This window comes from Lysinibacillus sp. 1 U-2021, assembly GCF_029916965.1.
Classification (GTDB): domain Bacteria; phylum Bacillota; class Bacilli; order Bacillales_A; family Planococcaceae; genus Lysinibacillus; species Lysinibacillus capsici.
In genome coordinates this window covers 1,845,490-2,076,175 of record NZ_CP123966.1, presented here as the reverse complement: position 1 = coordinate 2,076,175, position 230,686 = coordinate 1,845,490, and the positions used below count along the sequence as shown (strand labels likewise).

The 230,686-nt window shown below is 38.1% G+C and carries 228 protein-coding genes, 2 pseudogenes, 5 riboswitches and 1 other annotated feature (2 of these 236 running past the window's edge); of the genes and pseudogenes, 187 read left to right on the top strand and 43 right to left on the bottom strand.

The features are described 5' to 3' along the window. The 14 genes from corA to mtnN form a co-directional block, all read left to right on the top strand. Window positions 1-48: the end of a magnesium/cobalt transporter CorA gene (corA, locus tag QH639_RS10565; protein WP_131520515.1), read on the top strand. The gene continues 918 nt to the left of window position 1, outside the view; the window shows 48 of its 966 coding nt (coding positions 919-966); its start codon lies off the left edge, out of view; it ends in the stop codon at window positions 46-48. A gap of 68 nt (window positions 49-116) precedes the next feature. After that, window positions 117-332: a binding site (T-box leader), on the top strand. Between the two features lie 87 nt (window positions 333-419). After that, the gene (gene alaS / locus QH639_RS10560; RefSeq protein ID WP_259419333.1) at window positions 420-3,080 is read left to right on the top strand and encodes an alanine--tRNA ligase; all 2,661 of its coding nucleotides are present in this window, start codon (window positions 420-422) and stop codon (window positions 3,078-3,080) included. Window positions 3,081-3,168: 88 nt separating this feature from the next. Next, on the top strand, window positions 3,169-3,435 hold the full coding sequence (locus QH639_RS10555; protein ID WP_004226839.1) for an IreB family regulatory phosphoprotein: 267 nt from the start codon (window positions 3,169-3,171) through the stop codon (window positions 3,433-3,435). Between the two features lie 2 nt (window positions 3,436-3,437). Beyond that, window positions 3,438-3,854 (top strand): Holliday junction resolvase RuvX, encoded by a 417-nt coding sequence (gene ruvX, locus QH639_RS10550; RefSeq protein ID WP_004226840.1) that lies wholly within the window; start codon window positions 3,438-3,440, stop codon window positions 3,852-3,854. Window positions 3,855-3,872: 18 nt separating this feature from the next. Further along, a complete protein-coding gene (locus QH639_RS10545) occupies window positions 3,873-4,181 on the top strand; it encodes a DUF1292 domain-containing protein (protein WP_004226842.1) in 309 nt (102 codons plus the stop codon). 345 nt (window positions 4,182-4,526) lie between these two features. After that, complete coding sequence (locus tag QH639_RS10540; protein ID WP_131520516.1) at window positions 4,527-5,054, top strand: DUF1292 domain-containing protein; 528 nt, start codon at window positions 4,527-4,529, stop codon at window positions 5,052-5,054. A 149-nt stretch (window positions 5,055-5,203) separates the two neighbouring features. Next, entirely contained in the window at window positions 5,204-6,331 is a 1,128-nt protein-coding gene (mltG, locus tag QH639_RS10535) for an endolytic transglycosylase MltG (protein WP_048392143.1), read from the top strand. 286 nt (window positions 6,332-6,617) lie between these two features. Further along, window positions 6,618-7,250: an O-methyltransferase gene (locus QH639_RS10530; protein WP_131520517.1), complete on the top strand. Its 633-nt coding sequence runs from the start codon at window positions 6,618-6,620 to the stop codon at window positions 7,248-7,250. Between the two features lie 5 nt (window positions 7,251-7,255). Next, the gene (locus QH639_RS10525) at window positions 7,256-8,188 is read left to right on the top strand and encodes a peptidase U32 family protein (protein ID WP_131520518.1); all 933 of its coding nucleotides are present in this window, start codon (window positions 7,256-7,258) and stop codon (window positions 8,186-8,188) included. Window positions 8,189-8,202: 14 nt separating this feature from the next. Continuing rightward, complete coding sequence (locus tag QH639_RS10520; protein ID WP_131520519.1) at window positions 8,203-9,483, top strand: peptidase U32 family protein; 1,281 nt, start codon at window positions 8,203-8,205, stop codon at window positions 9,481-9,483. Next, entirely contained in the window at window positions 9,483-10,121 is a 639-nt protein-coding gene (udk, locus tag QH639_RS10515; protein WP_004226858.1) for a uridine kinase, read from the top strand. Before QH639_RS10520 ends, udk begins: the two co-directional genes overlap by 1 nt. 175 nt (window positions 10,122-10,296) lie before the next feature. Beyond that, window positions 10,297-10,785: a transcription elongation factor GreA gene (gene greA / locus QH639_RS10510; protein WP_004226860.1), complete on the top strand. Its 489-nt coding sequence runs from the start codon at window positions 10,297-10,299 to the stop codon at window positions 10,783-10,785. Window positions 10,786-10,928: 143 nt separating this feature from the next. Further along, window positions 10,929-11,588, top strand: coding sequence for a YrrS family protein (locus tag QH639_RS10505; RefSeq protein ID WP_131520520.1), 660 nt, complete (start codon window positions 10,929-10,931; stop codon window positions 11,586-11,588). Between the two features lie 60 nt (window positions 11,589-11,648). Beyond that, on the top strand, window positions 11,649-12,341 hold the full coding sequence (gene mtnN / locus QH639_RS10500; protein WP_281116035.1) for a 5'-methylthioadenosine/S-adenosylhomocysteine nucleosidase: 693 nt from the start codon (window positions 11,649-11,651) through the stop codon (window positions 12,339-12,341). 331 nt (window positions 12,342-12,672) lie between these two features. Here the strand turns inward: mtnN and sigK are convergent, their stop codons facing one another. Next, on the bottom strand, window positions 12,673-13,380 hold the full coding sequence (sigK, locus tag QH639_RS10495) for an RNA polymerase sporulation sigma factor SigK (protein ID WP_004226867.1): 708 nt from the start codon (window positions 13,378-13,380) through the stop codon (window positions 12,673-12,675). Between the two features lie 86 nt (window positions 13,381-13,466). Then, entirely contained in the window at window positions 13,467-13,967 is a 501-nt protein-coding gene (gene pssA / locus QH639_RS10490) for a CDP-diacylglycerol--serine O-phosphatidyltransferase (protein WP_048392670.1), read from the bottom strand. Window positions 13,968-14,103: 136 nt separating this feature from the next. Between pssA and QH639_RS10485 the strand changes: the two genes are divergently transcribed. The 12 genes from QH639_RS10485 (at window position 14,104) to QH639_RS10430 (ending at window position 23,786) form a co-directional block, all read left to right on the top strand. Further along, window positions 14,104-14,886, top strand: coding sequence for a phosphatidylserine decarboxylase (locus QH639_RS10485; RefSeq protein WP_048392148.1), 783 nt, complete (start codon window positions 14,104-14,106; stop codon window positions 14,884-14,886). 36 nt (window positions 14,887-14,922) lie between these two features. Then, window positions 14,923-15,444 (top strand): YqeG family HAD IIIA-type phosphatase, encoded by a 522-nt coding sequence (locus tag QH639_RS10480; RefSeq protein WP_237898284.1) that lies wholly within the window; start codon window positions 14,923-14,925, stop codon window positions 15,442-15,444. Next, entirely contained in the window at window positions 15,441-16,544 is a 1,104-nt protein-coding gene (gene yqeH / locus QH639_RS10475) for a ribosome biogenesis GTPase YqeH (RefSeq protein ID WP_054550069.1), read from the top strand. Before QH639_RS10480 ends, yqeH begins: the two co-directional genes overlap by 4 nt. A 32-nt stretch (window positions 16,545-16,576) precedes the next feature. Beyond that, window positions 16,577-17,407 (top strand): shikimate dehydrogenase, encoded by an 831-nt coding sequence (gene aroE, locus QH639_RS10470; RefSeq protein WP_237898283.1) that lies wholly within the window; start codon window positions 16,577-16,579, stop codon window positions 17,405-17,407. A gap of 5 nt (window positions 17,408-17,412) precedes the next feature. After that, window positions 17,413-17,715, top strand: coding sequence for a ribosome assembly RNA-binding protein YhbY (gene yhbY / locus QH639_RS10465; RefSeq protein WP_048392151.1), 303 nt, complete (start codon window positions 17,413-17,415; stop codon window positions 17,713-17,715). 9 nt (window positions 17,716-17,724) lie between these two features. Continuing rightward, a complete protein-coding gene (locus QH639_RS10460) occupies window positions 17,725-18,315 on the top strand; it encodes a nicotinate-nucleotide adenylyltransferase (RefSeq protein WP_221679999.1) in 591 nt (196 codons plus the stop codon). Beyond that, on the top strand, window positions 18,284-18,856 hold the full coding sequence (gene yqeK / locus QH639_RS10455; protein WP_281116033.1) for a bis(5'-nucleosyl)-tetraphosphatase (symmetrical) YqeK: 573 nt from the start codon (window positions 18,284-18,286) through the stop codon (window positions 18,854-18,856). Before QH639_RS10460 ends, yqeK begins: the two co-directional genes overlap by 32 nt. Continuing rightward, window positions 18,853-19,197, top strand: coding sequence for a ribosome silencing factor (gene rsfS / locus QH639_RS10450; protein WP_004226890.1), 345 nt, complete (start codon window positions 18,853-18,855; stop codon window positions 19,195-19,197). The genes yqeK and rsfS overlap by 4 nt, the downstream gene beginning before the upstream one ends. After that, the gene (locus tag QH639_RS10445) at window positions 19,198-19,935 is read left to right on the top strand and encodes a class I SAM-dependent DNA methyltransferase (protein ID WP_237898281.1); all 738 of its coding nucleotides are present in this window, start codon (window positions 19,198-19,200) and stop codon (window positions 19,933-19,935) included. A 258-nt stretch (window positions 19,936-20,193) separates the two neighbouring features. Next, a complete protein-coding gene (locus QH639_RS10440; protein WP_259419329.1) occupies window positions 20,194-20,820 on the top strand; it encodes a helix-hairpin-helix domain-containing protein in 627 nt (208 codons plus the stop codon). 105 nt (window positions 20,821-20,925) lie between these two features. Then, complete coding sequence (locus QH639_RS10435) at window positions 20,926-21,495, top strand: ComE operon protein 2 (RefSeq protein WP_237898279.1); 570 nt, start codon at window positions 20,926-20,928, stop codon at window positions 21,493-21,495. A 14-nt stretch (window positions 21,496-21,509) separates the two neighbouring features. Then, complete coding sequence (locus QH639_RS10430) at window positions 21,510-23,786, top strand: DNA internalization-related competence protein ComEC/Rec2 (RefSeq protein ID WP_281116032.1); 2,277 nt, start codon at window positions 21,510-21,512, stop codon at window positions 23,784-23,786. A 28-nt stretch (window positions 23,787-23,814) separates the two neighbouring features. Here the strand turns inward: QH639_RS10430 and QH639_RS10425 are convergent, their stop codons facing one another. Then, window positions 23,815-23,952: a YqzM family protein gene (locus QH639_RS10425; RefSeq protein ID WP_004226902.1), complete on the bottom strand. Its 138-nt coding sequence runs from the start codon at window positions 23,950-23,952 to the stop codon at window positions 23,815-23,817. A gap of 165 nt (window positions 23,953-24,117) precedes the next feature. On the opposite strand from QH639_RS10425, the gene holA reads away from it, so the two are divergent. Beyond that, a complete protein-coding gene (gene holA, locus QH639_RS10420; RefSeq protein WP_281116031.1) occupies window positions 24,118-25,128 on the top strand; it encodes a DNA polymerase III subunit delta in 1,011 nt (336 codons plus the stop codon). Between the two features lie 95 nt (window positions 25,129-25,223). On the opposite strand, the gene rpsT is transcribed toward holA, so the two are convergent. After that, window positions 25,224-25,472, bottom strand: a complete 249-nt coding sequence (rpsT, locus tag QH639_RS10415; RefSeq protein ID WP_004226906.1) for a 30S ribosomal protein S20 — start codon at window positions 25,470-25,472, stop codon at window positions 25,224-25,226. 163 nt (window positions 25,473-25,635) lie between these two features. Between rpsT and gpr the strand changes: the two genes are divergently transcribed. The 3 genes from gpr to QH639_RS10400 all read left to right on the top strand — a co-directional run bounded on the left by gpr (window position 25,636) and on the right by QH639_RS10400 (window position 30,102). Further along, window positions 25,636-26,652, top strand: a complete 1,017-nt coding sequence (gpr, locus tag QH639_RS10410; protein WP_131520525.1) for a GPR endopeptidase — start codon at window positions 25,636-25,638, stop codon at window positions 26,650-26,652. Between the two features lie 119 nt (window positions 26,653-26,771). Then, on the top strand, window positions 26,772-27,626 hold the full coding sequence (gene spoIIP, locus QH639_RS10405) for a stage II sporulation protein P (RefSeq protein WP_225340378.1): 855 nt from the start codon (window positions 26,772-26,774) through the stop codon (window positions 27,624-27,626). Window positions 27,627-28,206: 580 nt separating this feature from the next. Next, a complete protein-coding gene (locus tag QH639_RS10400; RefSeq protein ID WP_237898276.1) occupies window positions 28,207-30,102 on the top strand; it encodes an acyltransferase family protein in 1,896 nt (631 codons plus the stop codon). A 119-nt stretch (window positions 30,103-30,221) separates the two neighbouring features. Here QH639_RS10400 and QH639_RS10395 read toward each other — a convergent pair whose 3' ends face one another. Next, window positions 30,222-30,725 carry a DUF3221 domain-containing protein gene (locus QH639_RS10395; RefSeq protein WP_281116030.1) on the bottom strand — a complete coding sequence of 168 codons (504 nt, stop codon included), beginning with the start codon at window positions 30,723-30,725 and terminating at the stop codon, window positions 30,222-30,224. A 225-nt stretch (window positions 30,726-30,950) separates the two neighbouring features. On the opposite strand from QH639_RS10395, the gene lepA reads away from it, so the two are divergent. The 4 genes and pseudogenes from lepA to QH639_RS10375 all read left to right on the top strand — a co-directional run bounded on the left by lepA (window position 30,951) and on the right by QH639_RS10375 (window position 35,349). Beyond that, complete coding sequence (gene lepA / locus QH639_RS10390; protein ID WP_004226914.1) at window positions 30,951-32,777, top strand: translation elongation factor 4; 1,827 nt, start codon at window positions 30,951-30,953, stop codon at window positions 32,775-32,777. Between the two features lie 792 nt (window positions 32,778-33,569). Beyond that, the gene (locus tag QH639_RS10385; protein ID WP_131520529.1) at window positions 33,570-33,911 is read left to right on the top strand and encodes a DUF2834 domain-containing protein; all 342 of its coding nucleotides are present in this window, start codon (window positions 33,570-33,572) and stop codon (window positions 33,909-33,911) included. Between the two features lie 182 nt (window positions 33,912-34,093). Then, window positions 34,094-34,270 (top strand): annotated as a pseudogene (locus QH639_RS10380) (tautomerase family protein); the annotation flags it as partial. Window positions 34,271-34,485: 215 nt separating this feature from the next. Beyond that, a complete protein-coding gene (locus tag QH639_RS10375; RefSeq protein WP_281116029.1) occupies window positions 34,486-35,349 on the top strand; it encodes a GH25 family lysozyme in 864 nt (287 codons plus the stop codon). A 131-nt stretch (window positions 35,350-35,480) separates the two neighbouring features. Here QH639_RS10375 and QH639_RS10370 read toward each other — a convergent pair whose 3' ends face one another. The 3 genes from QH639_RS10370 to QH639_RS10360 all read right to left on the bottom strand — a co-directional run bounded on the left by QH639_RS10370 (window position 35,481) and on the right by QH639_RS10360 (window position 36,865). Continuing rightward, entirely contained in the window at window positions 35,481-35,615 is a 135-nt protein-coding gene (locus tag QH639_RS10370) for a hypothetical protein (protein ID WP_004226973.1), read from the bottom strand. Between the two features lie 355 nt (window positions 35,616-35,970). Then, the gene (locus QH639_RS10365) at window positions 35,971-36,516 is read right to left on the bottom strand and encodes a GNAT family N-acetyltransferase (protein WP_131520531.1); all 546 of its coding nucleotides are present in this window, start codon (window positions 36,514-36,516) and stop codon (window positions 35,971-35,973) included. A 13-nt stretch (window positions 36,517-36,529) separates the two neighbouring features. Further along, window positions 36,530-36,865: a hypothetical protein gene (locus tag QH639_RS10360; RefSeq protein ID WP_131520532.1), complete on the bottom strand. Its 336-nt coding sequence runs from the start codon at window positions 36,863-36,865 to the stop codon at window positions 36,530-36,532. Between the two features lie 149 nt (window positions 36,866-37,014). Here QH639_RS10360 and QH639_RS10355 point away from each other — a divergent pair, with 149 nt between their 5' ends. The 7 genes from QH639_RS10355 (at window position 37,015) to QH639_RS10325 (ending at window position 42,190) form a co-directional block, all read left to right on the top strand. Continuing rightward, window positions 37,015-37,767: an SMI1/KNR4 family protein gene (locus tag QH639_RS10355; RefSeq protein WP_131520533.1), complete on the top strand. Its 753-nt coding sequence runs from the start codon at window positions 37,015-37,017 to the stop codon at window positions 37,765-37,767. 58 nt (window positions 37,768-37,825) lie between these two features. Then, window positions 37,826-38,164 carry a cupin domain-containing protein gene (locus tag QH639_RS10350; protein ID WP_131520534.1) on the top strand — a complete coding sequence of 113 codons (339 nt, stop codon included), beginning with the start codon at window positions 37,826-37,828 and terminating at the stop codon, window positions 38,162-38,164. Window positions 38,165-38,250: 86 nt separating this feature from the next. After that, window positions 38,251-38,934: a VOC family protein gene (locus QH639_RS10345; protein ID WP_281116028.1), complete on the top strand. Its 684-nt coding sequence runs from the start codon at window positions 38,251-38,253 to the stop codon at window positions 38,932-38,934. A 69-nt stretch (window positions 38,935-39,003) separates the two neighbouring features. After that, window positions 39,004-39,414, top strand: coding sequence for a GNAT family N-acetyltransferase (locus tag QH639_RS10340; protein ID WP_036076278.1), 411 nt, complete (start codon window positions 39,004-39,006; stop codon window positions 39,412-39,414). An 18-nt stretch (window positions 39,415-39,432) separates the two neighbouring features. After that, the gene (locus tag QH639_RS10335; RefSeq protein WP_131520536.1) at window positions 39,433-40,422 is read left to right on the top strand and encodes a zinc-dependent alcohol dehydrogenase family protein; all 990 of its coding nucleotides are present in this window, start codon (window positions 39,433-39,435) and stop codon (window positions 40,420-40,422) included. 263 nt (window positions 40,423-40,685) lie between these two features. Beyond that, the gene (locus QH639_RS10330; RefSeq protein WP_281116027.1) at window positions 40,686-41,711 is read left to right on the top strand and encodes a DUF1835 domain-containing protein; all 1,026 of its coding nucleotides are present in this window, start codon (window positions 40,686-40,688) and stop codon (window positions 41,709-41,711) included. 50 nt (window positions 41,712-41,761) lie between these two features. After that, window positions 41,762-42,190, top strand: coding sequence for a GatB/YqeY domain-containing protein (locus QH639_RS10325; protein ID WP_131520538.1), 429 nt, complete (start codon window positions 41,762-41,764; stop codon window positions 42,188-42,190). 81 nt (window positions 42,191-42,271) lie between these two features. Here QH639_RS10325 and QH639_RS10320 read toward each other — a convergent pair whose 3' ends face one another. Together QH639_RS10320 and QH639_RS10315 are read right to left on the bottom strand one after the other, a co-directional pair. Further along, window positions 42,272-43,969 carry a methyl-accepting chemotaxis protein gene (locus QH639_RS10320; protein WP_131520539.1) on the bottom strand — a complete coding sequence of 566 codons (1,698 nt, stop codon included), beginning with the start codon at window positions 43,967-43,969 and terminating at the stop codon, window positions 42,272-42,274. After that, a complete protein-coding gene (locus QH639_RS10315; RefSeq protein WP_281116025.1) occupies window positions 43,953-45,596 on the bottom strand; it encodes a pyridoxal phosphate-dependent decarboxylase family protein in 1,644 nt (547 codons plus the stop codon). The genes QH639_RS10320 and QH639_RS10315 overlap by 17 nt, the downstream gene beginning before the upstream one ends. Window positions 45,597-46,148: 552 nt before the next feature. On the opposite strand from QH639_RS10315, the pseudogene QH639_RS10310 reads away from it, so the two are divergent. Beyond that, a pseudogene (locus tag QH639_RS10310) lies at window positions 46,149-46,484 on the top strand (hypothetical protein); the annotation flags it as partial. A 213-nt stretch (window positions 46,485-46,697) separates the two neighbouring features. Here the strand turns inward: QH639_RS10310 and QH639_RS10305 are convergent. Further along, complete coding sequence (locus tag QH639_RS10305; protein ID WP_227744900.1) at window positions 46,698-47,450, bottom strand: hypothetical protein; 753 nt, start codon at window positions 47,448-47,450, stop codon at window positions 46,698-46,700. Window positions 47,451-47,874: 424 nt separating this feature from the next. On the opposite strand from QH639_RS10305, the gene QH639_RS10300 reads away from it, so the two are divergent. From QH639_RS10300 to QH639_RS10230, 15 genes are all read left to right on the top strand, one after another. After that, on the top strand, window positions 47,875-48,081 hold the full coding sequence (locus tag QH639_RS10300; protein ID WP_054550090.1) for a helix-turn-helix transcriptional regulator: 207 nt from the start codon (window positions 47,875-47,877) through the stop codon (window positions 48,079-48,081). A 43-nt stretch (window positions 48,082-48,124) separates the two neighbouring features. Further along, window positions 48,125-48,256 (top strand): hypothetical protein, encoded by a 132-nt coding sequence (locus QH639_RS10295; RefSeq protein ID WP_255501587.1) that lies wholly within the window; start codon window positions 48,125-48,127, stop codon window positions 48,254-48,256. A gap of 220 nt (window positions 48,257-48,476) precedes the next feature. Then, window positions 48,477-49,676: a DHH family phosphoesterase gene (locus QH639_RS10290; protein ID WP_131520541.1), complete on the top strand. Its 1,200-nt coding sequence runs from the start codon at window positions 48,477-48,479 to the stop codon at window positions 49,674-49,676. Window positions 49,677-49,777: 101 nt separating this feature from the next. Further along, a complete protein-coding gene (locus QH639_RS10285; RefSeq protein WP_131520542.1) occupies window positions 49,778-50,626 on the top strand; it encodes a DUF4179 domain-containing protein in 849 nt (282 codons plus the stop codon). Between the two features lie 64 nt (window positions 50,627-50,690). Further along, a complete protein-coding gene (gene chrA, locus QH639_RS10280; protein WP_237900991.1) occupies window positions 50,691-51,875 on the top strand; it encodes a chromate efflux transporter in 1,185 nt (394 codons plus the stop codon). Window positions 51,876-52,048: 173 nt separating this feature from the next. Continuing rightward, entirely contained in the window at window positions 52,049-53,194 is a 1,146-nt protein-coding gene (hemW, locus tag QH639_RS10275) for a radical SAM family heme chaperone HemW (protein ID WP_237898273.1), read from the top strand. 89 nt (window positions 53,195-53,283) lie between these two features. Continuing rightward, complete coding sequence (hrcA, locus tag QH639_RS10270) at window positions 53,284-54,312, top strand: heat-inducible transcriptional repressor HrcA (RefSeq protein WP_131520545.1); 1,029 nt, start codon at window positions 53,284-53,286, stop codon at window positions 54,310-54,312. A 17-nt stretch (window positions 54,313-54,329) separates the two neighbouring features. Beyond that, window positions 54,330-54,902: a nucleotide exchange factor GrpE gene (gene grpE, locus QH639_RS10265; RefSeq protein WP_281116023.1), complete on the top strand. Its 573-nt coding sequence runs from the start codon at window positions 54,330-54,332 to the stop codon at window positions 54,900-54,902. 74 nt (window positions 54,903-54,976) lie between these two features. Then, the gene (gene dnaK, locus QH639_RS10260) at window positions 54,977-56,818 is read left to right on the top strand and encodes a molecular chaperone DnaK (protein WP_131520547.1); all 1,842 of its coding nucleotides are present in this window, start codon (window positions 54,977-54,979) and stop codon (window positions 56,816-56,818) included. Window positions 56,819-57,051: 233 nt separating this feature from the next. Next, window positions 57,052-58,170: a molecular chaperone DnaJ gene (gene dnaJ, locus QH639_RS10255; RefSeq protein WP_016995416.1), complete on the top strand. Its 1,119-nt coding sequence runs from the start codon at window positions 57,052-57,054 to the stop codon at window positions 58,168-58,170. A 21-nt stretch (window positions 58,171-58,191) separates the two neighbouring features. Beyond that, the gene (gene prmA, locus QH639_RS10250; RefSeq protein ID WP_004227050.1) at window positions 58,192-59,133 is read left to right on the top strand and encodes a 50S ribosomal protein L11 methyltransferase; all 942 of its coding nucleotides are present in this window, start codon (window positions 58,192-58,194) and stop codon (window positions 59,131-59,133) included. An 81-nt stretch (window positions 59,134-59,214) separates the two neighbouring features. Continuing rightward, window positions 59,215-59,952, top strand: coding sequence for a 16S rRNA (uracil(1498)-N(3))-methyltransferase (locus QH639_RS10245; RefSeq protein WP_009373826.1), 738 nt, complete (start codon window positions 59,215-59,217; stop codon window positions 59,950-59,952). 278 nt (window positions 59,953-60,230) lie between these two features. Next, window positions 60,231-61,031 carry a CsxC family protein gene (locus tag QH639_RS10240; protein WP_131520548.1) on the top strand — a complete coding sequence of 267 codons (801 nt, stop codon included), beginning with the start codon at window positions 60,231-60,233 and terminating at the stop codon, window positions 61,029-61,031. A gap of 320 nt (window positions 61,032-61,351) precedes the next feature. Continuing rightward, entirely contained in the window at window positions 61,352-62,833 is a 1,482-nt protein-coding gene (locus QH639_RS10235) for a BC_2427 family protein (RefSeq protein WP_227744901.1), read from the top strand. A gap of 124 nt (window positions 62,834-62,957) precedes the next feature. After that, window positions 62,958-63,725, top strand: coding sequence for a CsxC family protein (locus tag QH639_RS10230; protein WP_131520549.1), 768 nt, complete (start codon window positions 62,958-62,960; stop codon window positions 63,723-63,725). Between the two features lie 216 nt (window positions 63,726-63,941). On the opposite strand, the gene mtaB is transcribed toward QH639_RS10230, so the two are convergent. Beyond that, complete coding sequence (gene mtaB / locus QH639_RS10225; RefSeq protein ID WP_048392185.1) at window positions 63,942-65,291, bottom strand: tRNA (N(6)-L-threonylcarbamoyladenosine(37)-C(2))-methylthiotransferase MtaB; 1,350 nt, start codon at window positions 65,289-65,291, stop codon at window positions 63,942-63,944. Between the two features lie 313 nt (window positions 65,292-65,604). Between mtaB and deoC the strand changes: the two genes are divergently transcribed. From deoC to QH639_RS10205, 4 genes are all read left to right on the top strand, one after another. Next, complete coding sequence (gene deoC, locus QH639_RS10220; RefSeq protein WP_237898270.1) at window positions 65,605-66,276, top strand: deoxyribose-phosphate aldolase; 672 nt, start codon at window positions 65,605-65,607, stop codon at window positions 66,274-66,276. Window positions 66,277-66,411: 135 nt separating this feature from the next. Next, complete coding sequence (locus QH639_RS10215; protein WP_004227061.1) at window positions 66,412-66,639, top strand: spore coat associated protein CotJA; 228 nt, start codon at window positions 66,412-66,414, stop codon at window positions 66,637-66,639. After that, a complete protein-coding gene (locus QH639_RS10210) occupies window positions 66,632-66,895 on the top strand; it encodes a spore coat protein CotJB (RefSeq protein WP_016994107.1) in 264 nt (87 codons plus the stop codon). Before QH639_RS10215 ends, QH639_RS10210 begins: the two co-directional genes overlap by 8 nt. A 24-nt stretch (window positions 66,896-66,919) precedes the next feature. Beyond that, window positions 66,920-67,489, top strand: coding sequence for a manganese catalase family protein (locus QH639_RS10205; RefSeq protein ID WP_004227065.1), 570 nt, complete (start codon window positions 66,920-66,922; stop codon window positions 67,487-67,489). A gap of 46 nt (window positions 67,490-67,535) precedes the next feature. Here the strand turns inward: QH639_RS10205 and QH639_RS10200 are convergent, their stop codons facing one another. Further along, on the bottom strand, window positions 67,536-68,192 hold the full coding sequence (locus QH639_RS10200; protein WP_004227067.1) for a potassium channel family protein: 657 nt from the start codon (window positions 68,190-68,192) through the stop codon (window positions 67,536-67,538). A 25-nt stretch (window positions 68,193-68,217) separates the two neighbouring features. Continuing rightward, entirely contained in the window at window positions 68,218-69,555 is a 1,338-nt protein-coding gene (locus QH639_RS10195) for a TrkH family potassium uptake protein (RefSeq protein WP_281116022.1), read from the bottom strand. 116 nt (window positions 69,556-69,671) lie between these two features. Continuing rightward, a riboswitch (cyclic di-AMP (ydaO/yuaA leader) is annotated at window positions 69,672-69,813 on the bottom strand. Window positions 69,814-70,066: 253 nt separating this feature from the next. Here QH639_RS10195 and rpsU point away from each other — a divergent pair. From rpsU to recO, 13 genes are all read left to right on the top strand, one after another. Next, on the top strand, window positions 70,067-70,240 hold the full coding sequence (gene rpsU / locus QH639_RS10190) for a 30S ribosomal protein S21 (protein ID WP_004227078.1): 174 nt from the start codon (window positions 70,067-70,069) through the stop codon (window positions 70,238-70,240). 312 nt (window positions 70,241-70,552) lie between these two features. Next, complete coding sequence (locus QH639_RS10185) at window positions 70,553-71,881, top strand: NfeD family protein (protein WP_131520553.1); 1,329 nt, start codon at window positions 70,553-70,555, stop codon at window positions 71,879-71,881. 3 nt (window positions 71,882-71,884) lie between these two features. Beyond that, complete coding sequence (gene floA / locus QH639_RS10180) at window positions 71,885-72,889, top strand: flotillin-like protein FloA (RefSeq protein WP_004227087.1); 1,005 nt, start codon at window positions 71,885-71,887, stop codon at window positions 72,887-72,889. 26 nt (window positions 72,890-72,915) lie between these two features. Then, a complete protein-coding gene (locus tag QH639_RS10175; RefSeq protein WP_131520554.1) occupies window positions 72,916-73,392 on the top strand; it encodes a hypothetical protein in 477 nt (158 codons plus the stop codon). A 55-nt stretch (window positions 73,393-73,447) separates the two neighbouring features. Further along, window positions 73,448-73,708, top strand: a complete 261-nt coding sequence (locus tag QH639_RS10170) for a hypothetical protein (protein WP_048392190.1) — start codon at window positions 73,448-73,450, stop codon at window positions 73,706-73,708. Continuing rightward, the gene (locus QH639_RS10165) at window positions 73,698-74,810 is read left to right on the top strand and encodes a sporulation protein YqfD (protein WP_131520555.1); all 1,113 of its coding nucleotides are present in this window, start codon (window positions 73,698-73,700) and stop codon (window positions 74,808-74,810) included. Before QH639_RS10170 ends, QH639_RS10165 begins: the two co-directional genes overlap by 11 nt. A gap of 2 nt (window positions 74,811-74,812) precedes the next feature. Beyond that, window positions 74,813-75,769 (top strand): PhoH family protein, encoded by a 957-nt coding sequence (locus QH639_RS10160; RefSeq protein WP_016994096.1) that lies wholly within the window; start codon window positions 74,813-74,815, stop codon window positions 75,767-75,769. 557 nt (window positions 75,770-76,326) lie between these two features. Continuing rightward, window positions 76,327-78,447: an HD family phosphohydrolase gene (locus tag QH639_RS10155; RefSeq protein WP_237898269.1), complete on the top strand. Its 2,121-nt coding sequence runs from the start codon at window positions 76,327-76,329 to the stop codon at window positions 78,445-78,447. Window positions 78,448-78,455: 8 nt separating this feature from the next. After that, window positions 78,456-78,929, top strand: a complete 474-nt coding sequence (gene ybeY, locus QH639_RS10150) for an rRNA maturation RNase YbeY (RefSeq protein WP_048392192.1) — start codon at window positions 78,456-78,458, stop codon at window positions 78,927-78,929. Next, complete coding sequence (locus QH639_RS10145; protein WP_131520557.1) at window positions 78,930-79,280, top strand: diacylglycerol kinase family protein; 351 nt, start codon at window positions 78,930-78,932, stop codon at window positions 79,278-79,280. Window positions 79,281-79,339: 59 nt separating this feature from the next. Next, window positions 79,340-79,753: a cytidine deaminase gene (locus tag QH639_RS10140; protein ID WP_131520558.1), complete on the top strand. Its 414-nt coding sequence runs from the start codon at window positions 79,340-79,342 to the stop codon at window positions 79,751-79,753. Beyond that, window positions 79,740-80,657 carry a GTPase Era gene (gene era, locus QH639_RS10135; RefSeq protein WP_131520559.1) on the top strand — a complete coding sequence of 306 codons (918 nt, stop codon included), beginning with the start codon at window positions 79,740-79,742 and terminating at the stop codon, window positions 80,655-80,657. Before QH639_RS10140 ends, era begins: the two co-directional genes overlap by 14 nt. Window positions 80,658-80,928: 271 nt before the next feature. Continuing rightward, a complete protein-coding gene (recO, locus tag QH639_RS10130) occupies window positions 80,929-81,714 on the top strand; it encodes a DNA repair protein RecO (RefSeq protein WP_048392194.1) in 786 nt (261 codons plus the stop codon). Window positions 81,715-81,738: 24 nt separating this feature from the next. On the opposite strand, the gene QH639_RS10125 is transcribed toward recO, so the two are convergent. Continuing rightward, a complete protein-coding gene (locus QH639_RS10125; RefSeq protein WP_131520560.1) occupies window positions 81,739-83,139 on the bottom strand; it encodes an S-layer homology domain-containing protein in 1,401 nt (466 codons plus the stop codon). A gap of 1,321 nt (window positions 83,140-84,460) precedes the next feature. Here QH639_RS10125 and QH639_RS10120 point away from each other — a divergent pair. The 11 genes from QH639_RS10120 to QH639_RS10070 all read left to right on the top strand — a co-directional run bounded on the left by QH639_RS10120 (window position 84,461) and on the right by QH639_RS10070 (window position 98,671). After that, window positions 84,461-84,673, top strand: a complete 213-nt coding sequence (locus tag QH639_RS10120) for a hypothetical protein (RefSeq protein ID WP_131522427.1) — start codon at window positions 84,461-84,463, stop codon at window positions 84,671-84,673. Between the two features lie 515 nt (window positions 84,674-85,188). Then, window positions 85,189-85,959 (top strand): macro domain-containing protein, encoded by a 771-nt coding sequence (locus QH639_RS10115; protein ID WP_259420374.1) that lies wholly within the window; start codon window positions 85,189-85,191, stop codon window positions 85,957-85,959. A gap of 30 nt (window positions 85,960-85,989) precedes the next feature. Then, window positions 85,990-86,937, top strand: a complete 948-nt coding sequence (locus QH639_RS10110; RefSeq protein ID WP_281116020.1) for an ADP-ribosylglycohydrolase family protein — start codon at window positions 85,990-85,992, stop codon at window positions 86,935-86,937. 29 nt (window positions 86,938-86,966) lie between these two features. Beyond that, window positions 86,967-87,350 (top strand): SMI1/KNR4 family protein, encoded by a 384-nt coding sequence (locus tag QH639_RS10105; RefSeq protein WP_281116019.1) that lies wholly within the window; start codon window positions 86,967-86,969, stop codon window positions 87,348-87,350. A gap of 276 nt (window positions 87,351-87,626) precedes the next feature. Next, window positions 87,627-87,785, top strand: a complete 159-nt coding sequence (gene comX, locus QH639_RS10100; RefSeq protein ID WP_131522431.1) for a competence pheromone ComX — start codon at window positions 87,627-87,629, stop codon at window positions 87,783-87,785. Continuing rightward, window positions 87,758-90,112 (top strand): sensor histidine kinase, encoded by a 2,355-nt coding sequence (locus tag QH639_RS10095; RefSeq protein ID WP_227745004.1) that lies wholly within the window; start codon window positions 87,758-87,760, stop codon window positions 90,110-90,112. Before comX ends, QH639_RS10095 begins: the two co-directional genes overlap by 28 nt. A gap of 264 nt (window positions 90,113-90,376) precedes the next feature. After that, window positions 90,377-93,226, top strand: a complete 2,850-nt coding sequence (locus QH639_RS10090) for a hypothetical protein (protein ID WP_237898234.1) — start codon at window positions 90,377-90,379, stop codon at window positions 93,224-93,226. A 152-nt stretch (window positions 93,227-93,378) separates the two neighbouring features. Then, window positions 93,379-94,680: a hypothetical protein gene (locus QH639_RS10085; protein WP_237898233.1), complete on the top strand. Its 1,302-nt coding sequence runs from the start codon at window positions 93,379-93,381 to the stop codon at window positions 94,678-94,680. Between the two features lie 300 nt (window positions 94,681-94,980). Next, window positions 94,981-96,201, top strand: coding sequence for an MFS transporter (locus tag QH639_RS10080; RefSeq protein ID WP_131522434.1), 1,221 nt, complete (start codon window positions 94,981-94,983; stop codon window positions 96,199-96,201). Between the two features lie 19 nt (window positions 96,202-96,220). Further along, window positions 96,221-97,636, top strand: a complete 1,416-nt coding sequence (locus QH639_RS10075; RefSeq protein WP_259420376.1) for a M20 family metallopeptidase — start codon at window positions 96,221-96,223, stop codon at window positions 97,634-97,636. Between the two features lie 69 nt (window positions 97,637-97,705). Then, a complete protein-coding gene (locus QH639_RS10070) occupies window positions 97,706-98,671 on the top strand; it encodes a glutaminase (protein WP_048392274.1) in 966 nt (321 codons plus the stop codon). 33 nt (window positions 98,672-98,704) lie between these two features. On the opposite strand, the gene QH639_RS10065 is transcribed toward QH639_RS10070, so the two are convergent. Both QH639_RS10065 and QH639_RS10060 read right to left on the bottom strand, forming a co-directional pair. Then, window positions 98,705-100,042 (bottom strand): amino acid permease, encoded by a 1,338-nt coding sequence (locus tag QH639_RS10065; protein ID WP_237898231.1) that lies wholly within the window; start codon window positions 100,040-100,042, stop codon window positions 98,705-98,707. 165 nt (window positions 100,043-100,207) lie between these two features. After that, window positions 100,208-100,284: riboswitch (glycine riboswitch) on the bottom strand. A gap of 564 nt (window positions 100,285-100,848) precedes the next feature. Further along, the gene (locus QH639_RS10060) at window positions 100,849-101,235 is read right to left on the bottom strand and encodes a rhodanese-like domain-containing protein (protein ID WP_004231073.1); all 387 of its coding nucleotides are present in this window, start codon (window positions 101,233-101,235) and stop codon (window positions 100,849-100,851) included. Between the two features lie 212 nt (window positions 101,236-101,447). On the opposite strand from QH639_RS10060, the gene QH639_RS10055 reads away from it, so the two are divergent. Then, on the top strand, window positions 101,448-102,278 hold the full coding sequence (locus tag QH639_RS10055; RefSeq protein ID WP_048392686.1) for a lipoate--protein ligase family protein: 831 nt from the start codon (window positions 101,448-101,450) through the stop codon (window positions 102,276-102,278). A 200-nt stretch (window positions 102,279-102,478) separates the two neighbouring features. Further along, window positions 102,479-105,049, top strand: coding sequence for a vitamin B12-dependent ribonucleotide reductase (locus QH639_RS10050; protein ID WP_237898230.1), 2,571 nt, complete (start codon window positions 102,479-102,481; stop codon window positions 105,047-105,049). A 368-nt stretch (window positions 105,050-105,417) separates the two neighbouring features. Here the strand turns inward: QH639_RS10050 and QH639_RS10045 are convergent, their stop codons facing one another. Beyond that, the gene (locus QH639_RS10045) at window positions 105,418-106,632 is read right to left on the bottom strand and encodes an MFS transporter (RefSeq protein ID WP_281116017.1); all 1,215 of its coding nucleotides are present in this window, start codon (window positions 106,630-106,632) and stop codon (window positions 105,418-105,420) included. Further along, window positions 106,625-107,671, bottom strand: coding sequence for an ArsR family transcriptional regulator (locus QH639_RS10040; protein WP_237898228.1), 1,047 nt, complete (start codon window positions 107,669-107,671; stop codon window positions 106,625-106,627). Before QH639_RS10040 ends, QH639_RS10045 begins: the two co-directional genes overlap by 8 nt. Window positions 107,672-107,992: 321 nt before the next feature. Between QH639_RS10040 and QH639_RS10035 the strand changes: the two genes are divergently transcribed. The 9 genes from QH639_RS10035 (at window position 107,993) to QH639_RS09990 (ending at window position 114,967) form a co-directional block, all read left to right on the top strand. Next, window positions 107,993-108,517 carry a P-loop nucleotide/nucleoside kinase family protein gene (locus tag QH639_RS10035; protein ID WP_237898227.1) on the top strand — a complete coding sequence of 175 codons (525 nt, stop codon included), beginning with the start codon at window positions 107,993-107,995 and terminating at the stop codon, window positions 108,515-108,517. Between the two features lie 323 nt (window positions 108,518-108,840). Further along, the gene (locus tag QH639_RS10030; RefSeq protein WP_281116016.1) at window positions 108,841-109,626 is read left to right on the top strand and encodes a Nif3-like dinuclear metal center hexameric protein; all 786 of its coding nucleotides are present in this window, start codon (window positions 108,841-108,843) and stop codon (window positions 109,624-109,626) included. Next, window positions 109,623-110,099, top strand: a complete 477-nt coding sequence (locus QH639_RS10025) for a hypothetical protein (protein ID WP_281116015.1) — start codon at window positions 109,623-109,625, stop codon at window positions 110,097-110,099. The genes QH639_RS10030 and QH639_RS10025 overlap by 4 nt, the downstream gene beginning before the upstream one ends. 653 nt (window positions 110,100-110,752) lie before the next feature. Continuing rightward, window positions 110,753-111,055, top strand: a complete 303-nt coding sequence (locus QH639_RS10020) for a hypothetical protein (RefSeq protein WP_281116014.1) — start codon at window positions 110,753-110,755, stop codon at window positions 111,053-111,055. Window positions 111,056-111,221: 166 nt separating this feature from the next. Continuing rightward, window positions 111,222-112,148, top strand: coding sequence for an alpha/beta hydrolase fold domain-containing protein (locus QH639_RS10015; protein WP_131522440.1), 927 nt, complete (start codon window positions 111,222-111,224; stop codon window positions 112,146-112,148). A gap of 454 nt (window positions 112,149-112,602) precedes the next feature. After that, entirely contained in the window at window positions 112,603-113,043 is a 441-nt protein-coding gene (locus QH639_RS10005; protein ID WP_281116013.1) for a LytTR family DNA-binding domain-containing protein, read from the top strand. A 10-nt stretch (window positions 113,044-113,053) separates the two neighbouring features. Beyond that, the gene (locus QH639_RS10000) at window positions 113,054-113,521 is read left to right on the top strand and encodes a DUF3021 domain-containing protein (RefSeq protein ID WP_281116012.1); all 468 of its coding nucleotides are present in this window, start codon (window positions 113,054-113,056) and stop codon (window positions 113,519-113,521) included. Next, window positions 113,511-114,236, top strand: coding sequence for an ABC transporter ATP-binding protein (locus QH639_RS09995; RefSeq protein WP_237898222.1), 726 nt, complete (start codon window positions 113,511-113,513; stop codon window positions 114,234-114,236). Before QH639_RS10000 ends, QH639_RS09995 begins: the two co-directional genes overlap by 11 nt. Then, a complete protein-coding gene (locus tag QH639_RS09990) occupies window positions 114,233-114,967 on the top strand; it encodes an ABC transporter permease (protein WP_131522444.1) in 735 nt (244 codons plus the stop codon). The genes QH639_RS09995 and QH639_RS09990 overlap by 4 nt, the downstream gene beginning before the upstream one ends. A 36-nt stretch (window positions 114,968-115,003) precedes the next feature. Here the strand turns inward: QH639_RS09990 and QH639_RS09985 are convergent, their stop codons facing one another. Continuing rightward, the gene (locus tag QH639_RS09985) at window positions 115,004-115,975 is read right to left on the bottom strand and encodes a DUF1385 domain-containing protein (protein WP_048392285.1); all 972 of its coding nucleotides are present in this window, start codon (window positions 115,973-115,975) and stop codon (window positions 115,004-115,006) included. Window positions 115,976-116,087: 112 nt separating this feature from the next. Between QH639_RS09985 and QH639_RS09980 the strand changes: the two genes are divergently transcribed. From QH639_RS09980 to accC, 13 genes are all read left to right on the top strand, one after another. After that, window positions 116,088-116,513 carry a hypothetical protein gene (locus QH639_RS09980; RefSeq protein WP_048392286.1) on the top strand — a complete coding sequence of 142 codons (426 nt, stop codon included), beginning with the start codon at window positions 116,088-116,090 and terminating at the stop codon, window positions 116,511-116,513. 122 nt (window positions 116,514-116,635) lie between these two features. Next, window positions 116,636-117,070 (top strand): type II 3-dehydroquinate dehydratase, encoded by a 435-nt coding sequence (gene aroQ, locus QH639_RS09975; RefSeq protein ID WP_004231111.1) that lies wholly within the window; start codon window positions 116,636-116,638, stop codon window positions 117,068-117,070. 2 nt (window positions 117,071-117,072) lie between these two features. Beyond that, window positions 117,073-118,134, top strand: a complete 1,062-nt coding sequence (locus QH639_RS09970) for a M24 family metallopeptidase (protein WP_237898221.1) — start codon at window positions 117,073-117,075, stop codon at window positions 118,132-118,134. A 17-nt stretch (window positions 118,135-118,151) separates the two neighbouring features. Then, window positions 118,152-118,709, top strand: a complete 558-nt coding sequence (gene efp / locus QH639_RS09965; RefSeq protein WP_004231115.1) for an elongation factor P — start codon at window positions 118,152-118,154, stop codon at window positions 118,707-118,709. A gap of 194 nt (window positions 118,710-118,903) precedes the next feature. Next, window positions 118,904-119,911, top strand: coding sequence for an NAD(P)H-dependent flavin oxidoreductase (locus tag QH639_RS09960; protein ID WP_131522446.1), 1,008 nt, complete (start codon window positions 118,904-118,906; stop codon window positions 119,909-119,911). Window positions 119,912-120,001: 90 nt separating this feature from the next. Continuing rightward, window positions 120,002-120,211 (top strand): hypothetical protein, encoded by a 210-nt coding sequence (locus QH639_RS09955; protein WP_012295089.1) that lies wholly within the window; start codon window positions 120,002-120,004, stop codon window positions 120,209-120,211. A gap of 5 nt (window positions 120,212-120,216) precedes the next feature. Beyond that, the gene (locus QH639_RS09950; RefSeq protein WP_016994741.1) at window positions 120,217-120,594 is read left to right on the top strand and encodes a hypothetical protein; all 378 of its coding nucleotides are present in this window, start codon (window positions 120,217-120,219) and stop codon (window positions 120,592-120,594) included. Window positions 120,595-120,606: 12 nt separating this feature from the next. After that, window positions 120,607-121,518 carry a stage III sporulation protein AE gene (locus QH639_RS09945; RefSeq protein ID WP_004231121.1) on the top strand — a complete coding sequence of 304 codons (912 nt, stop codon included), beginning with the start codon at window positions 120,607-120,609 and terminating at the stop codon, window positions 121,516-121,518. Window position 121,519: 1 nt separating this feature from the next. Continuing rightward, complete coding sequence (locus QH639_RS09940; RefSeq protein ID WP_004231124.1) at window positions 121,520-121,663, top strand: hypothetical protein; 144 nt, start codon at window positions 121,520-121,522, stop codon at window positions 121,661-121,663. Window positions 121,664-121,725: 62 nt separating this feature from the next. Next, entirely contained in the window at window positions 121,726-122,145 is a 420-nt protein-coding gene (locus QH639_RS09935; RefSeq protein WP_066036340.1) for a hypothetical protein, read from the top strand. Further along, entirely contained in the window at window positions 122,146-122,700 is a 555-nt protein-coding gene (locus QH639_RS09930) for a SpoIIIAH-like family protein (protein ID WP_004231131.1), read from the top strand. Between the two features lie 200 nt (window positions 122,701-122,900). After that, window positions 122,901-123,407 carry an acetyl-CoA carboxylase biotin carboxyl carrier protein gene (gene accB, locus QH639_RS09925; RefSeq protein ID WP_004231133.1) on the top strand — a complete coding sequence of 169 codons (507 nt, stop codon included), beginning with the start codon at window positions 122,901-122,903 and terminating at the stop codon, window positions 123,405-123,407. A gap of 14 nt (window positions 123,408-123,421) precedes the next feature. Continuing rightward, on the top strand, window positions 123,422-124,789 hold the full coding sequence (gene accC / locus QH639_RS09920; protein WP_004231135.1) for an acetyl-CoA carboxylase biotin carboxylase subunit: 1,368 nt from the start codon (window positions 123,422-123,424) through the stop codon (window positions 124,787-124,789). 179 nt (window positions 124,790-124,968) lie between these two features. Here accC and QH639_RS09915 read toward each other — a convergent pair whose 3' ends face one another. Next, the gene (locus QH639_RS09915) at window positions 124,969-125,376 is read right to left on the bottom strand and encodes a hypothetical protein (RefSeq protein ID WP_131522452.1); all 408 of its coding nucleotides are present in this window, start codon (window positions 125,374-125,376) and stop codon (window positions 124,969-124,971) included. Between the two features lie 103 nt (window positions 125,377-125,479). Between QH639_RS09915 and QH639_RS09910 the strand changes: the two genes are divergently transcribed. Together QH639_RS09910 and QH639_RS09905 are read left to right on the top strand one after the other, a co-directional pair. Beyond that, window positions 125,480-125,803, top strand: coding sequence for a nucleoside triphosphate pyrophosphohydrolase (locus tag QH639_RS09910; protein ID WP_131522453.1), 324 nt, complete (start codon window positions 125,480-125,482; stop codon window positions 125,801-125,803). 114 nt (window positions 125,804-125,917) lie between these two features. Further along, the gene (locus tag QH639_RS09905; RefSeq protein ID WP_004231142.1) at window positions 125,918-126,328 is read left to right on the top strand and encodes an Asp23/Gls24 family envelope stress response protein; all 411 of its coding nucleotides are present in this window, start codon (window positions 125,918-125,920) and stop codon (window positions 126,326-126,328) included. 96 nt (window positions 126,329-126,424) lie between these two features. Here QH639_RS09905 and QH639_RS09900 read toward each other — a convergent pair whose 3' ends face one another. From QH639_RS09900 to QH639_RS09890, 3 genes are all read right to left on the bottom strand, one after another. Then, complete coding sequence (locus tag QH639_RS09900) at window positions 126,425-127,594, bottom strand: MFS transporter (protein ID WP_048392291.1); 1,170 nt, start codon at window positions 127,592-127,594, stop codon at window positions 126,425-126,427. Window positions 127,595-127,718: 124 nt separating this feature from the next. After that, on the bottom strand, window positions 127,719-128,621 hold the full coding sequence (locus tag QH639_RS09895) for a MerR family transcriptional regulator (RefSeq protein WP_281116011.1): 903 nt from the start codon (window positions 128,619-128,621) through the stop codon (window positions 127,719-127,721). Window positions 128,622-128,633: 12 nt separating this feature from the next. Then, the gene (locus QH639_RS09890; RefSeq protein ID WP_281116010.1) at window positions 128,634-128,798 is read right to left on the bottom strand and encodes a DUF2197 domain-containing protein; all 165 of its coding nucleotides are present in this window, start codon (window positions 128,796-128,798) and stop codon (window positions 128,634-128,636) included. Window positions 128,799-129,004: 206 nt separating this feature from the next. Here QH639_RS09890 and nusB point away from each other — a divergent pair, with 206 nt between their 5' ends. The 15 genes from nusB to QH639_RS09815 all read left to right on the top strand — a co-directional run bounded on the left by nusB (window position 129,005) and on the right by QH639_RS09815 (window position 144,381). After that, window positions 129,005-129,388, top strand: a complete 384-nt coding sequence (gene nusB / locus QH639_RS09885) for a transcription antitermination factor NusB (RefSeq protein ID WP_004231146.1) — start codon at window positions 129,005-129,007, stop codon at window positions 129,386-129,388. 31 nt (window positions 129,389-129,419) lie between these two features. After that, window positions 129,420-130,274 (top strand): bifunctional methylenetetrahydrofolate dehydrogenase/methenyltetrahydrofolate cyclohydrolase FolD, encoded by an 855-nt coding sequence (gene folD, locus QH639_RS09880; protein WP_131522455.1) that lies wholly within the window; start codon window positions 129,420-129,422, stop codon window positions 130,272-130,274. Window positions 130,275-130,403: 129 nt separating this feature from the next. Continuing rightward, window positions 130,404-131,219: an undecaprenyl-diphosphate phosphatase gene (locus QH639_RS09875; RefSeq protein ID WP_131522456.1), complete on the top strand. Its 816-nt coding sequence runs from the start codon at window positions 130,404-130,406 to the stop codon at window positions 131,217-131,219. 230 nt (window positions 131,220-131,449) lie between these two features. Next, on the top strand, window positions 131,450-132,808 hold the full coding sequence (xseA, locus tag QH639_RS09870) for an exodeoxyribonuclease VII large subunit (RefSeq protein WP_131522457.1): 1,359 nt from the start codon (window positions 131,450-131,452) through the stop codon (window positions 132,806-132,808). Further along, the gene (xseB, locus tag QH639_RS09865; protein WP_008179899.1) at window positions 132,805-133,038 is read left to right on the top strand and encodes an exodeoxyribonuclease VII small subunit; all 234 of its coding nucleotides are present in this window, start codon (window positions 132,805-132,807) and stop codon (window positions 133,036-133,038) included. Before xseA ends, xseB begins: the two co-directional genes overlap by 4 nt. A gap of 3 nt (window positions 133,039-133,041) precedes the next feature. Next, a complete protein-coding gene (locus QH639_RS09860) occupies window positions 133,042-133,923 on the top strand; it encodes a polyprenyl synthetase family protein (protein ID WP_131522458.1) in 882 nt (293 codons plus the stop codon). Between the two features lie 163 nt (window positions 133,924-134,086). Continuing rightward, the gene (gene dxs / locus QH639_RS09855) at window positions 134,087-135,988 is read left to right on the top strand and encodes a 1-deoxy-D-xylulose-5-phosphate synthase (RefSeq protein WP_048392297.1); all 1,902 of its coding nucleotides are present in this window, start codon (window positions 134,087-134,089) and stop codon (window positions 135,986-135,988) included. Next, on the top strand, window positions 135,988-136,806 hold the full coding sequence (locus tag QH639_RS09850; RefSeq protein ID WP_131522460.1) for a TlyA family RNA methyltransferase: 819 nt from the start codon (window positions 135,988-135,990) through the stop codon (window positions 136,804-136,806). The genes dxs and QH639_RS09850 overlap by 1 nt, the downstream gene beginning before the upstream one ends. 100 nt (window positions 136,807-136,906) lie before the next feature. Continuing rightward, window positions 136,907-137,356, top strand: coding sequence for a transcriptional regulator AhrC/ArgR (gene ahrC, locus QH639_RS09845; RefSeq protein ID WP_004231170.1), 450 nt, complete (start codon window positions 136,907-136,909; stop codon window positions 137,354-137,356). Window positions 137,357-137,389: 33 nt separating this feature from the next. Next, the gene (gene recN, locus QH639_RS09840; protein ID WP_131522461.1) at window positions 137,390-139,081 is read left to right on the top strand and encodes a DNA repair protein RecN; all 1,692 of its coding nucleotides are present in this window, start codon (window positions 137,390-137,392) and stop codon (window positions 139,079-139,081) included. 121 nt (window positions 139,082-139,202) lie between these two features. Beyond that, window positions 139,203-140,150 carry a SpoIVB peptidase S55 domain-containing protein gene (locus QH639_RS09835; protein WP_009370207.1) on the top strand — a complete coding sequence of 316 codons (948 nt, stop codon included), beginning with the start codon at window positions 139,203-139,205 and terminating at the stop codon, window positions 140,148-140,150. A gap of 384 nt (window positions 140,151-140,534) precedes the next feature. Beyond that, a complete protein-coding gene (gene spo0A, locus QH639_RS09830; RefSeq protein WP_016993890.1) occupies window positions 140,535-141,326 on the top strand; it encodes a sporulation transcription factor Spo0A in 792 nt (263 codons plus the stop codon). A gap of 305 nt (window positions 141,327-141,631) precedes the next feature. Further along, window positions 141,632-141,811 (top strand): hypothetical protein, encoded by a 180-nt coding sequence (locus tag QH639_RS09825; RefSeq protein WP_131521577.1) that lies wholly within the window; start codon window positions 141,632-141,634, stop codon window positions 141,809-141,811. 277 nt (window positions 141,812-142,088) lie between these two features. Beyond that, the gene (locus QH639_RS09820; RefSeq protein WP_131521576.1) at window positions 142,089-143,660 is read left to right on the top strand and encodes a flagellar assembly protein A; all 1,572 of its coding nucleotides are present in this window, start codon (window positions 142,089-142,091) and stop codon (window positions 143,658-143,660) included. Next, window positions 143,653-144,381, top strand: coding sequence for a glycerophosphodiester phosphodiesterase (locus QH639_RS09815; protein ID WP_237898215.1), 729 nt, complete (start codon window positions 143,653-143,655; stop codon window positions 144,379-144,381). Before QH639_RS09820 ends, QH639_RS09815 begins: the two co-directional genes overlap by 8 nt. 47 nt (window positions 144,382-144,428) lie before the next feature. Here the strand turns inward: QH639_RS09815 and QH639_RS09810 are convergent, their stop codons facing one another. Further along, window positions 144,429-144,665, bottom strand: a complete 237-nt coding sequence (locus QH639_RS09810; RefSeq protein ID WP_004231186.1) for a DUF2627 domain-containing protein — start codon at window positions 144,663-144,665, stop codon at window positions 144,429-144,431. Between the two features lie 387 nt (window positions 144,666-145,052). On the opposite strand from QH639_RS09810, the gene QH639_RS09805 reads away from it, so the two are divergent. The 10 genes from QH639_RS09805 to QH639_RS09760 all read left to right on the top strand — a co-directional run bounded on the left by QH639_RS09805 (window position 145,053) and on the right by QH639_RS09760 (window position 158,190). Next, on the top strand, window positions 145,053-146,147 hold the full coding sequence (locus QH639_RS09805) for a Leu/Phe/Val dehydrogenase (RefSeq protein WP_036076580.1): 1,095 nt from the start codon (window positions 145,053-145,055) through the stop codon (window positions 146,145-146,147). 177 nt (window positions 146,148-146,324) lie between these two features. Beyond that, window positions 146,325-147,752: a dihydrolipoyl dehydrogenase gene (lpdA, locus tag QH639_RS09800; protein WP_281116008.1), complete on the top strand. Its 1,428-nt coding sequence runs from the start codon at window positions 146,325-146,327 to the stop codon at window positions 147,750-147,752. Window positions 147,753-147,838: 86 nt separating this feature from the next. Then, the gene (locus QH639_RS09795) at window positions 147,839-148,855 is read left to right on the top strand and encodes a thiamine pyrophosphate-dependent dehydrogenase E1 component subunit alpha (protein WP_237898213.1); all 1,017 of its coding nucleotides are present in this window, start codon (window positions 147,839-147,841) and stop codon (window positions 148,853-148,855) included. Continuing rightward, the gene (locus QH639_RS09790) at window positions 148,855-149,838 is read left to right on the top strand and encodes an alpha-ketoacid dehydrogenase subunit beta (protein ID WP_016993882.1); all 984 of its coding nucleotides are present in this window, start codon (window positions 148,855-148,857) and stop codon (window positions 149,836-149,838) included. The genes QH639_RS09795 and QH639_RS09790 overlap by 1 nt, the downstream gene beginning before the upstream one ends. Window positions 149,839-150,009: 171 nt before the next feature. Beyond that, the gene (locus QH639_RS09785) at window positions 150,010-151,353 is read left to right on the top strand and encodes a dihydrolipoamide acetyltransferase family protein (protein ID WP_131521572.1); all 1,344 of its coding nucleotides are present in this window, start codon (window positions 150,010-150,012) and stop codon (window positions 151,351-151,353) included. Window positions 151,354-151,474: 121 nt separating this feature from the next. Beyond that, on the top strand, window positions 151,475-153,178 hold the full coding sequence (locus QH639_RS09780) for a methylmalonyl-CoA mutase family protein (RefSeq protein WP_131521571.1): 1,704 nt from the start codon (window positions 151,475-151,477) through the stop codon (window positions 153,176-153,178). Further along, window positions 153,175-155,328: a methylmalonyl-CoA mutase gene (gene scpA, locus QH639_RS09775; protein WP_131521570.1), complete on the top strand. Its 2,154-nt coding sequence runs from the start codon at window positions 153,175-153,177 to the stop codon at window positions 155,326-155,328. Before QH639_RS09780 ends, scpA begins: the two co-directional genes overlap by 4 nt. Beyond that, window positions 155,328-156,425 (top strand): methylmalonyl Co-A mutase-associated GTPase MeaB, encoded by a 1,098-nt coding sequence (meaB, locus tag QH639_RS09770; protein WP_131521569.1) that lies wholly within the window; start codon window positions 155,328-155,330, stop codon window positions 156,423-156,425. Before scpA ends, meaB begins: the two co-directional genes overlap by 1 nt. A gap of 161 nt (window positions 156,426-156,586) precedes the next feature. Beyond that, the gene (locus QH639_RS09765; protein ID WP_004231203.1) at window positions 156,587-157,027 is read left to right on the top strand and encodes a BrxA/BrxB family bacilliredoxin; all 441 of its coding nucleotides are present in this window, start codon (window positions 156,587-156,589) and stop codon (window positions 157,025-157,027) included. A 152-nt stretch (window positions 157,028-157,179) separates the two neighbouring features. After that, window positions 157,180-158,190, top strand: a complete 1,011-nt coding sequence (locus QH639_RS09760; protein WP_131521568.1) for an aromatic acid exporter family protein — start codon at window positions 157,180-157,182, stop codon at window positions 158,188-158,190. Between the two features lie 22 nt (window positions 158,191-158,212). On the opposite strand, the gene prli42 is transcribed toward QH639_RS09760, so the two are convergent. Further along, complete coding sequence (gene prli42 / locus QH639_RS09755; protein WP_009370219.1) at window positions 158,213-158,308, bottom strand: stressosome-associated protein Prli42; 96 nt, start codon at window positions 158,306-158,308, stop codon at window positions 158,213-158,215. Between the two features lie 125 nt (window positions 158,309-158,433). Between prli42 and mce the strand changes: the two genes are divergently transcribed. The 6 genes from mce to QH639_RS09725 all read left to right on the top strand — a co-directional run bounded on the left by mce (window position 158,434) and on the right by QH639_RS09725 (window position 164,375). Further along, window positions 158,434-158,847, top strand: a complete 414-nt coding sequence (mce, locus tag QH639_RS09750) for a methylmalonyl-CoA epimerase (protein ID WP_004231207.1) — start codon at window positions 158,434-158,436, stop codon at window positions 158,845-158,847. Window positions 158,848-158,852: 5 nt separating this feature from the next. Next, the gene (locus QH639_RS09745; RefSeq protein ID WP_009370220.1) at window positions 158,853-160,400 is read left to right on the top strand and encodes an acyl-CoA carboxylase subunit beta; all 1,548 of its coding nucleotides are present in this window, start codon (window positions 158,853-158,855) and stop codon (window positions 160,398-160,400) included. A 106-nt stretch (window positions 160,401-160,506) separates the two neighbouring features. Beyond that, window positions 160,507-161,460 (top strand): hypothetical protein, encoded by a 954-nt coding sequence (locus QH639_RS09740; RefSeq protein ID WP_131521566.1) that lies wholly within the window; start codon window positions 160,507-160,509, stop codon window positions 161,458-161,460. A 134-nt stretch (window positions 161,461-161,594) separates the two neighbouring features. After that, on the top strand, window positions 161,595-162,710 hold the full coding sequence (locus QH639_RS09735) for a M20/M25/M40 family metallo-hydrolase (protein WP_131521565.1): 1,116 nt from the start codon (window positions 161,595-161,597) through the stop codon (window positions 162,708-162,710). A gap of 23 nt (window positions 162,711-162,733) precedes the next feature. After that, entirely contained in the window at window positions 162,734-163,222 is a 489-nt protein-coding gene (locus tag QH639_RS09730; RefSeq protein WP_048392313.1) for a chemotaxis protein CheW, read from the top strand. A gap of 137 nt (window positions 163,223-163,359) precedes the next feature. Next, window positions 163,360-163,450: riboswitch (cyclic di-GMP riboswitch) on the top strand. 43 nt (window positions 163,451-163,493) lie between these two features. Then, window positions 163,494-164,375, top strand: coding sequence for an amidase (locus QH639_RS09725; RefSeq protein ID WP_227744963.1), 882 nt, complete (start codon window positions 163,494-163,496; stop codon window positions 164,373-164,375). Window positions 164,376-164,420: 45 nt separating this feature from the next. Here QH639_RS09725 and nspC read toward each other — a convergent pair whose 3' ends face one another. The 3 genes from nspC to QH639_RS09710 form a co-directional block, all read right to left on the bottom strand. Beyond that, complete coding sequence (gene nspC / locus QH639_RS09720) at window positions 164,421-165,560, bottom strand: carboxynorspermidine decarboxylase (protein ID WP_131521563.1); 1,140 nt, start codon at window positions 165,558-165,560, stop codon at window positions 164,421-164,423. Beyond that, the gene (locus QH639_RS09715) at window positions 165,557-166,786 is read right to left on the bottom strand and encodes a saccharopine dehydrogenase family protein (RefSeq protein WP_048392314.1); all 1,230 of its coding nucleotides are present in this window, start codon (window positions 166,784-166,786) and stop codon (window positions 165,557-165,559) included. Before QH639_RS09715 ends, nspC begins: the two co-directional genes overlap by 4 nt. 445 nt (window positions 166,787-167,231) lie before the next feature. Continuing rightward, complete coding sequence (locus QH639_RS09710; protein ID WP_131521562.1) at window positions 167,232-167,438, bottom strand: hypothetical protein; 207 nt, start codon at window positions 167,436-167,438, stop codon at window positions 167,232-167,234. Window positions 167,439-167,640: 202 nt separating this feature from the next. Here QH639_RS09710 and QH639_RS09705 point away from each other — a divergent pair, with 202 nt between their 5' ends. The 3 genes from QH639_RS09705 (at window position 167,641) to QH639_RS09695 (ending at window position 170,934) form a co-directional block, all read left to right on the top strand. Further along, the gene (locus QH639_RS09705; RefSeq protein ID WP_237898211.1) at window positions 167,641-169,353 is read left to right on the top strand and encodes a methyl-accepting chemotaxis protein; all 1,713 of its coding nucleotides are present in this window, start codon (window positions 167,641-167,643) and stop codon (window positions 169,351-169,353) included. A gap of 90 nt (window positions 169,354-169,443) precedes the next feature. Beyond that, entirely contained in the window at window positions 169,444-170,187 is a 744-nt protein-coding gene (locus tag QH639_RS09700) for a tetratricopeptide repeat protein (protein ID WP_131521560.1), read from the top strand. Between the two features lie 114 nt (window positions 170,188-170,301). Then, window positions 170,302-170,934: a LysE family translocator gene (locus QH639_RS09695; RefSeq protein ID WP_281116007.1), complete on the top strand. Its 633-nt coding sequence runs from the start codon at window positions 170,302-170,304 to the stop codon at window positions 170,932-170,934. Between the two features lie 31 nt (window positions 170,935-170,965). Here the strand turns inward: QH639_RS09695 and QH639_RS09690 are convergent, their stop codons facing one another. Continuing rightward, window positions 170,966-172,015, bottom strand: coding sequence for a Cj0069 family protein (locus QH639_RS09690; RefSeq protein WP_131521559.1), 1,050 nt, complete (start codon window positions 172,013-172,015; stop codon window positions 170,966-170,968). A 160-nt stretch (window positions 172,016-172,175) separates the two neighbouring features. After that, window positions 172,176-173,093 (bottom strand): DMT family transporter, encoded by a 918-nt coding sequence (locus tag QH639_RS09685; RefSeq protein WP_131521558.1) that lies wholly within the window; start codon window positions 173,091-173,093, stop codon window positions 172,176-172,178. A 106-nt stretch (window positions 173,094-173,199) separates the two neighbouring features. Here QH639_RS09685 and QH639_RS09680 point away from each other — a divergent pair, with 106 nt between their 5' ends. The 4 genes from QH639_RS09680 (at window position 173,200) to QH639_RS09665 (ending at window position 182,809) form a co-directional block, all read left to right on the top strand. After that, entirely contained in the window at window positions 173,200-174,093 is an 894-nt protein-coding gene (locus QH639_RS09680; protein WP_281116006.1) for an AraC family transcriptional regulator, read from the top strand. A 98-nt stretch (window positions 174,094-174,191) separates the two neighbouring features. Further along, the gene (locus QH639_RS09675; protein WP_281116005.1) at window positions 174,192-175,232 is read left to right on the top strand and encodes a beta-carotene 15,15'-monooxygenase; all 1,041 of its coding nucleotides are present in this window, start codon (window positions 174,192-174,194) and stop codon (window positions 175,230-175,232) included. Window positions 175,233-175,983: 751 nt separating this feature from the next. Beyond that, window positions 175,984-177,651, top strand: a complete 1,668-nt coding sequence (locus QH639_RS09670) for an HD-GYP domain-containing protein (RefSeq protein WP_281116004.1) — start codon at window positions 175,984-175,986, stop codon at window positions 177,649-177,651. A gap of 22 nt (window positions 177,652-177,673) precedes the next feature. Further along, window positions 177,674-182,809: an ATP-binding protein gene (locus QH639_RS09665; RefSeq protein ID WP_131521554.1), complete on the top strand. Its 5,136-nt coding sequence runs from the start codon at window positions 177,674-177,676 to the stop codon at window positions 182,807-182,809. Window positions 182,810-182,830: 21 nt separating this feature from the next. Here the strand turns inward: QH639_RS09665 and QH639_RS09660 are convergent, their stop codons facing one another. Both QH639_RS09660 and QH639_RS09655 read right to left on the bottom strand, forming a co-directional pair. Continuing rightward, the gene (locus QH639_RS09660; RefSeq protein ID WP_131521553.1) at window positions 182,831-183,532 is read right to left on the bottom strand and encodes a response regulator transcription factor; all 702 of its coding nucleotides are present in this window, start codon (window positions 183,530-183,532) and stop codon (window positions 182,831-182,833) included. Window positions 183,533-183,704: 172 nt separating this feature from the next. Next, a complete protein-coding gene (locus tag QH639_RS09655; protein WP_131521552.1) occupies window positions 183,705-184,169 on the bottom strand; it encodes a hypothetical protein in 465 nt (154 codons plus the stop codon). A 139-nt stretch (window positions 184,170-184,308) separates the two neighbouring features. Here QH639_RS09655 and QH639_RS09650 point away from each other — a divergent pair, with 139 nt between their 5' ends. The 6 genes from QH639_RS09650 (at window position 184,309) to QH639_RS09625 (ending at window position 188,764) form a co-directional block, all read left to right on the top strand. Next, complete coding sequence (locus QH639_RS09650) at window positions 184,309-184,491, top strand: DUF4177 domain-containing protein (RefSeq protein ID WP_004231251.1); 183 nt, start codon at window positions 184,309-184,311, stop codon at window positions 184,489-184,491. Between the two features lie 191 nt (window positions 184,492-184,682). Beyond that, window positions 184,683-185,387, top strand: coding sequence for a dethiobiotin synthase (gene bioD / locus QH639_RS09645; RefSeq protein WP_281116003.1), 705 nt, complete (start codon window positions 184,683-184,685; stop codon window positions 185,385-185,387). After that, window positions 185,368-186,744, top strand: a complete 1,377-nt coding sequence (gene bioA / locus QH639_RS09640; protein WP_115673368.1) for an adenosylmethionine--8-amino-7-oxononanoate transaminase — start codon at window positions 185,368-185,370, stop codon at window positions 186,742-186,744. Before bioD ends, bioA begins: the two co-directional genes overlap by 20 nt. Continuing rightward, window positions 186,737-187,330, top strand: coding sequence for a biotin transporter BioY (locus QH639_RS09635; protein WP_237898205.1), 594 nt, complete (start codon window positions 186,737-186,739; stop codon window positions 187,328-187,330). Before bioA ends, QH639_RS09635 begins: the two co-directional genes overlap by 8 nt. Further along, window positions 187,327-188,322 carry a biotin synthase BioB gene (gene bioB, locus QH639_RS09630; RefSeq protein ID WP_281116002.1) on the top strand — a complete coding sequence of 332 codons (996 nt, stop codon included), beginning with the start codon at window positions 187,327-187,329 and terminating at the stop codon, window positions 188,320-188,322. Before QH639_RS09635 ends, bioB begins: the two co-directional genes overlap by 4 nt. 319 nt (window positions 188,323-188,641) lie before the next feature. Further along, on the top strand, window positions 188,642-188,764 hold the full coding sequence (locus QH639_RS09625; RefSeq protein ID WP_004231260.1) for a hypothetical protein: 123 nt from the start codon (window positions 188,642-188,644) through the stop codon (window positions 188,762-188,764). A 41-nt stretch (window positions 188,765-188,805) separates the two neighbouring features. On the opposite strand, the gene QH639_RS09620 is transcribed toward QH639_RS09625, so the two are convergent. Next, window positions 188,806-189,393 (bottom strand): LysE family transporter, encoded by a 588-nt coding sequence (locus QH639_RS09620; RefSeq protein ID WP_281116001.1) that lies wholly within the window; start codon window positions 189,391-189,393, stop codon window positions 188,806-188,808. A 113-nt stretch (window positions 189,394-189,506) separates the two neighbouring features. Between QH639_RS09620 and QH639_RS09615 the strand changes: the two genes are divergently transcribed. Then, on the top strand, window positions 189,507-190,061 hold the full coding sequence (locus tag QH639_RS09615; protein WP_131521549.1) for a helix-turn-helix domain-containing protein: 555 nt from the start codon (window positions 189,507-189,509) through the stop codon (window positions 190,059-190,061). 42 nt (window positions 190,062-190,103) lie between these two features. Here QH639_RS09615 and QH639_RS09610 read toward each other — a convergent pair whose 3' ends face one another. Beyond that, complete coding sequence (locus tag QH639_RS09610) at window positions 190,104-191,267, bottom strand: aminotransferase-like domain-containing protein (RefSeq protein ID WP_048392333.1); 1,164 nt, start codon at window positions 191,265-191,267, stop codon at window positions 190,104-190,106. A gap of 128 nt (window positions 191,268-191,395) precedes the next feature. Between QH639_RS09610 and QH639_RS09605 the strand changes: the two genes are divergently transcribed. Genes QH639_RS09605 through QH639_RS09595 form a run of 3 tightly spaced genes read left to right on the top strand, consistent with a single transcriptional unit; the run spans window position 191,396 to window position 194,857 of the window. Then, complete coding sequence (locus tag QH639_RS09605) at window positions 191,396-192,793, top strand: aminotransferase-like domain-containing protein (RefSeq protein ID WP_004231269.1); 1,398 nt, start codon at window positions 191,396-191,398, stop codon at window positions 192,791-192,793. A 48-nt stretch (window positions 192,794-192,841) separates the two neighbouring features. Continuing rightward, complete coding sequence (locus QH639_RS09600) at window positions 192,842-194,080, top strand: DNA polymerase IV (protein WP_115673363.1); 1,239 nt, start codon at window positions 192,842-192,844, stop codon at window positions 194,078-194,080. A 24-nt stretch (window positions 194,081-194,104) separates the two neighbouring features. Then, on the top strand, window positions 194,105-194,857 hold the full coding sequence (locus QH639_RS09595; protein WP_112118346.1) for an alpha/beta fold hydrolase: 753 nt from the start codon (window positions 194,105-194,107) through the stop codon (window positions 194,855-194,857). Between the two features lie 47 nt (window positions 194,858-194,904). Here the strand turns inward: QH639_RS09595 and QH639_RS09590 are convergent, their stop codons facing one another. The 3 genes from QH639_RS09590 to QH639_RS09580 are packed head-to-tail and all read right to left on the bottom strand — an operon-like array spanning window position 194,905 to window position 197,414. Then, complete coding sequence (locus QH639_RS09590) at window positions 194,905-195,759, bottom strand: SDR family oxidoreductase (RefSeq protein WP_281116000.1); 855 nt, start codon at window positions 195,757-195,759, stop codon at window positions 194,905-194,907. Continuing rightward, a complete protein-coding gene (locus tag QH639_RS09585) occupies window positions 195,756-196,784 on the bottom strand; it encodes a polysaccharide biosynthesis protein (RefSeq protein ID WP_131521546.1) in 1,029 nt (342 codons plus the stop codon). The genes QH639_RS09590 and QH639_RS09585 overlap by 4 nt, the downstream gene beginning before the upstream one ends. 30 nt (window positions 196,785-196,814) lie before the next feature. Then, on the bottom strand, window positions 196,815-197,414 hold the full coding sequence (locus QH639_RS09580; RefSeq protein ID WP_016993848.1) for a glycosyltransferase family 2 protein: 600 nt from the start codon (window positions 197,412-197,414) through the stop codon (window positions 196,815-196,817). A gap of 256 nt (window positions 197,415-197,670) precedes the next feature. Here QH639_RS09580 and QH639_RS09575 point away from each other — a divergent pair, with 256 nt between their 5' ends. Next, window positions 197,671-198,759: a glycosyltransferase family 4 protein gene (locus tag QH639_RS09575; RefSeq protein ID WP_281115999.1), complete on the top strand. Its 1,089-nt coding sequence runs from the start codon at window positions 197,671-197,673 to the stop codon at window positions 198,757-198,759. Window positions 198,760-198,876: 117 nt separating this feature from the next. Beyond that, entirely contained in the window at window positions 198,877-199,317 is a 441-nt protein-coding gene (locus tag QH639_RS09570; protein ID WP_048392339.1) for a GNAT family N-acetyltransferase, read from the top strand. 97 nt (window positions 199,318-199,414) lie between these two features. On the opposite strand, the gene QH639_RS09565 is transcribed toward QH639_RS09570, so the two are convergent. The 5 genes from QH639_RS09565 to QH639_RS09545 all read right to left on the bottom strand — a co-directional run bounded on the left by QH639_RS09565 (window position 199,415) and on the right by QH639_RS09545 (window position 205,694). Next, window positions 199,415-202,912, bottom strand: a complete 3,498-nt coding sequence (locus QH639_RS09565; RefSeq protein ID WP_281115998.1) for a S8 family serine peptidase — start codon at window positions 202,910-202,912, stop codon at window positions 199,415-199,417. 147 nt (window positions 202,913-203,059) lie between these two features. After that, entirely contained in the window at window positions 203,060-203,896 is an 837-nt protein-coding gene (locus tag QH639_RS09560) for an energy-coupling factor ABC transporter ATP-binding protein (protein WP_237898200.1), read from the bottom strand. Continuing rightward, a complete protein-coding gene (gene cbiQ / locus QH639_RS09555) occupies window positions 203,893-204,666 on the bottom strand; it encodes a cobalt ECF transporter T component CbiQ (protein WP_281115997.1) in 774 nt (257 codons plus the stop codon). Before cbiQ ends, QH639_RS09560 begins: the two co-directional genes overlap by 4 nt. A gap of 5 nt (window positions 204,667-204,671) precedes the next feature. Next, a complete protein-coding gene (locus QH639_RS09550; protein ID WP_009370241.1) occupies window positions 204,672-204,944 on the bottom strand; it encodes an energy-coupling factor ABC transporter substrate-binding protein in 273 nt (90 codons plus the stop codon). A 3-nt stretch (window positions 204,945-204,947) separates the two neighbouring features. Next, window positions 204,948-205,694: an energy-coupling factor ABC transporter permease gene (locus QH639_RS09545; RefSeq protein WP_115673360.1), complete on the bottom strand. Its 747-nt coding sequence runs from the start codon at window positions 205,692-205,694 to the stop codon at window positions 204,948-204,950. Window positions 205,695-205,843: 149 nt separating this feature from the next. After that, window positions 205,844-206,028, bottom strand: a riboswitch (cobalamin riboswitch). A gap of 250 nt (window positions 206,029-206,278) precedes the next feature. Then, a riboswitch (cobalamin riboswitch) is annotated at window positions 206,279-206,460 on the top strand. A 146-nt stretch (window positions 206,461-206,606) separates the two neighbouring features. Here QH639_RS09545 and QH639_RS09540 point away from each other — a divergent pair. The 26 genes from QH639_RS09540 to QH639_RS09415 all read left to right on the top strand — a co-directional run. Beyond that, window positions 206,607-206,978, top strand: a complete 372-nt coding sequence (locus QH639_RS09540; protein ID WP_004231296.1) for a (2Fe-2S) ferredoxin domain-containing protein — start codon at window positions 206,607-206,609, stop codon at window positions 206,976-206,978. A gap of 4 nt (window positions 206,979-206,982) precedes the next feature. After that, a complete protein-coding gene (gene cobJ, locus QH639_RS09535) occupies window positions 206,983-208,650 on the top strand; it encodes a precorrin-3B C(17)-methyltransferase (RefSeq protein ID WP_281115996.1) in 1,668 nt (555 codons plus the stop codon). 14 nt (window positions 208,651-208,664) lie between these two features. Next, window positions 208,665-209,603: a sirohydrochlorin chelatase gene (locus QH639_RS09530; RefSeq protein WP_281115995.1), complete on the top strand. Its 939-nt coding sequence runs from the start codon at window positions 208,665-208,667 to the stop codon at window positions 209,601-209,603. Next, window positions 209,600-210,361: a precorrin-6A reductase gene (gene cobK / locus QH639_RS09525; protein WP_281115994.1), complete on the top strand. Its 762-nt coding sequence runs from the start codon at window positions 209,600-209,602 to the stop codon at window positions 210,359-210,361. Before QH639_RS09530 ends, cobK begins: the two co-directional genes overlap by 4 nt. Window positions 210,362-210,373: 12 nt before the next feature. Beyond that, window positions 210,374-211,033 carry a precorrin-8X methylmutase gene (locus tag QH639_RS09520; RefSeq protein WP_004231303.1) on the top strand — a complete coding sequence of 220 codons (660 nt, stop codon included), beginning with the start codon at window positions 210,374-210,376 and terminating at the stop codon, window positions 211,031-211,033. Then, window positions 211,033-212,166 carry a cobalt-precorrin-5B (C(1))-methyltransferase gene (locus tag QH639_RS09515; protein ID WP_004231305.1) on the top strand — a complete coding sequence of 378 codons (1,134 nt, stop codon included), beginning with the start codon at window positions 211,033-211,035 and terminating at the stop codon, window positions 212,164-212,166. Before QH639_RS09520 ends, QH639_RS09515 begins: the two co-directional genes overlap by 1 nt. Beyond that, window positions 212,123-213,343, top strand: coding sequence for a precorrin-6y C5,15-methyltransferase (decarboxylating) subunit CbiE (gene cbiE, locus QH639_RS09510; RefSeq protein WP_131521540.1), 1,221 nt, complete (start codon window positions 212,123-212,125; stop codon window positions 213,341-213,343). Before QH639_RS09515 ends, cbiE begins: the two co-directional genes overlap by 44 nt. Then, the gene (cobI, locus tag QH639_RS09505; RefSeq protein ID WP_004231310.1) at window positions 213,336-214,043 is read left to right on the top strand and encodes a precorrin-2 C(20)-methyltransferase; all 708 of its coding nucleotides are present in this window, start codon (window positions 213,336-213,338) and stop codon (window positions 214,041-214,043) included. Before cbiE ends, cobI begins: the two co-directional genes overlap by 8 nt. Beyond that, window positions 214,043-214,828: a precorrin-4 C(11)-methyltransferase gene (cobM, locus tag QH639_RS09500; RefSeq protein ID WP_131521539.1), complete on the top strand. Its 786-nt coding sequence runs from the start codon at window positions 214,043-214,045 to the stop codon at window positions 214,826-214,828. The genes cobI and cobM overlap by 1 nt, the downstream gene beginning before the upstream one ends. Continuing rightward, window positions 214,821-215,942, top strand: coding sequence for a cobalt-precorrin 5A hydrolase (locus QH639_RS09495; RefSeq protein WP_281115993.1), 1,122 nt, complete (start codon window positions 214,821-214,823; stop codon window positions 215,940-215,942). The genes cobM and QH639_RS09495 overlap by 8 nt, the downstream gene beginning before the upstream one ends. Window positions 215,943-215,953: 11 nt before the next feature. Next, window positions 215,954-217,321 (top strand): cobyrinic acid a,c-diamide synthase CobB, encoded by a 1,368-nt coding sequence (locus QH639_RS09490; RefSeq protein ID WP_131521537.1) that lies wholly within the window; start codon window positions 215,954-215,956, stop codon window positions 217,319-217,321. Then, complete coding sequence (locus tag QH639_RS09485) at window positions 217,314-217,952, top strand: precorrin-2 dehydrogenase/sirohydrochlorin ferrochelatase family protein (protein ID WP_131521536.1); 639 nt, start codon at window positions 217,314-217,316, stop codon at window positions 217,950-217,952. Before QH639_RS09490 ends, QH639_RS09485 begins: the two co-directional genes overlap by 8 nt. Further along, window positions 217,949-218,716, top strand: a complete 768-nt coding sequence (gene cobA / locus QH639_RS09480) for a uroporphyrinogen-III C-methyltransferase (protein WP_131521535.1) — start codon at window positions 217,949-217,951, stop codon at window positions 218,714-218,716. The genes QH639_RS09485 and cobA overlap by 4 nt, the downstream gene beginning before the upstream one ends. Before the next feature lie 33 nt (window positions 218,717-218,749). Next, the gene (locus tag QH639_RS09475) at window positions 218,750-219,310 is read left to right on the top strand and encodes a nitroreductase family protein (RefSeq protein WP_131521534.1); all 561 of its coding nucleotides are present in this window, start codon (window positions 218,750-218,752) and stop codon (window positions 219,308-219,310) included. A 13-nt stretch (window positions 219,311-219,323) separates the two neighbouring features. Continuing rightward, a complete protein-coding gene (locus tag QH639_RS09470) occupies window positions 219,324-219,860 on the top strand; it encodes a cob(I)yrinic acid a,c-diamide adenosyltransferase (RefSeq protein WP_281115991.1) in 537 nt (178 codons plus the stop codon). 88 nt (window positions 219,861-219,948) lie between these two features. Continuing rightward, window positions 219,949-221,448 (top strand): cobyric acid synthase, encoded by a 1,500-nt coding sequence (locus QH639_RS09465; RefSeq protein ID WP_281115990.1) that lies wholly within the window; start codon window positions 219,949-219,951, stop codon window positions 221,446-221,448. Next, a complete protein-coding gene (locus tag QH639_RS09460; RefSeq protein WP_281115989.1) occupies window positions 221,445-222,281 on the top strand; it encodes a class I SAM-dependent methyltransferase in 837 nt (278 codons plus the stop codon). Before QH639_RS09465 ends, QH639_RS09460 begins: the two co-directional genes overlap by 4 nt. Before the next feature lie 98 nt (window positions 222,282-222,379). Continuing rightward, the gene (gene rnz, locus QH639_RS09455; RefSeq protein ID WP_131521585.1) at window positions 222,380-223,312 is read left to right on the top strand and encodes a ribonuclease Z; all 933 of its coding nucleotides are present in this window, start codon (window positions 222,380-222,382) and stop codon (window positions 223,310-223,312) included. 323 nt (window positions 223,313-223,635) lie between these two features. Next, complete coding sequence (locus tag QH639_RS09450) at window positions 223,636-225,630, top strand: methyl-accepting chemotaxis protein (protein WP_237898191.1); 1,995 nt, start codon at window positions 223,636-223,638, stop codon at window positions 225,628-225,630. A 65-nt stretch (window positions 225,631-225,695) separates the two neighbouring features. Then, on the top strand, window positions 225,696-225,926 hold the full coding sequence (locus QH639_RS09445; protein ID WP_281115988.1) for an acyl-phosphate glycerol 3-phosphate acyltransferase: 231 nt from the start codon (window positions 225,696-225,698) through the stop codon (window positions 225,924-225,926). 113 nt (window positions 225,927-226,039) lie between these two features. Then, window positions 226,040-226,621, top strand: coding sequence for a TetR/AcrR family transcriptional regulator (locus QH639_RS09440; protein WP_131521528.1), 582 nt, complete (start codon window positions 226,040-226,042; stop codon window positions 226,619-226,621). 81 nt (window positions 226,622-226,702) lie between these two features. Continuing rightward, the gene (locus QH639_RS09435) at window positions 226,703-228,082 is read left to right on the top strand and encodes an MDR family MFS transporter (RefSeq protein ID WP_281115987.1); all 1,380 of its coding nucleotides are present in this window, start codon (window positions 226,703-226,705) and stop codon (window positions 228,080-228,082) included. 88 nt (window positions 228,083-228,170) lie between these two features. Next, entirely contained in the window at window positions 228,171-228,791 is a 621-nt protein-coding gene (gene cdaS, locus QH639_RS09430) for a sporulation-specific diadenylate cyclase CdaS (RefSeq protein WP_054549207.1), read from the top strand. A gap of 100 nt (window positions 228,792-228,891) precedes the next feature. Continuing rightward, entirely contained in the window at window positions 228,892-229,335 is a 444-nt protein-coding gene (locus QH639_RS09425; RefSeq protein ID WP_048392361.1) for a MarR family winged helix-turn-helix transcriptional regulator, read from the top strand. A gap of 58 nt (window positions 229,336-229,393) precedes the next feature. After that, entirely contained in the window at window positions 229,394-230,335 is a 942-nt protein-coding gene (locus QH639_RS09420) for a ring-cleaving dioxygenase (RefSeq protein ID WP_131521584.1), read from the top strand. A 16-nt stretch (window positions 230,336-230,351) separates the two neighbouring features. After that, a protein-coding gene (locus tag QH639_RS09415; RefSeq protein ID WP_131521583.1) for an LLM class flavin-dependent oxidoreductase crosses the window boundary here: on the top strand, window positions 230,352-230,686 show its start. The gene runs 721 nt beyond the window's last position; only the first 335 of its 1,056 coding nucleotides appear in the window; it begins with the start codon at window positions 230,352-230,354; its stop codon lies beyond the right edge, outside the window.

The following is a 230,686-nucleotide window of genomic DNA, read 5'->3' as shown; positions in this document are numbered from 1 at the left end:
ATCTTTACATGGGGTATGTGGATATATTTCAAAAAAATGATTGCTTAGTTAGTGTTAGTCATACTAGTACTAATTGACAGCGCAATAGATTTTTTTTATAATTTTCGATAGAAAAAGTAAAAACGATGATGGAAAAAGTACGTATTTGTGTGTGCACAAGAAAGGGATTTCTAGGCTGAAAAAATCCTCACAACAGCAAATGCCGAAAGCTACTCCAGAGTGCAGCTAATCCCTGCCGTTCACTGACGTTACAAGTGCTAAAGAGGTAAGTAAGGTTTTTACTTACAACTAGGGTGGTACCGCGAGACTAATGACAAGTCCTCGTCCCTTTTTGGGGATGAGGGCTTTTTTTATTTTCTTCGGTAAATCGCAGGATTCGTATCGTGATTTTACAATATAAAATAGGAGGAATTTATCCAATGAAAGCAGTAGATATTCGCCGTATGTATTTGGAATTTTTTAAAGAAAAGGGGCATCATCATGAGCCATCAGCACCACTTGTGCCAATAAATGATCCATCACTTCTTTGGATCAACTCAGGTGTTGCAACTTTGAAACCATATTTTGATGGCCGTATTATCCCTGATAATCCACGTATTACAAATGCTCAAAAATCGATTCGTACCAACGATATTGAAAACGTTGGGAAAACAGCTCGACACCATACATTCTTTGAAATGTTAGGAAACTTCTCTATTGGTGACTACTTTAAAAAAGAAGCAATTCATTATGCTTGGGAGTTTTTAACAGATAAAAAATGGATGGGCTTTGATCCAGCATTATTATCCATCACGATTCACCCAGAAGACCAGGAAGCATATGATGTTTGGCATCAGGAAATCGGTATTCCAGAAGAACGTTTAATTCGTTTAGAAGGGAACTTCTGGGATATAGGAGAAGGCCCATCTGGTCCGAACTCAGAGATTTTTTATGATCGCGGCGTAGAATACGGCTCAGATGAAAATGACCCTGAAATGTATCCAGGAGGAGAAAATGAGCGTTACCTAGAAATTTGGAACCTTGTGTTCTCTCAATTTAACCATAATCCTGATGGCACTTACACGCCACTACCAAAGCAAAATATTGATACAGGTATGGGCTTAGAGCGTATTGTGTCCGTCGTGCAAAATGTACCAACAAACTTTGATACTGATTTATTTATGCCAATTATTGAAAAAATCGAGGAGTTTGCCAATCGTAAATATAAACGACCTGGCGAAGTAGACTTAAATGAAATCTTTGGCTCAGATGAAGATATTAATACACCATTTAAAGTGATTGCAGACCATATCCGTACAGTAGCATTTGCTATAGGCGATGGTGCCCTGCCTTCAAATGAAGGCCGTGGCTATGTATTACGTCGCTTACTACGTCGTGCCGTTCGCTATGCTAAACAAATTGGTATTGAAAAACCATTTATGTTTGAACTTGTACCAACTGTGGGTAAAATTATGGAAGACTTCTATCCAGAAGTTACAGAGAAATGCGAATTTATTCAACGTGTCATTAAAAATGAAGAAATTCGTTTCCACGAAACATTAGATGGTGGTTTAGCTATCTTTAATGAAGTAGTGGAATCTCAAAAAGCAGCTGGTCATGATTACATCCCAGGAGCAGATGCTTTCCGTTTATATGATACGTATGGTTTCCCAATCGAGCTAACGGAAGAATATGCAGAGGAAGTAGGCATGAAAGTAGATCATGAAGGTTTTGAGGCAGCGATGGAAGAGCAACGTGAACGCGCGCGTGCTGCACGACAAGATGTTGATTCGATGCAAGTCCAGAATGAAGTATTAGCAAACTTAACGGTTGCAAGTGAATTTGTTGGCTATGATACGTTAAGTGTTAATACTGAAATCGCTGCAATGATCGTCAATGGTCAAGTTGCGAAAGTCGCTTCTGAAGGTCAGGAAGCATTGGTTATTTTAGCGAAGACACCATTCTACGCTGAAATGGGTGGTCAAATTGCTGATAGTGGTACTATTTCAAATGATAGCTTTACGGCTGTTGTAAAAGATGTTCAAAAAGCACCGAATGGTCAACCGCTTCATACAGTAGTAGTTGAATCTGGGGAAATGCATGTGGAAGATGCAGTGCAAGCAGTGGTCAATCGTGATGACCGTAATTTAATCATTAAAAACCATACGGCAACACATATTATGCAACGTGCATTAAAAGATGTGCTAGGTGATCATGTGAACCAAGCTGGATCATATGTAGGACCTGATCGTTTACGTTTTGATTTCTCTCACTTTGGTCAAGTTACAAAAGAAGAATTACAGCAAATTGAACGTATTGTAAATGAAAAAGTGTGGGATGATATAGAGGTCATTATTGAAGAAAAAGGCATTGATGAAGCAAAAGCAATGGGTGCTATGGCATTATTCGGTGAAAAATATGGAGATGTTGTACGTGTAGTATCCATCGGAGATTATTCGATTGAGCTATGTGGTGGTATCCATGTTAAACGCTCTTCTGAAATTGGCTTCTTTAAAATTGTTTCAGAAGGTGGTATCGGTGCAGGTACTCGTCGTATTGAAGCTGTTACAGGAAAAGTTGCTTATGAAGCAGTAAAAGAAGAAGAAGCATTATTAAATGATGCAGCAGCATTATTAAAAGCAAATGCTAAAGATATTGTTACAAAAGTACAGGCATTACAAGCAGACTATAAAGAATTACAACGTGAAAACGAAGCATTATCTCAAAAAATCGCCAATGCACAGGCAGGGGCAGTTGTTGATGCCGCTCAAACAATTGGAGATGTGACAGTGCTATCTACAAAAGTGGAAGCGAAGGATAACAATCAACTCCGTCAAATGATGGATGACCTGAAAGCAAAAATGCCAAAAGCAGTCATTGTTCTTGGAGCAGTTGATGGTGAAAAAGTTATGTTATGTGCTGGTGTTTCAAAAGAATTAGTTGGTGGCAATTACCATGCAGGGAATATTGTGAAAATGGTTGCGGAAGCATGTGGTGGTAAAGGTGGCGGTCGTCCAGATATGGCGATGGCAGGTGCAAAAGATGCATCAAAACTTGATGAAGCACTACTTTCTGTGTATGATTATGTTAAATCCATTTAATTAATTCACCAAAACATGTTATAATAAAGAGAAATTGGAGATGAGCTTGTTTGCACATCTCCTTATTTCTGAAAGCGAGGTGCTGGTCATGAGTTCATTTGATCAAACGATGAAATTTAATTTTCCAGAAGAATCAATGGAACAGGAAGTCAAGCAGGTAATGTTGAAAGTTCATTCTTCATTAGAGGAAAAGGGATATAACCCTATCAATCAGATTGTTGGTTACTTACTTTCTGGTGATCCGGCGTATATTCCTCGCCATCAGGATGCTCGTAATTTAATTCGCAAGCTTGAGCGTGACGAAATTCTAGAGGAGCTTGTTAAATTTTATATCAAAAAGAATAACGAGGACTAGAAATGAGAATTATGGGATTAGACGTTGGGTCAAAAACTGTGGGTGTTGCTGTAAGTGATGCACTTGGTTGGACCGCCCAAGGTATTGAAACCGTAAAAATTGATGAAGCTAATGGTGAGTTCGGTATTGACCGTATCGCTGAGCTAGTAAAGGAATATACTATAACAGAATTTGTTGTAGGTTTTCCAAAAAACATGAATAATACGGTTGGACCGCGTGGAGAGGCTTCTGAAAACTATAAAAAGCTATTAGAAGAGCATTTCTCACTACCGGTCAAATTATGGGATGAACGTTTAACGACGATGGCTGCTGAACGTATGCTGATCGAAGCGGACGTGAGTCGCAAAAAGCGCAAGCAGGTCATTGATAAAATGGCAGCTGTGATGATTTTACAAGGCTACTTAGATAGCAAAAATTAATTGATGAGGTGACAATGCATGGCACACGAGCATAACCATGAAGAAGAACTACATGTTCAACACATTACAGTGATTGACGAAAACGGAAACGAGCAGCTTTGTGAAGTGATTCACGTTCATGAATCTCCAGAGTTTGGCAAATCATATGTGTTTTACTCAATGGTAGGCGCAGAGGAAGATGAAGATGGCTCAGTTGAAATCTTTGTATCTTCATTTGTACCATCTGAAAATGGTGAAGATGGTGAATTAACACCAATCGAAACTGAAGCAGAGTGGGATATGGTAGAGGACGTTTTAAACGCTTTAGAGGATGAAAACGAAGACTAATCTTCTAACTCAAAGCTTGGAACAAGGATCGCAGCTTGCAGTCCTTGTTCCTTTTTTATTGAAGCTTTTCTAATGTAGAAGGATTGTTAAATTGAAGAATGAATGCATTGTAGATGTGTGAATTTGATCCACAATTGTTGAGAAACGTTCATAAAGTTTGTGGATTCGCTTAGAAATAGAGTGTAACCGCTCCAAGCCCCACTCCAAACATCGAGAACCTGCTCAAAGGTAGAGAAGAAATGCAGGGAAAACTTGCTCAAAAATAGGAGAAGCTATTCTAAAGTGTCTAACCTCAAAAAAACGATTTAATAAATGACATCAAATTGTCATAAAGGAGGAAACAGAATGAATGAAGAAACGCAAGAATTTATGATCATTGGGAAAGATGGTAAGGAACAGCAGTGTCGTGTGGTCTTTACCTTTGATGCGGAGGACAAGTCCTATGTGTTATTTTCCCTTCTAGATGAAACAGGTCAAGAAATTCCAGGAGACCTTTCGGCGATGACTTTTGATTATGATGACAATACAGGTGAGATGACAAATTTACAGCCTGTTGAAACAGATGCCGAATGGGAAATGATTAATGAAGTGGTGTTAACATTACTTGATGAATTTGAAGAAGAACCACAGCTAATTACTGTGACAGACGAAGAAGGAAAAGATCAAGTGTGCGAAGTCATTCATACATTTTCATCTGAGCAATTCGGTAAATCGTATGTATTATATGTGCCAGCAACAGATGAACCGATTGATGAGCGTGATATTTTTGCAGCCCAATATCTAGCTGGAAATGAAGGCCAGATTGAAGAGTTATACCCGATTGAGTCAGATGAAGAATGGGAATTTGTAGAAGAAGTATTAAACACTTTATAGGATAAACTATTTCTAGAATGCTCAAAAATCTGCTAACGAAAGTTGTTGGCAGATTTTTTACATATGTAATTTCTCCTGAATTGTCGATTTCTGTTTGTCGTGAAAGTTGATTTCTAGTATGATATTGAATAGTGATAGGGGGGAAACCCGTGGATAACGGTTCAAAAAAACAAGAAATGTTTTCAAAAATGCAAGAAAGAAAATCTGAGGTAAAAATGGTGAGAAAAATCGTCGCAATTATTGCCATTGTTTTCGTACTAATAATTGGAGTTGTTGGTTTATTTGGGTACAATTATGTAAAAGGTGCTCTAAAACCATTAGACCCTAATGCAACGAAAACAATTGCAGTAGAAGTACCAATTGGCTCTAGTTTGTCCTCCATTTCAACACTACTAGAGAAAAAAGGTGTCATAAAAGATGCACGTGTTTTTAAATACTATGCAAAATTTAAAAATGAATCACAATTTCAAGCGGGAAATTATGATTTAACACAGGCAATGACATTTGATGAACTCATTGAAAGCTTGAAAACAGGGAAGGTATATCGTAAGCCTGTCTTTACGATGACAGTCCCAGAAGGCTTAACACTTGAACAAATTGGGAAAGTGATTGAAAAGAAAACACCGTACACACAAAAAGAATTTATGGATCTTGTGACGAGTGACACATTTGTTCAGCAAATGATGGCTAATTATCCTGAGCTAGTTACAGAGGCGGTTTTAGCTGACAATATTCGCTATGACTTAGAGGGCTATTTATATCCAGCTACGTATTCTTATTATGAGGAAAAACCATCCTTACAAGCGATTGTAGAAGAGATGATAGCAGCCATGAACAATGTGGTGAAGAACTATAGTGATGTATTAGCTGAAAAACAAATGTCCGTACATCAGCTGTTAACATTTGCTTCATTATTGGAAGAAGAAGCGACTGCTCAAACGGATCGAGAGACTATTGCAAGTGTCTTCTATAATCGAATCAATGAAGGGATGCCACTCCAAACCGACCCAACCGTACTCTATGCACTGGGTGATCACAAGGATCGTGTTCTATATGAGGATTTAGAAGTGGATAATGCCTATAACACATACAAAAATAAAGGTCTACCACCTGGTCCAATAGCGGGTGCAGGTAAAACCTCGATTGAGGCATCATTAAATCCAAGTCAAACAGATTATTTCTACTTCCTAGCAGATAAAGAGGGTGTCAACCACTTCTCAAAAACCTATGATGAGCATTTGCAGAAGGTAGAAAAATATTTACGAAAAGAAGAGTAAACGTATAGGAAGAACAAAAATCATATAGCAAACAGATGGATAGAAGGAAAGAAAAATAGCTTTCCTTCTATTTTCATGCTATTATAAAGTGTGATTTTTGATCAATCCGTTCATTTATGCGGGACAAATATGCGTGGTGGCAATTGTTTGAGCATATCGAAGCAATTGCTCATTTTTGTATGGCAAAGTACCAAGACATCACGTTTGGTCTTTTTCTTTTTGTTGATAAATGATGAAGTACAGACAACGGCAAACGCTCGTTGCCTTTTAAATGAGGGTGGAAACAATGGAATTATCAGATGCATATATACAATCATTTATACAGCCACGTAATGAATTGCTTTTAGAAATGGAAGCATATGCGGAGGAGCATCACGTACCGATCATGCAACTAGCAGGTATTGATGCATTAAATCAACTGTTGCGTATTCAGAATCCGTCAAAAATTTTAGAGATAGGTACAGCAATTGGTTACTCTGCTATTCGTATGGCAGAGGCATTGCCTCATGTCCAAATTGTTACAATTGAACGTGATCAAGATCGTGTAGCAAGGGCAAAAGCCTATATTAAACGTTCGACTGTATCCGATCGAATTACGGTCATTGAGGGTGACGCTTTAGAAGTGGATGACGAGGCTATTAACACAACATTCGATGCGGTCTTTATTGATGCTGCGAAGGGACAATACCAACGCTTTTTTGAAAAATATGCACCTTTAGTAAAATCAGGAGGGGTATTGTATATCGATAATATGTACATGCATGGTTTGTCTGATTTAGAGTTGAAGGATGTTCCACGTCGTAAGCGAACAATGATACGCAATTTAAAAAACTTCACGGATTGGATTATGCAGCACCCGGAGTATACAAGTGCTTTTTTACCAGTCGGTGATGGTTTATTACTATGTTTGAAGAGGTGACTACTATGAAAAAACCAGAATTGCTTGTGACACCACAATCATTAGAACATATAAAAGCACTTTTAGTTGCTGGAGCAGATGCTTTTGTTATTGGTGAACAACAATTTGGTCTACGTCTAGCAGGAGAGTTCTCAGTTGAAGAAGTAGAACAAGCGACAAAGCTTATACACGAAGCGGGTAAAAAGGTATATGTTGCAGTCAATGCACTTTTCCATAATGAGAAACTAGAGGCACTTGCTGATTATGTAAAAGAAATGCAACGTATCGGTGTGGACCGTTTAATTTACGGTGATCCAGCGGTACTCATTATTCGCAGAGAGCAAGGTGTTACGATCCCGTTACATTGGAATCCAGAAACGACAGCTACAAACTGGTTTACGGCTAATTACTGGGGGCAACGTGGTGCAACGCGTGCTGTGTTAGCGCGTGAGCTTTCTCTTGATGAAGTATTAGAAATTAAAGAAAATACCGAGATGGAAATTGAAGTACAAGTACATGGAATGACATGTATGTTCCAATCAAAACGTCCATTACTCGGCCATTATTTCTTATATCAAGATAAAGTAATGGCGATTGAAAATCGCCAAGAAAATCGTAATATGTTCCTACATGATGATGAACGAAATAATAAGTATCCAATATATGAAGATGTAAATGGTACACATATTTTCAGTCCAAATGATATGTGTATTATTGATGAACTAGGCGAATTATTTGAAGGTGGCATCGATGCTCTAAAAATTGAAGGTGTTCTTCAAACGCCAGACTATGTAGTCGCAGTAACAGAAGCTTATCGAAAAGCGATCGATACGTATTTTGACGAATCAGAAGAGGCATATGAAGAAATAAAAGACGATTTATTAGCAAAAATTGAAGATATGCAACCAGCTATTAGACCATTAGATACAGGCTTTATCTTTAAGGAAACAGTTTACTAGGAGGGGACAATAACATGGCATTAGCGTTAGAGCAAAATGACAAAATCCGTGAGATTGTCAACGGTAAACGTGTCATTACTAAAAAACCAGAGCTACTTGCTCCAGCGGGTAGTTTAGAGAAATTAAAAATAGCTGTCCATTACGGAGCAGATGCTGTATTTATCGGTGGGCGAGAGTTTGGTCTACGATCGAATGCGGATAACTTTTCAATTGAAGAGATGCGTGAAGGTGTAGAATTTGCCAATCAATATGGTGCGAAAATATATGTAACAACAAATATTTTTGCCCACAATGAAAATATGGATGGCTTAGAGCGTTACTTAAAGGATATTGAATCAGTCGGCGTAACTGGTATTATTGTAGCAGACCCGCTCATTATTGAAACATGTCGTACAGCAGCACCTAAGCTTGAAATTCACCTTTCTACTCAGCAATCATTGTCCAACTGGAAGGCCGTGCAGTACTGGAAAGAAGAAGGTTTACATCGTGTTGTATTAGCACGTGAAGTGGGCGGAGAAGAAATGAAGCTGATGAAGGAAAAGGTCGACATTGAAATTGAGGCCTTTGTTCATGGAGCAATGTGTATTGCCTACTCTGGTCGTTGCGTTCTTTCTAATCATATGACGGCTCGTGACTCAAACCGAGGGGGATGCTGCCAATCATGCCGTTGGGACTACGATCTATATGAATTAGAAGATGGTGAAGAAAAAGCACTTTTCGATGAGAGTCATGCACCATTTGCGATGAGTCCAAAAGATTTAAAATTAATTGAAGCGATTCCTCATATGATTGAGCTAGGTATCGACTCGTTAAAAGTTGAAGGTCGTATGAAATCCATTCACTATGTAGCGACAGTTGTTTCTGTGTACCGTAAAGTGATTGATGCTTATTGTGCAGATCCAGATAACTTTAAAATTAAACGTGAATGGCTAGAGGAATTAGACAAATGTGCTAACCGTGATACGGCTGAAGCATTCTTCCATGATGCACCTGGCTTTGAGGAGCAGATGTTTGGTGTGCATGGTCGTAAAACAACCTATGAATTTGCTGGACTTATTTTAGAGCATGATCCAGAGACAAAAATAGTGACAATGCAACAGCGTAATTATTTTAAACCTGGTGACGAAGTAGAATTCTTTGGTCCTGAAATTGAGAATTTCCGTTTAACAATGGGTGAAATTTGGGACGAGGATGGCAATAGCCTAGATGCAGCTCGTCATCCATTACAAATTGTCAAATTTAAATGTGAGACACCATTGAAGCCGCATAACATGATGCGAAAGGAGAATAACTAATGGCAGTGAAGCGTCCTGTTGTCATCGGAATCGCAGGTGGCTCATGCTCGGGAAAAACGAGCGTGACGCGTGCCATTTATGATGTTTTCCGTGAGCATTCTGTTGTGGTAATTGAACAAGATTTTTATTATAAGGATCAAAGTCATTTAACATTTGAAGAACGCTTAGGAACTAACTACGATCATCCGTTAGCTTTCGATAATGATTTATTAATTGAGCACATAAAAAAGTTGTTAGTGCGTCAACCAATTGAAAAACCTGTGTATGATTACGTCCAGCATACAAGGGCAGAAGAAGTTATACACGTTGAACCAGTAGATGTTATTATACTAGAAGGTATTCTAGTCTTAGAGGATGCTGATTTACGTGATTTAATGGATATTAAATTATTTGTGGATACAGATTCAGATTTACGTATTATTCGCCGCATTATGCGTGATATTAAAGAGCGTGGACGTACAACGGATTCGGTGATTGAGCAGTATTTATCAGCGGTTCGACCGATGCATAATTTATTTATTGAACCAACGAAACGTTATGCTGATATCATTATTCCTGAAGGTGGGGATAATGAGGTGGCGATTGATTTAATGGTAACGAAAATTAAAACTATTCTTGAAACCGACAACGTATTGTAATAAGATAGAGTGGTATTGACAATATTTACATGCATATTTTGAAAAAGCATGCATACTATTAGGTCAAAGCGTAATTTGAAAACGTTTAAAAATAATAAAATTCGATTAGATGCATCTTCCATGCATTTAGTCGAGTTTTATGTTTTTATATTGAAGAAACAAGGAGTGAAGGACTTTGGCAAATGAAAAACAGTACCCTATGACAGCTGAGGGAAAACGTAAATTAGAAGAAGAATTAGTAAAATTAGAAACTGAAACACGAAAAGAAATCGTTGAACGCATTAAAATAGCACGTGATTTTGGAGATCTTTCTGAAAACGCTGAGTACGATTCTGCTAAAGAAGAACAAGCCTTTTTAGAAGGTCGTATTTCAACATTAAAATCTATGATTCGCAATGCAGTGATTATTTCTGAAGACGAGACAGATAACAGTGTAGTATCATTAGGGAAAACGGTTACATTCGTAGAAATCATCAATGGTAAGCCATCAACAGATGAAGAATCTTATACAATTGTTGGTTCTGCTGAGGCAGATCCTATGGAATTCCGTATTTCGAATGAATCACCAATTGCAAAAGGTCTACTTGGTCGTGCTGAAGGTGAAGAGGTTGTCGTTCAAACACCTGGCGGCGAAATGAAAGTGAAAATTCTCTCAATTAAATAATATGTATAGGTACAAGCAGTTAGCCTTTGGCTGACTGCTTGTACCATTTTTAGCGTGAAAACTATTTAATAAAATAGTGAGTAGAATTATTTTGCAAGTGCTGTCGAACTTGATAGAATATTGCCTAGAGAGGGGGAGACATTATGAGTGAACGACAAACTCGAAGTGGTCGTCATTTGCAGCCATCTCGTAATAAAAAGCTAGATAAACTATTGAATATTTTAATTGGTGTTGTGGTTGTCCTCATTATTATCACAGCAACCTATGTGTTTAAATGGCAAGATGATGCAGATCAAGCGGTGAAAGAGGAACCAGCTCAAGAAGAACAGAGCGGTGATGAAGAAAAAGAAGTAGAGAAAGAACCGACGGATGAAGAAAAAGAAGATCTAGCTGTAGAAGAAGATAAACCTTCAGAGGAAGAATCAGAACCTGAGACATCCCAGGAAGAACAAGGCACAGCAGAAGAATCAGCCTCAGATAATCCTATTGTTGAGAAGGTTATCACGAATAAAAATTGGCAGCCAACACCAACAACTCAAACAGGTCAGCATGTGTCTTCATATGACGACAAGTCTGTAGACTGGGCTGAGAAAGTAGCAACAGTATCTACGGTGACTGGTATTGACCAAAGCAATATGATCATCTGGCGTATGCAAAATAATGGTGGTCCTAATTCATCCATTGCTACTGTTTCGACCAATGATAAATCTCAAATGTATCGTGTAAGTATGGAATGGGTTGATAATGAAGGTTGGAAGCCAGTGAAGCTTGAGCAACTAAATACATTAGAAGGCGCCTATTGACGAAAATCACTCTTTTGATTATTTTTAATAGAGTTGATAAAAGAAGGGAAGTAACAGTAGATGAAAATTGCAGTAATTGGCGCAATGGAAGAGGAAGTGGAGCTTCTAAGAGCAGCATTAGACGATGCACACAGCACAACGATTGCAGGTAGTGAGTATACAACAGGAACTTTTGAAGGAAATGAAGTCGTATTATTAAAAAGCGGTATTGGTAAAGTAAATGCTGCTATGTCTACGACAATCCTTTTACATGAGTTTAAACCAGATGTTGTCATTAATACAGGCTCTGCAGGTGGGTATGATGAAGCACTTGAGGTAGGCGCTGTCGTTATTTCTGATGAAGTTCGTCACCACGATGTAGATGTCACAATCTTTGGCTATGAAATTGGACAAATGGCTGGTATGCCAGCAGCATATAAATCAGATGAGAAATTGATGAAGGTAGCTGAGGAGGCTGTAAAGGCAGTTGGAGAGCACCAGTATGGCGTTGGTTTAATTTGCTCTGGGGATGCTTTTATGAATGATCCTGAACGTGTAGAGGCTGTTCGTCGCCATTTCCCTCAAATGAAAGCTGTAGAGATGGAAGCGGCTGCAGTTGCACAAGTTTGTTATCAATTTGCTACACCTTTTGTAGTCATTCGTGCATTATCAGATATTGCAGGTAAAGAATCGAATATTAGCTTTGATGAATTTTTACCAGTTGCTGCAAAACATTCGACACAAGTCGTATTAAAAGCAATTTCCTCACTATAAACTACACAGAATGGTCAAAATGTGTGGTTTATTCTGTGAGAAAAATCACAGTTGATACAAAAAACAAATGCTACACTGACATTAATCAATCTCTTCATAATAGAATGGGAGGCATTCATGATGTTATTTTTAACAGCAGGTGTAGTCATTATTACAACTTTAATAGGTACGTTGATTTCAGCAGAACTATCTGAATCAGCACACTAGTATGACGGGAAAGCTCCTTTGCGACATAGTCATGTCGCAAAGGAGTTTTTTTATATGCCATGAAATAGGCATATTCTTCCGCCATTGAAGGATTGAATTTTTTTCATAACCATTTTACAATATATTATTCAATAGTTTTTTGGTCTCGTTTATATAGTTGATAGAGTTTAATAAGTGCCCGTTTTTCAATGCGAGATACATAGCTACGTGAAATATTTAAGCGTGCTGCAATTTCCTTTTGCGTAAGTGCATCCTGTTGATTTAAGCCATAACGGAGTGTCACAATTTCGAGCTCACGTTCATCGAGCATATGCAAATAGTGGTATAGTTGTGCTACATGCTCTTTATGCTCTAGCTTCTCTGTGGCACTTTCTTCATCACACTGAAGTAAATCGCGAATTTGCAGTGCGTTCCCATCTTTATCAGTTCCAATCGGCTCAAATAGCGAAACGTCTTTTTGCACTTTCTTTTGGGTGCGTAGATGCATTAAAATCTCATTTTCAATGCAACGAGCTGCATATGTGGCAAGTCTAGTTTTTTTATCAGGAGTATAGCTCTCAACGGCTTTCATTAGTCCAATTGTTCCAATAGAAATATAATCATCGAGTTGCTCATGTTTTGGATGGAATTTTTTAACGACATGTGCGACAAGCCTCATATTACGTTCTATTAGATCAAGACGCGCTTGCTCATCGCCACCTAAAAATCGTTCAATACAAGCAGCTTCCTCTTCTTTTGAAAAGGGTTTATGGAATGTTTGCCCCTTTAAATAGCCAAGCAACGCAGGGATTTCAAGCCATAACTGCAACATCGATGTAAAAATTCCGCTCATTGAAAGATTTCATCCTTTCCCCATTTTTCGACAGTATATGTTTAAAAGACGTGGGAAATGAAAAAAGTGCAACAGCAAATGTGCTGTTACACTTTTTTTAACGTAAATGTACTAATCATGAGTAAAGCTAAAATGGGGAAAAGGAAAAGATAAAATGCCGGATGGAACGTATAAGCTGCGAAATACGTTAAAGTTAAGAACGTACCTGCGGCTGTAATTGGTAAACCTGTGAAATAACCGTTCGCTTCGCTAATATTGAAGCGAGCTAAACGCATCGCGCCACAGACGATAAATAATACGGCCATCATCATGCCGACAAAACCAAAATCAACTAGAACAACTTCATACATTAATAATGCAGGCGCCACACCAAATGATATAATATCACTCATAGAATCTAATTGTTTACCTAATTCTGACACTTGTCCGAGCGCTCTCGCTACCTTACCATCGTAGCGATCAAGAAGAGCTGCTATAAAGATAAACAAGACACTATAGCTATAGTATTCATGTAGAGTGGCCATAATAGCCGCGCCTCCAAAGGACATATTACTAATTGTTATGAAGTTAGCTGCGTGCGATTTCATTTTCTTAACCGTGGTATCCACCAACTTGTGATAAAAAAACAAGGGGGATCACTCCTTTGCACTTAAGATATTGTACCATTATACTTCGAATGCGAAAAAATTGACAGTCTAAATTAATGGATAGGGGTTTTACTGTATGAAAGAAAAACTATATCAACGCTTGATAGAACTAACGAATGGTAAGCAATCTTCCCATCTTTTGCAGACAATAGCAAAAGCGAAGTGGAGTAAACGTATAATACCAAGCTACATGAAGTTATACGATATTAACCTTGAAGAAGTTTCAAAAAAACAACAACAATTTTCATGTTTACATGATTTTTTTACAAGAGAACTTATTGAAGAAGCTCGACCTATTGAAAAAAATCCAACTGTCTATGCCAGCCCAGTGGACGCAAAAGTGGAATCCTTTGGACGTATTGAATGGGATATGACATTTCTTGTGAAGGGTAAGCCTTATGCATTACAAGATTTACTCGGCAATACAGAACGAGCTGCACAATATGCAGACGGACATTTTATCGTTTTTTATTTAAGTCCTGCTGATTACCATCGTATCCATAGCCCGATAGATGGAGAAGTCTTACGACAATATACACTTGGTCAGAAATCTTATCCTGTGAATCAGTTAGGTCTTACATACGGTAAAAAACCAATTTCTCATAATTATCGTTTAGTGACTGAGCTGAAAGCAGCAAATAATCAGCATGTTGCATTTATCAAAGTAGGTGCAACCTTTGTGAATTCCATTGTGCTTACCAATACAACAACGAAATGGCAGAAAGGGCAGGAAGTTGGTTATTTCTCATTTGGTTCTACTGTTGTGATGCTGTTTGAAAAGGATACAATTAAATTTACGGATAATGTTGTAAAAGGAAGCCCAATTCGAATGGGTGAAGCCTTTGCAAATATGCTATAATGGTCGAATAATACGTTAAGATTAGGGGTCGCTATTTTGTATAATTTTTTATTACCGAACGAATTTGTGACGAATATTTTTGAAATTACGCCGGAAAAGTTACAAGAATTAGGGATTAGAGGAATCATTACGGATTTAGATAATACACTTGTTGAATGGGATCGTCCAGATGCAACAGAAGAGCTAATCATTTGGTTACGCATTATGAAAGAATCAGGTATTCGTGTTATTATTGCGTCAAATAACAAGGAAGCTCGTGTAAAGCATTTTGCTGAGCCATTAGGTATTCCTTACATTCACAAGGCGAAAAAGCCACTTCGTAATGCTTTTTATAATGCGCTGATACAACTAGGCTTGCGTCCACATGAAGTAGTAATGGTAGGAGATCAACTCCTTACGGATGTAATGGGCGCAAACCGCTTAGGCTTGCACACAGTGCTCGTGAAGCCTGTTGCACAATCAGATGGGCTTGTAACAAAATTGAATCGTTTCATTGAACGTCGCGTTTTTAATGATTTGAAACGAAAAGGAATTATAACTTGGGAGGAACAAGAATGATTGAAATGCCAAATTGTATTGGCTGTGGTACAACAATTCAAACAGAAGATAAAACAGCAGTTGGGTATGCACCCCCATCATCATTAGAAAAGGATGTGGTCATTTGCCAGCGTTGCTTCCGTTTGAAAAATTACAATGAAATTCAACCAGTATCGTTAACAGATGACGATTTTTTACGTATTTTAAATGGTCTTGGTACACAGCAAGGCTTAATCGTAAAAATTGTTGATATATTTGATTTTAATGGAAGCTGGCTACCAGGGCTTCATCGTTTTGTAGGGAAGAATCCTGTCCTATTGATTGCCAACAAAGCTGATTTATTACCAAAGTCAGTGAAGCCAAAAAAAGTTATCAACTGGCTGAAACGTGAAGCAAAGGCTCTTGGGCTACAGCCTGTGGATGTCCTATTAGTCAGTGCCCATAAAGGCAAAGGGATGGCAGAAGCAATGGAAGCCATCGATGAATATCGTAAAGGACAAAATGTATATGTTGTTGGCTGTACAAATGTTGGGAAATCTACGTTTATTAACCGAATTATTAAGCAGGCAACAGGTGAGGGTGAAGTGATTACAACCTCACATTTCCCAGGTACTACTTTAGACATGATAGATATTCCATTGGATGATGGTAGTGCATTATATGATACGCCAGGTATTATTAATCATCATCAAATGGCTCATCATATTGATGCCAGTGAATTAAAATATATTATGCCGAAAAAAGAAATTAAGCCGAAAGTCTATCAACAAAATGCTGGGCAAACGCTATTTATTGGTGCATTGGCAAGATTTGATTTTATTCAGGGTGACCGTTCTGCCTTTACCATCCATGTGGCAAATGATTTACCAATTCATCGTACAAAGCTTGAGAAGGCAGATGCGTTATATGAAGAGCATAAAGGAGAATTATTGGCTCCCCCAACTGCGGACTTTATCGACCAGTTACCGCCATTGGTTCGTCACGAATTTTCCATCAAAGAAGCGAAAACAGATGTTGTATTTTCTGGACTTGGCTGGATTACCGTTCAACATGCGAATGTAGTAGTAGCAGCTTACGCCCCAAAAGGTGTACAAGTTTCAATTCGTCCTTCGCTGATCTAAATGGAGGACATAGTAGAGAGAGGGACTAGAAAATGAAGAAATGGTTTGCAGTTATGGGTGATCCAATTGAACATTCAAAATCACCTGCCATGCACAATGCTTGGTTTGAGGACATGTCAATTGATGCGACATATATTCCTTTACATGTAACGCCTGATCAATTAGAATCTGCTGTTGCTGGTTTGAAGACATTAGGGGCAAGTGGCTGGAACGTGACCATTCCTCATAAAACAGCAATCATTCCGTATCTAGACGAGCTAGATGAGCTGGCACAAAAAATGGGCGCAGTGAATACAGTCGTACGAACAACAGAAGGAAAGCTGAAAGGCTATAATACAGATGGTATTGGATTTGTTCGATCACTGGAAGAAGCCGTTGGGGTTTCTCATAAAGACAAGCCTGTATTACTTGTTGGTGCTGGAGGTGCTGCTCGAGGCATTGCCTTTGCTATGCAGCAACAAGGCTATTGTCATGTAACCATTGCCAATCGTACGGTGACGAATGCACAAATGATTATTGATGAAATGGGTATGGGACGTGCTATTTCATTACAACAAGCGGAAGAAACGCTAGCTGATTTCAGCATTATTGTGCAAATGACATCAGCTGGCCTTTCCACGGGCAATTTTTCAATGCCATTTTCATTAGATCGGCTGATGAAAGAAGCAATTGTTGCGGATATTGTGTATAATCCATTAATGACGCCTTTTTTACAAGCGGCTGAAGAAAAAGGAGCAACGATTGTCACTGGCTTAGGAATGTTTGTCCATCAAGGAGCCATCGCTTTTGAACACTGGTTAGGAAACTATCCAAATACAAATTCAATGATTGCGCAACTGAAGGCGCAATTAGGAGGAAACTAATTTTTATGTTAACAGGTAAACAGAAACGTTTTTTACGTGCAGAAGCACACCATTTAACACCTATTTTCCAAGTGGGAAAAGGTGGCGTTAATGATGAAATGACAAAGCAAATTCGCGAGGCATTAGAAGTACGTGAATTGATTAAAGTACGTATTTTAGATAACTGTGAAGAGGATAAGCATGAAGTCGCAGAAGCATTAGCCACAGGCGCTCATGCGGAGCTTGTCCAATTAATCGGTCTGACAGTTGTTTTATATAAAGAGTCACGCAATCATAAAAAGATTGTATTACCAAAAGTAACGAAATAAGGTGAGACGATGAAAAGGGTCGGTTTACTTGGAGGTACATTTAACCCACCACATATGGGTCATCTTTTAATGGCAAATGAAGTATTTCATGCGCTAGAACTTGATGAAATCCGCTTTATGCCTAATGCCATCCCACCACATAAGCATGCACGTTTTGATGCTAGTAATGTTGAACGACTTGAAATGGTAAAACGTGCGATTCGTCCATTTCCTTATTTTTCAGTAGAGTCGTATGAGCTTGAGAAGGGTGGCGTATCCTATTCCTATGAGACACTTTCTGCATTGTGTAGAAGAGAGCCGAATGTGAAATTTTACTTTATCATCGGTGGCGATATGATTGATTCGCTACATACATGGCATTGTATAGATGATTTAGTGAAACTTGTTCAGTTTGTCGGAGTAAAACGTCCAGGGACAGCTGCGGCAACAGAGTACCCTATACGTATGGTGGAAATACCTCAAATCGATTTATCGTCCACACTGATTCGTGAACGCCTGGCTACAGGAGGAACGGTGACATTTCTACTACCAGAAGCGGTAGAGACGTTCATACGAGAGGAAGGTCTTTATGGAACGCGAACAGTATTTAGCGGCGATTAAGCCAAGAATGCCTGAAAAACGTTATATTCATACAGTCGGCGTGATGGAAACGGCCATCAACCTAGCTCATAAATATGGCGAGGACGTAAAAAAAGCTGAAACAGCAGCTATCCTCCATGATATTGCTAAATATGCTGATATTGAGTGGATGGAAAATATCGTTCGTGATGAAGAATTAGATGAAAGACTAATTGGATGGGGTAGTGAATTACTACATGGTCCAGTAGGTGCATATATAGCACAAAGTGAGTTCGGTATCACAGACGAAGAGCTGTTGAATGCTATTCGTTTCCATACAACTGGGCGGGCTAATATGAGCCGTTTAGAAAAAATTATTTTTGTCGCAGATATGATTGAACCGAACCGTCGATTTGATGGAGTTGATCGTCTGCGCAAAAAAGCACAAAAAAATTTGGATAAGGCGATGAGTGCATGTGTACGCCATACTTTGGCATTTTTAATTGACACAAAGCAGCCGATTTATCCTTTATCTATAGAATGTTATAACGATATGATGAACAGAGAGGATAGTGAAGGATGACTTCAACTTTATTACAAGCAGCGTACAAAGCAATTGACGACAAACATGGTGAGGATATTGTCGTTTTAAATATGCAAGGAATTTCCCTTTTAGCAGATTATTTTATCATTGCTCATGGTAACTCAGATCGCCAAGTGCAAGCCATTGCACGCGAATTACAGGATGTAGCTGAACAACAAGGCTATGAAATTCGCCGTGTCGAAGGATTCGATGGAGCTCGTTGGGTACTAGTTGACCTAGGCGATGTTGTGGCACATGTATTCCATAAGGATGAGCGTGCTTATTATAATTTAGAGCGTCTTTGGGGCGATGCACCGCAACTAGACATGCCAGAGGCCTAAGTGAGTTACGAACGCTTTGCTCATGTCTATGATGAGCTGCAAACGGATATTCCTTACAATCTTTATGTAGATTGGGTTGTACAGCATGCACCAAGCAGCCAGTACCCAAAACTGTTGGATATTGGTTGTGGTACTGGTGTACTTAGCTTGTTATTTGCAAAGTCTGGTTATCAAGTCAGTGGAATCGATTTATCAGAAGAGATGCTGTCCATTGCCGCAGAACGCTTTGCTCGTGCAGGCTACCATGCACCATTATACTGTATGTCTATGGTCGAACTAGATGGCTTTGAGGAAATCGATGTTGTCACAATCACAATTGATTCCTTGAATTATGTGGTAGAGGAGCACTCTGTTTATACGACATTAGAACGTATCTATGCGGCGTTGCGTGATGGAGGTCAGCTGTTTTTTGATGTTCACTCGTTATTTAAAATGAATGAGATTTTTTTAGATGGTCCGTTCACATATGATGATGGTGACATTAGTTATATATGGCATACGGAGCCTGCCGACTTTGAACATTCGGTTATTCATCAAATGACCTTTTATGTACGAGATGACGCAAGTGAATTATATGAACGCTTTGATGAGGAGCACGTGCAACGTACTTACACTATCGAGCAGTATATGGCTTGGTTGCATTCGATTGGTTTTAGTCATGTGGAAATTACAGCAGACTTTACAGATGAGGCACCTGATGAGGAAAGTGAACGCATTTTTATTCGTGCGCTGAAATAAAGAAAAGGGAGCTACACTGTGTAATACGCAGTGTGGCTTTTTTGATGGATAGAAAGATTAAAGTAGCGGATAGAACACTTAAACAGGCGGATAAAGAGGCTAAATTGTCGGATAAAACTGGATATAACTAAGAGGATAGCTCTCTTCAACAGGTAAATTGAAACTCCTGATGTTTTTTTATCATTTTCAACCACCCATCCATAGTGTAAGATATATATAACTCCATATGATGACCTTTCGCAAGGAAAGGATGGTACTGTGCTACAATCTTTATGGCAAAAGTACAAAAAAAGTATGTTATTCCCCAGCATACTAGTCGTCAGTGGACTTTGTTACTTCTATTTTTCGAGTTCTGACTCTTCACCTCCCCAAGAAGAGCTCATCGAAACAATCCAACCTATTGAAGAAAAAAATTTGAGTGAATCTGCTGAGGAAGCGGTTATGCAGCAGGTATTTGTGGAAATAAAGGGTGCTGTAATGTATCCAGGCGTTTATGAGCTTCAGCAAGATCAACGTATAAAAGATGTTGTACAGCTTGCTGGTGGCTATACAGAGATGGCTGACACACAATTGATCAATCATGCCCAAAAGGTACAGGATGAAATGGTTATCTACATTCCTATCAAGGGCGAACAGCTAGAGGAAGAAGCCTCTTCCCTGTTAACGCTACCTACTGAGACTAATAAGGAGCAAAAGATTAATATCAATAAAGCTGATGTAGCAACGTTAGCAACATTGCCAGGAATCGGTCCTTCCAAAGCACAAAGTATCCTTACGTATCGAGAGGAGAATGGGCAGTTTCAAACTATAGATGACTTAAAAAATGTTAGTGGGATTGGTGATAAAACATTTGAGAAGCTAAAGGATGCGATTACTGTAAAGTAATGCTTTTACAGGATGGTATATTGACGCCCCTTTTCTAAAAGGGCTACACTATAGTAGAAAAGCAAGAGAAAGTTAATTTGTTAGACAATTTTTGGAGGTAGTCATATGGAGCGAATTACTTGGGATCAATTTTTTATGGCACAAAGCCATTTACTCGCATTACGCAGTACATGTACAAGACTAGCTGTAGGAGCAACTGTTGTACGGGACAAACGCATCATTGCAGGTGGGTATAACGGTTCCATTACAGGGGACGAGCATTGTATCGAAAAAGGGTGCTATGTGGTTGACAACCATTGCGTCCGCACCGTGCATGCTGAAATGAATGCCTTACTGCAATGTGCTAAATATGGAACACCGACAAAAGGTGCTGATTTGTATGTAACACATTTCCCATGTTTACCATGTACAAAATCTATCATTCAAGCTGGCATCGAACGTGTGTATTACGCAACGGATTATAAAAATAATCCATATGCACAGGAGTTATTTGCAAAAGCTGGAGTAGAAGTAGTTCATGTACCCTTTGATGAACGTAAAATCGATTTTTTACGAGATGACAAGCTAGCTTTGTATACAGAAATGCTGCACGAGCTTCGCGAGAGTGGGATATCTGCTGAAAAATTGCTCCCATATGAACAGAAGGTGAGTGCATTATTTGGCATCAAGCTTTAAAGCATAGATGGATTATGGTAGCTCTTGCTGTACTAATAGCTGCTATTGCAGTATACAAATCAGCATGGCTACTCATTTTTTTACTGCTACTAGTCCTGTGGCTCACCATAAAAGGTGAGTCACGTTTTCTTGCAATTTTTGTGCTAACTAGTGGTCTCCTAACTTATTGTTTCCTTTCTATCAATCATCTGACGGAACCTTCCTCTTTACCGTCAACCTTCCCTATAACTTGGTCAAGTGACTATAAAATAAACGGGCAAAAACTCCGTGGGTTTGCGACAACAACACATGGCCAAAAACTTTACGTAGTTTATACTTTTTCCTCGGAACAAGAGAAAAATTTTTATGAAAATACCTCATTAACTGGAATGACGTATTCTGCAAAAGGTGAACTTGTGACTCCCTCTCCATCTGCCCATGCTTATGCCTTTTCCATGTCAAATTATTTAACGAGCAAAGGAGCAACAGGCGTTGTTGAAATCAAGAATTGGCATTATGTAGGAAAACGAACATCCATCTTCACTATTCTTGCCGAAATAAGACACAATATGAAAAAGCATATAGAGAAGACTTTTCCCAAATCACTTGTAGCAGAGGCTCAAGCACTTTTAATAGGGGTGCAAGATCAGATGGAGGATGAACTGCAGCGTGCCTATCAAAAGCTCGGTATTACCCATTTATTTGCGATTTCTGGGCTACATGTCGCGCTGATGTCTTGGCTCTTTTTTCAAGGATTACTTAGAATAAGAGTTCGCAAGGAAATGGCTACAGTCGTGCTATTGATCCTCTTACCGATTTATGGAGTCATTGCAGGGGGAGCACCTTCCGTATGGCGTGCTGTTTCTGTAGTAGAATTGATGATGTTACTGCGCTTTTTTAAGTGGGTTCTTTCGATCGATGATGCATTAGCTATTAGCTTTATAGGCTTTGTTTTGCTTGAGCCAGGTGTTATTTTCCAAATTGGTTTCCAGCTATCCTATTTAGCAACCGCTAGTCTTCTTTATTCTGGTATTATTTTTAAGCAGACAAGAACTTGGCTAGGTCGTTCTTTTTTTATCACATTCGTGTGCCAACTGCTCGTTTACCCACTATTACTCCATCATTTTTATGAATTATCTTTATCCTCATTTTTTGTCAATATTGTTTTTGTTCCACTGTTTTCCTTTATTATATTACCCTTTAACATGATTGCCTTTGTGCTATCTTATCTTTCTTTACCACTTGCTAATGTCCTATTTGCTGGCTATGAACCACTGCGTAATTGGCTGACCGAAATAATCCTTTATATGCAAGTGCTTCCTTGGCAATTATGGTCACCAGGCAAACCATCTATTTGGCTGAGTAGCGTGGCGATGGTAAGTGTTTTAGCGAGCTTTTATTATTTGGAAATAAAACGGTTCAGGAAAGCTATGTTGATCCTTGTCATCCCTGTTATTGGGATTCATTTGGCACCCATGTTGTATAACGAAACAAAGATTACCTTTTTAAATGTAGGTCAAGGAGATAGTATCGTCATTGAATTGCCCTTTAGACGGGCTGTCTATGTTATAGATACAGGTGGAGTATTGCGCTTTGAGCAGGCATCGTGGAAAAAAGCAGATAGTCCTTATGAGGTAGGGAAGCAAGTTGTCGTCCCATTTTTAAAAGGCAAGGGTATACGAACTATCGATATTTTTATTGCTTCGCATGCGGACGCAGATCATATTGAGGGAGCAGAGGAAGTATTACAGGAGATTAACATGAGGGAAATACACGTTACACCTGGTTCATTGAATGAGCCTTTAATGAATGATTTATTACGCGAAGCAAATAAGCGACATATTCCTATTAAAGAAAAAATGAAGGGGACTTCGTGGCATGTAGGGGATACAGATTTTTATTACTTATGGCCTGATGACGCCTTTTATGAGGGAAATGATGATTCTCTTGTCCTGTACATGCAGCAAAAGGCGTTTACAGCGTTATTTACAGGGGATTTGGAGCAATATGGCGAACAACAGCTGATCAAGCGTTATGGACCTTTATTGGCCAATCTCACATTGCTGAAGGCAGGGCATCATGGGAGTAAGACATCAAGCACAGAAGAATTTGTCGAGCTGCTACAGCCCCAATTAACCGTTTTGAGTGCAGGTCTCCATAATCGTTATGGTCATCCACATGAAGAAGTAGTACAACGTTTTGTCAGTAGAGATTTAGTGACATGGACAACAGGGGTGAATGGATCAATCGAAATACGTATTCGTGATAATCGCTGGTCCGTTAGCGTAAATGAAAAGGGCCTTGTCCAATGACCAAGGCCCTTCTCCTGCATAAGTCCAATTACTGTGATACAAATTCTACTATAGTTGCAATAATAAACATAAGCGTGAAAACGCCAAATGATACACCGAAGCCAACACCAGAATCGATGGCATCGTTACGTCGACATTGTATGTTTTTTCCTTCAAATGGATTCATTGTTATCCCTCCAATTCTGTTATTTATTATAAGACAACATGGTCATAAAAGCTATATCGAAAAGGTGATTTCCCCGTCTGGCAAGGAATCGACACAATTCGGTCAAAGACACAAAGGACTATGAAATCATGTATACTAATAGTATTGCTAGATGGAGGGGAAATTATGATTTCAACGGTTTGGAATACAATAAAAAAAGGTGAGCTTGCACCAGTATATTTGCTTGTTGGTGAAGAAAGCTATTTTATAGATGAAACCATTAAACGTTTAAAAGAGGCAATGGGTCCAGAAGAAGATCTGGAGATGTCCACATTTGATTTAGAAGAAGTACCAGTAGATGCAGTCATGGATGAAGCAGATACCATTCCTTTTTTCTCAGAACGTAAGCTTATTATTGCTAAAAATGCTTCGTTTTTAAAGGCAACCGAGAAAGGGAAGGAAAAAATCGATCATGATGTGAAACGATTGGAAACATGGCTGTCAAATCCTTCTGATTTTTCCGTAACGGTTTTTATTGCCCCTTATGAAAAATTGGATGAACGCAAAAAAGTGACTAAAATGATGAAAGAGCATGCATTATTTGTACAAGCAGAAACACCAAAAGAGCAGGATTTAGCCGTATGGATTCAAGGCATTGTCAAAGCACAAGGTAATAGCATTACACAAGATGCTATTGAATTGCTTGTTACGATGGTCGGAGCCAACATGCTACAATTACAGATGGAAATTGACAAGCTAACCCTTTATTTAGGTGATGGTGGCGAAATTACAACTTCTTTAGTGGAGGATTTGGTGGCAAAAACATTAGAGCAAGATGCCTTTAAAATGCTTAACGCATATTTGGCGAATGACTCTGTCGGAGCCTTGTCCATCTACCATGATTTATTGCGACAAAAACAAGAACCTATTATGTTAGTGGGCTTGCTAGCATCCAATGTTCGTACCATGTCCAATGTTTTTTATTTATTGAAAAAAGGGTATCACCCTCAACAAATCGCTAAAAATTTAAAAATTCATCCGTATCGCGTCAAACTTATGATTGAGCAACGGCATCGGCCTTCAGAAGAAAATTTGCTACGGGCATTATATCAATTAGCAGAGGTTGATTTACAGCTCAAATCGTCTGGTGGAAATCGAGAGCGCTATCTAGAGCTATTTTTATTGCGCCAACTATAGGCAAAGAAAGCTGTCCAATAAGGGCAGCTTTTTAAGTTCTCTATAAAATTAAAAAGATCAGCTACTCCTAATAGAGTATCTGATCCTTTAAACAATTACGCTTTTTTAGCAAGGCGAGACTTTTTACGAGCCGCCGCGTTTTTGTGGATAAGTCCTTTTGAAGCTGCTTTATCTAAAGATTTGAAAGCTGCTTGTAAAAGTTCTTGTTTGTTTTCAGCGTTAGCAGCAACAGCGTTTTCAGCTTTTTTCACTGTAGTACGCATTGCAGATTTAGCTTGAGAATTAGCAATGTTAGCTTTTTCGTTAACTTTTACGCGTTTAATCGCAGATTTAATGTTTGGCATATATTTCACCTCCTAAATTAGGTACGAGATGATATCTTCTCATTGATTTCTTGTGTCAATACAACAAAAATCATTTTAACAAACGCTTGGCCAAATTGCAATAGATAAATGCAAAGAATATTTACTTGACAGTTTGAACAAACTACAGCTTGAGGTGAACTGTATGCAAAATTTTAATTGGCAACGAACAGATTTAATCGATGAATCAGAAGAGGTAGTTGTCCATCAGACCAAAGAGCAAAAAGAAAAGCTTGAACAATCAAGTGGCATTCAAATTGAAGATCGGAATGCTGGTCGAGTAAAAATTACAGATGTTCTTGTAGATGCTGAAGGGGAAAAGCAAATTGGTAAAAAGGAAGGGCAGTATATTACCCTTTCTGTCCCTACGCTAACATTAGAAGATCAAGAAGGCTTTGCACAACTTGAACAAGAATTGCTTGTCAATTTCAAAAAAATGCATGACGCACTTTCTTGGCAAGAAGACGATAAAATTTTAATAGTCGGTTTAGGCAATCGCACTATTACACCTGATGCAATAGGTCCCTATTTAATTGACCATTTGCATAGTTTAGATGTCATTGATGAAAAATTTGTCATGTATGCTCCTGGTGTAACAGGACAAACAGGCTACGAAACAGGTGAGTTTGTGGCTGCTATTGCTGAACGTCTGCAACCGAAATTAATCATTGTAGTAGATGCACTTGCTACAAGAGCGAGTAATCGACTCTGTAAAACGATTCAATTAACAGATACAGGCATACATCCAGGTTCAGGAGTAGGCAATCAACGGCAAGAGATTTCCTATAAGATGCTTGGCATTCCCGTAACAGCAATAGGGATCCCTACTGTAGTAGATGCACCTGTATTAATTGCTGATGCGGTAGAAACTATGCTCCGTTCGATAGCTGCTCGTGTGGCTGAACGCAGTAAACCGTCATCGAAGCTTTCATTATCCTCATGGCAACCAGATATCAACAAGGAACTGGATATGACGTTAGTACAACCTATATTTGGAGAATGGGCGACATGGACGAAGGAGGAGCGGCAGCAGCTGTTTGAGGAAACCTTCGCTGGCTCCCACACACAATTGATGGTTACACCAAAAGAAGCAGACTATTGGATTGATCGCTATGCAAAATTAGTGGCTTCTATGCTAATGGATTGGGCAAGTGATTTATAAATAATGAAGAAACAATGCTTAGAGTAGTCCTTCTAAAACACGCTTATTTATGCGTAAAACAAGAAATTTATTTTCGTTCTAATTAACATCCCCCCTCCATACGATATGGGGAGGAGGGTGTGACTTTGCTAAAAAAACTACAATGGTCATTTGGTATATTATTGTTCTTTTTCGTATTACCTGTCATTGCTGGGCAACTTCCGTTCAACAAGCAAGCATCGACTCCGATCAAACAATCAGAAGATAAGCAAGTCGTGTTTGCTGCTACCAATTTAGCTGAACAAAGTGTACTGGAACAAACGAAAGAACCTGAACCAGATCAAGCCCTAGACCCGGACCCATTTAAAGTGTTAGTGTTATTTACCCATACGCATGAAGCATATGAACCCATGGTGAAAGCAGTGAGTGGTAAGGTAGCGACTTCTCATGAAACGGTCAATATTATGAGCCTGAAGGATAAGATTGTGAATCATTTTAATGTAAATGGTTTAAAGACGGATGTTCTTGATGTAGATATTATGAAGAAATTACAAGAAGAGGGTAAAGGCTATCATGAATCTTATAATGTGATGAGGCCATATTTAAGTAAGCATTTAGAAACAAATAATTATGATTTAATAGTTGATTTACATCGTGACTCATTAAAACATGATCTTACAACGATCTCATATAATGGGGAAAATTATGCGAAAATCGCTATTGTTGTTGGGGCAGAGCATGCTAATTACCGCTGGAATACAGCCTATGCTGAAAGTTTATCATCCACACTAAATGCCATCGTTCCAAAAATTTCTAAAGGGGTTATTTCTAAAAGTGGTGATGGGGTTGATGGGCGATACAATCAGGATTTAGCAAAGCAAATGATGATTATTGAGATTGGTGGAATTGGTAATACTGAGGAAGAGGTTAATCGTACAATTGCTGTAATTGGTAAGGCCATATCAAAAGCGTTTGTCAATGATTCAACAAAATAGACCAATCATATTAAAAAGTGGGACTCTTGTGGGCTCACTTTTTTAATATTGTATGATAATAAAATTTCCAGAAATAATTCTCATTAATTGTCTTTCCATTGCTCCATTCTTGTCTTATAATTTTCAAGTTGGCTCGCGAATTTCATGATAAAACGTTAAGTGAAGGCATATGCAAATAAAGCAAACATACTTTTGAAGTATATCCCATTTTTGGAATGCCTTTTTAAGTCTATAGCAAAATATACATATGAATTTTTAGAAGATAAAAAGTGATAACGTTTCATTTTTCTCTCAAACTTTTATCGTATTTCAATCGTCAAACATATAAGTGAATAAGTAAAAATAATAGAGAGGGGATGGTTATTAATCAAAAGGTTCTATTACGTGACAACAGGTTTTATCTTGATACGGAAGGGAATACCTTCAAAAAGCGCTACTCCCTAACATCATTTATCCGAAGCCGTGTGCGGTTATTACAGATTGTGACAGCGCTTTTAGATTGACTTCTCATTGTACAGCTAGAAAAAACCAACACATTATACCGAAACGAAATTGAGAGATTATTGAAGGAAGGAATAGTATGTCAGGCAAGTCATTAAATCATCGTTATATTCCTGGACTAGACGGGATTCGAGCATTGGCTGTATTAGCAGTTATTGCTTATCATTTTAACTTCAGTTGGGCTAGAGGTGGCTTTTTAGGAGTAGATATCTTCTTTGTATTATCGGGCTATTTAATCACCTCTACCATCTTACCTTTAAAGGGCAATCAATTAACAGTCAGCCTAAAGAAATTTTGGGTGGGACGATTTAGAAGGCTACTACCAGCTGCCTACGTTATGATTGTTACATCATTTGTTTGGGCAATGCTCTTTCATAAAGAGCTTCTCCATACTTTGCGCGGGGATGCATTGTCCTCCATTTTTTATTCAAGTAATTGGTGGTTCATTTTTCATAAACTCTCTTATTTTGATAGTTTCGGTTCTCCATCACCTTTAAAAAACCTATGGTCATTAGCTATTGAAGAACAATTTTACTTGATTTGGCCATTGCTCTTAATGATTGGACTTTTTGTTGTTAAAAAACAAAATAAACTAGCAAATATCGTCTTTTGTGGTGCCCTTTGTTCAGCATTCGTAATGGCATTACTCTATCAGCCAGGCGCTGATCCTAGTCGTGTTTATTATGGAACGGACACACGTTGTTTTGAATTATTAATAGGCTGTTGGCTAGCACTTGTTTGGCCAATGAAACGACTATCTTCTCAAAAATTATCAGCGAACCATGTGAAGAAACTAAATACGATGAGTTTCATGGCACTTACTATTTTTTTAGTAAGCATAGTGTATGTGGATGAATATCAATCCTTTCTTTATAGAGGAGGCATGTTTTTATTTTGCTTGAATGCTGCCGTTTTGATTGCATGTATTTCTCATCCAGTCAGCATACTAGGAAAAATATTAGCATGGAAGCCATTATGTTGGATAGGCTCTCGTTCCTACGGCATTTATCTATGGCATTATCCTGTCATGGTTTTAGGGACACCCATTCATGAAATTGGTAATCCCTCCTATTGGCGAATATTCCTGCAGCTTTTACTAATCCTGATGATTGCAGAGCTATCCTATCGCTTCATTGAGATGCCCATCCGAAAAGAAGGGTTCAGAGTCTATTGTCAAAAATATCTGATTTGTAATAAAAATAAGTGGGGAAGCCTTACTTTTCCACGAAAAATATCAACGGTTATGGTTCCTCTTTTCCTGCTTGTATTTTTCACAGGCATGACAGGTGTAGTGGGTGAAAGTCAGCAACACCCATCTAAAACGCTGCCAACAACGATAAAAATTAATGGCGAAGAGCCTACAGCCAATCTGAACAAGCAGGACAAACAAGCTGAAGCCTCCACTGACAAGCCTTCTCAAAGTAAGGATGAGGGAGGAGAGGATGTTCAGGAGATAGAAACACCTAAACAAGAAGAAAATAACACCATTATAGAGCCTGAAAAGGATGAGTTTTATCGTGGCATACTAGCCATTGGCGATTCCTTAATGATTGATATTGCCCCGAGCTTACATACTATGTATCCGACTATTACAATCGATGGAAAAATAGGCCGTCAAGTTTCGCAAGCTGTAAAACTTGCCCCAAATTATGCAAGTTTTAATCAACCTAATCATGCCGTCATTCTACAATTGGGGACAAATGGTTATTTTACGACTGACCAAATGGATGCCCTCCTTGAAGCTTTTTCAAATGCCGATATTTATTTAGTGAATACACGTGTGCCGCGATCTTGGGAAGCAAAGGTGAATGAAGCTTTACTGCAAAAAGCACAGGAACATGAGCGAATAACACTAATTGACTGGCATGCAGCAGCCATCAATCACCCTGAATACTTTGCCCCTGACGGTGTACATTTAGAGAAAAAAGGGGTAGAAGTTTTAACAAAGCTCATTCAACAATCCTTAAACAAATAAAATAAAAAAGTCAGTATACACAGTTTTGTCTGCGTAGCTGACTTTTTCTATATCTGACATCTTTCTTGGAGTGTTACTATTTCAAAAAAATTGACCTTAAGACTATTTGCTCGGCCTATTTACTCTATTGGTTGTTGATCCTGTATAGTAAGCTTAACTAATTGATCGGTCCCTTGAGTACGAGGAAAATAGTTCAGTATCCATTCTTTCTTTTTAGGATCATAGTTTATGTTTGTAATGATGGGATTGTGTTCAAGTTTTTTGGCTACATGGATGATGATATCTTTTGGAGAAAGCGTACTTTTTACGGTGGAGGGTAAAACCTCAATCTTCTCTGTATTTGTTTGACCAGGGTAAGATTCATCAATCGTATCTGCCCATACTTTGACATAATCCCCTATCTCTAACGTTTTGGTTGTTGTTACCCAAAGTGCATCTACAAATTGTGTATTGGAATCATTTGAAGGGACAGGTTCATTGCTTACAACGAGGAACCTGCTTTCTTGAGTGGCTGTCACATATCCTTCAATTGTTGCCGCCTCTTTATTGTTTATATGGTCTTTTGGTGTGCCACATCCAACTAAGACAAGAAGCACCAACCATCCTACTATGAATTTTTTCAACCGAATCCCTCCTCTTGGCAAGTAGACGCATTTCCATCTATATTGTCACACATCGTGTGCTACCGTAGCAGATTTCTCTGTATTTACATCCTTAATACTGTAAAATTTAAAAACGATGTGAAACACTGAAAGTATTGATATTATAGGCTTTCAAGTCTAGTTGCTGTTGTACTTTGCGTAACGTTCATAGTATAATTCATTATAGTTTAATTAGGAGTGGAAAAGATGAACCGAGAAGCACGTTTAAAACGACAAGAGAATATACGAAATTTCTCTATTATTGCACATATTGACCATGGGAAATCAACGCTTGCTGACCGTATTTTAGAGCAAACAAAATCTTTAACTTCCCGTGAGATGAAGGCACAGCTCCTCGACTCAATGGATTTAGAGCGTGAGCGAGGCATTACAATTAAGTTAAATGCAGTTCAATTAAAGTACGAAGCAAAAGACGGCGAAGTGTATACATTCCATTTAATCGACACACCAGGACACGTCGATTTCACATATGAAGTATCACGTAGTTTAGCTGCTTGTGAGGGTGCCATTTTAGTTGTGGACGCAGCACAAGGGATTGAAGCACAAACACTAGCAAATGTTTACTTAGCACTTGACAATGACTTAGAAATTTTACCTGTAATCAATAAAATTGATTTACCTGCAGCTGACCCTGAACGTGTACGTCAAGAAGTAGAAGACGTTATTGGATTAGATGCCTCTGAAGCAGTTTTAGCTTCTGCAAAAGCAGGTATTGGTATCGAGGATATTTTAGAGCAAATCGTAGAGAAGGTACCTGCACCAACTGGTGATCCAGATGCTCCACTACAAGCTTTAATTTTTGACTCTGTTTACGATGCTTATAAAGGTGTTATCATTTCGATTCGTGTCATTAATGGTACTGTCAAGCCTGGCGATAAAATTCGCATGATGGCAACCGGTGCGGAATTCGAAGTTATTGAAGTTGGGGTACATACACCAAAAGTTGTGCCACAGGCTGAATTAACAGTGGGGGATGTAGGGTATTTAACTGCATCTATCAAAAATGTAGGAGACACACGTGTAGGGGATACTGTAACCTATGCAAATCGACCTGCAGCTGAGCCATTAGCTGGTTATCGCCGTTTGAACCCAATGGTCTACTGTGGTTTGTATCCAATTGATACAGCCAAGTACAACGATTTACGTGAAGCGTTAGAAAAGCTAGAGTTAAATGATTCTGCTCTACAATATGAGCCAGAGACATCGCAAGCACTTGGTTTTGGTTTCCGCTGTGGATTCTTAGGATTACTACATATGGAAATTATTCAGGAGCGTATTGAGCGTGAATTTAATATCGACTTAATTACAACAGCACCTTCCGTAATTTACAACGTTCATATGACAGATGGTACCGAGCTTAAAGTTGATAATCCATCCTTTATGCCAGACCCACAAAAAATCGATCGTGTCGAGGAACCATATGTGAAAGCAACCATCATGGTACCAAATGATTATGTGGGAGCGGTTATGGAACTTTGTCAAATGAAGCGTGGTAATTTCATGACAATGGATTATATTGATACGTCGCGCGTAAGTATTATTTATGAAATGCCATTATCAGAAATTGTCTATGATTTCTTTGACTATTTAAAATCAAATACAAAGGGCTATGCATCATTCGACTATGAACTTATTGGTTACCAGCCATCGAAATTAGTAAAAATGGATATTTTATTAAATGGTGAGCAAGTCGATGCACTAAGCTTTATCGTACACCGTGACTTTGCCTACGATCGAGGCAAAATCATCGTAGAAAAATTAAAAGAATTAATTCCACGCCAACAATTTGAAGTACCAATTCAAGCAGCAGTTGGACAAAAAATCGTGGCGCGTTCAACAATTAAAGCCATCCGTAAAAACGTATTAGCGAAATGTTACGGGGGAGATATTTCTCGTAAACGAAAGCTTCTTGATAAACAAAAAGAAGGTAAAAAACGTATGAAACAAGTAGGCTCAGTCGAAGTCCCTCAAGAGGCATTCATGGCTGTGCTGAAAATGGATGATTCGAAGTAAGTTTGATATAATCAGGGTTTATAAGGATTTAAGCAAATAGTCTTGTATCAGGTGGGTGGAGATTGCCACCATTTGCCACCGCATTGAAATTGTGCAAGCAATTTAAAAATCTTTAGCGATGGCATCAAAAATATAGGCAGCATCTCTTGCCATCTTCTGTGTTAAATGGACATAGCGGTCTTCAGTAATTGCTGATCTGCTATGTCCTAATCTTTTTGACTTGTTTTTATTGGTTGTCCATTTTCAGTTAGCATCGTTAATAATAATGCCGAGATACTCGTATTTATTGAGTAACTGGGTATTTGGCTACTATCAGCTGCTTTTTTTTCAGATAGTTGGCTAATTTACAGTGAATCTTTTCACAGAGTCTCGAATCTCCTACTTTTAATTAAGTTATCTTCTCCTTACTCTTTTTCTTTTCTCTTCAATTTTTCTGAATAATAAATAAACTATTGTAATTATAAGATAAAGTATGACAAAATTTGATATCACATTATTATCACTTTTACTGGCTATATATACATATACCCCTACTACCACCGCTAAAATTAATGGCTTATATATTGAATTCATAATCAATCCACCTTTTCTTAGTGTTAGAAATAATTCACAATATTCTCTTGGAATATATAGTTTATAATATTAAAATTTTAAATGTTAATCTATAATTAATTATCATATATGGAAATATTTATTTAAATTAATTATTTATGAGGTATTATTAAACTAAAAGAGATTAATTAAGAAGTATAATATTTGTGAAAAATCATAGAGAGGGGGAGTTTAATTTAAATGAGAAACGTGTACTTGTTATTTGCGATTATCGGCACAGTATTCCCGTATTATTTTTTGGTGCAATTCTTGAACAAAAACGGATTTGATTTAGGGTTATTAGTAGATTTATTATTTGCAAACTCGATATCGACCTTCTTCGCTGTTGACTTTTTTATTTCATGCTTTGTTTTTATAATCTTTATGTTTAATGAGTCAAGAAAGTATAACATTAAAGAAAAGTGGATATGTCTATTAACTTTGTTTACAGTTGGTTTATCGCTGGCATTACCGTTATTTTTGTTTTTTAGAGAGCCATACATAAAGAAAGAAGTGTTGTTAAACTCCAATGAAAGAACGTGAAAATCTTCCATTTTCTTTGGTGTAGTATCTATTTTGTGTTACATGGATGGAAAACGGGGCAGGTTAGATGAACAAGCGTAAATAATTCTACAGTCCTTATTTAGATAGAGATTCCATTAATGAGAGGGAGAAAATGAGTAATTTCAGAGGGATAATCTTAGAAGCTATTCGAATGCTGGAAAAGAACGATTCAAGCTAAAAAACAATTAGTAAAGCTACTATTTGAACGCATAAATAACCAATTAAATATTTCACCTCAAGATGTTGAAATTACAATTTTTGAAACGCCTAAACATAATTGGGGAATAAGAGGGTTACCTGGGGATGAATTAGCACTTAATTACAAAGTAAATATTTGATATAAAGCCGCTATTTTTTTAGAGTTAATTCGACTATGTGAAATGTGCTCTGTCTTATTAATTATCTGACCACTAAAAATCGGTAAATGAAGAACCTATAAGGACTAAAATAATCTACATAACTTTATTTAATGAATGATTCTAAATAATGCTTGAAGCAATGGGTTTGTCGCTATTCATAATTTATTTACTATTTTTAGGGAGGAGAAAATTGTATGAGTTATATCATAGACATTTCACATCATCAAGGAGATATTGATTGGTCTGAAGCGGTTAAAGATGTTGATTTGGCTATCATCCGCACACAATATGGTACAAGCACAATTGACCGTAAATACGTTCAAAATATAGAAGCATGTATTAAGTACAAGGTACCTTTTGGTGTTTATATTTATGTTACCTTTAAAAATGGTACTGAGGCATTGGAACAAGCAAAAGACTTCTATAACAGAGCAAAAAACTATAATCCGCTATTTTATGTTGTAGATATCGAAGAAAGCTTTGGTGCTAGTGTCCAAAATATCGTACAAGGCACACAGGTGTTTATTGATTATTTAAAAAGTAAGGCTGTAAAAGTCGGGCTATATACAGGCCATCATTTTTACAAACCTTATCTGATGGATACCGTTAAAAATTATGATTTCCTGTGGATTCCTCGCTATAGTGGCTCTAGCTCACCTGGACTAAAGCCAAACTTTGCTTGTGACTTATGGCAGTACACAGACAAAGGGATTGTAGCAGGTATTAAAGGAACTGTAGATTTAAACCAATTAAATGGATCTAAGTCTTTATCCTGGTTCACAGATACTGATAAGAAGAAGGAAATAGCATTGTCTCAGTATGAAGAATTAAAGAGAGAAAATAAACAACTAAAACAGGAACTTACTGAAATGAAAGAGTTATTAGTTGGGATAAAATCAAATGCTAGGGTATCACCAGCACATAAAGAAGATTGGGAGTGGGCCATTGAAGAGGGAGTTATACGAGGCGATGGCAAGTGTATGAATCCTACAGATACACTCACAAGACAACAAATGGCAACGATGCTCAAACGGTTCTATGATAAATTTATTAAATAATAGCATTGTCTCGCCTATAAGTACCTGAGAACTAGCAGCAAAATATTTAGCCTAATATTGAGTGTATTCGTCATAAAAGGAATCACTATTTATAGTGATTCCTTTTATAGTGGGACCAACCTGTTTGAAATTTAGTGAAACAATAGGAAAAACTTGGCTAATAAAAAAATGGGGACTCCTACAATTATTACGCCTGCAAAGAAATAACAAAACAACATAAAAACATCGAAAACCGCACCAGCTAAATCATCAATGAATTTTAACATTTCATTCCCCTCCAAACATAATAAGTATTAGCATTTATAATCTCTTTATTGCTTACCAATCATCATACTGATCTAAAGTCTTTTTTAGAGTCTTATCCCACATATCGAGAGTCCCGTAAATTGTTATTAGGATATTTTCATCAGATGGTAACACTTGAAAGCTAAGTGGAAATCATACTGAATATTCATTGTAATTTGTCATACCCTAAACCACGAAGCTTGTGTGTATCTCCTAATAACGACCCTGTAAATCTTTTGGAAAGTGTTTTATATTGTATGCATAAAGCATGTTATTGACTAAAGATTTGTTTTTTACATAAAGTTCTTGTGTAATCGGATAGAGCATTTTTTACTTCTATATTCGAAATGGTAGTGTTCGTTTCCATATCATATGGTGACTATTTGCTCCCCAATAGTTTTCAAGGATAAAATCAGGCTGTCCAAATTTCTTCTGCCAGATCATTTGCGCTTGTTTATATCCACTATCTAAACAAAAACTAGGAACCCTTCGATTTTCTAACGTTAGGAGCATTTTCTGTAGTAGTATGGTGCCGATCCCACGATTTTGATAGTCAGGATGAACAAAAAGGGTGCCGATTTCTAGACAATTGAATAGTTCTTCTTTGATCGTTTGTTGAATGATTTCGTTGGCTTCACCGCATTCGATAGTACCTATTATGTCATGGGTTTCTTCATTTAAAGCTAACCAGAAAAATCTTTTTTTGCCCTGGCTTTCTAAGTCCATTGCTACATACTGTTTTTTCGTTTCCCATTCATCCTGTTGATCGTCCACTAGCTCGGCAATCCCTTCTTTTTTATAAGTATCCCGAATGACAAGATCAAAGAATTCGTGTAACGCCTGGATGTCCGACTGTTCTGGACGTCTAATAAGTAATTTCATGATTGCTTGCTCCTTATAATGGATGTCGTTGGTGGTTTAGTAGGGATCGAGCTCGATGCACATCCACATCTAGTAAGTCATTTATATCTTGCTGTACTGCGGTCAATCGATCAAGTGCCAGCTGTAACCAATGATCGGAGGCATCATATTTTTCAGCGTGCCATAGCAACTCTCCATAACAAATGGCAGCACGAATAAATGTGATATGGTCATTCAGCAGATTTGCCAAATGGGTGGCTTGTTTGAGACATGCTTCCCCTTGTTTTACCTTGCCATAATCTAAATAGCGAAGTGCTTTCAAAAATTCCGTGTTGGCTTGCTGTATTATCTGTTCATTCGTATGTTGCATGACAGATCGCTCCCATCCGTTATTTTTGTTCACGTTATGCATACTACCAGTCTATTTTAATGATTATAACATGTTCCCCTTATTTGGTTAATGATGGGGTATGTTAAAATGCAAGAAAGACACTTGGTCATCAAAAGGAGAGAATTCCATTGAAAGATTCAGAAAAGAAACTCGATGCAGTATTACAGCAAATGCATGATTTTATTGATGAACTTCAGGAGCGGGAGTCAGCCTATCCCATGGTTTTTTATCATCAATCAGAAGAGGATATTAGCCAATTTGTGGATGGTGGGTGGTCATTGCCAGCAGAGTATGTTTATTTTTTGAGACATTATGTTGTGGAAAGGGTTACATGGGCTACAGGTGATTATATTAATCTAAATATCTATGGCGCAAGAGATTTAATACGTGGGCAGGAGGGCTATAATTATAATCCGGTGACAGATGAGATGATTGAGGATTGGCCACATGATTATTTAGTCATTGCCACAGATGAAGGCGATCCCTATTGTCTGGATCTATCAAGAGGTGATACGGCTGTTTTTACCGCTCTTCATGGGACAGGCAGTTGGCATTTTTCCATGGCTTATGACAATTTAATTTTGTTCCTTGAAAGTGTACTGATTCCACCTGGTTTAGAAGACATGTTGCCTGAAGAAAGTTCTGTAGCGTACTATGAACTAACTATTACTGGGGACGGAAAAGATAAACTAAAGACATTATTGTTGCTAAAAAAATTATTATCTTATGATTATTCACAAGCGAGAAGGGCTTTAGAACAGCCCCCGCTAGTAATTTATAGGGGAGTTGAAGCAGGTGCCTTAAAGTTAGAAGCCGAGTTACAGGCTATCCGTGCAGATTTTCAAAAAAGGAAAATTAGCCTAGCTGAATTTATTGAATGAGGGAAATTAACAAGAATGATGGATATCCCTCCTCTAAAGCAGGAAAGGAGGTGTAAGGATGAAAATTAACAAAGCATTAGCACAACACTATCAATGGGGTGCACAGTGTGATGGCTGGCATCTTGTTCAAAATAAGGAGCTTAGTGTGATACATGAGCGAATGCCTGCTCAAACAGCTGAGGTAAATCACTATCACCATCATGCACAGCAGTTTTTCTTTGTTCTTTCAGGCACAGCTACAATAGAACTGAATGATCAAAGAATTGAGTTAAAGCAGCATGACGGAATTGAAGTACCTCCACATGTACCACATCAAATGCGAAACGATTCACAAGAAGATGTAGAATTCCTCGTGATATCGCAGCCAAATAGCAGGGGAGACCGAGAGCGGCTTTAACTACACGAAAGTAAACTTCATTCTTTTGCATGAAGCCATTCTTATCAGCTGCTTGTATAGTAGGGAGGGTAAAGGGGTGCTTAAAGATGAAGATTACGAAGGTAAAATTATATGCCTATGATATGCAAAAAATGGAGCAGTTTTATGTTGATTTGTTAGGCTTTACTTTGTTAGAAAGAACAGCTGACTATTTTACAATAGCCATGGGGGAAAGCAGGATGACATTTGAAAAGTTGTCTTCTAAAATGCCAAAGCAGTATCATTTTGCATTAAATATTCCTAGTAACTTATTTCAACAGGCAAAGATTTGGGCAGAAGAGCATGTAGGCTTGCTGGATTCAGAGGGGCAGGATGAAGTCTATTTTGAGTTTTTAAAAGCATATGCATGCTATTTCTACGATCCAGAAGGCAATATAGTGGAGCTTATTTCAAGACAGGAAATAAATCCAAAACATGCTGAAGTTAATTTTTCTGTAGAGCAAGTGTTACATATTGGAGAAATCAATTTAACGTCAGATGACATTCAAACAATTGCTGAAAAATTAAAGAAATATGCTATAAACCCTATAGCAAACAAGGAAATTCAACTGGATGGCCTTAATTTTCTAGGAAACTATGAAGACGGAGCCAATATCCTATTAGGACCGAGTGGACGTCTGTGGTATTTTTCTGATAAGAAAGCAGTTATCAGTCCAATTAGTATTGAAATAGACGAAGCTTTACAATTAAATATGGATGAAGAAGGTCAATTAACGCTTCTGCAACTTTAACATCATAAACTTATTGTTGATTAAATATATATATATTTGTATATTTATTCAAAATAAGGAGGGTGTTATATGTATATAATCAAAGAAACAAATCCGACGATAGACTCGTATAAAGCATTGCACCAAACAACTGGCTGGAATGCAAAAGGGCAGTATACGTATGAACAATTATACAAGGCTATTTGTAATAGCTGGTTCAGTACATCTATATATGATGAAGGCAATCTAATTGGCTATGGACGTATTATCTCTGATGGTATCTATCAAACATTTATCTGTGATGTGATGGTGCACCCTGATTATCAAAGAAAAGGAGTTGGCACAATGGTGATGGATGCTCTTTTAGAGCAATGTCAGAAAGAAAATATAAAATGGGTTCAATTATTTTGTGCCAAAGGTAAACAACCTTTCTACCAGAAGCTTGGCTTTAAGGAACGTGAAATAGATGCTCCTGGTATGATGTTGTTTTATACGGAATGAATAAAGGAGCTAGAATCGTTGAAAGCAAAATGCCTAAAAATTTATGAATTTGGAAATCCGCAAGAGGTTGTAAGGCTAGAGAATAAAACAATCGAGCCTCCTCAAGGTCAAGAAATTCTTGTTCGCATGCTAGCCAGACCGATTAATCCCTCAGATTTAATCCCAATATGGGGGAAATATGCTCATAGAATCACTTTACCAACTATCCCTGGCTATGAGGGAGTAGGAATAATAGAAGCTGTTGGACCGCTTGTTTCACCAAAGATTATTGGACAGCGCGTATTACCGTTAAGGGGGGAGGGAACTTGGCAGGAAGTAGTGAAAACGCAAGCAGATTTTGCAGTGACTATTCCTGACACGATGGATGATTTTACAGCAGCACAAATGTATATTAATCCAATTACAGCCTTCGTAACATGCTCAGAGGTACTTAATTTACAAGCAAACGATGTCTTATTAGTAAATGCTTGTGGTTCTGCCATTGGACATCTTTATGCTCAACTTGCGAAATTGCTAGGCTATCGACTTATTGCAGTGACACGAAATAATCAGCATACTGAAGAATTACTGCAACTTGGGGCAGCATTTGTCATTGATACCTCTCAAATGCCACTTTACGAAACCGTTATGGCATTAACAGATGGTAAGGGAGCAGATGCAGCAATTGATTCGATTGGTGGAGAGGCTGGCAATCAGCTTGCCTTCTGCGTAAAGCCCGAGGGTATTTTTTTAGCTATTGGCCTTTTATCGGGTATTCAGGTAAATTGGACAAACATTGTGAAGGAAGCAAAGGTACAAGCGAGGATGTTTCATTTACGCCATTGGCAACGTCAGACGTCAATTGAAAAATGGCAACAAACGATGCAACAGCTTATATACCTTGTACAGGATGGCTCCTTAAAAATGATGAATGTACATGCTCATTATCCATTATTGGATATCCATAAGGCAATCGATGCTGTTGAGGGAACTAAAAAAGGAAAAGTATTTTTAACGAATGTTGATTAAATAACATACTACCGTCGTAGTTGAGCTACTACGTGTAGTATGTTTTTTTATAGGGACATGAGTGTTTTTAGCTCTGGAGAAAATAGTTCATACATTGTCCTGCTCCAAAAAGTGAGCAAGTCGCTCAAAAGAAGTGAGCCTCCGCCCAGATTAAAGAATTCACTAGCAATAGTAGTAACATATCTTTAAAACTAACTAAATTAGTAATTTGAGGTAATAAAGAGGTATGATTAGGCTAGGTGTTTTGAAATAAAGGAGTATAGATGATGAAGAAGATCAATCAACTAAAAAAGTCAATACAACGACTGAGTGAAGCTGATGCAAAGAAGATGCTGCTTTTAACTTTAATAAATGAACAGTCAAGAGACAGCATGTTACAGTTTTTATTACAACAAGCCGAGGAGCGGGATCCTTCAAAGGTACAAACGGTGCATATTGTATTCGGTCATTCACCTGGGGGGAGCTTGAAAGCAGCCTTTCGTAATCCTGACTATGCTAAGTCCGAGGAGATTATTGTTGTGCCAGGTAATTTTTCTGTTGGTCCTTTGAAAGATGTACATACACGGGACGGAATTGAAGCTCGTTTTCAATGGTTGGAACAGCGCTATTTAATAGAAGACGATGGATTGATGATAGGTGAGCGGGAGATGAAGGAAGCAATAGATAAAATTAAAAATATTCCCCCTCATCAGGATATAATCGTTTGGACTTGTCAAAATGCTCATGAGCAAATAGGACTTCGACTCGTTTTGGCGATGCTCAAACAGAAAACAAATGATATCTATGTATTAGATACTTTTCAGTTATTTCATGAGTTGTATACTTTACCACAGTTAGCAGAGGATCATTATCCAAGATCAACTGGTGAAGTCAGAGCAGAGGATTTATGTTATTTTTATGAGCATTTCCAATCACGGCCATTAAAAGAGGCATTGAGGCACTCCCTATGCAAAGAAGGGCTAAATCTGTTAATGGATGATTACGATTGCATACATACCTGGAAATACCATGAACTTTGGGGCAATAACAACGAAGATAGAGAAGATGACTTGATCATTGCCTGTGCGAAACGTTTACAGGAAGAACAAGAGGAAATTCATTATCAAGTTGCAGCTAGGTTAATTGGAGAGGTAATGGGGCATATGGAGGAATTGAGAGAGGTTGAATGGATTGACTATCGTCTACGCCAATTAATTCAGCAAGGCATTTTTTCTTATCAAGGCGAGTTAAAGGGAATATTACACTATAAAGTAAAGTTAGCAGATGCAACGAACTATAATCCTTCATGATTTTTATGATATAATTTTTTTGATATAGACGGTTAGAAGGAGTGAGATCATTGTTAAAAACTGAAGTATTTGAACAATTAAAAACGGCAATGAGAGAAAAAGATACGTTAGCGAAGGGTGTATTATCCCTTTTAAAGTCAGCATTAGACTTAGCTGAAAAAGAAAAGGGAGAGGCTTTAACAGCTGACGAAGAAATAGCTATTATTAATCGAGAGGTCAAACAAACAAATCAAGCTTTAGAAGGTGCACAAACGGCAGGGCGAGCAGACCTGATTGAAAAAGAGGAAGCCAAATTGACACTTTTGAGATCATTTTTACCAAAGCAATTATCAGAAGAAGAAATTGCAGAGAAATTAGTGGCAGCTGGTGTTGGAAAAGGAATGAACATGGGAGAAGCGATGAAAATTGCAAAACCATTGCTGACAGGTCAGGCTGAAGGTGCCGTTATTTCAAAAGTTGTGAAGAGTATTATTGCATAAACTTCTACCACTACGGTAGAAGTTTTTTTATGGATGGAAAAATCCGCTATCTCATAATTAGGATAGCGGATTAGTTATATTTTATAACTTGAATTTTTGAATAATATTGCGAAGCTGTTGCGCCATTTCAGCTAAGTTGTTCGAAGAAGCGGTTATTTCTTCAATACTTGCGGATTGCTCCTCAGAGGCAGCTGCTACGTTTTGAATATTGCCTGAAGCTTGTACAGCTACAACCCCCACTTGTTCAACAGAACTAGCAATACTACTAACACCTTCATTGATATTGGACATCACGTTATTGACATGGTCCATTTCTCTCGTCAGTGCAGTGACTTGGGCATAGATTTCAGCAAATGCCTCTCCGGATGCATTGAATGTTGTGGAGCTTTCGGCAAGATTACTGCTACTGATAGCCATTGATTTGACGGCTTGTGAAGATTCCTCTTTAATCGTTTCAATGCGTGTTCGAATACTGTTAGTTGCCTCCAATGATTGATCGGCTAATTTACGGACTTCTTCCGCTACAACTGCAAAGCCTTTACCGTGTTCGCCTGCACGCGCTGCCTCAATCGAAGCATTTAATGCAAGTAAATTCGTTTGATCCGTAATCTGGGTAATCAATGTCACAATATCCCCAATTTCATTTGTGTATGTGCTTAAACGTTCTACTACAGCTGCTGACTCTTGAATAGCCTGAGATGTTACAGCCATTTTTTCAGTAGCATCTTGGATCGTTGTGTTGCCTTTTTCTGATATAGCAGATGCTTGGAATGCCTTATCTGTAACATCGGTTACACTTGTCACTACCTCTGACATTTTGTTTGAGATGGTTGTAATATGACTATCTACTTCTTCAATCGAAGAGGTCTGCTTTTCCGAACCCGCTGCAACCTCTTGCATAGAAGAGGTTATTTGCTGAATGGATGCACTTGTCTGTTCAGAGCTTGCTGTTAATTCCTCCGACATGGCGGCCACTTGTTCAGCATTTTGGGCGATTTGATGAATCAACGAGCGTAAATCTTCCGTCATATTTTCTATCCCTGAAGACAGCTGGGCAATTTCATTGGACCCTTTTATTTGGAGAGGTTCGACGGCTAAATCACCTTGTGCAACTTGACTGACATAGCGAGTCATTTTTTTGATTGGCTTCGTAATACCTACACTAATAAAGTAAGCAACGATCACGCCAAAAATAATAAATATAACTGTAAGAATAATACAGATCCATAGTGTTTCCGTTTGAAGTTCAGCGATGAAGGAGGCATCCATATCTAAACCGAAAATAATATCTGTATCTTTAAATGGGATAAAGATGGATTTGTGGATACCATACTCATCCTTATAAATATCACTTGTTTGTGTATTACCAGTAGCTACGGCTTCATGCATTTCTTCACTAAATACATAATCTTGCTGATGATTGTCGGTATTACTTAGAGCGACGATATGTTCCTTACCATTTGCTTTAGAAAGGATATAGGCGTTTTCAACATCATATTTTTTAACCGTTGCATTCAATTGATCTAAAAGCTTTTTGTATTTGTCAGGGCTACCATTATCCGCTGCCTTTACATCATTTTTCTCAATATCTTCAAAAATCGTTGTCGATGTAATCTCTAAAGTAGATTCAAATTGTTTAATAACAAAGTTGTCAATAATGCGGTAAGAAACGGCAAATAACACAATACTAAAGAGCAAGGAAATAATCGCTATTGGAATGGTGAAACTGGCTATATATTTATAGAGTAAAGAGCTCTTAAATTTAGTGACGATACGCAATGTGAGACGCCTCCAGTACTTTAAGCTTTTGCTGTAAGAATTGAATCATATCAGGAATATGCGCTGTCTCCGTATAAGGTGAAATTGAGAAGAATTTTGCCGCTGCAACTGGAACATGTTGTGTTGTATCACTTGTATGAACGGTGCAAACTCGTGTTGTGTCACCAAAGAATACTTCGTCTCGACCTTCTCCAATAATTTCAAAGAATGAAGCGTTGATGCCATTAATATGTTCAATTTGATCTTGTGTATAATGACCAGCTTGTTCAGCTTGCCAATTCAGCCCATCTGGATACAAACGGAAAGCTGTTACAGGACCGATATTCATTTCATTCACCACTTGTAACATTGGTGTTTTATCAGCTAATTGAGCACGGAACGCTAAATTCACTCGTACATAATTAGCTAATAGTTGTTGATAGCCCTCTTTGCCGAATGCCTGTAATGCAGCAAAAATTGCAATGGAGCTACCCATACGAGAGCATTCTAATGTATAGCCAGTATGATAAGAGCCATAGCCACGATTGCCTACATATGGCGTATCAAAGTCCTCAATATCTAGTAGCTGTAAACTTTTACCTTCCTTAATTAAGAATAGACTAGTTAAATAAGGTGTTTGTCCAAGCTTTTGGAAGTCAAAGCAAAGACTATCTGCAATGGCTAGATGTTGCATACGTTCATGGATTTGTGCTAATCCTTGTAAAACCTCTGCCTCGAATTGGAGTGGATTTTTATTAAAATCATAATCATTGAAGAAGGCATAAAAACCACCTAAAGCCGAATCAGCATGAATATGTACTGGTTGTAAGTTGTATTTCTTCTCAAGGGTTGTTGTGACTTCTTTGATGGCTTGGACATCATCAATACCAAATTGATCAGTAGCACCTGTTGTCGCTACTACATAGACAGGAATACCGCCATTTTCGATGACTTCTGTCATACGTACTCGTAAGTCCTCCACATCCATCGAATGATCTTTACCCGCTTTTACACGCACTAAATGTTTACTGCCGATACCCACTGCTTCTACTGATTTTAAAAGACTGTAATGGGCATTCTCTGAAGCAAAGCAATATAAATTAGTAGGAACACCATCTTCTTTTGCTTGTGGGAATTGTTTTGCAATGGCAAGACGAAGTCCACTGAAAACAGCACCTTGTCCACCCCATGTTGTGTAGCCAAAACTTTTTGTATAATCATAGCCTACTAATTTAGACATCATTGCGACTACTTTAACCTCACACTCAGCTGCAGCAGGACCATAAACATCCCATAAATTATTGCCATTCAATAGCGCATTTGTAAACTGTCCTAACACTCCAGGAATACTTGCCATTGGTAAAACATTTGTTACAAAATTACGTGTATGATAAGGGTGTCCTTGCATTAAATGTGTCAATTCTTTTACAACTTGATCTAGTCCAATCCCAGTTGTTGGCACTTGATGCTCTTGCATAAGCTCTTGATAAAAATTAGCAGATCGCTCTTTCATTGGACCAAGAGTTGTCTTATTTGGGTTCTTTAATTCATCTAATGAGGAAACAATTTTCTCTAATAGGGACAAAAAATTCTCTCTTTGTTGGATATTTCCATCTTCGCTCTGGAATAATTGTTGGATATTTTGCATATTCATCATCCTTTTATAGTTCATATTTCCTCTATTTTTACTTCCATAAAAATAGGACATTATACTAAAGGTATAATAGCATATTTTAGCAGAGATGGTGATTATATTTTACTGAAAAAATATTTATAGACATTTCTGAAAAATCTAAGTTTTATTGACAAATTCTAACTATGTTACTGCAGCTTGATTTTTAAAGAAATATCTTAAAATGAAAAAGGATGATGATATTATTATAGGAAAAACTTTAATAGCTATTACTTTTTATCTATTTGCCTAGTTAAAAGAAAAAATCTGCACAAAGAAAGTGCAGATTTTAAGAATTTCGTTATAGTTTGTTTATTTTGTGGTTTCAAAATTATAGACATGCTGTGCTTGTTTTTGAATCATTACTTGAGGTGTTAATGTTAATAACTTATTTCTCAGGCTAATTAAAAAACGATTATTCATCTGAGCCATTTTGCCAATATTCCATGATTGCTTAGAGTAGTTGGCAAATGCTTGAGTGATATTTTTAAGATATTCATAGTAAACTCGATGAAAGCTATGGAAGACAAAGAAAAAGAAAAAGAAAAAGATATTTTAAAAACAGCAATCAAGATGGATAAGATTTTAGACAATATGGAATATATAAATGTTCCTGTTAAATACAAAGACATTCGCAAAGACATACAAGTAGGGGTTACAGATGCAAGAAAAGCAACAAAGCTTATTAAAGACGCTAGTAAAGAGGATAAACCGAATATGCAAGAAGCTGTACTAAAAAGTACTCCACATTTATCGGGTGTAGATGGGGAAAATTGGGATAATGCACTTTATGAGTTAAGTAAGGAAAATAAAGATGTTTATCTTAAAGCACTTGATAAAATAATGAAAGAACATGCGGAATAATATAGTACTATACAACAATTATAAAGGAATTATTTCGTAAAATTAGTTCTTCAACTAACAGGGTGCTTTAGTTCAATAAGAATTAAACAACTTTAAAGAGCCTTACTACACGCTAGAGTGTAGCAAGGCTCTTATATTTTTATAATAATATTAAACAATTTTATTATCGGTTTACCTTTTAAACGTCCATAGAAGGGGATTTTTAATTAACTATTAATGGATTAGACATACCATAACATGAGAACCTAAACAACTAGCACACGCAACAGCACCTACAACATTGCCACCAAATATTACTGACGCACATGCGGCACTACAAATTTGTTTTGTTAGTTCAGGGGCATCATACCAATAGTTTTTTAAGCATTCCCATGAATCACTCCAATAACCTGCTTTAGCACTATTAGTTGATAAAAGGGAAACTTCTGAATTTTCATCGAAATAAACTTGTTTATCAATTACTTTATTTGTACCTACTTCAAGAGTCATACCAAGCATGTCTTCATTGTTTAATGTTGCATAAGTAACATTGATTTCATTATTCTCTATATCTAAAGTTGATTTCATAATGATAAATTCGCCAACTTCACCAGTGGTTTTATCATAAGTAGTCAATAATCGAATATCAAAACTTTCATTGTTCTTTTTATAAGGAATCATCAAACCATCTTTATTCTTACCGTAATCCATATACTCAGTATTTTGCCAATCAAAGTCTTCTCTACTGTATTCACTATGTGTGAAATTCTCTGCAATATCTAAATCCTGTTTCACTTCATTTACAACTACTGAGTCATTAAGGAAACCATTCTTTTCAATTTGCAAAGGTGCTTGTTGTGAGCAACTATTACAATCAGTAGTGTCAGTAGTTTCATTTTTTTCTTTAGCTAAAGCACCTAAATTTACAGATAGGGGTTGAAATGCTAAAAACATAACCATTACAAAAAAGATCAATTTTTTCTTCATTTACTATTCCTCCTAAATTTAAATTTACTTTTTTTTGAAAAATTTGTACCACGGGGTACCTATAAAGAAAACAGCAAACAATAGGATAAGAAAATCATAGGTTTGTATCCCATCTGAAAAAAGGATAAGCAATACGGCTATAAATGCCAATACTCTAAGTAGGACTGATTTTTTCATTTAAGACCCCCATTCTTTTCTGATATTTCGGGAACGGTTGATATACAAAAACCATTCATGGAAAATTCTAACATAAAAAATATTTAATTACCATAAATATACCAATTATTTTATTTTCTTTTATACTACGAAGTATATTCTGTTCTACTAAATAGGTGTAACATTAGATATTATTTTTAAAATATATGTGATATATAATTTACATAAAGTAAACTATATTTTACTCCATATATATGGAGGTTAATATATGAAAAATCATGTAAAAATTGCACGTGTCAAAGCAGATTTGACACAACAACAATTAGCCGATGCAGTAGGAATATCAAGACAGACTGTACTACGGATAGAGAAGGGGAGTTTTAATCCATCCTTGAAGCTTTGTTTACTGATTTGCTATACAGTGAATGCGACATTGGATGAAATATTTTGGGTTAATCAAGGAGATTTTGAATAGAGATTCTAAATAACCTATTTTAATGTAGAAGGAGCAGAGGGAAATGAATGTAGAAACAACTTTGATAATGATGGAAGCTGAAAGACAACAGGCTCAGATTAAAGTGCTAGAACAAATTAAATTGGCAACATACGATAAAGTGATCGCCCAATTGGAGAAAATTTCGCAAGAATAAAAGAATTTAATTACAATTACAAAGGTTTAAAACAAAGACAAAATAAATCCGATTCCACTATAAGCTAGTTTCCTTTTCATTCACTGTGTCCCCTTTCATCCTAAAGATATATGGTTTTAATGTATGTTATCTGAAAAACAATATCAATGTTGTTACGTATTGAACGTCATTAGCTGTTTGAATACCGAAAAAATACTCATACTACAATCGAGGTGAGAGCATGTATAAATTATTATCACATAACGATTTAGACGGAGTAGGGTGTGGGATTTTAGCCAAGCTTGCTTTTAACGATGAGGTGAAGATACGCTACAATTCCATTACTGCACTTGATCGCGAAATCGAATTCTTTTTGGAGAATGAGCAACAGAAAACATTTTTGTTTATTACAGATCTTTCTCCAAATGAAGAGAATGAAAAAAGGATTCATGATTATTATCAGGCGACTGGTAATGTGCAATTGCTGGATCATCATAAGACAGCACTCCATTTCAATCAATATGAATGGGGAAAAGTATTAATTGAGGACGAGCAAGGCTTTTTAACGTCAGCTACATCTTTATATTATCAATACCTGGTTATCCATGGACTATTAGAAAAAACAGAAGCCGTTTCTGAATTTGTAGAGTTAGTAAGACAATACGATACATGGGAATGGGAAAAGAACGGCAATTTACAAGCGCAAAGATTAAATGCACTCTTTTTTCTAGTGTCTATTGAAGAGTTTGAAGAGAAGATGCTTGAGCGTTTAAAAACAAGTGATCACTTTGACTTCGATGATTTTGAAAAGAAAATTTTAAGCATGGAAGAAGAAAAAACAGAACGTTACATTCGGCGTAAGAAACGGGAACTTATTCAAACCACTTTGGGTGAATACTATGCTGGGGTTGTCTATGCAGAATCCTATCTTTCTGAACTTGGCAATGAATTGGGAAAGGAAAATCCGCATCTTGATTATATTGCGATGATTAATATGGGCAGTAAAAAGATATCCTTTCGAACAATCCATGATCATATTGATGTGTCAGCAATTGCTGCCAAATATGGTGGAGGTGGGCATCAAAAGGCTGCTGGCTGCTCATTAACGGTGGAAGCTTACAACCAGTATGTAGTGGCAACATTCCATATAGAGCCTATTCCAGAGGATGCTAAAAGAAATCGCTATAATGTAAAAGGGTCTACGTTTGGGAGTTTCTATAAAAATCAGCAAGATGAAATGTTCGTGCTTTCTTCAAACGATGAGGTTGATTGGATAATTGAAAAAAATAACATGCCACTGACACAATCCTTTGCGAGCTTTAATGAAGCAGAGTGGTTTTTAAAGCGAAATAAACAAGCATGGCTAGTAAGAGATGATCTCTTTGTGGACTATTTAATGCGTGAAGTCAATAAAGTTCGTCATCTACATAAAGGGATGTAAATCCTTTTATACATAATGAATCTTCAACATAGAAGGTTATATAATGCATGATTGAGCACTACAATGAATCATAACGATTTTTATAAAAATGAGGTGTACGGTTGTCCAATGATATGATTCGAGTTGTGGATTTGGATAAGGAAAATCGGAGAAGTAAGAAATGGCTTATTATTGTGATCCTTTTATTAATGATTGCTAGTGGATCGACGCTGTATTTGTGGTGGGATCAGGATGTGAATTTTGAAGCCTATAAAACGGATGTGGGGAAAACAGCTAGCAATAGCTTAGGACGGTTAACATTAAATGAAGTGATTATAGATGACAATCAAATTTTACTGAATGCAACTTTCGAACCTGGAAAAGAGTTTAAGCCAGACCATCAAGTGTTTTTCTTTCCGCAAATTCTCGTCAATGGTCAAGATTATATGGTTCGTAATGGAGGACAGTCCATAGCAAAGTCTGCCAACGTCTATACGATATACAATAGTATTAAAATGGATGATTTTCCGACTGATGAACAATTAGAATTAGTTATTCGTTATAAAGATTGGAATGTTGAAACACCAATTGAGAAGCCATGGGAATTTCAGGTAGATGCTTCACAAGAGCAATTACAACAAGATCGTGAAATCTTTTCTATTGATAAAAAAGTGAAACATGTTGATCGGCAGGAAATAACTATTGATAAAGTTGTCTCCACACCTATTTCTACAACGATTTATTTTCATACTGAGGAAAGTGTTGTCAATGATGCGCTACACTTTAAAATCCAATCAAAATCTGGACAATCATGGACTTTTGCAACACCCTATCCATTAAATAAAGAGGGTACTAGGTGGGGAAGTCGTGTAGATGCACTCTATCTAACAGAAAAAAAATACACTTTAATTCCAATCAATAAAGAGGGTAGTAAAGTAGGTTCTGCAATTAAAATAAAGAGAGATGAATAATGAAGTAAATTTTACAAACTCTTAACCTAAAAAACATAGCCTTCCGTGTAAGATGAAATAAAAGATATGGAAAGTAGTTGAGAGTTTGCGAAGGCTTTGGGAGATTTTTTTTGTTGCTTTAAAATTGGGCTGTACCTCGTTTGGAGGCCCAACAGCTCATCTAGGTTATTTTCAACAGGAATATGTACAGAAACGTAAATGGCTTTCTGCACATGATTATGGTCAACTTGTTATGTTAAGTCAATTTTTGCCCGGTCCTGCATCTAGTCAGGTGGGGATGGGAATTGGTTTACTTAGAGGAGGAGTGTTAGGAAGCTTTCTATCATTTCTTGGTTTTACCTTACCATCCGTTCTGATACTTATACTTTTTGCCTATTTCTCCAAGTATACAGAGTTAAAGATGGATTGGATTCATGGTTTGAAGTTAGTAGCAGTGGCGATTGTCGCCCATGCTATTTTTGATATGAGCAAAAAGCTACTCTCGACAAAATGGCATTGGTTGATTGCTTTATTGACAATGATAACAGTATTGACATGGCTAAATCCATTTGCTCAAATCGCAGCAATATTGATTGCTGCTTGTTTAGGCTTTCAACTTCTAAAAAAAAGTGACGAGGGTAATACCTCAAAATTAGTTCTTATACCTATTTCTAAAACAACTGGCACGGTTTTAGTAGTACTTTTTTTCATGCTACTCCTAGGTTTACCTATATTAAGTGCCTTATGGCATCATGAGTGGATTTCCATGATAGAGAAGTTTTATCTTGCAGGTGCCTTAGTATTCGGTGGCGGTCACGTAGTTTTACCTTTACTGGAAACACAATTTGTTCAAAGTGGTCAAATAAGTACTTCAGATTTTTTAGCTGGCTACGGTATGACACAAGCAGTTCCAGGACCTTTATTTACATTTGCTGCATATATCGGTATGGTTATTGCAGGCGTTCCAGGAGCAATTATTGCTACTCTTGCAATATTTTTACCAGCGTTTTTGCTAGTGGTTGGGGCGCTACCATTTTGGATTAGCCTAAGTCGAATTGCACGTCTTAGAGGTGCGATGGCAGGCGCGAATGCGGCGGTCGTTGGCATTCTAGCCGCTGCTTTTGTAGATCCTATTGTGACACAAACCATCCTTAGCATGTTAGATATTTTCATAGTGGCTATTTTTTTATGGTGTTTAATTCGGTGGAAAATACAGCCTTATTTATTGGTGCTGTTAGGAATGGCTGTGGGCATCATTTTTTATACATGAAAAATTCTGCACTTTCGATTGTTAGATTCTAACTAATAATCGGAGGTGCAGTTTGTTTTGTCATTACAGAAGCAATATTCATTAAAAGAACCTATGGGGTTTCATAGCGTTCCTTCTATCGATTCGTTATAATGTAGAAATGGAAAAGACTTAACGGGAAAGAAGGGATTGCTATGGCACGAGGTGTTTACATTCATATTCCTTTCTGTCATCAAATCTGCAATTATTGTGATTTCAATAAATTTTATTTTAAAAATCAACCAGTGGATGAATATATAGAAGCGCTTGGAAAAGAAATGGCCTTGACAACAGAAAAACATCCTGAAAAATTCCATAACATCGAGACGATTTTTCTGGGTGGTGGAACACCGACAGCTTTATCTCCTGAGCAATTGGACAAACTACTAACGTCTATTCATACGTATATTCCAATGAATAGTGTGACAGAATTTACATCAGAGGCAAATCCGGATGAATTGTCTGCAGCCAAATTGCAGGTGTTGTTTGACGGTGGTGTTAATCGATTAAGCATGGGTGTACAATCTTTTGACCAAGGATTACTACAGAAGATTGGACGCACTCATAGTAATGATCATGTCTATGAAACGATCGCCTTGGCAAGAAAAATTGGCTTCCGTAATATTAGCATTGATTTAATGTATGGTTTACCTGGACAAACAATGGCTCAATGGAAGGACTCCTTAGCCAAAGCTTTTACTCTTGATTTGCCACATTTCTCCGCCTATTCTCTTATTGTGGAACCCAAAACGATTTTTTATAATCAGTACGCTAAAGGGAAACTGTATTTACCGACAGAAGATTTAGAAGCGGATATGTATGATGTGCTGATGCAACAAATGGCCTTACATGGGCTTCAACAATACGAAATTAGTAATTTTGCAAAGCCTGGGTATCATTCAGAGCATAACAAGATTTATTGGGATAATGATGAATATGCGGGGTTTGGTGCAGGGGCACATGGGTATTTAGCAGGTATACGCTATTCCAATCACGGTCCATTAAAAAAGTATATGGAAGCTGTTGAGGCAAATGAGCTACCAATTGTCCACGCACATGAAGTATCACAAGTGGAAAAAAGAGAAGAACAAATGTTTTTAGGGCTAAGAAAAACAGAGGGTGTTATGCACACTTTATATGAAGAGAAATTTAAAACACCGATGTCTGCCCATTATGATGTGGTAATAAAAGATCTAGTGTCAAAGGGGCTTTTAGAACAGGATGAACTTGGTGTACGCCTGACAAGAAAAGGACGTTTTGTGGGCAATGAAGTATTTCAACAATTTTTGCTAGAAGATTGAGCGATATCGTTGACATAAAATGTGGGATTTGATAACTTAATAATAGTATTAGCACTCCTCTTAGTTGAGTGCTAACAGAGGTGATAATCATGCTAACAAATCGGCAGTTACAGATATTGCAAGTCATTGTAGACGACTTTATTGTGTCTGCGCAGCCGGTAGGTTCTCGCCAAATCTCCAAAAAACAAGGGATTACATTTAGTCCAGCCACTATTCGAAACGAAATGGCGGATTTAGAGGAATTAGGCTTTTTAGAAAAAACGCATACCTCCTCTGGTCGAGTGCCTTCGGAAAAGGGTTACAGATTTTATGTAGATCATTTGTTGAGTCCTCAAGGTATTAATTCCAAGGACATTCAACAAATTCAATCAATTTTTAATGATCGACTAGTAGAAGTAGAGCATATTATCCGAAAGTCAGCCAACATTTTATCAGAGCTGACATCTTATACTTCCATACTTTTAGGACCTGATGTCCAGAGGCATCGTGTTAAACGGTTTTCAATTGTCCCCCTTTCTAGCGACACAGCAGTAGCGATTATCGTGACGAATAATGGGCATGTAGAAAACCGCATGTTCACTCTACCACCTGACTTTACCGCTTCTGATTTAGAGAAAATGGTGAATATCTTAAATGATCGCCTTATTGGAGTTTCATTAGAAGATCTCCATAAAAGCCTTGAAGCTGAAGTGCTAGCCGTGTTACAGCAACATGTTCGATCAGCGGATGATTTTATTCGCGCACTTATCACAGCAACAATGCATAATTCAGAAAGTAAAATTTTCTATGGTGGGAAAACGAATATGTTCAACCAGCCAGAATTCCATGACTTAAATAAAGTCCGGATGATTTTGGACTTAATGGAGACGACTAGCCAAGTGCAGTCACTTTTCCATCCGAATGAATCAGGTATTCATATTCGGATAGGCTCAGAAAATAAACAACTAGAAATGGAAAATTGCAGTGTCATTACCACTACCTATTCTATTGGTGATGATCAACAGGGAGCCATTGCTATTATTGGCCCTACACGTATGGATTATAAGCGTGTTGTGGCTTTATTAGACGTAATGCGCTTGGATTTAACACAAGCCTTTATGAAGAATCGTAGTGAATGATAATGAGGAGGATTCAAGTGACGGAAACAACTGAAAACAAAGATTTAGTACAAGAAGATGTACAAGCTGAAACGACAACTGAGGAAGTAGAGCAAACAGAAGTTCAGGAAGAAGCAGAGTTATCAATTGAAGAACAGTATGAGGCTAAGCTGGCTGAACTACAAGCAAAGCTGGCTGATGAGGAAAATCGTCACCTACGTTTACGTGCTGACTTCGATAATATGCGCCGTCGTAATCAGTTAGACCGTGAGGCAGCTGAAAAGTATCGCGCCCAAAGCTTACTATCTGATCTATTACCAGTCCTTGATAATTTTGAACGTGCTTTACAAGTTGAGACAACTTCTGAAGAGACTGCATCGATCATTAAAGGAATTGAAATGGTGTATCGCTCTTTAATTGAAGCAACAGAAAAAGAAGGTCTACAAGTCATTAAAGCTGAAGGTGAGCAATTTGATCCAACGGTTCACCAAGCTGTTATGCAAGAACAAGATAGTGAAAAAGAAACGGGTATCGTCTTACGCGAACTACAAAAAGGGTATATCTTAAAGGATCGTGTATTACGCCCAACAATGGTATCTGTGAACGAATAGTCTTGCACTATTTAATCAATTAAAATTAGTTAGAAAACGCATCCCTTGCGTTGACATAATAGGAGGAAATTTTAATGAGCAAAATTATTGGTATTGACTTAGGAACAACAAACTCTTGCGTTTCTGTACTTGAAGGTGGAGAACCAAAAGTAATTCCAAACCCAGAAGGAAACCGTACAACGCCATCTGTTGTTGCCTTTAAAAATGGTGAACGTCAAGTTGGTGAAGTGGCGAAACGTCAATCAGTAACAAATCCTAACACAATCATTTCTATTAAATCAAAAATGGGTACAGCTGAAAAAGTAACAGTAGAAGATAAAGACTACACGCCACAAGAAGTATCTGCAATGATTCTTCAATACTTAAAAGGCTATGCTGAAGACTACTTAGGGGAAAAAGTGACAAAAGCAGTTATTACAGTTCCTGCTTACTTTAATGATGCACAGCGTCAAGCTACTAAAGATGCTGGTAAAATCGCAGGTCTAGAAGTAGAGCGTATCATCAACGAACCAACTGCTGCAGCTCTTGCTTATGGATTAGATAAACAAGATCAAGATCAAAAAGTATTAGTATTTGACCTTGGAGGCGGTACGTTTGACGTATCTATCCTTGAGTTAGGTGACGGTGTCTTTGAAGTACTAGCTACAGCTGGTGATAACAAACTAGGTGGAGATGATTTCGATGACGCAATTATCGAATATCTAGTAGCTGAATTCAAAAAAGAAAATGGCATTGACTTATCAAAAGATAAAATGGCGATGCAACGATTAAAAGATGCAGCTGAAAAAGCGAAAAAAGATTTATCTGGTGTAACATCAACTCAAATCTCTCTACCATTCATTACAGCTGGAGAAGCAGGTCCATTACACTTAGAAATTTCTTTAACGCGTGCGAAATTTGACGAAATTACTTTACCATTAGTAAATCGTACAGTAGGACCAGTACGTCAAGCATTATCTGATGCAGGTCTGTCAACTTCTGAAATTGACCAAGTTATTTTAGTTGGTGGTTCTACACGTATTCCAGCAGTACAAGAAGCAGTACGTAAAGAAACAGGAAAAGAGCCTCACCGTGGTGTTAACCCTGACGAAGTTGTTGCAATGGGTGCTGCAGTACAAGGTGGCGTATTAACAGGTGATGTGAAAGACGTTGTATTACTTGACGTAACACCTCTTTCACTTGGTATTGAAACAATGGGTGGCGTGTTCACAAAATTAATCGACCGTAACACAACTATCCCTACTTCAAAATCTCAAGTTTTCTCTACAGCAGCTGATAACCAACCAGCTGTAGATATTCATGTTTTACAAGGTGAGCGTTCAATGGCAGCTGACAATAAAACATTAGGTCGCTTCCAATTAGCAGATATTCCACCAGCACCTCGTGGTGTACCTCAAATCGAAGTAACATTCGATATTGATAAAAACGGTATCGTATCTGTAAAAGCAAAAGATCTTGGTACGAACAAAGAGCAAACAATTGTGATTCAATCTGATTCTGGTTTATCAGAGGAAGAAATTGAACGCATGGTAAAAGATGCTGAAGCTAATGCTGAAGCAGATGCTAAACGTAAAGAAGAAGCAGATCTTCGTAACGAAGCAGACCAATTAGTATTCCAAGTGGATAAAACAATTGCTGACCTTGGTGAGCAAATTACAGAAGACGAGAAAAAATCTGTGGAAGATGCTCGTGATGAATTGAAAAAAGCGCTTGAAGCTGGTGAATTAGAAGGTATTAAAGCAGCTAAAGAAAAACTAGAAGGCGTATTACAGCCACTAGTGATGAAAGTTTACGAACAAGCGGCAGCAGCTGCTCAAGCAGCTCAAGGTGGCGATGCAGGTGCAGACACTGATGCTGGTAAAAAAGATGACGGTGTTGTAGACGCTGAATTCGAAGAAGTAAAAGATGATAAATAAGAAGTAACACAGTAAAGTGAAAAAGCCAAAGACCGCTTGCGGCTTTGGCTTTTGTCATGATGTGAGGTCACTTCACGTAAATGCACCATTTATGGGATAGTTGCATACGTTAGCTGCTAGGAAGTGAATATCTTCATTATTGGAATTTATAGAACCTTTAATCGAAAAAATGAGGCAGTTTTTTCAACTGCATGTTACAATAGATTTTATGCAAACAGAGCGGAGTGTGAATCATGGAGAAACGCGATTATTACGAGGTGCTTGGTTTAACAAAATCGGCTACAAAAGATGAGATTAAAAAAGCATACCGTAAATTATCAAAACAATATCACCCTGACCTTAATAAAGAGCCAGGTGCAGATGAAAAATTCAAAGAAATCGCTGAAGCATATGAAGTATTAAGTGACGACCAGAAAAAAGCACGCTACGACCAATTTGGTCATGAGGATCCGAATGCTGGTTTTGGTGGTGGCTTTGGAGGGGGCGGCTTTGGCGGCTTCGAGGATATTTTCAGTTCATTCTTTGGCGGAGGTGGTCGCCGTCAGGATCCAAATGCGCCACGTAAAGGGGATGATCTGCAATATCGTATGAACATCCAATTTGAGGAAGCTATTTTTGGAAAAGAAACAGAAATAGAAATCCCAAAAGATGAAACGTGTGAAACATGTCACGGTTCAGGAGCAAAACCAGGCACGCAACCAGAAACATGTTCGACATGTAAAGGTGCAGGACAAATCAATCAAGCAGTGGATACACCATTTGGTCGTATGATGAATCGTCGTACATGCTCAACATGTCATGGAACAGGTAAAATTATTAAAGAAAAATGTACGACTTGTCGTGGAGAAGGAAAAGTCCAAAAACGTAAGAAAATTAAAGTGACGATTCCAGCAGGTGTGGATGATGGACAACAAATTCGTGTATCTGGTCAAGGTGAACCAGGTATAAACGGTGGACCTGCAGGGGATTTATATATTATGTTCCGCGTTCAAGGACACAAGGATTTTGAACGAGATGGAGACGATATTTACTTCGAGTTGAAATTAACATTCCCTCAAGCAGCACTTGGGGATGAAATTGAAGTACCAACAGTCCATGGGAAAGTAAAATTACGTATTCCAGCTGGAACACAGTCAGGTGCTCAATTCCGTCTAAAAGATAAAGGTGTTAAAAATGTTCATGGTTATGGTATGGGTAATCAATATGTGACAGTAAAAGTGATGACACCAGAAAAATTAACGGAAAGACAAAAACAATTACTACGAGAATTTGCAGAAATTAGTGGCGATATCCCTGAAGAACAAGGTAGTTCACTATTCGATAAAATTAAGAAAAAATTCCAAGGTGAATAATTAGAGGAGCTGAAGAGCTACGTGAAGTGGTCAGAATTATCCATTCATACAAAAAATGATGCGGTAGAAGCAATTTCGAATATTTTGCATGAAGCAGGTGCAAGTGGTGTTGTCATCGAAGATTCTGCAGAGTTTGCGAAGCCACGTGAAGATCAATATGGTGAAATTTATGCGCTAAATGAAGATGATTTTCCGAAAGATGGCGTGATTGTTAAAGCTTATTTATCAGAGTCTAGTTTTTTAAATGAAACAGTCGAAGAAATAAAAGCAGCTATCACAAATTTAACGAACTTTAACATTGATATCGGTGAAAATGTGGTATCCATTGTGGAAGTCAATGAAGAAGATTGGGCAACTGCCTGGAAGCAATACTACCATCCTGTTAAGATTTCTGAACGCTTTACTATCGTACCGACATGGGAGGAATACACACCTGTTTCAACAGATGAACTAATTATTGAATTAGACCCTGGTATGGCATTTGGTACAGGTACCCACCCAACAACGGTAATGTGTTTACAAGGACTTGAAAAGGTCATTAAAGAAGGGGATACAGTTGTTGATATCGGTACAGGATCGGGTGTATTGTCTATTGGTGCAGCATTACTTGGTGCCAAAAGTGTGCATGCGCTTGATTTAGATGAGGTTGCTGTACGTTCAGCGCGAGAAAATGTAGCATTAAATAAAGTGGAAGATAAGGTGGCAGTGTTCCATGGTAACTTATTGGATACTGTAAAAGAACCAGCAGATGTAGTAGTCGCTAATATTTTGGCTGAAATCATCATGTCCTTCACAGATGACGCGTATACAATTGTAAAACCAGGTGGATTATATGTCACTTCGGGCATCATCGGTGCAAAACGAGATGATGTGAAAGTAGCACTAGAAGCTTCAGGCTTTGTGATTGAAGAAGTATTATTAATGGAAGATTGGGTAGCCATTATTGCCCGTCGTCCACTATAACATGACTGAGGAAGCGCCAAATCGTGAGCCGTGTGCTTGTGATTTGGCGTTTTCCTTTCTTGCTAGAAAGGACTGTGTGGCATGCAACGTTATTTTATTGAGACAGCTATCGAAAATGCACGTATTAGTGGAGAAGATGCACGGCATATTGAACGAGTGATGCGTATGAAGCAAGGCGACAACATTGTAGTTGTTGCACAAAACACTGCGTATATATGCACAATTGAAGGATTTGAAGGGGATGAGGTTGTCATTGAAGCGACTGGACAAACAATCCCTTCCCCAGAGTTACCCATTCAAGTAACAGTAGCATGTGGTTTACCGAAGGGTGATAAGCTGGAGCTTATTACCCAAAAAGCCACAGAGCTAGGAATGTTTGCTTTATTACCCTTTGAAGCTGAGCGCTCCATTGTGAAATGGGACAAGAAAAAAGGAGCAAAAAAGCAAGAAAGATTACAGAAAATTGCTAAGGAAGCTGCGGAACAAGCTCACCGTACGCATATTCCAACAGTTTTTGAACCCATATCATTTAAACAGCTAGTACAACAAATAGATCAATTCGATGCCGTTTTTATTGCTGATGAAGAGGATGCAAAGGCTGAAAAGCGCACAAGGTTTGCGGAGAAGCTAAAAAACGTGTATGATAAGAAATCGAAATCAATGCTTATTATCTTTGGTCCTGAGGGAGGCATTTCTCGTCAAGAGTCGGAAGCGCTATTACAAGCAGGCGCTCAAACGATGTCATTAGGACCGAGAATTTTACGAGCAGAAACAGCGCCATTATACGCACTGTCTGCCATATCCTATGAATTTGAATAACAGCTATGTATAATTTATTATCAACATAACTTAGAGAAAGCCACTTAATATTATTAAGTGGTTTTTTTACGTAAATCATATTTGAAGGGGTCTGCGTTAAATTCCTGCTTAAATGGAGTTTTAGCCCATTGTGTAAGATCAACCGGGAAAATCACAACCTCAAACATTCCAAATAAAATATGTAAAAGAACAAGTTCAATGTCCATACATAGATTTAATTGCGACATACTCTAGCGATAGGAGAGCTCACTAATACTATATTGAAATGAGGGAATTTTTTGAGTGAACAATTTAATCAAATTCAACCTTGTCCAGTAACATCAACTGAACAAATACCCTTAACGAATGAGATTACACCACTAGTTACTACACCACTTACGACGCCAACTATTAAAATTCCAGTTGTACTGGCAGAACCAACACTGCAAATCGTTGTCGAGTCGGATATTACACTTAGTCCTGCAGCGACAGAGATTAAACGAGTGAAAAAGAATGTCTTTCTAAATCAAGTGAAATTGGTACCAGTTAGCTTTGCGCGTATTGCTAACACTGATTTCTTTAGAGTAACACGAGCTAAATTATTTGTAGCAGGACATATTCGGAAAAATATCGAATATGCTTCATCATCATGTAATGGGGCACTTCAGGATAGAATTGCTGATGTTCCGTTTTCTGGTTTTACAGATCTTATTTTCCCACAAACACCTGGAGGCGCAACACCAATCTTAGGCATTTCCGAGTTTGCTGAAGCGAACTTCCTTAACGAAAGAACACAAATGGATGCTCGATTAGATAAGGCTTTTTTCCAAAATCTCGTTAAATACAATGAACAACCATTTGGTGAATTAGTAGCAGCCAATTTCTTTGAACTTGATTTTTCACCGATTATGGCAGCTCCTGAAGAAGCATTCAGCACATTACGTGAAAAAATTGTATTAGAACTTACTGTAAAAGTATTGCAAGTTCAACAAATCCGTTTGGGCGCTGGAAGTAGTGTAGTAACACCTGTTCTACCAGGGCTTACTCCACCAGCAACACCAATTGTTCCTGATATGATTCCGCCTACTGAGCCTTGTTAATTTTTTTATGTAGTGGAGCAAAAATGGTAACAATAATACTGATATAAAATCAAATATGTTGTTGGGCAGTTGAAAGTTCACTTTTACTCGAACTTTTAACTGCTTTTTTTGGCAAGATAAGGACATGCGTCTTCCAATTGTATCTCATGGTGGGACTGTGACAAAAGTAAAAATATTGCATAATATGGATTGTAATTAGTATTGTAGATTTTCAATTGTCCTAACATAATCGTATCAGAAGAATTAGCTAATGGATTAAAACTTAATTAAAAATTGATGGTTATGCTTTTTTTGTCAAATCATTATTTGGGAGTGAATGAATGGCAACTCCATGGATTAATTTTAGAGAGATGAAAAAAATATCCTCTAAACAAAATAAATACACTGAGTGGAGGTATCAAACTAAAATAGATGACGAATCTCCATTAGAACAGACTTTTAATGGAAATAATAATCTGCTTGATGAAAAAGAATATAAACCAATTACAGAGGAATCAACTTTAACAGACCATATAATCTCTAATGAAGAGCTCTCCGAACCTATGGAGCCGACTATTGAGGAAGAAAACGAACATCACCCAAATTTTGAGAACTTCAGGGAGGATGCTAGCCTAGCAGAGCTATTACCATCTAATGAAGATCTACCTATATCTAAAGAAACAAATGTTGAGCAAGAAAACGAACATCACATAGATATCGATGAGAGTCACACAAAAGTGACCTTAATAGAGCAATTAGCGTCCATACCCATACCTATAGAAGCGAATGTTAAGGAGAACGAAGAAAATTTCCGACATATGGATGAGAACCATGTAGAGGAATTCACTTTAGACCAGATAGCATGCAATCAAATCGTACCCAGTCCAACAAAGGTAGAAATTGACCATCTACTAGATAGTGATGAGAACTCCCTTGAAGAACAAAATTCAACAGCCCAATCAGACAATAATCCAAAATCTTTCAATAGAGCTCTGTCAGAGGCTGAAAATAATATGCATTTGGATGATATAGCAGAAAAGGAGAAAAACAATCCTCCAAATCGTAATAAAGAGATTGCAAAGTCTTTACAAGGAGAAGTATGCACCATTATCCAAAAAAGTCCCTTTTCTACTTATGTAGAAATTAACGATTTTCTTCATGCTCCTATTTATGGTGATAATGTTCAAAATACAATATTTGATTTTCTTGATTTAAATGATAACCTATCTCCCCAACTTCAGACGAAGCTACTCCAAACGATTTCGATTTACCCTGAACAACCATATTGTCGTTTGGTTAGCTCCAACATTAATCAAATGATTTCTTTAATGAGAACGGATACTAATAAAAAAAATGGTAGTGAGCAGCATCCGTTTAAATCAGTAGTAGTTCCCTTACATAACTCACAAGCAATTAAAAAAGGAGAGATTAACTCCTCTGAGCCTTTTATACATATACGAGTTCCTGTTGTGCTAGGGGAATACAAAATAGAAATATGTATGGAGGAAAAAATTGCTTTTGATAAAGGAATTGAAGAGGTTAAAGAGATCACAAATGAGGTAGTACTATCCGATTGTAGATTTGTACCTATTCATAGATCCCAGTCATTGGGAAATGGAACAAGAACTGTATTAAAGGGGAATTTATTTATAGAAGGCTACATACAGCATAATATTGAATATAGGGTATCTAATACGCAAAATAAGTCAGCCATTCATCCCAATCGATTGTGTCAAAATATAGTATTAGAATTAATTATCCAAATGTTACAAGTACAAAAAATTAAAGTACTGTTTGACTGGCAAGGTAATGGAGGGTTATAGAAATTTATCCCTTAATTCAAATAAAAAATAAAACTAATATATACGTCCATGTATAGATTTAAATGCTACATATTCTAGCGATAGGAGAGCTCTCTAATACTAAAAAATGAAATGAGGGAATTTTTTGAGCGATCAATTAGAAAGCCAATTTCAACCTTGTCCTGTAACATCAACTGAACAAATTCCATTAACGAATGAGATTACACCAGTAGTCACTACACCAGTTACAACGCCAACTATCAAAGTTCCAGTTGTATTGGCAGAACCAACACTGCAAATCGTTGTTGAGTCGGATATTACACTTAGCCCTGCTGCTACAGAAATCAAACGAGTGAAAAAGAATGTCTTCCTAAATCAAGTGAAACTGGTACCAGTTAGCTTTGCACGTATTGGTGGTACTGATTTCTTTAGAGTAACAAGAGCTAAATTATTTGTAGCAGGACATATTCGGAAAAATATTGAATATGCTTCATCAGCATGTAATGGGGCACTTCGAGATAGAATTGCTGACGTTCCGTTTTCTGGTTTTACAGATCTTATTTTCCCACAAACACCTGGAGGCGCAACACCAATCTTAGGCATTTCCGAGTTTGCTGAAGCGAACTTCCTTAACGAAAGAACACAAATGGATGCTCGATTAGATAAGGCTTTCTTCCAAAATCTTGTTAAATACAATGAACAACCATTTGGTGAATTAGTAGCAGCCAACTTCTTTGAACTTGATTTTTCACCGATTATGGCGGCTCCTGAAGGGACATTCAGCACATTACGTGAAAAAATTGTCTTAGAACTTACTGTAAAAGTATTGCAAATTCAACAAATCCGCCTTGGTGCTGGCAGTAGCGTAATAACGCCTGTTCTTTTAGGACTTACACCTCCTCCTAGTCCTTGATAAATGCTAGTTTAGAGGACAGTAGAAGATTATAATATATTAACAAAGCTGGTAGTACAGATGGATATTTTGTTTGTACTACTAATTTTCTTATAGGAGCTGTCAATCTTTAAAAGCATTTATCAATATTATGAAAAATCAAATACAAGTGAATGATTAGCTTCATTAAAAGGAAAAAGGGTTGCCATATATAATGGGCAACCCTTTTTTCACTATTTATTTCACTGTTTCTAAAACGCGTACAAATTGTCCTTTTGAGTGAGGGTAGCCTGCTTGTGTAATTTTTACTTTTACAAGTTGTCCGATTAGACTTTCTGGACCCTCAAAAACTACTTTTAAGTAATTGTCTGTATAGCCTGTTAGAAGGCCTTCTTCTTCACTGTCATCATGCACAAATTCTTCAGGGATAACTTCTAGCACTTGATCTTCAAAACGAGAAGCATACTCTTTTGCTAGCTGATCGTTTAAAGAGATGAGTCGATGCACACGCTCATTTTTAATGTCTTCATCAATTTGATCTTCCATACGTGCAGCAGGGGTTCCTGTACGAGGAGAGAATGGGAAAACGTGTAGCTCAGAAAATTTATGATCGCGAATAAAGTTATATGTGTCCATAAACTCTTCCTCTGTCTCACCTGGAAAACCAACGATTACATCAGAAGTAACAGCTAAATCAGGTAAAGCCTCATGTAATTTTGTTAAACGTTCACCGAAGAACTCCATTGTATATTTACGACGCATACGTTTTAATACCGTATCAGAACCAGATTGAATAGGGATGTGTAAATGATTCACGACAATCTTTGATTCACGTAGTACTTCAATTACTTCATCTGTTAATTGACTAGCCTCAATGGATGAAATACGAAGACGCTTTAAGCCTGTTACATTGGCCTCTAAATCACGTAGTAATTGAGCAAGATTATAATCTTTTAAATCCTGACCATAGCCACCTGTATGAATACCAGTTAAGACAATTTCAAGATAACCAGCATCTACTAATTGCTGTGCTTGATGTAATACTTCTTGTGGGTCACGAGAACGCATTAAACCACGTGCCCATGGAATAATACAAAATGTACAGAAATTGTTACAGCCTTCTTGGATTTTTAACGAAGCACGTGTACGGTCTGTAAATGCTGGTACATCTAATTCTTCGTATACTCGGTTTTTCATAATGTTACGTACAGCATTAATCGGTTGTCGTTCCGCACGATATTGTTCAATATAACCAAGTAATTTCGTACGATCTTGTGTTCCAACAACAATATCAACACCAGGGATTGCCATAATTTCTGCAGGGGATGTTTGTGCATAGCATCCTGTTACACAAATAACTGCATCCGGATTTTGGCGAATTGCTCGACGAATAACCTGACGTGATTTTTTATCTCCAGTATTCGTAACTGTGCATGTATTAATGACGTAAACGTCTGCTTGTTGATCAAATTCTGTTCGATCATAGCCTTCTTCTTTAAACAGCTGCCAAATTGCTTCTGTTTCGTAATGATTTACTTTACAACCTAGAGTATGAAAACTCACGATTTTTGATCGCTCGTTACTCATGATATATATCATCCTTTCAATTCACATTACCTTGTGTTTCCAAACATTTAATAAGTTTTTCGTTGTACATATTTTAGATACGTGATTTATGATAACATAATCCTTATAAAATCAGTACATATAAGATTTTTTTGTGAAATAATTAAGTTATCACTTTCTATACAATCTTTTGAGGACTTCAGATAAACATGACTCGTTCTGTAATGTTTATATTTGGGTGTTCATTATATAGAAAGAAATTAGACGCCATCGCGAAAAAATGATATGATTCGAAGAGGTACGTACATCTTGTTTAATGAAGGAGCGTTCAACAATGGAAAAAAATTTTGCACGTATGATTGATCATACATTATTAAAGGCTGAGGCAACAAAAGAACAAATTGAAAAATTATGTGCAGAAGCTAAACAATTTAACTTTGCTTCTGTTTGTGTAAATCCAACTTGGGTAAAACGTAGTAGTGAATTATTACAGGGTACAGACGTGTTAGTTTGTACGGTTATCGGCTTCCCACTTGGTGCCAATACGCCAGCAGTCAAAGCATTTGAAGCAAAAGACGCCATTGCTAACGGTGCAAAAGAAGTAGATATGGTTATTAATATCGGTGCGTTGAAAGATAAAAACTATGAGCTTGTACAGGCAGATATCGCAGCTGTGGTAGAAGCAGCTAAAGATAGCGCACTTGTAAAAGTCATTATTGAATCATGCTTACTAACAGACGAAGAAAAAGTGAAAGCATGTGAGTTAGCTGTAGCAGCGGGTGCTGACTATGTGAAAACATCTACAGGTTTTTCTACTGGTGGAGCAACAGCAGAGGATATCGCGCTGATGCGTAAAACTGTAGGTCCAGAACTTGGTGTAAAAGCATCAGGTGGTGTTCGTAGCTTAGAGGACATGAAAAAAATGGTAGAAGCAGGTGCGACTCGTATTGGGGCTAGCTCTGGTGTAGCTATTATGAATGGTTTAATTGCCGACTCCAACTATTAATATTATCTTTTTATAGCGCCATAAGCTCATGTGTACATTGACATGAGCTTATGGCTTCTTTGTGTTTAATCAGCATAATAATTTTCTATGCACATATACTCCACTGATGAATGTAAATACAGAAAGGAGGATGTCATGTTTACACAGTATAAGTCTTGGAGGCCCTATATTAGCCCCTTTGATCCTTGTAAGCCTATAGAAGTTAAATATTATGCAACACCCCCACAATTATATATGGGTTTTCAACCACCTGGACTTCCACAATTTCCAACCGCAAGAGAAGCGCTAATGGCGGGTACACTATGGCCACAGTTGTTTAGCCCATATCCATTTCCCCTAAAAGGAGGGAGGAAGCATGACTAAAAAGATGCCGCCCGAATTTTATAAGCAATTAGAAGAAATACAAGCAATTGATTTCGTCATTGTTGAATTAAACCTCTATTTAGACACTCATCCGCACGATTATGACGCTATTCAGCAATTTAATGAAAATACAGAGAAAAGTATGAAACTTAAAATTGATTTTGAGCAAAAGTATGGACCACTCATGAATTTTGGGAGAAGCTATTCGAATTATCCTTTTAACTGGATTGATACACCATGGCCATGGCAAGTCTAAACAAAAGACTAGGAGGAAAAATCTTTGTGGTATTATGAAAAGAAACTCCAGTATCCGGTAAAAGTTAGTACATGTAACCCAATGCTTGCAAAGTTTTTAATTGAACAATATGGAGGAGCGGATGGGGAACTGGCAGCAGCTCTACGCTACATGAATCAGCGCTATACGATTCCTGACAAAGTAGTAGGGTTATTGACCGATATAGCAACAGAGGAATTTTCACATTTAGAAATGATTGCCACGATGATTTATAAGCTAACAAAAGATGCAACACCAGAAATGCTGAAAGAAGCTGGTTTGGGTGATCATTATGTAAATCACGATCGGGCTCTATTTTATCAAAATGCCTCAGGTGTACCATTCACAGCAACCTATATTCAAGCAAAGGGCGACCCTATCGCGGACTTGTATGAGGATATTGCAGCTGAAGAAAAGGCACGTGCCACATATCAATGGATTATTGACTTATCAGATGACACGGATTTAAATGATAGTTTGAAGTTTTTACGTGAACGGGAAATTGTTCATTCCCAACGCTTCAGAGAGGCTGTTGAAATTTTAAAAGATGATAGAGATCAAAAGAAAGTTTTCTAAGACAAAAAGGCTGTATCAAGTTGAGCTTGAAACAGCCTTTTTGTGGTTACTGAATATTTGAGAATAAGCTAAGATCTTTTCGATGACCAATCATTACTAATAAATCTTCCTTTTCAATAATTTGCTCAGGAGAAGGGGAGATAATAATTTCTCCTTCGCGCACAATTGCAATTACACTGACGTTATATTTTGCGCGCAAGTCTAAATCACGAAGGTTTTGTCCAGCCATTTTGGAAGGAATCATAATTTCTTCAATGCTGTATTCCTTTGATAATTCGATATAATTCAACATATTTGGGGATAGGAGTTGATTAGCCACACGTTCACCCATATCTCTTTCTGGGTAAATAATCCAATCAGCTCCTACTTTATCTAACACTTGCCCATGTCTTTTACCAAGTGCCTTTGCAATCACTTTTTTGATCCCTAGCTCTTTTAATAAAGAGACGGTTAAAATACTAGATTGCATATCATTACCGATCGCCACGATAACACAATCGAAGTTACCAATACCAATCGATTTTAAGGCTTTTTCTTCTGTTGTATCTGCTACCACAGCGTGAGTCACATAGGGTTCGGCATCCTCTACTCTTTCTTCATTTATATCAATTCCTAATATTTCCTGTCCAGCTTCATGCAATCTGCGAGCGACGCTTGTTCCGAATCTACCTAAGCCAATCACAGCGTATTGTTTAATGGTCATAGCGTTCTGTCTTCCTCTCATTTGGTTATCCAATCATAATATTTCCTTTTGGGTGGCGGAAACTCTCTTTTTTTCTTCGTTTTGCAATGGCAAAAGCAATGGTTAGTGGTCCTACTCTTCCTGCGAACATTGTAATAATCAGAAGAAGACGACCAGCAGGTGTTAGCTCTGGAGTTAGGCCCATCGAAAGACCAACAGTACCAAACGCAGAGGTAGCCTCAAATAAGTACATCATAAAGCTATGATGCTGTTCCGTGATACTGAGAAGAATCGTCACGACTATAACAATTAATCCTCCACACATTGTAACCGTCAAAGCCTTTAAGATAGTTTCAGTAACAATTCTACGTTTAAAGAGAACGACATCTTCTTTTCCTCGAATTTGTGACCACATAGTAGCTACTAAAACAGCAAAGGTTGTGATTTTAATACCTCCAGCAGTCGACCCAGAGCCTGCCCCAATAAACATGAAAAGAATCATTAAAAATAATGTAGAATGCGTTAAGTCCCCAATAGCCAGTGTATTGGAGCCAGCAGTTCGTGGTGTAACCGCTTGGTAAAGGGAACCTAACACTTTACCCCATTCGGATAATGGTCCCAGTGTCTTTTGGTTGCCATACTCAAACAAAAATATCAAAATGGTTCCACTAACAGTTAGCAAAAGTGTCGTTACTAAGACTATTTTTGAATGGACAGAAAGCCTTTTAGTCACACGATATTCATATAATTCATTCATCACAATAAAGCCTAATCCGCCGATTGTAATAAGAGTACAGATGGTGAAAACAACAAAGGGATCATCAACATAGGCAGTCATTCCGTTAAAGCCACCCATTAAATCGAAGCCAGCGTTGTTGAAGTTGGATATGGCATGAAAAAACCCAAAATAAAGGGCCTTTCTAATAGGCATATCAAAAGAAAAACGAATGGATAGAATAAGACCACCGATTATTTCAATACATGCTGTAAAGAGCAATATTCTTTTCACTAATCGAACAAGACCAGCAATGGAGATATTATTAAATGCTTCTTTAAGCAGCAGTCTTTCTTTTAATGAAATTTTCTTTCCAAGCAGCAAAAATAATAATGTGGCAAATGTCATAAATCCTAAACCGCCAATTTGGATTAAGAATAAAAGAACCACTTCGCCAAAAGTAGAGAAGGTATCACCTGTATCGACTACAATTAAACCTGTGACACAAGTAGCTGATGTAGCAGTGAATAAAGCATCTAAAAAGGGCAAACCCTTCCCATCCTCAGTAGAAAATGGCATTGTTAAAAGAAACGTACCTATGGCAATGATGAGGGCAAAGCCCAATACAAGAACTTTGGGAGGATTTAATGCTCTTTTAAAATTGTTCATTTAATTTTTCCTCAATTCTGAATAGTAAACAACTGTTTGTTAGATGGCATAATAAAAAGACCTACGATTAGAGCATGAAAAGGGTAGAAAGCATGCTAATAATGGTGGTCAATAACGACCTCCTTCGCTTTAGCCGACGAAGTTAGCTGACGGGTAGGATGGCGAAAGAGCTTTCTCATCCCTTCTGCTAAAGCAGAATTAACCCCAAAAGATTGGTTCCTCCGTTCTCAAATAGTTGAGATTTGGCCGATATGAAATTGAATGTGATTTATTCTACGCCCTTATTCTATTTTTTGTAAACCCCTTAATTGTTAAGAAAATGTAATTATTTTTATTGTGGGCGAATTGTGTATGAATAATTCGAGCAAAAATAAAACCAAAAATTCACTTGATAATTTCGCATACTTTCTATTGACCATTATTAGACAATACGATATAATTTTTTAGTACACAACAGAAGGTGATTTGCCTAATTGTGTATTGACGTGTGTTCGGAGGGAGGGAAAGAGAGATGTCAAAAACTGTCGTTCGCAAAAACGAATCGCTTGAAGATGCTCTTCGCCGCTTCAAACGTACTGTATCAAAAAGTGGTACAATTCAAGAAGTTAGAAAGCGCGAGTTCTACGAAAAACCTAGCGTAAAACGTAAAAAGAAATCAGAAGCTGCACGTAAACGTAAGTGGTAATTTAATTTCCCATTAAAAATCCCTACGTTCATAACACGCAATTGTATGATTCACTGAGCAGACAAAGTTATACCTGAAATTAATCACATTTTTGATTAATTTCAGGTATTTTACATTGCTCAACTTTACGTACATATGAAAAAGCCGAATGAATCAAAATGATTTCATTCGGCTTTTTTTCGCATACTAAGTGTTGATAATTGGGATTAGATCTAGTGATAAATAAGTGAATAAATTTTTAAGATTTGTGAAACTTTTCGCATGATTGACCGTATATACAGAGGAGAGGCATGTTAGAAGGGAGGGGAAAAGATGCGAAAACGGAGAATCCTCAGCTATTTACTAGTGATATGGATGACTTTTTTGTTAGCGTTTCCATTAACTTCGGCTTTTGCCAGTAATAAGGTTTATCATGTTCCGATTCGTAATGAAGTAGAGCGAGGACTTCATGCATTTTTAGAACGAGCTTTTAAAGAGGCTGAAGAAAACAATGCAGAGGCAATTATCTTAGAAATACATACGCCTGGCGGTTTTGTGAATGCAGCAAGCGATATCGCCATGCTTATGGATGCAACGCAAATAAAAACGATTGCTTATATTAATAAGGATGCGCACTCAGCAGGAGCGTTTTTAGCCTTACATGCGGATAAGATCTACATGGTTCCAAATGGAACAATTGGTGCAGCAGCAGTTATCGATTCAGCAGGTAATGCAGCCGACCTAAAGGCCAATAGCGCTTGGCTTGCTCAAATGAAAGCAGCAGCAGAAACGTCAGGGCGCGACCCTAAATATGCATTAGCAATGGCAGATACCAACTATGAACTACCAGAATACCGTGCTGGCGGAAAGAATTTGTTAACCCTATCAGCCTCAGAGGCAGCAAAGGTTAAATATTCTGAAGGGACGGTTAAAGATTTTCAGGAGCTTTTAGAAGTAACCAACTTGAATGGTAGTGATGTTGTTCCCATTGAACCAACCTTTTCTGAAAAGTTAGCTCGTTTTATTACAAATCCCATCATTGTACCTATTCTATTGTCTATCGCTAGCTTAGGACTTGTGATGGAGCTTTATTCGCCAGGATTTGGTGTTCCAGGTATAATGGGCTTATCAGCACTTGGTTTATTTTTCTTTGGACATATGGTGGCCGGCTTTGCGGGATATGAAACATTATTGTTATTTATTGTTGGCTTAGCCCTTTTAATTGCAGAGTTTTTTGTCCCCGGTGGAATTATTGGTATTTTAGGTGGTGTCTTAATAGTACTAAGTCTGATACTGGCAGGTGCAAATATGATGCAAATGATAGTAGCAATTCTCATTGCGCTTGTGATAGCGATGATAGGAATGGTGATTCTGATGAAATTTTTCGGAAAAAAACTGCATGTCTTAAACAGGCTTGTGTTAATGGATGCAACCACGACAGAAGAAGGGTATGTATCCAATGTGAATCGCACAGAACTGTTAGGAAAAATTGGGAAAACGCTTACGCCACTTCGTCCATCTGGAACAATGGTACTTGGTAGTGAACGCATTGATATTGTATCAGAAGGTGGCTATATCGATGTTAATCAACATGTAGAAATTATTAAAGTTGAAGGCTCACGCATTGTTGTGAGACAAACAGATAAAGAGATGGAGGAATAGAAAATGGGTTTTGATTTAGCTTTGATTGGTCCTATTGCTGGACTAGTTATTTTATTCATTGTGCTTGCGGTATTCTTTACCTTTGTACCCGTAGCATTGTGGATTTCTGCATTAGCAGCAGGTGTACGTGTGAGTATTTTCACATTAATTGGGATGCGCTTACGTCGTGTTATCCCGTCTCGAATTGTTAATCCGTTGATTAAAGCACATAAAGCTGGTTTACCTGTAACGATTAATCAGTTAGAGAGTCACTATTTAGCAGGTGGTAATGTTGACCGTGTAGTGAATGCCTTAATTGCGGCTCACCGTGCCAATATAGAGCTGTCATTTGAACGTTGTGCAGCAATTGATTTAGCTGGGCGTGATGTATTAGAAGCTGTTCAAATGTCTGTTAATCCAAAAGTTATTGAAACACCGTTCATTTCAGGTGTAGCAATGAACGGGATTGAAGTAAAAGCAAAGGCTCGTATTACCGTGCGTGCCAACATCGAGCGTTTAGTCGGTGGTGCTGGTGAAGAAACAGTTATTGCTCGTGTTGGTGAGGGGATTGTTTCAACTATCGGTTCAGCGACACATCATACAGAAGTTTTAGAAAATCCAGATATGATTTCGCAAACAGTATTATCTAAAGGGTTAGATTCAGGAACAGCCTTTGAAATCTTGTCCATTGATATTGCCGATGTAGATATCGGTAAAAATATCGGTGCAGAATTACAGATTGAACAAGCACAAGCAGATAAAAACATTGCACAAGCAAAAGCCGAGGAACGTCGTGCTATGGCTGTTGCAAATGAGCAAGAAATGATTGCACGTGTTCAAGAGATGAAGGCGAAAGTAGTAGAAGCAGAGGCAGAAGTACCACAAGCGATGGCTGAAGCCTTACGTTCCGGTAATCTTGGTATTATGGATTATATGAACTATCGTAATATCCAAGCGGATACAGCGATGCGCGATTCGATTTCAAAAGTGAGCACAGATAAACCTGAAACAAATGAACCTAATGCTTAATAACGGAAAGGAGCAGAACTAATAATATGGAACAATTAATACTCTTTGCCATAATTGCCATAGTCAGCTCTATTTTCGGAAAATCAAAAAATAAAAAGCCTCAGAAGCAGATGCCTCCTTTTAATAAAGATACCGTGGTAGAGCCTCCAGTTACGGAGAAAGCGCCACATCGGACTGGGAAAGCACAGAGTTTTGAAGATTTTGCACGAGAATTTATAGGAGATTGGATTCCAGAAAATGAGAAAGTCGAGGAACCTAAAAAGTTTGTTGAAGCACAAGTGAAAAAAGAAATGCCAAGCTATGTTGCCCCAACTGTCATTCCCGCAGATATCCCTAGCCGTTCTTCTAATCGAGAAGGTCGAGGACGATTAGCTGCTGGAAAAAAGGAAGTGCAATCAGTTGGCACAAATTCGACTTTACAACTACCTCAATCTAAAAATGATCTTATGCAAGCAATCGTGATGGCTGAAATATTAGGTCCACCGAAATCAAAAAGAAAATAACTAGCATGTCCTCCTTTTTCGATGCATATATTGCCGAAGAAGGAGGCATTTTTTTATGAAAAAATTATTTCAATTAACGCCACTACTTGAGTTGTTAGAATACGAATCATTAAAAATTATTGGACCCTACCGTTTTATTCATGCAGATGCGACGACCTGTTCGTTTGTCTATGCAGATTATCATATTACTGTCAATGCGGATTCAGTGACAATCAATGCGCTCAAAGAAGAAATGCTACATCTCACTGTTGACAATCTACAGGAGCTTCATATGAAAATGACAAAGAATATGGGTGTGAGCAAAAATGTGGAATAATCGGCCAATTATTATACGTATAAAGCGCCATGAAAATGTTCATCCTTTTATTCAAGCATTGCACGCTCAACATGTCCCATTAAAGCGTGTTGTCTTTCGTGAGCAGGAAGTTTCCTTTGAAACGACGATGCATTATCTACCAAAAATTCGCCGTGTACGAAGACGTTTTCGCTTAAAAATGGCTGTATTTTATGCAGATGAGCTTCAAGTTTTTCGAGCGCAAATTTGGACTTTATTGGGCTTAGCCTTTATGATTGCTATTCCAATTCTTTGTGCACAAGTCATATGGCGAGTGGACATAGAAGCCGCAACACCAGAACTAGAGCAGCGTTTAGGTAAGACCTTTCATGAAACCTTTCAATTAGAAACCCCTTTATCTCAAAAAAGGTTACCTTCCAATACGGTTATACGACAAAAACTGTTAGAGCAACACCGAGAGCTATCATGGGTTCATATTGATAAACATGGCGGACGAGTAATTTTGAGACCACAAGAATCACCTAAACAAACAGAGCAAACAACTGATAAATTAGCCTCCCATATAGTAGCAACGAAAAGTGGTGTCATTACACATTTTAATATACAGCATGGCGAGCGAAAAATTTCAGTAAATGATACAGCCTACGAGGGTGACGTCCTCGTAAGTGGGGTATTAGAAAGTGGTACAGATCAAGTTTTTGTAGGGGCGAAGGGAGAGGTTTATGCAGACTATTGGCTTGAATGTTCATTTAAAATTCCAACAAAAATTACTGTGGAAACCTTGCAGCAAAAGCAATGGCGAGTGTTGATAAAGGGTATACATCAGGAAAAGGTGGATTATGTACAAAGAAAAGATTTACCGAATTGGCTATCCCCCTATGTTTCAATTGTAGAGGAGCAACAGACGAAAACGATGCAAGTAGAGTTAGATGAATCGAAAATTGAGTCATTGCTGATTCCTTTATTGCATGAAAAAGTATTACGTTCGTTACCTGCAAAAACAATCATCAAGAAAGAAAACCTTTTACAGGCAAAGTGGGGGAATGGTACAGTTGAAGGGAAAGTTCTATTTTTAGTCAATGAAAACATTGCAAGTCCAATACAAGGCCTACAAGGAGAATGATTATGTCAGAACAGTTAACTGTATTACAGGTGGATAATCCAAATGAAGCGGTTATGCTACTAGGTATTTCCGATGCAAATATGAAATTAGTTGAAGAAGCACTTAATGTTCATATCATTACGCGTGGTGAACAAATTCAACTTGCGGGTGAAGAAAATGCTAAGGAACAGGCAACATTTCTTCTGCATGCTTTATTGAAGGTCATTCGCAAAGGAATTAATATTGATCAACGTGATGTCACAACAGCTATTGAAATGACACAAAAAGGAACAATCGAGTATTTTGCAGAACTATATGATGAAGAAATAGCACGCACGACGAAAGGTAAGTCAATTCGTGCAAAAACAATTGGTCAACGAGAATACATACAAGCAATCCGTCATAAAGACGTTGTTTTCGGTATTGGTCCAGCCGGTACTGGGAAAACGTATTTAGCGGTAGTCATGGCAACACAGGCACTTAAAAACGGCCATGTTAAGAGAATTATTTTAACTCGTCCTGCTGTTGAAGCTGGAGAATCTCTAGGCTTTCTTCCAGGGGATTTAAAGGAAAAGGTCGATCCATATTTACGACCTCTCTACGACGCTTTAAACGACATCTACGGCTCGGAACAGACACAGCGGCTAATTGAACGCGGAACAATTGAAATCGCCCCTTTAGCCTATATGCGTGGCCGTACATTAGATGATGCCTTTGTTATTTTAGATGAAGCACAAAATACAACACATCAACAAATGAAAATGTTCCTAACTCGTCTAGGCTTCGGCTCTAAAATGGTCATCACAGGTGATAAAACACAAATCGACTTACCCAAAAATACAGAATCTGGCTTGATTGTAGCAGAACGTACATTAAAGTATGTTAAATCTATTCATTTCCAAGTACTAGAACAAGGCGATGTCGTACGTCACCCAATCGTAGCCAAAATCATTCAAGCCTACGAAGAACAGCAACTTTAGAATTGCGTAGCAATTCTAAAGTCTGCCCCGAAAGCGAAGCGACAGGGGCAACGAGGTTTAAAGTCAGCCCCGAAAGCGAAGCGACAGGGGCAACGAGGTTTAAAGTCAGCCCCGAAAGCGAAGCGACAGGGGCAACGAGGTTTAAAGTCTGCCCCGAAAGCGAAGCGACAGGGGCAACGAGGTTTAAAGTCAGCCCCGAAAGCGAAGCGACAGGGGCAACGAGGTTTAAAGTCTGCCCGAAAGCAAAGCGACAGGGGCAACGAGGTTTAAAGTCTGCCCCGAAAGCGAAGCGACAGGGGCAACGAGGTTTAAAGTCTGCCCGAAAGCGAAGCGACAGGGGCAACGAGGTTTAAAGTCTGCCCGAAAGCGAAGCGACAGGGGTAACGAGGTTTAAAACATCCGTATAGTTAAAACCTAAACCACGAATTTAATCAAAATATGGAAAAAAATGTGACAGCTATGCGAAGATGCATAGCTGTTTTTTGCTTTCTTATACATTTTTCGAGAAAAATGTATGCTGAATTGGTATGATAGTAGGTAGATAGAGGAGGTGCCAGATGGAGAAACAACTTCGAAAATTTACAGAGCTTATCGGTTTTCGCTACTTTCTTATCATCATTCTCATTTTAACAGGTGGCCTACAATTTGGGTTCATGTATGGCGATGTTAAAGGGGTTACATATGATTTCAAACCATTACAGCTTGCGCCTGAAACCGTACGATCTACTAAAACGATTGAAGACACTTATAAAACACAGCTAGAGCGAGAAAAAGCTGCCAATGCAGTGGATTCAGTCTATCAATTTTCGGAGGATGTCGCCAAGCAAAGAGCAGCGATTGTAACATCATTATTTGATTATGTTTTGGAAGTGAAAAAAGATGTTGCTAATAGTAAGGAACCTATTCCTATTGCAGATCAAGTTACACAGCTTCGAAAAAAATTTGAATCCATTGACGAAGACCAGATGCCGTTAATTTTTACAGATTCTCAGCTCGAAGGTCTGTTAGTGCAAAGTGAAGATGATTTAACTAGAACAAGTACGCAATTATCTAAATTTGTAGAGGAATATTTACAAAAATCCATCCGACCCGAGAACGTCTTTGTTGCACAAAATGATTTTGAGACAAAGATTCGTGGACAACGAGGATATCCTGATAAAATATTCAATACAGTCGTGTTAATAGGACGTACAAGCATTATTGAAAATGAAACAATTAATGAAGAACAAACAAAGATCCGAAAACAGCAGGCCAAAGAAAGTGTAGAGCCAACACGAATTTTACAAGGTCAGATTATTGTTCAGGAAGGCCAAGTTATTGACAATGAGGCTTATAGACAATTAGAGCTATTAGGGATGGTTAGTAATAAAGCCTCCTTGAAGCCTATTGCAGGGCTTATTATTTTAACGCTACTGCAAATGATGTTTTTGTATATTTTATTTGAGCGTTGGGAGACGAACGAACGAAAAAAACGTAATGCACTGTTAGTGACAGTGATTGTTTATAGCTTGTCTATTTTGCTAATGAAATTTATTAGCTTAGTTTCTAGTGGCTTTGATGTGACGATTGCCTTTTTATTCCCGACAGCACTTGCTACGATGCTTGTACGATTGCTAGCAGATGAGCGAGCTGCTGTATTAATTACAGTTATGACGGCTGCTTCAGCAGGAGTAATTTTTCAAGAAGGCTATTCTTCAGTTATGCAAATGGAAATTACGCTGTATATTATATTCGGAGGGTTTGCAAGCCTATTCTTTTTGCGTAGTGTGGAAAAACGCTCACATATTTTACACGCGGTTGGTGTGATTTCGCTTGTAAATATGGCATTTATCGCGTTTTATTTGTTAATGACACAATCATCCTATGGCTTACCAGAGTTAGCATTTTACTTAATAGCAGCGATGTTATCTGCCTTACTTTCAGGGGCATTAACGATGGGACTTTTACCATTCTTTGAATCGGCGTTTAGCTTGCTTTCGTCTTTGCGCTTAATTGAGCTATCCAATCCCAACCATCCATTATTAAAAAAATTATTAATGGAAACTCCAGGGACATATCATCATAGTGTGATGGTAGCGAACTTAGCGGAAGCTGCGTGTGAAGAGATTGGTGCTGACGGTTTATTAGCACGTGTGGGTTGTTATTATCATGATATTGGTAAAACTAAACGACCTTCCTTTTTCATCGAAAATCAGATGTCGGGCATCAATCCGCATGATTCGTTACCACCTGAAACAAGTGCAGAGATTATTATCGCCCATACGACAGATGGTGCCAATATGTTAAAACGTTATAAAATGCCCCAAGAAATTATCGATATCGCTTTACAACATCATGGCACAAGTTTGTTAAAATTCTTCTTGTTTAAAGCAAAGGAAGAAGGAAAAAATATTGATGAGTCAAAGTTCCGATACCCAGGGCCCAAACCACAAACAAAAGAAGCAGCTGTTATAAGTGTTGCGGATAGTGTCGAGGCAGCAGTACGTTCTATGAAAGAGCCAAATGCAGAGAAAATTCAGAAGCTAGTACGAGCGATTATCGATGATCGCGTCCAAGATAATCAGTTTGATGAATGCGATATTTCAATAAAAGAGTTAAAATGTATAGAGAGAGTTCTTTGTGAAACGTTGAATGGGATATTCCATTCACGTATTGAATATCCAAAGGCAGATAAGTAGGAGGATCTATGATTTTAACAATTGATTTTACGGATGAAACAAATGAAGTGGGAGCACAACATATCGAACTTGTTGAAAAGCTATTACAGCATGCTGCAAGTGTAGAAAATATTGAGCCAGAAACAGAGGTTTCAGTGACGTTTGTTACAAACAAGGCAATACAAGATATTAATCGTGAATATCGTGGCAAAGATCAGCCAACAGATGTCATTTCCTTTGCACTAGAGGAGCTAGGGGAAGGAGAAATGGAAGTTACTTTTGAAGGTATGCCACGTGTATTAGGTGATATCATTATTTCGACTGATCGTGCAAAAGAGCAGGCTGAGGAATACAATCATTCCTTTGAACGAGAATTAGGCTTTTTAGCTGTACATGGTTTTTTACATTTACTTGGTTATGACCATATGGAGCCAGAAGAAGAGAAAGTGATGTTTGCAAAGCAAGATGAGATTCTCCAAACTTTTGGCTTAGGTCGAGACTAGATGAATTTGCGAAAATACTTGCGATCTTTTGGCTATGCTTTTGAAGGCATCATAACTGCAAGTAAAGAACAAAATTTTAAATCACATATAGTAAGTGCAATCATTGTTATACTGGCTAGTTATTTGACAGGTTTATCTCGTATGGAGTGGTATATTGTGCTACTATTAATAGCACTAATGTTTGCACTGGAAATGATGAATACAGCTATCGAACGGGTAGTCGATTTAGCTTCCCCGGAGATACATCCGCTTGCTAAGCAAGCAAAAGATATTGCAGCAGGTGCAGTGCTTGTATTTGCGCTATTCAGTGCTATAATCGGATTACTCATCTTTCTGCCAAAATGGTTTTAATGGAAATGAGTGTCTTCTAATTGAAAATAAACCATAAATGTGAGGGAGAATTAGTATAGATGACAATGGATATGCATGCATTATTAGAAGAATCAAAAAAGGCACGTGAAAAAGCCTATGTTCCTTATTCAAAATTTAAAGTAGGGGCAGCTCTACTAACAAAAGATGGAGAGGTTATTCACGGCTGTAATATTGAAAATGCAGGCTATAGTATGACAAATTGTGCTGAGCGTACAGCGTTTTTTAAGGCAGTATCGGAGGGGATTTACGAATTCGACGCCATTGCCATTGTAGCTGATACGGATGGGCCATGCGCCCCATGTGGAGCATGTCGCCAGGTCATGATGGAGTTTTGTGCTCCAACTATGCCTGTCTATTTAACGAACTTAAAAGGTGATGTGACGGTAACATCAGTAGGCGAATTACTACCGTTTGCATTTACGACGGAGGATTTAGAGAATGCAGGAAACTAAAAATGGCTATAAATCAGGCTTTATCTCCATCATTGGTCGTCCAAACGTTGGCAAATCGACATTTTTAAATCGTGTCATTGGCCAAAAAATTGCGATCATGAGTGATAAGCCGCAAACAACACGAAATAAAGTACAAGGCGTACTGACAACAGATGATAGCCAAATGATTTTTATTGATACACCAGGTATTCACAAGCCAAAGCATAAACTAGGCGATTTCATGCTGAAGGTTTCTAAAAACACATTGCGTGAAGTGGACGTTATTATGTTTATGGTTAATGCTGAGCAAAAACTCGGTAAAGGTGATGAATTTATTTTAGAAATGCTAGCAGGAAATCCAACACCTGTCTTTTTGGTCATCAATAAAATTGATGCCATTCATCCAGATGAACTAATGGGAATTATTGAAAGCTATAAAGAGCGTTATGACTTTGCGGAGATTGTACCGATTTCTGCGCTACAAGGCAATAATGTTGAAAATTTATTAGTGACCTTGGCGAAGTATTTACCAGAAGGACCACAGTATTACCCAGCAGATCAAGTGACAGATCATCCTGAACGATTTATTATCTCTGAACTTATTCGTGAAAAAGTCCTACATTTAACGCGTGAAGAAATTCCCCATTCTATCGCAGTGGTAATTGATAAAATTCGTCGTGATGAAGAAAATGATGATAAAATTCATGTAGCGGCTACGATTATTGTGGAGCGCGATTCTCAAAAAGGGATTGTTATCGGAAAACGTGGAGCCCTGCTAAAAGAAGTAGGGACACGTGCGCGAAAGGATATCGAAATGCTTTTAGGGTCTAAAGTTTATTTAGAGCTATGGGTAAAGGTGCAAAAAGATTGGCGTAATAAAGCTACACATTTACGCGATTTTGGATTCCGTGATGATGAATATTAAGTTTTTTCCTGGCTTATCAAATGAGTTGTACCGTTCGTGAAGTGAAGAATTCCACTTTTTGTGGACATGAACATATGTTTTTCCGTCAGTGTTCATTGCAAGTTGAATCAGGAATAGACGCCAAATTTTGACGTGACGGTTTCAGGTTCACTTCTTCTTGTAGGCACAAAAGGATCTAGCAGTATTTGATCATTTTTATTTTTGAGCTGTCCAAAATTATTTTGGGCAGCTTTCTTTTCATGGATTGTTCTTTTAAGAAAGGAGGGGGATTATGCTTCATAAATGGGAGGGGATTGTATTAAAGGTTCGCGCTTATGGGGAATCGAATAAGATTGTTATTTTGCTAACTCGGGAAGCTGGTAAAGTGGCTACGATGGCTAGAGGGGCAAAAAAACCTTCTAGTAGATTGGCTTCCATCACGCAACCCTTTACCTATGGGATGTTTATGGTACAACATCATACAGGCATGGGAACTTTGCAACAGGGAGAACATTTAAATTCCATGCGCCATATTCGTGAGGATATTATGGCTACTGCTTATGCTAGCTATATTATGGAATTAGTGGAGCGAGTTGTGGAAGAAGGAAAGCCAGAGCCATTTGCGTTCGATGTTTTACTACATGCACTACAAGCAATTGAGGATGGCTATGATCCTGAAGCTATTACGCTATTTGTTGAATGGAAAATGTTGCCCTATACAGGTGTACAACCTATTTTACATGCCTGTGCTGCGTGTGGCGCAGTAGATGGGGAATTCGCTTTTTCCTTTGCTCAAGGAGGATTCTTATGCCATCGCTGTTATCAGCATGACCCCTATATCATTCGCTTAACGCCAACACAGCTGAAACTTATCAGGATGTTCTACACCGTTCCTATCGACCAAATTGGGAAAATAGAACTAAAAAAAGAAACAAAATATTTCATTAAAAAAATTATAACAACCATTTATGAAGAACAAACCGGTATTCGGTTTAAGACGAGAAAATTTATAGAGCAACTAGAACGTACCCCTGAACTGCAAATACGCTCGAAAGACAAAATGCCAGATGAATCATAATGTTCATCTGGCATTTCACGTTATTTAAAATTCATCCTCATCCTCTGTCACTAAAAAGGCCCAGTGTCCAGCAATTTTTTTACTTTCAATATAAAGGTATGCTGTTTCATTGTTTTTACCTGTTAAATGGAGAATCGCTAGACCTTCAGCTTTTGGCGTAATATGTAGTTGCCCGTCAAGAATTGTCGCTTTTACAGGCACTGGCTCAAAACCAAAGCTTTCGAGTGCTACATGTGTTGGTTCGAAAGGTAATTCTTGCGCTGTCAGTATTAATTCATCTGTCAAATGATATAAATCAATGCTGCGAACAAAATCATAGGAATACACATCTGCGGCCATCTTTTGTTGTTGCGTCCCATCTGAAAATGTAACAATGTATTGTCCATTTTGCGAGATGGACAGTGTTTGATCTTGTTGATTAAAGTTATAGAAATTTGAAGCGAGTGGCTGTCCATTCGCATTTTGAACCGTCACCTCTGTTGGCATGAATGGTAATTTGCTCTCAGACAAATCGAGTGGTAAATTTTCGATATAATCATCTTCTTTTACTTCTTCAAGTGTTACCTTCAGCTTACCATTTACATTTTTGACATGTACTAAATAAAAAATGTCAATAAAGTCCTCTGAATCATCAGTCAATCCAGTAATCACTAATTTACCCGTACCTTCTTTTATAGGGGTAATCGTGATAGACTCTGTCATATCTTCCTCTTCATTCCATGTGAAAATATCCTCTGCTGGCTCAAGACCACCATAAGAAGCAAAAATATAGTCCTGTTTAAATTGACTTGCATAGACGGTTGCATTGCCTAGCAACTTTTCAGCTCGTACAACAAAAGCAGCCAGCTGAGAGCGCTTTACATTGCTTTTTGGGCCGAAAGTCGTTGCAGATGTTCCTTTGGTAATCCCATTTACAAACAATGCTTTAATATGAGGCTCAAATTCATTCCCCTTTTTAACGTCTGTAAATGGTAATTGCGTGTTACTCGTACTTGTTAATCCAAAGCCCTTCGCAATCATTTTAGACATTTGCTCGCGAGTTATATTTTGAGTAGGGTAGAAATAACCATTTGCACCATTAATAATGCCAGCATTTGCTAATGCTGCAATGGCTCCGTAGTTTTCATCGCCAGGTTTGATGTCTTTGAATTGGGGGTTTTTTACGTGAACTGTATCTAACTTTAAAATACCTGCTAAAATCTTCGCAGCCTGTGTACGTGTAATAGGATTAGCGGGTTTAAATGTCCCATCCATATAGCCTGAAATAATGCCACGCTCTGCTAATTGAATAATAGCCTTACCTTCTTCATTGGTTGGGTTGATATCAGGAAAAAATGATGCTGCGTGTGCGGGTGGTGCGATAATAATCGCACTTGTTGCTAAAGCAGAAGCCATAGCTAGTTGAAATAAACGTTGAGACTGCAATTAAATTCCTCCAAAAAGTACAATAGAAAATTTTATAGTATATATGTTTCTGGTCAGACCTTCCTATGTATCAGTTCAAACTTCCGGACGAATGAATGTTAAAAGGTGATATGTCTTTAGCCTGTTAATTATTCTTTATTTAACAGCTAATACTAACTATAATAACTTATTTATACCAAATAGATGGAACAACGCATAGAGGGAATTTCATCCATATCATGACGTGTTTGGTAATCACCAATACCTTAAGTAAAAAGGGGGAGCTAAAACTAATTAACTTGCATAGCACAGAACTCGCTTCATTTTATCTTTTAAATAAAAAGAAATACCTTTGATTTTATAGGAGGATGCAACTAGATTACCTTTCTTTTTAATGAATAAATTTCAATTTTTACAAAATAAAATTATTGCGTAAATTTAATTTTATTTGTTATTTTTCCGTCTTTAAATGAATTCCTGTTGGTACAAAGATTTTTTCCACCAAAGAACGAGGAGATATTTTAATTGTTGAATCTGAAGGAGAAATCAAAAAATATCTTGCAATTGTTGAAGGGTAAACAAAATTCCTTGTTCAACAAACGTGGTGCTTTAATTGAATAGATGAATGATGTATCCATCTCATACGAGGTGGTCTTTTTTATTTATACATTGCCGAAAATTAACAGTATTGTATTGTTTTTTGGGAAATGCTTTTTTGTTTGTTTTACCAAATAAGACTCATGGAAATCAAATTATAGGTCGTTTACGTTCGTTTAAGATGGTTATTTTATTCAAGGTTATTATACTCATACTTTGATTTTAAATGGCTTAAGACGTATGGAGGCTTAGAATATTTTGTTTATCATAAGAAGTAAAGATTAAATTCTGATGCTATTTATGCAGAATTTTATACATGCTGCGATTGGTGATCCAATCGAAAAACATTGTTAAATCAACGATGTATAACCTATGGGTATTTATCGCGAAAACTCCAAATCTATAAAATTACAACAGTCATTGTAGCGAGGATGTTCGGGGGCATTTCCCATTTTGTATACAGCTTGGGCTTTTTTTACGAATAAGACTAAATATGTATGAACGTGAATAAAACCTTTTTAAAACCTTTTTTTAGGAGGTTGTTAAATCAAATCGAAATTCCCCTTTATAGAGTGTTGCAACAAAATATTGCATAACTTTAGGAGGAACTATCTTATGGCTACAAATTATACTTATTCAAGCGAACTTTGGATGATGGGTCGCCCCTTCGTTCACATGATTAAAACACCTTTATCTAACATTTGCACAGAAACAATCTGTAAACCCTTAACGAGTACATCGTATTATGGTATCAATGGCGGTTTTTTACAACACTCAATCTTACGATCAAACACCTACATCTTCTAGCTCTATCTGTGTTGACGTTAATGAAATTGGAAATTCAATTACTGTGAATGGTAAAACATTCGCAAAAAACCATAACTATAACTTAAACGCTTCAGGTAATCAAACTGCTAAAAAAACAATGGTGATTTACAAAGATGCAAATGGCTCATAAAAAGCTACCTACCGTAACAGCTTCACGTTATACAATCTCAAATGAGTTCCCGAAATTTGAATAAATTATCGGTGGAACATCTTATACATTAGCAGATTGGGGCGAAAAGGCGTATTACGCTCCACTTCCTCGTACAGTATTAGCTTGGAAGGGTGCAAATGCTTATTTCTTATACCGTAGCGTCGATGATGTAGGCAATCTATATGAAACAAAAGACAAAAAAGATCGTGTTTATGGTGCTGGTGGTAGATTACTAGAAACACTCTTACAAATGACTGCCCACTTGAAAATCCAGCATATAGTTATGCAAAGAAAGATGCTGAGGTTTTCATATTAGGTGAAATACCTAGAAATGCTATACTATTCATAAAAAGGGAAAGTGTCTTTAAATTATGAAAATTGATTATGGAAGTGGTTTTGATTGTTAAATATATGCGAATTAAAGTTTTAGTCGAAACAGGACTTTTATTATTGGTTGAAAAATGTATTTGGATATTCCAAAATGGAGGTAAACAGTGGTAGAGAGTCACGCAAGGACTAGTAATAGTCTATTATACTATAAATGTGATAATATTGAATTTTTAAAAGGTTATGGACAATTATATACAGAATTTGATGATGGCGTTGCAACTAGGCAGATCAACATAATAAATAATGATATATATAGTTCTTCATCATTGCACGATTGGAACGAAGATGTTGGATCTTTATTGTATGACGGACATATCGAGAGTTTAGATTTAAGCGATAGTGTACCTATTACTCAATTAGAATTTGAGAATAAATGGCAGGAGGGAATTGTAGCTAACAATTCTCACATAAACTACTTAAAGGGTGATGCTTCTCTTCCTTTCGAAGAACATACACTCATCATTCATGTTGTTAATATTTTAGGAAAATGGGGAAAAGGCTTTGTTTTATCTTTATCAAAGCAATTCCCTTTTGCCAAAAATGAATATATAAAATGGTCGAAGGATAAAGAAACTTTTGGGTTAGGAGAGGTTCAGTTTGTATGTGTAGACCAGCAGAAAGCTACTTTTGTTGCCAATATGCTTGCACAGCATGGTGTGAGGAAAAATGATAAAGATCGTACAGCCTATATTGATTATGATGCGCTTCGTTTATGTTTAAGAAAAGTTGCGAGATTTGCATTAAAAAATCGATTATCGATACAGATGCCTAAAATTGGTTCAGGTTTAGCAGGAGGGGATAGGAGAGAGATTGAAAAAATAATAAATGAGGAATTGATTTATTATAAAATTAAATGTACTGTTTTTGAATTGTGATAAATTAAATAAAAGTTAGGGGTGGCATCAATGGTAGATACAAAATTGAGGGAGCGAGTGTTTGACACTTTATACGGCGGGATTATTGGTGATCTAATGGGCGTACCTGTTGAGTTTAAACAAAGAGGAACTTTCCATGTGCAAGATGTGATGGGGTATGGTACTTATAATCAGCCACCTGGCACTTGGTCTGACGATACTTCGCTAACACTCTGCTTGGTCGAGAACATTATTGAAAATGGGGATACCAAAACATTAATGAACAAATTTGTACAATACATGGAGCAGGGCTATCTTACACCATTTGGCGAAATGTTTGATATTGGAATAACTACAGCAGAAGCCGTTTCCAACTATAAAAAAGGTGTTCCGCCAGCACAATGTGGTAAAACGGGCGAGTTTGATAATGGCAATGGTACACTAATGAGGATAGCTCCTTTAGTATTCGTGGTCATGCATGAGTTAGATTTTGCTAAAAGAAAAGATTTAGTACATCAATATACAGAGATTACTCATGGTCATCCGCGTTCCATAGTAGGATCCATTATTTACATTGAGCTATTATTAAGCTTATACCGAAATAATTCACTAGAAGTGGCCTTAAAAGAGGTTTTTGAACTACTTCAAAATAATTTACAACATGAAATGAAAGCAGAGTTAAATGCTTATGCAAGGATTTTTCATGAAAACTTTTTAAATACGCCTGAAGACGAGATTCAATCGAGTGGCTATATTGTTCATTCGCTAGAAGCGGCTATTTGGTGTGTAGGTAATTCTACAACATTTAAAGAAGCGATTCTGACGGCAGTTAATTTAGGAGAAGATACGGACACCGTTGCAGCAATTACAGGATCGATCGCGGGAATGTATAAACAGTTGGACAATATTCCAGAAGAATGGTTAGGTAAAATTGTCAGTAAACAAAAGGTTGATGCCTTAATCCTGGCGTTTTATGAATTTTGTGCAGCGCAGACGTAAAAAAGTTTATTGGAAAGGACGGTGACGACATGTTACCTATACATAATAGCTATACGGCATATCCTCCAGCAACAGATCGCCAAATTTTACACATAGAAAATAAGTTGAATTGCCAACTTCCGAGTGCGTATACACTTGTATTAAAGGAAAGTAACGGTTTATCGTTTACGAATGGTGTGTTCATTTATGGTACAGAGGAAGTAATAGAAAGAAACCAGACTTGGGAAGTGGAGGAATATGCAAAAGGCTATATTGCAATTGGTGATGATAGTGGAGGAATGGTCTTTTTAATGGACATAAAGGCAGAGGATTATCGTGTTTTAGCAGTAGATAGTGGTGATATGAACCCGGAGCATGCAACATTGATTACTTGTGATTTATGCAAGTGGCTACAAGAAGGGTGTCAGTATTAGCAAGAGAGACAAATGAAAGGCTTCTTCCTACTAGAAGGAAGGAGCTTTTTATTTGTTTCTATGTCTAGTTTTGGAGAAAAATAATTGAAAATAAAGCAAAATTATTACGTATTCTATTATTTTTTGAATTTTTTAGAAAATAATGTTGAATTATTGGAAAGAGGTAGTATAATGAAAATATAGTTACATAAATGGTTAATAATTCCTTATTAAGAGGAATTATTGGCAAAAAATAGTGACTATAAACTTAAAAAATGAAGAAATGAGGCGATTTTAATGATTAACATGATTCAGTATTTAGAGCAAAATCCGACGTTGGTGACATTGTTAAAAGAAAAAAAAGCTTCTCTCATTGGTGTAACAGCATTAGAACAAAAGGCAATATTGGATTCGTTTGATGAAGATGTATGTTTAGAAAATCGCGTTTGGTACTAAAATATTTAAAAAATAAATGGTTTGGGCTTGCTATAGGATTCTATTTAATTTCAGGTATTTATTTACTTTATATTACTTATAGCACGCCCTTTTTAAATATAGAATTAGAAAAAATAAATGATAATTGGACAATAACGGATTCTTACTATAAAAATTGGGCGTCTAAGCATAAAATTGTTCCTGGAGATATTGTTTTATACGTTGATAATGTTAAAATAAGTAATTTATCTTATATATCCTTTGATTCTGCCATAAGAGCAGCGAAAGAAATTACAATTCAAAAGTCGGATGGAAGGATAGTCTCTATACAGATAAAAAATCTAGATATTCCTCAACAATTTTACTATTTATTGATAATACCAGCTTGTTATTATTTTCTAACATTATTCATTACAATATACTTATATTCTAAAAGAATTAACCAAAAACTTACTAATTTACTTATATTATTTATTCTAAGTGTTTCTTTAGCCTATGTAAGTATTGGTGCTTCAGGACGTTTAGATAATATAGGTATGATTATTAATCGTAGTAGTTTACTTCTGTGTTTAGTCATTTTATTGCTCTTTTTAAAAGAATATTTTTTGTTTTTAGATATAAAGTGGTTATTCTTAAAAAATATAAGAAATTTCTTTGTTTTACCTTTTTTGGCTGTTGCAATGAGTGTTTTTAGTATTTTTTATCCATCAATTAATCCGATATTATCTGAATTGATACTATGGCTATTTTTTCTATTAATACTATTGAATCTTGGAATTTTAATTGTAGGTTTTTTTAAGTATAAATCTTCCCATCTAAAGCTTTTATTAATGAGTATAATTATCCCATTTCTGCCTTTTTTATTTTTATATGCTTTACCTCAAATTTTTGTCAATGAACAACTACTTTCTGCTGATATTTGTTCATTATTTCTTTTACTAATTCCATTCAGCTTCATTTTTACACAACTCACTGAACGTATTTTTGATATGGAGTATTTCATTTCTCGATTGCGTTATTATTTTAATTTCTCATTTGGCTTTACGATATGGCTGTTAATCGGTTTATATTTATTTGCAGATTTATCAGTTTCGCGTATGACAGAGATTTTCTTTTTTGCCTTTCTATCGTTAATGGCGTTGTTCTACATTAAAGAGCGGATTGATTATCGTAAGCGGAAAATTTTATTTTCTACAAAAGGCGACTACATCCACCGTTTGTATACGACCGTTGAGAGTATTGGTAGAGTGGTGAAGATTGAGGACTTATTGGAGAAATTTGTACAAGAGGTTGTGGTGCAGCTTGAAATGGAAAGTGTGTATGTGCTCACATATGATTTTCAAACACATCAAGTTACCTTAACCAATAAATCCAAAGAATACACGCAGCATCAAATAGATGAGGTACTAGTCGAAAGATTAGGCTTGGGAGATATAAAAAAGACAGATCATTTCTATATCGCCTTTATTCATCAGGATGTGAACTTTAAACGAATCCTTGTTGTGGATCATAATAAAACGATTTATCTCAAGGACGAGGAACTGCTATGGCTAGAATTATTGCTACTCTATTTAAATAATTTTATCGAAAACACAAAAATGGTTGAGGAGCTTTTAAATCAGTTAAAGCATATGAAAGAAGCTGATAATCGACAGCTACCATGGCTCAATAAATTGCTTTGGCTAAGGTTTGAGGAAGAAAAATATCAGTTAGCACAGGAACTTCATGATACGATTTTACAAGAGCAACTGCACATTGCAAGGGAAATGGATGTCCTCATGCATACAAAAGAAAAAGAGGAGATCCCATCTAAACTTATAAAGCTTCATGAACATATGATTATCTCTCTGAATGATTTGAGGGGCTACTGCGAAAACTTAAAGCCACCTCTATTAGATACATTGGGCTTAAATGCAGCCCTTGAAAAATTAATACAAAAAATTCATAAACGGGCTAATTTTGTTTTGATCTATACAATTGACCGCCTCTATTTAGAGGATGAGCGCTTAAATTTAATGATTTATCGGCTGTTCCAAGAACTATTAAACAATGCGTTAAAACATTCCTATGCTAATACAGTTGAAATACATTTACTAGGCACCGAAGAGGGATTCCAAATTTTGTATAGCGATGATGGTGTTGGTTGTAATATAGATGATATTCTACTTGCCGATTCTATGGGCATACAAGGCATGCAGGAGCGCGTTCAAGCTTTTAATGGGAAATTCGCATTAAATAGCAAAGTAGGAGAAGGGATGACGATTCGTATCCAAGTAAGTGAAACCCAGCATACGAATCCCTATACCTATAAGACCCTGACCCGACCAACTTATATGATACGAGGATAACCAGATGAAGCGGAAGCAAAAGTGCATATATTTTTTTAATACCTTTTAATCTCTTCGTAGAGGCTACGAATGTGGGTTAGAAGGCTTTTGTTTGAAAAGTATTTTATTTATAATCAAAAATAATAAAACGTTATCAAAAAAATATTATTTGTTAAATAGTAAATCAGGAAAAAATACACTTTTTAGAGTATTTACCTAATATTCAAGGAAATTATGGCCATATGACCGATATAATCAGGAGAAGGATTGAGGAGGTCAATAGATTTGAATAAAAAATTATTTTTAACAGCAGCAGCTATTCCTGTAGCACTTATCGTTCCCACTGTAGCAGGTGCGGCCGAAACAGTTTCAGTCACTGGTGAAAATATTGTCAATGCAACATTAAAAGTAGAAAAATTACCAAATGATACAATCGTCAATGCCTATCAATGGTATTATCTAGAGGAAATTACTGGTGATGAGGGTTCAACAAATAAGCCCATCTCTGGAGCAACGTCTATTTCCTTAAAAGTGCCTGTTGAAGCAGCTGGAAAAAGCATTTTTGTGGAAGCAACTACGACAGACGGTAAAAAATTTAAAAGTGCACCGCGCCATATTGAGCCATTAGAGCTCGATATCACCATCCCAACGTTAGAAGGTCAATCCGCTGGTTTTGTAGCACCTGGAGAAACAGTGAAAGTAGCTGGTATTACTGTCACTGATAAGAATGGTGCAAAATTGCAAAGTGATCAAATTACATATAGTTATCAATGGTTTTATAAATTAGGTGATACCTCCTTTACGATCATAGAGGGTGCTTCAGGTAGTACATATACGATTCCGAAGGATGCCATTGAAAAGGATATTCAAAATATTGCTGTCACCGTCAAAGCAAAAGTGGGTCTTTCTTTTGCGGAATCTAAACTATCTGATACCATTACTGTCTCTAAACAACCCACTGATACTTTAACGAAAGAGATTAAAGCTTTACTGGTCAATGATAATAAATACAATGTATCAAGCTTAGCAGAATTTGGTGCTAAAGTTGCGGAACTAGAAAAAAACTATCAATCCTTATCAGCGGCAGCTAAAGGGAATGTGTCTAATTATGATGTCTTAAAGCGAGCACTTGCTGATGTTGAATTAATAACTAAGTTAAACGAAAAATGGAGCAAAATAGAGACTAGTAATGAAAAAGAAATAAAGGAACTAGAAGAGGCTTATAATAAGCTAGATCTGTTACAGCGTAGCTTAGATGTAGATGAGACCCTATATAAGAGCATTAAAAATCTATTAAACGAGCCAAATGATCTTGAAGAGATAAAAGAAGTGAGAAAACTCAATCAAGCTATTATTAATTTATTATCCTATGAGAATTCACTTGTGAAATATGTAGCTTCGGATGTTGATTCCTTACAAGCGAGCGTAAAGACAATCGAAGCAGATATTGAGAAATTATCACAAAGCTACCGAGCCGCTGTTCAAAACCAAGCAATTTTGTCTGAGGCTAAATCGGATATTAAAAAGGTCGAGCAATTCATTAAATCATTTGATAAATTAGCTACAAATAGTACGCCTAATAAACAAGTGACGACTGCTAAATCAATCCGTACAGCCTATGAAAAATTAACGTATAAACAATTAAAATTAGTGCCAGATGTGTATGTGCAGCGTTTGACTACAGCAGAACGTGCAGAAGAAAGCCAAATTATAAATTTAAATAATGTTATAGATAGCTATATTAGCGATGATGTTTATCCGTTCAATCCGTCTGCTGGTTCATGGCAAAGTCATGTCAATAATGTCAATCAAATGATCAAGGAATATAAGAGCTTAACGAAAGCCTCAGCAGCACAAATTATTGGCTACGATAGTCTTGTTGCCTTACAGAAAGATTTAAAAGCAGCTGAAAAAGTAATTAAAGATATGGATGCCTATCAAAAGTTATCTGCAACAACTGGTGTAAAGGAAAGTAAACTTAATTCAAGCTATACAAGTACTTTAAAAGCTTATAATAATCTTACAAATTTACAGCAATCACTTGTATATAATGCTGAAGAATTTTTACTAAACACGCCAAAGATTTCAGTTGATGGCAATGGTAAAGTGCCTACTGATAAAGCAGCAGCAGAGGCGTTAGTGGCGGATATTGCCAAATTTGCGGATGTTACGAAATATTCATTCAATCAATTAGAAACCGCTGTTAATACAGCTTCTGAATCCTATAAAAAATTGTCTTCAGCTGCAAGAAAATACGTGACAAATTATTATTTATTAACAGCAGCAAATAAGGATATTACAGGTGTGAAATCCTTCTATAAAAAAATACAGACCGCTAGAGAAGAAACAGATGCTGCAAAAAAGGCTAAAAAAATTGAAACAGTGCAAAAAGCTTATGCGAAATTACCTGCGAATCAGCAGCATTTAGCAAAAGAACAATATGAAGCTTTATTAAAAAATCAAAATATAGATGAAAATGCATCGAAAATTACACAGCTAAATAATGATATTGCCACAATTGTTTCCAATAATCTCTATGTCGTAACGATTGAAAGTATTAAAAATCTTTCGACACAATATAGTAGCCTTAGTTCAAGTGAGAAAAAATTGATTACAAACTATGATATTTTAAAAACTGCGCTTGCTGACGTGAAAAAAGTGGAAAGCTTTATGAAGACCTATGAGAAATCCTTTGCTTCAAATCCAAGCACTGTGATCAAGGCATATGAAAAGCTTACATCTAAACAAGTGAGCCTGATTGATGCAGGAACTAGACAATTGATCATTGATAAGCAAAAAGGACAACAGCAAACGAATGAAAATGCATTGTCATTAATTGAATCCATCAATTCACTTCTTGTAAAAGGTGAATATATCAATGGTTTACAGGAGAAAGTAAGTGAAATCCGTAAAGCCTATGATGCTCTGAGTGATGCTGATAAGAAGGTTGTTAAAAATTATTCGAAGCTCACGCAAGCAGAGGGTGATTTGAAGAAGGTTGAAGAGGTGCATGCTATATACGAACCAGCAGGGAGCAGTAATGATGCTGCACGTAAAGCATGGCAAACAGCCTATGGAAAGCTCTCTAAAAGATTAGAGTTACTCTATACAAACATGTATCCAACCGAGCAATAATTGTTACTTCCAGATGGCCTCGAACAGTTTTCGAGGCTTTTCTTTATACATAAGATTTGTCTAGTAATTTGATTGTCCGCTATACTATGTACAACAAAGGAAGAAATTTTTTACATAAGATTGTAGTTTCACAAAGAAGGTAGGAACAAAAGATGTATAAAATAGGTGTTGTTGGTCCCATTCAATCCGTTGAAAGAATTATTGCCTTAGCACGAGAAATCGAACAGGATATGGAATTTATTCCGTATATATATGAAGTGGCGACGGAAACAAAGCATCTTGTGGAGACACATAATCAGGCTGTCGATTTCTGGTTGTTTTCTGGTTACATCCCTTATAAACTTGCCCGCCAAACGAATGTATCCCAAGATAAATTGACCCATATTATTTTTTCCGAAGCGGCTATTTATCGGGGTTTTTTAGAACAATCCTATCAGCAAAAAAAATTTATAGAAAATGTTAGTATCGATATTATTCCTTCGCCTTCTCAAATGGCTTCAGAAAGTCTTGCAGAGATTCAGCATAATGTCCACCATATGTATCTAAAGGAATTTGATGTCGCTATTGATCCACAAGAGCTATTTGATTTCCACTATAGCCTTTGGCAGGCGGGCAAAATTGATTTTGCGATTACTTGTTATCCCTCTGTTGATGAAGAGCTGAAGAAACGTGGTGTGCCATCTTATTGGGTTTCCCCAACAAAAACAGAAATTTATCATACAGTTCAACTTTTTACAGAGAAGATCAAAACGTCCTATTATAAAGAGACACAAATTGGTGCAGTCATGCTTGAAATTAAGGACTTCGATTCATTAAAAGAACGCATGAAGCAAGGCTATCGTATTCAATATTTAGAATTGCGCACGAAGGAAAATCTACTACAGCTCTGTGAACAGATTGATGGCTCTCTTATTGAAGAGGGGAATGGTAAATATACGATCTTTAGTACAAGAGGTGCGATTGAAGGGCAAATACGATTTTTACAGGAAAAAATGTATCAGTTGTCGATTGAAATGGAGACAAAGGTGACAGCAGGCATTGGCTTTGCTCAAACAGTGTTCAATGCTGAGTTACATGCTCACCGAGGACTAAGACAGACGAAGGAAAACGAGGCTATTGACATCGTGATGATACAGGATGATGGCACCATTATTGAATCGGTAGGGCATGTAGAAGAGCTATCCTATTCCTACCGAGCAGAAGACCCTTATATTTTAGAAAAACTAAAAAAAGGGAATATTAGTATTAAAACCTATATGAAAATCCATGCACTTGTACAAAAAATGCATTGGAAGCATTTTACGACAAAGGATTTAGCGACACAACTGCAAATGAGCGAGAGAAATGCCCAACGAATCGTAGCAGATTTATGTAATGTAGATTTAGCGAGAATTTGTGGAGAAGAATTACAGCATACTCGAGGCAGACCTATTAAAATGTATCAACTTGTCTAAAAACAAAAATGTCCCAAACCAATAAATGGTGTGGGACATTTTTTTATGCTTTTTGAAGCCTTAAATACTGATAAATCACTAAATTCAGCGGTTATTTAGGTACATAATATGGATTTACGAAGACGATTATCTATTAGAAATTTTCAAAAAAATATTGTCTTTTTATTGAACTTTGATTATTATACGAATATATAACGAAAATGTCGGTATATAAAAGGGGATTTACGGACAAGGGGGCAAGCATATTCAAGAATAGTCGTGGCAATAAAGAGAGGATTTCTATATATGGGAGGGATATGTATGACAACAAATGAAATAACGAAGAAATCTAGAAATGTCATCCTTGCACTTTTATTTTTAGGCTGGTCTTTAGGGAATTTAGATCGCTATATTATGAACTATGCAGTGGTTTCGATTACAGGAGATTTGCAACTGGATGCATCTTCAACGGGTATTATTTTAAGCGCTTTCTTTTTAGGCTATGCCATTATGCAAATACCGGGTGGCTGGCTTGCCGATAAGTTTGGCGCAAAACGAGTTTTATTGATGGCTGTTATCATGTGGTCTATTTTTACGGGCCTAACAGCTATTGCTTGGTCTTTAACAGCGATGATTGTAATTCGTTTTTTATTTGGTATTGGTGAGGGTGGTTTTCAGCCATCAAGCTCTAAAATTATTGCTACGATTTTCCCAAAAGAGGAAAGAGGTAGAGCGATGTCCATCATGCTTACTTCTGGTGGCATTGTTTCACTCATTGTCCCTTTGCTAGCTGCTTATCTATTAGGAACGATTGGCTGGCGCATGATGTTTATCATCATTGGAGCAATTGGGGCCATAATTGCCTTTTTATATTGGAAATACATTCAACTCCCGCAAGATGAGGCAGCTACTGCTGGAACAGAAAATACTACGAACAAAGTGAATTTTAAAGAGTTATTGAAAACACCCCTAATGTGGAATTTAATCATTGCTTATTTTTGTATTTATGCAGTGAACTGGGGATTAGTTTCTTGGATTCCAACATATCTTCAAAAAAATCGAGGCTTGGATTTAATGTCCATTGGTTGGGCGCAAACAATACCAGCTATTACAACGATAATTGGTGTATATGGTAGTGGCTATATCATTGATAAGCTACCAAAAGGTATGGAGAAAGTGTTAGGCTCTATTTCCTGCGCAGTCATTGGTCTTTTATTGTATTTAATGTTTACTGCCAAAACAGTGACGTTATTTATTGGTTACCAAACAGTCGTTTCGATCTTTATTGCGTTTGTCATTACATTACTACCTGTTATTGTGCTCAAGAAATTACCTTCCTCTATCACAGGTTCTGCAATGGGGATTGCCAATACAGGGGGACAATTAGCAGGGTTTGTTACACCGATGGCAATTGGATTTATGGTTGATGCCTTTAATGGCTCCTTTGATGCAGCCTTTTGGATGTTAATTGGCTTTGCGCTTATCTGTATTGTATCGCTTGTCACATTAAACGACCAAAAAGGAACATTATTAAAAGCATAATGAATTTGGAGGGACAAATATGAGTTATCATGAAAAAATTTCAACATTAATTGAAGCAAAACAGCAAGCTACAGTAGCATTAAGCGATGCGATTTGGGCTGTGCCCGAGCTTCATTTTCAAGAAAAGAAATCGATGGAATATATGAAACAGGCACTAGAAAAAGAGGGTTTTCAAACAGAAGTCGGTGTTGCTGCTCTTGAAACAGCGCTTGTTGGAACGTATGGTTCTGGTCAGCCTGTCATTGCCTTTTTAGGTGAATATGATGCGCTTCCAGGCTTGAGTCAAAAAGGTGGGGCGACACAACATGAGCCTCTTGTGGATGGTGGAAGCGGACATGGCTGTGGTCATAATTTATTAGGTACTGGCGCATTCGCAGCTGCTGTTGCTGTAAAGGATTATTTAGAGCAAAATCATCAGTCAGCAACAATCCGTTTTTACGGTTGCCCTGCAGAGGAGAATGGATCTGGTAAAGCTTATATGGCAAAGGCTGGCCTTTTTGATGATGTTGATATCGCGATCTCTTGGCATCCAGGTACGTTTTCGACTGTGATGACGTGTAGTTCTCTAGCAAACTATGCCGCAACGTTTAAGTTTACGGGCAAAAGTGCTCATGCCGCAGCTGCACCACATCTTGGACGAAGTGCTTTAGATGCTGTTGAGCTTATGAATGTTGGGGTAAACTACTTACGAGAACACATCATTCCAGAAGCACGTGTGCATTATGCCATTACTAATTCTGGCGGAACTTCGCCAAATGTCGTTCAACCATATGCAGAGGTAACGTATCTAGTTAGGGCACCTAAAAAGCAGCAAGTGCAGGAAATTTATCAGCGCGTTGAGAACATTGCAAAGGGTGCCACAATGATGACAGGGACGTCAGTGGACATTGAGTTTGAAGGTGCTGCATCAAATCTTATTACAAATAAAACACTTTATGATGTGATGTATCAACAAATACTTGAAATTGGTATGCCAGACTATACAATAGAGGATGAACAGTATGCGCAGGCAATTTTCAATACGTTTACACCAGAAGTACAAGCAGCTTCATTAGTGGGCTTACGCAGAGAAGATGCCAAGCAACTACAAGGCAAAGTGATTGCTGATCATGTTCCAGGCATGCTACCTGAATTTATTATGGGTGGCTCTACAGATGTTGGCGATGTTAGCTGGAACGTACCAACCGTACAGTGTACAACTGTATGCATGGCATTAGGGACACCATTACATACATGGCAGGTAGTGTCTCAGGGAGTGACCCCAATAGCGCATAAAGGAATGCTACAGGCTGCTAAAATTATGGCTTGTACAGCCTTAGCGTTGCTGGATAATCCTCTATACATTGAAAAAGCGAAAAAGGAATGGCAAGAACGTCTAGATGGTGAAACATATCAATCTTTAATTCCAGAGGGAACACAGCCACCTAAGCGCTAACAGGATAGAGTCTTCATAGGAGAACTATGAAGGCTCTGTTTTTGCCTCATTTTGAAAGGAGAACGCGACATGTCAACACAACCCAATCATCAGCATCATCTTCTAGCACAGTGGGTATCACAGTATCGTGCAGCTACCAAAGAAGGGCAATGTGCTAATTATATCCCTGCTTTAGCCAAAAAAGATCCTAATCAATTAGCTGTGGCGATTGTGGGGACTGAAGGCCACGAAATCAAAGCGGGAGATACCGAAGAACTATTTACCCTTCAAAGCGTTTCCAAGGTTATTACCTTTATTTTAGCCTGTATGGATCGAGGCTTACCATATGTTTTAGAAAGAGTAGATGTTGAACCAACAGGAGATACCTTTAACTCAATTATTCGCTTAGAAAGTCATCAGCCAGGTAAACCCTTTAACCCGATGATTAATGCTGGGGCTATTACGGTATCCTCCATGTTGGCTGGTCATTCTCCGCAAGAGAAGGTCACAAAGATTCTACAATTTTTAGAACAAATCATCGGCAAGCAATTGAGTATCAATGAAGAAGTATTCCAGTCAGAGTGGCAAACGGCTAATCGTAATCGAGCATTGGCCTATTACTTAATGGATTCAGGGTTTTTAGATTGTCCAGTAGAGGCGGCACTTGAGGTTTATTTGAAGCAATGTGCAATTGAAGTCAATGTATCAGATTTAGCCATGATTGGCCTAGTTATTGCGAATGATGGCTATCACCCACTGTTAAAGAAACAGCTATTCCCAAAACAAGTGGCAAAATTAGCGAAGGCTTTAATGGTAACGTGTGGTATGTACAATGCCTCAGGGAAGTTTGCGGCATTTATTGGCCTCCCTGCCAAAAGTGGTGTATCAGGTGCGATTCTTGCGGCTGTTCCAGGACATGCAGGCCTGCACTCGCCGTTTCCTACTGGCTGTGGTATCGGAATTTACGGACCAGCGATTGATCCAATAGGAAACAGTGTGGCAGGTGTACAGTTGCTGAAACAGCTAGCAACAGAATGGGATATGACTATTTTTTAATAAGTGAAGATGATTTCAGCGCTTAGTCTGAAGTCATCTTTTTTTCATTTTATAAATAATAAATAAAGCGATAAACCAAATTGGTGTTAACAGCAGTGCTGTACGCGTAGCCTCAGAAATAAACATCACCATTAATAAAAAGGCGAAAAACGCAAGCACGACGTAGTTGATAAAAGGAGTCAGTGGTGCTTTGAAGATGGAAGCTTCATGTAAAGCACGTTTTTTTCGTTTGTAGATGATGTGAGAAATGATGATAATGCTCCACACCCATATAAAACAAATTGCACTGATTGTCGTCACAACACTAAAGGCATTCTCTGGCATCAACTTACTTAACAGAGCACCAACTGATACAACAATAGCAGAAATAACGAGAGCATTACTTGGCACACTGTTTCTGTTGAGTTTTGCGAATGCTGGAGACGCCTGTTTATTGTTACCAAGATTATAGAGCATCCGACTTGTGGAGAATAACCCACTGTTACCTGCTGAAGCCGCTGAAGTAAGCACAACAAAATTTATAATACCAGCAGCAATCGGGATACCTGCTAATGTAAACACTTGGACAAAGGGACTGCTTGAAGCAGACATTTCATACCATGGGTTAATACATAAAATGACAAATAATGCCCCTACATAGAAAAGCAAAATGCGAAATGGAATTTTATTAATGGCAGAAGGAATATTTTTTTGAGGATCTGCGGTTTCAGCTGCTGAAACCCCCACTAATTCCACTCCAACAAATGCAAAGACTACCATTTGGAAGGCCATTAAAAAGCCGTATATACCATTTGGGAACATGCCTCCATGTGCCCACAGATTTTCAACTGATACGGTCCCTGAGCTAGTTTGAAAGCCAGTTACTAACATAATAAGACCAATAATAATAAGTGCGACAATCGTAATAACTTTAATAATAGCGAACCAAAATTCTAGCTCACCAAAAAGCTTAACGGTTAATAGATTTAGTAGTAATAACAATACAAGGCAACCAATGGCTGGCACCCATTGTGGGAGATCAAACCAATATTGTGTATAAACCCCCACCGCAATAATGTCTGCCATTGCGGTCATAATCCAACAGAACCAGTATGTCCAACCTGTTACATAACCTGCCCAAGGCCCTATGTACTCGGATGCAAAATCCGTAAATGAAGTGTAGCCTGCGTTGGATAGTAACAATTCACCTAAGGCACGCATCACAAAAAATAGCGCTGTCCCCACAATTAAGTAGGCTAGGATGATCGAAGGCCCTGCTAAGGCAATGGCTTTTCCAGAGCCTAAAAATAAACCAGTCCCAATTGTTCCGCCAATGGCAATAAGCTGCACATGGCGATTTTTTAAATCTCGTTTTAATTGTTGCTGTTCCACGTTAATCCCCCTCAAAGATGCATAAAAAACTATGACTGGAAAAATAAAAAGAGACTAGTTGTGACACTAGTCTCGGAAAAACGTCAGAATAACAAATATCATTTACTCACAGATGTCTACATGAAATAGGTTAAATATTTTATGTAGCATCGCTTATAAAAGCTGTATTACTCCTCTGTCCTTTTGCCTGAGATAGTGAACCCTTCGGCGACGCAATGTGCGCTCTCTCCAGAACTGCTCCTGCTATAGTTTGATCCATAGCATTCATAGCTTATTAACTTGATAATCAATTATTATTGTAAGATATTATACATCCTAACAGTGCTTCTAAAATTATTCAACAATAAATTTTGACTATTTTCAGAAAAATAGAAGAATGGGGTTCGTAACAGGCATATCTCTAACGAAAAATAGTATTTTTGGTCATACAAAGTGTTTCGTGAAGGGGTTTTTAATATGAGATGGATTATTGGAAGATTGCTCAACATAGCTGTCGAAGTGCTCAAACATAAGTGAAAACCGCTCCAAAAGAGTGTGGAAGTGCTCAAACAAATGAAAAGGACGCTCAAAAAAGTGGACGAAGCGCTCATTTTTATGAGGACCCGACTCAAGTAGCGAACTCGTTCAAAGTAGACTTTGTATCAAAAAGGGGATTATAATGCGTTTTGTTGCTTTACTTTTTTAATTTAATGACATGAAGCTCGTACAGCATCATTTGAAATAGATATAATATAGTAGAAACTCTGAATTTTTTAAAAAAGAAGTCGTCTCATAGTACTTTGAGACGACTTTTTCTGATGAGAGCATTAATATTTTTTTGCTTTTATTTTACCTGTCCAAGTTTTGAAACCACCTTGAAGTTGGTAAATTTGGTTGTACCCACGTTTTTTAAGAAATAGTGCAGCACGTGAGCTACGGCCTGTATTTTGACAGTATAGATATACTGGTAAATCTGGGCGAATTTCTTTATAACGTTGACGTAGTGTTGTCGAAGGAACATTTCGTGCACCAAGAATGTGACCAGCATCAAATTCTTTTTGCTCACGAACATCGATCAGCTGGGCTTTACGATAGCCTTCTATGAATTGCTCTTGTGTTAGGTTGGTTACGGCTTTTTTGAGTCGTAGTGCATTAATTCCGATATATGCAATTGTGACTACTAAAACGACACCGATTGTGATAAGTATGTCCAAGATTTTCTTACCCCTTTCTATCTTCTCTATTATTATAAAAGATGCGCTAGCGATAGTCCAATGAGTTTGATAAAATTAACTAGGTTGTAGCGAAATCGCTTTTTTCGTTACACAAGCAATCGTTCGCAATTTGAACTGTAGTATACTATTCGTTAAAGTTGACCCACAGGTGGGGCCTGATGGATCATTTTATATTTGTAGGAGATGAGCATATGACAACTTGGTATTTTTTAAATTCAGGGAAATGTAGTCCTTCTTTTAATATGGCACTAGATGAAGCCTTACTTGATTGGCATAGTGAGGGGTTAATTCCACCAGTAATTCGTTTCTACGAGTGGGAGCCTGCGACATTATCCATTGGTTATTTTCAACAAGCTAAAAGAGATATTAATTTAGATGCTGTGCGTGAACAAGGCTTAGGTTTTGTACGTCGACCAACTGGTGGACGAGCTGTCCTACATGAACATGAGCTAACTTATAGTGTCATTGTGACGGAAAGCTATCCGAATATGCCAGAATCTGTGACAGAGGCATATCGTGTGTTAAGTGAGGGAATTTTGCAAGGTTTCCATAACCTGGGTATGGATGCCTATTTTAGTGTACCTGATACAGAGGAGAAAAGAGCGGACCTGAAGAGTCCAAAAAGTGCTGTTTGCTTTGATGCACCAAGTTGGTATGAACTTGTCGTAGAAGGGAAAAAAATAGCTGGAAGTGCTCAAACACGTCAAAAGGGTGTCATTTTACAGCATGGCGCCATTTTATTAGATTTGGATCAAGAGAAATTATTATCCGTATTTAATTTCTCCAGTGAAGAAGCGAAGAATCGTATGCGTAGAAAGCTACCAGAAAAGGCTGTTGCCATCAACAGTCTTGTAAAAGAGCCAGTGACAGTTGAACAATGTGTGACAGCTTTTAGAGATGGTTTTGCAAAATCGTTGCAAATTGAATTAAAACCATTTACACTTTCTGAGGAGCAATTAGAATATGTCCAAGCTTTAGAAGAAAAAAAATATGCTTCAGATGAGTGGAACTTTAAAAAGTAAAAAATGGTATGAAAAAAATATTTTTTAACGTTCAATCCTAGTCATAACAAGTAGTTCTGAATCTATTAAAAAAAGCAAGAGTTGAATTAAAAAACTATATATAGTATCTTTTTTAAAGACATATACACAATATGTAGTGTTTAACAACACGAGATATTGTGTATTTATTTTGTAATGAAGAAAATAAGGGAGGCAAAACGATGGTACTCACAAATCATCAACCCGAAGTAAACAATCAATTTGAACAGTTAAACAAAGATATTGAACAATTCCCGCAGGTACATCCCGTAACATCTGATATGCATATTACACACAAAGGTGTATCGAGACTTGTCATGATCGATCGCTATTCGTTTAAAGACACAGAAAAGAAAACATTGAAAGCCGGCGACTTTGTTGTATTAACGGTAAAAGCTGATCCGAAATTTCCTGCACGTGGTTTAGGGACAATTCAAAAATTGGATATGTCTACAAAAACAGCAGAGATTTTGATTGAAGAAGATTATCGTAGCGCATTAGACGATCCGCAAGAGCAAGAAACGGGTGTGATTACGCGTTCAATTGACGTGCTAGAAAAGCCTCTTGAGATATATTATGAACAAATTGCAAAACGAAATGCAACGGGCCTTGCCGCTGTTGAAAAAACACCAGAAAAACGCCAAGAATGGTTTGAAAAATTTTATGAGCAATTAGTATCCTTGAAATTCATTCCAGCTGGACGAGTGATTTATGGAGCTGGATCTGAAACTGATGTAACCTTCTTTAACTGTTACGTGATGCCATTTGTCGCTGACTCTCGTGAAGGTATCAGTGATCACCGTAAGCAAGTTATGGAGATTATGAGCCGCGGTGGAGGTGTTGGAACAAATGGTTCAACATTACGCCCACGTAACACATTAGCTCGTGGTGTAAACGGTAAATCATCTGGTTCTGTATCCTGGTTAGATGACATTGCTAAATTGACACATCTTGTGGAGCAAGGTGGATCACGTCGTGGCGCACAAATGATTATGCTAGCAGATTGGCATCCAGATATTGTGGAGTTTATTATTTCCAAAATGCAAAATCCACGTATTCTGCGTTACCTGATCGAAAATACAACGGATGAAACAATCATCCGTCTAGCCAAAGAAAAATTAAACTTCAAGCCACTTTCTATGCAAGAAGAAGCAATGTATCAAGGCATCGTGAATTATAAAAACATTGAAGGCTTAGGTGGATTTGATACAGCGATCATTCGTGAGGCTGAAAATAAATTACGTGATGGTGGCACGTACACTGTTCATAACCCAGAGTTTTTAACAGGTGCCAACATTTCTGTGACATTAACAAAAGAATTTATGGAAGCAGTTGAAAAAGATGCTGACTTCGAGCTTCGTTTCCCAGCTGTTGAAGAATATACAAAGGAAGAAATGAGCGTTTACAACACGAAATGGCATGAAGTTGGTGATGTTCGTGAATGGGAGAAAATGGGCTATAAAGTCCGCACATACCGTACAATTAAAGCAAAAGAGTTATGGAATTTAATTAATGTATGTGCAACATACTCAGCAGAGCCAGGTATTTTCTTCATTGACAACGCCAATGACATGACAAATGCAAAGGCATACGGTCAAAGTGTTGTAGCGACGAACCCATGTGGCGAGCAACCACTTGCACCATATTCTGTGTGTAACTTAGCTGCTGTGAATTTAGCACAGTTTGCGAATAAAGAAAATCAATCAGTTGATTACGAAGCACTACGTGAAACAGTTCGTGTTGGTGTTCGTATGCAGGATAATGTGATTGATGCGACACCTTACTTCTTAGAAGAAAACCGTGTACAAGCTCTTGGTGAACGTCGTGTTGGATTAGGCGTTATGGGCTTAGCCGATTTGCTGATTTACTGTGAAAAAGAATACGGTTCAGAAGCAGGGAATGCGTTAGTCGATGATATCTTTAAAACAATCGCTGAAACTGCGTATGAGGCGTCTACAGAGCTTGCGAAAGAGCGTGGTAGCTTCCCGTTCTTAGTAGGTGCTACAGACGAAGAAACAGCACGTTTACGTAAAGCCTTTACAGAGACAGGCTTTATGCAAAAAATGCCTGCTCATATCAAAGAGCAAATTTTAGCGACTGGTATCCGTAACTCACATTTATTAACGGTTGCACCAACAGGGTCCACAGGAACAATGGTAGGGGTAGCAACAGGTCTTGAGCCATACTTCTCCTTCACGTACTATCGTTCTGGTCGTCTAGGTAAATTCATTGAAGTAAAAGCTGAAATTGTCCAAGAATATTTGAACCGTCATCCAGAAGTAAATGAGCAAGAGCTTCCAGAATGGTTCGTTACAGCAATGGAGCTAAAACCAGAAGCGCATGCGGATGTGCAATGCATTATTCAAAAATGGATCGATTCCTCTATTTCTAAAACTGTAAACGCACCAAAAGGCTATACAGTACAGCAAGTTGAAAAAGTGTACGAGCGACTATATAAAGGTGGCGCTAAGGGTGGTACGGTCTATGTTGACGGTAGCCGTGATTCACAAGTACTTACACTAAAAGCAGAAGAAAATGATATGGATCAACTTTCATTTGAAGAGGAATTGGTTGAAGAACATACAAAACGTCCAGTCGTATTAGTAGATACGATTCAAGCGTTAGAGTCAACAACTGTTATTGGCTCAGACGTTGGGAATACATGCCCAGTATGCCGTAAAGGCACAGTCGAAGAAATGGGCGGCTGTAATACATGTACAAACTGTGGCGCACAGTTGAAATGCGGTTTATAAATTAGATTTAATAACAGTTGTTGTATCTTTAAAACAAAGTTTAACCGTTTGTAATAAAGTTGTACCGTTTTGAAAAAAGTTATACCGTTTATAAAAAAGATGAACTGTTGTTAGATCTTAGAATAATAATTTATAATAGTTTGATCAAAAATCCTGTTATATGCAGGATTTTTTCCTTATTCAGCAATCGGACCAAATTGTTGAGGAACGTTTTCAATGGATTTATTGTTGAAATATAGCGTTAGATAAAGATAAACTCCATTTTGACCAATCTTTTTTCAAAATGGAGTTTTTGCATTTGCTGATAAATAAAGTCTGAAGGTAAATTTTTGATCAATCTATATTCTGAAGCTATATTCACTTGTTTTTTATTTTTTATTTGTAAGTAAATCTTTATTTGGTTGGGAAAATGAAGCAAGGAGGTGAAATAATCCAGGTAAGACAATTAACATACCAACAATCGCATATATTTGTCGCGTACTTAAATCTAAAAATGTTGAGGAAGCAAACAATATCCCTAATGGCATGGTAACTCGAATGAATAGTAATCGAACTGCACTTAGTTGGATTAAACGATCTCTAGGTGCTTCACGCTGAAAAATTGCTGCGCTTTGAGCATTGAATAAAGGAAATACCATTCCTCCAAACAATTCACACACCCATGCAATAGGAACTGAATTTACAAAAAACAAGAGTACGAATGAAAGACCTCCTCCTATTAAACCGAGGTACATAGTTTGATAAGTTTTTGGTAACTTCGTAAGTAGTACCATACCTACAGCATAACCGACTGGGAAAGACCCAGAAAAGATCGCATATTCCCAAGAATGACCATTAAGGTCTCCTTGTATAAAAGGAATACTTAAAACCATCGTTGCTCCAACTGCAAACTGTACCGTGGAAGAAAGAATGGTAAGTCGAAAAAGATTTGGATATTTAAAGAATGTTCGATAGCCTTCCTTCATTTCTGCCCACCAAAATTTCTTTGTCCAAGTTGCCACTTTCTTCTTACTTGATTGAGGGATACGTGAAAGTGCGAGAAAACTGACGAGGAACAGTACAGATGAAAATCCATATATAAAATGTATAGGACTGACCAACAGCAATAATGAAGTTGCTCCAGGAGCGATAAAACTCATAAGTCGAATAGTTCCATCTAGTAATGCATTTGCTTCGACAAGTTCTTTCTCTTTACAAATTTCTGGTAGAAGTGAAAAAGATAGACTTGCGTAAATTGGTTGCATCAAGCCTAACAAACATTGTAAAACGACTAATCCTAAAATGGTCCCCACGTCTGTACCAATTAAATAACCAACAAGTGGAAGGATATAGGCTCCAGCACGAATCAACTGTATGTTTTGAAGCATTTTCTCCTTCACAACATGGTTTAGGAAAGGCGCACTAATGCCTTGAAAAATTAAAGAGGGGATAAAATATACAAGCCAAAGTACACCCATCCATTCCTTTGAACCTGTCAATTCATAAAGTAACAATCCATTAATGATTGCTCCAGCTGCTCCACCAAATTCGGATACAATTTCACCTATCCAAAGTGCTTTAAATGAATTAGAGAACTTATTCATTTGTGAACCCCAGGTACTGAGTGAGTCGTCCAGAAAAAGCGTTAATCTGCGTTAGATTTGCTGAATAGATACCTTTATCAACACGAATAAACTTTGCTGCTTTCAATATAGAAAGTTGGTGATGTAGTGTTGTTTTAGATGTATTAAACTGCACGCTCAACTCTTGAAGTGATAAAGGTCCCTTTAAAAGTTGATAAAGCAATTTCAATCGAAGTTCATCCCCTAAGGCCTTATGACCACGAATTAACTCATTTGATGGAACACCAGGCTCTATCAAATATTCTTCCTTTAAAGGATAAAAGAAAAGTTTAGTATCAGGTGTGCGTTTTTCTAAGATCCAAGGACGATAAGATACGTGTGGAATTAATTTGACATTCCAGACAGAAGGTTCAGGGAGATACTTGATTCCACCCGTAATTCGTTCGATTTCCTCAATAGGATTTGTTATATCCAATGATTTGTATTGTTTCTGTTCAAAAGCAAGCGCATGAGTCCATTTTTCCCATTCTTCTTGTTGACTTATCCACATGTACCACTCAACTAATGTATTGTTGAATAGGTCACAAATTTCTTGTTGTGTATAACGACTAAGATTACGCACATACCCACCTAAGTAATCGTGGTCTTCAAAATATGTCGCATACTTCTCAAATAATTCACCTCGATGATGTTCAGTGGCTGTCGCTTTTCTTATAGGCTCAGTATTCCGATCTTTGTACGGCAAAAGTATGTCATAAAAGCGAGCAATTGGAATTTCTGAAAGTTGATTCGAAAAATCTTGAACAGATAATGCAGATAATTTATCTTGAAGCATAATCAGTCCATACCATAAATTGGTCTCCTCAATTACCTTCAAATGTTTTAATAATGATAAAGGCATTGAATCTTGCTCTGATAACCACTTTCCATCTAAATCGAATGTATGTCGAAGTTGCCTATGTGTGTAACCTGCAATACCAAGTATCACTTCCCAAACAGGTGAAGATTCTACTTGTAAGGAAATACTTTCAGCTGGATATGGGGAATAAAGGTGTTTCATAAAAGAGCCTCCTTATTATGTATTTCCTAAATTCTAATATAATAGAATACATTATTCAATAAATTTAGAATAATAGTTTCTGCTCGCTCCCTAAAGAAGATATTTGAGCATATTATACTTATTCTATTAAATGGTGCGTTTATTTAGGAACGCGTCTTTTTTGTTTAAAGGGCCATTTAGTTGAATAACTGCCTCTAAAGAGATTTGTACATTTATGTTAAAATTTAGGGGTAGTTCTTGAAAACAACTTGGTTATTTAATAAGAGTTTTCCGTTATTGCAATAGATACTTTATTTATAGTAGAAGAAGTGAGGGATTAACATGTTTTTTGTTCAAATGTCTGGCTTTCCTGGGTCTGGAAAGTCTACACTTTCTCGTCAAATTGCTGAGCGTACAGGAGCAGTCATAATAGACCACGACATTGTAAAATCTGCTTTATTACAGTCAACAGAAGAAATTCAAATCGATTCAAAATTAACTGGTAAGATTTCATATAATATTGATTGGTCTTTAATTGAATTTTACTTATCACAAGGGCAAAATGTAGTATTTGATAGCCCTTGCCTTTATCAAGAAATGGTAGATCGAGGAATTGCTATGTCAAAAAAATATAATGTGAAGTACAAATATGTTGAGTGCTACCTTGATGATCTTCAAGAGATTAATTTTAGATTGAAAAATCGAGAAAGAATGATAAGTCAAATAAGTGAGGTAACTTCCGAAGAGAATTTTAAATATACATTAGTCAATAGTAAAAGACCCACTGATTATCAGTGCATAGTTGTAAATACTGGCGAACCTATCGATAGTTATATTAATGACGTTGTAAATTACATAAAGAAATGAGTTGTAAATATTTTTATTCAATTAAAGGGCGCGATTGTGGAGCAACATAGGTAGAAAACAATCAAACTTTTTTATAAAAACCTAACTTAAAACTGCTAAAGAGGTATCCCTTTTGATCAATCTTTTTTTTAAAGGGATTCTTCTTATTTATCATAAAGTAAGGGTTTGCGAGGTATTTTTGCTCAAACTTTATTCCAAACCTACAAGTTGTAACTTTTTACCCCTTTAGTTTAAGATAATCTAAAGGGGTATTTTTGTGTAAATGGGAATATTTACTTATTAATTTAGATAAGAAGTATTGAAATGAGAAGGGGGATGGAAGTATGGATGTTTCACAAATAGTTGAAAGAATTGATGAACTTTTTAATGTAACAAATCAGGAAATCTATGCTAATGAATCTGGGGTTACATACAAGGCAAATAAAGAAGTGAAGAAAATAGGATACTGTGTTAACCTAACGCTTGAAACGATAGAGGAAGCAAGAATTCATGGAGTGGACATGATGTTAACACACCATGATGCATGGGATGAAATCTATGGATTAAAAGAGGCATGTACTGAAAAACTAGCAGCGAACGGTATAAGCCATTACTATAATCACTTACCACTTGATGACTGTAACTTTGGCACAAATGATAGCTTATTAAAAAAATTGAATTTAGAGATTATTAAAAGAACCCATGAATGGGAAGGACTGTTCTTCGGTAGAATCGCTCAATATGAGAAAGAAATTGAATTTAAAGATTTCGTAACAAAACTTGAATATTTACTTGAAGAACCCGTTAGATATTGGCAGTTCAATGACAAAATGGTGAAGCGAGTAGGCTTAGTCTGTGGAAATGGAGGCACAACAGCTTGCCTGAAGGAAGCGGTTGAAAATAAATGTGATGTATACATTACAGGAGAATGTAATTTATATACAATTCAATATGCCCAATTTAAAGGAATAAATCTTATCATTGGAAGCCATACCTTCACAGAATTCTTTGGCATTCAAAGTTTAGCATTAAAATTGAATGACAATAAAAAAGAACTTGAAGTAGTGAGACTAAATGAAGAACATTATGAAGCGAATATTAGAATAAAGCTTAAGGAGACAAGCATATGACGTTATATTCTGTCCTAGTGGCGAACAGTGCTTTACAAACAGTTGATTGTACAGGAATTGCTGAAATAACAGTAAGAGAATTAAAAAAATTATATCCAATTACAGAGAGTACACCAACACAGTCGTGGCATTTGATGGATGATGATACACGAGTTTTACATGCAGCAGATGAATCAGCTTTTGAAAATTTGAATATATTTGAATGGAATAATCCACCTTATGACTTAGGGCTTTATAATGAAAAATCCTTTGTATACGGCATCGAGGGAAATTGGGGTCCTCAATTTTTAGAAGATTTTTTAAGTTATTTGAAGGAACATATACAACCAGAGCAAGGTGCTGAATTAATTAGGTTCTGGGCAGGGGATTATGATAAAAAACTAAAAATCCGTCGAATTACGATGGATGACCTTGAATTGCATCACCTTGAAAGCTTAAAGAACGAGGAATACATACGTGTCGCTTTTGTATAGCTACCTCTGAATGATGGAACTCCACATAATAAACAAGCAAAAACATAAAGCAATAGATGAAAAGGCAAATCAAGCCCTATTTCCAAATTCAGAAGATGAGGTAGAAATTTTATCAAAAGAAGTAGATGAATTATTTCAGGATAATCAATCTTAACTATCTACATTTAGCAAGACAAAATTGATTAGCCTCATTCATAGAGTGGAAGAGGTTAGAAAATGGGATAGGTATAGTTACTCGCCATTATCAAATCCACCTCCAATAATATAGCGGTAGGTTGGAGGGAACAGATACCTAATTGAAAGCTGTCATTTTGTTTCAAAACGGCAGCTTTCTTAGTGTTGAAAAATAAAACAGTCAATTGAAAGGTAGAAATGGATTTCCGTTGCAAGCTACTTGCTTTCCTGTGGGCGACTGCCAAACCGCTTCCTCCGCTACCGCTCCGTTTAGTGGCTCGCCTGTCTCTCTATCCCACGGGAGTCAAGTAGCCTTCCACTCCAACCCACCAAAGTGTTACCTTTTTAGCGAAAGTTTTTTTAGTAAATTGAAGGTGTTCACTACTCTTTATGAAGTGGTGTTGCCAAGCATCACATCTCCACATTGAAAATAACCCTCTAAGAATATAGATAATTGGCGATTTGATCGCTCCACTACTATGAAAAAAGTAAAGACATTTTGCAGAATAGTTGATTGGAGTGGAGCCAGCGTCACTCCTAGGGGATTTAGCGTCACAGATGAGACCCTGCAGCGAACGGAAGTGAGTGAAGCGGCTCATCGGACGCCCCTTGGAAAGGACGCTGGCGGAACGGAAATCAACCTCTCACCTTGCAAAGTTACTTTTTCTGCTGTTGACATCATCTTTTTTCAACAACATGAAAGCTGTCATTTTGTTTCAAAATGGCAGCTTTTTATATACAGCACAATCAATGGATTACAACAGGAAGGTCTTTTTATTTGATGATAGATTTTAGAAGGAGTATTCTTCAAAATGTGGAATTAAAATAAAGTTCGCTAAAAAGATGCATTTTACTATTGTCGATTACTCAGTTTTAGTGGTTTGGCACATCACTTTATTAATCATTACATGTTTGGAAACAGAATGAACAATAAAAGGAGAGAAAAACATGAGTATAGAAATTTTTAATGGAGAACGATCTGTAGAGAGTGTGCAATTTGAAAAATTATTGTTTTCACAAAGTAATAAAAAGAGCTTTTCTAGTATTGAAAATGCTCAACAATTTATTAAGCAAAGAGGAACAGAAAATATTCACCCCTATGTGATTGGGGAGGATGTCAATCTTTTAAGCGCTTTGAAGGAGCAAACATTCGAGGATATGCAGGTTTTTATTTTAAATGACCAAAAGTCTTCATCACAAATGGTGATTCTTTATATTCATGGTGGAGCTTGGACGAATCAACCTTTAAATTTACACTGGTTGTTCATGGATAAAATAGCACAAGCCTTAAATGCAAAAGTTATTGCGCCTATCTATCCAAAAGTACCTCATTTTAGCTATCAAGATACGTATCCAAAAATGCTCAGCTTATATAAAGAGATTTTAGCATCTATTGAAAGCTCTAATCAATTAACCATTATAGGAGATTCAGCAGGTGGAAATATAGCACTCGGTCTCATTCAACTGTTGAAGCAAGACCGTCTGCCTCAACCGCAAGATATTATTTTATTGTCGGCATGTGTTGATATGAGTTTAGAAAATCCACTTATTCAGGAATATGAAGAAAACGATCCCATGTTAGCTAGTGAAGGGATGGAAGTCATAACAAAAATATGGGCAGCTGATAAAGCTCTAAAGGATCCCATAATTAGTCCAATTTACGGCGATTTTCAAGGAGTTGGCAAGATTACTCATTTTATTGGGTCCCACGAAAGCTTATATCCAGATGCAATACAGTTTGATGAGAAGCTAACAGAACAAGGCGTTGCAATCAATACCTTTGTTTATCCTAAGATGAATCATGTGTTTGTTGTGATGCCGATCCCTGAGGCAGTGGATGCGCAACAAAAGATTATCAATATCCTAAGTAAATAATTCACAGAAAAACGTGTTTTGCTCCATTCAAAACACGTTTTTTTCTCTGTACATTTTTAGCAAGGTTTATTTATCTGTAGATATTTGAAAAATATAATTTGTGAATTGCAGAAATCGCAGAAGGATTTGTCCAAATTAGTTGGTGTCTCAAAACAATCAATCACTGCAATTGATTTGGGAAAATTTAATCAATCATTGAGCTTACCTCCAATATTTTAAAAGCTCCCGAATATGTTGGGTATTTTTACGCGCTTACAGTAAGTCAAAAAAGATTCTAAGTAAGCTAAGTTGTACGTTTAACCCCTTTGGATAGGCCTATCTAAAGGGTGTTTTTTATTGTTCGCCAGAATCTTTGAGATTACCACTTATTCCTTGATAACGACCAGTTGTCGATAATCCATTTACAACATGTATGGAAAAATTTATAGTGAGGCGTAGAAAGGACAGTGATCATATGAAGGTGGAAATATCGATTGACCCTACATATAAAGAACCTAAAGTAATCATTCTCACAGATAAAATGACTGATGACATTGAGCATCTTATGCAAATTATTACTACGACAGCGGAAAGCACTTTATTAGCTTTCTCTCATAAAGGCGTTGAATTGATCGATAGTAAGGAGATCGTGCGTATTTATACAGAGAAAAAAAAGGTTTGTGTCCAGAGTATGCACGGTGTTTATACGGTACGTTTGCGTCTTTATGAGCTGGAGGAAAAGCTCAATCCTCAAATGTTTCTCCGTATTTCAAATGCTGAAATAGTCAATCGCTACATGATCAAGCATATGGACATTAGTAGAACAGGTACAATCGGAGTTGAATTGAAGAATGGCACGAAAACATACGCTTCAAGGCGTTATGTAAGCAAAATCAAGAAGCAATTAGGAATCTGAGGTGATAAATATGCGAAAAGACATTTTAACACGTATTGTTGGTGGATTTTTGATCGGTATAGTAATGGGACAAATTGTGCAATTTTTTGTATCAATGGGCATAGAGCAAGGAAAATATGTTTGGGTGGTGCCAGAATTTCGTGCTTACTTTATAGATGAAATAAGTGCAATTATTACTCAAATTCTATTAACGGGTGTTATTGGCATTACCTTTGCTCTTGCTGCTCTTATTTTTGAAATGGCTAGCTGGGGAATGCTGAAACAATATTTTGTCCACTTTTTCATAACGGCAATGATTTGGATACCGATTGTAACGCTACTATGGATGCCAAAAACGATGGCTAATATTTTTTCTCTCGTAGCCAGCTTTCTCGGAACTTATATTGTGACATGGGTTTTACAATATCGATTTTCACAACGTGACATAGAAAAAATTAATGCGATTCTTATCAAGCGAGGTGAAGAGCATGATGATTAACATAAGAGATTTAACAAAGCTTTATAAAGAGCGCGTAGTCGTTAATCATTTAAATTTACAAATCCATCAAGGGGAACTTTTTGCTCTTTTAGGACAAAATGGCGCTGGCAAAACAACCACTATCAAAATGTTGTGTGGGCTCCTTTCACCTACAGAGGGGGATGCCACAATAGATGGAAAAAGCATTGTGCAAAATACACAGGCTATAAAAAAGGTTATTAATATTTCTCCCCAAGAAACGGCCGTTGCACCTAATTTAACGGTATATGAAAATCTATTATTATTCAGTCAGATTTATGGCTACGAAAAGGAACAAGCACAACAACAAGTATATGACAAAATGGCCTTATTCGGACTGACACCACGTCAACATGATAAGGCTAAGACACTATCAGGCGGCTACCAGCGTCGTTTAAGTGTAGCAATGGCCCTCATGTCAAACCCAAAAGTATTGTTCCTCGATGAACCGACTTTAGGGATGGACATACGGGCAAGGAATGATGTATGGAACATATTGAAGCACTTAAAAGGACATGTCACGATTATTTTGACCTCCCATTATTTAGAAGAAATAGAGGCTTTGGCTGATCGTGTAGGAATTATGCACAATGGGCAAATATGTGCACTAGGCACGATACAACAATTGATCAGTGAAACAGACAAGCATTCTTTAGAAGAGGTATTCTTGGAAAAAACAGAGGAGGCGTTATTGTGAGGGTAGCAGCGTTTGCAACAAGGAATCATAAAGAGATTGTCCGCGATCCAATCACTTTATTATTTGGTATAGGCTTACCAATCCTTTTATTAGGCTTGTTTTCTGTTATGCAAAAAAATATGCCGTTTGCTTTATATGAAATGAATAATCTGACACCAGGCGTCATTGTATTTAGTTTTTCTTTTCTCACACTGTTTTCAGGAATGTTACTAGGAAAAGATAAAAGCTCATCCTTTTTAATGAGGATTTTTGTTTCTCCTTTGTCTGCTGCTGATTACATTTTAGGGTATATGATACCTTTGCTACCAATAGCCCTGCTACAAATTTTTGTTTGTTTAGCTACCGCCATGTTTTTAGGGTTGCCATTTAATAAGTCTATCCTCTTTATGATCCTTATACTTCTAATAATCTCACCACTCTATATTAGTTGTGGATTATTATTTGGGACATTATTTACAGATAAGCAGGTAGGAGGGATATTTGCCATCTTTGTTAATGTGACAACATGGTTAAGTGGAACATGGTTCGAATTAGATATGATTGGTGGAACATTTCAAAAGATTGCGCAGCTTTTACCTTTCATGCACGCAGTCAATGCAGCTAGGGCTATCTTACATGCAGAGTATGCTAATATGTTTTATTCACTTATTGTTGTCATTGGTTATACAGTCATTATGACAACTCTCGCCATCTTTATGTTTAAACAGAAAATGCAAGACGGGTCAAAATAAGAAAAAGGCAGCTCCGACGTTGGGCTGCCTTTTTTATTAATCATGATTTAATGTCGCAGCGATTTCAGGTTGCTGCTCTACTTGGCGTAGCATATTAAAGGAAGCAATTGCTACTTCTACTTGATCGTCCTTCGGTTCACGAGTTGTTAGTAATTGGAGCCATAAGCCAGGGTAGCCAAGGAAGCGTAACACTGGAATATTACGGCAGGCATTTGTCGCTTGTAAGACTTCAAATGAGATCCCCAGAACAACAGGGATTAATAGAATACGATCTAAAATACGAAGCCACAGTGGATCTGTAGGTACAAAGAAATATAAAAACATACCGACGAACACGGTGAATAATATGAAGCTACTGCCACAACGATAGTGTAGGCGTGATTGAGCTTGAACATTTTTTACGGTAATGTCTAATCCAGCTTCATAGCAGTTTATCACCTTATGCTCTGCACCATGGTACTGAAATACTCGTTTAATGAGGGGCGTTAACGAGATAAAATATAAATAGGCTAGCAGTAATAATAATTTAATACCACTTTCCAGTAAAATCTGTCCCGTTTTGCCTTCAATCCATTTTGAGAAAAAATCAGCTATAAAAACAGGAATTAATGTAAAGGCAAATTTTCCAAATAAAAAAGAAAGAATACCTACTACAGCAACGCCCAGTATCATTTGAAGTTTAGAGCCTTCTTCTTTATGATCTTCCTCTTCACCAGGTGTCACATCATAGCGATCCCCAGCAAATTGCATGTGACGAGAACCTAAGCCAGCGGATTCTATCAGCGCCACAACGCCTCGTACAAATGGGATTTTTTTAAGCTTTTGTAATAAAGGTTTTTGTACTTTTTTGAAATGATAATAATCAATGGAATCATCGTTACGACGAATGGCTGTAACAGTATGTTCCTTTCCTCCGAACATCACACCCTCTAATTGTGCTTGTCCCCCGTATACAGGTGAATTGCTCAAGGCTAACACCACTCTCTTTATATATTTCAACTGTACCATTGTACTAAATTTAGTGAAAAACCTCTACCGTTACGCATAGTAAATTTTCTATATGGCTACACTAATCGTACATTTTAGGAAATAATTAGTGTGCATAAAGGAGAGGTATAGGGTGAAAGTAGCGACAATTACAGCACTTGTCAATGCGCTTGTTTTAGCGCTGTGCTTAAAAGGTTTACATTATTTCCATCTCATTAAATGGCATCCGATAGGGTTTTATAAAAAATGGAATTGGTTTGAAGAAAGCTCCAAATTATTTCAATGGACCTTTTTTATTTTTCTACTATTTATTATCGGCTTATTTTTATACATGACTATGCGCTATGTATATATTATCCCAGCTGTCTTTTCTTCCCTTTTATTAGGTCTCTTGGTGACCATCTCATTGGAATGGATTGCTTTGGATTTACCATTACAGCTTACGTCTTTCAAAAAACTGTCGATTCCCTTTATGGTGACCGTTATTTGTTTATTACGTTTCTTGCTTGAAACCGCCAATTTCCATCAGAAGGAACATACAGCACAAAAACAAAGTTGAAGGTACAAAATATCCCCTTCCTTTAAGGGGATATTTATGGCACCACTAGTTGAAATTAGTTGCTGAATGCACGGTGTATGATAAAATAAATGGCAAGTACATAGAAAGAGGCGAATAGAAGCGTGAAGTTATTATGTTTGAATGGACCGAACTTAAATCGACTTGGTAAACGAGAGCCACATATTTATGGACATGAAACATTGGATGATGTTCGAGAAAATGTTCAAAATCTTGCGGCTTCTTTAGGTGCTACAGTTGAATTTCGTCAATCCAATCATGAAGGGGTACTAGTAGATTGGGTGCATGAAGCAGAGGACGAAAAATATGATGGTATTATCTTTAATCCTGGTGCATATACCCATACAAGTATCGCATTGCATGATGCGATAGCAGGTATTTCTGTGCCAGTTATCGAAGTACATATTTCCAATATCCACAAACGTGAGGCTTTCCGACATCATTCCTATCTTGCTCCGGCCTGCCTTGGTCAAATTTGTGGACTAGGTACGAAAGGCTATGAACTGGCACTACGTACATTTATCGAGAGGGAGAATTGATTATGTTGAAATTACAAAAGCTACGTAAAGCACTTCAAGAACAAAGCATCGATGGTATTTTAATTACGAATGGGTACAACCGTCGCTATATGACAGGTTTTACAGGGACAGCAGGCGTAGCAATTGTGTCTCAAAATGATGCTGTATTTATTACAGATTTCCGTTATACAGAGCAGGCTGCTGCACAAATTCAGGACTTCCGTATTGTCAAGCATGAAGCCACAATTTTTGAAGAAATTGCTACTCAAGTAAATAATATGGGTATCAAATTATTGGGCTTTGAGAAAGATACTGTAAGCTATGGCACCTATGAACTGTATAAATCGAAGATTCAAGCAGATTTAGTGCCGATTTCTGGGCTAATTGAAAAAATTCGCTTGATTAAGACGGAACAAGAGATTAATATTATTAAGGCTGCGTGTGAAATTGCAGATCACGCATTTACACATATTTTAGGCTTCATCAAGCCTGGTAAAACCGAGCTTGAAGTTTCGAATGAATTAGAGTTTTTCATGCGTAAACAAGGAGCAACTCAGTCTTCGTTTGACACGATTGTTGCGTCTGGTCTTCGTTCAGCATTACCACACGGCGTTGCAACGAATAAAGTGATTGAAAAAGGCGACTTTGTTACATTAGACTTTGGTGCGCTTTATAATGGCTATATTTCGGATATCACACGTACTGTGGCTGTGGGAGAACCATCTGAAAAATTGGTAGATATGTACAATGCAGTCCTTGCTTCTCAACTGTTAGCACTTGAAAAAGTGGGTCCTGGATTAACAGGCATTCAAGCGGACGCGATTGCACGTGACTACTTAAAAGAAAAAGGATATGGCGAAGCATTTGGTCATTCTTTAGGACACGGTATTGGTCTTGAAGTACATGAAGGCCCTGGCTTATCGATGCGTTCTGATACAGTGCTAGAGCCAGGTATGGCCGTGACGATTGAACCAGGTGTTTACTTACCTGGAATCGGTGGTGTCCGTATCGAGGATGATATTTTAATCACAGAAACGGGTAATGAACTACTAACACATTCGTCAAAAGAACTCATTATTTTATAAACTTTGGAGGAACACAAATGATCTCAGTAAACGATTTCCGTACAGGTCTAACAATTATTGTTGATGGCCAATTATACCGCGTGTTAGATTTCCAACACGTGAAACCAGGTAAAGGTGCTGCATTCGTACGTTCTAAATTACGTAACCTACGTAACGGCTCAGTGAATGAAAAAACATTCCGCGCTGGTGAAAAAGTTGAAAAGGCACAAATCGATAATCGTAAGATGCAATATTTATATGCACAAGGTGATGAGCATGTATTTATGGACTTGGAATCATATGAGCAAACTGAACTAGCTTCATCTGCTATTGAGTATGAATTAAAATTCCTAAAAGAAAACATGGAAGTGCATATTCAATCTTACCAAGGTGAAATGTTAGGTGTTGAATTACCAAACACTGTTCAATTAGAGGTAACAGAAACAGAACCAGGAATCAAAGGTGATACAGCTTCTGGCGGTACAAAACCTGCTACTCTTGAAACAGGTCTAATCGTACAAGTACCATTCTTCGTTAACCAAGGTGACGTTTTAATCATTAACACGGATGAAGGTTCTTACGTTTCACGTGCATAATGATCAGCCTACTCTTTTCATTAAAGAGTAGGTTTTTATTTTTTTCTTATACATATACTGTCAAATCGTTCATTTAATGTGATAATAGATAGAAGCACTATTTAATTTTTATTGAGGTACTATCAAGTTTCTATCATCAGATAGATGGTCATTACTGGTAGAATTGTTTACAATCAGAGTAAGGAGTGAAAGGTATGCTACAAACAACATTTGATATGCGATATCCAATTATACAAGCACCAATGGCAGGCGTGACATCACCTAAATTTGTGGCGGCTTGTGCTGAGGCAGGCCTATTAGGTTCAATTGGTGCAGGTTACTTAGATGGTGAGCAAACAAAGCAGTTTATTCAAGAAGTGAAGAAATTAACGACAAAGCCCTTTGCGGTCAATTTATTTGTGCAAGAAGAACCCAAAATTGATGTCGAGGTTTTACAACAAGCCAGAATGGCACTGCAACCTTTTTACGATGAATTAGGATTATCCCCTGTACAGAGCGTAACATCAAAGGAAGTTTTTGCAGGACAGGTTCAAGCTGTGATTGAAGAAAAGGTAGCAGTTTGTTCATTTACTTTTGGGCTGCCATCTCCAGCTGTTCTTAAACAATTAAAAGATCATGGCGTCTATACGATTGGTACTGCAACCACATTAGAGGAAGCCATACTGGTGGAGCAAGCAGGAATGGATGCGGTTGTATTACAAGGGGGAGAGGCAGGCGGTCATCGAGGCTCATTTACTGACCCTCTGCAATTAATTCCATTGCATGACTTACTACAACAAGTAGTGGGAAAAGTTGAGATTCCGATTATAGCTGCGGGAGGCCTTGTAACCAAAGAGGATATTCAAAAGGCACTTGAAAGTGGGGCACAGGCAGTTCAAATTGGGACGGCTTTACTAGTGGCAGATGAATGCGAAATTTCGCCACTCTATAAAAATGCTGTATTGGCATCAAAAGAACAACAAACGACGATTACGCTTGCCTTTACTGGTAAACCAGCAAGAGGTTTAGCAAATGATTTCACGAAACGTATGGAGGATGCGACAGTAGCACCCTATCCACTACAAAATTATCTAACGACTACCATTCGTAAGGAAAGTGCTGAGCAAGGTAATGCAGAATATTTATCCATGTGGATGGGTGAAAATAGTCACCTCATACAGCAAACGGATACGGTGAAAAACATTGTGAGCAAACTATTATAATTTTTTATCGTAGAAGATCTCTATACATCTGTATAGAGGTCTTTTTTTTTGAAGAGCGACATATATTGCTGTACACGAGGGGGCGTAGGAATGGAATTACAAGACGTATTAAGAGTTGCTGGAGTGGGACTAGTCGTTGCGCTTCTTCATGTTTTCTTTGATCAAACAGGGAAGAAGGAGTTTTCATTTTTCCTCTTTTTCATTGCTTACTTATATATGACAGCAGAATTACTTCGCTTTTTACGTCTATTCTTTAATGAGATTTTAACCTTCTTCCAATGGCTTACCTCATCCGGGTAATGTGAATGGAAATTGTCATCGTCGCTGTTGTCATGCTGCTTTTATTATTGCTGATAAAAGAAGTTATACAGCCACTCCATGCGCTAATCAGTGTGATGTTTTCTTTTTTGCTTTTTGGCATGTTGTTCTCGACGCTTTTATTGCCTTTCGCCAAACAATTGTTAGAAACACTTGCGTTTTTACCTTATGCGAAGGCTATTTTAATCAGTGCAAGTATGTTCTATGTCGGGCAGTGGGTGGCATTGCTTTTGGCAGAGCATAATTATAAAGTGCTCGGGAACATCGTTTTTGCTGCGGTGAAAATTGTGATTTTGCTGTATTGGTTTAAAGAATTTCTGGCTGTTCTACAGGAGGTGTCGGCCATTTTAAAAAGGCTAAACTAAGGAGCGAAGCCATTGCAGGAGCAAATATTATCGTTTTTAATCGACCCATTCTTTCTCTTGCTCAAGATGACGCTCATGCTTTGCAGCTACGTCATCATCATTTTGATTGTGAACATGCTATTACCAGAGTTTGAAAAAGGGACAAGGATACTTTTTTTTCTTATCGTTTTAGCAACAATCGGTCCTGTTGTTGTCAACTCCTTTACATTAATTGATGAAATTGCACAAGGACTAGCCCATCTATTTACGGCATTTTATCCAATTCTTACATCAAGCTTTTTATTATCCAGTAGTATTACAGCGATTGCTTCCTGGCAGCCTTTTTTACTGTTTTTTGTACAAGTCCTCACCATTATCAGTAGTAAGTGGCTTATTCCTGGCGTGCTTTTGGCCATTGTCTTTGATGTATGCAGTGTAATCGTTAAGGAAATATCCTTTACTCGAATAGCTGAATTGATTCGCTTTACAATTATGAGCATCGTGTCGGCCTCAGTTATTTGCTATGTCTTACTGATGACCGCAAGCGGTGTAGCAGCATTTAGTGTCAATGCGGCTGTAGCGGAGCCCGTCAAAAAATTAATTGAAGAAAATATTCCAGTTGTAGGTTCTTTTATTGTGGATAGTTTTTCGATGTTTCAGCATATGACTCAATTTACATCTTCTCTTACAAGTATTAGCGCCTTTATCGCTGTCATTACAGTGTCTTTTATCCCAACCGTGCAGCTTGTAGTTAGTGCCTATTCTTTGAAAATGCTCGCGGCTATTTTAGAACCCATTGCCTTTGATGATATTTGTAGACTACTAGATCAAGTTAGCAAATCGCTATTTACTTTATGTGCTGTATCATTTTTAATTGCTTTTTCATTTATGTTTTCTTGTTTTTTCCTCATTGTGTTCGTACAAGTCATGGCAGGGGGGAGATAGATTGATTCTTTTATTGGCATTGCTGTTTGTCTGTCAGATTTTTGTGTTTCTAACGGATGATAAGGAAATAATTTCACTGACAAAGTTGGTCATCACGTTAGTATTTTTGCAATTGCTATTAAAGATTCCATTTATCAATTCATAGGAAGAAACAAGCGTACATACACTTGAAAAAGAGAAGATGAAAGGAGGCAATGTACAAGTGATGTGGAAAAGACACGAAAAAAAACAACGTCATTGATGGTTTTAATTTTGATAGCTGCCTCCGTGGGAATTTTCATCATTTTACCTATGTATCAAACGAATTCGACAAGCGACAAAGGTTCACCGCTCACGAATGAAGAAAAACTTGAGCAAACCCTGAAGGCAATGGAAGGTGTAGGGAAGGTTAAAGTCTACTTTTATTATGGAGAGATGACAGATGATCAGGATGCCAATAAACTATTCAGCCAATATTTTCGAGGGACTGAACAAGGCGCGAAAAACGTGACAGGAATGCTCGTTGTTTCAGAGGGTGCTTCCGATATCTTTGTGAAAAATGAAATTCGTGCTGTCGTCAGTCAAGTGATGCAATTACCGATTCATCGAATTATTATCGTTCCAATGGAAAATAAGGAGGAAAAGTAAATGCGCGTACGTAGAAGAACAGTTTGGTTTATGACATTATTAAGTTTAGTAGCAGTTATTTCAGTGTATTATTTGGTAGATCCAGCCAAGCAATTCAATGGTCTTACTATTTTTACAGATGATACACTGCAACAAACAGCTGTCACAGGTGTTACAGATCAGGAAGCAACAAATGATATAACACAAGAAGTATCTTCACCAAGTCACTTATTTGAAGAAATGCGTATGCAGGTTAGTGATGAGAGAAGTCAGCTTCGTGAACAGTTAACACAAAAGATTGCCTCAGAAGAATATTCTGCCGAAGAAAAAAATGAGGCATATAATGAAATGGATGGCCTTATTAAACGTGAATCAGCGGAAGCTATGCTTGAGATGCTCGTAAAATCATTAGGTTACTCTGATGCGTTTGTTCGTGCTGAGGGAGAAAAAGTGTCGGTGACAGTGATGGCTGAGGAATTGTCAAAAGCTCAAGCAAACGAAATTATTTACCTGGTAAAAACAGAGATGGAAGGCGCAAATGATGTGCAAGTCAAGTTCAGTGCAAATAATTATTAAAAAATAAAGAAAAAAACAAATTTTTAGTTAATTCGCAAAGGGTTGTTATATATCAGCTTCATGAAAAGGCTTTCGCTTAGTAAAGGAAAGCCTTTTATTTTGTTCATATTTACTTAATTTTCATTTAACTATTTCAAATTGATACGAAAAAATATAGAATAGTTATTGTAGTAGATTTTAATTCATAAGGAGAGTTAGAAATGTTCAAAATTCAAGAAATTCGTGAAATTATCAAATTAGTGGATTCTTCTTCAATTGACGAGTTTGTGTATGAAGTAGATGGCGCAAAAGTAAAACTTAAAAAGAATAATGTTGTTGTTACAGAAACTGTAGCACCTAAAAAAGAAGTAGTAGCCCCTGTTGTACAACAATCTGCACCAGCAGAAGCTCCAGCAGTAACACCTGCACCAGCGAAAGAAGAAGCGCCAGCACCAGCTGCAGCGGCACCATCAGTTAACGACCCATCGTTACATAAAATTGTATCTCCAATGGTCGGTACTTTCTATCAAGCACCAAACCCAGATTCTCCTGCATACGTAAAAGTGGGTGACAAAGTAGGGGACGAAACAATCGTATGTATCGTAGAAGCAATGAAATTATTCAACGAAATCGAAGCAGAAGTGCAAGGGGAAATCGTTGAAATTCTAGTTAAAGATGGCGACTTAGTAGAGTACGGCCAACCATTATTCCTTGTAAAAGCTGAGTAAGGAGTGCAAAACAAATGAAAAAAGTTTTAATTGCAAACCGCGGCGAAATCGCTGTGCGTATCATTCGTGCTTGTAAAGAGTTAGGCATTCAATCGGTTGCTGTGTACTCTGAAGCAGATGCTGACGCATTACATGTGAAGTTAGCAGACGAAGCTTATTGCATCGGACCGAAGCTATCAAAAGATTCTTATCTTAGCTTCCCAGCGCTACTTAGTGTAGCTGAAAAGACAGGTGCTGATGGCATCCACCCAGGATATGGCTTCGTATCAGAAAACGCTGATTTTGCGGAAGCTTGTGAAAACGCTGGCATTAAATTTATCGGTCCATCATCTGATTCTATTAAAATTATGGGCATCAAGGACGTTGCACGTACAACAATGGAAGCAGCAGGCGTTCCACTTGTTCCAGGTACTGGTATTGTACCAGATATCGAAACTGGTAAAGAATGGGCTGCTAAAATTGGTTACCCTGTCATCATCAAAGCAACTGCTGGTGGTGGCGGTAAAGGAATCCGTGTAGCACGTACAGAAGAAGATCTTGTAAAAGGTATTGAAATTACGCAAAAAGAGGCTGCGGCAGCATTCGGTAACCCTGGCGTATATTTAGAGAAATTTATCGAGTACTTCCGTCACTGTGAAATCCAAGTTTTAGCAGATGGCTACGGTAACGTGGTGCATTTAGGCGAACGTGACTGTACGGTTCAACGTCGTATGCAGAAGTTAGTAGAGGAAGCACCATCTCCAGCTCTATCTTCTGAGCGTCGTGCTGAAATGGGTGCAGCTGCAGTAAAAGCGGCACAAGCATGTAACTATGAAGGTGCTGGCACAATCGAGTTTATCTATGACTATCAAGAGGACAAGTTCTACTTCATGGAAATGAACACTCGTATTCAGGTTGAGCACCCAGTAACAGAAATGATTTCTGGTGTAGATCTTGTACAACAACAATTAAAAATTGCATCTGGTGAGAAGCTTCCATTCACACAAGATGATATAAAATTAAATGGTTGGGCGATTGAATGCCGTATTAACGCAGAAAATGCCTATAAAAACTTCATGCCTTCAGCAGGAACTGTTGATACGTATATAACACCAGGTGGTTATGGTGTACGTATTGATTCTGCTGTCTATGCGGGCTATACAATCCCACCATATTACGATTCAATGGTAGCAAAACTAATTGTTCATGCGGATACACGTGAAGAAGCGATTGCAAAAATGAATCGTGCCTTAAGTGAATTCGAAGTATCTGGTCCTGGAATTAATACAACCATTCCATTCCACCAAGCATTGATGAACAATGACGTCTTCAAATCAGCACAATTCAATACGAAGTTCCTAGAAGAGAATGATGTATTGGGTGTAGCAGAAAAAGTGAAGTAAGCGTTCGCAATTTTAAACCTCCTAGCTATTATTAGTTAGGAGGTTTTTTTTATGTCTAAGCGCAAATAGATAGAGGACCTACTTACAGGTAGGAAGATCCATCTATAGAAGAAAGATTGACCGTTATAGAAGCTTAAACCGTTACCAATAGAAGTGTGGTGAAAAAGATGATAAAAGTTCTATTTTATAGATAGAAGATCGTTATCTGGTGTTAACATACCATTCTTTGTTGAATAGTCTCCTATGTCTCTGTAAAGCACAGCTGTCTTTATCGCATGGCCCTCTTTCACAAAGACAAGAAGGCAAATATCTTCCCGTACATCTAATCCACTAATACTACCTTTAAATTGTATGTCCATTGTTTCTTCAATCGCATCTTTCGTTGTATAAGGTCCGAAAATTTGCGCTTTTTCCCAGTCAAAATCCGTTAATTTATTTAGTGAAACTACTGTTGTGCCGCTATTTGCTTTTTCCATTATATTTTTCGCAAGCAATGTGTCTTCATTAGCTCTATTCCCCAAAAATAAAAAGAGCATTGTCAACATGAGGACAACCCCACCGATACCAAACAACCATTTTTGTAACATGCTCTACCTCTACTTTATCTCAAATTGATTCTATATTATAGAAAGAATACTATATAATAGAAGAAAGAAATAGTCATCCCCCTTAAAAGGAGTGAAACAATGGATGCCTATATACAATAAGCTAGTGAGGGATAAAATTTTAGAAGTAATTGAAGCGAAGGGTTTATCCTATCATGCACGTATTTTAGAGCCTAGTGAACTAATAAAGGCAATAAAGGCTAAAATGATAGAAGAGGCTACAGAATTTTACGAAGCCCAGCATAAAGAAGATAGTGTTGAAGAGCTCGCAGATATACTGGAGCTCATTCATATGGCTATCGGTGTGCTAGGTGTACGCTTTGAGGAGCTAGAAGTGACGCGTGAACACAAGAGAAAAGCTCGTGGGGGATTTGAAAAGGGAATTTATTTAATCGATGTAGTGGATTAGTAAAGTCGGTTTTAATTTAAAACGGCTTTCGACAGCCAAACCTTCCTTTTTATAGTATAATAAATGTAAGTACAGCACTTGTTTGTGATGTGTAAGGGAAAGGATGATATTTGTATGGCAGAGAAAGTAGGACAATCTTTCGTACAACCAACACCTTCTGGGAAAGAAGAGCTTGGAAAAATTGAGGTAGCGGCAGAGGTGATCGAGGTTGTGGCTGGGATTGCTGTTAATGAAGTAGAAGGCATTGCTGCAACTCGTGGGAATATTGCGACGGGTGTCGTGGAACGTTTCGGTAAAAAAGTACACAATAAAGGCATTAAATCAGGTGTAACGGAAACTGGTGAAATTGCGATTGATGTATTTTGCTCTGTGAAATATGGATATGCCATTCCTAAGGTAGCAAAAGAAGTTCAAACGCAAATCCGTCAGGCTATTTTTAATATGACGGCACTAGAAACAGCAGAAGTAAATGTGCATATTACAGGTATTCACTTTGAAAAAGAAGAAACAGTAGTGCATGAATAAAAAAGAAAAGGATTGCCCGATGATGATTTATTCATCAAAGGGCAATCCTTTTTAAATGGATTTCTCTAGGATTCATGTGGATGTGTATCGTTATTTTTATAATTCTATATGCTTTGGCTTTCTCCAGAATAACGCAAGTATGACGCCAAGCACCAATACGATTGTAGCAAAGTAGTATGGATAGTTCAGATTGATATCGAACAATACACCACCTAGGATAGGGCCAAAAATATTACCAAGACTTGTAAACATAGAGTTCATGCCACCAACAAATCCTTGTTCATTGCCAGCAATTTTCGATAAATACGAAGTAACGGCAGGTCGAATTAAATCGAAGCCTACGAAAATAAAGAATGTAACGAATAAGATGGCAAAATAATGACTCACAATCGTCATGGCAAATGTTAATACTGCTGAAAGGATTAGTGAGTAACGAATAACATTAATCTCACCCATTTTCTTTGTCAGCCAATCAAATAGTATTAATTGAGCTAGTGCGCCTACAATACCACTTCCTGTAATAATAATGGCAATGTCCGATGGTGTAAACGCAAATTTGTGATCGACGAATAAGCTAAACAATGATTCGAATGCAGCGAGGCCAAATGATAGCACGAAAATAAGAATGAATGGTATGAAGTAGAGTGGACTAAACACACGCTTGACACTACCTAACATGGATTGTGCTACTTCTTCATTGTCTGTAGCACGTGTTGGCTCTTTTAAAAATAGCAATGACAGGATAGCTGCAAACAGACCAAGTACCCCAGCTGCATAAAATGGGACACGTGTACCAATTTCAGCCAAAAATCCACCGATCCCAGGGCCGATAATAAAACCTGTGCTAATGGCTGCACTCATATAGCCAAGTGCCTTAGGACGCTGTGCCAATGTCGTAATATCAGCTATATAGGCGGTTACGGCTGGCATAATGAAAGCTGCACTCACGCCACCTAACATACGAGAGACAAAAAGAATTTCAACAGAACGACCAAACCCAAATAAAAACTCAGAAAGTCCAAAAATAAAAAGACCTGCAACAATCATAACTTTGCGGCCAATATTATCAACAAGCTTACCTGCAATTGGTGATGCAATTAATTGTGTAATGGCAAAGGCTGCCACCATATAACCAACGACAGAGCCAGAAATATGTAGCTCATTCATGATGGTTGGTAAAACAGGGATGACTAAACCAATCCCTAAAAAGGCAATGAAAAGATTAGATAATAAAATAGCTAAGGTTATATTTTGTTTCTTGCTCATAAACTTCTCCTTCTAATTGTTCGCGATACATGTTTTCAATCTACTAGAATATTTCCATGTAATACGATAAACCCTATAGTAACTATAGGGTCAAAAGATTTGTTTTTATTTTTTAAAATTTTTATCAGTTTGGGAGTTCTGGCTGAGAGTTATACGAATGCGCCACTACTTTTTCGAAGGAACTTTGTGTCTCTTGTTTTTGCCTAATCTTTAACTCTACTATAAATTTCTTTTCTTTTTCCATAGTGAGCGTTGCTGGCATGTATAGCTCATACACTTGCGACTCAAATAGTTCCTGCTGAGTTAATACATGATTTCTCAATTTTTCATAGAATGAAAAATAAGTATCAGGATCGTAAATAAAGGCAATGCATACATATTTACCGCCAGGAATAATAGTTTGTTGTATGTTTGGTGAAAGCTGCGAAAATGTGCGCTCCGTTAATAGGGGAGTGAAAATAGCATCATAAATGATGTCATTGACATCTTTATAGGGCTCTAGTGGATAAATACAGCCATAACGACTGTTTAAGACACTGCCTTCCTTTTCGATGATTTTAATTAAAGTGGCATAGTATGTACTGGTGCTCGATGTCGGTGTTAATGCAGTAGTGGTTACTTGAAGAACGGGCATTGCTTCCTCTATCTGCACATAAATTTCACCGAAGACTGGGATATCAATTTGCTCTTGTAATTGCTTTTTTGTTTTCAGTAAAGTATTTTTTGCTTCGTTTAAACGTGAAATTTTTTCATTGATGCGTAGCTCCTGCTGAGCTAAAAAATCAAGCAATTCCTCAGAGGTTAATCTAAGTGCTTTTTTTATATCATCGAGCGTCACGCCGATATATTTAAGGGACTTTATAATGTCTAAATAGAATAGCTGATTGCCTTTATAATACCGATAATTGGTGAAGGTATCGATATAAGCAGGCTTAAATAAATCAATTTGATCATAATAACGTAATGTCTGAACCGATAAGTTTGAAAGTTTGGCAACCTCACCTATCGTATAATAATGTTCCTTCATAAATGGCCTCCACTAATAAAAGCTAAAAAAGTTTTGAATGGCATCAAAACGAATTTTATGCTTGCATCCACCCAGTAAAATAGGTGAGATGTACGTTCCTTCATTTGTTGATATTTTTTTCACCTTCAACCATTTTAAATGTTTTTTGCAGCTAGAACATATAGCTTCATGTTGCATTGTGACACCTCTAAAGTTTTTTCTTTATTATACCATTCCGAACAGGAAACATTTATTTTTGAATACCACTATTCGATGAGAAGTGGGCTTAAACAAAAAGTTCCTTGAAAAAGGTTCAGATTATTGAAAACTTGCTTGAAATCGTGTTTCTCATGTGATTTTATGCTATTATAAACCTTAATGCCACTTAAGAAGGAGAGCTTTACATGAAACGACATGAAGCACGCGAAAAAGCGTTGCAAGTTTTGTTTCAGCTAGACAATACGGATCTAACAGTTGAAGAAGCAATGGGCCATATTAAAGGTCAACCTACCAATGCCTTCTACGAAAAGATCGTGAATGGAACAGCTGAACATTTGGAGGAAATCGATGCTACATTAGAACAGCATCTTGAAAAGTGGTCACTTGCCCGTCTACCCAAAATTGAAAGAACGGTTTTACGTTTAGCTGTATATGAATTGTTATACATGCCAGAAACACCAAAAAGAGTAGTACTAAACGAAGCAATCGAGTTATGTAAAACATTTGGCGATGATAGTTCATCTAAATTCGTCAATGGTGTACTTTCTAAATTTACAGAACAAGAATAATGTGTTGAATTGGAAGGAGTAACGAAGGTTTATGTCAAGTGCAATTATTAATGGTAAAGAGATTGGTCAAGAAATTCGTAATGCTGTAGCAGAGCGTGTCATTCGTTTAAAAGAGCGAGGGCTAACACCTGGTTTAGCGGTTGTATTAGTTGGAGACAACCAGGCATCAGCTACATATGTGAGAAATAAACAAAAATCTTGTGAAGCGATTGGTATGTTTTCAGAACTCATTAAATTACCAGAAGAGACAACGCAAGAGGAATTACTAGCGCAAATTGAGCTTTTAAATCAACGTGAGGATATTCATGGTATTTTAGTTCAATTACCACTCCCAAAACATATTGATGAGGATACAGTCATTGCAACGATTGCTGTCGAGAAGGACGTCGATGGATTCTCACCTGTAAGCGTTGGGAAAATGATGCTTGGCCAAGATACATTTTTACCTTGTACACCGTTTGGCGTGATGAAGCTTCTTGAGTATTCAGGAATTGAAATCGCAGGAAAGCATGCTGTAATCGTAGGTCGTAGTCATATCGTTGGTAAACCAATGGGACAACTACTTTTACAAAAGGATGCTACGGTAACCTATACACACTCTAAAACGCCAGATTTACCTTCATTTACAAAACAAGCAGATATTTTAATTGCTGCAGTTGGACGTGCAAACTTTATTACGAAAGAGCACGTGAAAGAAGGGGCTGTTGTTATTGATGTAGGCATTAATCGCGATGACAACAATAAATTATGCGGTGACGTAAACTTTGCAGAAGTAGATGGAATTGCGTCTCATATTACGCCTGTACCAGGTGGTGTAGGACCCATGACCATCACGATGTTACTATTCAACACAGTGCAAGCAGCTGAAAATACGCTTGCAAAATAAAAGACCTTTTGAAAAAAGTCATCTCAACATTGTTTGAGGTGACTTTTTTGTTGTGTAAAATCAGAACTTTTCTTCGATTATGTCGTCTAATGTAACGTTTGGGACATACATACTGAGGAGGAGGTTTTTATGGAAAATATCGATATTGTGTTAATTGTCAAGCATATCATTATTGGACTTGTCCAAGGCTTTACAGAGCCAATTCCTGTATCGTCGAGTGGACATGTAATGATTGCTAGCGAAATGCTGGGACTAGGTGAACAAGGTTTTACTTTTGCTATCTTAACAAATACAGCTTCGTTACTTGCTATTATGTATATTTATCGTGAGGATATTGTTCGTCTGATCAGTCATTTTTTTCTTTACTTAAAAACTGGAGAAAAGCGGTATAACGCGGATTTTCGCTTTGCTCTCTATATTATCATCGGTTCAATTCCTGCTGGCGTTTTAGGGGTGTTATTAAGTGATGTCATTGCAGATAACGTAAGTATGACGACGATTGCGCTCATGCTATTTGTGACAGGGACTGCATTATGGCTAATTCGTAATATGCGTGGCAAGAAGAACGATGCGGATTTACGTGCTAAAGATGCCATCATTGTAGGGCTGGGGCAAGCAGTTGCTTTAACGCCAGGTATTAGCCGTTCAGGAGCCACGATTATTTCCGCCATAGCAGTAGGAATGAAGCAGGATACAGCCTTACGTTTTTCCTTTATGCTTTATATTCCTGTAAGTTTAGGTGGGGTAGTCCTTGGCATTACAGATTTTTTAGACGAGCCGAGTAAAGGTGCATTAGCTCTTCCATATGCCGCCACTTTCTTGGCAACTCTCATTATGACTTATTTTGCGATGCGTTGGTTTATGGGCATTATGAAAAGTGGTAAACTTAGCTACTTTACGTATTATTGTTTTATTGTAGGAACTCTTTTATTACTATTCTATTAAAATATAAAGTCTCATAACGTATGAAGTTATGGGGCTTTATTTGTTATTTGTCATAATATACGGTTTCTAATAGTGAGAACGTGTAGGAATGTGTTATAGTTGTTTTTCAATAGAAGAAAGACAGTCATTTTTTCTACCGAAACTGCATTTTGGCACGTCAACGACTGCAAAAAATGTTATGATAGGTGTAGTTTTGTGAAAAACTTGATTTTAGTAAAGGAGCCGAAAACATGTCCTCTGCTTCTTATTTAACAGTAAAAGCGTTAACAAAATATATTAAACGAAAATTCGATGCAGATCCACATTTGCGTGAAGTGTATGTAAAAGGTGAGTTATCGAATGTGAAAATTCATCAATCCGGCCATATTTACTTTACATTAAAGGATGATGGTGCCCGAATAGCTGCGACGATGTTTAAAACAGCGGCTACCAAATTAGCGTTTGAACCAAAGGAAGGTATGCAAGTATTTATCCGAGGGGATGTAAACGTTTACGAAGGCTATGGAACCTATCAGCTATATGTACAAGAAATGCAACCGGATGGCATTGGTAGCTTATTTGTTGCCTTCAATCAATTAAAAGAGCAATTACAAAAAGAAGGCCTTTTTAAACCTGAGTGGAAACAACCGATACCAAAATTTCCTGAAAAAATTGGTGTACTCACGTCAACAACTGGTGCAGCTATACGGGATATTTGTACAACCTTAAAGAGGCGTTATCCACTTGCTGAAATTTTGATTTATCCAACACTTGTGCAAGGAGCTCAGGCTGCACCGAATATTGTGCAAAATATTCAACGTGCTAATCAAGAGGCAAGCTGTGATGTGTTGATTGTCGGGCGAGGAGGAGGCTCCATCGAGGATTTATGGGCTTTTAATGAAGAAATTGTGGCAAGAGCTATTTTTGAAAGCCGAATCCCTATTATAAGTGCGGTTGGCCATGAAACAGATACAACGATCGCCGATTATGTAGCCGATTTACGTGCACCTACTCCAACAGCTGCTGCAGAGATGGCTGTGCCAGATCAAGCGGATCTCTACCAACGTGTGCTTACGCAGAAATCACAGCTTCATCAAATGGTTAGGTCGCAACTTATGGCAGAGCGACAACGTCTAAATAAGCTCCAGCAGTCTTATCCATTGTCCATGCCGGAAAGACTTTATCGACCTTTTACAGAAAGATTGGCACAGCTTGAGTCAGGGTTGCAGGCAGCAATGCAAGTGAGCTTGATGAAAAAAGCTGCCCAACTTCAACAATTACATAGTACGGTGGAGCAACATTCACCCAAAAAGGCACTTGCTTTTCATCAGAGAGAGCTTGAAGCGCGCGTTCAACAATTATCACGTGCTACAACGTATTATGTGGCAAAACAGCAACAACAATTTGAGTCAACCGTTAGAACATTAGAAGCTTTAAATCCACTGTCCATTCTAACAAGAGGATTTACAGTAGCATATAAAGATCAGCAAATGATCAAATCATCCACTGAGGTGCAAAAGCAAGATCAACTGACACTGACCTTCCATGATGGAAAGGTTGTGGCTAAAGTGACGAATATCTTGCCAAAGAATGAGGGGGAATTGTTGTGACTGAAAAACAACAAACATTTGCAGAAGCCATGACGGCATTAGAAGAAATCGTTCGCCAGTTAGAACAGGGTGATGTGCCATTGGAAAATGCGATTGATTTATACAAGCAAGGAATGGAGCTATCAAAGTTTTGCCATAGTAAGCTGCAACATGCTGAGGAGCAGCTTGTATCAATTGTCCAAGAGACTGGTGAAACAACAGCATTTGATCCACTAAAGGGAGAGAATTAGGAAATGAATGAGCCATTAAAGTACTTTATTGAAAGCAATACACCACAAATTGAAGAGACGATGTTTGCACTTGTTGAACAAATTGATGCACCCGCAGATTTAAAGGAATCCATGCTTTATTCATTAAAGGCAGGGGGGAAACGAATTCGTCCTCTTTTTGTGTTAGCGGTACTAGAGCTTTACCGCGAAAATCTTCAGGACGGTTTGATTGTCGGTTCGGTCATTGAAATCATTCACACGTATTCTTTAATTCATGATGATCTACCAAGCATGGATAATGATGATTTCAGAAGAGGCAAGCCAACAAATCATAAAGTTTATGGAGAAGCGCTGGCTACGCTTGCTGGAGATGCATTAAACACACTGGCATTTGGCATTTTAGCACGTATGGATATCTCTGCTGAAAAGCGTATTGAACTTGTCCAATTGCTAAGCGTTGCAGCAGGTGCAGAAGGCATGGTTGGTGGTCAAGTACTAGATATGGAAGGGGAGCAACGTCAGCTTAATTTAGCTGAATTGGAACAAGTCCATGTCAATAAAACAGGTGCTTTATTGCGTTTTAGTATTGAAGCGGGAGCCGTACTTGCAGATGTATCAGCACAAGACCGTGCTACATTGAAACAATATGCGCATCATATTGGTTTAGCTTTCCAAATTCAAGACGATATTTTAGATATTGAGGGAACGACTGAAGAACTAGGAAAAACAGCTGGAAAAGATGTCGCTAGTGATAAAAGCACTTATCCAGCCCTCTTAACCCTAGAGGGAGCAAAAGAAAAGCTTGCTGAGCATTATCAACATGCCATTAACGCACTCGATCAATTACCAATAGATGTCAGCCTATTACGTGACTTTGCTGCTTATATAGTTCATCGTAAAAACTAAGAGAAAATCAAGGCGTTGAAGGAAAAGAATATGCTAGAATAGGTGGGAACGTTTGCAATATGTAAACAATGAAGTGCTCGTACTTTTAGCATATTGATAACACTGCTATAATGGTGGAAACACAATTGCGGTGAATATTTTATTGAAAAGGTGTGTGAGAAAGGTGGATTTAAATAAAATAACTAGTCCATCCTTTTTAAAAAACTTAAATAAGAAGGAACTTGAGCAGCTTGCCCAAGAAATTCGTACCTTCTTAATCGAAAAATGTTCTGTCACAGGTGGGCATATCGGGCCGAATTTAGGCGTAGTTGAGTTAACGATGATGCTGCATAAAATGTTTGACAGTCCTAAAGATAAGTTTTTGTGGGATGTTGGCCACCAAGCTTACGTGCATAAAATTTTAACAGGTCGTGCGAGTCAATTTGACACACTACGTCAGTTCAAAGGGCTTTGTGGATTTCCAAAGCGCGTGGAGAGTGAACATGATGAGTGGGAAACAGGTCATAGCTCGACATCTTTATCAGCAGCCATGGGTATGGCAGCAGCACGTGATATAAAAAAAGAAAACAACTTTGTTATCCCTATTATTGGTGATGGGGCTTTAACAGGTGGTATGGCACTTGAGGCATTAAATCATATTGGCCATGCAAAAACAAATATGATTGTCATCCTCAATGATAATGAAATGTCGATTGCACCAAATGTTGGCGCATTACACAATGTTTTAGGTCGTCTACGTACAGCCAAGGAGTATTCAAAAGCCAAGGAAGAGCTGGAATCACTTATTAATAAGATTCCAGTACTAGGTGGAAAGCTTGCCTCTACTGTTGAACGCGTAAAGGATAGCTTAAAATATTTAGTAGTATCTGGAGTGTTTTTTGAGGAGCTAGGTTTTAAATATCTAGGTCCAATTGATGGACATGATTTTGAAGCGCTTGAAATGACATTATCACATGCGAAAAAAGTAAAAGGGCCAGTCCTTGTTCATGTTATTACGAAAAAAGGAAAAGGCTATAAACCAGCCGAGGATGATACAATTGGGAATTGGCATGGAACAGGGCCTTATAAAATTGAAAATGGTGCCTTTGTGAAGTCTGAAACTACTGGACCAGCTTGGAGTAGTTTAATTGCTGAGACAGTTCGTAAAATTGCTCATGAAAATGAGCGAGTGGTAACGATTACACCTGCCATGCCTGTAGGTTCAAAGCTACAAGGTATTCAAAAGGACTTCCCAAATCGTTTCTTTGATGTAGGGATTGCGGAGCAGCATGCGGCAACGATGGCTGCAGGATTAGCTACGCAAAAGATGAAGCCATTTTTAGCAATTTATTCTACGTTCCTGCAACGTGCATATGACCAAGTATTGCATGATATTGCTCGCCCGAATTTAAATGTCTTTATTGGTATTGATCGGGCTGGTTTAGTGGGAGCAGATGGGGAAACACATCAAGGTGTATTTGATATTGCTTTCCTTCGTCATATTCCGAACATGACAATCATGATGCCAAAGGATGAGAATGAAGGGCAACATATGGTAAAAACAGCGATTGATTATGATGGTGGTCCAATTGCACTTCGTTATCCACGTGGTAATGGAATTGGTGTGCCATTAGATGATGAGCTGATAGCTTTACCAATTGGTAGCTGGGAAGTTTTACGTGAGGGGAAAGACGCATCTATTTTGACATTTGGAACAACGATTCCAATGGCAATGGCTGCTGCTGAAATGCTTGCGCAACAAGGAATCGATATTGAAGTGGTCAATGCTCGCTTTATCAAACCGATGGATGAGGATATGCTACACCGTATATTATCTAGTCAAAAACCGATTTTAACAATTGAAGAAGCTGTTCTACAAGGTGGATTTGGTAGTGGTGTATTAGAGTTTGCTCATGACCACGGCTATTTAAATGCGCTAGTTGATCGAATGGGTATCCCAGATCAATATATTGAGCATGGCAACGTAGATCAGCTACTCGCAGAAATTCATATGACAGCAGAAGATACGGTTGCACGTATGCACGTATTACTTCAACAAAAACAGCAAGTGGGTTTGAATAAATAATGACAAAACAACCAAAAGAACGTGTAGATATTTTACTTGTAGAGCGTGGACTATGTGAAACAAGAGAAAAAGCAAAACGGTCCATTATGGCAGGCCTTGTCTTTTCAAATGAAATACGAATTGATAAGGCAGGCGAGAAAATTGCCGTGGATGCACCGCTACAAGTAAAGGGCTCAGATTTAAAATATGTGAGTCGTGGAGGCCTTAAATTAGAAAAGGCGCTACAAATTTTTGATATGTCTGTAGAAGGGAAGCTAATGCTTGACATTGGCTCCTCTACAGGTGGCTTTACAGATTGTGCCTTACAACATGGTGCAAGACATTGCTATGCACTAGATGTTGGTTCGAACCAATTAGCATGGAAAATACGTTCCGATGAACGAGTGACAGTAATGGAGAAAACGAATTTTCGCTATACAACGGCAGCCGATTTATCAGAAGGTTTACCTGATTTTGCAACAATCGATGTTAGCTTTATTTCGTTATCACTGATTTTACCAGTATTAAAAACATTATTGCTGCCAGGCGGGGATGTTATGGCATTGGTGAAACCTCAGTTTGAAGCTGGGAAAGATAAAGTAGGTAAAAAGGGAATTGTTCGTGATAAAAAAGTACATTTAGAAGTTTTGGAAAAAACGGCTGCAATGGCAACTGAAATTGGTTTTGTTGTAAAAGATGCTTCGTTCTCTCCAATCACAGGTGGAGAAGGAAATATTGAATTTTTATTCCATTTAGTGAATCCTATTGAACAAGAAGTGCTACCTGCATATACAGCTTTTAATGCACTCGTTGAAGAAGCGCATAATTCTTTAAAATAACACGTGCTCGCTTATAGAGCCGTGTTTTTTCTTGTGCTTTTTTGTTGAAAATGGTAGTGTGATTATACACATATACAATTATTTATAAGAGGTGATTTCGTTGAATAAAGGGCAACGACATATACGGATTCGGGATATTATCGCCAATCATGAAATTGAAACACAAGATGATTTAGTCGATTTTTTAAAAGAAGCAGGCTATAATGTGACACAAGCTACAGTATCAAGAGATATAAAAGAGCTTCATTTAGTAAAAGTACCATTACAGGATGGGCGTTATAAATATAGCCTACCCGCGGATCAACGTTTCAATCCAGTCCAAAAATTACATCGTGCATTAGCGGATGCTTTTGTAAGTATTGATGGGGCATCACATTTTTTAGTCATGAAAGCTCTTCCTGGGAATGCGAATGCCATTGCTTCCCTACTTGACCATTTAGATTGGCCGGAAATTTTAGGGACAATTTCTGGAGATGATACCATTTTAATTATTTGTCGAAATGAAAATGAGCGTGAAAATACAAAAAATCGTTTATTAGACATGCTATAAAAAATGGTTAATTTGATTTAGAGGTGACAATTTGTGTTAAGAGAGCTTAGTATTCGAAACTTTGCTATCATTGAGGATTTGACTGTCAGCTTTTTAGAAGGCTTAACAGTTCTCACTGGGGAAACAGGTGCCGGGAAATCCATTATCATTGATGCGGTGCATTTACTTGCAGGTGGACGAGGCAACACTGAATTTATTCGTCATGGCGCAAGAAAAGCAGAATTGGGTGGCTTATTTCAAATTTCGAGTTCAGCTCATCCTGTTCTGAAAAAGTTAGAAGAAGCAGGCATTGAAATAGAAGAAGATACAATTATTTTACGTCGTGATTTGAATGATACTGGTAAGAGTATTTGCCGAGTGAATGGTAAGCTTGTGCCTTTATCGGTACTAAGAGACATTGGGGCAAGTCTCATTGATATTCATGGCCAACATGAAAATCAAGAGCTAATGGATGAAAAACAGCACATCAATTTGCTGGATCAGTTTGCAGAAGAAGAGCTGTCGCCAATTCAAAAAAACTATCGTTCCCAATACGATGAATACCGTTTGCTCAAAAAAGACTTAGCTTCTATATCCATTGATGAGCAGTTGATGGCACAACGTATCGATTTGTATCAATTTCAAATTAAAGAGTTGGACGAAGCTAATTTAAAGTTAGGTGAAGAAGACGAGCTTCTAGATGAACGCCGTCGTTTGATGAATTTTAACAAAATTTTTGAACGTTCTAGTGCAGCCTATGAAGCCATTCAGGGTGAAACAAAAGGGCTTGATTGGATTGGAACGGCAATGGGTGCTTTAGAAGATGCTGCGACGGTTGATGAGCAATTCAAAGAGTCATCTGAGGCAGTGACAACTGCGTTTTATGCATTACAGGATGCAGCCTATCAGGTAAAAAATGTGTTAGATGAATTAGAATTTGACCCTGCACGTTTAAACGAAGTTGAGCAACGTTTAGCGCTGTTGCAAACTTTAAAACGCAAATATGGTACGACAGTGGAAGAGATCTTGGCTTATTATGAAAAAATTAAAAACGAGTTAAATGAGCTGTTGAATCGTGATGAGATTTTGCAGGTGAAAGAACGACGTGTGTTAGAGATGGAAGCTGTACTCAATGAGCTGGCTAGTGAACTTTCAACTGTACGTAAAGCTGCAGCTCAACAATTGAGTGAAGCAATTATGGCAGAGCTACGTGAATTACATATGGAAAAAGCAAAATTTATTGTCAATTTCGATGAATTACCCTATTTCGATGCCAATGGGAAAGATCAAATTATCTTCTACATTTCCACAAACGTTGGGGAACCACCAAAGTCTTTACCGAAAATTGCATCAGGTGGAGAATTATCACGAATGATGCTAGCGTTGAAAACGATTTTCTCTTCTTCCAATGGAATTACTTCCATTATATTTGATGAGGTGGATACAGGTGTCAGTGGTCGTGTTGCGCAAGCGATTGCAGAGAAAATTGCCGCAATTTCTGTTAATTCTCAAGTTTTATGTATTTCACATTTACCTCAAGTTGCAGCGATGGCTGATCATCATTACTTCATCAAAAAAGAAGTCGAGCATGATCGAACGTTTACTTCCTTATCAGAAATTGATCAAGATGCTCGTATAGAGGAAGTTAGCCGTATGATGTCCGGAACAGAAATTACAGCTTTGACACTACAGCATGCCACGGAGCTTTTAAAAATGGCAGATGAACGAAAAAAACAAATGCGTTAACCATTATTCCAGAAACAGTTCAGCTGTTTCTGGCTTTTTTCATTTTGCGCAAATATTTACCGCTTATAAGAACGTCACAACAACACATAGTAAAAAGACAAAAATGAAAAGGAGGTGTCGTATGAATCGTCATTGGCGTCAATTAGTCATTTTGCCTATGCTCATCTTTTTATTAGTGATGCCTATACAAGCTTTAGCCGCCAAAAAGCTTATACCGATGGGCGAAGCAATTGGAATTCAACTTCAATTGTCACATGTATTTGTCGCACACGATGTACTATTAGCTTCCAATCAGTGGATGAAAGGAGGCGCTGTTATTGAAAAAATAAACGATATACCAGTAAAATCCCTTGCTGATGCCAAGCAGGCTGTGGCAAAAGATGGCCAACAGAAATGGACGATCAATAGTGAAGGCCAACAAATTACATTGGAATTACAAAACCAAGAAGCAGAGCATGTCATTTCCTTTTTAAAAGATGAAACAGATGGAGTAGGAACACTGACTTATATTGATCCAGAGACAAAAAATTACGGTGCACTAGGTCATCAAATTGTCGATTCAACCCTACAAGAAGCCCCTGTTTTTAGAGCTGGCTCCATTTTTTTAGCTTCTATTCAGCAAATCCGAAAAAGCACACCAGGCCAACCAGGCTATAAAATTTCCTCCATTGAAAAGCATCAAGAACGTCTAGGCAGTATAGATAAAAATACTATTTATGGTATTTTTGGCCGCTGGGAAGACGGTTATCAACAAAGATTGCCCAAAGCGATAGAAATTATGCATGAAAAAGATATAAAAACGGGGAAAGCTGAAATCTATACAGCCATTGAAGGCAGTAAGGTGGAAACCTTTTCAATAGAAATTACCAAAGTGGAAAATGAACGCCTTGAATTTATAGTATCTGACGAGAAGCTCATTGAAAAAACAGGTGGCATTTTGCAGGGAATGAGTGGCAGTCCTATTATCCAAGACGGTCGTTTTGTCGGTGCTGTGACACATATGTTTGTGGAGGAGCCGAAAAAAGGTGCAGCGCTAACAGTAGCGGAAATGTTAAGAAGGTCTTCATAAAAAGGTATGAAAGGTAAAAATCCGTTTAATTTTCCCCAGGCAGGACAAAAGCTGCGGGAAACTACACGGATTTTTTACCTTTATTTCATCGAATCCAACATGTATTTCCGATAATTTCCTGAAGAAGGCATGATATTTAAAAAAACTGTAGTTTTATCTACTAAATTTATCTAAAATAAGTTATAAGAGCATTCGACAAGTCGCGTCATTTAGCGTAACTTGTCGATATAAAAAGAAAGTATCGGACTACATACTCATTTTTGGAAATAGAAAAGGTTTTTAAAACAAAAATGTCGAAAATTCCACAGTGTGCCAAAAACGGCATTTAGGGGTTTAGGTTATCGCTTTGAGGTGTTCAAAGCAAGTCCAGAAGGAGGAATTGAAATGACAAAGGTAAAAGTAGCGATTGCAGATGATAATCGTGAGTTATTAAAAACGATGGAGCAGTATTTTCAAGGACATGCCGAAATAGAAATTATTGCAACTGCTTCAAATGGAAAAGTATGTCTACAAATGCTTGAGGAATTTACACCAGATATTTTACTTCTAGATATAATAATGCCTCATCTTGACGGTTTAGCAGTATTAGAGTCCATGTATCAAAATGAAAAAATGTCATCAATTCAAGTCATTATGCTAACGGCTTTTGGCCAAGAGGATGTCATGAAACAGGCGGTGGATTTAGGAGCTTCTTATTTCATGCTAAAGCCCTTTGAATTCGACCAATTGGTACAAAAGATTTTACATTGTGCTGGACAGAAGGCGACACTTCCGAAAAAAACAAGCGTATTACAACCGACAGTACCTCAAAAATTAAATCAGCATCAATTAGACAGTACGATTACAGCCATCATCAAAGAAATCGGTGTACCTGCACATATTAAGGGCTACTCTTATTTGCGTGAAGCCATTCAAATGGTCTTTGAGGATATTGAATTATTAGGATCTGTGACAAAAATTTTATATCCAGAAATCGCTAAAAAATTCAATACAACACCATCCCGCGTGGAACGTGCGATTCGCCACGCCATCGAGGTTGCCTGGAATAGGGGCAATTATGAATCCATTTCATCAATGTTTGGTTATACAGTCCATCACTTGAAATCCAAACCAACAAATAGCGAATTCATCGCCATGATCGCAGACAAAATTCGTATTGACATGATGGCTAGCTAGTATCGATACAGATCATTAACATATACAGCAATTATACTTCGCATAGTATAGCGCCTTTTTAAATCTTATTGTTTAAAGGGGCGCTTTTTTTGTTACTTTAACAAATACTGTGGAAATTATTGTGGTTGACCTTTAACATTGATACCGTTAAAAGAACGTCTAAATCAGCTAAAAATACGCGATATATACATGAATAGTGGATTTAAAGACATATTCTAAGTTGAATAGAAAAATCATTTGAGACCTTTTCACAAAACTTAAAGTAGGTGATCACAATAAAAAGTATAAATTTTCAATTAGATGGAATGAATTCACTCGAAATCACACAGATAACAGAAGAGCTATTTGAGGTGCGTTTAGCATTCGGTGGTAAAATAAGTATGCAATATATGAATCGACAGCAACTGATACAACTAGGTTCTACTTTTCAAATTGAAAGGAATATCCATACGTTATTAGATAAAAAGACCTATATTGACCTATAGTTTAGTGGGAAGCACCTCTTGATACCTGTACTTGGAAGGTGATTTATTCAAAATAGTCTGATGGAATTACTTTGAATTTATCGGTAATTTTAATAAAAAACTCAAAAACAAACAATTTATTAGTATGAAATATCTATATTTGTTTAGAGAAAATAAAATATTGTCTTATATTTTAATGATTAAGTGGTACTATTTTCTTTCTCGGTAGTGACAATGGTCTCTAAACAAATGTATGTGGATTGTATATACTTACATGTAGAGGGAAGGAGGAGGTAGCTTGATTCTAGTTCGAAATGAAAACTTCGAAATTTCTGAGGAAAATGGCAAGGTATTTATGCTTACTTTTAGCGCAGGTTTCCCACTAAAAGAATTTGATAGCATCCTACGTAGTCATCCACGACTGAAATTATCTAATTTTTCAATTTTAAAAAATGTGTTATCAACCCAAAATACCAAACCTGTTGAAATTGGACGTTGGCTTCCGAACATTGAAGCAGAAGTGGCACGTGATAAGATGTCAGCCTCTGTTTTTATATATGAAACGATTGATTATATTCAAAATAATAAAGAAAAATTAACAGAACAAATCCGCGAAACACTCAATGAAAATGGAATTATACACGGCATATTAGATTTTGATATATTGAAGGCTGAACCAGGAAAGGCATTCTTAATTGCTCAAGGCGAGCAACCAATTGCAGGAATAGATGCACAAATTACATACTTACCTAAACCCGAGAGAAAGCCAGTCATTCGTGAAGATGGTAAAGCGGATTACTATGATATGAATTTTATTTCAGAAATTTCAGAAGGCTCTTGGCTAGGTGAAAAGATTCCTGCTACATTAGGTAAACCAGGGAAAAATGTGCTAGGTCAAGAAGTTGCTGCTGTACCTGGACGAGATTATCCTATCAAATATGATACAAAATCTGCTTATGAAGTAGAAGAAGACGGAAAAATCGTCATTCGCTCGAAGATTGCTGGCGTTTTAGATGATGTCAAAGGCATGATTGGTGTAAACAGGCACCTTCCTATAAATGGTGATGTTGGGGTAGAAACAGGGAACCTTGAATTTAATGGGTCACTTAGTATTAAAGGTACAGTAACAAATGGCTATACAGTTATTGCGACTGGCGATATTTCCATTGAAGGGGCTGAGGGTGTAAGCGGTGCCAAGCTTATTAAATCCATTGAGGGTGATGTATATATCCGTGGGGGGATCTTTGGGCTTGGTTCAACAGTGGTAGAAGCAGGTGGCAATATATTTGTTAAACATGTGAATGAAGCAAATTTATTTGCAGCTAATAGTATTCATATTGGTTTTTACGCACTAGGATCACAGCTTTCTGCTCATTCGATTTATGTGGATGAACGAAAAGGTAAAATTATTGGGGGACGTGCAGTAGCCAAAAATACGATTGTTACGGCCATTTCAGGAAACCGATTAGAGCGTCGAACTGATTTAATAATAGAAAGTATAAATAAGCAGGAAAATAGCACCGTGATGCAGGAAAAGGCAGCGCAGCTAAAACAATTGCAAACAGAGATTTCAACACACGAGAATAGCATGAAAAATTTATTGCCTTTTCTCAATCAAATGTCCAAAGAACAATCAGCATCATTTGAAGTAACAAAGCAAGCCTTAACTAAATTAAAGGCAGAAGCGGTTACGTTAGATCGTGAAATAAAATTATTGATGGATGAAATGCGTTATGTAGGGAAAGAAGAGATTATTGTGACAAAAGAGGCCCACCCTGGAACTTATATTCAAATTGGCAGAAAATCATCTTTATTAAGCAAAATGACGAATGGTAAATTCCTGCTAGAATTTGGTGAGTTAAATGTCTAAGGCAGCTTTTATCCCTGTTTTTGCACATCGAGGTGCTTCTGCTTATGCATTAGAGAATACCTTTCAAGCTTTTGAAAGGGCATTAGAACTAGGTGCTGATGGGATTGAATTAGATATTCAATTCTCAAAAGATGGATTACCTGTAGTGTATCATGACCCACAATTATCGAGGTTAGTAGGCACCAATAAATTGGTGAGTGATTGTACGATGGAGGAGCTTCTGCGCTTTAAACTTGGCAAGCCTTGGAGACGTCTATTTTCGTCCTATAAAATGCCAGCGTTTGAGGCAGTTTTAGCATGGGCAAATATACAGCAGATGCCGTTGAATATTGAATTAAAATCAACGATCTTGGACAATAAGAGTGGGCTAATTCATTTTCTTGGAGGGTTGGCTCTGCCAAAGGGTAGTCATTTTTCATCCTTTCACTATGAGCTTTTAGAGATCGTAAAAAAGCATAGACCTGAATTTGAAACGGCCCTTATTGCTACGAAAAAAATAAAATGGGATCTTCTAGCTGATTATAAAGCGGCTGATAGTGTGCATATGCATAAAAGGTACTACAAACCAAGATACTTAGAGGCCTGCGTTACAAGTGAAAAAGCATGTCGTTTTTATGCTATTGATGGCACAGAACCATTTTTAACCAATCCGCACCCTTCTGTTATTGGTTGGATTACGGATTATCCTGACAAAGTCATCACATCTCAGCAACGGGTATAAAAAGAGCTATCCAGTAAGTCTTCCATGACTTATTTGGATAGCTTTTTTTATTTTTTTTGGAAGCGTGGTGCTACTTTTCCGTTTTTTCGATCACGATGCAGTAAAAATCCAGCGAAAAACCCAAAGCCTATGACAAAGAAAATGACACCAACTACAAATTGCAGCCATAAAAATGGGAATGGTGAAATGAGCTTACCAAATAATGTATCACGCATAAATTTAATGCCACCTGCAGCCATAAGACCTGGAATAAGCATTACAATAAATGCAGCTAAACGGGCCATGTATACCCCTCCTTATTCCTATGATTAATTTTACCTGTGGATGGGGGAATGTCAAGGAAGGGAATAAACCAATATAATATTTTTAGCTAAAAACGTGACAGGACAGAAAGTAGCAATTGTAACTGAATGTTTAGAAAATTCTTACTTAAATAAGAATATGTAATAATAGTTGCGAAATTGTGAATTTGTCAGTATTGTAAAAATAAGTGGAGCAATATTATCCATTACTAAACAATTTCTTCTTTAAGTATTAGGGTCTAAACACCTACTACCGAATAGGAGCTCAGAATTTGCTGAGTGAGTACGCTATAAAGATTAGATTGTTAGATAAAACTTGATTGGATGGGCATTTGGGGATGCACTTTCCAAAGCAAAGGGGCGAGTTTCATGGAAATCTTCAAGTATATGGAAAAGTATGATTACGAACAATTGGTATTTTGCCAAGATGAAGCATCAGGGTTAAAAGCGGTTATCGCTATCCATGATACAACACTTGGACCAGCACTAGGTGGGGCACGTATGTGGACGTATGCTTCGGAAGAAAATGCAATTGAAGATGCATTACGTTTAGCACGCGGAATGACTTACAAAAATGCTGCAGCTGGTTTAAACCTTGGCGGTGGAAAAACGGTCATTATTGGTGACCCATTTAAAGATAAAAACGAAGAGATGTTCCGTGCATTAGGTCGTTTCATCCAAGGATTAAATGGCCGCTATATTACAGCTGAAGATGTAGGTACAACGGTATCGGATATGGATTTAATCCATGAAGAAACAAATTATGTAACAGGAATTTCTCCTGCATTTGGTTCTTCAGGTAACCCATCTCCAGTAACAGCTTATGGTGTTTACCGTGGTATGAAGGCAGCTGCAAAAGAAGCATTCGGTTCAGACTCACTAGAAGGTTTAAAAATTTCTGTACAGGGTCTAGGAAATGTAGCCTACAAGCTTTGCGAGTATTTACATAATGAAGGAGCAAAACTTGTTGTAACAGATATCAATCAGGCAGCTATTGATCGAGTTGTTAATGACTTCGACGCGATTGCAGTGGCACCAGATGAAATCTATGCACAAGAAGTTGATATCTTCTCACCTTGTGCATTAGGGGCAATTTTAAATGATGAAACAATTCCGCAATTAAAAGCGAAAGTGATTGCTGGATCTGCCAATAACCAATTAAAAGATTCACGTCATGGTGACTACCTACATGAATTAGGTATCGTCTATGCGCCAGATTATGTAATCAATGCTGGTGGCGTAATTAACGTTGCAGATGAATTATATGGCTATAATCGTGAACGTGCAATGAAACGTGTTGATGGCATTTATGATAGTATTGAAAAAATCTTTGCTATTTCAAAACGAGATGGCATTCCAACATATGTGGCAGCGAACCGCTTAGCTGAGGAACGTATCGCTCGCGTAGCAAAATCTCGCAGCCAATTTTTAAAAAATGAAAAAAATATTTTACACGGTCGCTAATTTACACGGTTGATACATGAAGAGAAGTCGCATTGTCGACTTCTTCTATTTTCAAGAAGAAATTAGGTCTTAAATGAAATAATGCTAAAGTTTTTCTAAAGACTGACTGTTAAAAATATCACTTGGTTATTGTTTAATAGAATCCTTTAGCACTTTTCTCAATAGGGGGGAATAAACATGGCTCAAAATTATGATGTTGTCATTTTAGGTGGAGGTACAGGTGGATATGTTGCAGCCATCCGAGCTGCTCAGCTAGGCTTAAAAACAGCCATTGTAGAGCGTGAGCGTTTAGGAGGTACATGCTTGCATAAAGGCTGTATTCCAAGTAAAGCCTTACTCCGAAGTGCAGAAGTATATCGTATGGCTAATAAAACAGCTAGCGAATATGGCGTCGATATTGAAGGTGTGACATTACAATTTGACAAAGTTCAAGCTAGGAAACAAGCAATCGTTGAGCAATTAAGTCAGGGTGTGAATACACTGATGAAAAAAGGCAAAATAGATGTTTATCATGGTACAGGGCGAATTTTGGGTCCATCTATTTTCTCACCTATGCCTGGTACAATATCTGTAGAAATGTCCAATGGCGATGAAAATGAAATGCTTGTGCCTACGAATGTTGTCATTGCAACGGGCTCAAAGCCTCGTGGTATGGCAGGGTTAACGATAGATGGGCAATATGTGCTGAATTCAGACCACGCATTACAGTTAGAAAGTTTACCAAAGTCCTTGCTGATCGTTGGTGGTGGTGTCATTGGAATTGAGTGGGCATCTATGCTATGCGATTTTGGTGTATATGTAACAGTGGTAGAATATGGTCCATCCATTTTACCAGCAGAAGATGCGGACATCGTTAAAGAAGTGACGAAACAACTTGAGAAACGAGGCGTTCGTATTGTTACGAATGCTCGCTTAGATACAAATACATTCAAAATTGAAAATGATAACGTTTTCATTTCTGCGCAAGTGAATGAAAAAGAAGAAGTTTTTGAGGCTGATAAACTATTACTTTGTGTAGGACGTGAGGCGAATACGCAAGGTATTGGTCTAGAAAATACAGAGATTCAAGTGGAGAATGGCTTTATTAAAGTGAATGATTCCTATCAAACGAAAGAGTCTCATATGTATGCCATAGGAGATGTGATTGGTGGCTTACAATTAGCGCATGTTGCTTCTCATGAAGGGCTTTCGGCTATTGAGCATATAGCAACAGGGAAAACAGAGACATTGGATGCACTAAAAGTACCAAAATGTGTTTATTCCTATCCAGAGGTTGCTAGCATAGGATTAACAAAAAGTGCTGCTAAAGAACAAGGATTTTCATTAAAAATTGGTAAATTCCCGTTTAAGGCTATTGGTAAAGCATTAGTAAATGGAGAGACAGAAGGCTTTGTCAAAATTATTGCTGATGAAGAAACAGATGATATTTTGGGTATTCATATGGTAGGACCTCATGTAACAGATTTAATTGGTGAAGCATCGTTAGCAAAAGTGTTAGATGCAACACCATGGGAAATTAGTCAGGCAATTCATCCACATCCATCCTTAAATGAGGTGTTAGTGGAATCTGCTCTAGCAGTGGATGATCGCGCTATCCATTTTTAATTTTCTGAATTTCATAACTAACATATCCAAATGTGGGGATATAGGATAAGATAGTTATTTCTCTATAATACGAAAGGGGTGTTCGTATGCAAGATGTTCAAATCAAACATGAAGATTTAGGTTTGTCAAATGAAGATGTACTTGCTATGTTCGAAACAATGTTAATGGCCAGAAGACTAGATGAGCGTATGTGGTTGTTAAACCGTTCTGGTAAAATTCCGTTTGTAATTTCCTGTCAAGGTCAAGAGGCGGCACAGGTTGGAGCAGCCTTTGCACTGGATAAAAGTAAGGATTATATTGCACCTTATTATCGTGATATGGGTGTTGTTTTACATTTTGGTATGACACCAAAAGAACTGATGCTATCTGCGTTTGCTAAAGCAGAAGATCCAAACTCTGGGGGTCGTCAAATGCCAGGCCACTTTGGTCAAAAGAAAAATCGTATTTTAACAGGTTCTTCTCCTGTTACGACTCAAGTTCCACACGCAGTGGGTGTTGCACTTGCAGGACGTCTACAAAAAGAAGATTTTGTTTCTTTCGTTACGCTTGGTGAAGGTTCATCCAACCAAGGAGACTTCCATGAAGGAGCGAACTTTGCAGGTGTGCATAAGCTACCAGTCATTATTATGGTAGAAAACAATCAATATGCGATTTCGGTGCCAGTAGAACGTCAACTAGGCTGTGCAAAAGTATCTGATCGTGGGATTGGCTACGGAATGCCAGGAGTGACAGTGGATGGGAAAAATCCGTTACAAGTGTATAAAGTGGTAAAAGAGGCTGCAGATCGTGCACGTAATGGGGAAGGTCCAAGCTTAATCGAAACAGTAACATATCGTTTAACAGCCCATTCTTCAGATGATGATGACCGTCAATACCGTACGGCTGAAGATATTGCAGAAGGCAAAGCAAAGGATCCAATTGTATTATTTGAAAAGTATTTAATGGATGCTGGCGTGATGACTGACGCGATACGTACTGAAATTGAAGAGCGTGTTATGGCAGAAGTAAATGAAGCAACTGATTATGCTGAAGCGGCTCCATATGCACAACCAGAGCATGCACTTAAATATGTTTATGCACCAGTGGACGGAGGTGACATGTAATGGCAGTAATGTCTTATATTGATGCGATTACATTAGCAATGAAAGAAGAGATGGAACGTGACGAACGAGTTTTCATTTTAGGAGAGGACGTTGGTCGTAAAGGCGGTGTATTCAAAGCCACTACTGGACTATACGATCAATTTGGTGAATACCGCGTGCTTGATACACCTCTTGCAGAAAGTGCAATAGCTGGTGTAGGTATCGGTGCTGCGATGTACGGTATGCGTCCGATTGCTGAAATGCAGTTTGCTGATTTTATTATGCCAGCTGTCAATCAAATCGTCTCTGAAGCAGCCAAAATTCGTTACCGTTCTAATAATGACTGGACTTGTCCAATGGTCATCCGCGCACCTTTTGGCGGAGGTATTCATGGGGCACTTTATCATTCACAATCCGTTGAAGCACTTTTTGCTGGTACACCTGGTTTGAAAATTGTCATTCCATCAACACCGTATGATGCAAAAGGTTTACTGAAAGCTGCTATTCGTGATGAAGATCCGGTATTATTTTTCGAACATAAACGTGCCTATCGTTTAATTAAAGGGGAAGTACCACTAGATGATTACACATTGCCAATTGGTAAAGCAGATGTAAAACGTGAAGGGGATGACGTGACAGTCATTACCTATGGTTTAGCAGTCCACTTTGCTTTACAAGCGGCAGAACGCCTAGCAGCGGACGGTATTTCCGCTCATATCCTTGACTTGCGTACAGTTTACCCTCTGGATAAAGAAGCGATTATTGAGGCTGCAAGTAAAACAGGTAAAGTATTGCTTGTCACAGAGGATAATAAAGAAGGTAGTATCATGAGTGAGGTTGCTGCAATTATTGCAGAACATTGTTTATTTGAACTTGATGCACCAATTCAACGTCTAGCGGGACCTGATGTGCCAGCCATGCCATATGCACCAACGATGGAGAAATATTTTATGATTAATCCTGATAAAGTGGAACGTGCTATGCGAGAACTTGCTGCGTTCTAATAGATCACAACAAGGCTGAATGAAAAAATAAAAGCCTCAGACGGAACAACAGATTTTGACTTTCATATGTGCAAAGTCAAAATCTGCCTAAATGCCTATCTACGTTTAATGTTTTTTAGCGCTGCATCAGGTACAATGACGCCTAGGCTTAATTGATGGGAGGAATAAAGGATGTCGGTTCAAAATATTACAATGCCACAGCTCGGCGAAAGTGTAACAGAAGGTACAATTGAAAAATGGCTTGTAAAGCCTGGAGATACAGTTAAAAAATATGATCCATTAGCAGAGGTTGTTACAGATAAAGTAAATGCTGAAATCCCGTCATCATTTGAAGGGGTTATCACGGAGCTTCTTGCGCAAGAAGGTCAGACATTACCAGTTGGAGCAGTCGTTTGCTCGATTGAAATAGCAGGAGAAGGTGAATTACCAGCTCCGCCACCTGAAAAAAAATCAGCGGTAAGTACGGCTATTTTAAATGCAGGTGTTCAAAAGAAACAGGAGGCGCCACAGCAGGTAGCCGCTCCAGTATCTGCACCAAAAGAGGCACGAACGGGTAAAGTACGTTATTCACCAGCTGTTCTTCGACTTGCGCAGGAGCATGATATAGCTTTAGACCTTGTAACAGGTACTGGCGAGGGTGGTCGTATTACACGAAAAGACCTGTTAAAGCTAATTGAAACGGGTAATATCCCAACGGCAAATGATGTAGCACAAGCAGCTCCAACCGTTCAAACGACATCAGCACCTGCAGCAGCTCCAGCACCTCAGCAACAAGTGGAAAAAGCAGCTGCTCCTGTACAACCTATTCATCCAGGAGATATCGAAATTCCAGTGACGAAGATCCGTCGTGCCATTGCGAATAATATGGTGAAAAGTGTACATGAAGCGCCGCATGCTTGGATGATGATGGAAGTGGATGTAACAGATTTAGTGACTTATCGCGATAGCTTAAAGAATGAATTTAAGCAAAAAGAAGGCTTTAATCTTACATATTTCGCCTTCTTTGTAAAAGCGGTTGCTCAAGCTTTAAAAGAATTCCCAATGCTGAATTCGATGTGGGCGGAAGATAAAATCATTCAAAAACATGACATCAATATTTCGATTGCAGTAGCAACGGATGATGCCTTATTTGTACCTGTTATAAAACACGCAGATGAAAAATCCATTAAAGGAATTGCGAAAGAAATCCATGAACTGGCTATCAAAGTTCGTGCTGGGAAATTAGCAATGGATGACATTACTGGTGGTACATTTACAGTGAATAATACTGGTGCTTTTGGCTCTGTTCAATCAATGGGCATCATCAATTACCCACAAGCAGCGATTTTACAGGTGGAAAGTATTGTAAAAAAACCTGTTGTTTTACCAGGTGGAATGTTTGCTGCACGTGATATTGTGAATTTATGTTTATCATTAGACCATCGTGTACTTGATGGACTTGTCTGTGGTAAATTCCTAAATAGAGTGAAAGAAATACTCGAAAATACAAATAAATCTTCAACGTCAGTCTACTGATGACTCGTCGGAAACCTGCTGTATAAGGGTTTCCGATTTTTTTTATGCTTTTCGAGTCGCAATTTGTCATGTAGAATAACAAATAGAAACTACTAAGGGGGGAAGCTGATTAAGCGTCCGCATGTCAAACAACATGAAAAATATTGAATTTGAAATACCAGCCTATTCAGACTGGCAAGATGCAGCAATCAAAGCTTTAAAAGGGAAACCATTTGAGTCACTATTCACAAAAACAAATGAAGGTGTTACACTACAGCCGCTTTACACGCAAGAAAGTTTAGTAGCTAAGCTTGGAGAAGAGCTTGATTTACAAGTTGCCACAATCCGTTCCCTACAAAATGATCAAGTATTTCAGGTGGCACAACAAATTCACGCTGATTCAAGCGAAGCTTTTTTTGCACAGCTTGATGATAGCCTAGCTCGAGGCAATGAAGTTATTACGATTGATAGCCGAGTGAGCTTTGCTTGGACAGAAGAAGTATTGGTCAAATTAGCATCATATTTCTCAGAATATTCGTTTAAAATTACTATTGAAAATTCAAAAGACCCGTTATTAGCAGTATTCGACAACATTCCAGTAGATCAACAAGAGTCCATTAAAGGTTACATTATTTCAAAAAACCCTATCACTTTGACTGCATTTCCGAACGTGCGCTCAGTCAGTGCAGACACAACGGTTTATCATAATGAAGGTGCTAACGCTGTACAAGAATTAGCCTTTGCACTTGCATTAGCAGCCAAATTTGCAGAACAAGAAGAAAGCTTTGAAGCATTCTCGAAGAAGTTTTTTGTATCTTTTGCCATTGATACACAATTCTTTACGGAGATTGCAAAGCTACGTGCTTTTAAAGTACTTTGGAAAGCGTTCTCATCGGCTTATGGCGTAACAGATCATGTGAAAATCCCTACTGTTGCTGAAACATCATTAAGAAGCTTTTCTAAATTAGATGTGTATGTAAATTTATTACGCTCTTCAAATGAAGCGCTTTCTGGTTTAATCGGTGGTGCTGATCTCTTTACTGTTCATCCACATGACGTGTTAACGAAGCCTACGGATCAATCCATTCGTATCGCTCGTAATGTGTCATTAATTTTAAGAGAAGAAACAAATGTCTTAAAAGTAAAAGATCCAGCAGGGGGCTCTTACTTTATCGAGTCGTTAACAGCAGATTTTGTGAAAGAAGCATGGGCATTATTTTTAGATATTCAGGCAGCTGGCGGTATCGATAACTATACAGCCTCTGGCAAGCTTGCAGAAGAAGTGGAAGCATCCTATCAAAAGCGCATCAAAGCTGCGCAAACACGTAAGCAATCATTAATTGGAACGAATATTTATGCTAATCCAGCTGATATCCTTGAACAGGAAACAAATCCATTATTTGCTGATATTAAGCGAATTGCTGCTCCATTTGAAGATTTACGTGCAGACATGACAGCAGCAAATGTGAAAACAGGTATATTAGCATTAGGATCATTAAAAAACTCTAAACCACGCGCAGATTTTGTAGCGGGCTTCTTAAACACAGTGGGTCTTGTACCAGAAAAAAGTGAGCCAGTGACAACTGTAGAAGAGGCAGTAGCTTGGCTGAAGGCAACAGAGGCTAAGTATGTAGTGATTGCAGGCAATGATGATGATACAAAAGCATTTGTATCGGCTATTTTAGCTGAGAAACCAGCGAATATGCTTGTAGATGTAGCGGGCAAATTTAAAGACGAAGAAGAAGCATGGTTAGCAAATGGCTTAAACGGCTTTATTTTCGCAGGACAAAACATCATTGAAAAATTACAGTCCGTGTTTGCGAGCATGAAGGAGGTCCAACGATGAGCAAGCCAAATTTTAATGCAGTAGAAATAGAAAAGGTTTTAACAGCTGAAGCACCTCAAGCGTCTGCAGATAAGTTCATGACAAATGAGGGAATTGAAATTAAAGATATTTACACAAAAGAAGATATTAAAGAGGCTAAACATCTAAATGATGTGGCAGGAATTGCACCCAACACACGTGGGCCATACCCTACTATGTATGTAGCACGTCCATGGACGGTTCGCCAATACGCAGGTTTCTCAACTGCTGAAGAATCCAATGCCTTTTACAAACGAAATTTGGCTATGGGACAAAAAGGTCTTTCGGTAGCGTTTGATTTAGCAACACACCGAGGCTATGACTCTGATCATCCACGTGTAACAGGGGATGTAGGAAAAGCTGGGGTTGCGATTGACTCAGTTGAGGATATGAAAATCCTTTTCGATCAAATCCCGTTAGACCAAATGTCTGTTTCAATGACCATGAATGGTGCCGTTTTACCCGTCCTTGCATTCTATATTGTAGCAGCGGAAGAACAAGGGGTAACGCCAGATCAATTAGCAGGTACTATTCAAAATGATATTTTAAAAGAATACATGGTGCGTAATACATATATTTACCCACCAGCTATGTCAATGAAAATCATTGCAGATATTTTTGAATATACTGCGAAGTATATGCCAAAATTTAACTCTATTTCAATTTCGGGTTACCATATTCAAGAAGCAGGCGCAACAAATGACATTGAGCTTGCCTATACATTAGCAGATGGCTTGGAGTATGTACGAACAGGATTAAAAGCAGGTATTGATATTGATGCATTTGCACCTCGCCTATCGTTCTTCTGGGCAATTGGTATGAACTATTACATGGAAGTTGCTAAAATGCGTGCAGCACGTCGTATTTGGGCACAAATGATGTCTACGTTTAACCCGAAAAATCCGAAGACATTAGCATTACGTACGCATTCCCAAACATCTGGCTGGTCATTAACTGAGCAAGATCCATTTAACAATGTTGCACGTACATTAATCGAAGCCAATGCCTCTTCGATGGGACATACGCAATCTCTTCATACGAATGCACTGGATGAAGCAATTGCACTTCCAACTGATTTCTCTGCACGTATCGCGCGTAATACACAGTTATTTTTACAAGAGGAAACAGCGATGACAAAAGTCATTGATCCATGGGGTGGTTCGTACTACGTGGAGAAATTAACAGAAGAAATTACGAAATCTGCTTGGGCGTTAATTGAAGAGATTGAAGCACTTGGTGGTATGGCTAAAGCGATTGAAACGGGACTTCCAAAAATGAAGGTTGAGGAAGCCGCAGCAAAACGTCAAGCTAAAATTGATTCTAAAACAGAAACGATTGTTGGCGTGAATAAGTATCGTTTAGCAAAAGAAGAACCAATTGATATTTTAGATATCGATAATACAATTGTTCGTCAAAAACAGATTGAACGTTTAGAAGCGATGAAGGCAGCTCGTGATGAAGCGGAAGTTCAAAAACATTTAGCTCGCTTAACGAAGGCGGCTCAAGATGGAGAAGAAAACCTGCTAGCGGTAGCAGTGGATGCAGCGCGCGCTCGTGCTTCTTTAGGTGAAATATCTGATGCAATTGAAGCAGTTTCTGGTCGTCATAAAGCGGTCATTCGTTCGATCTCTGGTGTTTACTCTGCAAACTTCTCTGATGAGGAGCAAATTGCGGAAGTGAAACAAATGACAGAAGAATTCCTTGAAAATGAAGGTCGTCGTCCGCGTATTTTAGTTGCTAAAATGGGACAAGATGGACATGACCGTGGTGCAAAGGTTGTCGCAACGGGTTATGCAGATTTAGGCTTTGACGTAGATATTTCTCCATTATTTATGACGCCTGCTGAGGCTGCTCAAATGGCTGTTGAAAATGATGTTCATGTTATTGGTGTGTCTTCACTAGCAGCAGGACATAAAACATTAGTGCCTGAATTGATAGCTGAGCTTGAAAAACTAGGTCGTGAAGATATTATCATTATTGTGGGTGGTGTTATACCAGCACAAGATTATGATTTCCTTTATAATGCCGGTGCAGTAGCTATTTTCGGACCAGGTACAGTGATTCCTGTATCCGCACAAAAAATTATTGAAGAAATCTACAAACGTTTAGGCTATGAGGAAGTGTCTGAATAATGGACAAAAATAAAGGAATGGAAGACAGTGCGCTATTTGTCATGGACGGAGTAGAGGCGACTCACGACGGGATGCAATATGGTACACCCAAAAAGTTCCGAAAGAAAAAGGCAGACACTCTAAATGTAGGAGAGCTTGCACAGCAAGTACGTGCGGGCTCTCGCACACATTTATCAAAAGCCATTACCCTCATTGAAAGTTCAAACGCTACCCATAAAGTACAGGCACAAGAACTATTGCAGGAGCTTCTTCCACATACAGGCAATAGTATCCGAATTGGCATAACAGGTGTGCCTGGGGCAGGAAAAAGCTCATTCATAGAGGCTTTCGGTACTATGCTTTGTGATATGGGGAAACGAGTTGCTGTTCTTGCCATTGATCCAAGTTCTTCTCTATCGGGAGGAAGTATACTTGGCGATAAAACGCGTATGGAAGAGCTCGTTAAGAAGCCTAGTGCATTTGTGCGTCCATCGCCATCGGCAGGTACCCTAGGGGGTGTTCACAAAAAGACACGAGAAACCATGTTAGTTTGTGAGGCAGCAGGCTATGATGTGATTTTAATTGAAACAGTTGGTGTTGGACAAAGTGAAACCTATGTCCGTGGCATGGTTGACTTCTTCCTGCTTCTTGTTTTAACAGGAGCGGGGGATGAATTGCAGGGCATGAAAAAAGGCATTATGGAATTAGCAGATGCAATTGTCGTGCATAAGGCGGATGGTGATAATGTACGTCTAGCTAAAAAAACGGTTGCAGAGTACAAACAAATTTTGCACTTTTTACAGCCTGCTACACCTGGTTGGATGTCAACTGCCATGCCTGTTAGTTCACTAGAAAATCGAGGGCTTGATAAGGTTTGGGACACAATTGGGGAATTCAAGCAAATCGTAGAAGCAAATCACTATTGGGCTACCCGACGCCAGCAACAAACAAAAGAGTGGTTCCAATCGATGATTACCGATCATTTAATAGATCTCTTTTATGGAAACCCGCAACGTAAAGCACAAGTACAACAGCTTGAACGTCAAATTTTAAGTGGACAGTTGACAGTTACACAAGGTGTGGATCGTTTATTTAGCGAGGAGCAGGAAGACAAGTAAACGAGTCTTATTGAAATCGTAGTAATTTCAACTGAAATGTGTTGAGCAAGTAGGTGCACAAATTGCTTGCAAACTGCTATGATAAGAGATGGATAAGCGTCAAAAATCTACTATCTGAAATATAACTAAATTGGCGCGAACTTGAAAGGAGCTATCGCTATATGAATATGGATTACGATTTATTTATGCAGGAAATTTTAAAAACAGCACGTGCTGAAATTGAGGCAGCTGGTTATGAACAATTAACAACACCAGAAGCTGTAGAAGAGGCGTTTGCTCGTCCAGGTACAACATTAGTAATGGTGAACTCAGTGTGTGGTTGTGCGGGTGGTATCGCTCGTCCAGCAGCAGCACAATGCGTTCATTATGATAAACGTCCAGACCATTTAGTAACAGTGTTTGCAGGGCAAGATAAAGAAGCAACTGCAGCAGCGCGTTACCATTTTGGAGAAGATCATCTACCTTCATCACCATCATTCGTACTATTAAAAGACGGACAAGTTGTCGCAGAAGTGGGACGCTATGAAATTGAAGGGCATGACCCAATGTCAGTTGTGACAAATTTACAAGCAAACTTTGAAGAATATTGTGACGAGCTTTAAGTCTATTCTTGCATAAGAAAAATCATTTTCAATCAAGTAGAAAAGCCTCATAGATCATGCTATCTATGTAGGCTTCCTACTGATCCTCATGTATAGATAGTTTCATTATTGTTAAAATTTTTGTAATATTGTCTAAATAATTAGCTGAATGAGTGAAGAGTACTAAAGGATGGGAGGCAGTCGGCCTGAAGAAGTTTTCAATCGGCTATCGAACTTTAAAAACAGCAATTGGTGCGGCCATCGCTATTGCCATTGCACAGTATTTTGATTTAGCCTCATATGCATCTGCTGGTATTCTAACCATATTATGTGTGCAGCCAACAAAAAAGAAATCCATTTATGCAGCCTATACTCGATTGGTTGCAAGTATTGTAGCAATGCTTTTTGCCTTTGTAAGCTTTGAGTTATTTGCTTACCATCCACTTACACTAGCAGGCATGCTTATACTCTTTATACCTACCATTGTATCTTTAAAGGTTGCGGATGGATTTATCTCCAGTGTCGTGATTATTATGCATATTTATGCTGCTGAAGGTTACTCATTGACACTTGTTTATAATGAATTAGCGTTGATGGCTATCGGTTATGGAACAGGGATCGCCATTAATATGTATATGCCAGACATTCAAAAGGAATTAAATTACTACAGAGTCAAAATAGAGGAGCTATATAGTAAGATTTTTTTAGAAATTGCCAGCTATTTACGGCAAGGAGATACGTTGTGGAACGGCCAAGAAATTATCGAGGCAATCAAAGCACTAGAAGAGGCAAAATCATTGGCGTTTAAAGATGTTCAAAACCATTTTACAAGACGTAAAAATGATTACTATGTCTATTTCGATATGCGAGAGCAACAGCTAGAAATTATCGAGAGAGTGCTACCCAAAGTGACGACATTACCTGTTATAGTACAAGAGGCTGAAATTGTGGCAGATTTTTTACAAGACCTAGGTGAGCATGTTCATTCGGGGAATACGGCTAGTCATTACCGCGAAAAGCTCGAACACGTTAAGCGCGATTTTTCTCAGCTTCCTTTACCACAAAGCCATGAGCAATTTATCGCTCAGGCAGCCCTCTATCAGTTTATAGAGGAAATGGACAGGTATTTAGAAATAAAGCAGTCATTTAAAGGGTTAAAGACTAAAAAAGAGCGCCCACAGTAGTGTGGACGCCTCATGCTTTGCCTTAAATTATCATAGATAATCCGAATGCTAGAGATGAGATTAGCATAATCGCGATCATACTATAAATAACGACTTTTTGAAATTTTTTATTACTCATATGCTCGTTCGCTCCTTCTTTTCTTATAAATAGTTTAGCAAATCTGAAAAATTTCTCAAGTAGTAGAGTTTTGACAAAAAAGTCTGTAAAATAGAGTATGTACCATAACAGAAGGAGATGTCACCATGGAGAAAGTAGACCATATTGGGATTGCAGTGCGCGATCTTGATGAACGCATTACATATTATACAGAAACTTTAGGCTTAAAGTTGATGAAAGTGGAAGAAGTAGAATCTCAACAGGTTCGTGTGGCATTTATCGATGCAGGGAACGTGAAAATCGAGCTATTAGAACCAATGAGTGATAAAAGTGCCATCCATGGTTTTATTGAAAAACGTGGAGAAGGAATTCACCATGTTGCATTTGGTGTGACGGGAATTCGTGAACGAATGGCAGAGCTTCGTGAAAAAGGTGTACGTCTCTTATCCGAAGAGCCAGGGCCAGGTGCTGGAGGGGCAGAGGTTGCGTTTATGCATCCTAAATCCTCATTTGGGGTGTTATATGAATTATGTGATAAAAGTGGAAAAGGGGATAAGTGATTAGTATGGATATGTTCGACAAAATCAATGACTTGTATGACCGTAAAACGGTAATTGAACTTGGTGGGGGCTATGATCGTATCGATAAGCAGCATGAGAAGGGGAAACTTACTGCTCGTGAGCGTATAGACTTGTTGCTAGACGAAGGTACATTTTTCGAAATTAACCCATTTATTACACACCGTACAGTAGACTTCGGCATGGAAAAAATGGAGGGACCTGGTGATGGTGTCGTAACTGGATTTGGTAAAATTAACGGACGTCCCGTATACTTATTCTCTCAAGATTTCACAGTGTTTGGTGGGGCGCTCGGTGAAATGCATGCGAAAAAAATGGCCACAGTGATGGATCTAGCTGCAAAAAATGGTACACCATTTATCGGCATCAATGACTCAGGTGGTGCACGTATTCAAGAGGGTGTTCTTTCACTAGATGGCTATGGTCATATCTTCTACCGAAATGCCATTTATTCTGGTGTGATTCCGCAAATCTCTGTGATTATGGGACCTTGTGCTGGTGGAGCTGTTTATTCTCCAGCTATTACTGACTTTATTCTAATGGTGGATAAAACATCTCAAATGTTCATTACGGGACCTAAAGTAATCGAAACGGTAACAGGAGAGAAAATTTCTGCTGAAGATTTAGGTGGTTCGAAAGTAAATAATGCGGTCAGTGGGAATGCTCATTTCCGTGCTCCTTCTGAAGAGGCGGCAATTGATGAAATTAAAAAACTATTAAGCTACTTACCACAAAATAATAAAGAAAAGGCACCTCGACAAGCTAGACCTGAAGGGGATGACTACCGTCCAGAAATCGTAGATACAGTACCAATCGAAACAACACGTCCATATGATGTACGTAAAGTTGTTGAGCAAGTAGTGGATGAAGGTTCGTTCATGGAAGTCCATGCAGAGTTTGCTAAAAACGTAGTAGTCGGTTTTGCACGTATTGCTGGCGAATCAGTTGGACTTGTTTGTAACCAACCAAAAGTTCTTGCTGGTGGCTTAGATATCGATTCTTCTGATAAAGCAGCTCGTTTCATTCGTACTTGTGATGCATACAATATCCCGATCATCACATTTGAAGACGTTTCTGGCTTCTTCCCAGGTGTTAAACAAGAACATGGTGGTATTATTCGTCATGGTGCGAAAATTCTGTATGCTTATTCAGAAGCGACTGTTCCAAAAATTACAGTGATTTTACGTAAAGCTTATGGAGGCGCTTACGTTGCCTTAAACTCTAAATCTATCGGTGCTGACCTTGTATTTGCATGGCCAAATGCTGAAATTGCTGTTATGGGTGCTGCTGGCGCAGCTAACATCATTTTTGCCCGTGAAATTGCAAAATCAGATGACCCAGAAGCAACTCGTGCAGCGAAAATCGAAGAATATAAAGAAAAATTTGCTAACCCATATGTAGCAGCATCTCGCGGTATGGTAGACGACGTAATCGATCCACGAGATACACGTATCAAACTGATTCAAGGACTTGATATGCTGTCAAACAAACATGAAACACGTCCGGAGAAAAAGCACGGTAATATTCCTCTATAATAGTCATACAAGCCTAGCAGCTCAAAAGTTGCTAGGTTTTTCATTGCCAAAAAGTGAAACATTTTTGTTTGTCATCCGTACTGATAGATAGGAGGAGTTGAGATGAATGGAATGGCAGCAATTACAAATAGAGCAAGAAAAGATTCATACACAACTTAGAAAAGCATCTAGATTAAACGAACAAAATCAGTTAATTGATGGGCAAATTAAACATACACAACAGGAAATAGACAATCATACGGCAGCACTCCATCAAATTCGATCCAAACTTGATAAATTGGATGGTTTCTCGTTTATGAATATGATTCGTACGTGGACAGGGCAACAAGATGAACTGAGGGCAGAAAAAATTGATAAGGCGGCAGTACTTGAATTAAAGCTGAATGAAGCAAAGAAAATGCAAAAAGATTTAGCAGAGGACAACATGCAAGTGATGAATCAGCTAGCCCAGATTGATGAAAATGCGCTTCAGCAATCACTTCAACAGGTCTACCTAAAAAAGAAGAAATATTTACAGATTCATGATGCTGCCCAAGCAGAAAGGCTAGAGCATTTAGGTCATGAGGAAATGCTAACAAAGCAGCTCATTAGAGAAATTAAAGAGGCGGAGGAAGCGGGAGAAGTAGCTCTTACAAGGCTAGGGCAAGCAGCAGCTTCATTACATTCGGCCAATGGGTATTCCACATGGGATACATTTCTTGGTGGAGGGCTGATTGCTACGCACTTAAAGCATGATGCGCTCGATCAGTCTGAAAACGATTTACACAGTGCTCAAATTGCCTTACAACGGTTTCATAATGAATTATTAGATGTTCATGAGATGTCTACGAAATCGTTGCATATTGAAACAGATGGGTTTGTTAAGTTTGCGGATTACTTTTTTGATGATATTTTTTCAGCATGGTCTGTTCATTCTAAAATCTCAACAGCAAGGGAACAGGTCTCACGTGTTCAAGATGATGTACATAATACGATTTGGCGCTTACAGGATAAACATAATAAAGCTGTCAACTACCTACAATCATTAGAAAAAGAAAAAGAGCTTATTTTCAATGACTAAGGAAAGTCTGAGATTTTTCTCAGACTTTTTATTTTGGTAGTATTGTTCAATGATTTCAACTCTTCTGACGTTGTGCTAAAATAATACATATACTATAACGTGGAAATACACGTAAACTAAGGGAGTTTTACAACATGACAAGTCGTTTAGTAGAAGAGTTTTTTGAGCTCGTACAAATTGATTCAGAAACAAAACATGAACAACTAATAGCACCAATTCTTGTAGATAAGTTAACTGCACTAGGATTTTCAGTGATTCAAGACGATGCACATACGCGTAATGGACATGGGGCAGGTAATATTATTGCTACATTAAAGGGCACATTGAATGTAGAGCCAATCTATTTCACTTCTCATATGGATACTGTTGTTCCGGGAAAAGGCATCAAACCGTCTTTACGTGAAGATGGCTATATCGTATCAGATGGTACAACGATTTTAGGGGCCGATGATAAAGCAGGACTAGCTGCTCTATTGGAGATGATCAAACGTTTGAAAGAGCAAAATATTGCACATGGCGATATTGAATTTATTATTACGGCTGGTGAAGAAAGTGGCCTTGTTGGCGCTAAAGAGTTAGATCCAGCAAACATTAAAGCAAAATATGGATTTGCGGTTGATAGCGATGGCAAAGTTGGTGGTATCGTGACAGCAGCGCCATTTCAAGCGAAAATTTTCACAAAGATTATTGGAAAAACGGCACATGCAGGGGTTGCTCCTGAAAAGGGTATTTCTGCCATAACAGTCGCATCAAAATGTATTGCTCAAATGAAACTAGGTCGTTTAGATGAAGAAACGACAGCAAATATTGGGCGTTTTGAAGGTGGACAAGCGACGAATATTGTTTGTGACGAAGCGACAATTCTTGCAGAAGCACGCTCTATAGACAAAGTTAAATTGGATGCGCAAACAAAGCATATGCAAGATACGTTTGAACAAGTAGCTGCTTCTTTAGGCGCACGTGCAGAGGTAGAAGTGAAGCTAATGTATCCAGGCTTCCGTGTAACGGAATCTGATAAAGTAGTTCAGGTAGCTATGGCTGCTGCACGCAATATTGATCGCACACCGACACTAGGTATTTCTGGTGGAGGCTCAGATGCAAACGTCATCGCAGGCTTTGGCATTCCTACAGTTAATTTATCTGTTGGATACGAGGATATCCATACAACAAATGAAAAAATACCAGTAGAAGAACTTGAAAAATTAGCAGATTTACTAGTAGAAATCGTCAAAGAATCGGCGAAAAACTAACAGTCGAATAAGGATGTGACCCTATGGAAAGTGTCAAAGCAGTCGTATTTGCTTGTGGGACAGAGGAGTATGCTGTGCCTGTGGAGCAAGCGATTTCAATTGAAAAATTAGAGCAAGTAACACCTATTCCTCATTTACCTAACTATCTTCTAGGCTTTACAAGAATTCGCGGTGAGCTTGTACCTGTTCTTGATTTTGAACGCATACTGTACAATCGTTCATCGAATACAGCAACTGCTCGTATCATTGTGTTGAATACAGATGTTGTTAATTATGGATTACTTGTTACAGAAGCACGTGAAATTCTTGATTTCGATGAATCAGTACTTCAGCAATTGGGTCTAGTCAATTATAGTAAAACACGCTATTTTACTGCGGTAGCTAATCTTGAAAATCGAATGATTACGTATGTTGATCCCAAAATATTGGTTAATTCATTAGAGGGCATTCGTGAGATCATCAATTATTTACACAAAATGCTTGAAAATGAAAAGGAAAACGTAGAGGCTTAAGTACTCTACGTTTTTTTATGTTTGAATAGTAAATTTAACCTGTATTTTGTCGTTTTTACCTGATCATACATGTGACAATTATGCATTATACCTACAGACAAACCATCGCTAACCGCGTATGATAATGATTAAGAAAAAACTGAAAAAGGCAAACTTCATCGAAAGGGAGGGACGCCAAGCCATGAGTCTAAACACTATAATTTAGTGCATGATTGTCAGGTTGCCAGGTTCTGTTCTAGGAGCCGAGGCGAGTAGAATGGAGTTAGTTCGTATGAAGAGACAATTAAAAGTATGGACCGCACTAATCGTCATCATGATTAGTTCATTAGCTTTATCAAGTGGAAAGGTTGATGCCATGGCTATACAGGAAAAGGCTACGTGGCTGTGGGATACATCCCTTATCAGGGATGACCAAGAAAAAATATTATTATTTTTAGAACATAACGATGTCAATAAAGTTTATCTGCAAATCGATCAAGGCATAGCGAGCGATGACTATAAGCATTTTATTAGTAACGCTTCTGACAAAGGTATTCGCATTTATGCATTGGATGGTGCTGCAAGCTGGGTTTCAGCTGAGGGTAGTCGAAGCCAAGATGAATTGTTTAATTGGTTACATACATATAATGAGAATTCAACTGAATCTGAGCAATTTTCTGGGATTCACCTTGATGTAGAACCTTATTTAAATAGTGGATGGAACTTACATCAAGCACAAACGATAGAATCCTATCAAACACTAATAATGAAAGCAAGTGAGAAAGCGAGTCAGTTACAACTTACTTTAGAAGTAGATATGCCATTTTGGTTTGATGAAGTTCCGTATTATAATGAATTTGGAAAAGGGTTATTAGCTGATTGGGTCATTGACCATGTGGATAGTGTGACGATCATGGCCTATCGTGATGCTGCAAAAGATATTATCACTATTGTAGAACATGAAATCGCTTATGCTTCCACTATGAACAAATCAATTGTAATTGGTGTAGAAACAGGCGCTTCAGAGGAAGGGGTAAATATTACTTTTTATGATAATGGAGAAGCCTTTATGAATGAACAGCTTATACTTGTTCAGCAACATTTTTCAAATAATGACGCTTTTCATGGAGTAGCCATTCATTATGTGGAGAATTGGATGACTATGCGTCCATAAAAAAAGCCCTTCCAGTGTTAAACTGGAAGGGCTTTTCTATTGGTATTAGGACAGTCGACCACTGTAGTCCTCGAATTTAAATTCACGAATGATTTTAATACCTTCTTCATCATTATAAGAAACGATAGATGGTAGGTTGACACCGTTAAACATATGGTTTTTAACCATTGAATAATGAGCCATATCTGTGAATACAAGACGATCACCAGGTTTTAATGGCTGTTCAAACGAATAATCGCCAATCACATCACCAGCTAGACATGTTAGTCCGCCTAAGCGATATGTGTGTGCTAATTCATTTGCTTGTCCAGAACCTATAATCATTGGACGGTAAGGCATTTCAAGTACATCAGGCATGTGACATGTTGCTGATGTATCTAAAATAGCAAGATCCATTCCATTTTCTTGAATATCTAGCACTGTTGCTACTAAATAGCCTGTATTAAGGGCTACTGCTTCACCTGGCTCAAGATAAACAAGCAGGTTATACTTTTCTTGAATATAATTAATGATGTTCACAAGTTTTTCTACATCATAATCATCACGTGTAATATGGTGACCGCCACCGAAGTTTAACCATTTCATTTGGTGTAAAACATCACCAAATTTTTCCTCAACTACTTCAATAATACGCTCTAATGTATCAGAGTTTTGTTCACACATCGCATGGAAGTGCAAGCCATCGATACCGTCAAGCTGTGATTTATCAAAGTTAGCCAATGTTGTACCAAGGCGAGAGTTTGTGTAGCAAGGATCATAAAGAGCTGTTTCAATTTCTGAGTATTCAGGATTCACACGAATACCACATTCAATTGTTTTACCAGCAGATTTCACTTTATCCTTGAACTGAGCCCATTGGTTAAATGAGTTAAATACGATGTGATCCACATAGCCTAGAAGCTCGTCCATTTCATGCTCAATATAAGCAGGTGCATAAACGTGAACTTCTTTGCCCATTTTTTCATAGCCAAGACGTGCCTCATGCAGTGAGCTAGCTGTAATGCCCGCTAAATATTCCCCTACTAGTGGGAATGTTGAATGCATAGAGAAGCCTTTAAGGGCTAATAAAATGCGGCAGCCTGTTCGATCTTGAATTGATTTTAAAAGCTCAAGATTCTTTGTTAATAATCGCTCATCCACTACATAAGAAGGGGATGGAACTTTTGAAAAATCAATTGGTTTCATCGGCTTAATTCCTTTGCATCTAAATCAAGGTCTAATAATTCTGGATTATGGCTTTCTTGCCATGGTAGACCCCATTTATTTAGTGCATCCATGAATGGATCTGGATTGAAATCTTCCACATTCCATACACCTGGTTTACGCCATTCACCGTTCATCACAAGCATTGCACCGATCATAGCTGGTACGCCAGTTGTATAAGAAATCGCTTGTGAACCAACCTCGTTGTAGCACTCTTCGTGGTCACATACATTGTACACATAGTACGTTTTTTCTTTACCATCTTTTAGACCGCGAATGATACAACCGATGTTTGTTTTACCTTTTGTACGTGGTCCAAGTGAAGCTGGATCTGGTAATACCGCTTTAAGGAAGTGGATTGGTTGAATCATTTGTCCTTCAAATTCGATTGGCTCAATTGATGTCATACCTACGTTTTCTAATACTTTTAAGTGTGTTAGATATTTTTCAGAGAACGTCATCCAGAAGCGGATTTGTTTTAAACCTTTGATATTTTTTGCAAGTGATTCTAGCTCTTCATGGTATAGAAGGTAAATATCTTTTGGTCCGATTTCAGGTAGGTTATACACTTCTTTTTTCTCAAGTGGTGCTGTTTCAATCCACTCGCCTTCTTTCCAGTAACGACCATTCGCTGTAATTTCACGAATGTTAATTTCTGGGTTGAAGTTTGTTGCGAAATGATATCCATGATCTCCAGCATTGGCATCCACGATATCGATATAGTGGATTTCATCAAATTCATGTTTTTGTGCATGAGCTGTGAAAACGCCTGTTACACCTGGGTCAAAACCGCTTCCAAGTAATGCAGTTAAGCCAGCTTTTTCAAACTTCTCTTTATAAGCCCATTGCCATTTATATTCAAATTTTGCCGTTTCAGGTGGCTCGTAGTTTGCAGTATCCACATAGTGCACACCTGTCGCTAAGCAAGCATCCATAATCGTTAAGTCCTGATAAGGTAGAGCCACGTTAATCACTACATCTGGTCCGAAAGCTTTAATAAGCTCAATAACCTCTTCTGTATTGTCTGCGTCTACCTGTGCAGTATGAATTTTTGTTTTTCCGCCGTCTAGTTTTTCTTTTAGAGCGTCACATTTTGAAACAGTTCTACTTGCGATACAAATTTCCTCAAATACGTCCGAATTTTGAACACACTTGTGTACCACAACACTGGCAACTCCGCCAGCTCCGATAATCAATGCTTTACCCAATTGTCTACCCCCAAGTTCATATAAAGTATTGTCAAACAAGCTGATTATACAGAAAATTGATATACTACTCAATCATTGTTTTAAAATTTTCTACAAAAAAATTTATTTTTCTACAACAATTAGACGTATACGGAGGGGAATGCTTCGGAAAAGAAGGGAATCATGAATAAATCTACAACGCCATTTTAGTAAAAATTGAGGAAAATAGCTGTTGTATAGACCTAAATAATTGGTGACGTTACATCAGAACTCATCCTAGATACATCGACATCAAGTAAAAATTTTTCTCAATGAATGTTATGACCTAGTATCTCTTCCGATTGACTATTTGATTCCTGTTACTAAATCATTCCTACTGACTTTACATAAAAAAATCCCTCTATAGAAAGGGAAGGAACCACATTAATCGTGCTACATGTATCTATATACTGGAAAAAGATACATATTATTTCAGAAAACGATTGGATACTTGGTGTTTTTCTTCCCCCCATATATAGAAGAAAACCACAAGCAAAGTACTAAAAAAACCCATCACAAGAGCATACGTACTGAGGGCTACTTCCATTTGACTTTGCATGGCATAAATAAAAATGGCCCCTATTGTTAAGAAGTTTCCTGTAACAATCGATATAAGATGAAAGCGTTTATTCATAGCAAGCCCTCCTATTAGATGAATTGGTAATGCTCAGGATTCAAGATAATTAACTTCAATTATCGCACAATTCAGAACTTTTTCCAATGTTTTTATCTTACTAGAATAATTAAAGATGCTTTTTTAATACATCTTTTTGTAGTATGATGAAAAACAACAGGAATATTCATAGATTATTACAAGAAAGGGGAGAGGATGGATCGTGAAATTACGCAATTCATTAACTTTTCAACTTGGGACGATTATCGCTGGTATTTTAGTGGTGATGCTAGGGATTACTTCGTTCGCTACATACATAACTGCTTACAATAAACTTTATGATGCTGCTGGTGTTGAGGCCTATGGCTGTGCCAATATCACGACAGGTTTGATCAATCCGCAACAATTGGACAAGGCCATTCAAGGCGACAAGGCTGTACAGGAAAGCATTGGGAAAGATTTGAACTGGACAACAGGTCATAAAGATATTTTCCAAACACAATATATTTTATCGTTGGATGGCACATTATTAGCGCTTGATGATCATTTGGCTGAAAAAGGCTATACCCCTGGTGATCAATTTTATTTAGATAAAGAAGCTATTGATATGTTGCTTACACATAAGCATCCAACATACTCACAGCCTTATACCTATGCAGGGATGGACCGTTTATCTGGTTATGCCCCTATTTTTAAAGACCATGATTCCAGTAAAGAGATTATTGCCATTAGTGTCATCGACTTTGATGCCAATATTGTTAAGGAGCGAACTTGGGATGTTGTACGGAATGGGATTTTAATTAGTATTTTCCCTATGCTAATTGCTTCCATTATTACAGGCTTTTTAATCCGTCGTAAAGTAAGACCGATTAGTGTGCTGATTCAGCAGGCGAAAGAAATTGCCAATGGTAATTTAGCTGTACCTGAAACAAAAATAAACAGTAAAGATGAAGTAGCAGATTTAGCGAATACATTAAATCGAATGACAGCTAATTTACAAAATATGATTATGACGATGCGTTCCACTTCTAATACTTTAACGAATAATGCAGATGAAACCGCTTCCACCTTGAACGATATGAGTAATACCATTCAAGGTGTCGCCAATAATATCGAAGAGGTAACAAGTGCCGTGACGGCAGGGATGCATCATGCTGAAAATGCGACAGATGTTCTTACTTCTTTAGCACAGGACCTTCAAATGATTCAAAGCAATGCCAATAACAGTGCTGATAATGCTCGACAAACGATGGAATTAGCAACAGAGGGTGAGCGACTAGCAAAAGATATAAGCAGTGATATGGCATTAATTCACAGCGGATCAGGTGAGGTACGACAAACAGTAGAAAACTTGGTTACATCTGCAACCAAAATTCAAACGATTACAACGTCTATTGCGAACATCGCATCACAAACAAATTTACTAGCACTGAATGCTTCCATTGAAGCGGCTAGAGCAGGAGAGCATGGCAAAGGCTTTGCTATTGTTGCTGAGGAAGTACGGAAGCTTGCTGAACAATCTAATCAAGAGGTATTGCAAGTTGAACAGCTGATTCAGGATATAATGAAGCATGTGCAGCAGGTCATGTCATCTACGAATGATAATACGCAATATATTGAAAAAGGAACAGAGACAGTGCGTCTAACCGCACAATCTTTAGGAAATATTTCTACAGCAGTGGCTGCAACAGTAGAAGAAATGATTACCATTTCTAATGCTATGACCGCTGAAAACGAAAAATCTTCACGTATTGTGCAGATGATTCAACAATTAACAGAATCTATTCGTGATATAGAAGAAACGATGAATATGATTACTGTCGCAGCACAGCAAACAACTGCAAGCATTGATGAGGTGGCACATGGCTCTAATGAAACAAATCACATGGCACACACACTCGAACAACATGTAAAGGCGTTTAAATTAAAAGAATAATAGAAAGATTAGGACATATTGGCTTTTGCTTATACTACTTAAATGGTAAACTAGCAATAAGATTTTTCTTTTGCGAAGGTGAGGATTTTAATGGTGGTAAAACAAATGAACGAGCAAGTTCAACAAGTCAATGACTTATTTTTGAGTGGTCAAGTAAAGGAAAGTTATCAACTAGCTAAAGAAATATTGGGCAATGATACAGCGATCGCAGAAGAGGCCTATCAAGTCATTCAGCAGCATGTGGCAATGCTAGAGGCAAATGGGTATGCAAATATGCCTCAGCCTACTGATGACAAAGCAAAGCAAAGTAAGGAACGTACAGATGGTTCGTATCCAGAACGAGATGTTCTCGCAGCTTATATAGGTAGTCAGGATGATGAGCAATTTGGTAAAGTGGTCGATGAATTATTAGCAGGACCTATAGAAGCGCAGGCGAACGCCTATTATACAATGGCAGAATATTATGTCCTTGCAAAAGAACAGGACAAGGCATCAGTGCAGTATGCGGAGGCAATCAAATTGCAGCCCAATAAGGCATTGTATTGGGGAGCATTTGCACAGTTTTTAAATCGCCACGAAGGTAGCCCTTATTTGGCATTAAGACTGATTGAAGAAGCAATACTCCTAGATGGAATGAATCCTCGTTGGCACTATATTCAAGGTAATATATTTTTCCAGCTAGTAGCAGCGACAAAAAATTTAAGTTATTTGCCTGCCTTGGAAGAAGCGTGGGAGAAAGCTAAAAAACGTTGTACAGCTAAGCAAATCTCATTGAAATTGGATTTGGAGAAGTCAAAAGATTTGTTAGCACAATGGAAAAAGCAAATGCTCTAACAGGTAAAAAGACATGTATCTTTTAATAATTATTTCCTTTCAAGTATAATTATGCTATAGTGAAACCATAAACGGACGTATGAAGCTTATCGATGACATGAAAGAAGTGTTTTTTTGAGTTTATATGTAGCGTATGTATTGGTAGGACTTGCCATTGCCATGCCTGTAGGAGCTATTACAGTAGAAATGACAAAGCAAGGACTCAAAAATGGTTTTATGCACGGCTGGGCAGTTGGGCTTGGTGGTATGACTATTGATATAGTATTGGTTTTTGCTTTGTATATGGGACTAGCCTCCATCTTGGCTATGCCTTTGATTCAACTACCTATGTGGATTATTGGAGCGGGCTTTTTATTCTTGTTAGGCTATGATTCTATCAAGAATGCTGACCATGATATTACATTGGCAGGAGAAAAAGTAACCAAATCGTTTTTTGCCTCTTATTTTAACGGCTTACTAGTGGCCATTTCGCCTGGTAATCTTGTTTTTTGGGTCAACGTATTTGGTGTGGTGCTAGCAAAATCTTATGGACAAGGGGGGTCAACGAGCTTTTTAATTATTGCTGCTGGTGTTTTAAGTGGAATTTTACTCCACGATATCGGTTTGCTGACCATTGTCTCGGTTACTCGTAAAGCTATGAATCGGAAGATGATTAGGACATTTACAATTGTCGCAGGCTTCTTATTGATTGGCTTTGCTTGTTATTTTATCTATGAATTTATACAAGGAATTAAGATTTATATATGAAAAGTGCGATCCCTAAAGATCGCACTTTTTTTTATTGTGCAACAGCCTCAGTATGCTCTTTTATACAAGCTAAAATTTCTTCTGCTACTTCATGCGCTAATGCTAGTTCTGAAGTAAAGCCAACACAAGAACAATTCATCTCACCTAAAATATAGCAATCTTCTCCGACTTCATTGGTATCTAGCATAAAGTCAGCAGTCCAGATTAGCGGTAAATCATAATTGCCTAGTAGGTTTGTTACTTGAGGGAGCTGCTTTAAAAAGTTCTGTACCAGCTCTTGCCAGTCTTCAGGTTTGTCATAGCGGTATTGAGCGCCAGAGAATAGAGTTGCGCTAAATGCATCCTCGGTAGCAGCTGGTTTTTTATGTACGACGTGTACAGGATGATCGCGCAACATGAATAAGCGGATTTCGCCTTCTGTAATCCTTGGAAGAAAGCGCATATCAATTAACATACCATTCGTCCCTGTAATATACTGCTCACAAAATGTCATAAAGTCGTCAAGCTGCCAATATTCTACATGGTTATCTTTTGCTTCAGTACATTTGATTTGTGCATCAAGTGGCACTTCAGTGATCCCCTCTGCAAGCGGTTCCACCAATTTTACACGCCAAATACCTTCTCCAGTGGAACCACGATTTTGCTTCAAAACACGCTCTGTTAAGGCTAAGGAAGCAGGGAATTGTTTTTTGAATGCTTCGATTGTGTAGTAGGCAAATGTATCATCAGGTACTAAATTTGTTGTCGTCAGTTTTGATAATACGTCTTTTGAACCATAGCTAATCATGGCGTCTGGATGTGGCATCCCTATAACGCCAGCTTGGCATAGCTCTCGTAGCATAGCAAAGTACTCATCCTCATGCTGTAAGTTGCCTGGGTTAATACGAGATACATAGGCAACACCATGTTCCTTCACATAGTGAAAGATTTCCTGCTTTTTTGTGATATCAAAGAAGAGCACCTCTGCATCTTGTCCACGTTGCTGTAGCGCTTCCACCATTGGCATTGTATCTGGGCGATAGCCATCTGGTCCTTTATCTGTGCCGCCCTCCACCTCGAAAAAAATAACTTTTTTATCCATAAAATACCTCCTTATATCTGTTGTTATGTTCAGTATAGTAGACAAATAAGGAGAAAAGATAGATAAAATATGTAAATTTTATGTATAAATTCATATATTACTATCTTGGTAATAGGAGGTATTGACTATTAAAATTCATAACTCTCTTAATTTTCTGTTTTCAAGCTTGCTTTTTCTGAAATACTGTAAGGTATAAAATCATCAGAAGAATTAGCAATGTACCAATAAACTGATAGCCACCAAAAGCAATCTTTAACCACCAAACACTTGTGATGACAGCCATTAATGGTTCAAGACTACCTAGTAGGCTTGACTCCTTTGGTGAAAGATAGTGCAAGCTAGCAATATAAAACCAAAAAGCGAACATTGTCCCAAAAATAACAATAAAGAGAAAATAGGCAATGGTTGAAAACGTCCATTCTGATAGGTCGATAGCCCATGGTGGGTGAGCTATACTCATTACTATACCACCGATGATCATCGACCAGCCGACAACTAGTAATGAATGGAATTGCTGTAAAAGGGGGACGGCATAAATGGTATAAAATGCAACAGAAAGACCAGATAAGATCCCCCACAACACAGCCATAAAAGGAACGGACAATGTTGAAAAAGAACCGTTTGTTAATAATAAAAAGGTCCCCACAAGTGTAAGTGACACAGCTATACCATCCTGCTTTGTCAATGGACTTTGCCTGGTTAGAAAGTAATAAGCCATGATAAACAGTGGCGCTAAATATTGTAATAATGTGGCTACAGCTGAATTACCAATAGCGATTGACATCATATAGGTGTATTGGACAGCAAGCATGCCGAGTAGGCTAAATAAAATTTGTCTAAAAGCATTTTGCTTTGTGCGCCATATGATGAAAATGGATTCTTGCCGATGGGTCATTTTATAAATAGCTATTAGTAACAGACCTGCTAAAAGTAAACGACTAGAAACAAGCCAGCCAACTTCTAAATTGTCCTGCTGAAATAGTCGTTGGGCAACGGTCCCTCCGATTCCCCAGAAACTTGCTCCAAGAATAACTAGTAGAAAGCCCAGTGTACGTTTATTTTGGATAATTTGATTCATCTGTTTACATCTCCTAAACTATCAATATAAGATGATTATAAAGTGATTAAGTGGAAAAAAATATCGATTTAATCCAATAAAATATCAATATATTGAGGTGTTATAAATGCCATTAACACATATTAAAATTGCTAAAGATTTACAAGAATTAACCTTGCATGGAACAAAGGAATTTCCAGTTGCCTTGTATGAAACGATTATGCGATTAGAAAGCATGGATTTTCTACCTCTCCATTGGCATAAAGAAATACAATTTGTTTTTATAAAAAAGGGATGTGCACAGTATCGAGTGGGGACGGACGTTTTTGTATTGAAGCAAGGCGAGGGGCTCTTTATTAATGCCTCGGGATTACATGAAGCAAAACCTTATCAAATTGAGCAAGCGATCGTTTATTGTGTAAATGTAGATCCAAAGTTAATGGGGGGGCATGAGGGCAGTGTCTTTTTCTCCAAATATGTAGAACCGTATATTACAAGAAATCGAATACCTTATGTCAAATTAACAGAAGAGTTAGCACAGAAAGTAGCAACGATTGCTGAATTAATGCGAGAGCAAACTGCTTTTTTTGAGTTAAAGGTACGGAGAGAGCTTCTATTTATTTGGGAATCCATGCTAACCCAATCCTTATTGACAGAACAAATAATGGATTCTGCCACTATTGTGCAGCATGAACGAGCAAAAGCTATGCTAGATTTTTTACACGCACATTATCAGCAGAAAATAGCATTAGAAGATTTAGCTAGCCATGTGTATATAAGTCGCGCTGAATGTAGTCGTTTTTTTAAGAAAATAGTGGGCATGACACCATTTACCTATTTATGCCAATATCGACTGCGCAAAAGCATAGAATTATTGAAAGGTAGTGAGCGATCTGTAACAGAAATAGCGGTTGAAACAGGCTTTAGTACTGTCAGTTATTATATTGAAAAGTTTAAAGAATACACTGGCTATCCGCCACATGTTTATCGTAAGAAGTTTTTAAGTGTGAAAAATAATTGAACGTGAATGGAAATAGGAACATCTTTTATTCTCAAATTCTATACAAGATGAACCATTTGGCATAAAGTAAAATTATTAGTAGAGAGGGGGCGTTGTGAATGGTCTTAAAAAGTAAGCAAAATATTTGGCTAGCCTTATTATTAGTGGTATTAGCAAGTAACTATACACTCTATAATACAGGATTTGGCACATCTCTTTTACCTATCGAAACAAATGGTGTTGTCATGGGCTCATTGATTGATTGTATTGTGGTGGTACCTGTGCTATTTATGCTTTATAAAGGAAAATTTTCATTAAAGCAAGCCATCCTATTAGCTGCAGCTGGCTGTATTGCAGCACGTTTTATCATTCCTATGGAACACCTTCAGCCTTATGTGGCAGTGACATGGGCTGGATTTGCGATTGAAGGGTCTATTATTCTATTAGAAATTATCCTAGTGGCAACACTTGTACGATACCTGCCTAAAATCCTAGGGGAAGTGCGGAGCAGCTCTTTACCTGATCTCTTTTCATTTTCAAAAGCTGTAGAAAAACATGCACCCAAGCATCCAGTTATTCAGATGTTCTGTGCCGATTTATTAGTGCTTTATTATGGTTTCGCGAGTTGGAAAAGACAAGAACGACAAGGTTTAACTTTGCATAAAAATTCTAGCTATATCGCTTTTCAGCTCATGATTATTCATGGGATTGCTATTGAAACAATTGGTATTCATTGGTGGCTACATGAAAAGTCAATGATACTTTCCATTGTGTTGCTTGTTTTTAATATTTATTCAGTAATCTTCTTTCTTGCGGATATGCAGGCTATTCGCCTAAATCCTGTGTATGTCACAAATGATACATTGTACTTATCTCTGGGATTAATGAAACGTACTGAAATTCGTTTTGATCATATTGCTGAAATCATCGAAGACAAGGAGCGATTAGAGGGAAAATTATCAAAAGATACAATAGACTTTATAGCACGTGATTTTGGTGAGGCCTATCCGCATTTTATTTTGAAAATGAAAGAGCCTGTGGAAGTTACGTTTATGCTAGGGATCAAGAAGCACTATAGTCATATCGCCATTAAAGCAGACCAGGTTCAAGAATTTAGACAAATGCTTGTAGAAGGAATGGCAATAAGCCAACAACATTGACTATTTTTAGTGTTAAAAAACAAAATAGTCAATTAAAAGGTAGAAACGAATTTCTGTTGCAGAATATTGGTTTTCCTATGGCCTCGCCTCTTTCGCTATCCTACGGGAGTAAAGTAGCCTTCCACTCCACCCCATAAAAATATTGCCCTGGTTTTCAAATAAAGTAAAGGGTTCGCAACTCTTTATGGAGAGGTGTTGTCACGTATTACTTTTCTATATTGAAAACACTTGTGCAGCAGGGTTGATTGTAGTGGAGCCAGCGTCACTCCTAGGAGGATTTAGCATCTCAGAGGAGTCCTTGGAGCGAACGGAAGTGAGTGAAGCGGCATATCGAATGCCCCCCTGGATAGGACGCTGGCGGAACGGAAATCAACTTCTCACCTTGCAAAGTTGCTTTTTCTGCCGTTGACTTCAACTCTATTTAACAACATGAAATAGTCAATGTTTTATGATCAAAACATGGACTATTTTTTTATTGATTGATTTTTAGCCATGGTTTCGGATAAAAAGTCTTTACTGATGATTATCATCTCATCTGTTAAGAAATGGAGAGAAATCCATTCTTTATAGTTTAATAAAATATCCAATATACTTAGCTCGGAGATTGCATTTTAACAACAAAGGACCTAGTGATTTACTAGAATATGATTATTTTATCCTGTGTTAATAAAAAGTGATGAATACTATTTAACCTAATTTTAACCTTCGGATTTTATAGTTTTAATGAACTAAAATAGAAGGAGTGTTTATTTTGAAGGTAGTTCCAAGAAAGATTACTGATTTACAGGAAGGCTTTGTTTTAGGGAAAGATTTATATGTTGAAAATCGTATGCTAATAAAAAAGGGAAGTGTATTAACAGCACGTATTATTACATTATTAAAAAACCGTCATGTTCAACAGGTATATATTGAAGTGCCGATAGACAAAGAGGTTAATCAAATACAGTCTATTACAGTACAACAGCAACAAGATTCTTTAGTAAGTAGTGAATGGAATGGAATGCCTAAATTCCTGCAAGCGCTAGCAGCATTGAGTACGGAGAGACGATATGGTCATGCTTTAAAAAATATGGATGATATCGTATTTGTGCGAGATTTATTTGAAATGTATATGGAGAATCTAAGCTATCGAAGGCTATTGCAGACACTAAAAAAATATGATGAATATACTTATATGCATGCGCTTGACGTATTTACACTCGGTACATTATTTGCGAAAAAAGAAGGTATTCCTGATTTAGAGCATTATGCATTAGGCTTTTTGTTTCATGATATTGGTAAATTAAATATTCCACATGAAATTTTATCGAAAGAGGAAAAACTAACTGTGGAAGAATTTACTATCATGCAGAAGCATACACAGCTTGGCTATGACCTATTAAAGGAACTTGGACTTGAATCCATTGCCTTTTTGGCAAAACTACATCATGAACGGATCGATGGCTCTGGTTATCCAGATGGATTAGCAGGAAAAGAGATTCCAAAGGTAGTATTATTACTACAGCTGATTGATATCTACTCGGCTATCACGATGAATCGCCCCTATCAACAAGAAATAGGGGCTGCAGAAGCTATAGCTACTATCTATAAAGAAAAGCATTTATTAGACGGAAAGCTTTTGGCTAAATTTGTTGATTTTATTGGTATCTATCCGGAAAAGTCCATTGTCCTTTTGTCAGATGGAACGCATGCCTTAGTAGAACATGTCAATCTTATGTTCCCGCTTCTTCCTACGGTTAGAAGATTAGATTCGAATACAATTTTTAAGTTACCAGTAAATCTTCAAATAAAAATTGAGAAACTTATTACATATTATGTAGAAACACCGGATCAGTTGTTTCGGAAATTTTCTGAGTATTTAATAAAAGGCGAAGCGCATTTAATGGAGAAATATTATAATAAGCTAGTTGAGCAACACACCATTTCCGAATGCATTACTAAAATTTATATCCCCGTATACCAAATCTTTGATGTGCTCAAAGAACAAGTAATGTTAGAAAATGTACGAGTAAAGTTAAGAGGGTTATTAAACAAGGCTATATTCCATTTGCGAAAAGATACGAAAACAAAAAGCTCTTCCATCTTTCTAGTCGATCAAAATCTACGAGCAAGTATTCCTTTACTGTTATTAGAAGGTGTTTTTTATGTAAAGGGAATCTGTCCTATTATGATAGACATTACAACAAGCAAAGAGGAGTTATTGCAAATCGCAGATTATTGTGAAGCGACTGCCATCTGTTCATTTGAAGAGGAATATACCCCATTAATCGGTACAAACCGAAAATTGGAGCTCTATCATATTACACCAAAGAAGTTAGAGAGCCTTGTTTTTAGCTTTGCTGGACAATCGATGAAACAAATCAATATAAAGGTAGCGTTGCAAAAATATAAAGCGGTTACAAAGATAATAAACAACTAGCATTGAAGAGGAGGGTTTATGTGTGAATGATTGTATTCTTTTACAGTCTAGTCAAGATTGGCATCTACAAAGAATGTATATGAAGAAATTTAACAAACTGGTACTGGTAAAAAGTGTTCATCATAATTCAGCAGAGACGAGAGCCAAACTACAATATGAATTTTCTTTGTTTTCGAATGAGCAAAATCCTTGGTTATTAAAGCCAATTGCTATTGATTATATAGATGATCAATATGCGATCATTTATGAAAATTTTAATGGAGTCCCCTTAAAGCAATTCAGTAATAACTTGATTTCTTTGCATCAATTTCTACAGATTGCGATTGACCTTGTCAATATTTGTATGAAAATGCAACAAAGTGGTTTACTATACCTACACCTACATCCTAATCAAATCTTAATCAATCCTAATTCTTTAAAAATAAAACTATTAAGCTCTGAATTTAGTACAAAATATGATGTAGAATCTCCAGTTGTGATAGAAAATCCCTATGAACGACTAGAACAGCTACCCTATTATGCACCTGAGCAAACGGGCAGACTTCATTTAGAGGTAGACTATCGGACAGATTTATATGCACTGGGGATCATTTTTTACGAAATACTGGGGGGGCAATTACCTTTTCAAGCAAAGGATGCCGTCGATTTGATTTATGAAATCATCACCAAAAAACCCGAGGCATTGGTGAGTATAGACAGTCGTTATCATTCTTTGCTTTGGGAAATCATTGAAAAGCTATTAGCTAAAAATCCAGCTGATCGTTATCAAAGTGCCATTGGTTTAAGAGAGGATTTACTACATATCCAACAGAAACTTTTAGTAAACGAACCGCTTGAAAATTTCCTGCTTGGTAAACAGGATTTGCATCTGAATATGGGGCTGTCTACGAAGCTGTATGGGAGAGAATCGCAATTCGCAGAGCTTTCCTCTATTTTTCGTCAGGTTGCAAAAGGTGACAAAAAGATGGTTACGATATCAGGAAAAGCAGGGTATGGAAAGTCCAAGTTAGTTCAAGAACTAAAGGGTGAAATTGCGGCCGCAAAAGGCTATTTTATTACAACTAAGTATGAGCAATTGCAATTAGAAAATGACTATTCCATTGTCATCCATCCTTTAAGGAGTTTATTAAAATTTATTTATATGGAAGGTGAAAGGTCTGTCCATTTGTGGGAAAAATTATTTCAAGAGGTTAAATTAGTTGTGACAGATGAACTTATCCATCTATTACCTGAACTTAAATGGTTTGTGAAGGAGGAAGTACACTTCCAAAAAGAAGTTAGCCAAAATACAAAACAGCTTCATTCGTATACGTTTATATCGATTCAAAAAATTTTATTGACATTTGCTATTCAGAAGAAACCAGTTATATGGTTTGTAGATGATTTGCATTGGGCCAATCAAAGTACAATTGAAATTATGACCCAAATCTTTGAGCAACACCGAGCAGGATACTTTATGATGATTGGTACATTCCGAGTGAATAAGGACAGCACAGGGGAGGAAAATCAGCAAAGAACTACTAGTTTTTCGAGCGGTCATCATATCCATTTACCTCTGCTTCAGGAACAACATGTTCAACAATGGTTGAAGGCGTCTTTCCATGCAAAGCCTCATACCATACAGCTCATTACCAAGCAATTATTTAATTTGACCAAAGGGAATCCGTTATTTGTGAAAGAAGCGTTTCGTTCACTCCAGCAAGATAACACAATTTATTTTAATGCAACAACAAAAGAATGGGAGTTTAATCGTAAGAAATTTAATTTATCCCGTTTAAATAACGAGCTACTAGCCTTTATTGAAACTAGAATGGCTAATTTAACAACAGAAGCCCATGAGATTTTACGAATAGTTGCATGTTTTGGTCAGCGCTTTGAATTTACAGATGTCTTAAAGCTCGTGTCCTTATCCGCTCAAGCGTTATTAAAACACCTGGAAACACTTGTTGAAAATGGCTTTATTATTCCGTTAGATGCCCATTATAAATGGGCAAGTACGTTAGAGCATGAAGGGATTTTACATACATTTTCTACCAAATTCCGATTTATCCATGATCGTATTCAACAAGTAGCTTATCAGGAATTATCAGGGCAATTGCGTGCAAAATTTCATTATCAAATTGGCCAACTTTTAACAGATGATCCTCAAATAGCTGCTGATCATGATCGATTAAGCGAAATCGTCATGCATTTCAATTACAGTCGACACTTATTGACTGGGGAAGAAAAGCAAAAGCTGGCTATTTGGAATTATCAACTCGGTATTGAGGCTAAAAGAATAGGGCTCTTTGATAATGCGCTAAAATTTTTTACAACTAGTAAAGAACTATTGACACCTGATCATTGGGAGACTAGGAGAGAACAGTCGGTTAAATTATATGCAAATTTAGGTGAATGTGAATATTTAACTGGTCACTACGAACAATCGGAAAGGCATTTAACAGAAGCTTTGCAGCATGCACAGACAAAATTAGAAAAACTGATGATTAACAATTTGAAAACAGTATTATACATTGAGTCCGATAACCCTATTATTGGTCTAGAAGCAGGCTTGGCAGGTTTTCAAGTTGCGAATCTTAAAATTTCAGCATATCCTAAAAAGTCACAGCTTCTAAAAGAGTATTTATTGTTGAAATGGGCATTGCGACGTATGTCTGACCAAGACTTGTTGCAGCATCCACCAACGAATAGTAAAGAAATTGATATTTTGATTCATTTAATTATTAATATGACGGCAAGTGCTTTCCTATTAAATCCTAACTTAACAGGTATTCTTTTAATGAAAGGGCTACGTTTACAGTTGAAGTATGGCGCTACATCGAAAAGCGGCATGGTATTGATTAACTATGCTATGCTTTTAAATGCAGGTTTTACCAATATAAAAGAAGCCACTCGCTTTGGCAAACTAGCCATCATTGTGGCAGATAACCAAGAAAGCATATATATCAAGGGCCATACTTATTATGTGTATGGCGTGTTTATCAGTCATTGGACAGAACCCTATGAAACCAGTATTCAATATATTGACGAGGCTCAAGCAAAATGCCAAGAGCTCGGCTTATATCATCTAGTATCCTCAGCTTCATGTTTTATTGTTGCGATACGACTTATTCAGGGTGTTGCCCTAGAGGATTTACAACAAGAAATTAAACGACAACAAGAGGAATTTTCTAATCATGCAAGTACCCTTTCGATTGACTTTTTAGCGGAAATGGGGAGATGGATGAATATCCTCCGCACTCCTCATCATCCTGTACATTGGGCTTATCCCATCACAATACAGGATCAGCCTGCTATTAAAATCATGCATTATTCAGTGCGTTTACAAATGTCTTTTTTATTAGCTGATGAAAAACAAGGGAAAGCGATTCTGGTTGAATTAAAGAAGCTAAGTAAGGACACTTATACATTACCAATCACCACGGTCTATTATTTTTATCGGTCCATGTGGCAATTTCACTTTCTGCATAGTCAAAATTGTCAGGTACAGGAGCAGAGGTTGTTTTTAAAGGATATACGTCAAAGCCTTAAGAAATTTAAGAAATGGGCTGTTTATTCTTCAGAAAATTATGAGCATCTCTATGCTTTATTAATGGCAGAGAATTACCGTTTACACAACAACGACAATGAGGCAGAACTCTATTATGACCGAGCAATACGATTAGCAAGTATGAATGGATTTGTCCAGGACACAGCCTTAGCATATGAACGAGCGGCAAACTATTATTTCGCAAAACAGCAAAAGAAAACGGCAAGACATTATATACTAAATGGTATTCAAAATATTGAAACGTGGGGAGCAGAAACAGTTGCTAGAAGATGGGCAAGAGATTATCAAATACATCGCAAACTGGAGAATCATAGTAGAGATTCACTCACGTTTGATATGATGACGGTTTTTGAAACGACTCAATCATTTGCAACAGCTATTCGTATGGAAGATTTACTGCATAAAATATTGTTTTCACTGTTAAAGCATGTGGGGGCAAATAGTGGTTATTTCATTCATAAACAGCGGCAGGAATTATTGGTGTTGGCAAAGGCGGAAGCTGCAGAAAAAACGTTTACGATGTATGAACACCAAAGTATGGAGAATTTTAATGCGAATATGCAATCGATTATACGCTATGTTCTTAATAGTAAAGAGCATGTGATTATCGACAATGCACAAATGACACAGCATCCTCTTTTCTCCTACTCGACGGCTAAATCTATTCTTTGCCTGCCGATTATCCATCAAAATGAAATTATTTCGATTTTGTATTTTGAGAATACCTTAATGACGAATGCCTTCCATCCATCTCATGTTCAGCTATTGAAAGTGATTGCGGCTCAAATTGCCGTTTCTTTTGAAAATGCGAAAATATATGGAGATTTAGAAAAACGTGTTCAGTTGCGTACTAAGGAGCTAGATGAGACGAATCGGCATTTGATAAAAATGAATGAACGTTTAGAAAAAAATGAACTGGAACGTAAAAAACTCTTGCATAGTATTTCCCATGAATTACGCTCCCCGTTAACCTCTACATTAGGGTATATAGAACTTATGCTAGAGGGCGTGATAGTTGACGCAGTAGCCAGAAAGAAATATTTAAAACGGAGTAAAGAAAGGCTACTATCATTAAATAGCTTAATTCAAGATTTGTTTGATTTAGCAAATCTAGAAGCTGGTAGAGCAGAATTTTCTTTTACTGAGGTAAAGGCGAAGGAATTATTTTTACAAATGGTAACCCGTTATGAGGATGAAGTAAAACAATCAGGATTAACATTCAGTGCTCACTTTTATGGTCATGAAGAAGCTCAGCTCTTGATTGATAAAACACGAATCAATCAAGTGATTGAAAATATCATGACCAATGCAATGAAATATACATCAAATGGTGGTATTCAAGTGTCCATTCATGTAGAGAACAAGCACTTGAGTTGTTCAATAGCAGATAGTGGCATTGGTATTGCTGAGAGTGATCTTCCCTTTATTTTTGATAGCTATTATCGAGCAACTAACATCCATGAAGCACATTCGCACGGCATTGGCTTAGCTATCTGTAAACAAATTGTTCACCAGCATAATGGTGAGATTTTTGTTGAAAGTCTTGAAAATGAAGGAAGCATATTTAGCTTTACATTACCACTAGTTAAGACATTGATAAAAAATTAAAAAGGGGTGGTGAGTGTTTTTTTACTTCTCACCACTCTCTTTTTTATAGACAAATTGGTAGCCAAAACCTCTCACTGTTTGAATCCATTTCGGCTTTGAGGGGATATCTTCAATTTTACGACGAAGTGTACTAATATGGACAGATACGGTTTTCAAATCAGTGACACCGTCATAGCCCCACACATGATCAATGAGTTGATCAACACTAATCACTTGATTCGCATGCTCAATTAGAAAAAAGAGGAGCAGCTTCTCCTTCGTAAATAAATTTAAAAGCTGACCATCCTTATAAACATTTTTCTCATCTAAATGTATGGACAAATTATCAATATGTACAATATTACTTTTCTTTGATGGGTTCCTTCTTTTTAAATGTGCTTGGATACGGGCCAATAATTCTTTTGGAATAAATGGCTTTGTCATATAATCATCTGCCCCCACCTCAAAGCCCTCAAGTTTCTGTTCAATTAGGTGATTGACGGTCACAAAAATGATAATGACATCCGACACATCACGAATTCTTTTGGCTAACTCGAAGCCTGTACCATCTGGTAAATTAACATCTAACAAGATTAAATCTGGTTGTTGCGTGACAGCGAGATGCCAGCCACTGGATAGAGAGGATGCCTTTAATACACTATAATTAGCATTAGCTAGCGTGAGCGACAAAACCTCCATAATATCTATATCATCTTCCACTATTAAAATTTTCTCGTTCGACATATCTATTAATCACCTTCCTATTTCAAATATACCAACTTTTGTCTAGGTTGGGAATTAGAAGACTTAGAACTCGCATGATTTTAGAATCCCTCATAACCTTTAGGTTAAAATAATCACTAAAAATAAATAAAGACTTCTATTTCCCCCATGAGAAAATGAAGTCTCTAAAAAATTAATCTAGGTGTGCGATAGCATGGAGTAGATCATCACGGACGGCCTCCCAAAATTGCTGTTGAACACTATCACTGTACGTATACAGCTCTTTATGTTGAACATGGTCATAGATGGCAGCAATCGTTTCTTGATGAAAAGAGAGACGATGGTTTAATAGCTCTCGTTCTTCTTCCATACAAAATAGTTTATAAATATCGGATAAGCGTTCAAACTTTGCTAATTTCTGTGTCATCACTTCATATTGTGTTTGATGAAAACGCCCTACGGCAGAAGTCATTGAGATTTTTGCCCGATGCTCTGCTTGTAATGTCCGATACTCCTCTTGACGGATGGCCACCCGATACCAAAATTCATAGCGATTTGGTAATTCTTTTAGTTCATAGGTAAGTAATGATTTTAAAATTGAATGCACTTGTTCATATGTATCGATGAACTTCGCTGGTTCTTTAAAAATGCCAAACATACTACCACCCCCATGTAGTTTAATACTACGAGTGAAGATTAAAATCCTTTAAAATAATCATAATATTCAAAAGCGAGAACCTACTAATTATTGAAACCTTGACTCCGTAGTTACGTAAAGATTTACAGGGGGTGAGTCAATGTATGAGTATAAATTTGTACAAGCACATTTAGGTAGCTTTTTTCAGGAATCTACCTATCGGAAAACAATCGAAGAATACGCGAAGCAAGGTTGGCGTTTAGTGCAAGTATTGCCGATTGCTTATAATGGACATGGGAAACCAACAGACTATGAAATCATTTTTGAGAGATTATTATCATGACTATCAATGAACGCTAGATTCTTGCCATAAATGGTGGGAGTTTAGCGTTTTCTTATTTTAATACAAGATTTGCTGTTTTTATTAACAAAAATAGTGTATTCAGAAAAATATAGAAATAGCATTTACAAAACAAAAATATATGTGTTAACTTAAATAGTGTTAATGGTTAACTTAAAAGAGGGAGGTTAACAATGCAACATTTTTGGGTTGTCGGTACAGATACGGATGTTGGGAAAACAATTGTCACCACCATGTTGATGTGTCATTTACAAAAACAAGGCTTGAAAGTTTCACCATACAAGCCTGTGCAAACAGGAGAGGTATACGAAAACGGTCGTGGCTATTATCATGATACAGCCATGTATGAGAAGTATTCCTTACAAAAGCTTCAACAAGAGCATCTCAATAGCTATTCATTTAGAGAAGCTGCATCGCCACATTTTGCTGCGCAACTGGAGGGGCAGCAAATTGATGTCAATGAGCTATTATTGCGGATTCAATTATTACAAGCATCCTATGATGTTGTGATATGTGAAGGAGCGGGTGGGCTTTTTGTTCCTTTTACTGCTCCCCATGGGATGACGCTGCTTGATGTCATCGTCAGTAGCAAGCTGCCAGTAGTGCTTGTTACAAGGACATCCCTAGGGACGATCAATCATACATTATTAACAATAGAGGCATTGCGCTCTCGTGAAGTTGACGTTCTTGGCATAGTGTTTAATGGGAACACAGGTAGCCGTATGGAGCAAGATAATATACAAACGATTTTACAGTACCATCCCTTGCCCTATGCGATTATTTTAAAGCTACAAAATGTGTCACAGCTAATGGATTATGCCATGACACACACCACACTGTTTGAAAGGCTTTTTAACTATGAAACAAGCATTAACTGATTTACAGCTAAGAGATTTACGTCATGTATGGCATCCATGCTCACAAATGAAGGACTATGAGGCATTTCCACCCATCGTCATAAAAAAGGGGCAAGGCGTGTGGCTTTATGACGAACATGATCAGCGTTACTTGGATGCTGTATCTTCCTGGTGGGTTAATTTATTTGGACATGCCAATCCGCGTATTAGCCAAGCTTTAAGTGAGCAAGCATTTACATTAGAGCATACGATCTTTGCTAATTTTACACATGAACCAGCCATACAATTGGCTGAAAAATTAACTGCATTAGCACCACAGGGATTACATAAAGTCTTTTTTGCCGATAATGGCTCATCTGCTATTGAAGTTGCACTGAAAATGAGCTTTCAATACCATATGCAGACGGGGAAACCAGCAAAAAAGCGCTTTCTCGCCTTGACGGATGCCTATCATGGAGAAACTATTGGTGCTTTATCCATAGGAGGGGTAGGGCTTTACAATGAAGTTTACCAGCCTCTGTTATTAGATACTGTTCGTGCCAAAGGACCAGATTGCTTCCGCTGTCCATTTCAGGAAGATCCAGCAAGCTGTAATGCACCATGTAGTCAATTTGTTGAGGAACAACTTCAAGCGCATCATGAGGAAATCACGGCAGTTATTATTGAACCATTAATTCAGGCTGCAGCAGGTATGAAAATGTACCCACCTGTCTATTTACAGCGCTTACGGGCGTTGTGCTCACATTATGATGTGCACTTCATTGCAGATGAAATTGCTGTAGGTTTTGGTCGGACCGGTACATTATTTGCCTGTCAACAAGCGGACATCATGCCAGATTTTATGTGTTTATCAAAGGGGCTAACAGGTGGTTATTTACCTTTATCAGTTGTCTTAACGACGGAGCAAATCTATGACGCTTTTTATGATGATTACGGAACAATGAAGGCTTTTTTACATTCGCATAGCTATTCAGGCAATACATTGGCCTGTCGTGTGGCACTGGAAGTATTAACGATGTTTCAAGAGGAACAAGTGATGGAGATGATTCAGCACAAGGGACAATACATGCGAGCGTTAGCCATGGAAGCTTTTTGTGATATGCCTTATGTGGGTGAATACCGACAAGTTGGTTTAGTGGGAGCGATTGAACTAGTAAAGGACCGGCGGACAAAGGAAGCGTTCGCCAGTGAGGAGCGTATCGGCTATCAAATTTATCAACGGGCTTTAACGAAAGGCTTACTCATCAGACCGCTCGGCAATGTTCTGTATTTTATGCCACCTTATATTATTTCTGAAGAGGAAATGTCATTTATGATTCATACAACGAAAGAGACAATCGAACAATTTTTCCAGGACAGGGGGGCTAAGGGTGGGTAAGCGACAACAAACATTAGCGCTAGTCATGATTGCCATGTTTGCTGCTCTAACAGCAATCGGAGCTTTTGTTAAAATTCCATTGCCTGTCGTACCGTTTACATTACAGATTGTTTTTGTATTTTTAGCAGGCTGTTTATTGGGTAGTCGGAATGGTTTTTATAGTCAACTTGTCTATATCAGCGTGGGCTTAGTAGGCTTACCTGTTTTTACACAGGGTGGTGGTATCACATATGTCTTACAGCCAACTTTTGGTTATCTGATTGGCTTTGCCCTAGCCGCCTATGTGATTGGGTTCATTATTGAAAGGATTGAGACGCCGACGAAAAAGCATTTTATTGTAGCAACCATTATTGGGCTGGTTATTATTTATGCTGTGGCTGTTCCTTATTTGTATGTAGCATTGAATTTCTGGTTAGACATGAAGTCAAGCTGGTCACATGTGTTTGTTGTCGGCTTTTTAAGTAGTATTGTCGCTGATTTTTGCTTAGCTATTACATCAGCGCTATTAGCTGAGCGCTTGTATAAAGTATTTCAGTCAGCAAGAAATGTGAAATTTTCACACGTAGAGGGGGAGAATGTAATATGAATTATTACCAATTAGCACAAGAAGTTATTGCTGGAAAGATCATTAGCAATGAAGAGGCACTTGCCATATTAAATAGTGAGGATGATGAGCTATTACAGCTTATGGATGGTGCTTTTACGATTCGTCGTCATTATTATGGTAAAAAAGTTAAATTGAATATGATTATGAACGCCAAAAGCGGTTATTGCCCCGAGGATTGTGGCTATTGCTCCCAGTCCTCTAAATCAACGGCTCCTATTGAGAAATATCCATTTATTACAAAAGAGGAAATTTTAGCAGGTGCAAAACGAGCGTTTGACAATAAGATTGGGACGTATTGTATTGTAGCCAGTGGTCGTGGGCCAACACGTAAGGATGTCAATGTCGTGAGTGAGGCGGTTGCTGAAATAAAAGAAAAGTATGACTTGAAGGTTTGTGCCTGTCTTGGCTTATTAAAAGAAGAACAGGCACAGCAACTAAAGGAAGCGGGGGTGGATCGCTACAATCATAATTTAAATACATCGGAACGTCATCATTCCTTCATCACGACCTCACATACATATGAGGATCGTGTCAATACGGTAGAGATTGTGAAAAAGCATGGAATTTCACCTTGCTCGGGTGCCATTATTGGGATGAAGGAAACAAAAGAGGATGTCGTCAATATTGCACGCGCCCTCCATCAATTGGACGCTGATTCTATTCCTGTAAACTTTTTAAATGCAATTGATGGCACAAAGCTAGAAGGGACAAAGGATTTAAATCCCCGTTATTGTTTAAAGGTTTTAGCTTTATTCCGCTACATCAATCCGACAAAGGAAATCCGTATTTCGGGTGGTCGTGAAATCAATTTAGGCTCACTTCAGCCACTTGGTCTCTATGCAGCTAATAGTATTTTTGTTGGGGATTATTTAACAACAGCAGGACAGGAAGCGAATAGCGATTATCGCATGCTGGAGGATTTGGGCTTCGAAATTGAATTAACACATAAACAAGAAGAAGTATTTTGTTAAACTTATGACATGCAAATCTACTACTACAGCAAAAACCGTACTTTTGTACGGTTTTTTGGCTATAGATGAAAAGAGACGGATAGACCTGACATCACTGGCTGTTGATATACCTATAAAATTAAGGTTTTCACAAATTGTTCAATGAAAGCGTTTTGAAATTGAACAGTTTGTGAAGACCTTCACATAAAGCTTTCTTTTTGAAAAAATCAGCGTAAAATAAGAATCAAGTAAGGAATTGTTATAAAACAGTTGATAAGTCGTATCACAAATTTTGGTGGTTGTTATATTACAAAAATAATGAGTGAAGGGAGCTTTTCACATGTGGGTTATTACAGTTTTTGATAAAAAGGACGTTCGAATTTTTGAGTACGCGAGCAAAAATGAGGCAACAGAAGCTTTAGCAAAATTCAAGAAAAATGCCGTTTTAACGTATACAAAATAAGTTGCTGATAAAGCAGCCCTCTACCGACAGAGGGCTGTTTTTTAATGTACAACAATGGAAACAGCACTGTACATTAATAATAGTGCCATGATCATGTTAAATGGTTTTCGGTATTGCTGTAGTGCTTTTTGAAAAACGGAGCCACATAATGACCAACTAAATGTACTGATTACCCCTATTAGCGCTAAAAAGAACGAGAAGAGTAGATAGCTTATGTAGGATGAGTAGTAGGGTAGGATGTAAGTTGCGACAACAGTAAGACCAAATAAAATACCTTTTGGGTTAATAAATTGAACGAACGCTCCTAAAAAAAATAGGTTTCGTTTTTCTTCTTCGTTGTCGTGCTCCTCTAATTCTTTGCTTGTTAAAATTTTATAAGCCAGGTACAACATATAGCCTACACCAAATATGGTTAGGGGTAATTCAATGGCAGGTAAAATGTTTAACATGATCGTGTTAAAAAAGCTACTAAGACCAATAATGATGAAAAAACCAATCCCTACACCTAAACAGAATGGAATCGTTTTCGCTAAGCCATGTTGTTTAGCAAAAACCATCGCCATAAAATTATTAGGGCCAGGTGTAAAGCTTGTAATGATGATAAATAATAAAAAGGAAAATACAGGCAAAACAATCCCTTCTTTCAAGTTGTGTGATATAATGCACGAAATAGACTGTATAACGTCGGTCTTTTTATTATACAAAATGTACGTTATATTGTACATACAAGGAGGGCTTTTGGATGGAAGAAATTCATCTCGTCTTTGCGAGAAATTTAAAGGCAATTCGAGAAAGGGAGAAATTAAGCTTAGAGAAAGTTTCTCAGCTTAGTGGCGTGAGTAAAACGATGATTGGTCAAATTGAGAGGGGAGAATCCAGTCCAACTTTGACAACGATTTGGAAAATTGCAAATGGATTAAAGGTTTCGTTTACAGAGCTTATTCATCCTCCCCAACCTGAGACGGAGGTTATTCGCGGTAAAGAAATTCAAGTATTGAAGGAAGATCATGGCCGATATATGGTTTATCCTCATTTCCCCTATCAAAAGGATAGTCGTTTTGAAATATATACAATTGAAATCAAAGAAAATGGAACGTTAGATGCTGAGGCTCATCGAGAAGGAACGGAGGAATATATAACCGTTTTTGATGGGGAATTAATCATCCATATACAGGGTCAGGATTATCGATTAACAAGTGGTGATGCCATACGATTGAAGGCTGACCGTCCACACACATACAGCAATCCAGGTAGTACAGTAACACGACTTAGTATGACTATTTACTATCCACATTAAAAAACGTATAAACGCTTTTCACAGCGTTTATACGTTTTCGTTTTATAAAATACTAGCTAAACGTTTAATTCCCTCACGGATGACTTCAGGTGTTGCATTTGTATAATTAAGACGCATTGTGTTCACATTCGTTTTTGATGTGTAGAATGGATCGCCAGGCACGAAGGCAACCTTTTGTTCCATCGCTTTATTGAATACATCAAGGGCCGGTGTACCGTCCTTCATGGTTGCCCAAATGAACATGCCACCCTCAGGTCGTGTATATTCAACATGGGCAGGGAAAAACTCCTGCATAGCATCAAGCATCGCATCCGACTGATTTTTATATAAAGCAATAATTTTCTTTACATGTTCGGTATAATCATTACTTGCTAAGTAATCGTAGATAACATATTGTGAAAAAATATTAGTATGAAGATCAGACGCTTGCTTCGCTGTTTCAATATGCTGCAAAAGCTCTTTGTTTTTTGTGATAATAAAGCCAAGACGCATGCCTGGTGTGACCGTTTTAGAGAAAGAACCTAGTAAAATACTATTTTCTAATTTACCAGCACCGATATATGGAAGTGGCTCCCCTTGGAAACGTAGCTCCCCGTATGGATCATCCTCAATTAAAGCAACATCATATTTTGCCACTATTTCGCAAATTTGCTCACGCTTTTCTTTCGAATATGTGAGTCCTGTTGGGTTTTGGAAGTTCGGCACCGTATAAATGAATTTTACATTTGGTTGTTGTAGAGCACGCTCTAACTCTTCTAAGTTAAGACCATCATTTTCTAGCGTAACACCATGGAAAGTGGGCTCTGTTAAAGTAAAGGCTTGGATAGCCCCTAGGTAACCTGGCTCTTCGATGATAATGCCATCGCCTTTATTGATAAGTACTTTACCAATTAGTTCAAGCGCTTGCTGTGAACCTGTAGTAATAAAGACATCGTCAGCATGTACATCAAGTCCATGGACACGTTGATATTTCGCGGCAATATATTCACGCAATGGTGCATAACCCTGTGTGGATGAATATTGGAATAATCGGCTGCCATTTACTGTAATAGCATGGTCTACGGATGCTCTCAATGCATCAATCGGGAAAGAAATTGGGTTTGGAAGCCCGCCTGCAAAGGAAATAACGTCCTCTGCATCTGTCACTTTTAAAATATTTCGAATAAATGAGGATGGTGTTTTTAAGATTCTTTCAGAATATTGCATAATTATCGGTCCTTTTTTTCTGATTTTTTAAAAATTATATCATTGTCATCGTGTGCATACAATATTATCATTGTATGCAAGACAATTAAACTATTGTATGCAAATTAAGAGAAAGAAGGGCCTAGTGAATGCCTATTAATTCATTTGACGAGTATCCAATGAGTTGGAAGCCGGATATTAGCAATATTTCTGCTCCGTTATATATAGCCATCGCACATCAGCTAGAACAAGATATTAAGGATGGAAAGCTAGTACCAGGCACAAAATTGCCACCCCAGCGTGAATTAGCTGATTTTTTAGATGTGAATTTGAGTACGATTACAAGAGCCTTTAAGCTTTGTGGCCAAAAAGGATTAATTTATGCCTCGATTGGCAGCGGTACATTCGTTTCAACAGATGCGGCTAGCAATAAAATGTTACTGCCAACCAACCATGCCACACCTATCATTGAAATGGGCTCTGTTTTACCAGATAATTTTGTGAATGATGATATTACACGCTTTATGAAGAAAATGATAAACGAACCTAGTTTTAGCATGCTATTTCAATATGGACGACCTGAGGGCAATGCATGGCAAAACGAAGCCGTGATGAAGCTACTCGAACTAGTAAATTTTCAAACAGATCAGCCTATTCTTCTAGGAGCAGGCGGACAAAATGCCATTGTGGGAACCCTTGCAGCTTTATTTCAGCCAGGCGACCGCATTGGTACAGATCCAATTACCTATGCAGGCATTAAAACAGCTGCAAATATGCTTGGTATCCAGCTTGTGGCTATCCAACAATGTCAGGGTGAAATGACAAAAGAAGGATTACTATATGCGTGTAAAAATGAACATATCAAAGGAATCTATGTGATCCCTGATTTTCATAACCCAACGACTCATACGATGTCAGTAGAAACAAGAAAAATGATTGCAGACGTGGCAAGACAGAAGGATTTGCTTGTAATCGAGGATGCTATCTATAGCTTTCTCAAGGAGCAACCGCTTGCTCCGATTGCTTCTTATGCACCCGATAAGGTTATTTACATTGCTAGCCTATCTAAAACACTATCACCTGGTTTACGATTATCCTTCCTTGTGACACCGCCTGCGCTACGTAAAAAAATAATGGAAACGCTCTATAATATCAACATTTCTGTTTCTCCTATCATGCTGGAGCTTGCAGCACGATTAATCCATGAAGGTGTTGCCCAAACGATATTAGAAAAACACCGAGCATATGCCAAGCAGCAAAATGCGCTTGTCGATCAGTATTTAGGGGATTATCACATATTAGGGGATGAGGAATGTATTTTTAGGTGGCTCCAATTGCCTGACAAATTTACGGGTGTTCAATTTGAATTGTTAGCTTCGAAAGCTGGTGTACAAGTCTATGCAGCGGAACGCTTTGCCGTAGGGAATACAAAGCCTGTCAATGCCGTTCGTTTAGCCATTGCAGCACCAGAATCTCAACTTGAGCAAGCGTTAATTATTTTAAAGGACCTCCTCGAAAGTAATGGTGATTATGCATTTGTTGATTAGAGGTTATGGGGCGTATAATAAGGCTAAGAAAGAAACGAGGTGATGAACATGGCACATAAAGGGCGTGTTATTTTGCATGTGGATATGAACAGTTTCTATGCTTCTGTGGAGCAAGCACATGACCCAAGTTTAAAGGGGAAGCCTATCGCAATTGCAGGGAACCCAAAGGAACGGCGTGGCATTTTAGTAACTTGTTCATATGAAGCAAGAGCGCTAGGCATTTATACAACTATGACTGTTCATGAAGCGAAGCGTAAATGTCCTGAGCTATTGTTATTACCTCCAGATTTTCAAAAGTATCGTCATGCATCTAAAGAAATGTTCACCATTCTTCGAAGCTATACACCATTAGTAGAGCCTGTTTCGATTGATGAGGGCTACTTGGATGTGACTGAGCTAAGCAAGGAACGGCATGCCTTAAGTATTGCCCAGGAAATACAAGTGCGCATTTTAGCTGAGCTGGATTTACCTTGTTCCATCGGTATTGCACCGAATAAATTTTTAGCGAAAACAGCCTCTGATATGAAGAAACCAATGGGGATTACCGTACTACGAATACGGGATATTGAACAGCAATTATGGCATCGTGAGGTTGTCAACATGCATGGGATTGGAGCAAGTACTGCTAAAAAATTAAATGCACAAGGCATCTTTACAATAGGTGATCTAGCTAAGACAGAAGAATTTAAAATGAAGCAAATTTTAGGGAAGAATGGGGTACGGCTTCGAGCAAGGGCCAATGGGGTGGATCAGCGCATGGTCGATCCTGAGGCAATTTTTGATACGAAAAGCGTTGGGAATTCAACAACTTTACCAGAAGATGTAACAGATGTTCGTACACTTCATAAAACAATCGAAGGTCTATGTAAAAAAGTGGTGGAGCGTCTTGATGCCAAGCGCTTAGCAGGTTCAACTGTGAGCATTCAAATTCGGGATGCTGATTGGCATAATCATACACGTTCGAAAACAATGTCCAATGTCCTGTATCGTTATGAAGAAATTTACGACATTGCTTGTACTTTATTTGATAAGCATTGGGATGAATCTCCTGTAAGATTACTTGGTGTAACGGTTTCCAATGTGGTGGATCGTAAAGATTATTCACAGCAATTATCGATATTTGATTTTCAGGAGCATGCGAAAGATGAACCGATTCTCAAGCTTGTCGATGAAATTGAGGGACGGTTTGGCAAGGGGATTATAAAACGTGGTGTAGATTTAGGGAAACGTTCCTCCTATCAATCACAAACAAGCTTTAGTAAAGATTTTTTAGATGACCATGAATGAGAAAGAATGAAAGTAGGTGTATCTATGCAATACAAGGAGTATGGGGATGCTAACAATCCTTTTATGATGTTTATTCACGGAGGGGGGGTTGGAGGGTGGATGTGGGATCAGCAAGTTCACCATTTTTCCCATTATCACTGTGTTATACCTGAGTTAATGACACACAATCCATTTTCCATTGAACAAAGTGCGAAAGAGCTTCTTCTGCTTATTGAGAAAAAAGCCAATGGGAAGCCTGTTATAGTAATTGGTTTCTCTTTAGGAGCGCAAATCGCTATTCAAATGCTAAGTCTACAGCCTAGTTTAATCGATTTTACGATCATCAATAGTGCGCTCGTGATACCCTCTCCTACTGTAGAAAGGATGCTTCAACCGTTTATTCGGCTGTCATTTCCACTTATAAAAAATAAAACATTTGCGAAACTTCAAGCAAAAGCCCTGTACATTCAAGAAGATTATTTTGAGCGTTACTATCAAGAGAGTGCCACGATGAAAGTAGATACATTGATTCAAATTTTGCGAGAAAATATGTCGTTTTCCATCCCAGCTGACTTTAACAAAGCTCAAGGAAAGATCCTAATAACTGTGGGAGAAAAAGAGAAAAGCAACATGAGAAAATCCGCTAAAGCACTTGTGCGAAGTCATCCAAATAGCAAGGGTGTGTTATTGAAGAACATCGGTCACGGCGTCTCATTAGCCCAGCCTGCATTTTTTAATCGCTTTGTAGAGAATTGGATTAAGGATGGTCAATTACCTGAAGGGACAGTTATTCGGTAGGGGAACCCCATTACGAATCGTCATCCATAATGGAGTTGATGTATGGATCATTGAAAATAGTGAGGATATAAGTGTTTATGCTGCAATATCCATTCCTTCATCTCTATCAACATTTCTTCGTAGCTAGGGACAAGAAATGAAAAGTCATTTCTTGTATTTATTAATGTTTTATTGATTTGAACAACGTGATGAGGAAGAATTTTTATACTGTTGTTCAGGAAGTGCTTATTAAATAGATGCAGTAGATCGTGTTTAGAAATATTTGTCGTATTGACGAGATGATAAAGTCTTGTTAAATCTTGTTGTGCAGCACGTTCAATGGCTTTAGCCAAAGTAAGTGTTGTCACTCCCGTCCAAATAGCACCCGAATAGCCATAGACGGGACTTTTTTGTTGCATAAACCAATTGAAGAGTCCGATGCCATCCTTTTTCAAATCAGGACCAATTATGGAATTACGAAATGTTATGTGCTTGTCGTTATTCACTTCCCCTATACCTTTGGTGCGGTCATAAAAGGTTTCCCCGTCTAGTACACTATTTTCATAGTAGGGAGCACTTTTGCCTGAAAATACGCAGTCGGTACTTAGATGAATAAGCTTTGTGTGACGATTTTCAAGGAGAGATACAATGGCATGTGGTAAATAGCTATTCAGTAAAACACTTTGGGCAGGATGAGCCTCACAAGCATTGTTTAAAACACCAATACAATTAATGACGACATCTACCTCATTGTCTAGTAGTAGCGACCTTAAAAAATGGGCGTCTGTCACATCCCCTGTTCTATTATTGCCATAGGGAAAAGGGGTTCGAGAGTATGTTGTTACATCATGCCCTTGTTCACATAAATAGATGGCAATAGTATGACCAGCCATGCCTGTAGCACCGAGCACTAAAAATTTCATGGTTTTCCTCCTGTCCAATGAAGGAGCTCTTCTTGTATAAGAGGCAATGTTAATAGCTTTACTTTAATGTCAGCCACACTTAATTGTTGGGTATTGTTCGAGTTATATTCATCCGTTAATGTAATTTTTGGAGAGCCCTCATCGAGGTATTTTCCATAATTTAAATCCCGATTATCCGCGGGGATTCGATAGAAATGGCCCATATCAATAGCTTTTGCCGCTTCTTCCTTCGTACATAATACTTCATACATTTTTTCTCCGTGCCGTGTTCCGATAATTTGTATGGCGTTGTTTGCTTGAAAGATCTCAAGTAAAGCCTGTGCTAAATTTGCTATTGTGGCAGCAGGTGATTTTTGCACCATAATATCCCCGTTTTGAGCATGTGAGAATGCGTACAATACCAATTCTACCGCTTCCTCAAGGCTCATCATAAAACGTGTCATATGAGGGTCCGTAATCGTTAAAGGTTTCCCAGCCTTTATTTGTTCAATGAATAATGGGATAACCGAGCCTCGTGAAGCCATGACATTACCGTATCGAGTGCCACAAATTAGGGTATGGCGAGGGTCAACCATTCGTGACTTCGCAATAAACGTTTTTTCCATCATTGCCTTGGATATACCCATCGCATTGACAGGGTACGCGGCCTTATCTGTTGACAGGCAAATGATTTTCTTGACGCCAGCTTGAATGGCGGCTGTTAGTACGTGATCTGTTCCTAAAATATTGGTTTTCACAGCTTCTAAGGGAAAAAATTCGCAGGAGGGAACTTGCTTGAGAGCGGCGGCGTGAAATACATAGTCAACATTATACATCGCATTGTGAATGCTTTGAATATCGCGGACATCCCCGATATAAAATTTAATTTTTGTATGCTGATAGTGTTTTCGCATATCATCTTGCTTTTTTTCATCCCTTGAAAAAATCCGAATTTCCTTGATATCCGTATTTAAGAATCGCTTTAATACGGCGTTCCCGAAAGAGCCCGTGCCTCCAGTAATCAATAATATTTTATCTGTAAACATTGTATAGTTCGTTACACCTCCTGCATGCTCTTATTTCAATCCTCTTTGATGTAGGTCACATTCTGAGTTCTCCCTAGGGTAGTTGTACCAATAAGCAAATTCGTTAGTATATTTACTTGTCGGATTTTTATCCATCAGGGCGCAATTAAAATCCCAATCTCCTGCAATATCTTTCCGTATCGTAAATTTCGCATCTCCAATTAAACTTCTCCTGATAATCTTAAATTGCCCGGGCAAGGAATAGCGGTTGGATTCATCTTTAATAAAAGCAAAGCCATTTTTAATAATCATGTTGTAATAGTAAATATCAAATGTGCCATCCACTTGTGCTAGTACATTGCGAATAGCAGGTAAATAGTGGTCATCACTATCGATGATGGCTATATAATCTCCTGTCGCTTCTGCAATACATCGATTGTAGGCAACACTTGCACCTAAATTCGTAGGATGAACGATGATTTTTAAAGCTGCACAGTTTTTCTGATAATCCTGTAAAATGGCTAGCGTATTGTCTGTAGAGCCATCATCTACCACAATAATTTCATAGGCATATTCTTTAGGAATACTATCAAGCATCGTTACGATCCATTCTTCGCTATTAAATGCAGGTGATAAAAAACTAATCTTCATCTGATCCCTCCATTCTATGTTCATTAGTAGAGTTGTTCCATGTGACTGAGTAGATCCTTTAATACAATATGCGTAGACGTAGTGCTACTGTAGGCAATTGCTTATTTTAGGATGTTTTTAAGAGAGTGTTTTTAGATAGAATTTTTATGGTTACTAGAGATATGGCATAAGAAAGACGAAAATTTACTAACATAAGCACATTTAGCAAGAGAGGTCATAAACTAGCGAGAGCGCTTTTTTTAGAAAGAGGGATAAAATGACAAAAAGGATAGCATTTATTTGTAGCGTAGAATCTTACAAACTTTCGGATGCCCATATTTTCAAAGATTTGTGTCTAGTACCTATTTTGTTGGGGGAACATTTAGGCTATGAGGTCACAATTGTCACGACAGAAATGAATGAAGCTCTACTTCAACAAGTCTTTCCCACTGTAAAATTTGAGTCTGTACCATTTGAAGATGATTATGTGGTGAATATGAATGCTTATTTAGCCCAGCATGCAAGGGACATCGACATTGCCTTTGCTATTGGACCCTATCCATCCTATTTAGCTATTTTGAAAACCTATAAGCATTTTAATCCAAATGGCAAAATTTATATGAAATTAGATGTTAATCGATTTTGGCTAAATCGATTAAAAACCTATCCCTATTTTTTAGAGTTGTTGCAGCTTTGTGATCTCCTTACCTCTGAATGCATATCTATTCAAACAGCCATCAAAGACTTTTCACAATCGGATGTTAAACATATACCCAATGGTTTTTATGAACATTTTCCCACTGAGCCAGTGCCGTTTCATGAGAAAGAAAATAGAATTCTAACAGTTGGGCGATTGGATGCACCAGAGAAGCAAACAATTTTGACAGTCAAGGCATTTTTAGCAGCACAACTGCCAGATTGGGAGCTTCGTTTAGTAGGGCCGATGTCAGTCTCATTTCAAGAAGAGCTGAGACTATTACTAGATAGTCATCCGCTTGCCGCTCAAGTAACGATGGTAGGACCTATTGTTGATAAGGTCCAGCTAGAAGAGGAGTATCGTAAGGCTAAAATTTTTTGCTTAACGTCTTTAGTCGAATGCTATGCCCATGTCTTTGCGGAGGCAGCTAAAAATGGTTGCTATATCGTGACAACAGATGTGGATGGTGCTACTGATATTACACAACAACAGCGTTTTGGTACAATCCATCCTACACATGATTGGGAGGCGATAGGTCGGACATTGCAACAAGTTGCAGCACAGGAAACATTGTTGGCAGATACTTGTGTCCAGCTTCAAGCATTTGCCCGCAAGGAATTAAATTGGAGGCAGATCGTCAAGAAGGTTGCCAATTATTTAGGTGAATAAAAGTGAATCTTTTCTGGATTGAGAGGAGATTCTTTTCTTTATACCAGTATTTCCTATATAATAAAAACTAGTTTTATAAAGCTAGACAATCATGGGTAGACACAAGGGGAGACTAGAATGGAAATACTACAAGCAACAATGGATGAACTAGAGGACTTAGCAAAACTGTTTGATGAATATCGTCAATTTTATGGAATTGAGTCAGATATAAGCAGTGCCAAGGCATTTTTACAATTACGATTGGCCTTGAAAGAATCCGTCATTTTTATCGCGCTGATGGATGACAAGATAATTGGATTTACACAATTATATCCAACATTTTCGTCCATTGCTTTACAGCGAGCCTATATTTTAAATGATATTTATGTAACAGAAGATGCTAGAGGCCTAGGGGTGGGCAAGGCATTGATGGAAAAGGTATTTCATTATTGCGAGCAACAGTATGCTCGCTATGTCACGTTACAAACGGCGGCTGATAATGTAAATGCACGTAAGCTTTATGAAAAGCTACAAATGAAGCAAGATGAATATTGTAATTATGTTAAATATTTTATGTAAGCTGAAGTGGTGAAGCACATCGTTGGATGAAAATGCTTCTTTCAGATCATAAATATCCCCTAGATCGTTTTGATCTAGGGGATATTTTTAATTCTAACTATTTTATTTCAAGTGTATAGGGTTGTGTGCTAGCTTTGCCATCAAACTCACTTACTTCAATATAATATTTACCCGCATCTAGCTCCACCGTACCAACCTCGGCATCACCAACACCGTAAAGATCGAATGTTTTGACGGTTTTTCCGTTTGCATCTAACACTCGAATAACACCATCCAATGCTTTTTCGGTTTGGAGTGAGAAGAAGACTTCGCGTTTCTGGTCGTTATTCCATTCAAAATAGTCTTTATCACCAAATGGTATACCTGCATTTAAATATTGCGTTGCAACCCATTTCTCATCCTTTTTCACAAGAACAGATGGCTTGCTAGGTACTCCATTTACTAATTTTGAATCCGCATCTTCATCCACATGCTTATGATCAAACAATGTTAATGTATAAGGCTGAATCGATACTTGGCCAAGCCCCATGCTGTTGACTAGAATAAAATAGCCTCGATCCTTCTTTGCCTTAAACGATGTATTTACATCGTTTGTACCCATCATTCCAAGTAACATTTCAAGAATATTATCACCTAGTCCGAATGGAATTTCTGTTTCCATTTCTTTGGCATCAATCTTCATATTGCCGTTCGTATCTTCGATGATAGCTCCTGCAAATTTTAAGTCTTTTTGTAGTTCTTTAGGTAGCTGAGCTAATTGTTCATTTGTAAAGGGAACCGAAGAAAGAAGCAGACTCATGACCTCATCATTGCCTTGTTGCTTATAGTAGTAATAATCTACATCATCTTGATAAATCAGGTGGTCTTTATAAGTTGTACCTGGTTGAATTTTTAGCGCTTTTGCTTCCTCATGATTGTTTGGATTGTACTCTGCTGGAATATCGCCTATTTTCTTTGTTTTCAATGTATAAGGCTCAGCAGATCGTTCTCCAGCATTGACAACGGCTACCACGTATGTTTTGTCCTTTTTCAATGGGATGACCTTTGCATCGTCTTCGTTACCAGCTGAACCAAGTAGTAGTGCCAGTATACCAAGGTCATTAGTTAAGGAAGAAACGGGAATTAATTCTTTTGTTTCTTCATCATATTCAAACACTGTACCTGTCGGCATTTGGTTCATGCCTTTCAAAAAGCTGAAGCTATAAAGGGCGTCTTCCTTCGCTTTAAATAAGAAATAATCCTCATCATAATATGTTTGGAAATAAGCTTTTTGATCGTCACCTATTTCAAACCGGATTGCCTGCTTAATGATAGGGTCAACATTTTCTAGGTTGCCTGAAGCCGTAGGATTCAATAACATACTCATCAGGCTGTCAATTTCATTACGTTTTTTTATGTTGTTTTCTATAAGCGGTAATTGGCTCTCTGGAACATTTTCTTCGATCATGGCTTCATCTATAGGGAGACCATCCTCATCAGGTGGGAGGGAAACTACTTCGCCTTTTAATGTGTAAGGGATCATCGATTCACTGATCGTTTCTTCTTTTTCGATGCCGCCACTAAAGAACATCTCCATAGAAAACTCGCTATTACTTTCATTAGATACACTTAAAACGTACTCTTGATCTGGAACAGCATCGATAATCATACGAACCGGTTCACCTTTTGCTGTACCATAAGCGGTCTGCATTGGATAGGCTTCTTCTTCACCTTCATCATTTTCAGCTTGATCGATTTCTTCTGGTGGCACAGGATTAAAGTCATCTTTTAGATAAAGCTCCATAGAGGCAGTGACACCTGGAATTCCCGATAGATCAAATTGTAACGTCGTCGGTTTTTTGACAGAGAACGTGAAGTAATCTTGATCTTGTTGTTGATCTTTTGACAGTAATGTATAGTTTTTACCTGCTGTACTATATGGGAACTTTTTAATAGGCTCCATCGTAGACTTGTCTATTGTATCAATTGGCAAGTCCTTCGTCGTTTGTGCTGTAAAAATGTAAGTAGATTTGCCTTTTAAACTATAGCTTCCATTATGATCTTTGACACCAATGACAAGCGTTCCCTTTTGATCTGCTTTAAATAGATAACCTTCTTTTTTTCCTACGCGAACATCATTGACATGGATAGGCTCTACATCTCCAATCCCGCTATTTGGGTAGAAATATAAATCAAAGGCATAGTCGTATTTGTCAGCGCCTTTTAATGTTAATTGAGCATATTCATTTTCTTCTAAATCGACTTTATACCATTTCTTTTCGTCTTGCTGTTCAAAAGCACCCTGTTCTGTATTTAGCTTATTTTTAGCAAGGATCTTGGCGTTCTTAATACGATCTTCCTTTGTCTCTGAATAATGCTTAGGCAATTTATTTAAATCAAATTGTAATGCTTTTACAGGATCAACTAATCCGTGACCATAAGTAAGATCATAGCCTTTCTCGCCCAAATCTTGTGCGGTCATTTCTAAAATCGCTTCTATTTGATGCGGTTTTAAAGATGAGTCTTTGGATTTAAGAAGAGAGGCGATACCTGCCACGACAGGAGAGGCCATGGATGTTCCACTAAATTTGACAAAAGATGATCCTTTCTTCGCATCATGAACGGTACTATAAATGTCTTCACCTGGTGCAACAATATCCACAGACGGGCCGTAATTGGAGTAGCTTGATAGTTTGTTGCGTTCGTTTGTTGAACCAACACTAATGACACCTTCGTAAGAAGCGGGGAAGGAATATTCATCTGTCGATTCATTGCCTGCGGCCGCCACAATTGTAATCCCACTATCAATCGCCTTCTGAACGGCTTCCTTCATCAGGGGAGATTCACCATAGCCTCCTAGACTCATATTAATGACGTCAACGCCATGCTCAATTGCATAAAGAATACCCTGTGCAATGATGAAATCATTAGCACCTTCTTTGCCATTAAATACATCAATTGGCAGTAAATTTGCATTCGGATTAATCCCATGCCCACCTACGCCATTATCTTTTGCTGCGGCGATAATACCTGCCACATGTGTTCCGTGATCGCCTGAATAGGTAGTATTAGCAGGTGCTGCTGCATTATAGGGTGGGAGTACTTGTGACTTTAGATCGGGGTGTTTAAAATCTACACCAGAATCAATGACAGCAACTGTGACATCATGGTTGCCTGCTAATTCTAGTGCCTTATCCATTTGCAGTAAGTTTAAATGATACATCTCTTGTTTTTTAGGATCAGCTTCTTTATTAAAAGAATGATAGATGTAACTAGGAGATACACTTGATATTCCGTTTTGCTTTAAATAGTAAGAGACGGCTTTTTCAATCGATACGCCTTTATTTAGTTGTACAACATCATACCCTAATGAAGGAATGGAGCGGATGACCTTGGAGCCAATTTTTTTATGTACGTTTTTATCAAGACCTGAATGCTTGATAACAATTGTATCCTTACTCATCCATTTTTCTTCATTCTTCTCTGTTTGTTTCGCACTGTTTGCCAGCATGTTTTTCGCTTTATGCTGAGGTGCCTCAGCAAAGGCAGAAGCAGTAGGAACCATGAGTGCAGCAGATGCTACAACAGCGACTGATTTTTTATACCAACTTTTCAATTGTTATCTCTCCTTGGTGTTATAAATTAAATCTCGACTATATTAATACGGACAAAGATTAGAAAAGTTTCGTAATGTAGGAAAATTTTTCTTTGCTATTTTAATTTTTGGTAGGTTTAACGAAAAAACCTAGCATTGTTAAAAGCTTTAGATCATTTCTATTAATTGTTGTAGCTCCTGCTTGGAACGAGGGATGTTGATATTTTCCTGCAATAGCTTCTTTTTTTGCAAAGCTATGACCATTTCAAAAATCCATGGACGTTCAAGATGCGCGCGATGTAACAATTCGTCTTCATAAAACAAGGTGATTGGATCACCGTTATAAATAATTTTTCCAGCCTCCATAACAATGATTAGATCTGCCCATTCATAGGCGAGAGGTATGTCATGGGTTGCTAGTAAAATGGTTCTCTCACCATCATCTAATTTGGCTAAGTATTGTAATACTTGTGTAGCATAATAATTATCAAGACCTGCTGTTGGTTCATCTAACAAAAGGACAGAGGGCTCCATCGCTAAAACACCTGCCATTGCTACACGTTTTTTCTGACCTACGCTTAAAAAATGAATGGGTTTATCAAGCAAATCTTCCACTTCGGTTTGCGCAACGGCCCATGCTATTTTTTCTTCCGTTTTTTCAGTAGACCAGCCGAGATTCAATGGGCCAAATGCTATATCTTGCTTGACGGTCCCTGAAAAAAGCTGATGATCTGCATTCTGAAAAACAATGCCGACTTTTTGGCGTAGGGCCTTTAAAGCTTTTCGACTATATTCCAGACCGTTGCCTTCGAATATAATCGTCCCAGCTGTAGGTTTTAAAATACCGTTAAGATGCTGAAATAAAGTCGATTTTCCTGCGCCATTATGCCCGAGTATGGCGATTTTTTTACCTTTTGGAATGTCTAATGTAATATCTGACAACGCCTTCGTACCATCCGCATAGGCATAAGATAATTGGTTGAGTTCAAAATAAAATGCTGTCATGTAAAATACCCTCCATATACGATGAGGACTAGTAAAATAGCTGCCATGCCTAGCCAATTTTTCTTGCTATAAGAGCCCATCTCTTGCCAGTAGACGGCCTCGCCTCCACGTGATTGTATGGCGTTGTTGAGCTCCCGGCTACGCTGAAACATTTCCACAAATAATGCCACAATAAGCATGGAGACAGAGCGTAGCCATTGCATCGGTGAATGATAGCCGAGACGTGCTTGCTGGGCGAGATGTATATTTTGCATGCTTTCTAAAAACATAAAAATAAAACGATAGGTTAGTTCGACGAGCTCCACTAATAAAGAGGGGAGTCGCCATTGTCGTAGCACATAACATATTCCTTGTACGGAAGTGGTTAGAATTAAAAAGTATAAACAACTAATGCTGCCAAGGACAATAAAGAACAGCTGTTGCGCTGCTAACACACTTGCATTCCCAATAAAGACAGTCCAATTCCTAAATGTAAACGACCAAATATGGGCAGGGAGTGTATTCGTTGATGATGTAAAGGAAAGTAAAATAGATACGAGACTTGTTAATAAGAAAAAGCTAGGTAGCAATAATAATTTGCCGTAGTATGCAAGCGGAATTTTTGCACCTAAAATGATAAAAGCACTCATTACAAAAAATGTAATGAGTGAAAGTCGTTCATCTCTCATGATGAGCGTTATGAGAAGTAGTCCAAGTGAAAATATCATTTTTTCTAGCGGATGAACGGACGCTAGCTTATTCAGATAGGCATACTTATCAATGAGTAACATAATGGTTAACCTTCTTTGTGTTTGCCACGCATATAGCCGATGAAGTAGCCAATAAAGCCAGCTCCTATAGCTGCCTGTAGCACGAATAATAAGCTTTCGATTTCACCACTTGGTGGCTCCCATAGACTTTCAAACCATGGTTCATATTCCGCATTGATTTCACCGATAGCTGCTTCTGCTTCTCCATCAGCACCACCAAATTCAGCACCTTTTTGTATGAATAAGGGAATGATGGCTAACAACACAACAATTGCTAATAACAATAAATTTTTTTTCATTTGTTAATGTGCCTCCTTTGTTGAGAAAACACGTAACGTTTTTAATTCGCTAACATTGTATTTTTTCAAGAAATTCATCACAATGACCGTTAAAATTCCTTCACTCACTGCTAAAGGAATTTGCGTTAAGGCAAAAATACCTGCAAACTTTGTAAAGGATGCCATAAAGCCTCCAACCTCTGAAGGAAAGGCTAGTGCTAGTTGTACAGAAGTCACAATGTATGTACCTAAATCACCAAGCATAGCTGCAAAGAATATGGCTAGTGAAAATGACAACCCTACTTTTTGAGCCCCTTTAAAGACAAAGTAAGCAATAAAAGGACCAACAATAGCCATAGAAAAGGCATTAGCCCCTAAAGTTGTAATTCCTCCATGAGCTAATAATAAAGATTGAAATAATAAAACGATTGTTCCAATTACACTCATTGCTAGAGGGCCAAAGAGTACTGTCCCAAGTCCTACACCAGTTGGGTGAGAGCAACTACCTGTAACTGAAGGGATTTTTAGGGCGGATAGCACAAAGGCAAAGGCTCCTGAAAGCCCCAAAAGCATTTTTGTTTCAGGATTTTCATCAATGGTTTTTCGAATAGAACGCAATCCTAGAATGATAAATGGGATAGAGATCACCCACCAAAAAATAGCCCATTCGATTGGTAAAAAACCTTCCATGATATGCATGGCAAAGGCACGTTTTGGCACGATTAAAAAGGCCAGTAAAAAATAACTAAGTTTCCACCATGATAATGTCAAAAAGCTTTCCTCCTAACTAATTAATAGATTTTTAGAATATTGCGTGCGTAATTAAAAAAAGCACTTCTCCTTAGGTGGAAAAGTGCATAGCTAAAAAAGCAAATAACAGTCTCATCTGCTAAGCCGCACACCTATCCTCGTAGGTTGAAACGATCACTTATTTTTCGGCAGGTCTCCTGGCTCTAGTTCAATGCTTTATAGGTCTTCCCATCCGTTGGACAGTGACATATTCTATAAAGCTCCCTATTACAGTGGCGGGACCGCGCCGGACTCAAACCGGCTTCCCTTTTAAGCAAAATGACAAGCACTTTGCACCGAAAAACATTCAAATTGTGAGATTTCACGACAAAGTGTAACATGAATTTCCATAAATATGCTATACCTTTTATAAAATTTTTTAAATTAAAGGTCAACGGTGAATATTCTGATAAAATTTTGTGTGCAAATTATATGATTGTATAAATTTCATACCTAGTTCCATTCAAAATTGATAAATTTGTCATAAATTTTTAAAGAAATATTGAAATTTTAAAATAATAAGATATGATAAAGACAGTTTTCTATTTAAAATTCTACTAAAAATTTCATATAAAACGTCAATAAGTGCTCGAATAGCTCGAGATAATAGGGAAATTGGTGAAAATCCAATACAGCCCCCGCTACTGTAATAGCTGATGAAATCGCAAAGCCACTGGTACAAACTTGGGAAGGTGCGACAGTAAAATGAAGCTTAAGTCAGGAAACCTGCTTATTTGATTGTGCATGCAAACTTTTCGGAGGGAGAAGTTGAAGCGAAAGCGGGTACCTGTATTTCATTCTATTCGTTTTTATTTGGCTTCTACAAAACCTTTACTCTTCGTTATAGAGTAAAGGTTTTTCTTTTTCCAAAAAGCAAATGAGGGGAGACAGAAGATGACAACTTGGAATTTAGAGGGGATGAAAACACATCTCTTTATTTGCAATGGCAGTAGCTGCATGAAAAAGGATGGGGAGGAAATTACCTTAGCCATTCGAGATGAGATACAGCGGCAAGCACTCGATCAGGAAATACATACGACAAGAACGCGCTGTAATGGACGCTGCAAGGATGCTTGTGTGGTAATCGCTTATCCTCAAGGAAACTGGTATCGTGTGCCATCAACAGAGCATGCTAGAACACTAGTACAAGATTTACATCATGAATCCTTATACAACGAACATGTCTTTACACTTCGTGAAGGTACATTACAGCGTACTGCTCAAACAACTGCCATTAAAGGGATCGAAAAGGTGAAAGAGGGGTAACAACATGGCGCAAAAAGGAAAAATTTTCGTAGTAGGCTTTGGACCTGGAGATTTTAAGCATATTACGACACGTGCAGTAGAGGCTTTACAACAAAGTGATATGATTATAGGCTATAAAACCTATGTAGAGCTGATTCAAGATTTAGTAAGTACAAAATCGATTGTTAGTACAGGCATGACAGAAGAAGTGTCGCGTGCACAGGAAGCCGTTCGTCAAGCCGAAGCAGGGAGCATCGTCTCAGTAATTTCGAGTGGTGATGCAGGCGTCTATGGCATGGCAGGATTAGTCTATGAGGTGTTAATTGAGCTAGGCTGGACAGAAGCTACAGGAATTGAAGTAGAAATTGTTCCTGGGATTTCTGCGATTAATTCATGCGCTAGCATACTTGGTGCACCTATTATGCATGATGCTTGTACAATCAGTTTGAGTGACCATCTAACACCTTGGAATTTAATTGCAAAGCGTGTCGAGGCAGCTGCAATGGCGGACTTTGTCATTGCTTTATACAATCCTAAAAGTGGACGTCGAACAAGACAAATTGTCGAGGCTCAACGAATACTCTTAGAATATCGTTCGCCAGACACACCAGTTGGGCTTGTGAAAAGTGCCTATCGAGAACGTCAAGAAGTGACCATGACAACACTAGCAGAAATGCTAGAACATGATATTGGTATGCTGACAACTGTCATTATCGGGAATTCGTCAACATTTTTTTATGACAATAAGATGATTACGCCCCGCGGTTACCAACGTAAATATACCCTGGGTGAAGAGAAACAGCCATTACGTCCACATCAACGTTTACGCGAAGAAAATGAACCTTGGGCAATGAACCAAGAGACAGGAACAGCGCGAAATGACTTTACGGCTGATCCTAATGCAGGGCGCTTTAATAAACCCAGTATAGCCGCTACGCCAAAGCCGAAAAAAACAGCTCTTGAAATGGCTACAGCGGCACTTGCAATGGTAAAAGGGACAAGCGCAGTCAAAATAACACCGAAGCTTGTACAGCAAAAAATAGAATCTATTTTTGAATTAGCAGTAAGTCCTGGTGTAGCCAATAAGTTTTTTACTCCCCAGCAAATGATGACGTTAGCGGAGGTCGTTGGGGATGAGGGGACGATGGAATACACACCAGATCATCAAATTCATTTGAAAATACCAACGACTGCCCCTGAACAGATCACAGAGAAATTACAGAAAGTAGGGTTTTTATTAGCCCCGATTGGTGATGTGTTATCACTGAAGGCTTGTGATTTTTGCTACGGTGAAAAGGCTGATTCAATACCATATGCAGAGGAAATACAAGAAAAACTAGGCGGTATGTCCTTACCGAAGACATTAAATATTGGCTTTAATGGCTGTGGGATGGCCTGTTATCGGGCTGTATTTGATGATATTGGCATCGTCTACCGCAAAAGTAAATTCGATGTCTTTATTGGAGCAAAACCAGTCGGTCGTACAGCACACGCAGCACAGCCTGTTGTAGAAGGGCTGGAGCCTGAGCAACTGATTCCACTCATTACAGATATTATTGAAGAATATAAAGCAAATGCTCATCCAAATGAACGCTTATTTAAATATTTTAAACGTGTGAAAAAAATACTGCATTTTACGTATCAAGATATGTCTTCCAAAATAAAAGTAGAGCCAGCTCCGTGCGGCGACTAGTAAGGAGTAGAGAGATGAAAGCTATTTTATTTGTCGGCCATGGGAGCCGTTTAGCAGCAGGAAATGATGAGGTTCGTACATTTATCGAACAAATGACACCTCGTATTGATGAACAATTTTTAGTGGAAACTTGTTTCCTTGAATTTGCTTCACCTAACATCGAAGAAGGTATTACAAACTGTGTGAAAAAGGGAGCTACAGAGGTACATGTAATTCCAATCATTTTACTGCATGCAGGCCATTCAAAGCTGCATATTCCAGCGGAAATCGAGCATGCGCGTGAGCATTATCCAGCGATTACCTTCACATATGGTCAAACAATTGGTATCCATGATGAAATCTTTGCCATTTTACAAGATCGCCTAGCTGAAATTGGCTTTAATTCAGAACAAGAGCAGGAAGACACAGCGATTTTATTGATTGCACGAGGTGGCAGTGATCCATCTGCTAATGGTGATTTTTATAAAATCACGCGACTTTTATGGGAAAAACTACCTGTAAAATACGTAGAAAGTGCTTTTATGGGTGTCACAGATCCACGCGTTGAAGAAGGAATTGAACGTTGTGTCAAACTAGGTGCAAAAAAAATCATCATGTTACCATACTTTTTATTCACAGGCATTTTGATGGAACGCATGCATGGCATGTGTGAGAAGTTTAATGAACTTTATCCAGATTGTGATATTCAAATTGCTAACTATTTTGGCTACCATGAACGGTTACAAAATGTTTTATTAGAGCGTATTGAACAGGCAATCAACGGTACATCAACAGGTATGCAGGATCTAGAAGATTATCGCGCCTATGCGGCAGTACATGGACATGCACATCATCATCACCATCATGATCACGATCACGATCATGGACATGCGCATCATCATCACGACCATCACGATCATGACCATCACCATCATGACCATGACCATCATCATGAAGAGGAGCCGGTAAAATGATTTTCATGTTAGCAGGGACAAGTGATGCAAGGGATTTAGCCCTTGCATTACAAAGCGCAGGTTATGCGGTAACCGCTACGGTCGTCACTGAATCGGCAGCCTCTAGTCTTGCTGACGTTGGCCTGCCACATTTAATTGGTAGACTGACAGCTGAGGAAATGGCGACCATCATGACAGAGCAGGGCTATCAATTGGTGGTAGATGCTTCTCATCCATTTGCGGAGGAAGCCTCTAAAAATGCGATGGCAGCGGCAGAGCAGGCAAAGATTCCTTATATTCGCTATGAAAGAGCTCATGAACATTATGCCCATCCTTTGATTACTGTTGTAAAGGATTATGAGGAGGCAGCTCAGCTAGCTTCAGAAAAACGCGGTGTCATTATGCTAACGACAGGTAGTAAAACACTCGCTACATTTACAAGGGTTTTACAGGGCTTAGAAAATACAAGAGTAATCGCTCGTATGCTTCCACGACTGGATAATATGGAAAAATGCGAGGCACTTGGCGTGGCGCAGCGAGATATTGTGGCTATTCAAGGTCCGTTTTCAAAGGAATTAAATGAAGCTCTATTTCGTCAATACGGAGTGACGTTGATGATTACCAAAGAAAGCGGTAAAGTGGGCTCAGTTGATGAGAAGCTAGAGGCAGCTCTCGCATGCCAGATTGAAACGATTCTTATTGCACGACCAAATATACAGTACGGCCAACAATATTCAACATTTGAAGAAGTATTACAGGCTGTTGAACATACAATTTAGGAGGCATTTTCCATGGATTTTAAAACAGATTTTAAACCATTAACGGTAGACCCAGATAAAATTTACGATTACAGTTTCTCTATTATTGCAGAGGAAATGGGCGAGCATGACTTCTCAGAAGATGAATGGAAAGTTGTACGTCGCATTATCCATGCATCAGCTGATTTCGAGCTAGGTCGTAGTGTCATCATTACACCAGGTGCTATTGAAGCGGGTATCAAGTCTATTCTTGCAGGACGTCATGTCATTGCAGATGTGCAAATGATTGAAAGTGGCTCTGGTAAAAAGCGTTTCCAAAAACATGGCGGTGATTTGCATTGCTATATTGCGGATGAAGATGTATCAATAGAAGCGAAAAAACAAAATACAACACGTGCCATTATTTCGATGCAAAAGGCATCCAAATTACATGAAGGTGGTATTTATGCCATTGGTAATGCACCAACTGCATTGCTGGAATTGATTCGATTAATTAAAGAAGGGCTAGCAAAACCAGATTTAATTATCGGTATGCCTGTTGGTTTTGTGTCAGCAGCTGAGTCAAAAGAAGAGCTGCTTAAACTAGAAGGGATTCCGTACATTACAAATGTTGGTCGTAAAGGCGGTAGTACAGTGACGGTTGCTGCTTTAAATGCCATCTCACTTTTAGCGGACGAACAGGCGAAAAAATAATGGAGCGGAAGCCAAAAAAGGACCCCAAGGACATGCGTCACGGTTATACGACGGGAGCCTGTGCAACTGCTGTATCAAAGGCTGCACTGCTTGCCCTTATTACCAAGGAGGAGCAAGAGACAAGTACGATTCATTTACCTATTGGTCGAGATGCAACCTTTACAATTGAAAAATGCATATTTGAAGAAAATGCTGTCAGCTGTGAAACGATTAAAGATGCTGGTGATGATCCTGATGCGACCCATCAGGCACTCATCGTTGGCACAGTGAGCTGGGCAGATACACCTGGGATTCATTTAGATGGAGGTATTGGCGTCGGGCGTGTCACAAAGCCTGGCCTGCCAGTGCCTGTCGGAGAGGCAGCCATTAATCCTGTACCCCGTAAAATGATTTATAGCACGGTCCAAGGTGTGTTGGACGAATTTCACATTACTCGAGGCGTGAATGTGGTGATTTCTGTACCTAAGGGAGAGGAGATTGCTAAAAAAACGTTAAATGGACGACTCGGTATACTTGGGGGCATCTCAATCTTAGGCACAAGGGGAACCGTCGTGCCTTTTTCGAGTTCTGCTTATATGGCCAGTATTGTCCAAGCTATTAGTGTAGCGAAAGAGGCTGGCTGTGAGCATTTAGTGGTGACAACAGGTGGACGAAGTGAGAAGTTTGCGATGAAACAATACCCACATCTAGCAGAAGAAGCGTTTATTGAAATGGGTGACTTTGTAGGTTTTACATTAAAGCATTGTAAGCGTCTAGGCATCAAACAAGTTTCACTCGTTGGGATGATGGGGAAATTTTCTAAAGTCGCACAAGGAGTCATGATGGTGCATTCCAAAAGTGCACCAATCGATTTTAATTTTTTAGCACAACTGGCAGAGGATATAGGGGCAGATAGAGAAACGATAGCACAAGTTCTAGAGGCAAATACAGCTTCACAAGTAGGTGAGATGATGATGGAGAAGGGCTATGATGCGTTCTTCCATCGTTTATGTGAGGCTTGCTGCTATTCCTCTATCCATCATATTAAGGGCGGTTTAACGCTTTCCACATCGATCTATTCGATGCAGGGACAATTATTAGGAAGGGCTGATGACATTGCATCGATCGATGAAGTTGATTGGGATCGGGGATAACGGATTAGCAAGCTTATTACCGCAATACCTTCAGTGGATTGAAGACTGTGAGGTACTTGTTGGTGGTGAGCGAGTACTTGATTTTTTCTCAGACTTTAGGGGTGAAAAAATCTTGATAAAAGGAGGTCTTTCAACACTTGTTGAAAGATTGTCTGAAGAAACAAGAAATACCGTGATTCTTGCATCTGGAGATCCATTATTTTATGGCATCGGAGGCTATTTAGCAAAAAAGCTACAAATAGAGGTTTATCCCTATATGAGCTCTGTCCAGCTGGCCTTTGCGAAAATGGGAGAGAGCTGGCAGGATGCTTACGTAACGAGTATTCATGGACGACCAATGAAGGGCTTGGCACAGCGAATTGATGGCAAAAAGAAAGTAGCACTTTTAACAGATGCAGAGAATAGTCCGAATGCTCTTGCTCGATATTTAAAGCATTTTGGTATGACGGAATATCGTGCCTTTGTAGCCGAAAATTTACAGGGCGACAACGAAAAAAGTGGCTGGTACTCGCTCGATGAAATGGAAGTTACTCATTTTTCTCCTTTAAATGTCGTGGTTTTAAAACAAACAATAGCACCGAAACGCTACACACTTGGGATTGATGATGAGGAATTTTCACAACGAAAGCCAGATAAAGGACTTATTACGAAGAAAGAAATTCGAGTTCTAAGTTTGCAAGCCATGCAGCTTCAACGGGATAGCATTATTTGGGATATTGGCACATGTACGGGATCCATGGCTATTGAGGCAGGTAAGCTTGCTCCTGAGGGACAAGTTTTTGCCGTAGAAAAAAATGCTCCTGATTTAGAAAACTGTCTTCAAAACCAACAAAAGTTTCGAGTCGATATAACTGCTATCCATAGTAAAGCACCAGAGGGTTTAGACAACTTTCCAGACCCTGATGCCATTTTCATAGGGGGCACTGGTGGTGAAATGGTTGAGTTACTGCAATTATGCTGTCAGCGTTTAAAGCAAAATGGGCGCATTGTCTTAAATGCGGCGACTATTGAAAATTTATATAAAGCTGTTGAGGCATTTAAAGCTTGTGGTTTTGCAGTTGACATTTTACAGGCTCAGCTGGCACGCAGTAAACCAATTTTAGATATGACACGCTTTGTGCCATTAAATCCAATATACATTATTTCCGCTTATCGAAAGGAAGAAAATCATGAGTAATCTAGGAATTTTATATGGCTTGGGCGTTGGTCCTGGCGATCCAGAATTAATTACAGTAAAGGCATTTCGAGTGATTCAGGAATCACCTGTTATTGCTTACCCAAAAAAGTTAAAAGGCAGTAAAAGCTATGCCCATCGTATTGTAGATGTGTATATTAATCCAGAAGAAAAAGATATGCTTGGTCTTGTATTCCCAATGACGAAAGATGAGGCTGTTTTAGAACGTGAATGGACAAAGTCAGTAGAACTTGTCTACGAAAAATTACAAGCAGGCAAAGATGTAGCCTTTGTTACAGAGGGCGATCCATTATTGTATAGTACGTTTATTCATATGATGAAGCTAATGCAGGACAAGCATCCAGATGTTGAAATTCGCACGGTACCAGGGATTTCTTCATTTAACGGCTCTGCATCGCGCTTAGGCATTGCGTTAGCGGATGGTGATGATCGTGTTGCGATTATTCCAGCGTATGACAATTACGAAGCTATGCGTGAAGCGATTGAAACCCATGATGCTGTTGTTTTTATTAAAGTGGCGAAAGTGATTGATTTAATGCTTGAAGTGCTACGCGATTTAGATTTATTAGATAAAGCATCCGTGGTGACAAAGGTAACATCTGATGAAGAAATCATTTGGGATGTGCGTGAGTTGGATGGTGTCGATTTAGAATATTTAACATTAATGGTGGTGCGTAAATAATGAAAAAAATCTATATTGTCGGCGCTGGTCCTGGTGATCCAGATTTAATTACAGTCAAAGGTTTACATATGTTACAAACAGCGGACGTTGTCATGTATACAGATTCTTTAGTGAGTGAGGACCTTATTGCGAAAGCTAGACCAGATGCTGAGGTCATTCGTACAGCTGGTATGCATTTGGAGGAAATGGTTGCTGTGATGGTGGACCGAGTCAATGCTGGGAAAACAGTGGCACGTATGCATACAGGAGACCCAGCGATGTATGGTGCCATTATGGAGCAAGTTGCACTATTAAAAAAGGAAGGCATTGGGTATGAAGTCATTCCAGGAGTTAGCTCTGTATTTGCATCGGCCGCTGCAATCGGAGCTGAGCTAACAATTCCTGATCTAACCCAAACCCTTATTCTAACACGTGCAGAGGGGCGCACACCTGTACCAGAATTTGAAAAGCTACGTGATTTAGCGAGCCATCATTGTACAATTGCCTTATTCCTTAGTGCAACGCTGACGAAGAAAATTGTCAAAGAGCTACAAAATGCTGGTTGGGCTGATGACACGCCTGTAGCAGTTATTCAACGTGCTTCATGGCCCGATCAAAAAATCGTACGAACAACTTTAATCGAATTAGATGAAGCGATGCGTGTGAATGGTATTCGTAAGCATGCGATGATTTTAGCGGGCTGGGCATTAGATCCGAACATTCATGATAAGGATCAATATCGTTCGAAGTTATATGATGCAAGCTTTACACATGGCTTTAGAAAAGGTGTGAAGACGAGTGATTGAGTTACAAGAGGGTGTGTTACCAGAGGTTGACCAACGTAATCCTTATGCCGTTGTAGCTATTACGAAGCATGGTGTCCAAATAGGACGTCGTCTGCAGCAAACCTTTGCAGCAAGTGATTTATATTATATGAGTAAATTTGAACAAGGCGATGAAGGAGAAAAGCATATTCAACTATTTACAGGAACAGTGCGTCTGCTATTGCCAACACTTTTTAAGCAATATAAAGGGTTAATTTTAATTATTTCACTAGGGGCAGTTATACGAATGATTGCACCGATTTTAAAGGATAAAAAGACAGACCCTGGCGTTGTGGTGATTGATGATCGAGGGGAAAATGTTATTAGCGTATTATCAGGGCATTTAGGTGGGGCTAATGAGCTAACACACGAGGTGGCAGCTGCACTTGGTGCAAATCCGATTATTACAACGGCTTCTGATGTACAAAAGACGATTCCAGTTGATTTATTTGGAGCCCGCTTTGGCTGGGTATGGGATAGTGCGGATAAATTGACACCAGTTAGTGCATCTGTTGTAAATGAGGAACATGTAGCCATTGTACAGGAAACAGGCGAATGTGATTGGTGGATGCGTGATACACCGATGCCAGAGCAAATTAAAATCTATCCATCCACACAGGCAGCCATCCAAGCTACTCCCCATGCCACATTATTAATAACAGATCGAATCATTGAACCTGAAGAAGAGGTTCTTCTAGAAAACGGTGTTATTTATCGCCCAAAATCCATTGTGCTAGGAATGGGCTGTAACCGTGGTACATCTTTAGAGGAAATTGAACAAGTAATCGATGAAACCTTGGTAGAGTTAAAGCTTTCGAAAAAAAGTGTGAAAGCCTTATGCACGATTGATTTGAAGAAAGATGAGCAATGTTTCTTAGAGATTACGAAGAAATATGATTGGGAGTTCGTTACGTATACACCGGATGAATTAAATGAAATCGAATTTCCATCACCCTCTGAAACAGTCTTTAAATATACAGGTGCATACGGCGTGAGTGAACCAGCAGCAATGCGCTATGCACAGGTTCCATCACTTCTATTAGGGAAGAAAAAATCGGGTAATGCTACGATTTCAGTTGCTAGATATCTATTTTAAGGAGGAAGTCCATGCAAACAAATCGCTTTGTACTAGCTGGTACGGGCAGTGGTGTAGGCAAAACTACTTTTACCATTGGACTGATGAAGGCACTTCAAAACAAAGGGAACGTGGTGCAGGGCTTTAAATGCGGTCCTGATTATATCGACCCAACCTATCATACAGCTGTAACGGGCAGAATATCACGTAATATTGATAGCTGGATGTTCTCACACGAAGCAGTCCGTGATATTGTGGCACGTGCAAGTATAGATGCAGATGTGTCCATTATTGAAGGTGTGATGGGCTTTTATGACGGTAAAAGCCCTTTATCTGACGCTGGGTCTGCTGCTGATATTAGTGTAGTGACAGAGAGTCCTGTTATTTTAATTGTCAATTGTGCTAGCATGGCACGTAGCGTAGCAGCAGTTGTGAAAGGCTTCCAATTACTATCAGATAAGCCGAATATCGTTGGTGTTATTGCGAACCAGGTTGGTAGTGTCGGTCATTACGAAATTGCGAAGGCAGCTATTGAACAAGAATGCGGCATACCTGTTATTGGCTACCTAAAGCGTGAGGAAGGGATCGATATCCCGAGTCGTCATTTAGGGTTAGTACCTGCTATTGAAAGAGGAGAGCTAGATTCATTTTTTGATAAACTAGGGAACCTGATGGCGGAAACGATTGATTTGGATCAATTAATACATTTAACAAAGGCTCCTATCTTGCAAGAATCAGGCCATTTATTTAGGGAGGAGCCTTCACGAAATATTTGTATAGCAGTTGCAAGAGATGCAGCTTTTAATTTTTATTATGAAGAAAACTTGGCTTTGTTACGTGCGAAAGGTGCGACACTACAGTTTTTCTCACCGCTTGCGAATGAGCCTGTACCAGCTGAAGCAGATGGCTTGTATATTGGTGGTGGCTTTCCTGAGGAATTTGCAGAGTCACTTGCTACCAATACAGTCGTTAAAGACTCTATTCGTCAAGTCATTGCTAAAGGTCTTCCAACATTAGCTGAGTGTGGGGGCTTTATGTATTTAACAGAGGCCATTACAAATAGCCATGGCGACCGTTATGACATGGTAGGGGTAATTCCTGGAGAAGTGGCGATGCAAACAAAACTAGCAGCACTTGGTTATCGTGAAATTTTTGGCACAGCCGATAATTTCTTAATTGGTGCTGAGGAACAAGCGAAGGGCCATGAGTTCCATTATTCCAAATATAGTGGTTCTCACAATACAGCAGCCTATGAAACGATTGGTCGTTTTGGCAAAAAGAAAGAAGGCTATCAAGAAGGAAATTTAGTGGCTGGCTATACTCATTTCCATTTTGTATCAAACCCAAAGCTAGTTGACAATTGGTTAACAGCTTGTAAGAAGGTGAAAAGTAATGACTAATTATTTTCCTATTCATATCAATCTAGAATATAAAACAGTAGTGATTGTAGGCGGGGGTCACGTGGCAACGCAGAAGGTAGCATCCCTGTTACCAGCAAAGGCAAACATCGTGATTGTCAGTCCAACCTTACATGACACATTACAGTCACTTGCAGAGTCAGGGCAAATTACTTGGAAGCAAAAGGAATTTGAACCTCGTGATTTAGATGATGCCATTCTCATTATCGCTGCAACGAATGTGACAGCTGTGAACGAAGCCGTTCAAGAAGCAGCACAGCATTGGCAATTAATCAACCGCACAGATAAACAAAGTGAAAGTGATTTTATTACGCCTGCTACTGTTCGCCGTGGTCCATTGGTGGTAACTGTTTCGACATCGGGAGCAAGCCCAAGCCTAGCCCGTAAGATTAAAGCAGATTTAGAAGAGCAATTCGATGATGCTTATGATGACTATGTATGCTTTTTACAGCAAGCTCGATTAATGATTGCTGCTCAGTATGATAAAGGTCCACAAAGACGTGCGGCATTACAAGCATTGCTAGAGCCAAACATCCTTGAATGGACACGTCATGGTGAGATCGATCGACGAGAAGCCTATTTACAACAACTATTGATGGGAGCAACGCAATGAAGGATGGAATCGTATATATCGTGGGAGCAGGTCCTGGCGATCCGAAGCTCATTACTGTGTATGGACTGGAATGTATTCAAAAGTCTGATGTAATTGCTTATGACCGTCTTGTAAATCCTAAATTGCTTGATTTTGCAAAAAAGGATGCGGAGCTAGTTTATTGTGGCAAATTACCTGGGAAGCATCATCTCATTCAAGAGGAAATAAATGCATTACTCGTGGAAAAAGCACAAGAAGGTAAAATTGTTACACGCCTCAAAGGTGGCGATCCCTTTGTTTTTGGACGAGGCGCGGAGGAAGCTGAAATATTAAAAAATCATGGCATTGCCTATGAAATCGTTCCGGGGATTACAGCGGGAATAGCAGCTCCTGCATACGCAGGAATTCCAGTTACACATAGAGACTTTGCGACAAGCTTTGCCCTTGTAACTGGACATGGTCGTGAAGAAAAAGGACAAGATTTTTTGAATTGGCCCGCATTAGCTACGGGTATAGATACCGTTGCCTTTTATATGAGCGTTGGTAATATTGCCTACATTGCTCGCAAATTAATCGAAAATGGACGGAAGGCAACAACGCCAGTAGCAGTCATTGAGTGGGGAACAACTGCTCAGCAACGCACGATTACAGGGCCGTTAAATGAGATAGCTAGCATCATTGAGCGTGAAGGGTACCATAATCCTTCTATGATTGTGGTTGGCGAGGTTGTCAATGTACGTGAAAAAATTCAATGGTTTGAAGAGCAAGGACTTACCTTTTCATAATCATTTCTTATAAGCGCACAAGGAGGAAGTACTATGACTGTCACGGAAGCATTAAAAAAACGTCGAGCAATTCGTAATTACACGACACAACCAGTAGAGAAAGAAAAAATTGAGCAAATTTTACAGGCAGCAACCTATGCACCGAATGACCGGATGCGTGAGCCCTGGCATTTTTATGTCATTCAAGATGAAGCCATGAAGCGTTATGAAGAAATGGCAAGTGCTTATTTACATGAACGCTTTCCCACGAAGCCAAATTTAGTGGAAAGTTCATTAAAGGTTGTACAAACAACCCCTGTAGCCATTGTGGTGACAGCTGACATAGTAGAGGGAGACACAGATGCGACAGAAGATAATGTCTTTGCTGTATGTAGTGCCATTATGTCTATGTGGTTGACAGCAGAGGAGCTAGGTCTTGGCTTTGTTTGGCGTACACGTGGTGTTGGCCTCGTACATGATCCTCGTATGCATACGTTTATTGGTGCAAGCGACGCTCAAAAAGTAGTTGGTACAATATTTATTGGCTACCCACAGGAGCAAGAACAAACCGACAAGAAACGAACACCGTTTGCAGAAAAGACAACATGGCTGTAAGGAGGCTATCAGCATGGCAAGAAAAGGCTTGTTTTTAGTATATACAGGTGAAGGTAAGGGCAAAACGACTGCATCACTTGGTGTTACATTGCGTGCGGTTGGTCGAGGCTTAAATGTGCGTTATATGCAGTTTATCAAATCCCCAGAACGTACTTATGGAGAGCAAATTGCCCTTCGAAAGCTAGGCGTAGAAATGGAACAAATGGGCATAGGGTTTACATGGACAAAAACACCTGAGGAGCATCGAGCTGCATTAGCGAAGGCTTGGAAAAAAACGAAGGCAGCTCTACAGGATGACAGCATTGATTTATTGGTCTTAGATGAACTGAACAATGCCCTAGCGATCACCAAGTTTCCAATCGATGATGTTCTTCCCCTAGCAGAAGTCATTGAGGCAATCCTACATCGCCCTTCAACAATGCATTTGGTTGTCACAGGGCGAAGTGCGAATCCGGCATTACTAGCAATGGCTGATTTAGTGTCAACCATTGAGGCGACAAAGCATTATTATGATGAAGGGATTACAGCGGTGAAAGGGCTTGAATTTTAAAGCCCTTTGCAATTGCTGGAGGAAATACACACAAAGCGAAAACGAATACATGCGTTCTGCCATAGAATAATTACGGAGGAGAGTGACTATGCCAGCAAAATCAATCATGATTCAAGGAACAGCTTCCGATGTTGGAAAAAGTATGATTTGTACTGCACTATGTCGTATATTTTCAGATGATGGACTGAAGGTAGTCCCATTTAAATCACAAAATATGGCTCTTAATTCATTTGTTACAAAGGATGGCGGTGAAATCGGCCGCGCACAAGGGGTACAGGCAGAGGCAGCTCGTGTTGTTGCAACGACGGATATGAATCCTATTTTGCTGAAACCGAAGCAAGATATGATGTCAGAGGTTATCGTTCATGGTAAGCATTTTTTAAATATGGATGCCAAAAGCTACCGCAATAATTTTGTGCAAGAAGCGATGCCAATCATAGAAAAATCAGTACGCACGCTTCAACATACATATGATGTTATTGTCCTAGAGGGCGCTGGTAGCCCAGCAGAAATTAACTTAAAGGATCGCGATATTGCTAATATGCGAATGGCTCATTTAGCAGATGCAGCGGTAGTCCTCGTTGCTGATATTGATCGTGGCGGTGTCTTTGCCTCGATTGTTGGTACACTGGCATTGTTAGATGAGGGAGAACGAGCACGTGTGAAGGGATTAATTATCAATAAGTTTAGAGGCATGCGTGAATTACTGGATGATGGTTTGGCATGGGTGGAGCGCGAAACGGGTATTCCGGTACTTGGTGTGATTCCTTATGTCGATGTCAATATTGAAGCAGAGGATTCTCTTGCATTATCGTCACTACGTTTTAAAAAACCAAAGCCAGGCGAATTTGCTGTAGATGTAGCCATGATTCGTTTACCTCGTATTTCAAACTTCACCGATATTGATCCATTTTTCGATGAGCCTGAGGTGGGTGTACGTTTAATTGGTCATGTCAATGAATTAGGTACACCAGATTTACTCATTCTGCCAGGAACGAAAAGTACAATGGATGATTTAGCTTGGCTAAAAGCACAGGGCTTCGATCAAGCCATCACACATTTACGTGAGTGCGGTACTAAAATTATTGGCATTTGTGGCGGTTTCCAAATGCTTGGTGAAACATTACTTGATCCAGAAGCAGTGGAGGGGAATGGTGAATCTGCAAATGGTCTTGGGCTATTACCGATGGAAACCATTTTTGTAGGCAATAAAAAAACGGTGCAAATGACAGGCGTAAGAGGGCAGGACACATTGACAGGCTATGAAATCCATCTAGGACGTACGAAAATTTTACGTGATGCGGTATCACCGTTTTTACTGTTAGAGGATGGAAGAGAAGATGGAGCGGTTAGTCAAGATGAGCAAGTGATTGGCACGTATTTCCACGGCTTGTTCCATAATCGTCCCTTTACCCGTCAGCTCGTCAATGAAATACGAGTGAAAAAAGGGCTAGCAGCTTTACCAGGTGATGTGAAAAGTGACGCAGAACGAAGAGAAGATGCCTATAATATGTTAGCCGACCACGTTCGAGCAAATCTTGATATGAAAAAAATATATGAAATATTATCGTTAGAGGTATCTATATGACGAGAAAAGGACCGTTAGCCATTAACTATGAGGCATTATGGCAGGAAGGCATGAAGGACTGGCATGGCAATATGCCTGAACGAATGGTGAATGATCAGCTAGAGGAGCAATTTTGGGCCCAATCCGTGGCACGTAAAAAAGTGGGCCAAACAGATCCTTATGCTACATTGATTTTTCAGGAGCTTCAAAAAAAGATTGAACCTCAGCATTCTGTATTAGAAATTGGTCCTGGGTGGGGCAATTATACATTTCCATTAGCTGATAAAGTAAGGAAGCTCACGTGTGTAGATAGCTCGGAAAGCATTTTACATTACTTACAACAGTGTATACCGCAGGAGGAGCACGTTTCCTATATTCATGCAAAGTGGGAAAGTTTAGAGGATGATGAGATTGAACCACATGATATCGTCTTGGGCGTGAATTGTTTTTACCGAATGTATGAAATAAAAGCGGCTTTATATCACATGAATCGGCTGGCGAGAAAGCGTGCTATCATTGGGATGACGACAGGCCCCATTCAGCCACACTATGAAAAGTTATATGAAAAGTATGGGTATGACATTAAATTTCCGCGCAGAGATTATATCGAGTTTTTGAATCTACTCTATGAAATGGATATTTACGCGGATTGTCAGATTATCCCTCTAGAACGTGTCTATGAATATGAAAGCTATGAGCAGCTTGTGACAACGCAGAGTAAAAAAATATTAACGACGAATTTTCAGCGAGCCCATGTAGAAGAATCACTGCTACCTTTTATCGAAGAAAAGGATGGACGTTATTATTATCGTCATGATTTCCATGCGGCGCTTGTTTCATGGCAACCAAAATAATCAAGAAACCTTTGGAGAAACTGTACACCAAAGGTTTTTCTTATGGGAACGGATAAGGTACAATAAAACGATATTAATAAGAAGTGAGGTGACATATGTTGCAGCTACATTTTCTAGGGACAGGCGCAGGCATGCCTTCAAAAGAACGAAATACAAGTGCTCTGATGGTAAAGCTATTAGACGAAGTAAGTGAAATGTGGCTATTTGACTGTGGGGAGGCGACACAGCATCAAATCCTTCATACGTCGTTAAAGCCACGGAAAGTAACGAAAATTTTTATTACACATTTACATGGAGATCATATTTTTGGCCTTCCAGGCTTTTTAAGCTCGCGTTCCTTTCAAGGTGGGGATGAGCCCCTAACAATCTTCGGGCCATCTGGCTTACAGCAGTGGATTGAACAAACATTAGCGCTATCAAAAACCCATTTAACATATCCTTTACGCTTTGTAGAGGTACAAGAAGGCATTATTTTTGAGGATGCTCATTTTACAATTCATGCTAAAGAATTGCGCCATGTTGTACCTTGCTATGGGTATCGTATCGAACAAAAGGATTTACCAGGCGAATTATTAATCGACAAAGCACAGGCACTTGGCGTTCCAAAGGGACCTTTACTAGGTCAATTAAAAAATGGCCACGATATTGTACTTGAAAATGGTGATGTGATACTTGCGAAAGACGTGGTTGCACCAGCCAAAAAGGGCTTTACATTGTCAGTCTTAGGCGATACAAAATATTGTGAAGAAGCAATCCAATTATCAATGGGCGCTGACATCATTGTTCATGAAGCAACTTTTGATGGTACAACAACAGATTTAGCAGCAAGCTACGGTCATGCAACAAACGTGGAGGCTGCAAAAGTCGCACAGCAAGCTGGTGCACACTATTTATTATTAAATCATTTAAGCGCGCGTTTTCTTCCATATGACTTACCACAATTTTTAGCTGAAGCACAGGGGATTTTTCCGAATACATTCCTAACAGCTGATCAAGCCGTTTATACATGGCAACACAATAAATTATTTTGATATAATTATTAAGTGAAAAACATCTATTAGAGGAGATTCTTCTAATAGATGTTTTTAGTTTATAGTCCTAAAGATGTATAGATGAATTTGTTTAAATATTACTGTTTAGTCATGAGAAATATGCTTTTTTGTATGCCTCTACTAGTACAAAATAGTTAGTTTTATCCTCCATGCTTATCTATTTCGAAAATTTTACAAATTAATGACAATTTGAACTTCTTCAAAACTTATTATTTTATATTTAATAAATTGTTAATGAAATATATGGAAGTAATATTGTATGATGAAGTGGAAATAATCGTAATTTTTAGGGGGATCTCATCATGAGAAAGTCAATGAAATGGAAAATGCTTCTGGAGATTATGGGCATTGTGGTGTTCATTATAGCGGCATTTTCTATTTATGTTTATCAAGCTACATATAAAAGTGAAAAAAGCAATGGAGAAGCAATCGCCAACTCCATTGTCATGGGGTTGGAAGGAGCGATTCAATCTAGAGAAAAAGCAGAAGAAATTATGGAAAAAGAAATGATTGCTGAATCTGTAATGGCTTCTTACATCATTGACAAAGGTGCTACATATGAGGATTTAAAGGCCATTGCTGAGCGAGGTGGCATTGATGAGATTTGGAGTACAGATGATAAAGGGAATACAACGGTGACATCAGTAGCTCCAACTGTTGATTTTAACTTTGGTGCTGATCCAAACGGACAAGCTGCTGAATATATGCAACTCTTAGATGGAAGAGCGAAAGAAATTGTCCAAAAAGCACAAATTCGCGATGTCGATGATCAATTTTTCAAATTTGTCGGGGTAGGTAGCTGGAATCCAGCAACTCCACAAATTGTACAGGTGGCCCGCCATGGACAGCAGCTACTAGATTTAGAAGCAAGTATCGGTAGTGAATCCTATATCGATCAACTGGACAACTATTTATCCTCAATCGTATTATTCGCCGCAATTGTAGATGAAAAAGGCCAAGCCATTGCCGCTACAGCAAAACAAAATTTAGCGGATATTGGTTTTGAGCCAGCCCAATTTTCAGCACAAAAGTCAACTGAATTTTCAGGGCGCTACGATGGCACGCGTGTCACGCAATATGTAAAACCATTATCAAACGGTACATACTTAGCTATCATTGTATCCAATGCGATCCTCTCACAAATTTTGGTAGGCACAATTGTAGCTTCATTGATCGTTGTCTGTGTGATTTTCTTCACTACGGGCCTGTCTATTTCGAAGCAAGTATCGCGTATTTTAAGTGTGCGCAACTCCTTAGAGGAAATTAGTAAAGGAGAAGCCGATTTAACCAAGCGTATTCCAATCCATGCAAAGGATGAGATTGGCCAATTAGTGACATCATTTAATGGGATGATGGATAATTTCCAACAAATTATGTGTGAAATCAAGCAAGGGGCCAATCAAATAAAAGAAGCTACCTATACAATTCAAGAAAATGCTCATGAAACACTTGACTCAGCCGCAATTATCCAAGGAGAATCTAGTCAGGTAGCGCAGGCCTCCTTTGCACAACAGAATAATACGGCAGACAGTGCACACTCAATGGAGGAATTGGCACGTAGCATTCAATATATTTCGGAATCCATAGCAGAAATTTCTAGTATTTCGCGTAATACTGAGGAAAACGCAGATAACGGATTACAAATTATGCAGTCCTTACAAAAGCAACTGGTGACTATTCATGAGAAAACGAATTTTGCGGTGATTGGAACACAGGAGCTTGAAAAACTATCTACAATGATTGGGGAATTTACTAATGTGATTACAGGAATTTCTGATCAAACGAATTTACTGGCATTAAATGCATCTATTGAAGCGGCACGTGCAGGTGAAGCGGGGAAAGGCTTTGCCGTTGTAGCTGAAGAAGTTCGGAAATTAGCTGAAGATTCTAAGAGTGCGGCGGATAGAATCACCCAGGTGGTGATGAATGTCCAAAAGGAAACAGCCAATATTGTAGCAACCATCCAAGCAACAGCAGATGTCTTACATACAGGACGTGCTATCGTACTAGAAGCACAGCAATCGTTTGAAGGAATTCATAATGATGTACAGGTGTTAGCAACACAAGTGGATTTAGTGTCAAGCTCCACCGAGGAAATTGCTGCTAGTACAGAAGAAGTAACAGCTACCATGGAAGATGTTTCGCTCTTGGCTAAGCAGACTTCGCAAAGTGTTGATGCCGTTGCTCAAAAGGCTAAACATCAAGCGGAAAATATGGAGAGTATGACCGCATTTATCGACCAATTGAATACAACAGCGGAAAACCTCCAACTATCAGCAGGCAAATATAAAGTATAAAAGGAAAAATATAGTACGATAAATCACTAGATTCCCGTATAATTGAAAAAAGGGGTGTGGTTTAAATGAATCAACAAAAGATGCCGCCAGCATTATTACGATTAATCGTCATTTTTCCAAATGTGCTGAGTTATTTACTATTGTTCGGTCTACTTATTTTTGTCATGACAAATTATGAAACATTAAAAGCAACAAATAATTTAACTGTGTGGATTATTTTTATTGTCGTATTAGCACCTGCTGCTGCCTACACGACTTTCAGCATCGTAAATAAAATCCGAGCAGGGCATATGTAACTCACAAGTGTTGTTAATAGAACATGTTCTATTAACAACACTTTTTTTTGACAAATTGGGTTTAATCCTCTATATTTTTGTTAGTCATAACTAACATTTAGGGGACGTGTAAAATGAAAAAAGACACAAAGGATAAAATTCTTGCTGCTGCGACAAGCTTAATGACTGAAAGGGGCTACTCCAATGTCTCTGTGAAAGATATTGCTTTAACTGCTGGAGTGAGTGAAATGACTGTTTTTCGTCATTTTGAAACAAAAATGGGGATTCTACAAGCTGTGCTAGATAGACATTCTTATATTCCATACTTTGAACAGTTATTTGCTCGAGATTTATCAGGAAATCTAGTGAATGACTTACAGCAAATTGCTAACGCTTATCTAGCTTTTATGGAAAAAAATAAAGCGATATTTCTCATTACTATACAAGATAGAAGTATACTACCAGGAGTAATGGAGCTTATTTCGGATAGCCAAACCAAACAATTACTAAAATTATTGGAAGGTTATTTTCAAGTCCAAATCCAACAGAGAAAGATCAAGGATATTGATACAAATGGGCAGGCCACTGTTTTTTTAACGAGCCTTTTCGGATTCTTTGTATCCAATGCATTTTGGGATGATCATTTTTTAAAAAACCAAAAGGAAAGTTTTGTTGATCATTTAGTAGCTACTTTTGTGGGTGGAGTCTGTATTTAATGCTCTACCCACAAAGCTTTCATATATTTTTTAAATAAAATGTTAGTTATAACTAACTAACAAATTAAAGGGGATTCAAACATGAAGGAAAAAAGAAATGTTATAGTAGCAATTTTACTATCTGCAGCATTTGTGTCTATTCTCAACCAGACTTTATTACTCATAGCTATGCCGCCCATTATGGAAGATTTTAAGATTCATGCTAACTTAGCACAATGGCTCACGACAATTTATTTATTGACGAATGGAATTCTCATCCCCATTACAGCATTTCTAATCGGTCGTTTTTCAAATCGATTGCTGCTAATCGTTGCCCTCACGTTATTTAGTATCGGTACTTTTTTAGGTGCCTTTGCCCCAACCTTTACAATTTTGCTTCTCGCAAGAATTATTCAAGCAGCTGGAGCAGGGGTGATTATGCCGTTAATGCAAACGATTTTATTAACGATGTATCCAAAAGAAAAACGGGGTTCAATTATGGGGCTAGCTGGTCTTGTAACAGGTTTTGCGCCAGCAGTTGGCCCAACTTTATCTGGCTGGATATTAGAACATCTTACATGGCGACATTTATTTTTTACTGTCCTACCTGTTTCGGTCATGGTGTTGACAGTAGCGACGATTTTTATGAAAAATGTAACGACTACAAAAGAGGGAAAGTTAGACGCTCTTTCCATCGTGTTTTCTTCTTTAGGGTGGGGAGGTTTGTTATATGGTTTTAGTATTGCAGGAACAGCTGGCTTCCAATCAATGCAGGTTGTTGTCACATTAGGGATAGGTGGGACGATGTTGACTTTATTTATTAGGCGACAGCTACGATTACCCAAACCCATGCTAGAATTTCGTGTCTTTCAATCTACTATGTTCTCTATCACAACCTTCCTATCAAGTTTGGTCTATGCCATTATGATTGGTACGCAAATACTATTAACCTTTTATATTCAAAACGTGCGTCAACTTTCTGCACTTGAAACAGGATTAGTTTTATTAATTGGTGCTCTAGTGATGGGCTTTATGTCTCCAGTGACAGGGAAGATTTTCGATAAAGTTGGAGGAAAGGGCTTAGCACTAGTAGGATTCACATGTATTTTTATTGGAACAAGTCTGCTTACAGTGATATCAATGAATACGAACCTTTTGCTACTGGCAGGGGTGTTTACGATGATTTCCTTTGGGATTTCAATGATTATGATGCCCCTAACAACGGCTGGCATGAATGCGTTACCTATATATTTAATGGCCCATGCAACAGCAATGACTAGCACATTGCGTATGGTTGGGGGTGCATTAGTGACGGCATTACTTGTAACCATCATGAGTACTGTGACGACTTTACAACATGAGTTGGGAGAAGCTGATGCGATGCTAAATGGTATTCGAACTGCTTTTATTGCCACAACGATTTTAAGTAGCATTGGACTACTATTGTCTCTATATGTAAGGAAAGGGCCAAGTACTCATTAACCTCTATTTCTAATACGCATAAAAATAGCCTAAATAGAGAAACTAAGGGGAGAAGAGGCTTCACGATTTTAGAAAAGAGGTGCTTTTTGTGGATCCAACAAATTGTGATTTTTCACCAATGAAAGAAACTTTAAAAGATGAGCTTCTCGAAGTGATCATGTCCTTACAGCAGAGTGTGCAGGAAATGGATACAGATGCAAATTGTCTCCTCGGTAATTTTGAGAAAATTAAAGAGAAGTTTATGACAATTGAAATGAAAGCTGCAACGTTCTATTTAAATTGTTATCTTTCCCCGTTTACTGAAAAGTATCCAGAGCTATCACACAGTGTGCAAAATATGTCTTTGAGAAGGCATGGTGGTTTAATTGTTATTCAAAGACAGGATGCTTTAGAGAATTTAATTCAGCCTGGTATTCATATTGGTGCAGATTTAACCCATTCTTTATTAGAATCTATTTTCTTCCCTGGTAATCCCCTTCACGATGGAGCGGTACTTGTCCATCAAAATCAAATTGAGTCAGCTGCCAATGTACTGCCATTGTCAGAGCGGTATACAGGGGAAAAGAAATTAGGAACAAGGCATCGTGCAGCGCTGGGATTGAGTGAGCAAAGTGATGCACTTGTAATGGTTGTATCAGAAGAAACGGGTAGAATTTCTTTTGCTCTTAAGGGCAATTTATATCCTGTTACAACACCTGGCATCATATAGGGGGTCTCCCTATGTTAAAAAAATATCTTGAATTCGAGATATTTTTCTTGCGGAAGTATCACTTGCGTGGTAAAGTGATAACTGAAGGGAGGGTGAAGTCATGAGAAATCATACACTAGGCACCTTAACGTGGATTCGGATGATGCGCTTTACAACGCAAAGTAATCAGTTATCGAATGAATTTTTAAAACGTTTCGACTTAACGACAGCACAATTTGATGTGTTAATCCAGATTAAAACATATGCCCCGATTACACAGTCTCAATTAGCAGAAAAAGTAACTGTAACGCAAGGTGGCATGTCTCGCATGCTTGCCCGACTAGAAAAAGAGGGACTAATCGAGCGTAAACAAAATTGGAAGACGAAAACCATCTCATTGACATCAAAAGGGGAGCAAATGATTGATGCAGCAACACCTAGTCAACTTCACTTCCAGTCTTCGTTTTTTGAAGAAGTATTATCAGCTGAAGAAATTAAATCTTTATATATTGCGATGACAAAACTTGAAAAACATAGCCGAGAAAAAAAATTGCCGCCCGTGTAATTTTTTTTGTGAAATCACTTGCTTAGTCAAGTGAAAATAATGAGGAGGAACAATTATGATGAACAAATTAAGCGGACACCATCATATATCAATGCTAACGAAAAATGGTAAACAGAATAATCATTTCTACACAACTATTTTAGGGTTACGACGTGTGAAAAAAACGGTGAATCAAGACTCACCTTCCATGTATCACTTATTTTATGGAGACTTAACAGGCGCAGCAGGTACAGAATTAACATTTTTTGAAATGCCTGTTGCAGGACGTACAGTGCGAGGGACGAATGCTATTACGCGCATTGGCTTACTTGTACCTAGCTCCGAAAGCCTACTATACTGGAAAGAACGCTTTCAGCAGCTAGAGGTAGAACATAGCGATATCACTACTTATGCAGGCAAAGAGGCTTTATTTTTTGAAGATCATGAAGGTTTACGGATGGTATTGTTAAACCACCAAGGACAAGAAACGCCTGCTCAATGGCAACCATGGGATGGAAATAATATACCGAAGGAACATCGTATTTTAGGCATGGGAACGATCGAAATCACTGTGCGATATTTACCAAGAACGGTCAATTTATTACAAGATTTATTTCACTATACAGTTATTGCCGAAAAGGACAAAGAAACGGTCCTACAATCGATAGAAGGGGAAGTGCTTGGCGAGATTGTTGTCAAAGAATTAGAAGGACCAAGCGAGAAACCTGGTAAAGGCAGTATTCACCATCTTGCGTTACGTGTTGCAACCGTTGAAGAATTACAGCAATGGGATACCAAAATTAAGGAGCTTGGATTGGATAGTACTGGTGTGGTTGATCGTTATTATTTCCAAAGTCTATATTTTAGAGATCGTAACGGTATTTTATTTGAAATGGCGACAGATGGGCCAGGGTTTACGGTAGATTCAGCAGTCGAAGAACTTGGCAAAGAGTTAGACCTCCCGCCATTTTTAGAAGAGAGACGTTCAGAAATTGAAGCTATTTTAGAACCGCTAGAATAAGGAGAGATAACACATGATGGAAAAATATCGTATTGATCAAGCACAAGGACTCGAATTCGGACTGTACTCTTTAGGAGATCATATCCCTAATCCACTAACGGGCGAGCGTATTTCTGCTCAACAACGACTAAAAGAGCTAGTCGAGGCAAGTCAATTAGCAGAGCAAGCTGGAATTGATGTATTTGGCATAGGTGAAAGTCATCAGTCTTATTTTACAACACAGGCACATACGGTCGTGTTAGGTGCTATCGCACAAGCAACTTCGACCATTAAATTATCTAGCTCCGCAACCGTATTAAGTGTTTCAGACCCTGTACGAGTATATGAGGATTTTGCCACAATTGATTTATT

What these genes read in the sequence shown, in the direction of transcription:
- alaS (WP_259419333.1), top strand. Translation starts at nt 420, where the DNA reads ATGAAAGCAGTAGATATTCGCCGTATGTATTTGGAATTTTTTAAAGAA.
- QH639_RS10555 (WP_004226839.1), top strand. Translation starts at nt 3,169, where the DNA reads ATGAGTTCATTTGATCAAACGATGAAATTTAATTTTCCAGAAGAATCA.
- ruvX (WP_004226840.1), top strand. Translation starts at nt 3,438, where the DNA reads ATGAGAATTATGGGATTAGACGTTGGGTCAAAAACTGTGGGTGTTGCT.
- QH639_RS10545 (WP_004226842.1), top strand. Translation starts at nt 3,873, where the DNA reads ATGGCACACGAGCATAACCATGAAGAAGAACTACATGTTCAACACATT.
- QH639_RS10540 (WP_131520516.1), top strand. Translation starts at nt 4,527, where the DNA reads ATGAATGAAGAAACGCAAGAATTTATGATCATTGGGAAAGATGGTAAG.
- QH639_RS10530 (WP_131520517.1), top strand. Translation starts at nt 6,618, where the DNA reads ATGGAATTATCAGATGCATATATACAATCATTTATACAGCCACGTAAT.
- QH639_RS10525 (WP_131520518.1), top strand. Translation starts at nt 7,256, where the DNA reads ATGAAAAAACCAGAATTGCTTGTGACACCACAATCATTAGAACATATA.
- QH639_RS10520 (WP_131520519.1), top strand. Translation starts at nt 8,203, where the DNA reads ATGGCATTAGCGTTAGAGCAAAATGACAAAATCCGTGAGATTGTCAAC.
- udk (WP_004226858.1), top strand. Translation starts at nt 9,483, where the DNA reads ATGGCAGTGAAGCGTCCTGTTGTCATCGGAATCGCAGGTGGCTCATGC.
- QH639_RS10505 (WP_131520520.1), top strand. Translation starts at nt 10,929, where the DNA reads ATGAGTGAACGACAAACTCGAAGTGGTCGTCATTTGCAGCCATCTCGT.
- mtnN (WP_281116035.1), top strand. Translation starts at nt 11,649, where the DNA reads ATGAAAATTGCAGTAATTGGCGCAATGGAAGAGGAAGTGGAGCTTCTA.
- sigK (WP_004226867.1), bottom strand. Translation starts at nt 13,380, where the DNA reads ATGAGCGGAATTTTTACATCGATGTTGCAGTTATGGCTTGAAATCCCT.
- pssA (WP_048392670.1), bottom strand. Translation starts at nt 13,967, where the DNA reads ATGAAATCGCACGCAGCTAACTTCATAACAATTAGTAATATGTCCTTT.
- QH639_RS10485 (WP_048392148.1), top strand. Translation starts at nt 14,104, where the DNA reads ATGAAAGAAAAACTATATCAACGCTTGATAGAACTAACGAATGGTAAG.
- yqeH (WP_054550069.1), top strand. Translation starts at nt 15,441, where the DNA reads ATGATTGAAATGCCAAATTGTATTGGCTGTGGTACAACAATTCAAACA.
- aroE (WP_237898283.1), top strand. Translation starts at nt 16,577, where the DNA reads ATGAAGAAATGGTTTGCAGTTATGGGTGATCCAATTGAACATTCAAAA.
- yhbY (WP_048392151.1), top strand. Translation starts at nt 17,413, where the DNA reads ATGTTAACAGGTAAACAGAAACGTTTTTTACGTGCAGAAGCACACCAT.
- QH639_RS10460 (WP_221679999.1), top strand. Translation starts at nt 17,725, where the DNA reads ATGAAAAGGGTCGGTTTACTTGGAGGTACATTTAACCCACCACATATG.
- yqeK (WP_281116033.1), top strand. Translation starts at nt 18,284, where the DNA reads ATGGAACGCGAACAGTATTTAGCGGCGATTAAGCCAAGAATGCCTGAA.
- rsfS (WP_004226890.1), top strand. Translation starts at nt 18,853, where the DNA reads ATGACTTCAACTTTATTACAAGCAGCGTACAAAGCAATTGACGACAAA.
- QH639_RS10435 (WP_237898279.1), top strand. Translation starts at nt 20,926, where the DNA reads ATGGAGCGAATTACTTGGGATCAATTTTTTATGGCACAAAGCCATTTA.
- QH639_RS10430 (WP_281116032.1), top strand. Translation starts at nt 21,510, where the DNA reads ATGGTAGCTCTTGCTGTACTAATAGCTGCTATTGCAGTATACAAATCA.
- QH639_RS10425 (WP_004226902.1), bottom strand. Translation starts at nt 23,952, where the DNA reads ATGAATCCATTTGAAGGAAAAAACATACAATGTCGACGTAACGATGCC.
- holA (WP_281116031.1), top strand. Translation starts at nt 24,118, where the DNA reads ATGATTTCAACGGTTTGGAATACAATAAAAAAAGGTGAGCTTGCACCA.
- rpsT (WP_004226906.1), bottom strand. Translation starts at nt 25,472, where the DNA reads ATGCCAAACATTAAATCTGCGATTAAACGCGTAAAAGTTAACGAAAAA.
- gpr (WP_131520525.1), top strand. Translation starts at nt 25,636, where the DNA reads ATGCAAAATTTTAATTGGCAACGAACAGATTTAATCGATGAATCAGAA.
- QH639_RS10400 (WP_237898276.1), top strand. Translation starts at nt 28,207, where the DNA reads ATGTCAGGCAAGTCATTAAATCATCGTTATATTCCTGGACTAGACGGG.
- lepA (WP_004226914.1), top strand. Translation starts at nt 30,951, where the DNA reads ATGAACCGAGAAGCACGTTTAAAACGACAAGAGAATATACGAAATTTC.
- QH639_RS10385 (WP_131520529.1), top strand. Translation starts at nt 33,570, where the DNA reads ATGAGAAACGTGTACTTGTTATTTGCGATTATCGGCACAGTATTCCCG.
- QH639_RS10375 (WP_281116029.1), top strand. Translation starts at nt 34,486, where the DNA reads ATGAGTTATATCATAGACATTTCACATCATCAAGGAGATATTGATTGG.
- QH639_RS10370 (WP_004226973.1), bottom strand. Translation starts at nt 35,615, where the DNA reads ATGTTAAAATTCATTGATGATTTAGCTGGTGCGGTTTTCGATGTTTTT.
- QH639_RS10365 (WP_131520531.1), bottom strand. Translation starts at nt 36,516, where the DNA reads ATGAAATTACTTATTAGACGTCCAGAACAGTCGGACATCCAGGCGTTA.
- QH639_RS10360 (WP_131520532.1), bottom strand. Translation starts at nt 36,865, where the DNA reads ATGCAACATACGAATGAACAGATAATACAGCAAGCCAACACGGAATTT.
- QH639_RS10350 (WP_131520534.1), top strand. Translation starts at nt 37,826, where the DNA reads ATGAAAATTAACAAAGCATTAGCACAACACTATCAATGGGGTGCACAG.
- QH639_RS10345 (WP_281116028.1), top strand. Translation starts at nt 38,251, where the DNA reads ATGAAGATTACGAAGGTAAAATTATATGCCTATGATATGCAAAAAATG.
- QH639_RS10340 (WP_036076278.1), top strand. Translation starts at nt 39,004, where the DNA reads ATGTATATAATCAAAGAAACAAATCCGACGATAGACTCGTATAAAGCA.
- QH639_RS10330 (WP_281116027.1), top strand. Translation starts at nt 40,686, where the DNA reads ATGATGAAGAAGATCAATCAACTAAAAAAGTCAATACAACGACTGAGT.
- QH639_RS10315 (WP_281116025.1), bottom strand. Translation starts at nt 45,596, where the DNA reads ATGCAAAATATCCAACAATTATTCCAGAGCGAAGATGGAAATATCCAA.
- QH639_RS10305 (WP_227744900.1), bottom strand. Translation starts at nt 47,450, where the DNA reads ATGAAGAAAAAATTGATCTTTTTTGTAATGGTTATGTTTTTAGCATTT.
- QH639_RS10300 (WP_054550090.1), top strand. Translation starts at nt 47,875, where the DNA reads ATGAAAAATCATGTAAAAATTGCACGTGTCAAAGCAGATTTGACACAA.
- QH639_RS10295 (WP_255501587.1), top strand. Translation starts at nt 48,125, where the DNA reads ATGAATGTAGAAACAACTTTGATAATGATGGAAGCTGAAAGACAACAG.
- QH639_RS10290 (WP_131520541.1), top strand. Translation starts at nt 48,477, where the DNA reads ATGTATAAATTATTATCACATAACGATTTAGACGGAGTAGGGTGTGGG.
- hemW (WP_237898273.1), top strand. Translation starts at nt 52,049, where the DNA reads ATGGCACGAGGTGTTTACATTCATATTCCTTTCTGTCATCAAATCTGC.
- hrcA (WP_131520545.1), top strand. Translation starts at nt 53,284, where the DNA reads ATGCTAACAAATCGGCAGTTACAGATATTGCAAGTCATTGTAGACGAC.
- dnaK (WP_131520547.1), top strand. Translation starts at nt 54,977, where the DNA reads ATGAGCAAAATTATTGGTATTGACTTAGGAACAACAAACTCTTGCGTT.
- dnaJ (WP_016995416.1), top strand. Translation starts at nt 57,052, where the DNA reads ATGGAGAAACGCGATTATTACGAGGTGCTTGGTTTAACAAAATCGGCT.
- QH639_RS10245 (WP_009373826.1), top strand. Translation starts at nt 59,215, where the DNA reads ATGCAACGTTATTTTATTGAGACAGCTATCGAAAATGCACGTATTAGT.
- QH639_RS10235 (WP_227744901.1), top strand. Translation starts at nt 61,352, where the DNA reads ATGGCAACTCCATGGATTAATTTTAGAGAGATGAAAAAAATATCCTCT.
- mtaB (WP_048392185.1), bottom strand. Translation starts at nt 65,291, where the DNA reads ATGAGTAACGAGCGATCAAAAATCGTGAGTTTTCATACTCTAGGTTGT.
- deoC (WP_237898270.1), top strand. Translation starts at nt 65,605, where the DNA reads ATGGAAAAAAATTTTGCACGTATGATTGATCATACATTATTAAAGGCT.
- QH639_RS10215 (WP_004227061.1), top strand. Translation starts at nt 66,412, where the DNA reads ATGTTTACACAGTATAAGTCTTGGAGGCCCTATATTAGCCCCTTTGAT.
- QH639_RS10210 (WP_016994107.1), top strand. Translation starts at nt 66,632, where the DNA reads ATGACTAAAAAGATGCCGCCCGAATTTTATAAGCAATTAGAAGAAATA.
- QH639_RS10200 (WP_004227067.1), bottom strand. Translation starts at nt 68,192, where the DNA reads ATGACCATTAAACAATACGCTGTGATTGGCTTAGGTAGATTCGGAACA.
- QH639_RS10195 (WP_281116022.1), bottom strand. Translation starts at nt 69,555, where the DNA reads ATGAACAATTTTAAAAGAGCATTAAATCCTCCCAAAGTTCTTGTATTG.
- rpsU (WP_004227078.1), top strand. Translation starts at nt 70,067, where the DNA reads ATGTCAAAAACTGTCGTTCGCAAAAACGAATCGCTTGAAGATGCTCTT.
- QH639_RS10185 (WP_131520553.1), top strand. Translation starts at nt 70,553, where the DNA reads ATGCGAAAACGGAGAATCCTCAGCTATTTACTAGTGATATGGATGACT.
- floA (WP_004227087.1), top strand. Translation starts at nt 71,885, where the DNA reads ATGGGTTTTGATTTAGCTTTGATTGGTCCTATTGCTGGACTAGTTATT.
- QH639_RS10175 (WP_131520554.1), top strand. Translation starts at nt 72,916, where the DNA reads ATGGAACAATTAATACTCTTTGCCATAATTGCCATAGTCAGCTCTATT.
- QH639_RS10170 (WP_048392190.1), top strand. Translation starts at nt 73,448, where the DNA reads ATGAAAAAATTATTTCAATTAACGCCACTACTTGAGTTGTTAGAATAC.
- QH639_RS10165 (WP_131520555.1), top strand. Translation starts at nt 73,698, where the DNA reads ATGTGGAATAATCGGCCAATTATTATACGTATAAAGCGCCATGAAAAT.
- QH639_RS10160 (WP_016994096.1), top strand. Translation starts at nt 74,813, where the DNA reads ATGTCAGAACAGTTAACTGTATTACAGGTGGATAATCCAAATGAAGCG.
- QH639_RS10155 (WP_237898269.1), top strand. Translation starts at nt 76,327, where the DNA reads ATGGAGAAACAACTTCGAAAATTTACAGAGCTTATCGGTTTTCGCTAC.
- ybeY (WP_048392192.1), top strand. Translation starts at nt 78,456, where the DNA reads ATGATTTTAACAATTGATTTTACGGATGAAACAAATGAAGTGGGAGCA.
- QH639_RS10145 (WP_131520557.1), top strand. Translation starts at nt 78,930, where the DNA reads ATGAATTTGCGAAAATACTTGCGATCTTTTGGCTATGCTTTTGAAGGC.
- QH639_RS10140 (WP_131520558.1), top strand. Translation starts at nt 79,340, where the DNA reads ATGACAATGGATATGCATGCATTATTAGAAGAATCAAAAAAGGCACGT.
- era (WP_131520559.1), top strand. Translation starts at nt 79,740, where the DNA reads ATGCAGGAAACTAAAAATGGCTATAAATCAGGCTTTATCTCCATCATT.
- recO (WP_048392194.1), top strand. Translation starts at nt 80,929, where the DNA reads ATGCTTCATAAATGGGAGGGGATTGTATTAAAGGTTCGCGCTTATGGG.
- QH639_RS10120 (WP_131522427.1), top strand. Translation starts at nt 84,461, where the DNA reads ATGGTATCAATGGCGGTTTTTTACAACACTCAATCTTACGATCAAACA.
- QH639_RS10110 (WP_281116020.1), top strand. Translation starts at nt 85,990, where the DNA reads ATGGTAGATACAAAATTGAGGGAGCGAGTGTTTGACACTTTATACGGC.
- QH639_RS10105 (WP_281116019.1), top strand. Translation starts at nt 86,967, where the DNA reads ATGTTACCTATACATAATAGCTATACGGCATATCCTCCAGCAACAGAT.
- comX (WP_131522431.1), top strand. Translation starts at nt 87,627, where the DNA reads ATGATTAACATGATTCAGTATTTAGAGCAAAATCCGACGTTGGTGACA.
- QH639_RS10095 (WP_227745004.1), top strand. Translation starts at nt 87,758, where the DNA reads ATGTTTAGAAAATCGCGTTTGGTACTAAAATATTTAAAAAATAAATGG.
- QH639_RS10085 (WP_237898233.1), top strand. Translation starts at nt 93,379, where the DNA reads ATGTATAAAATAGGTGTTGTTGGTCCCATTCAATCCGTTGAAAGAATT.
- QH639_RS10080 (WP_131522434.1), top strand. Translation starts at nt 94,981, where the DNA reads ATGACAACAAATGAAATAACGAAGAAATCTAGAAATGTCATCCTTGCA.
- QH639_RS10075 (WP_259420376.1), top strand. Translation starts at nt 96,221, where the DNA reads ATGAGTTATCATGAAAAAATTTCAACATTAATTGAAGCAAAACAGCAA.
- QH639_RS10070 (WP_048392274.1), top strand. Translation starts at nt 97,706, where the DNA reads ATGTCAACACAACCCAATCATCAGCATCATCTTCTAGCACAGTGGGTA.
- QH639_RS10055 (WP_048392686.1), top strand. Translation starts at nt 101,448, where the DNA reads ATGACAACTTGGTATTTTTTAAATTCAGGGAAATGTAGTCCTTCTTTT.
- QH639_RS10050 (WP_237898230.1), top strand. Translation starts at nt 102,479, where the DNA reads ATGGTACTCACAAATCATCAACCCGAAGTAAACAATCAATTTGAACAG.
- QH639_RS10045 (WP_281116017.1), bottom strand. Translation starts at nt 106,632, where the DNA reads ATGAATAAGTTCTCTAATTCATTTAAAGCACTTTGGATAGGTGAAATT.
- QH639_RS10040 (WP_237898228.1), bottom strand. Translation starts at nt 107,671, where the DNA reads ATGAAACACCTTTATTCCCCATATCCAGCTGAAAGTATTTCCTTACAA.
- QH639_RS10035 (WP_237898227.1), top strand. Translation starts at nt 107,993, where the DNA reads ATGTTTTTTGTTCAAATGTCTGGCTTTCCTGGGTCTGGAAAGTCTACA.
- QH639_RS10030 (WP_281116016.1), top strand. Translation starts at nt 108,841, where the DNA reads ATGGATGTTTCACAAATAGTTGAAAGAATTGATGAACTTTTTAATGTA.
- QH639_RS10025 (WP_281116015.1), top strand. Translation starts at nt 109,623, where the DNA reads ATGACGTTATATTCTGTCCTAGTGGCGAACAGTGCTTTACAAACAGTT.
- QH639_RS10020 (WP_281116014.1), top strand. Translation starts at nt 110,753, where the DNA reads ATGAAAAAAGTAAAGACATTTTGCAGAATAGTTGATTGGAGTGGAGCC.
- QH639_RS10015 (WP_131522440.1), top strand. Translation starts at nt 111,222, where the DNA reads ATGAGTATAGAAATTTTTAATGGAGAACGATCTGTAGAGAGTGTGCAA.
- QH639_RS10005 (WP_281116013.1), top strand. Translation starts at nt 112,603, where the DNA reads ATGAAGGTGGAAATATCGATTGACCCTACATATAAAGAACCTAAAGTA.
- QH639_RS10000 (WP_281116012.1), top strand. Translation starts at nt 113,054, where the DNA reads ATGCGAAAAGACATTTTAACACGTATTGTTGGTGGATTTTTGATCGGT.
- QH639_RS09995 (WP_237898222.1), top strand. Translation starts at nt 113,511, where the DNA reads ATGATGATTAACATAAGAGATTTAACAAAGCTTTATAAAGAGCGCGTA.
- QH639_RS09985 (WP_048392285.1), bottom strand. Translation starts at nt 115,975, where the DNA reads ATGGTACAGTTGAAATATATAAAGAGAGTGGTGTTAGCCTTGAGCAAT.
- QH639_RS09970 (WP_237898221.1), top strand. Translation starts at nt 117,073, where the DNA reads ATGTTGAAATTACAAAAGCTACGTAAAGCACTTCAAGAACAAAGCATC.
- efp (WP_004231115.1), top strand. Translation starts at nt 118,152, where the DNA reads ATGATCTCAGTAAACGATTTCCGTACAGGTCTAACAATTATTGTTGAT.
- QH639_RS09960 (WP_131522446.1), top strand. Translation starts at nt 118,904, where the DNA reads ATGCTACAAACAACATTTGATATGCGATATCCAATTATACAAGCACCA.
- QH639_RS09955 (WP_012295089.1), top strand. Translation starts at nt 120,002, where the DNA reads ATGGAATTACAAGACGTATTAAGAGTTGCTGGAGTGGGACTAGTCGTT.
- QH639_RS09950 (WP_016994741.1), top strand. Translation starts at nt 120,217, where the DNA reads ATGGAAATTGTCATCGTCGCTGTTGTCATGCTGCTTTTATTATTGCTG.
- QH639_RS09930 (WP_004231131.1), top strand. Translation starts at nt 122,146, where the DNA reads ATGCGCGTACGTAGAAGAACAGTTTGGTTTATGACATTATTAAGTTTA.
- accB (WP_004231133.1), top strand. Translation starts at nt 122,901, where the DNA reads ATGTTCAAAATTCAAGAAATTCGTGAAATTATCAAATTAGTGGATTCT.
- accC (WP_004231135.1), top strand. Translation starts at nt 123,422, where the DNA reads ATGAAAAAAGTTTTAATTGCAAACCGCGGCGAAATCGCTGTGCGTATC.
- QH639_RS09915 (WP_131522452.1), bottom strand. Translation starts at nt 125,376, where the DNA reads ATGTTACAAAAATGGTTGTTTGGTATCGGTGGGGTTGTCCTCATGTTG.
- QH639_RS09910 (WP_131522453.1), top strand. Translation starts at nt 125,480, where the DNA reads ATGCCTATATACAATAAGCTAGTGAGGGATAAAATTTTAGAAGTAATT.
- QH639_RS09905 (WP_004231142.1), top strand. Translation starts at nt 125,918, where the DNA reads ATGGCAGAGAAAGTAGGACAATCTTTCGTACAACCAACACCTTCTGGG.
- QH639_RS09900 (WP_048392291.1), bottom strand. Translation starts at nt 127,594, where the DNA reads ATGAGCAAGAAACAAAATATAACCTTAGCTATTTTATTATCTAATCTT.
- QH639_RS09895 (WP_281116011.1), bottom strand. Translation starts at nt 128,621, where the DNA reads ATGAAGGAACATTATTATACGATAGGTGAGGTTGCCAAACTTTCAAAC.
- QH639_RS09890 (WP_281116010.1), bottom strand. Translation starts at nt 128,798, where the DNA reads ATGCAACATGAAGCTATATGTTCTAGCTGCAAAAAACATTTAAAATGG.
- nusB (WP_004231146.1), top strand. Translation starts at nt 129,005, where the DNA reads ATGAAACGACATGAAGCACGCGAAAAAGCGTTGCAAGTTTTGTTTCAG.
- folD (WP_131522455.1), top strand. Translation starts at nt 129,420, where the DNA reads ATGTCAAGTGCAATTATTAATGGTAAAGAGATTGGTCAAGAAATTCGT.
- QH639_RS09875 (WP_131522456.1), top strand. Translation starts at nt 130,404, where the DNA reads ATGGAAAATATCGATATTGTGTTAATTGTCAAGCATATCATTATTGGA.
- xseA (WP_131522457.1), top strand. Translation starts at nt 131,450, where the DNA reads ATGTCCTCTGCTTCTTATTTAACAGTAAAAGCGTTAACAAAATATATT.
- QH639_RS09860 (WP_131522458.1), top strand. Translation starts at nt 133,042, where the DNA reads ATGAATGAGCCATTAAAGTACTTTATTGAAAGCAATACACCACAAATT.
- QH639_RS09850 (WP_131522460.1), top strand. Translation starts at nt 135,988, where the DNA reads ATGACAAAACAACCAAAAGAACGTGTAGATATTTTACTTGTAGAGCGT.
- QH639_RS09835 (WP_009370207.1), top strand. Translation starts at nt 139,203, where the DNA reads ATGAATCGTCATTGGCGTCAATTAGTCATTTTGCCTATGCTCATCTTT.
- spo0A (WP_016993890.1), top strand. Translation starts at nt 140,535, where the DNA reads ATGACAAAGGTAAAAGTAGCGATTGCAGATGATAATCGTGAGTTATTA.
- QH639_RS09825 (WP_131521577.1), top strand. Translation starts at nt 141,632, where the DNA reads ATGAATTCACTCGAAATCACACAGATAACAGAAGAGCTATTTGAGGTG.
- QH639_RS09815 (WP_237898215.1), top strand. Translation starts at nt 143,653, where the DNA reads ATGTCTAAGGCAGCTTTTATCCCTGTTTTTGCACATCGAGGTGCTTCT.
- QH639_RS09810 (WP_004231186.1), bottom strand. Translation starts at nt 144,665, where the DNA reads ATGGCCCGTTTAGCTGCATTTATTGTAATGCTTATTCCAGGTCTTATG.
- QH639_RS09805 (WP_036076580.1), top strand. Translation starts at nt 145,053, where the DNA reads ATGGAAATCTTCAAGTATATGGAAAAGTATGATTACGAACAATTGGTA.
- lpdA (WP_281116008.1), top strand. Translation starts at nt 146,325, where the DNA reads ATGGCTCAAAATTATGATGTTGTCATTTTAGGTGGAGGTACAGGTGGA.
- QH639_RS09795 (WP_237898213.1), top strand. Translation starts at nt 147,839, where the DNA reads ATGCAAGATGTTCAAATCAAACATGAAGATTTAGGTTTGTCAAATGAA.
- QH639_RS09790 (WP_016993882.1), top strand. Translation starts at nt 148,855, where the DNA reads ATGGCAGTAATGTCTTATATTGATGCGATTACATTAGCAATGAAAGAA.
- QH639_RS09785 (WP_131521572.1), top strand. Translation starts at nt 150,010, where the DNA reads ATGTCGGTTCAAAATATTACAATGCCACAGCTCGGCGAAAGTGTAACA.
- QH639_RS09780 (WP_131521571.1), top strand. Translation starts at nt 151,475, where the DNA reads ATGTCAAACAACATGAAAAATATTGAATTTGAAATACCAGCCTATTCA.
- scpA (WP_131521570.1), top strand. Translation starts at nt 153,175, where the DNA reads ATGAGCAAGCCAAATTTTAATGCAGTAGAAATAGAAAAGGTTTTAACA.
- meaB (WP_131521569.1), top strand. Translation starts at nt 155,328, where the DNA reads ATGGACAAAAATAAAGGAATGGAAGACAGTGCGCTATTTGTCATGGAC.
- QH639_RS09765 (WP_004231203.1), top strand. Translation starts at nt 156,587, where the DNA reads ATGAATATGGATTACGATTTATTTATGCAGGAAATTTTAAAAACAGCA.
- prli42 (WP_009370219.1), bottom strand. Translation starts at nt 158,308, where the DNA reads ATGAGTAATAAAAAATTTCAAAAAGTCGTTATTTATAGTATGATCGCG.
- mce (WP_004231207.1), top strand. Translation starts at nt 158,434, where the DNA reads ATGGAGAAAGTAGACCATATTGGGATTGCAGTGCGCGATCTTGATGAA.
- QH639_RS09745 (WP_009370220.1), top strand. Translation starts at nt 158,853, where the DNA reads ATGGATATGTTCGACAAAATCAATGACTTGTATGACCGTAAAACGGTA.
- QH639_RS09740 (WP_131521566.1), top strand. Translation starts at nt 160,507, where the DNA reads ATGGAATGGCAGCAATTACAAATAGAGCAAGAAAAGATTCATACACAA.
- QH639_RS09735 (WP_131521565.1), top strand. Translation starts at nt 161,595, where the DNA reads ATGACAAGTCGTTTAGTAGAAGAGTTTTTTGAGCTCGTACAAATTGAT.
- QH639_RS09730 (WP_048392313.1), top strand. Translation starts at nt 162,734, where the DNA reads ATGGAAAGTGTCAAAGCAGTCGTATTTGCTTGTGGGACAGAGGAGTAT.
- QH639_RS09725 (WP_227744963.1), top strand. Translation starts at nt 163,494, where the DNA reads ATGAAGAGACAATTAAAAGTATGGACCGCACTAATCGTCATCATGATT.
- nspC (WP_131521563.1), bottom strand. Translation starts at nt 165,560, where the DNA reads ATGAAACCAATTGATTTTTCAAAAGTTCCATCCCCTTCTTATGTAGTG.
- QH639_RS09710 (WP_131521562.1), bottom strand. Translation starts at nt 167,438, where the DNA reads ATGAATAAACGCTTTCATCTTATATCGATTGTTACAGGAAACTTCTTA.
- QH639_RS09700 (WP_131521560.1), top strand. Translation starts at nt 169,444, where the DNA reads ATGGTGGTAAAACAAATGAACGAGCAAGTTCAACAAGTCAATGACTTA.
- QH639_RS09690 (WP_131521559.1), bottom strand. Translation starts at nt 172,015, where the DNA reads ATGGATAAAAAAGTTATTTTTTTCGAGGTGGAGGGCGGCACAGATAAA.
- QH639_RS09685 (WP_131521558.1), bottom strand. Translation starts at nt 173,093, where the DNA reads ATGAATCAAATTATCCAAAATAAACGTACACTGGGCTTTCTACTAGTT.
- QH639_RS09680 (WP_281116006.1), top strand. Translation starts at nt 173,200, where the DNA reads ATGCCATTAACACATATTAAAATTGCTAAAGATTTACAAGAATTAACC.
- QH639_RS09675 (WP_281116005.1), top strand. Translation starts at nt 174,192, where the DNA reads ATGGTCTTAAAAAGTAAGCAAAATATTTGGCTAGCCTTATTATTAGTG.
- QH639_RS09660 (WP_131521553.1), bottom strand. Translation starts at nt 183,532, where the DNA reads ATGTCGAACGAGAAAATTTTAATAGTGGAAGATGATATAGATATTATG.
- QH639_RS09655 (WP_131521552.1), bottom strand. Translation starts at nt 184,169, where the DNA reads ATGTTTGGCATTTTTAAAGAACCAGCGAAGTTCATCGATACATATGAA.
- QH639_RS09650 (WP_004231251.1), top strand. Translation starts at nt 184,309, where the DNA reads ATGTATGAGTATAAATTTGTACAAGCACATTTAGGTAGCTTTTTTCAG.
- bioD (WP_281116003.1), top strand. Translation starts at nt 184,683, where the DNA reads ATGCAACATTTTTGGGTTGTCGGTACAGATACGGATGTTGGGAAAACA.
- bioA (WP_115673368.1), top strand. Translation starts at nt 185,368, where the DNA reads ATGAAACAAGCATTAACTGATTTACAGCTAAGAGATTTACGTCATGTA.
- bioB (WP_281116002.1), top strand. Translation starts at nt 187,327, where the DNA reads ATGAATTATTACCAATTAGCACAAGAAGTTATTGCTGGAAAGATCATT.
- QH639_RS09625 (WP_004231260.1), top strand. Translation starts at nt 188,642, where the DNA reads ATGTGGGTTATTACAGTTTTTGATAAAAAGGACGTTCGAATTTTTGAG.
- QH639_RS09615 (WP_131521549.1), top strand. Translation starts at nt 189,507, where the DNA reads ATGGAAGAAATTCATCTCGTCTTTGCGAGAAATTTAAAGGCAATTCGA.
- QH639_RS09610 (WP_048392333.1), bottom strand. Translation starts at nt 191,267, where the DNA reads ATGCAATATTCTGAAAGAATCTTAAAAACACCATCCTCATTTATTCGA.
- QH639_RS09605 (WP_004231269.1), top strand. Translation starts at nt 191,396, where the DNA reads ATGCCTATTAATTCATTTGACGAGTATCCAATGAGTTGGAAGCCGGAT.
- QH639_RS09600 (WP_115673363.1), top strand. Translation starts at nt 192,842, where the DNA reads ATGGCACATAAAGGGCGTGTTATTTTGCATGTGGATATGAACAGTTTC.
- QH639_RS09595 (WP_112118346.1), top strand. Translation starts at nt 194,105, where the DNA reads ATGCAATACAAGGAGTATGGGGATGCTAACAATCCTTTTATGATGTTT.
- QH639_RS09590 (WP_281116000.1), bottom strand. Translation starts at nt 195,759, where the DNA reads ATGAAATTTTTAGTGCTCGGTGCTACAGGCATGGCTGGTCATACTATT.
- QH639_RS09585 (WP_131521546.1), bottom strand. Translation starts at nt 196,784, where the DNA reads ATGTTTACAGATAAAATATTATTGATTACTGGAGGCACGGGCTCTTTC.
- QH639_RS09580 (WP_016993848.1), bottom strand. Translation starts at nt 197,414, where the DNA reads ATGAAGATTAGTTTTTTATCACCTGCATTTAATAGCGAAGAATGGATC.
- QH639_RS09575 (WP_281115999.1), top strand. Translation starts at nt 197,671, where the DNA reads ATGACAAAAAGGATAGCATTTATTTGTAGCGTAGAATCTTACAAACTT.
- QH639_RS09570 (WP_048392339.1), top strand. Translation starts at nt 198,877, where the DNA reads ATGGAAATACTACAAGCAACAATGGATGAACTAGAGGACTTAGCAAAA.
- QH639_RS09560 (WP_237898200.1), bottom strand. Translation starts at nt 203,896, where the DNA reads ATGACAGCATTTTATTTTGAACTCAACCAATTATCTTATGCCTATGCG.
- cbiQ (WP_281115997.1), bottom strand. Translation starts at nt 204,666, where the DNA reads ATGTTACTCATTGATAAGTATGCCTATCTGAATAAGCTAGCGTCCGTT.
- QH639_RS09550 (WP_009370241.1), bottom strand. Translation starts at nt 204,944, where the DNA reads ATGAAAAAAAATTTATTGTTATTAGCAATTGTTGTGTTGTTAGCCATC.
- QH639_RS09540 (WP_004231296.1), top strand. Translation starts at nt 206,607, where the DNA reads ATGACAACTTGGAATTTAGAGGGGATGAAAACACATCTCTTTATTTGC.
- cobJ (WP_281115996.1), top strand. Translation starts at nt 206,983, where the DNA reads ATGGCGCAAAAAGGAAAAATTTTCGTAGTAGGCTTTGGACCTGGAGAT.
- QH639_RS09530 (WP_281115995.1), top strand. Translation starts at nt 208,665, where the DNA reads ATGAAAGCTATTTTATTTGTCGGCCATGGGAGCCGTTTAGCAGCAGGA.
- cobK (WP_281115994.1), top strand. Translation starts at nt 209,600, where the DNA reads ATGATTTTCATGTTAGCAGGGACAAGTGATGCAAGGGATTTAGCCCTT.
- QH639_RS09520 (WP_004231303.1), top strand. Translation starts at nt 210,374, where the DNA reads ATGGATTTTAAAACAGATTTTAAACCATTAACGGTAGACCCAGATAAA.
- QH639_RS09515 (WP_004231305.1), top strand. Translation starts at nt 211,033, where the DNA reads ATGGAGCGGAAGCCAAAAAAGGACCCCAAGGACATGCGTCACGGTTAT.
- cbiE (WP_131521540.1), top strand. Translation starts at nt 212,123, where the DNA reads ATGACATTGCATCGATCGATGAAGTTGATTGGGATCGGGGATAACGGA.
- cobI (WP_004231310.1), top strand. Translation starts at nt 213,336, where the DNA reads ATGAGTAATCTAGGAATTTTATATGGCTTGGGCGTTGGTCCTGGCGAT.
- cobM (WP_131521539.1), top strand. Translation starts at nt 214,043, where the DNA reads ATGAAAAAAATCTATATTGTCGGCGCTGGTCCTGGTGATCCAGATTTA.
- QH639_RS09490 (WP_131521537.1), top strand. Translation starts at nt 215,954, where the DNA reads ATGCAAACAAATCGCTTTGTACTAGCTGGTACGGGCAGTGGTGTAGGC.
- QH639_RS09485 (WP_131521536.1), top strand. Translation starts at nt 217,314, where the DNA reads ATGACTAATTATTTTCCTATTCATATCAATCTAGAATATAAAACAGTA.
- cobA (WP_131521535.1), top strand. Translation starts at nt 217,949, where the DNA reads ATGAAGGATGGAATCGTATATATCGTGGGAGCAGGTCCTGGCGATCCG.
- QH639_RS09475 (WP_131521534.1), top strand. Translation starts at nt 218,750, where the DNA reads ATGACTGTCACGGAAGCATTAAAAAAACGTCGAGCAATTCGTAATTAC.
- QH639_RS09470 (WP_281115991.1), top strand. Translation starts at nt 219,324, where the DNA reads ATGGCAAGAAAAGGCTTGTTTTTAGTATATACAGGTGAAGGTAAGGGC.
- QH639_RS09465 (WP_281115990.1), top strand. Translation starts at nt 219,949, where the DNA reads ATGCCAGCAAAATCAATCATGATTCAAGGAACAGCTTCCGATGTTGGA.
- QH639_RS09460 (WP_281115989.1), top strand. Translation starts at nt 221,445, where the DNA reads ATGACGAGAAAAGGACCGTTAGCCATTAACTATGAGGCATTATGGCAG.
- QH639_RS09450 (WP_237898191.1), top strand. Translation starts at nt 223,636, where the DNA reads ATGAGAAAGTCAATGAAATGGAAAATGCTTCTGGAGATTATGGGCATT.
- QH639_RS09445 (WP_281115988.1), top strand. Translation starts at nt 225,696, where the DNA reads ATGAATCAACAAAAGATGCCGCCAGCATTATTACGATTAATCGTCATT.
- QH639_RS09440 (WP_131521528.1), top strand. Translation starts at nt 226,040, where the DNA reads ATGAAAAAAGACACAAAGGATAAAATTCTTGCTGCTGCGACAAGCTTA.
- QH639_RS09435 (WP_281115987.1), top strand. Translation starts at nt 226,703, where the DNA reads ATGAAGGAAAAAAGAAATGTTATAGTAGCAATTTTACTATCTGCAGCA.
- QH639_RS09425 (WP_048392361.1), top strand. Translation starts at nt 228,892, where the DNA reads ATGAGAAATCATACACTAGGCACCTTAACGTGGATTCGGATGATGCGC.
- QH639_RS09420 (WP_131521584.1), top strand. Translation starts at nt 229,394, where the DNA reads ATGAACAAATTAAGCGGACACCATCATATATCAATGCTAACGAAAAAT.